This is a genomic window from Pseudomonas sp. RA_5y_Pfl1_P24 (assembly GCF_963970945.1).
GTDB classification, from domain to species: domain Bacteria; phylum Pseudomonadota; class Gammaproteobacteria; order Pseudomonadales; family Pseudomonadaceae; genus Aquipseudomonas; species Aquipseudomonas tritici.
The window spans coordinates 1-230,686 of sequence record NZ_CAXAOJ010000010.1 but is presented as its reverse complement, the minus strand read 5'-3'; the positions used below and the strand labels follow the sequence as shown (position 1 = coordinate 230,686).

Below are 230,686 nucleotides of genomic sequence, written 5' to 3'. Positions count from 1 at the left end.
CATGCACTTCAATGCCTGGGTACGCCAGGCGGAACTGGCTGAGGATCTTCGGCAACAGGTGATTCGAGGCCGTCGGTCCAAAGGAACCGATGCGCAGCGTCCCGCGTTTCATGCCCCGCGCATCCGCCGCTTCCTGTTGCAAGGTGTTCGCCAGACCAAGCATTGCCCGGGCGCGTCCGAGCAATTGCGCGCCAATATCACTGAGTTCCACCTGAGCCTGGTGACGTCTGAACAACGCCACACCCAGTTCCTGTTCCAGGCCCTTGATTGCATGGGACACCGCCGACTGGCTGATACCCAGTCGGTGGGCCGCGCTGGTAAAGCCTTGCAGCTCGGCCACCTGGGAGAATATTTCGAGTTGGGTCAGGGTCATGAGTAATTACTCATTTTACGATGATGATGTATTACCAGAAGAATGGGCCAACCCTCAAGCCATTAGAGCCTCAGCCTGTGCATTTACCCCCGGATCGCATCACTTATATGAAGCTCGCTGCCGTCACCATGATTTGGGGCGGTACCTTCGTGGCCGGTCGCTACCTGGGCGCGGCGGTCGACCCTCTACTGGCGGCCAGCCTGCGGTTTCTGCTGGTCAGCCTGGCATTGCTGGTGTTCATGGGATTTGCGCGCATCCCATTGGCCCATCCAAGCCCAAGGCAGATGGGACAACTGGTGATGCTGGGTTTTTTCGGTATCTTTTTCTACAACGTGTGTTTCTTCTACGGGTTGCACTACATCAATGCGTCGCGGGCTTCATTGATCGTGGCGTTGAACCCGGCGGTGATCGGCCTGGCGTCCTGGTGGTTATTCAAGGATCGCCTGAACACCCGCAAAATCCTGGGTATCGCGTTATGCCTGACGGGCGCCGCCCTGGTCATCGTCAGTCGCAATCCTCACGTGCTGAGCGAAGCGAACAACACTTGGCGCGGGGATTTGCTGATCTTCGGGTGCGTAGTGGGGTGGGGCGTCTACTCGCTGTTTTCCCGAGGGTTGAACCAGAGCCTCGGGCCGCTACAGACGGTGACGTGGTCGATACTGTTGGGCACCCTGATGCTCACCGCGACCACGCTGATCATGGGCCGCGTCTCGGTCGAGGCGATTGGCAGCCTGCATGCCCCGCAAGTACTGAGCCTGGCGTACCTGGGCGTGCTGGGTTCGGCGCTGGCCTATATCGGCTATTACGATGGCATCCGCCAAATCGGCGCGACACGTTCCGGCGTATTTATCGCGCTTAACCCGCTGACAGCCGTGATCTCTGGCGCTTTGCTGCTGGGCGAGCCATTGACTGCGCCGATGCTGGCCGGTGGTACGGTGATCCTGCTGGGCATCTATCTGTGCAATAAACCCCTTGCACGTGCCAGGGCGTTGGGGATTTGATAAGAGTACGGACAAATACGGTTACGCTGTGTAGAATCGATTTACGCATACAAGAATATGACTTGCGCTCACGCAAGCCTCGGCCGTCAGAGACTGATGACACCATGAAGCTACTCGGCTCCCCCCTCATCTTTGGTGATTTCCTCGCCCGCAGTGTGCGAGGCCTCTCCTGTGCGCCGCCCGTGCCTCTCATCCTTGCTGGCAATTGAAACCGTCACTAAACAAGAATGATGAGGCGCCAAATCATGGCAGATCTATACGAAAACCCAATGGGCCTGATGGGCTTTGAATTCATCGAATTCGCGTCGCCGACGCCAGGCACCCTGGAGCCGATCTTCGAGATCATGGGCTTCAGCAAAGTCGCGACCCACCGTTCCAAGAACGTGCACCTGTACCGCCAGGGCGAGATCAACCTGATCCTCAACAACGAACCCAACAGCATTGCCTCGTACTTTGCGGCCGAGCACGGCCCGTCGGTGTGCGGCATGGCGTTCCGCGTCAAGGACTCGCAACAGGCCTATAACCGCGCGCTTGAGCTGGGGGCGCAGCCGATTCATATCGAAACCGGCCCGATGGAATTGAACCTGCCGGCGATCAAAGGCATTGGCGGCGCGCCGCTGTACCTCATCGACCGTTTCGGCGAAGGCAGCTCGATCTATGACATCGACTTTGTGTTTCTCGACGGTGTTGAGCGTAACCCGCAAGGCGCCGGTCTCAAGGTCATCGACCACCTGACCCACAACGTTTATCGCGGGCGCATGGCCTACTGGGCCAACTTCTACGAGAAACTGTTCAACTTCCGTGAAGCGCGCTACTTCGACATCAAGGGCGAATACACCGGCCTGACCTCCAAGGCCATGAGCGCGCCGGACGGCATGATCCGCATCCCGCTGAACGAAGAGTCGTCCAAGGGGGCCGGGCAGATCGAAGAGTTCCTGATGCAGTTCAATGGCGAAGGCATCCAGCACGTGGCGTTCCTCTCTGACGACCTGGTCAAGACCTGGGACGCATTGAAGAAGATCGGCATGCGCTTCATGACCGCGCCGCCGGACACTTACTACGAAATGCTTGAAGGCCGCTTGCCGAACCACGGCGAGCCAGTGGATCAACTGCAAGCACGCGGCATCCTGCTCGATGGTTCTTCGGTTGAGGGCGATAAGCGCCTGCTGCTGCAGATTTTCTCGGAAACCCTGATGGGCCCGGTGTTCTTCGAATTCATCCAGCGCAAGGGCGACGATGGATTTGGCGAGGGCAACTTCAAGGCGTTGTTCGAGTCGATCGAGCGCGACCAAGTACGCCGTGGTGTGTTGACCGCAGACTAAGTGTAAAAAAAGCCCGGCCGAGGATAACCTCGGCCGGGCTTTTTATTGCCTGCCAATCAGGCTCTGCGATGACGTACCAAGTGCTTGAACCCTTCAAACACCAGCACCATCACCGCCAGCCAGATCGGAATGTAGGTCAGCCATTCGCCGCCCTTGATCCCTTCGCCCAAGATCAGCGCCACACCGAGCAACAGTACCGGCTCTACGTAGCTGAGCAGCCCGAACAGGCTGAACGCCAGCAAACGACTGGCGATGATGTAGCTCACCAGCGCCGACGCACTGATCAGCCCCAGCAGTGGAATCAACGCGTACAACTTCGGGTAGGCATCCAACACCGCAAAACCTTGCTCGCCACTCTGCACAAACCACCAGGCCACCGGCAGCATCAGCGCCATATCCAGCCAGAGCCCACCCAGATGATCGGTCTTAAGGTATTTGCGCACGACGAAGTACACCGGGTAGCCGATGACCACCACCAACGTTGCCCAAGAGAAACCACCGGCCTGGTACAACTCGTTGAGCACCCCAAGGCCTGCAAAAAATACCGCGACCCGCTGCAAGTACGAAAGCTGCTCGCCCCACACCAGGCGGCCGGTCAGCACCATGGTGAGTGGCAACAGGAAGTAACCCACCGACACATCCAGGCTGCGCCCGTTCAACGGCGCCCACATGAACAGCCACAACTGCACGCCCAGCAAGGCCGAAGACACCAACACACCGGCAATCAAGCGCGGCCGGTCCGCCAACATCCGCACCAACTCCCACACCCGTCGCCATTCGCCGCTGACGATCATGAATACCGTCATGCAGGGCACGGTGAGCAACATGCGCCAGCCGAAAATTTCCAGGCCACTCAAGGGGGTCAGCAATGATGTGAAGTAATACATCACGGCAAACAACACCGAGGCCAAGACCGATAACACAACACCTTTAGACACACTGTCCTCGCGAAAACCATTGATACACAAGAGGGGGGATTTCAGGAGGGAGATTATGGTGCTTTTGGCGGGAGAGGGTTGCTCTGTTTTGGGGCGGTTTTCAGGAAAATTTCTCGCGGCGGCCCATAAATTGAGCCCGGTCTTGCAGGCGAAGCAGGTGGAATGTGGGAGCTGTCGAGCTTTAGCGGGGCAGCGAAGGGATCACCTCGATGTGCCTGATGAACCGCAGCGCCTGCATCGCAGCCTCGCTAAAGCTCGACAGCTCCAACATTTGATCTTGTGCTCACCACAAAAAGGCTCAATAGCCTAAGCGCGCGCTGCTCGGCCCGAGACGAAGTGCCCCACATCATTAAAGCCGGGGGTGGACGAATGCCCCGGCGTCACCAGCGAATCAATGAACGCTTCATCTTCCGCCGTGATCTTCACATCCAGGGCGCCTATGTAGGCATCCCACTGCGCCTCGGTGCGTGGCCCGACAATCGCCGAACTCACCGCCGAGTTGTTCAACACCCAGGCAATTGCAAACTCGATAATCCCGACGCCGCGCCCTTGGGTGTATTGCTGGATCTGCTGGGCGATGCGCAGGGACTCCACGCGCCATTCTGTTTCCAGGATGCGTTTGTCCTGGCGCGCCGCGCGGCTGCCGACCTCGGGGGCCACGTCCGGGGCATATTTGCCGCTGAGCACGCCCCGCGCCAGTGGGCTATAAGGCACCACGCCCAAACCGTAGGCCGCCGCGGCGGTGATCTGCTCGACTTCGGCCTGGCGGTTGACGATGTTGTACAGCGGCTGGCTGATCACGGGTTTGTCCACGCCCAGGCGTTCGGCCACGCGAATCACTTCGGCAATGCGCCAGCCCCGATAGTTGGACAAGCCCCAGTAACGGACCTTGCCCTGGCGGATCAGGTCGCCTATCGCCGACACCGTCACGTCCAGCGGCGTGTTGTGGTCCTCGCGGTGCAGGTAATAGATGTCGAGGTAATCAGTGTCCAGGCGCGTGAGGCTGGCTTCCAGTGCGTTGAAAATGTGCTTGCGACTCAGGCCGCTGCGGTTGGGAAGGCCGTCCGGCGGGCCGAACCCGACTTTGGACGCCACGATCCAGTCTTGACGTTGCCGGGTGATAGCTTCGCCGACGATTTCCTCGGAGCGTCCGCCCGTGTAGACGTCCGCCGTGTCAATAAAATTGATGCCCTGGTCCCAGGCCTTGTCGATGATGCGCAGCGAGTCTTCGGTGTTGGTCTGTTCGCCAAACATCATGGTGCCCAGGGTCAAGGCGCTGACCTTCAAACCGGATTGGCCCAATGTGCGGTAAATCATGGGTGACTCCTCAAGTCGGGAAGCGTGCCCCCTGCAATACCAGACTCAAAGGCTCTGGGACAAGCCCTCTACGCGTTTCTTCATGTGCTCAGCAAGGCCTGACAACGCACATGTAAAAAACGATGCAGTACCTTCACACGTTCCGATACTTGCAGGCGGTGGGGGCACATCAGGTTGAACGGCGTCGGTTCGCCTTGCCAATCAGGCAGCAAGGGCACCAGCCGACTAGCTTTGATGTCGCGGGCAATATCCAGATTGGCTTTGTAGGCGATGCCGTGACCGGCCAACGCCCAGCGCCGGACGATTTCGCCGTCATCGCTCAAGTAATCGCCCGTGACCTCGACCTCCTGAAGCAGCGCACCCTGGCGAAAGTACCAGGTACTGTTGGCCCGGCCCTGACGCATGTAGCGCAGCGTGTTGTGTTGCGCCAGATCGGCCGGCGTTCCGGGCGTGCCGTGGCGTGCCAGGTAATCCGGGCTGGCACAGGGGGTGCGGTGGTGATCGGGCACCACCGGCAGTGCCACGAGGCTGAAGACCAGCGTCTGGCCATGTTTGCCAAGGCGGGCGGTGGGTTGCCGGTCGGCCGGGTAGGGCAGGCCGAAGAAGTGGCGGCGGGGTATGTAGTGGCCATGGAGAACGGCTTTCTGACCGGCGCCGTCATCGACATCGACGGCCAGCTGTAAACGCCGGACAAACATGTGGCAGCAGGCAAGCCTGCTCCCACACGGACTGCATTAAGCCTTCAGGGTTCGCGTCATCCGCAACGCCAACACACTACCTGCAACAATCACCGCCGCCAGCAGGTACAGCGCCATGTCCGTAGACCCGGTGGCATCCTTCACAAACCCAACGATATAAGGGCTGAGAAAGCCAGCCATCTGGCCCATGGAGTTGATCAACGCCAACCCGCCCGCCGCCGCGCCCGCACTGAGCATGGCGGTCGGCACCGGCCAGAACATCGGCAGACCGGTGAGGGCGCCCATGGTGGCGATGGTCAGGCCGAGAATCGCAATCGCCGGGGTGGTGGCGAAATTCACCGCAATCACCAGGCCGATCGCGCCCATCAACATTGGCACCACCAAGTGCCAGCGCCGCTCTTTGCGCAGGTCCGCAGAGCGCCCCACCAGCAACATGAACACCGCCGCCAGCAGGTACGGAATGGCGCTGAGCCAGCCGATCACCAGGTTATCGCTGAAGCCCAGGCTCTTGATGATCGACGGCAGCCAGAAATTGATGGCGTACACGCCGCTCTGGATGCAGAAGTAGATCAGGCCGAACGCCCAGATCGCCGGATTCTTGAATACCTCAGCCAAGGAGTCGGTGGTGGTTTTGGGTGTGTTCGCCAGGTCGGTGGCCTGGTCGGCTTCCAGCACCGCCCGCTCGTGGGGCTTGAGCCACGTGGCGTTGGCAAAGCTGTCGCTGAGCAGGAAGTAGGCGAGGGCGCCCAGGATCACGGTCGGAATACCCTGCAACAGAAACATCCACTGCCAGCCCGCAAGACCACCTTGGCCGGCGGCGAAGTGGTTGAGGATCCAGCCGGAGAACGGGCTGCCGAGCAAGCCGGAGACCGGGATCGCCGACATGAACAGCGCCATGATCCGCCCACGGCGGAACGTCGGGAACCACTGCGAGAGGTACAGCACAACACCGGGGAAGAAGCCGGCTTCAGCTGCACCGGTAAACAGGCGCAGGGTGTAGAAATGCGTCGGCGTGGTGACGAACAGCAGGCAAGTGGACAGTGTGCCCCAGACGATCATCATCAATGCAATCCAGCGGCGCGGACCGAACCTGGTCAACGCCAGGTTGCTCGGTACGCCACACAGCACGTAGCCGATAAAGAAGATCCCGGCGCCGAGGCCGTACACGGTTTCGCTGAATTTCAAGGCATCAAGCATCTGCAATTTGGCAAAGCCAACGTTTACCCGGTCGAGGTAATTGAACAGGTAGCAGATGAAAATGAAGGGGATCAGGCGCAGGGTGATGCGTTTGTAGATGGCGTTTTTATCGTCATCGGTGGCCAGTGCGGTAGCGGCGCTCTGTGACATGGCGTTCTCTCTTTATTATGATTTTTCGCGACGCGAGGGTAACGTTGATCGCCCAAAGAGTCTCGGCCACCTGGCAGGCTGCTGTCTTTGTGCTTGCGCACAGCCAACCCTGCTTTGCGCTGTGCCTATGAACAACCCGCTTTCTAAGGAATTTAGCCCCATGTTCGAGCTGGATCATGACTTGGCGCAGAATATCGTCGATCGGACCATGGCGATTCTGCCCTACAACGTCAACGTCATGGACAGCCAGGGCCTGATTCTCGGCAGCGGTGAGCCTGAGCGTATCAACACCCGCCATGAAGGCGCGCAACTGGTGCTCGCCAATGGCCGCGTGGTGGAAATCGATGGTCAGACCGCCAAGCACCTCAAGGGCGTGCAACCGGGCATCAACCTGCCGCTGATGCACGACCAGCGCCTGATTGGCGTGCTGGGCATTACCGGCGAACCGGAAGGCCTGCGCACCTACGCCGAACTGGTGCGCATGACCGCCGAAATGTTGGTGAGCCACCGCCACCAGCAGGCCGAACAGCAATGGCGTCGTCAGCGTTGTGATGACTTGCTCGCCTTACTGTTGGCCGAAACCGGCGACTCGCCGCGCCTGGTGGATGAAGCCCAACAGTTGGGCCTAAAACCGCAGCTGGCGCGCACGCCATATCTGTTTGAGCTGGGCGCGGGGCAATCGGCAGAGGCCTTGAGTGCCTGGCTGACCTCGCGTTATCCGGACAGCTGGTGCGTCAGCTCGGCGCAATACTCATTGCTGTGGTGCCGGCCGGCGTCGGTACAGGTCGATAATCCTCGCTTGCTGGAAAAACTCGAAGGGCTGGGCTGGAATATCCTCCGTGTGGCCGTTGGCGGGCAAGCGGACGGGCTGGCTGGGTTGCGCCGCTGCTATCGACGCGTGGGTGACCTGCTCGCCTATGGTCGCGATGTATTGCCGCAGTCGCGCTTGCTGACGCTCAACCGTTATCGCCTGCCGGTGATGCTCTGGCGCCATCGAAATGATGATGCGCTCGATGAGTTGCTCAACCCGTTGCGCAAAGTCCTCGCCAAGGACAGCAACGGCCAACTGCTGGCAACGCTGCGCAGTTGGTGCGAACACGACGGGCAAAGCCAGGCCTGTGCCGATGCGCTGGGCATTCACCGCAACAGCCTGCGTTACCGCATGGAGCGCATCGCCGAACTCAGTGGTGTCGACCCGCTGACCCTCGACGGCATGCTCGCGCTCTATCTGGGCGTGCAGCTGCTGCCCCAGGCTTTGTCGCAATGAACAACAAAGCGCATCCGTACTTGTGCATTGGACTGGCGTCAGCGGCGGTGCCAACTGGCAGCATGGGCGTTATAAAAACCGGAGAAAGCCCATGAAAATCATCATCGCCCCCGACTCGTTCAAGGACAGCCTGAGTGCCGAGGGCGTCGCCCTGGCCATTGCGGCCGGGTTGGCTCAGGTCTGGCCGAATGCACAGTTGATCCAGTGCCCGATGGCGGATGGCGGTGAAGGCACGGTGGATTCGGTGCTTGCGGCCTGTAATGGCGAACTGCGTCGCCAACGCGTGAAAGGCCCGCTGGGTGGCACGGTTGAGGCGCGCTGGGGCTGGCTGGCCGATAGCCATACCGCGATCATCGAAATGGCTGAAGCCAGCGGCCTGCAGTTGGTACCGCCAGGCCAGCGCGATGCGTGCTCCAGCAGCACCTACGGCACCGGCGAACTGATCCGCGCTGCGCTGGACCTCGGCGCCCAGCGCATCATCCTGGCGATTGGCGGCAGTGCCACCAACGACGGTGGCGCCGGTGCGATGCAGGCCCTGGGTGTGCAACTGTTTGACGCTGAGGAACACGCCTTGGCGCCGGGTGGCTTGGCGCTGTCCGGTCTGGCGCAGATTAACCTTGAACAACTCGACCCACGCCTGGCCCAGGTACGCTTTGAAATTGCCGCCGACGTGAACAATCCTCTGTGCGGTCCCCAGGGGGCGTCTGCGATTTTCGGCCCGCAAAAAGGCGCCAATCCCCAGCAAGTCCAACAGCTGGACGCCGCCCTCGGTCACTTTGCCGACCACTGCGCCAAAGTGCTGCCCAAAGACGTGCGCGACGAACCCGGCAGCGGCGCCGCCGGCGGCCTGGGCTTTGCCGCCAAAGCGTTCCTGGGTGCACAGTTCCGTGCCGGCGTGGACGTGGTTGCCGACCTGGTTGGCCTGGACGCCGCCGTACGTGGCGCCGACCTGGTGATTACCGGCGAAGGCCGTTTCGACGCCCAGACCCTGCGCGGCAAGACGCCGTTCGGCGTGGCGCGGATCGCCCGGCAGCACAACGTGCCCGTTATCGTGATCGCCGGCACCTTGGGCGATGGCTACGAGCAGATGTACGCCCACGGCGTGGACGCCGCATTCGCCTTGCCTTCCGGGCCGATGAGCCTGGAGCGGGCGTGCAGTGAGGCGCCGCGCCTGTTAACCGAGCGGGCGGCAGACATCGCGCGGGTGTGGCGCACCGCTTCCCGGCACTGACGTAACGCCTCCTACATGGGATAATTCGCGTCTTTTCGACACGGAGAGTCCCCATGCTGCGCCCCGCACTCCTGGCCATGATACTGACCGGCGCCACCGCTCCAGCCTTCGCACAAGCCCCCTCGGAAACCGTGCCACTGCTGCGAGAAATCAAGGAATGGGTGGTCGGTTGCGACAACGTGCGCAACTGCCATGCCCTCAGCGCACCCAGCGGCGTTGATGAAGAGGACTACAGCTCGCTGACGTTGCACCTCTGGCACCAAACCGGTCCGCAGGGGTATCTGCGCCTGCGCTTGGATCACCGTGGTGAACCCGTGGACCTTTCCACCTTGCTGCTGGACGGTCAGCCGCTGGGCCTGGCGTTGATCCACGATTTGCACGTTGAGTTGGACGATCAGGGCGGGGATCCCGAGGTGCAGTCCTATGGGGTGATTGAGGACGCTTCGGCACGGCGCTGGTTACAGCGTTTGCGCAACGGTCAGCAACTGCAGTTGCCAGGCGATGAGCACGCGCATGTGTCATTGAGCGGGCTGAGTGCTTCGCTGTTGTTGATGGATGCGGTGCAGGGACGCGTGCATAACGTGACGGCGCTGGCCCGACCCGGTAAGGGCGCGGCCAATGAGGTGTCGCCACGCCTGCCGACGCCGGTGCTGCGCACATTTGTGTCACCGCCGCCGTTAAACGCGCAGGAGCAGGCGGGCCTGGTAGCGGTCGCGTTGAAGGCGGCCACGCCCGAGGAGGGGGACTCTGAAGCACAAGCAGGTGCCTTGACGGCGCAGCAAGCGATGACCGTGGTGAGGTACGACTGTGCGGCCTACAACTGTGAGTACGACGTCAACAGCCGCCAGCGACAAGCGCCCTACGCAGAAACGCCTCTCAATGTGCAACCGTTGCCCCTGGATGGCGCCGCGCTGCAAGGCTCGGTGTGGTATGACGAAGCCTCCGGCACCCTGAGTTATTTCTACAAGCAGCGTGGAATCGGTGATTGTGGTGGCGCAGGCTCCTGGGTGTTTGACGGCGAGCGTTTCCAGCTCAGCGAGTTTCACATCATGCCGCGCTGCACCGGGGTCGCTTCGGGGGATTGGCCAGCATTGTGGTCGACCACGCCGGCGCCCTAGCCATCGGGCAGGCTTGGCCCCTACACTGACCGGCCACGTGTTTTTCAAAGGATGAAACGCAATGCACACACCTGAACCCCATATCGTCATCCAGCGCTTCACCGAGGCCCACCTTGAAGGCGTCGCTGCGCTCTATAACGAACCGGCTGTATGCCGTCAGGTGCTGCAAATGCCTTTCCAGTCGGTCGAGGCGTGGCGTAACAAGCTGGTCCAGGACAATGAGCGCCGGCTACAGTTAGTGGCGGTGCATGGGGGTGAAGTGATCGGCCAGCTGGGTCTTGAGCAGTACCTGCGTGTCCGCCGGGCCCACGTTGGGTCCTTCGGCATGGGCGTCGCGACGGCGTGGCAGGGCAAGGGGGTTGGCTCCCTGTTGTTGACTGCCGCGTTGGACGTCGCCGACAACTGGATGAACCTGCGCCGAGTAGAACTTACCGTGTACGCCGACAACGAAGCGGCGCAAGGGCTGTACCGTAAGTTCGGCTTCGAGGTCGAAGGCGTATTGCGCGATTACGCCCTGCGCGACGGCAAACTTGTCGACACCGTGAGCATGGCGCGTCTGCGCAAGTCGGCTTAATTCCCTAAGGCAAACGCCACCGCAGCGGCTGCATGCAGCTCGGTGGTGTCCAGCAACGGCAGGTCGCTGTGTTCGGGCTTGATCAGCAGGCTGATTTCCGTGCAGCCGAGGATGATCGCCTGGGCGCCACGTGCGGCCAGGGACTCGATCACGCCTTGGTAAACCTTGCGTGACGCATCACTGATCACGCCAACACACAATTGCTCATAGATGATCCGGTGCACGGCCTGGCGCTCGTCCGCCTCAGGCACCAGCACGGTCAAACCCTGGGCGGCCAGGCGCGACGTGAGGAAATCCTGCTCCATGGTGAACGCGGTGCCGAGCAGCCCGACCGTCAGCGTGCCAGCTTCCACGGCCGCCGCGCCCGCCGCATCGGCAATATGCAGGAACGGAATCGACACCGCAGCTTCAATACGTGGCGCCACCAAATGCATAGTGTTGGTACACAGCACTACACATTCAGCACCGCCCGCCTGCAACCGGCGCGCGGCCTCTTCGAGGATCAGCGCGGCGTCGTCCCAGCGGCCGGCGTGTTGGGCCTGTTCCACTGGGCCGAAATCCACGCTGTACATCAACAGTTGCGCCGAGCGCAACGGGCCGAGCGTGTCGCGCACGCGTTGGTTGATGAGGCGGTAGTACTCGGCGCTGGACTCCCAGCTCATGCCGCCGATAAGGCCGATGGTGCGCATGCGATGCTCCTGACACGGAAAGTCGCTTCACCTTACGCATTGACGCCTGCATAGTCATACGCAGTTGTCCGCGAAATGGCCGGTGCAGTTTCACATGTTCTGGTTGACCCAGCCCGGCTTGGCCTCTTGCGGCGCCACCGCGTTGATCTGCTTGCCAGTCGCCTGCTCCACGCGCCGCGCCGCCTCCGGGTCATCGGCGAAAGGCATCAAGCTGGCGTCGTCCAGGCTCTTGTCCGACTGACCGCGCAAGCAGTACTCCACCGCGCCATACAGGCACACCACCATCAGCAAGCCCCACATATCAGGCGATCTGCGCATCAAGCTGGGCCAGTTTCAAGTCCGCGACGCGTACCGTGCGCCAGGTGTTGTAGGCCATCAACACCATCCCGGTGAGAAAGAACACGCCACCGGCAAACCGCACCACAAACCCCGGATGACTGGCCTGCAAGGCTTCGACAAACGAGTAAGTGAGGGTGCCGTCATCGTTGATGGCCCGCCACATCAGGCCCTGGGTAATGCCGTTGACCCACATCGAGGCGATGTACAGCACGGTGCCAATGGTTGCCAGCCAAAAATGCAGGTTGATCAGCGCCACGCTGTGCATCTGCTCGCGGCCGAATACCTTGGGGATCATGTGATACAGCGAGCCGAAGGTGATCATCGCCACCCAGCCCAGCGCTCCGGCGTGCACGTGGCCGATGGTCCAGTCGGTGTAGTGGGAGAGGGCGTTGACGGTCTTGATCGCCATCATCGGCCCTTCGAAGGTCGACATGCCGTAGAACGCCAGGGACAACACCAGGAAGCGCAGGATCGGGTCGGTGCGCAACTTATGCCAGGCACCCGACAACGTCATCATGCCGTTGATCATCCCGCCCCAGCTCGGCGCCAGCAGAATCAGCGACATTGCCATGCCCAAGGACTGTGCCCAGTCCGGCAGGGCGGTGTAGTGCAAATGGTGCGGCCCGGCCCAGATATACAGGGTGATCAGCGCCCAGAAGTGCACGATGGACAAGCGATAGGAGTACACCGGCCGTCCGACTTGTTTCGGTACGAAGTAATACATCATCCCCAAAAAGCCAGTCGTCAGGAAAAACCCTACGGCGTTATGCCCATACCACCACTGCACCATGGCATCCGTCGCCCCGGAATACACCGGGTATGACTTGAACCAGTCCACCGGGATCGCCAGGTGGTTGACCACGTGCAGCATGGCGATCACCAAAATGAATGCGCCGAAAAACCAGTTGCCCACATAGATGTGTTTGGTTAAGCGCCGCACCACGGTGGTGAAAAACACAATGGCATAGGCCACCCACACCACGGTCATCCACACTGCGCCGGAGAACTCGATCTCGGCGTACTCCTTGGTGGTGGTGTAGCCCAGCGGCAGGCTGATTAACATGATCACGATCACCGACTGCCAACCCCAAAAGGTAAACGCGGCGAGGCGGTCGGAAAATAACCGCACCTGGCAGGTACGCTGTACCGCGTAATAGCTGGCGGCAAACTGCGCGCTGCCGGCAAAGCCGAAGATCACCAGGCTGGTGTGCAAAGGGCGCAAGCGGCCAAAGGTGGTCCAGGGTAAATCCAGGTTCATTTCCGGCCAGACCAGTTGCGAGGCGATCCACACACCCATGGCCATGCCGACCACGCCCCAGACGATGGTGGCGATAGCGAATTGGCGGACGACTTTATAGTTATAGGCCTGTCCGATTGTTGCTGTGCTCATGCTCAGTCCTCCCACGGTTCCACGTGGCGGCACTGTAGGAAGCGTGGTTAAAACAAAACAGACTCAGAGGCACCTCATTGCAGCGGATCAGTTGCCAATATGCCTGCAGTCTGTGGCCCAGAAATTCCAAGCCCTTGGCGTCATTACGGCTCATGCCCAATGGGAATGGCGAGGTGCTGACCGTTAAGTCAGACACGCCGGCCACTGCACTTCGTTGTTTTGCCGGCGTTAGTCGCGCGGCCGGCCACCGCATCTGCCATGATTGAACTTCGCAACCTGGCTCACCGGAGGAGATCCGCAATGGACGATGTACAGCAACTGGGCGAGATGCTTCGTCATTACGCCGATAGCGAAACGCATAAAAAACAGCAGTTCGACGTGCAGTCGGCCCGCTGGGCGCAAAAACTCGACGCGTTGTTCGGGCAGATCGAGCAATGGCTGGAACCGGTGAAAACGGTGGGGTTGCTTGAAGTGCACCGTGAGCCTTACGTGGCCAGTGGCCCAAGCATCCCGGTGGAGACGTCGACCTTCAAGACCGAGAAACTGACCGTACAGATCACCGGCAAACCGGTGGAGTTCGTGCCGGATGTGATGGGGGTGGGTGGGTTGATCTCCGTCTCCGTCATGGGGTTGACTGCCGCGCGGCATGGCAGCGTTTCCCTGGTGTTGCCTGCGGATAAAAACGATTGGCTGTGGAAGAAGACCAATGGCCTTAAAGACCCGGACACGTTCGGCTTTGACGCGAACTTCCTGGCGTCGCAGTTGCAGAGCCTGATTCCTCGCGAACGCGGCTGAACGGCAGGTGATTGGAGCGGGGCTATACCTACAGCTCAATGTTCCAACGCCGACCGCCAGGAGTTCAATAATGAGATTAAGGCAAGTCATTACCGTGCTGTGTGTCGCTTCGCTTGGACTGGCGGGCTGTGCCAGCAAGATTGCGCAACCCGATGAATACGCGGGTTTTCTCTCGGACTTCAGCTAACTGAATGAAGCCCATTCGCCCTGGCCGGCTCGTTGTGGTCACAACTGCCGGCCAGTCGCTGCTACTTCAGGGGTGTCAGGGGTGGGAGCTTCCATTGGCCATTAACCGCTTCCGGCTTGGGCAGGTAAATGCGCAGTACCGCGTAGAAGGGCGCGGGCGGCGCGGGCAGCCAATTGCTCTGTTCAGCCTTCGGCGGCTCGTGGTGTTGCAGCGCCAGTGTCACGCCGCCGTCAGCGTCGCGCTTGAGGTTGGGCAGCATCCGTGAATTGATCAGGTAGCGTTTCTTGTGGTTGGGCACCAGTTGCCCGTTCTTGGCTTCATACATCGTCAGCGACCAGAACGCATCGGCCGGTGGCAGTTGGTCTTTGGCAAAGTGGACGGTGTAGCTATGACGCGCACCGTTGGCCGGTTTGCCTTCGCTATCGACGGAGTAAGTCATGTAGGTGACTTCTTCAGCCGAATTGCCGAACAAACGCTGGATAGCGCCGGCGTAGCGGTAGAGGTAGTTGTTTTTCAGGCGATCACGGCTGCCATGCAGTTCGCCACTGGTGACCTGAAGGGTGTCGAGCTTGTCTTTCTTGAATGCTGCAAACTCGGCTTTGCCATCTGCGATGCCTTGTTGCAGGGCTTTGCGTTGTTCCGCGCTGAGTTGGCTGACCTTGAAGGGCGCGCCAGGCGCGATGCCGATGGTGGCAAAGCGGGCCAGCAGGTCTTTCTCGCTGTCCTGAGGTTTGGCGTAGGCGAGCATAAAGTTCAGGTAGCGAAACAGTTGCGGGCTGTCTGTCATGGCCGCCGTGGGCTTGGGCCACTCGATCTTTGCCACCTTGGCCGGTGCGGCTTGCTTCACATAGCCGCTCAGCGGCTGCACCTTGTAGCCGTTCTGGATTTGCTTGACCTTGTTCAGGTCTTTTTCATCAAACAACTGCGTGCGGTAGAGCGCGTAGACCAGATTGCTTTCGCTGTAGATCACCCGGTCCACATCCACAGGCTGCTGGCCCTTCCAATCAGGACCCGCGACCATGTAGTGGCCGCCATGGTTGCCGGTGCTGCGAGTGCCCAGGTACGCAATGTTCTGGCTATAAAGGTCGATCAACTGCACCGAGTAATAGCGATCGTCCTCAATCCCGGGCAACGTCAGCACCATCGGCTCCCTGCGCAGGTCCATCCAGACGAAGGAATAGGGCGTGTCAGGGTTCGCCTTGGCCTGCGTGGTGTGTTTCGGGCTGAGCACTTGGGCGGAATGCCCCAGTCGGTTGATCGGCGCCTTGAAGTTGGCGCCGCCTTGATCAACAGCCTGGGTATAGAGCGTCTTGTACATCTCCACCACCGGGTAGCCATACAGGTAGGCTTCCTTGGCAATCGCCCGGGCCTCACTCGGTGTTGCCGTGAAGTCAGCCCAGGCGCCGGTACTCATGAGTATCGAGAGGCTCGCCAACAGCAGGCGCGTCGGTTTTCCAATCATGTTGTTGCGTCCTTCGTGAGTGCGTTTTGAAGAATGAGTAGGGTTGGCGCGGAGAAACGCTGAGTTTCCGGTTTTATTAGTCGAAGGTCACGTTAATCTCTGAGCATCTGACGCAAAAATGCCGCCCATGAAGGCGGCACTGAAGACAAGCCGGGATTACAGCGCAGGCAACATCGATTTGACTTTGTCGCGCAGTTGATCGATGGAAAATGGCTTGGCGATGACCTGCATGCCTGCAGACACGTCGATATTCTCGGCATAGCCGCTGGCGAACAGGATTGGCAGGGCAGGGCGCAGTTCGCGGACCTTGGTCGCCAGTTGCTTGCCATCCATGTCTGGCAGGCCAACGTCGGTCATCATCAGGTCGATCACCTGGTCAGTGTTTTGCACCAGTGCCAGCGCCTCTTCGGCATCGGCCGCCTCTACCACACTGAATTCCAACTCCTCCAAGACATCGACGATGAGCATGCGCACGATGGCATCGTCTTCGACGACAAGAATGGTGGAGGTGACTGCAGACATAATCGAATTCCCAAAAAAGGCGAGGGTTTACACGCGGCCGTTCTGACAGGCCTCTTCCTTGAGTAAGCGGGCACTCATGACAAGTTCCCGCTGGCCGTAAAAACAATGCGATAGGAAAGACTAGAGAGAATAGCGGGTTCCTTCGCAGGAATCTGTACAAAACCGTTCTAGAAAAATAGTCTTGCCCGCCACTTTGCGGCAAACTCCCGGTTTTTCCACCTTTGGCCAAGGCATTTCCATGACTCCCGCGTCGTCCGTCGATGAAAAGAGCTTTCGTAACCTCCTGAGCCGAAACGTTGCACTGCCCCTGGGTGTGGGTGTGCTCAGTGCAGTGTTTTTCGTCGTGCTGATCACCTACCTGTTGTCGGTGATCCAGTGGGTGGAACACACCGATCGGGTTATCAATAACCTGAATGAATCGTCCAAGCTGACGGTGGACCTGGAAACCGGCATGCGCGGCTTCCTGATCACCGGTGACGAGCATTTCCTCGACCCCTACGAAGTGGCCAAGCCGCGAATCCTCGCCGACCTGCACAATTTGCAGGCGCTGGTGGCGGACAATCCGCAGCAGGTGGACCGTCTCAAACGCCTGGAAGCATTGCAGGCCGAGTGGAACAACTATGCCCAGGCGATGATTGATCTGCAGCGCGCGAGCGGCGACTACCGCGGTGCGATCAAGGCCGGGCGCGGCAAGCGCCTGACTGACGAAATCCGCAAGGAATATGACGACGCGGTGGCGATGGAGCAGCAGTTCCGCATCGCCCGTAATGAAGATGTCACCCGTACAACGGTGATCAGTGTCACCCTGTACTTGGCCTTCGTGTTGGGGTTAAGCGGCTTCCTGGCTTATATCGGCCGTAAGAATCTTGTTTCATTATCAGACAGTTACAGCGAAAACCTTGCGTCGCAACAGAAGATCGCACGACGCCTGGAACGGCAAGCCTGGTTGCGCAATGGCCAGACCGAACTGGCTGAACAGGTCCTCGGCCAACTCACCGTGAACATGCTTGGCCGCAATATCCTGCAATTCTTTGCCCAGTACATGGGCTCGGCCGTGGGCGCGTTGTACGTGCGCGAAGAACACGGCGGCCTCAAGCGCGTGGCCACTTACGGTTTCTCCCGCGAGCAAGAGCAACGGGAGCAGGCCATCTACAGCGATGAAGGCATCGTCGGGCAGGCTGCCCATCTGGATCGCCTGATTCGCCTGGACGACGTGCCGGTGGATTATTTCAAAGTCAGCTCCGGCCTGGGCGAGGGCGCTACCCGCAGCGTGCTGGTGGTGCCGACCAACAATGACGAGCGGGTCAACGGGGTAGTTGAGCTGGGTTTCCTGCGCCCATTGGAAGAGCGTGACGAAGAGCTGCTGGAGCTGATCTCCAGCAATATCGGCACCTCCATCGAGACCGCTCGGTATCGTCAACGCCTGCAGGAAGTGCTGGCCGAGACCCAGCAGCTCAACGAAGAGCTGCAAGTGCAGCAGGAAGAGCTCAAGACCGCCAACGAAGAACTGGAAGAGCAGTCGCGCATCCTCAAGGAGTCCCAGGCCCACCTGGAAACCCAACAGGCCGAGCTGGAGCAGACCAACGAGCAACTGGCCGAGCAAACCGAAACCCTCGCCGAACAACGCGACGCCATGGACCGCAAGAATATCGAGCTCAACCAAGCCCAACTCGCACTGGAAGATCGCGCCGAAGAGCTGCAGCGCTCCAGCAAGTACAAATCTGAATTCCTCGCCAATATGTCCCACGAGCTGCGCACACCGCTGAACAGCTCGCTTATCCTGGCCAAGTTGCTGGCCGAGAACCCCCAGGAAAACCTCAGTGCTGAGCAGGTCAAGTTTGCCGAGTCGATCTATTCCGCCGGCAATGACTTGCTCAACCTGATCAACGACATCCTGGACATCTCCAAGGTCGAAGCCGGCAAGCTGGAAGTGCGCCCGGAAACATCCAGCGTGGCGCGCCTTGTAGACGGCCTGCGCGGGATGTTCGAGCCGCTGGCGGCTGATCGTAAACTGGGTTTCCAGGTGGACGTGCAGGAAGGTACGCCGACCCTGCTGTTTACCGACCGCCAGCGCCTGGAGCAGATCCTGAAAAACCTGCTGTCCAACGCGCTCAAGTTTACCGAGCAAGGCGAGGTCAGCCTGTCGGTGTCCCGGGCACCCGGGGAGGGCATTGCTTTCACGGTGCGCGATTCCGGCATCGGTATCGCCCCGGACCACCAGGAAAGCATCTTCGAAGCCTTCCGGCAGGCCGACGGCACCACCAACCGTCGTTATGGAGGCACCGGCCTCGGGCTGTCAATTTCCCGCGACCTGGCCACCCTGTTGGGCGGTTACATCAGTGTGACCAGCGAGCCAGGCAAGGGCAGTGTCTTTACGCTGGTAGTGCCAGGGCAGTATGTAGAGCGCGAAGCAGACGCGGCACCGATCGAACAACCACGCCAAGCAGTAGTGGTGCCTGCGCCAGTGCCGGTCAAGGTGTCACCGCTGCCGGTGGCCGATGCCAAGCAGATCCCGCGTTTCGCCGACGATCGCGACAAGGCCCCCTTCACCGCGCGCTGCATCCTCGTGGTGGAAGACGAGCCGAACTTCGCCCGCATCCTGTTCGACCTGGCCCACGAGCTTGGTTATAACTGCCTGGTGGCCCATGGCGCAGACGAAGGCTACAGCCTGGCCGAAGCGTACATCCCTGACGCGATCCTGCTGGATATGCGCCTGCCGGACCATTCCGGGCTGACCGTGCTGCAACGCCTTAAAGAACACGCCAACACCCGCCATATCCCGGTGCATGTAATTTCCGTGGAAGACCGCGTCGAGGCGGCCATGCACATGGGCGCCATCGGTTATGCCGTCAAACCCACCACCCGCGAAGAGCTCAAGGACGTCTTTGCCCGCCTGGAAGCCAAGCTGACCCAGAAGGTCAAACGCGTACTGCTGGTGGAAGACGATGACCTGCAGCGCGACAGCATTGCCCGCCTGATCGGCGACGATGACATCGAGATCACCGCCGTTGGCTTCGCCCAGGAGGCCCTCGACCTGCTGCGCAACCATGTCTACGACTGTATGATCATCGATCTCAAGCTGCCCGACATGCTCGGTAACGAGCTGCTCAAGCGCATGGCCACTGAGGATATCTGCTCGTTCCCGCCGGTGATCGTCTACACCGGGCGCAACCTGACCCGCGATGAAGAGGCCGAACTGCGCAAGTATTCGCGCTCGATCATCATCAAGGGGGCGCGCTCGCCGGAACGCCTGCTGGATGAGGTCACACTCTTTCTGCACAAAGTCGAGTCCCAGCTGTCCCATGATCGCCAAAAGATGCTCAAGACTGCGCGCAGCCGCGACAAGGTCTTCGAGGGGCGCAAGGTCCTCTTGGTGGACGACGATGTGCGCAACATCTTCGCCCTGACCAGCGCCCTGGAGCACAAGGGCGCCGTGGTGGTCATTGGGCGCAATGGCCGTGAAGCCATCGACAAACTCAACGAAGTCGAGGATATCGATCTGGTGTTGATGGACGTGATGATGCCGGAAATGGACGGTTACGAGGCTACCGCCTTAATCCGCCAGGACCCACGCTGGAAGAAGTTGCCAATCATCGCAGTGACGGCCAAGGCGATGAAGGACGATCAGGAACGCTGCCTGGCCGCCGGCTCCAACGATTACCTGGCCAAGCCGATTGACCTGGACCGCCTGTTTTCTTTGATTCGCGTGTGGCTACCGAAGATGGAACGCATTTAAGTGGAGCGACGTTTTTTGGAAACAAGCAGTGACATCGAGTTGCGCCTGTTGATTGAGGCGATTTACCTCAAGTACAGCTACGACTTTCGCGACTACTCCGGTGCGTCGGTCAAGCGCCGCGTGGCCCACGCGTTGCGCCAGTTCGACTGTGCGACCATTTCCGCCTTGCAGGAGCGTGTGCTGCACGATCCGGCGGCGTTCATGCAGTTGCTGCAATTTCTGACGATCCCGGTGAGCGAGATGTTTCGCGACCCGTCGCACTTCCTGGCGATCCGCCAGGAAGTGGTGCCGTTGCTCAAGACCTACCCGTCGATCAAGATCTGGATCGCCGGCTGCAGCACGGGCGAGGAGGTGTACTCCATGGCCATCCTGCTGCGTGAAGAGGGTTTGCTGGAGCGTACGATCATCTACGCCACGGATATCAACCCGGCGTCGCTGGATAAGGCCAAGCAAGGCATTTTCTCCCTGGAAAACGTGCGGGCCTACACGGCCAACTATCAGCAGGCGGGCGGGCAACGTTCATTTGCCGACTACTACACGGCAGCCTACGATTACGCGATCTTCGATAAGACGTTGCGCGAGAATGTCACGTTCGCCGACCACAGCCTGGCGACTGACAGTGTATTCTCAGAAACTCAATTAATTTCGTGTCGTAACGTGTTAATTTACTTCAATAAAAAGTTGCAAGATCGCGCGTTTGGATTGTTCCATGAGTCGCTGTGCCATCGCGGCTTTCTGGTGCTGGGCAGTAAGGAAACCCTGGATTTCTCCGCGTATGGCAAGCAGTTCGAGCCTCTGGTCAAACAGGAACGGATCTACCGAAAACTATGAATCAAGCGGCTGCGAGCCCGGCATCGGTCCGGGGCATAGAGGCTATCGTCATCGGTGCGTCTGCCGGTGGCGTGGAAGCCTTGCTGACGGTCTTCAGCGAATTGCCAGCGGATTTCGGCTTGCCGATCATCACCGTGCTGCACTTGCCGGATGAACGCCGCAGCCAATTGGCCGAGGTGTTCGACCGGCGTGTTGCCATGCGAGTGGTGGAGGCCCGTGACAAGGAAATGCTCGAGCCCGGTACCCTGTACTTCGCCGGGTCCGGCTACCACCTGTCGGTGGAGCAGGATCGCAGCCTGTCCCTGAGCCAGGAAGACCGTGTGCACCACTCGCGACCGGCGATTGATTTCCTGTTTGAATCGGCCGCCGATGCCTACGGCAAAGGCTTGATGGCTATCCTGTTGACCGGCGCCAACCATGACGGCGCCCGGGGCCTGGCCCATGTCAAGCAGCAAGGTGGCACGACTGTGGTGCAAGAACCCACTGAAGCTCGCATTGCTGTCATGCCCCGTGCAGCGCTGGCGCTGCACACACCCGACCACATTCTAACGTTGAGCCGGATTGGCTCACTGCTGGCTTCCCTGGAATATTCCCCATGTTAAGTACTGTCGAGGCCAAACTGCTGATCGTCGACGATCTGCCGGAAAACCTGCTGGCCCTCGAAGCGCTGATCAAGCGCGAGGACCGGCAGGTGTTCAAGGCGTTGAGCGCTGACGAGGCCTTGTCCCTGTTGCTGGAGCACGAGTTCGCCCTGGCGATTCTCGATGTGCAGATGCCCGGCATGAATGGTTTCGAGCTGGCCGAATTGATGCGCGGCACCGAAAAGACCAAGAACATCCCGATTGTGTTTGTCAGTGCTGCCGGCCGTGAGCTCAATTACGCCTTCAAGGGCTACGAAAGCGGCGCCGTGGACTTCCTGCACAAGCCGCTGGATATCCATGCGGTCAAGAGCAAGGTCAATGTGTTCGTTGACCTGTACCGCCAAAGCAAAGCAGTGAAACTTCAGGTAGAAGCGCTTGAGCGCAGCCGTCGCGAGCAAGAACTGTTGCTGTCGCGCCTGCAGGCCACACAGGCCGAGCTAGAGCAGGCGGTCCGTATGCGTGACGACTTCATGTCAATCGTCGCCCACGAAGTGCGCACGCCTCTCAATGGCCTGATCCTCGAGACCCAACTGCGCAAGATGCACCTTGCCCGGGATAACGCCGCCGCATTCACCCTGGACAAGATGCACGCCATGGTCGACCGCGACGAGCGCCAGATCCAGAGCCTGATTCGCCTGATTGAAGACATGCTCGATGTGTCGCGCATCCGTACCGGCAAGTTGTCGATACGCCCGGCGCGTTTCGACCTGGCGCAGCGTGTGAGCAACCTGGTAGAGAGCTTCGGCCCCCAAGTGGCGGCGGCGGGCTCTTCCATGGAACTGATCGTCGACGGCCCCGTGGAAGGCAACTGGGACGAGTTCCGCATCGAGCAGGTGGTCACCAATCTGCTGACCAACGCCTTGCGCTATGGGGCCAAGAGCCCGGTGGAGGTGCGCGTGTACAGCGAACACGGCGAAGCTCGCGTGGAAGTGCGTGATCACGGGATCGGTATCAGTGAAGACAACCAGAAGCGGATTTTCCAGCAGTTCGAGCGTGTGTCTGCCAGCCAAGTCGCCGCGGGCCTCGGCCTTGGGCTGTTCATTTCCGAGCAGATCGTTGCAGCCCATGGCGGCACTATCGAGGTCGAGAGCCAGATAGGCGAGGGCGCCTTGTTTCGGGTGTGTTTGCCCCTTGAGGCATTGGCATGAAATCAATCGTCACCTTGACGCAACCTCTGCGTGACCCCATGGTCGTAATTGCAGCAATTGACCGGACAAAGGCTTCCCATGAGTGAAGATGCGCAAGATGTCGTTCTGATCGTAGAGGACGACGAATCCATTATGTTTGTGCTGGGCGAGTACCTGGCCGGCCTCGGCTATCGGGTATTGAAGGCCATCGATGGGGAGCAGGCCTTCGAAATCCTGGCAACCAAGCCGCACCTGGACCTTATGGTGACCGACTACCGCCTGCCTGGTGGGATTTCCGGGGTGCAGATCGCCGAACCCGCGATGAAGCTGCGACCCGAGCTGAAAGTGATCTTCATCAGCGGTTACCCACAGGAAATTCTCGACTGCAACAGCCCCATCACACGCAACGCGCCGATCCTGGCCAAGCCGTTCGACCTGGATACGCTGCAAGCGCATATCCAGCGGTTGTTGGCTTAAGGGCACGGCGCGCGCCGCGCATTTCAGTGGTTAATGGGATAGTTTCTGCACGTTCGCATTGAGCACACTGGCGGGTGTAAACGCGAATTGCCAGCCCTGCTTTCCATCGAACCCGTCGAGGAACGCTTGAAGGCCTTTACCGTTGGCTTTATCGAGGTGGTATACCGTCATACCGCCGCTGACCTGCGGTGGGTTGCCATGGCGGATCATTGCCACGTCCAAGTCCGGACTATTGGTATTGAACAGAAATAATTCATTGTGTTTGGTCTTCTGAACATAAACCGTGTGGCCGAAATCCCCACTGTCATTGGCATGCTTGAAGTTGATAAGCCCGGACTCCTTGATGTCGGCGGCGTTGAAAGTGGTTTTCAAGTTGTCGGGCTTGATGCCCATGATGTCCAGGTAACTTGGCGAATAATTGGTGGCCGCCAAGGTATCCATCCTAGCCAGAACAGCGTCATACACCTTGGTTGAGAGTGTTCTCTCGGCTTGCCCTACGCGCAGGGCCGCCCTGTAACAGATCAAACCCTTGTTGGCCGGATGGGTATGAAGTACCTCCCAGTTCTTTTTCAACTCAAGGTGGGAGAGGCTACGGGGCACTCCGGAGGGGATAATCGGGTCTTCATACAGCGTTTTGAAGTCTGCTGAGAACACACTGTTCCTGGCCTGCCAGGCATCGTCATGATTGAAGACCTTGAACTCCAGCTTATTGGCGTCTGTGCTGTGCGTTTTATAGTGCGGCCCCAGTTTTTTGTCATGAAAAACCTTTTTCAAGCCCGCTTCCATTGCGTCTGCGCTGGGAAAGGTGGCGACGCCGAGATTCGGGTCATAAAAGTAAAAGCTCTTTTGCCCGTTTTCGATTCGGACGCCGGCCGCCATTGCATGGTTGGGCGAGTCAATCATGAGGGATTTTGATGCGGTAGCCGCGTCCAATTCCTTGACCATGTTTTGATAGGACACCTGTCGAATGGGCATGCCCGCATGGAAAGACGTTTCACCGCCGACCTGAACCTGAAGCTTGCGTAACCTCTCGATAAATCTGCGAGAAGCCGGATCAGCCGGGAAGGCAGCAGCGGTATACAGGTTTTTGATCAGCGTTTTTTCCTTGCCGTGCGCCATGGCGGTTGCCATGGCGCGCGAAAGAGCCGCGCACTGCCCGTCTGACAATTGCGCGGTCTGACTGAAATACACCACTTGAGGCACAGGCACGACGTTACCGAATCGGGGCTCTACGCTGTTTATAAAACGCGTGGAGCTGCTCTTGCCGACCCCGTAGGTGATGTCATCGTAGCGTCGGACGAGGACCCCTATCTGTTCCGCTGTCATGCCCTGTTTAGTGGCCAGACGCATAATGTCTTCAATGGATGAGGTGCTGGAGAGTTTCTCAACGATCTTCGGGTCACCCAACGTGTAGCCATCATCAAACCTGGTTTTTTCTGGGCCGCTGCGATGTTCACCGACAACGCGCTTCCATTTCTTGACCATGGCCTCATCAATGCGCTTGGTGGGGTCTGATGCTCTGGACCACGCTCCGAAATGATCCACCTCGATGCGTGCAGCCGGTAAAAAGTCTTTGAGTGGCGGACCATAAGCCTGTTGTGTAAAGGGGTTATAGGCGTACCACTTGTCTTGCTTTAGAGCCGCAGGCCCCTCCAAGAAGTCGTTGTCGAACTTGAATGTGCCGTAAGACGAAGCGTCGACGTTTTTACCGGCCTTGAGCAGTTCGTAACTGTCAGTGCTGCCGGCCAAGAGTTTGTAACCGCCGACAGCGCCTTTTTGCAGGCCTTTGAGGGGTAGGGCCACCAGATTTGCGAAGGCGTCGAGGGGGTTGAGCGTAGACATCGCTGTGCGCCCGAATACTTTCGTAAGCCTGCCCAGCGTATTCAGGGATGACACCCCCGCTTGCACGCCCTTGGCGGCTTTGGCGGCAGCGCCCAGACCGACCATGAAACCGAAGGCATCAAATGCCAAGTCGACGATTCCCGCACCGATGTCCCCGGCCTGGAAGCTTTTGATCGCTGGATACACCGGAAGAAAGTTCACGAGGAACGCGCTGGCATGCTTGTACCAAGGCAGACGCGTATCGAAGGTAGTCTGGCCCCTGGCTTGATCTTCGAATGAGCGTATATCCGCGTGGCTCATCAGGGCGTCGGCAATATAGGCGGTGCGGTCACTGTTGAAACTGTTGGGGATACCGTCGGAGGCGGTTTCATCCCTGACCGTCGCCGCGTGGTTTCCCTTTGGCAGGACCTTGGGGTACTCAGAACGTGAAAGGCCCGCTCGGTATTCCTCCACCAATGCTCCCGGAACCACGTTTTTCAAATCATCGCGCTCACTGAGCGTATTTTTCTCCAGGTTGATTTCATATACGGTAACAACGCCCTGGCGTTCGGTTCGGATCAGCAGGCCGGTCCGGTTGGTCAACGTGCGTCTTTTGGTTCCTCCGTAATTGTCAGTGCTCACCTCCACCTGTTTGAAGGTTTCAAGCGTGCCTTGCTCAATATTCTTACGCGCTTCGAGGGGCAGGGTAGCGATCAGGTGCTTCACCTGTGCGCCCATTGCCTTCTCCATCTGCGCGGCATAAACCGCAAACGCTTTGGCGAATACCACATTGATATCGGGCAGGTCCTTTACAGCGTTCAGGCGGTTAATGGGCACGCTGGGGTCGTTGGACGTCCAGCCCCGGCCAAGTGCCCCGGTGAATCCCCCGTTCATGTAAATATCCACGACCGAATGCGGGCCTACGTCATCTCGGCCCTTAGTCACCGCCTCAAGGCTCTGCTTTTCAAAGTCGATGCCTTCACCCAGTGCCTTTTTCAAGGCCCCGAGCGCCAATGCGCGACGCGTTGGCATTTCACGGGAGAACGCCTGAGACCCGGCGCTCAACTCTTCAAGTTGTGCGTTGTAGGCCTTGCGTACGCTGTCCACCTGGAGCGCGGTGTACTCATCCTTGGCGTTGACGGCGATGACGCCATTGGCGATGCCCCAATCCATGAGCGCAGCCTGTTGCGCTGAGGCCGCGACCACTCGATCTTCAACGGTAATGGGTGCCCGTTCCGCAAGATTGATCACTTGCGCATACGTCATAAGTGCAGTCGACCCCGGTGCCTTGGCTTCCAGGCGTGCCACTGCGACCTCAAGGCTGACCCAGGAGTGGGAGCCGCAGGTGACGCCGGCGGGAATGTCCTTCACCAGGTAAGCCGGCGCCCGGCGTGATAACAACAAGTAAGCGGCCACAGGAGCCAGTTCCGCAGTGGCTTTTTGCTTGCCTTCCAGATGAGCGGACAGCGCCGTCACAACCGTTGAAGGATGTTTGCCGACGTGCTCGGAATGCGCCAGGTCGAAACCGGCAACCTTATTACGACTGGGGGCGCCAGAGCGGTCCAGCAAGGTTTCCTGATCCAGGGACAATTGCAGTGCCGTCAACAGCCAATCGGCAACACTGGTTTCGCTCGAGAGGCCTGCGAATTTGGCTTCAAGTGACGTGCCCACCCGCTGCCCTTCAGCCGAGTTGATGATGCTCTCGATAACCCTGCGGGGCTGGGCCAGCGTCGATTGATCCAGGGCCAACTTGCTGGTCAATTGCCTGAATAGGCCGTATTTGGCGCCTGGCAGCATCGCAAGCGGTTGGTAACTGCTCAGCTGATCTTGATGGCTCGGTGGTAGCGGCCAGGACAGTGCGCCGCCAAGATTGCCATGCGGCGGCGACAGGGGGGTGGCGGCAGTGGTGCTGGTGGCGAGGTTGCGCAACTCAGCGAGGTTGGTGGGCATCATCCAACCATTGTCCTCAATAAAGCGCTTGAGGCTGATAGTGCTGCCAGTCTCCAAACCCTGCTCGCGAGGGTAGGACGAGTGTGGATCGATAGGCAGGGTGATGACACCCAGGATCGTTTCCAGATCATTTTTGACCCTGGCCGCGAGTTGATCTGGCGTCATGTAACCCACAGAACCGGTCGGTAATTGGGCCTTCTCCTGAGCGTCCAGATGTAAGGGGGAAAATGCAGCCAACACTCGATTAATGATCTGGTTGTTAAATGTGTGTCGGTTATTGATATCCCCCCTCTCTCGCTTTTGGTGTTCGAGCGCATCTTCGTGATTCAAGTGCGCGCTACCTTCGAAAACTTTCAGCTGCTCCAACTGCACAGCACGGTCGTTTGCAGCGTCAACGGTTGTTGGCAGGGCTTCGCCGTAAAACGCCGCCGCCTCCTTCACCTGCGCCATGTCGCCCCTGGGCGCGAATATGTAGGTTTGACCGTTCGCCAGAGCAGTAGCTGCCTGCATGATAAGCGGCCAAGACAGGGGCAATGCGTGGCTCCTGTCCCCGACGAAACTGCCGAAATACTTGGACGTCACCGACTGGCTCCGGGCACCAGCAAGAGGCTTGACCCTGAGCACTGCAAACCCCGGGGTATTGCCTTGCGGCGGGAACAATGAGATGGGTTTTGAAAGGTCGATCCGATTCTTCTGCGCCCATTCCTTGAGGTCCGGGGACTGGAGGAGGGCGCTTAGCTGTTGGCGCCATTGCCCGAACGTCGAATCAGGCGGAATCGGCCCAATCGGCTGATCGCCGATAGACCGGGGCTTATCACTGTGAGTGCGCAAGCTATTGGCATACAGTTCGGCCAGTTGATGGTCACCATCAACGCTTGGCGGCTGCACAGAAGCGTCGGTTTGCAGAGCCGACAGCGACAGGCGCGGTGCTTGGATAAGCGGGGGGGCAAGTGGGACAAAATGGGCAAGCGACGGCGTGGAGAGGTGTGCAGACAGGGTCATCAGTGCGTTCTCAGTCGGGACTGTCGAATAGGTTCGCAGCGTCGTTCTGCGAGGGTTTCCTACCTGTTTGTGTACCGAAGGAACTAAATGATTCCACGACTACCCTGCCGACCAATTACCAAGTAATGCAGGACGGGTGACAGTTGCTTGTCAGTGGTCCGTCATCTCGACTGACTGCTTGATCATCTCCCGGACCTTCGCCGTCAACAGATCAAAGGTGAACGGCTTGGTGATCAACTGCATCCCGGGATCAAGGAAACCGCCACGCACCGCCGCATGCTCGGCGTAACCGGTGATGAACAGCACCTTGAGATCCGGGCGGATCTGCCGGCCGATTTCCGCCAGTTGGCGGCCATTCATGCCGGGCAGGCCAACGTCGCTGATCATCAAGTCAATACGTTGCTCCGACTCGATGATCGGCACCGCCGTGTTGGCGTCACCCGCTTCGACATAGCCATAACCCAACTCTTTGAGTACCGCACTGACCAGCACGCGCACGGCGGGGTCGTCCTCGACAATCAGCACCGTTTCGCCCGCATTGGCGCAAGGCAGAAGCGCTGGGTCAGCCGCCACCTCGGCGACGACGTCACCGATGAACCGTGGCAGAAACAGACTGACCGTCGTGCCTTCGCCCACTTGGCTATGGATGATCACATGGCCACGCGACTGGCGGGCAAACCCGTAGATCATCGATAAACCCAGTCCCGTGCCTTGGCCGATGGGCTTGGTCGTGAAAAATGGGTCGAACACGCGGCCGATCACACTTTCCGAAATGCCACAGCCCGTGTCGCTGACGCGCAGTTCAACGTAGTCACCGGGCAGCAGGGTGCCGTAGGCGGCGGTGAATACACTATCGAGGTGGCGGTTAGTGGTCTCCACGGTCAGGCGGCCACCGTTGGGCATCGCGTCACGGGCATTGATCACCAGGTTGAGCAGGGCGTTTTCCAACTGATTGGGGTCGGCCTCGGCGGTCCACGGTTCGTGGGTGAGTTGCATGTCCAGCGTGATACTTTCGTTGATGCTGCGTTTGAGCAACTCACCCATCGAGGTCACCAGTTGGTTGATCTCCACGGGCTTGGAGTCAAGTGATTGCCGGCGCGAAAACGCTAGCAGCCGATGGGTAAGGCTCGCTGCACGGTTAGCGGAGGTCACGCCTAGATCGATGAGGCTGTCCAGGTCGTCCAATTTGCCCCGGGAAATACGCCTTCGCAGCATTTCCAGGCTGCCGATGATCCCAGTCAACATGTTGTTGAAGTCGTGCGCGATACCGCCGGTGAGCTGGCCAACGGCTTCCATTTTCTGGGATTGGCGCAGGGCTTCCTCGTTGCTTCGCAGCTGCAGGGTGCGTTCTTCGACCTGCTGCTCCAGGGTTGCCAACGTACGTTGCAGGCGCAGTTCGCTCTCACTTAAGTCAACCAGGCGGTCGCGCGCCTCATACTGCCGGCGCCGGCTGCGCACGGCAGTAGTGACCAAGCTGATCAGTGTGGAGGGGTGAAACGGTCGTTCCAGAAAGGTCACGTTGCCAAGCAAATTGCTCAGGTGAGAGGAGCCGCTTTGCTCCTTGCCGCCATGGTGAGTCATCAGCACGATGGGCAAATCGGACCAGGGCGGCTGGCGACGCAGGCATTCAAGCAACGCATTGAGGTCAACACCACGCAAGGCTTCGACGGCCACGATCAGCAGGCCGGCGCCTTGCTCCAGCGCCTCGCACAGTCGTGGCAATTCGCTGGCAATCAGGCTGCCATACCCCGCTTCTTTAAGCATCATTGACGCGAGTACGCTATCACGTCCCATCGGCGCAAGAATGATTGCTCGCTCGGATACCGGTAACTGCGTACTCACTCTGACGGGTCCACGAGCAGCGGGGCTTCACTCCCCATATAAGTCGGCACCCCGCGCAATACGCCCTGGAACGACTCGAGTGGGGCACCAACGGCCACGCCGCCCGCACCGATGCGGTACTCACGGATGGTCGACTCGTGGGTACCGGTACGTTTCTTGATCACGGAAATAGCTCGTCGGACTTTGCCGAGTGCCTCGAAGTAACGCAACAGGATCACCGTGTCTGCCAGGTAAGTAAGGTCGACGGGCGCCTGCATGTCACCGACCAGGCCGTGCTGGGCAACGGTCATGAAGGTCGCGGCACCGCGCCGGTTGAGGTAAAGCAACAGTTCGTGCATGTGCAGGATCAGCGAGTTCTCTTCCGGCATGGCGGCCTGGAAACCGTTGACGCTGTCGATCACCACCGTCTTGATGCCGCGCTCGTCCACGCAGCGCCGCACGCGATGAGAAAACTCACCCGGTGACAGCTCGGCGGCATCCACCTGCTCAATGAAAAGATTGCCGGTTGCCTGCAGTGCGGGAAGATCGATGTTCAACTGCCGCATGCGTTCGAACAGCAGGCTGAGTTCTTCATCGAAAATAAACAGTGCGGCTTTCTCTCCACGCGACACGGCGGCAGCAGCGAACAGGATCGAAATCAGCGACTTGCCAGTACCGGCTGGGCCCAGGATCAACGTGCTGGAGCCGGTCTCGATGCCGCCACCCAGCAATGCATCCAATTCGCCAATGCCGCTGGTAAGTGTTTGACGGACATAGCCGGCGCGATGTTCGGCGGCCACCAGTCGCGGGAATACGTGGATGCCATCGCCGGCAATGGTGAAGTCATGAAAGCCACCGCGGTATTTTTGCCCACGGTATTTAACCACGCGCACGCGACGCCGCTCGGCACCGTAGACGGGTGTCAGCTCTTCCAGGCGGATAACACCATGGGCAACGCTGTGTACGGTTTTATCCAGCGCTTCGGTGGTCAAGTCATCCAGCAACAGGACCGTGGCGTTATAGCGCACAAAGTAGTGCTTGATCGCCAGGATCTGCCGGCGATAGCGCAGCGAACTCTGCGCCAGCAAGCGGATCTCCGACAAACTGTCGATCACCACGCGGGTCGGCTTGACCCGTTCCACCACTTCGAAGATCTGCCGGGTCGCTTCGCCCAATTCCAGGTCGGACGAATACAACAGACTTTGTTGGTGATCAGTGTTGAGAATGCTTTCGGGCGGCGTCAGCTCGAATATGTGGATGTTGTCATCGAGGTCCCAGCCATGGGACTTGGCACCCTGGCGTAACTCGCGCTCGGTTTCCGAGAGTGTGATGTACAAGGATCGCTCGCCGCATTTGGCGCCGTCCTGAAGAAAGTGGAGGGCGACGGTGGTTTTGCCGGTCCCAGGCTCACCCTCGAGCAGGAACAAATGGCTGCGAGACAAGCCGCCGGCAAGAATGTCGTCGAGACCGACGATACCGGTGGCTGCTTTGTCACTTGATAGCGCATTGGATGTAGACAAGAAGTGCCCTCAGGTCACATACGAGTAGAGGTGCGCGGTCGTTCGAACGCGCCATATTCTCTTGACCGTTGTGTATTCCGGGGGTTCAACCGTTTCAGGAGGTTTGTGCGGTGCGTCAGCTTTCAGAACACTTTGCCGACGCGCTATAGACCCTGTTGCAGTGCCGGATCGTCGGGATTCTGCTGTTCCAGTTGCGCGAGCAGCACTTGTACGTTCTGGAGCTGGCCGCTTTCCTTCCAATAGTTGACCAGCAAAACCCGGGCTTTGCGATTGGCGGGGTGGCGTTGAATGATCTCTTCCAGTTGTCGCTGGGCGGCTTCCAGTTCCTGCTGGGCGTGCAGGGTAGTGGCGAGGTCGTAGCGGTAATCCTGATTGCCCGGTTCCAATTCCACCGCTTTGGACAGACCCAGCAGGGCATAGGTGCGCTCGCCATGGTGCAGCAGCCACATCCCCAGCGCGTGTTGCAGATACGCTGATTCCGGGTGCGCCGTCAATTGGCGCGCCAGTAACTGCCGGGACTCGTCGGTCTTGCCCTGTTTGTCCAGCAGCTCGATCTGCGCCACCACGGCTTGCAGGTTGTCTGGCTGCAGTCGCACCGCCTGTGCCAGCGCATTTTGGGCTTGCGGCAACATTGCGCTGTGTATGTACAGGCGCGCCAGTTGAATCCAGCCTTCGGCCGTTTCGGGTTGGGCCTTGAGCGCTTTCACAAACTCATCCAGCACCTGCTGCAAAGGCCCGAAGTACAGGCCCAGGGTGTCGGGGGACAGACCCAGCAGGGCGTTGGCGGCGGTGAATCGTACAGCTTGTTCGGGATCATCCAGTACCGGGCCGAGTAACAGCGTGCGCTGGCCGGTGGGCACCAGGCCGACAATGCTATGGATGGCCGCCTCGCGGACCAGCGCCGATTCGCTGCTCAGGTCTTTGTCTGCAAGCTTCAAGGCATGAGGGCTAGGGTAATTGGGCAGTTCGGCGTGCAACGCCGCGCGGCGCTCGGGCGACAGGTCCGTCCGGCCGAGTTGCTGATACAGCACACGGGCGGCTCCTGGCTCACCGTTGCGCGCCTGTTTCAGGGCTATGGAGTAACCATGGGCAATCGCAGCCGGTACGGCCACCGGGGTGGGACGGGAGAAATACCAGATCAGCACAATCGACAATAGGGCGCACAGGCCGATGATGAAGTAACGGCGAGACTTTGACATGCAGGCGTCCGAAAGCAAGGCAGGAATGCAAAGCCGTCAGCTTCGGTCAGAGCATGGCGGGTGTCAAACCCGGGAGAAACTTGCGCCCCATCGCATGTTGATCGGCGGGGGCGATGACTGGCCAAAACAGTCAGGTAGCTTGAAGGTTTTGACCATTGCCGCAGTGGCGCTCCAGAGCGACTATTCCGACAATTCGGACCGTTCAAGGAAACAATAATGCAGATTGAAAACAAAATCTTCCTGGTCAGCGGCGGCGCTTCCGGCCTCGGTGCGGCTACCGCTGAGATGCTCATTGCCGCCGGTGCCAAAGTGATGCTGGTGGACCTCAACGCCGACGCAGTGGCGGCCAAGGCCCAGCAGCTCGGCGAGAACGCCCGCAGTGCAGTGGCGGATATCAGCCAGGAAGCGGCTGCCGAAGCCGCCGTGCAGGCCACGGTTGCAGCGTTTGGCGGTTTGCATGGGCTGGTGAACTGCGCCGGTGTGGTGCGTGGCGAAAAAATCCTCGGCAAAAACGGCCCCCATGGGCTGGCAAGTTTTGCCCAAGTGATCAACGTCAACCTGATCGGCAGCTTCAACCTGCTGCGCCTGGCGGCTGCGGCCATTGCTGAAACCGAGGCGAATGCCGATGGCGAGCGCGGTGTGATCATCAATACCGCTTCCGTGGCCGCATTCGACGGGCAGATCGGCCAGGCAGCCTACGCCGCCTCCAAAGGCGCTATTGCCAGCCTGACGTTGCCTGCCGCACGTGAGCTGGCGCGCTTTGGCATTCGCGTGATGACCATCGCCCCCGGCATTTTCGAAACACCGATGATGGCCGGCATGACGCCCGAAGTGCGCGACTCCCTGGCCGCCGGCGTGCCTTTTCCGCCACGCCTGGGCAAACCCGCCGAATACGCTTCGCTGGTGCGCCACATCATTGAAAACAGCATGCTCAATGGCGAGGTGATCCGTCTCGACGGCGCCTTGCGCATGGCTGCCAAGTAAGGAGTATTCCCCATGACTGATCCCATTGTTATTGTCAGCGCCGTGCGCACGCCCATGGGCGGGTTCCAGGGCGACCTCAAGGGCCTGACCGCGCCGCAGCTGGGTTCCGCCGCGATTCGTGCCGCCGTTGAGCGTGCCGGTATCGCCAGCGACGCCGTGGATGAAGTGTTGTTTGGCTGCGTGCTGCCCGCAGGCCTCGGCCAGGCGCCCGCACGCCAGGCCGCATTGGGTGCCGGGCTGGACAAGGGCACCCGTTGCACCACCCTCAACAAGATGTGCGGCTCGGGCATGGAAGCGACGATCCTGGCCCATGATTCGCTGCTGGCCGGCAGCGTCGACGTGGTGATTGCCGGCGGCATGGAAAGCATGTCCAACGCGCCGTACCTGCTGGACCGTGCGCGTAGCGGCTACCGCATGGGACACGGTCGTGTACTTGACCATATGTTCCTCGACGGCCTCGAGGACGCCTACGACAAGGGGTGCCTGATGGGCTCCTTCGCCGAAGATTGCGCCCTGCATAACGGTTTCACCCGGGAGGCCCAGGACGCGTTCGCCATTGCCTCGCTGACACGTGCGCAAGAGGCAATCACCCATGGCAGCTTTGCTGCGGAGATCGTCCCGGTGCAAGTCACCGTGGGCAAAGAGCAGAAAACCATCCTGCATGACGAACAGCCGCCCAAGGCCAAACTGGACAAGATCAGTAGCCTCAAACCGGCGTTCCGCGAAGGAGGCACCGTCACGGCGGCCAACTCCAGCTCGATTTCCGATGGCGCGGCGGCGCTGCTGCTGATGCGCCAGTCCGACGCTGAGAAACGCGGCCTGAAGCCTCTGGCAGTGATCCATGGGCATGCGGCATTTGCCGATGAGCCGGGGCTGTTTCCGGTGGCACCGGTGGGGGCGATTCGCAAGCTAATGACCAAGACCGGCTGGAGCCTGGATGACGTCGACCTGTTCGAGATCAACGAAGCTTTTGCCGTGGTCAGCCTGGTGACCATGAGCAAACTGGAAATCCCCCACGCCAAGGTCAACATCCACGGGGGCGCGTGCGCCCTGGGCCATCCGATCGGCGCCTCAGGGGCGCGGATTTTAGTGACGCTGCTCTCGGCACTGCGCCAGAACGGCCTCAAGCGCGGCGTCGCCGCCATTTGCATCGGCGGTGGTGAAGCCACAGCCATGGCCGTCGAATGCTTGTACTAAGGACTTATCATCATGCTGGCGAATGAAGAACAACGACAGATCAGCGACGCGGCCCGGCAATTTGCCCAGGAACGTCTGAAACCCTTTGCTGCCGAATGGGACCGCGAGCACCGTTTTCCCAAAGAGGCCATCAGTGAAATGGCCGAACTCGGCTTTTTCGGCATGCTGGTGCCGGAGCAGTGGGGCGGATGCGACACCGGTTACCTGGCTTACGCCATGGCGCTGGAAGAAATCGCCGCAGGCGACGGTGCCTGCTCGACCATCATGAGCGTGCACAACTCAGTCGGTTGCGTACCGATCCTCAAATTCGGCAACGAGGAGCAGAAAGAGCGATTCCTCAAACCCCTCGCCAGCGGCGCGATGCTCGGTGCCTTTGCGCTGACCGAACCCCAGGCCGGTTCCGATGCCAGCAGCCTGAAAACCCGCGCGCGCCTGGACGGCGACCATTACGTGCTGAACGGCTGCAAACAATTCATCACGTCTGGGCAGAACGCCGGTGTAGTGATTGTATTTGCCGTGACCGACCCAACTGCCGGCAAGCGCGGGATCAGCGCGTTTATCGTGCCGACCGACTCGCCGGGCTACAGTGTGGCGCGGGTCGAAGACAAGCTCGGCCAGCATGCGTCTGACACCTGCCAGATCCTCTTTGAAAACCTGAAGGTGCCGGTCGCCAATCGACTGGGTGAGGAGGGCGAAGGCTACAAGATTGCCCTCGCCAACCTCGAAGGTGGCCGCGTGGGTATCGCCTCGCAAGCGGTCGGCATGGCGCGCGCTGCCTTCGAAGCGGCCCGCGACTATGCCCGCGAGCGCGAAAGCTTCGGCAAACCGATCATCGAACATCAGGCCGTGGCCTTTCGCCTGGCCGACATGGCCACGCAAATCGCAGTTGCCCGGCAGATGGTGCATTACGCCGCCGCCCTGCGTGACAGCGGCAAGCCAGCGCTGGTGGAAGCCTCGATGGCCAAGCTGTTTGCCTCGGAAATGGCCGAAAAAGTCTGCTCGGCCGCCTTGCAAACCCTCGGCGGTTACGGTTACCTGAGCGACTTCCCCCTGGAGCGGATCTACCGCGATGTGCGGGTCTGCCAGATTTACGAAGGCACCAGCGATATCCAGCGCATGGTCATCTCACGCAATCTTTAAGGAGCCGATACATGAGTTACGAAACCATCTTGCTCGAAGTCCAGGGCCGCGTCGGGCTGATTACCCTCAATCGTCCGCAGGCCCTGAACGCCCTGAATGCGCAACTGGTCAGCGAATTGAACCAAGCGCTGGATGGCTTGGAAGCCAACCCCGAAATCGGCTGCATCGTGCTGACGGGCTCGAAAAAGGCCTTTGCCGCCGGCGCCGATATCAAGGAAATGGCCGAGCTGACCTACCCGCAGATCTATCTGGACGACCTGTTCAGCGACAGCGATCGCGTAGCCAACCGTCGTAAACCGATCATTGCCGCGGTCAACGGCTTCGCGTTGGGCGGCGGTTGCGAACTGGCGTTGATGTGCGACTTCATCCTGGCCGGTGATAACGCCAAGTTCGGCCAGCCGGAAATCAACCTCGGCGTACTGCCAGGCATGGGCGGCACGCAGCGCCTGACCCGCGCGGTGGGCAAGGCGAAGGCCATGGAAATGTGCCTGACCGGACGCTTTATCGATGCCGTGGAAGCGGAGCGCTGTGGAATTGTCGCGCGTATCGTGCCGGCCGATGAATTGCTGGAAGAAGCGCTGAAAGTCGCCACCCTGGTTGCCGGCAAATCAGTGCCGATAAGCATGATGGTCAAGGAAAGCGTGAACCGTGCGTTTGAAGTGAGCCTGTCGGAAGGCGTGCGCTTTGAGCGCCGAGTGTTCCACGCAGCGTTTGCAACGCAGGATCAGAAGGAAGGCATGGCGGCGTTTGTGGCCAAGCGTGCGCCTGAGTTCAAAGATAAGTAACAGCTGCTAGCCTCAAGCTGCAAGCCTCAAGTAAAAACCAGCTTCCCTTTACTTGCCGCTTGCAGCTTTCAACTTGAGGCTGCTAAAGCATGTAATTCTTCAGCTCCCTGGCAATCACCATCCGCTGAATCTCGCTGGTCCCTTCGTAAATCTGCGTGATCCGCGCATCCCGGTAGTAACGCTCCACCGGGTAATCCTCCAAGTACCCATACCCGCCGTGAATCTGCATGGCTGACGAGCAGACTTTCTCCGCCATTTCCGAGGCAAACAGCTTGGCCTGGGAGGCTTCCGACAGGCATGGCTTGCCCGCGCTGCGCAGTCGAGCGGCGTGCAGGATCAGCAGGCGCGCTGCATTCAGCTGGGTTTGCATGTCCGCCAGCAAATTGGCCACGCTCTGGTGTTCGATGATTGCCTTGTCGAACTGCACCCGGTCACGGGCGTACGCCAGCGCCGCCTCAAACGCCGCACGGGCGATTCCCAATGCCTGGGCGGCGATGCCGATGCGCCCGCCTTCCAGGTTGGACAGGGCAATCGCCAGCCCCTTGCCACGCTCGCCGAGCAGGTTGGCCTCAGGCACCGTGCATTGGTTGAGGGTGACGGCGCAGGTGTCCGAAGCGCGGATACCCATCTTGTGCTCGGTGCGATCCACTACAAAGCCAGGCGTTGCCGTAGGCACCAGGAACGCTGAAATGCCTTTCTTGCCCAGCTCCGGGTCGGTCATGGCGAACACAATGGCCAGCTTGGCGCGCTTGCCGTTGCTGACGAACTGCTTGGCGCCATTGAGGACCCACTGGCCGTCACGCAGTTCGGCACGGGTGCGCAGGTTGTGGGCCTCAGAACCGGCCTGGGGTTCGGTCAGGCAGAAGCAGCCAATCGCTTGGCCGCTGGCCAGGTCCGCCAGCCAGGCTTGCTTCTGTGCATCTGTGCCGTAGTTGAGGATTGGCCCGCAACCCACTGAATTGTGGATACTCATCACTGCACCCGTGGCACCGTCTCCGGCGGAAATTTCTTCCACGGCGAGGGCGTAGGCGACGTAATCGACATACGTACCGCCCCATTCTTCCGGCACCACCATGCCCAGCAGGCCCAGTTCGCCCATCTTCGCCACCAGGGCGTCGTCGATCCAGCCGGCTTTCTCCCAGGTTTGCGCGTAGGGGGCGATTTCGCCGCGGGCAAAGTCGCGCGCCATGTCGCGGATCATCACTTGTTCTTCTGTGTATTCAATGTCTTGCATGGCTTAGTTCGCAACCTTCTTGAAGTGATGAAAGAAGCTTTCTACATGGCTGAGCGCAAGCCCATGCAGGGTTGGCGGGTTCCAGCGGGGGCTCTTGTCTTTGTCGATGATCAGGGCGCGAACACCTTCGATCAGGTCGCCGCGTTCGAACCATTGCCGGTCAAGGTGCAACTCCAGGGCAAAACATTGCTCCAGGGGCAGGCGGCGGCCGCGACGTAACATTTCCAAGGTGACGGCCATGGCCAGCGGCGAGCGGGTTTTCATCAGGTTGGCGGTGGTCAGCGCCCATTCGTGGCTATCGGCGACGGTGACTTCCTGAAGCTGCTCAACGATGCTCGGTACATCCGGCAGCGCGAAGAAGTGGTCGATGGCCGTGCGCAAAGCGGCCAGCGGTGCATCGGGCAAGTGCTGCACAGCCAGTTTGGCGAGCACGCCTTGCAGGTCTTTAAGCGGTGAGTCGTGCCATTGCAGACGATCAAGCTTCTGGTCCAGCTCGGCGAGCTTCGCGCTGTCGAGATACCAGTCTGCCAAACCGCAGTACAACGCATCGGCCGCGCGGATCTGCACCCCGGTGACGCCCAGGTATGTGCCCAGCTCGCCGGGGATACGCGAGAGGAAGTAACTGCCGCCCACGTCAGGGAAGTAACCGATTGCCACTTCCGGCATCGCCAGGCGACTGCGTTCGGTGACGACGCGCAAATCGGCGCCCTGCACCAGGCCCATGCCGCCGCCCAGGACAAACCCGTCCATCAGCGCCAGTACCGGTTTGCGGTAATGGTGAACGGCCAGGTCCAGCGCGTACTCCTCGACAAAAAAATCTTGGTGCAGGCTGTCGCCGTTCTTGAAACTGTCGTACAGGGAACGTATATCGCCGCCGGCACAAAAGGCCTTCTCGCCCGCGCCGCGCAGGACCACGGCGTGCACCTGCGGGTCATCGGCCCACGCCTGCAATTGGGACGCCAGGCGGCGCACCATGTCCAGGGTGATGGCATTCAAGCCGGCGGGGCGATTGAGGGTGAGGTGGCCGATATGGTTGCGAATCTCGGCGAGCACTACGTGCTGATGCGTATCTGCGTGGCTTGTCTCGGTTGAAACCTGAGCAGTCATTGATAACTCCCTGCTTTTATTGTTCTTTATCAAGATGTTCGCGAACGAAACATCCCTTGATCGTACCAGTGCAAATTTGCCCAGTACAACCTTCAATCATGCAGGTCGTTTTTGCATTTATGCAGCGAGTGGGCGATGGACTCAAGGCACCCGACTCGCCAGCACGTCACCAATACTGCGGCGCCTGGCGTGGGTTTCGGCTGCGTGGATCAGTTGTTCCAGCGCTGTGGGCTCCACGTCATAAAATTGCTCCATTTCGGCCAGCGCGTGTTTTAAATCGGCGGCGGTGATGGCGGGGTCTCGATCAGCGTTAGGGTGGGGCAAGAGGGTGGCCGGTGATTCAGCGGCGCCTTTGGGATAGCGCGTGCGCGTGGCATTGTTATAAGCCAATGCGCAGGCCAACAAGGCGCCGGCACCGAGTAGCACGGCGCCTAACTCATACCAACCCAGCGCTGCGGACGACGGGTCAGCCAATACCAGCGTCATGGCCAGGCCACCGGCCGGCGGGTGGAGGCAGCGCAGCCAGCACATCAGCACCACCGTGATGCCCGCCGCCAGGCAGGCGCCACCCAGGGAAGGGCCGAGAACTCGGGTCACCAGCAGGGCGACGACACCGGCGCAGAGGTAGCTGCCGATGATCGACCAGGGCTGCGCCAATGCACCCGATGACACGGCGAACAGCAACACGGCCGAAGCGCCGAGCGGGCCAAGCAGGTGCAATGCGACCTCCATGCCAAACACTTGGGCGCATAACCAGATACTGAAGAGTGTGCCCACGGCCATACCGATGGCGGCACGGCTCCATTCGGTGGGGCGGGTGTTGATTGCAGCGGGGAGCCAGCGAGCGAGCATTGAAGAGGGTCCATAAACAGCGGGCAAAAAAAAGGCTAGTCTGGTTGCCCGGAAAAGCCCTTTGAGCGTTCCAACCGTTGGGGGAAGAAACCTCTGCAGTGTGCCGACCTTGAAGAAAGGGTGCCAATGCATATTAATGAAGCTTGAGTGCAATAATAATGAATTGTAACGGCATTAATTGGGCAGAGAGCAACAGACCTTACCGAGCACGCGATTGCAGGTTTCTTCGTCCAAAAAACGTCGGTGAAGGCTTTCCTGTAGCCCCGGCTCACTGGCCAACGGCCCTTTCAATGCCACCAAGGCATCGCGCAACCCCATCAGCCGGTCCAAAGGCAGCATGGACACGTAGCCGACATGCACTTCGGCACGGGTCAGGGCAGACTTATCAAGCGAAACATGATCTGGCACGGTGTTGTCCTCTCGTCCTTGTTATGACCCATGGCCTGTGGCGGTAAATAAATACCGCTCCCAGGCGAGTTTACAGTCGGGTTTTGGGCACAGGAAAGGGAAAAGGCACCAGCCATTACGTAAAGCTACGTAGGAGTTTTCTGCACCGGGAGCGCCGGCGCAGGGGTCAAGGTTGCGCGGTTTTCGCCAGGTGCAGTAGCACGTAAGGGTTGTGGTCGAATTCACCGGCCAGGGTTGGGGTGATGGAGCGAAAGCGCGGGTCCGTCAGGCCTTCGTAGTCCGCAGCGCTCATCACCAACCAGGCGGGCCCTTGGATCGGCTTCAAGTCGGCCGCTTGCTGGGTGAACAACGGCACTTGGTCGCAGTCGACGTTGACCATGTATTTGATGGCCTTGGCGTCCTTGCCCAAACCGTGCAAAACCACCGGCGCCCGTTGTTGCATCACCTGCTCATGGACCTGAAGGGTAAAGGTGCGGGTGTCGTAGACACTGCGTTCCAGCGGTTCGACCACCAGAATATAGGTGGCCCAGACCGCCAATACGCCTGTAAACGCTGGTCCGACCGGGCGCAGCCGCGTCTTGAACAACGCCAGCAGCGACAGAACCTGCAGCCCCCCAAGCACGCCGAGCACCCAGCCAATATGGCTCATTTGTTCCGGATAGCGCGGTCTCGCGAACAGCAACCCGGCAATCAAAAGCGTCGGTAACGCCGTCCAGATACCCAGCATCAACCCGCGCAGCCAGGCGAAGAGCCGCCCGTGCGCCACGTGGAAGGGATACGCCGCAATAATCGCCGCCATGGGCAACATCGGTAGCACATAACGCGCCTTTTTGGCCTGGGGAATCGACAGGCCGAGCATCACCAGAAGCCCTGCGGCCGCGCAGTACCACACCAACTGCAACGCCGGCCCCGGGGCACGCCGCCCGCTGATCAGCATCGCCAGCAGCACCAACAGTGCCATTGGGTACGCCATGGCATAGTTGCCCAGGGAACTGGTGAAGTAATACAACACGCCACTGGAGCCTTCGCGGCCATCCATGCGTCCAAGGAACTGCATGCGGATCACGTCCTGCATGAAGCCTTCGCCGCCACTCAGCTTGGCCATCAGCAACAACAGGCCAACACACGCCCCCAGTAACGCCAGCGCGAGTAGGCCGAAGCTGAACAGCTGGCGCCATTGCCGGTTGATCAGATAGTAGCTGCACAACACGCCAGTGGGGATGACCAGGCCAATCGGCCCGCGGACGGCAAAGCCGACAATCAGCAACAGGTACAGCCAGTGCAGGCGTTTTCCCGCACCGAAGTGGTCATGGGCATAACCCAGGTAGAACACCGCCAAGGCGATCGCGGCCAGCATCTGGTCGAGGGACACCGAGCGGGTTTCGCTGATAAACGTGCTGCTTAGCAAGAGTATTGCAATGCTCAGCAGACCCCAGCGCTGGGAGTAGGGCGCCGTCAGTCGATACACCAGGGTGACGATAAACGCCGAGGCAATCGCCGTGGGCAGCCAAGCGGTAAAGCTGGTGACCTGGCCCAATGGCAAGGACAGCAGCCACGTCAGCAGTGTCGAAGTGGCCAGGTAATCTGCATAGGGCTGCCCGTAAGTGGTGGGGAAAAAGCTAGGCCCATGGCGCAACATCTCCTGGGCGAACACCACGAAGCGTGAGTCGAAGCCAATAATCGCCTGGTGCCAGCTGCCGGCGATAAACAGCAACAACGCCAGCAACCCCAAAACGAGGGATTGGCGGCGGATCGTTGGATTTAACAAGGGCGGTTGAGCTTTGTTCACGTCTCAGGCTTCCACAACCTGTGGCAGCCACTGCTGCTGGGGAATCGGCAAGTTGCACGAGTCGCCGCGGCCAATCGGGTAGTACTGGAAGCCTTTACGCGCCAGACGTTCGCCGTCGTAAAGGTTGCGACCGTCAAAGATCACCGGGGTTTTCAGGCGTTGGTGGATCAGGTCGAAGTCCGGCGCCTTGAACTGTTGCCATTCGGTGCAGACGATCAGCGCATCAGCCCCGCCCAGGGTGGACTCCGGGGTGCCCATGAGCATCAGTCGTGGGTCATCGCCGTAAAGGCGCTGGGTTTCCTGCATGGCTTCCGGGTCGAACGCACGCACATTCGCACCGGCGGCCCACAACGCTTCCATCAGCACGCGGCTTGGCGCATCACGCATGTCGTCGGTGTTGGGCTTGAACGCCAAGCCCCACAGCGCGAAGGTCTTGCCGCGCAGGTTGCCCTTGAAGTACGCGTTGACCCGCTCGAACAGCTTGCTCTTCTGGCGCTGGTTGATGGCCTCCACCGCTTCGAGCAGGTCGCTGGAGCAGTGGGCTTGCTTGGCGCTGTGGATCAGGGCGCGCATGTCTTTGGGGAAGCATGAGCCGCCGTAGCCACAACCGGGGTAGATGAAGTGGTAACCAATGCGCGAGTCGGCGCCGATGCCAAGACGCACGGCTTCGATGTCCGCGCCCAAGTGTTCAGCCAGCTCGGCGATCTGGTTGATAAAGCTGATCTTGGTCGCGAGCATGCAGTTGGCGGCGTATTTGGTCAGTTCGGCGCTGCGCAGGTCCATGAAGATGATGCGGTCGTGGTTGCGATTGAACGGCGCGTACAGGTCACGCATCACATCACGCACTTCTTCGCGCTCGCAGCCGATGATGATGCGGTCCGGGCGGCGGCAGTCGGCCACGGCCGAGCCTTCCTTGAGAAATTCCGGGTTGGAGACGATATCGAACTCCAGGTGCCGGCCGGCCAGGTGCAGGGCTTTCTCGATATGCGCGCGCAGGGTGTCGCCGGTGCCGACAGGTACGGTGGACTTTTCCACCAGGATCACCGGTTCCTTGCGGTGACGCGCCACTGCATCGCCGACTGACAGCACGTATTTAAGGTCAGCCGAGCCGTCCTCATCCGAAGGCGTGCCCACGGCGATAAACAGCACTTCCCCATGCTCGACGGCCAGCTTTTCATCAAAGGTGAAATGCAGGCGCCCGCTCTCCAGGTTCTCTTTCACCATCGCCGCGAGCCCCGGCTCGAAGATGCTCACATGGCCTTGCTGCAGCAGCTTGACCTTGTTTTGATCGACGTCCATGCAGATGACATCGTGACCGACTTCGGCCAACACGGTGGCCTGCACCAGACCGACGTAACCACTACCAAATACACTGATTTTCATGGGGCATTCCTGGGACTTGTAGCGCTAGCACGACGAGAGTTGATAACCAGCACACCGAGGATGACAAGCGCCACCCCCAGGGTTTTTGAAGCGGAAAAATCTTCATTGAACACTGGCAGGCTGGCCGCCAGCAGGTACACCAGGGCGTAGCTGATGCTCAACAGCGAATAGGCGCGGCCCAGCGGCAGCTGCTTGAGCGCGCCGAGCCAGCAGAGCATCGACAGCGCATAGGCGAGGATCGCCAGCATGACGACACCCAGTGCACCGAGGTCAATGCTTGCCGTGAGCCATTCATTGGGCTGCGGCAGGCGCGTCATGCTCCAGCGCATGCCCAACTGGGCGGCACTGACCAGGCCGACGCTGCCCAAGGCCAAGGCAAAACCTTGTACCCGGCTCATACGTGGCGCCCCAACAGCACGACACCGCCGATCACCAGCGCTACACCCAGCCAGTGACGGCCGTCGATGGGCTCATGAAAGACAAACCGCGCCACCAGTGTGACCAGCACGAAATTCAGGCTGAGCATGGGGTAGGCAATGCCCACTTCAAGGCGCTGCAACACCAGTAGCCACACCAGCAGGCCCAGGCCCAGGCACACCAGCGCCGACCACAACCACGGCGAGCGTAGCTTCAACGCCCAGCCATCCGGCAGGTCGCGCCAGCTTTCCACGGCGAACTTCTGTGAGACCTGGCCCATGCACGTCAGCAGGCAGGCGGCCAATAGCAGTAGCAGGGTGATCATGGGTTCACCTGCGGGAAGATCAGAATCACGATGTTGCCTTGCTCATAGCGCTTGCCGTCACCTGGCAGCAGCGCCACTTCGGCGATTTCATCGTCACCCTTGACGCGCATCACCACGCCGACCGGACCTTTCCGGCGCGCATCACTCATCCATTGCTGGACTTGGGTGGTGTCTATCTTGTGGTCCCCGGCATCCGGGTAGGCGAGGCCGTATTTGACTTCGCCAACGGTGTTATAGAGCGTCACGTCCGGGCGTGCCAGACGCCACGACAGCGCCGACGCCGCGCCCAGGTCATTGCTCAGCAACGCGGTGGCGGGTTGCAGTTCCTGCAGGTGGTCGATGATGAATTGATCCGGGGTCTTGTTGTACACCACCGAGTGCGGCAACGCGGCCGGCAACAACGCGACCATCAACCCACTGCCAAGTATGGGGGCAGCCCACCAGCGCAATGGCTGCGCGGCCTGCAGCAAGTTGACCAGGATCCAACCGAACAGGAAGGTGAACACCAGCACCAGGCTGAGGGTTTCCTGGCCGTGCTCGTATACCGGTTTTTTCAGTTGGAACCAGCTCAGCGCCAGCAGCACCACCACGCCAATGACGAGGTTCAGCCAGCCGTTGATACGCAATGCCCGGTAGCGGCCCTGGGCCAGCTTGTCGGCCAGGGTATTGCCCATCAGCAAGGCCAGCGGCAGCAGGCACGGCATGATGTAGGAGGGCAGCTTGCCCTTGGCCAAGCTGAAAAACGCCAGGGGCATCAGCAGCCACAGCAACACAAAGCCGGTTTTCGCGCTGCGCTTGTCCAGCCACGCCTGTTTTAGGGTGGACGGCAACAGGGCGACCCACGGCAGGCTGAACGCAACCAGCAACGGCAGGTAGTACCAGAACGGCTCGGCATGCTGCGCATCGTCGCCGGCGAAGCGTTGGATATGCTCGTGCCAGAAGAAGAAGTGCCAGTAGTCCGGCTCTTGCAGGTGCACCGCCAACGCCCACGGCACGCTCACGACGATCGCCACGATCACGGCGACCACGCCGTAACCCAGCAGCTCACGCAAACGCTTCTGCCAGATCGCGTAGGGCAGGGCGATCAACACCGGCAGCAGCCAGGCCAGAAAACCCTTGGTCATAAAGCCCATGCCACAGGCCAGACCGAGTAGCGCCCAGGACCCGAGACGACCTTTACGAGTCGTGCTGTCGAAGCAAAACCACAAGGCCACGCCGGTCAGGTTCACCCAGAAGGTGAACTGCGGATCGAGGTTGGCATAGCCACCCAGGGCCGCAACGCTGACGAAACTCATGTAGAGCACGGTGCTGACCAGGGTTTTCTGCGGGTCATTCCACAAGCGACGGCTGACCAGATACACCAGCAGAATGCTCAGGCCGGTGCTCAAGGCCGACGCAAACCGCACGCCAAACAGGTTTTGCCCGAAAATCGCCTGGCCCAGCGCGATCATCCAGTAGCCCGCTGCAGGCTTCTCGAAGTAGCGAATGCCCATGAAGTGTGGCGAGGCCCAGTTGCCGGTCAACAGCATTTCCTGGCTGATCTGCGCGTAACGGGTTTCATCCGGAATCCACAGGCCGTGAGTGGCCAGCGGCAGCAGGTAAAACACGCCAAACGCCAACAGGAGCAAAGGCAGGGCCATGCGACGAATCATGCCTGCTGCACTCCGAGCCAACCTTCACGGCCACTCAAGGTGCCGCGCACCAGTTGTTGCTGGGGCAGGGTGGTCAGGTCGCTGGGCAACAAATCGCCCAGCGGCTTGAAGTCGATGCCGCGCTGTGCTGCCTGGGCGAGCAACTGGCGAAAATCATTGGCCATCAGAATCCCTTCTACTTCTGCGTGGACCGTGTAGACGTTGAGCTTCGACGCGGCAAAGCGGTCGAGAATGAACGCATTAAAGTCTTTGGCAGCCACCACCGGCCCGACGACTTCATCGAAGGTCGGCAGGTCTACCGGAATTTGTGGGGTGCCCGCGCTGCCATCGGCCAAGGTAGGACGAAACAGGCTGGTGCCCCGGCAATCGCTGTTGTAGCGAAAGTTGAACCCTTGCTTGGCTTGCACCACGCGCTCGTCGGCACGCCAACCGGCGGCGGCCGAGCAGTCGATGCGTTCGCCGAGGATATCGCTGAGGGTGTCGACGCCACGACGGATCTGTTCGACCAGCTGTGCCTCACTCCAGCGCCCGGTGTTGGCCTGCCAGCCGTGGTGATCCCAGGCGTGCAGGCCAACTTCATGCCCAGCCGCCTTGGCCTGGCGCATCAAGTGCCCCAGGTCACGGCCAATCGGTTTGCCCGGCCAGGCCGTGCCGGCCAGCAGGATATCCAGGCCATACAGGCCTACCGCATTGGAACGCAGCATCTTCCAAAGGAATTGCGGACGGATCAGGCGCCACAAGTGGCGCCCCATATTGTCCGGCCCGACACTGAAGAAGAACGTCGCTTTCACCGAGGCTTCATCCAGGGTTTCGAGCAACCGCGGCACACCTTCGCGGGTGCCTCGGTAGGTGTCGACGTCGATGCGTAGGCCTGCTTGCATTAGTGCTTATCCGCGATTTCGAGCATCGCTTCACGCAAGAAGAAGTCCAGCGTGTTGCCGATGGTTTCGCTCATCTCTACGGTCGGCTCCCAGTTCAGTAGGCGCTTGGCGTTTTCGATGCTTGGCTTGCGGTGCGCCACGTCCTGGTAACCGGTGCCGTAGAACGCCTTGCTCTCAACGTCGCGGAAACCGGCGAACGGCGGGAAGTTGCCACGCAGCGGGTGCGCTTCGAACTGACGCAGCAGCTCTTCGCCCAACTGGCGGATGCTGGCTTCGTTTTCCGGGTTGCCGATGTTGATGATCTGGCCGTTGCACGCGTCGTTGTCGTTATCAATGATGCGTGCCAGGGCTTCAATGCCGTCGGCGATGTCAGTGAAGCAGCGTTTTTGCTCGCCACCGTCGAACAGGCGGATCGGCGTGCCTTCCACCAGGTTGAGGATCAGCTGGGTGATGGCGCGGGAACTGCCGATACGTGCCGAATCAAGGCGGTCCAGGCGTGGGCCCATCCAGTTGAAGGGACGGAACAGGGTGAAGTTCAGGCCCTTGGCGCCGTAGGCCCAGATCACACGGTCCAGCAGTTGCTTGGAGACCGAGTAGATCCAGCGCTGCTTGTTGACCGGGCCCACCACCAGGTTCGAGGTGTCCTCGTCGAAGTACTGGTCCTGGCACATGCCATAGACTTCGGAGGTCGACGGGAAGATCACGCGTTTGTTGTACTTGACGCAGTAGCGCACCAGCTTGAGGTTTTCTTCGAAGTCCAGCTCGAACACGCGCAGCGGGTTGCGGGTGTATTCGATTGGGGTGGCGATGGCCACCAGCGGCAGGACCACGTCGCACTTCTTGATGTGGTACTCGATCCACTCGGTGTGGATGCTGATGTCGCCTTCCACGTAATGGAAATTCGGATGGCTGCGCAGGCGCTCGATGGCGTCGGAGCCGATGTCCAGGCCGTAGACTTCGTAACGGTCGTCACGCAGCAGACGCTCGGACAGGTGGTTACCGATAAAACCGTTCACACCCAGGATCAGCACGCGGGTACGGCGTGGCTTGCGACCGGACTCGGCGCCGCGCAGCACGGAACCGTCGACCAGGCCCAGTTCGTTGGCCAGGGACGGGCCGGCCAGGTACAGGCCGTTGTCATTGCGCTGGCCAAACTTGATCACCAGGGAGTCTTCGCCGCAGGCAATGCGCAGCGGGTTGACGCTGATCACCCGGCCCGGCGCCAGGCCTTCGTTGCCCTTGAGCACTTCGGCTTGCCACACGATCAGCTTGTGCTCGCCCACGGCGCAGAAGGCGCCCGGGTACGGTTGGGTGACGGCGCGAACCAGGTTGAAGAGTTCTTCAGCTGGTTTTTTCCATTCCAGCTTGCCATCGGCGGCGGTGCGGCGGCCGAAGTAGGTGGCCTGGCTTTCGTCCTGGGCAGTTTCAGCGAGTTTGCCGGCGGCCAATTGCGGCAAGGCATCGCGCAGCAGGTTGCTGGCAGCGTCGCGCAGTTTGGCGTGCAGGGTCAGGCCGGTGTCGCTGCGCTCGATGAGGACTTTTTGCTGGGCCAGGATCGCGCCGGCATCAGCACGCTTGACCATGCGGTGCAGGGTCACGCCGGTTTCGGTCTCGCCGTTGACCAGCACCCAGTTGGCCGGGGCACGGCCACGGTACTTGGGCAGCAAGGAGCCATGCAGGTTGAACGCACCTTTGCGCGCGGTGGCCAACAGTGGCTCGCTCAGCAGGTTGCGGTAGTAGAACGAGAAAATGTAGTCCGGGTTCAGCTTGGCGATACGCTCGATCCACAGCGGGTGGTTGGCGTCTTCCGGGGCGTGCACCGCAATACCGTTGCGCGCGCACAGTTGGGCGACGGAGCCGTAGAAGTTGTTTTCCTTCGGGTCATCGGCATGGGTGAACACGGCAGCAATTTCGTAACCGGTATTGAGCAGCGCTTCAATCCCTGCACAACCAATGTCGTGGTACGCGAATACAACAGCTTTTGAACTCATGATTGGACCTGATCAGCAGAAGTAGAGGTATGGGAAGGCACCAGGCCGTCAACGACGACCACCGGAGCCGGTGCTGCCGGCGTGTTGCGCAGCACTTTTTCGATAAAGAAGCGTGGGCGCGCACGCACGTCGCTGTACATGCGGCCCAGGTATTCACCCAAGAGCCCCATGCCGATGAACTGGCCTCCGGTGAACACGAACAACACCGCAAACAGCACGAACAAGCCATCGCCAGCCCAACCGGCACCGAACACCAGGCGCATGATGATCAGGGCGAAGGCGAACAGCATGCCAAGCGCCGCCAGGCTGAAGCCGACGATGGACAGCAGGCGCAGCGGGGTCGTGGTCATGCAGGTCAGCAGGTCGAACATCAGGCTGACCAGGCGCATGGCGCTGTATTTGGATTCGCCGTGTTCGCGCTCGGCGTGATGGACCAGGATTTCCGTGGTGTGGCGGGCAAAGCCGTTGGCCAGGATCGGGATAAAGGTGCTGCGTTCACGGCAGGCGAGCATCGCATCGACGATGGTGCGGCGATAGGCGCGCAGCATGCAGCCGTAGTCGGTCATGGCCACGCCGGTGGAACGTTGTACGGCCAGGTTGATCAGGCGCGAAGGCCAACGGCGGAACGCCGAGTCCTGGCGGTTGTTGCGCACCGTGGCAACCACGTCGTAACCCAGAGCGGCTTGTTCTACCAGGCGCGGGATTTCTTCGGGCGGGTTCTGCAGGTCGGCGTCGAGGGTAATCACCACTTCGCCTCGGCACTGCTCGAAACCGGCCATGATCGCCGCATGCTGGCCGTAGTTACGGTTGAGGATCACCGCCACCACGTTGCTGCCGTCTTCAGCGGCGGCGTCTTCCAGCAATTGGGCCGAATTGTCGCGGCTACCGTCATCCACCAGGATGATTTCGTATTCGTAGGCCAGTTGCTTGCAGGCTGCCGTCGTGCGACGCAGCAATTCAGGCAGGCTCTCTTGTTCGTTGTAGACCGGGATAACGATCGACACGCAATGAATAGGGTAGGGTTTCAAAGATTCATGACCTCGGGGTTAGAGCAACTTGGAGCGTGGAAGCAGCAGCAGTCATTGGGCAAACGCCCGGTCCGCAGATTTAAAATCAGCGCCAAAGGTGAAGCATAATCAATAGGTTAGACGATATAGCGCGGTTTGCTATGAAGTGCTGCGTTCAAGATTAAGCGTAAATATGTGGAACAGATATGAAAGGCAGATGAAAAACTCGTTTATTTGACAGGTAGACAGCTAGGGTTCAGCTTAACAACTAAGGGGCTTAGGGCTTTAGTTGGTTGGCGAAATAGGAACTGTTTCTGGTACCTGCGGTTCAACTTGGGCGCGCACGCTCAGCCACCGAATGTTAGTGAAGAATCTTCTCTGCAATGCACCCCAAGTGCCGGTAAAGTAAGCCGTCTCTTGCCAGGGTGATCGGATGAATAGCGTGCAGCTTTTACGCGGCCAGTTGCGGCCAGTGTTGATGGGGTTGTTGATGAGCGTGGCGTGTGTCACGACCGTGCAGGCCGATGACGGGGTGGCGCTCACCAGCATCGACCAGGTGCCGGAAGGTGTGGAAGTGCGTGGTAAGCAAATCGCCGCCTATACCTGGGACGATAAACAAGGCAAAAACCTGCTGGTGCTCGCCGAGCAAGTCAGCGAGCGTGACGACGACGGCACCCAGTCCGCCTTTGTGTACGCGGCCCAGTACCTGATCGACGGCAACCGCCCTAAACGCGTGTGGATGCTGTACGACGATGTGCAGCATTGCGAGTTCGACGCGTCCCTGCGCTTCGACCGGGCCGCCACCAAGGTCACCGACCTGACCGGCGACGGCATCACGCAGGCTACCGTGGGGTATTCGCGCACCTGTACCAGTGACGTCAGCCCTAACGAATTCAAGCTGATCATGCATGTCGGCAAGTCGCAGAAGTACCGTCTGCGCGGTGTCGACCGGGTTGGCGCGGCCTGGTGGGACGAAGAGGCCGGCGCCTTGCGCGGCATGCCGTTGCCCAAGGATTGCAGCGTTTCTGGGCAGCAGGCGCTGGTCAGCCAATACAAGGAACAGGGCACCGAATTGCCATTGCCGGGGTGTTATGGCGACGAGAAGGACTTTGCCAAGGCGCCGGAATCGTACCTGACGTTCATGCGCCAGCACTGGTTCGCGCTGATGCAGAAGCAGGACAGCGACTGGAGCCAGACCCTGATCCAGCCGCAGGAACCCACCGAGGAGGACGACACCGCCCAGTGACTTTGTGCCAGGGCCTGTCCTGGGTTAGACTCAGCCTTCGCCAATTCACTAAATACCTTGATTAAACAAAGGCTTGCTCGAGGTATTTAATCCAAAGGCTGATTTACTTTGACTGAGTCTATCCGCAACCCGCTGACCCTCTACCTCACCCGCTTGGCCCCCTCCAGCCAACTGACCATGCGCTACGTGCTGCAAGACGCGGCCGACCGCTTGGGCTTCGAGGACATTAACCTCGAAGACATCGACTGGCCTCTGCTGCAACCCGAACACGTCATCGCCCTGGTCGCCGCTTTGCGCGAGGATGGCTATGCTCCCAATACCTCGTCGCTTTACGTGAACGCAGTGCGTGGCGTGATGAACGAAGCCTGGCGTATGAACCTGATCAGCCAGGAACACCTGCTGCGCATGCGCACCGTCAAGGCCACACCCGGCACTCGCCTGAGCCAGGGCCGCAACCTGCGGCGCAGCTTGATCCGCGAAATGATGGAAGTCTGCGCGGCCGACCCACGCCCGCAAGGCCTGCGGGACGCGGCGGTGATCGGCATTCTGTATGGGTCCGGCATGCGCAAGTCGGAGTCGGTCAACCTCGACTTGGCGCAGATCAACTTCGAAGAGCGCAGCCTGCGGGTGATCGGCAAGGGCAACAAAGAGTTGATCAAGTACGCGCCGGACTGGGCGTTCGCGAAGTTGCAGGCGTGGCTGGCGTTTCGACGTGAGCAGCTCAAGGAGGGTGAGCAGGACGACAGCTTCCTGTTCAACCGCATTCGCCGCGGCAGCCATATCACCCGCGAGCGCATCACCAAACATGCGATTTACTACATCGCGCGCCAGCGCGGCGAGCAGGTGGGGGTGAAGATCATGCCCCATGACTTCCGTCGCTCGTTTATCACGCGCGTGATCGAGGAGCATGACCTGTCGATCGCGCAAAAACTGGCGCATCACACCAATATCCAGACCACTGCCAGCTATGACGTGCGCGATGACAATGAGCGGCGGCGGGCAGTGGATCGGTTTGATTTGTAGAACCGGTGAATGAGATCCCCTGTGGGCTCCGGGCCTGCCCACGATTCAGTTACCTCGGTATTTCTGGTGTACCGAGGTGATGCAATCGCAGGTAAGCCAGCTCCCACAAGGGTATTGGGCAGGGTTCAGAGAATGGGTTTGCCGCCGGTCACCGCGTAGCGCGAGCCGGAGATATAGCTGGCCTCATCCGAGGCCAGCAACACGTAAATCGGCGCCACTTCCACGGGCTGCCCAGGCCGACCCAGCGGCGTCTCGCTACCAAAGCTCTTCACGTCTTCATCGGTCATGGTCGCCACAATCAACGGCGTCCAGATCGGGCCGGGCGCAACGCTATTGACGCGAATCCCTTTACTGCCGAGCAATTGCGCCAGACCACCGGTGAAGTTGGCAATCGCGCCTTTGGTGGCGGCGTAAGGCATCAGCGTTGGCTTGGGCATGTCGGAGTTGACGGACGAGGTGTTGATGATCGAGCTGCCGGCCTTCATATACGGCACCGCCGCCTTGCAGAGACGAAACATCGCGGTGATGTTGATATCGAAGGTCTTGACCCATTCCTCGTCCGAGATGTCCTCGAGCGTTTCATGGCTCATCTGGAACGCAGCATTGTTGACCAACACATCGATGCGGCCGAATTGCTCTACCGTCTTGTCCACCAGCGCCTGGCAGACGCTTCGTTGCGCGATGTCGCCGGGCAGCAATAGGCACTGGCGACCGGCTTCTTCGACCCAGCGTGCTGTTTCCCTGGCGTCTTCGTGCTCGTCCAGGTAAGCGATGGCCACATCGGCGCCTTCGCGGGCAAACGCGATGGCGACCGCACGGCCGATACCGCTGTCGGCGCCGGTAATCAGGGCGATCTTGTTGGCCAAGCGACCAGACCCTTTGTAACTCTGCTCGCCGCAATCGGGGTACGGATCCATTTTTTTCTGGGCGCCGGGCACGGATTGAGCCTGCGGGGTGAAGGGCGGGCGAGGGTAGTCAGTCATTTCAATCTCCATAGATTTCCAAAAGTGCTATGGGATTAGTAATGAGCAGGCCGGCGATAGTTGTAATGGATGCCGGTTGGGCCCGACGAATGGTTTGCGCCGGGCCTGAGCCTGTCAGGCGCAGGGCGGGGCGCTTGCCTGGTGCGCGGGAAAGCGTCGCAACGTCCACAACGTCCACAACGTGGTGAGCATTGCCGCGATGGCACACAGTGCGATGCCAACCAACATCGGCGCAAATGTGGGCTTCAATAACCAGTAGTTGCGGCCGATAACATGGCCAGTGGCGCTTCAGCGGTTGGCTTTCCAACCGGCTCACCAGGCACGGGGATATTTGCATGACGATCAAATTACGCTTGATTCTGTTGATTGTGACCGGATTGGTCACTGCCTTGATCATGAGCTTTGTCAGTTACCTGGGACATAGCCGGATGGGCGACGCCGTGCAGGACAATGAAGTCAGCATGACCGTGCTGCGCAACCACATGGAAGCCGACATGATGCACGATGCCCTGCGCGCCGATGTGTTATCGGCCATGCTGGTGGGCTTGGGTAAAAGCACCAGCACCAAGGCCGAGGTCAACAGTTCGCTGCAGGAACACGCCGAGCATTTTCGCCAAGTGTTGGCGGACAACCTGAAGCTGCCGCTGGACGATACGCTCAAGGCAAACCTGGAAAAAATCCGCCCGAGCCTCGATAGCTATATAGGTGCAGGCGAGAGAATCGTCGCCCTGGCGCTGGACAATCCGGAAGCCGCTCGCGGGGAACTGGATACGTTCAACACCGCTTTCACCCGGCTTGAAGAACAAATGGCAACCCTGAGTGAACTGATTGAATCCAACACCCAACAGACCAGCGTTGGTACTCACCAGACGATCAGCAACGCCAATTTCACCCAGGGCGCCGTGTTGATCGCCAGCCTTTTATTGCTATTGGCCCAGGGCCGCTGGGTCATCCTGAGCATTATGGGCCCGCTGCAGACGGCCAGCCGCATTGCTGCGAGCATTGCCAGTGGCAACCTGAGCGAACCGATTGTCGAGCCCAGGCGCAAGGACGAAGCCAGTTCATTGATTCGCAGCCTCGCCACCATGCAGCGGGATTTGCGCGGCATGATCGAAGTGGTGCGCAGCAACGCTCATGGTGTCAATGTCATGAGCGAGCAATTGAGCCACGGCTGTCATGAAGTGGCTGGCAGCAGCCAGCAACAAAGCACAGCCGCGAGCACCATGGCCGCTGCAGCGAGTGAAATGACCGCCAGCATCGAAGAAATCACTCGTCACGCCGAGCGCGCATTGGACATGGCTAACCAGGCTGAGACCTTGTCCAAGGACGGTGGTCGGGTGATTCATCAGGTGGTCAGTGACATGGACGGTATTGCCCGTTCCGCACAGCAATCCGCCCAGGTTATCCGCACGCTGGACAAGGAGTCCGAGGCGATTTTCAGCATTATCCAGGTGATCAAAGGGATCGCCGATCAAACCAACCTGCTCGCCCTGAATGCCGCAATCGAGGCCGCACGCGCCGGTGAGCAGGGGCGTGGTTTTGCTGTCGTCGCCGATGAAGTACGCAGCCTTGCCGGACGCACCAGTGCTTCGACCCAAGAGATTGCCAGCATGGTCGGGCGTATCCAGCAAAGCACGCGGGAAGCGGTGACCAGTATGGAGGAGGGCGTAGCTCAAGTGGATAAAGGCATGGCGGTGACCGCCGAGGTGGAGCGGGCGATTCGCGAAATTCTCCAGGCCACCTTGAACACCACGGAAATGGTCAACGATATCTCCCGCACGATCGGGGAACAAAGCCTGGCCAGCAATGAAATTGCGCATCAGGTCGAGATGATTGCGGGTATGTCGGAGAGTAACAGTCGGGTCATCGCAACGACGGCGTCGACCACGGACGAGTTGTCGTCGTTGGCGGGCAAGCTGTCGCAGTCAGTTGACCGGTTTCGCTTATAAGTATTTAAGCTATTGATTTAACTCGACTAAATAGTCATTTAGTCGAGTTGGCTATGGGGGGCAGGGGACTCAAGATTGGGAGAGGGCGGACGTACGTCGTTCGGCGATGCGCTCAACGGCCTGCATACGCTTGGTGCCCCACTGACATAACGTCCCCAGCGCCGTTACCAAGGATTGCCCGAAAGGCGTCAAGGAGTAATCGACCTTGGGCGGTATCTCGTGGAAATCCACACGGGCGATGATCGCATCTTCACCCAAGTCAAAACCGCTATAGGCCGGGTTGACGTGCTGTTCGCCAATGCAGGCCAAGGGGATTTCCAGCCGATAGGATCGATCACCGAGGAATCGTTTGAGCGGACATTCGGCATCAACGTCAAAGGCACGCTGTTCACTGTGCAAAAGGCGTTACCCCTGATGAGTGCCGGCAGTTCCGTGATCCTGACCGGCTCGACCACAGGCACCATGGGCACACCTGCATTCAGCGTGTACAGCGCCACGAAAGCGGCGCTGCGTAATTTCGCCAGAAGCTAGGCGCTGGATCTGAAAGGCACGGGCATTCGCGTCAACGTGCTTTCACCAGGACCGATCTCGACACCAGGCCTGGACCTCGCGCTTTCAGGCACGGGCCAGAAGGAAGCAATCATTGACGACATGACTGCGCAGGTTCCACTGGGTCGCCTTGGTAAGCCTGAAGAAGTCGCAGCAGCAGCGTTGTACCTGGCATCGGATGAGAGCAGCTTCATGACAGGCGGTGAAATGTTTATCGATGGAGGCTTTGCTCAGGTTTGAGTCAGATAGGGGTTTTGCCTGTTGAAATCTGATGGGCACTGCCCCAGATTGCGCAATAGGATGTTACGCATAATGTATATTATGTTAAATTATGGGGTAATCCCCCCATTCCTAAAACTCACCAGAAGTAGACCTCAGAACGCCAGGTGAAGCTGAAGCGTTCGCGAAACTAGTAGAAAACCACCCCGGCCCTCCCTGAACTCCGCGTCAGACGTGACCTCCAGCGGTCTTGATGTATTTGCACAGCGCGTCAATTTTGCAAAAACCTGTAGACACCAAAACTCGAGCTACCCTGTTGTTATACATGAAGATTATCGGGTTTCAGTCCGAATTTACGCCTTGTTGCGGCGTAGCCTTTTTTTGCAAAAACTACCAGAATGGTCGAGCACGGATCTACTCCCCAAAAATAGCCTGAAAGCCCCGTATTTCATGACCTCCAGCCAAATTTTCACAAACGAAGATAAACGCCCACCTTTCATTTACTCGGAGAAACGTCGGCTGGTTCAGTCGCTGGATCGGTATCCATGCAGCCATCGCGCCTAGAAGCCTTGCTGTGCGGGGCTACGGGCTGTTTTTCTGCACTGACAGCGCCACCTCCGAAGCTACGTCAGCCCGGTAAGTACTGACGCGCTCAATCAACATCCTCACGCTAGGAGTTAGCCTAGGATTACCGCTCGACCACCTCGTGGCCACGCACGCGCTCCAGTGAATCCGGATAGTTGAGGGCTGTTTATTCAGCAACAAGTAGAAACGTCATTTTTCAATAATCTGTAGAAATGTTTATTGTTCATAAACCTGTAGAAACGTAAATTGCAAAAACCTGTAGAAATTGACTCTGATGAAATGTGATTGAGCTGCTACCGCTACAAAGAAAACCTGCTCGACACCTTTACTCATCAACAGCCCATTGCAGTTGCGATCGATGCAATATCCGATGAGTGAGCGTCACTACATAGCGATCAGCGTAAACACTCGTAAATACGCTTAAAGCACATAAGCCCGCACAATTTACCGCCGGGCACTGAAAGCCGAAAACCAACTCTGTTACCGACTGCATTTATCTGCAATGGGCCTGGCCGGCCATAGCCCAATGCTCGCTGGTACTGCGGTCGGTTAACGCGGCCGGCAGCTCCAATTTTGTCGATAAACCCTGCGTAACGCTTAGGCTGTCCCCGCCAGCGGCCAGCCAGCACCCGGAGTCCGCCCAGGCAAGCCAACCCGTAGGCCTCCCAAGCCAACCCCAACCTCCCGGCAGTCCCGGTACTCAATTTACGTCAAAAAAGAGTAATGCAGACATCCGAATTGATGCGCTCAATTAACAAGTAAACCCTGCGATAAAAACGCCTGAAAAAATTAAACCCACGATTAAATAACCTTGCCGACAATATACTTTAAAACCGAACGCCAAGACTCTAAGTTAGAAAGTCAGCGCGGCTAGTACAGCTAAAGATGTAAGTCAAGGCTTGCTGTCGAATTCTATCAACCATCTAAGCGTCATAAAATTTTAAAGAGTGGAGTTGCGCGCCAGTACGTAGAGCGATAGTATCGGGCGCTGTCAAACGATCATTCTATTAATCAGCAGATGGCGAGAGCAGGGTTGTGATACGCACCCTTCTAACTTCCAGTTACTCCCAATACTGGAAGTTTCTCGCAGAGCTAAACACTTGGTAAATCCTTCTAATGCCTCAGCTGCCACGGCCCATTTTCGAGTCCTATGAGATCTTCATTGATCAGGACTTTAGTTCGCCTGAGCCTGGCATGGTGTGCGTTCGAGTTTACTTGGACTCATTTCAGCCTGAGGTTGAGGCACACAAGGGTTACCTCGCGGCGCGCAGTTTTCTGAGGTCATTCTCGGACAACAGCTTCACGTTTACGTCTTACCGTACACATGTGGAACGATTGCTCCTATGGTCGATGCTTGTTAAGCGCAAACCTTTCAGCCAGCTCAAACGTCAAGATGCCGAGGACTATCTTGAGTTCTGCCGAAACCCGCCGTCGGACTGGATTGGCCCAATTGTTCGCGGGCGATTTGTATCCAGCAGCCACACAGAGTCAACGTGGGGCGATCTGGTTATGCCGAACGAAAAATGGAGGCCGTTCAGCCTGAAGTCTTCCAAGGCTGCTCATCGTGAGAAGGAATGCTGTGATCAGCCCCTGGATATGGCAGTCCACGCTAGCTACCGAGCGTCTCAAGGCACCATCAATCAGGTTTACTCAATCAGTAGTCGTTTCTTCGAACACCTGGTCGAAGACGGCGCCGTCGCTGCAAACCCCTTCCGGATGATCAAAAAAAAGGGGCAGAATCGCAGCACTCCACAAGAAGAAGGCGCTCATCGGGCGTTGACGCCTCTTCAATGGGACTACGTTCTGGAAACCGCTGAACAGATGGCGCTGGTCGAGCCTGACCGTCACGAGCGGACGCTGTTCATCCTAGCTACCCTCTTCGCCATGTACCTTCGCGTTTCAGATATCGTCGGCAGGCCCAATTGGCAACCGGCCATGGGCGATTTTCGACAAGACGAAGAAGGAAACTGGTGGTACCACGTCATCGGCAAAGGCAACAAAGCCGGCAAGGTTGCCGTTAGAGACGAGTACATCACCAAATACCTGAAGCGCTACCGGCGTTTTGTTGGCCTTCCAGCGCTTCCACAGTGGGAGGAAAAGACACCTCTGCTCACGACGCTGCGCGGCAGATCAGGTCTTTCAGGACGACAAGTGCGCGCCCTCCTCCAGGCTGTTTTCGATAAACCGTTGTCCCGGATGCGAGATGAAGGCCGAGAGGAGCACGAGCTGATCAGTCTTAAAGCTGCTTCCGCCCATTGGCTGAGGCATACGGCAGCAACTTTTGATGCGCCGCTGCGCAGTGCCAAGGATCTACAGTTGGACTTACGCCACAGCAACCTCAGTACGACTCAGAACGTCTACTACCACTCGCGTGACCAAGAGCGCAGTCGATCTGTCAAGAAAATCGGTATGCGTGACAGGGGGTAATCTTCGCCCGGGCAAGGTAGATACCAAGGCAGCGGCGCGGTAGAAAACGTGATTTGGCGGGGACGAGTGGGCTGCGCGAAGCGATCTTCATTGCAGGCGGATTGACCGTCATGCACAGGGAACGGGAAGCTGGGGTGATTCGAGACCAGCTTGCGCATGTTTTACCGGGACACGCCCATGACTTCAGCCAAGTCTGTGAGGCCTACAAGATCGGGTGTCGATCCAATCAGCTTAGCGTCAGGCACCGCGCGGCGGACATCGGCTAATGCGCTTTCGACTGCTTCTCTAACGTTGCTAGCCTCTCTCACGAACTCAAGACCAATTCGGCCAGATTGCCCAATGCCCACCAGTGCATCGTCACACCCCTCCTCTACCAGTTGCTCAATGAGCGCGTCGATGTCAGTGTCGCTGGTTGTTAACTGATACTTGAGAGTGAAGGTAAATTCCATCTTTATTGCTCCGAACTACGGGGATCGCTCGACTACCTTTGAGCCAGGTCGCGCTGGACTTCAGGCCCCAGTGACTGATCTGCAGTATGAAAAAACACGTCAACGTTATCAAATGACAACCTTGCAGGCGTTTGAGCATTGATCTGGTGATACGATCCCCTGCACCCATAACGGCAAGCGATACCACAATGGATCCAGGCTAATACGCCACACGGCTTGATCGTGCGCTTCCAGAGCATTAGCCGCAGGTGTGCAGTACAGGTAGGAAGCTTAAAACGTGTAGTCTCGACGGTCGTGCAAGCGTCGTGATTTACCGTCACTAAGGACAGCGAACACACTGCACGAGAGCTGCCGTAGATCAGCGCTTCAACCCCTGAGCTTGGGTTGTAGATCATCAACACTGGACGCTACTCGCCCACGGGTATTCCCGTGTCCGTAGAACGTCCAGACAAACCTGTCATTGCCACTGCACATCATTAAAGCAGCGAGGACTATCTAAACCCACTTATGCAGCGGTGTAAGCAGCCCTCGCGACCCGGTCAATCTACCTCGTCACCCGTCACTGCCGGTTATCATATTGATCCCAGCCTTGGTCGCGCCAGCTGTCATCCACGCTGGCCCCTCCCGTGGTATCGATCAGCACTAGACCCGCCCTACCAGCTTTCGCATAGATCAGTGCTCCATGGCATAGCAGCGTGTCCCCGGCAAAGATACGCTCACCCACAGACGCCAACGAATACCGGCACTGGGCACAAGGCCTTCAAGGCATCGATACAGCGGGGCACAACTTGATCGCCCGGCAGGCTTAAGCTCTGCGCACGAGCCAGGCCCTCTGGTTCGTTCAATACCAGTACCTCAGCATCATCAAGGTAATAATCTTGCCTGGGGAGGCCTTCCTCGACCTTCAACGCGGCGAAGCTCTTGTAGCCAAGCAATGCTGCCAGGACTTCAAGGACGGGTTGGTGTTGAACAGTGTGCCCCTGCTGGGCCAAAAATTTGCGAGCCTGGAATGAAGCAGGCGTGAGGAAATCAGCCACGTTCGGTTTCCGAATGTCTGTAGGCAACGCTGAGTCGTTTTGTCGTTGCACACAGCCGGATATCCGGAAATGTCTGCAAGTATTGAGGTAGAGCTATTGGATTGCGCCCTTTTCAAGCCGACCAGAACTTAGGCGGGGTGGCCTGCTCGTAGATTAGCCCTCCCACGCTCACAAGTGCAAGAGGACAAGCTTGTGGAGTTCGCCAGAGCATGGAGCGGCGGCCCTGTTTCGAGCCACGCTACGCCACTACACATCTCCTCCACGAGAGTGCTGGTAAACCGCTACGAGGCAGCAGGCAACATTCGTCTCCGCAGGCTTATGCCTAACCGCTCACATGCTTATTTTTCGCCGCAGACGAAGGCAGCGAAGTAAGTATTTCGGTGCGACAGATTTCAAGTATTTCATCAGCGATGGATGAGTCATCCGGACACGCACGCGACAGCATGACCGCGCCAATAGCATGGGCCAACAGGTCGATCATTTTCACCCGAGCCTCTCGTTTCGTCACATCCAGTCCAGATGTGTACTTTTCCTCTAGTGCTGCAAGCGTATTTTCAACTCCACTGGCAAAGGTCGCTTTCAAATCATCTGACTGACGGGCGGCGTCCCCACACAGGGCTGCCATGGTGCAGCCCACCCCTCTCCCATCTCTGTGATCCCTCGACACGTAAAGATTCACAAAATCCGCAACGTCGAGATCGCAGGTACTAGATAAGGATTTTGCCAAGCTATTTTGAGCTGCTTCGGCCATCAAATCAGACTTGGAAGCAAAGTGTTTGTAAAACCCTCCATGAGTAAAACCGGCAGTGGCCATCAGTTCCGCCACACCCACGCCATCGTAGCCACGCTCACGAAATAGCTCTGAAGCTGTCTCCACGATATGAGCTCGATTGGCGATTGATTGCGCCTTGGTGACCTTCATTCCTTACTCCTAGGCATGGTAAACAATGCCCGGACTATACTCTGATGTCGATCACAATCAAAACAGTTGACACCTTTGATTACGATCGACATCATTAATTCCTTGCAGGTGTCATTGCCACGAATACGCAGATGGCAGTCATTGATAAACGAGAATGGAGTTGATATGCCCGAAAAGACATTGTTCGAGCCCTGCACGCTCGGCCCGCTGACACTTTCTAATAGAATCGTAATGGCACCGCTGACACGAAACCGTGCTGGGTTGGGTTTTGTGCCGAGCGAATTGGCCGCAACGTATTACAGTCAGAGAGCGTCCGCAGGACTGTTGATTTCCGAGGCTACCCAGATCTCGCAGCAAGGTCAGGGATATCAAGACACGCCTGGGATTTACACCCAGGCGCAGATGGAAGGATGGCGTGCAGTTACTGACGCCGTTCATGCGAAAGGCGGACACATCTTCATGCAGCTATGGCATGTCGGACGTGTTTCCCACGTCGACCTTCAGCAAAACGGTGCTGCTCCGGTAGCGCCTTCTGCCTTACGCCCTGCAACAAAGGTATTTGTTAACAACAGCTTCGAGGATGTATCAGAACCGCGAGCCCTCGATATCAGCGAACTGCCAGGAATTGTTAACGACTTCCGTCTGGCTGCGGCGAACGCAATTGCAGCTGGTTTCGACGGTGTAGAGATCCACGGCGCAAACGGCTATTTACTTGATCAGTTCCTCAAGGACGGCTCCAACATTCGCACGGATGCATACGGTGGCTCGATTGAAAACCGTGCTCGATTACTGCTTGAGGTCAGTGCTGCTGTCGTGGACGAGATCGGTGCTGATCGAACGGGAGTTCGTATTTCCCCAGTCTCTCCTGCCAACGGCGTTTCCAGCAGCGATCCGCAGCAACAGTTTGAGTACGTCGTCGACCAGCTCAATGCACTGAACCTGGTTTATCTGCATGTGGTTGAAGGTGCGACTGGCGGGCCACGCGACGTCGTCCCTTTCGATTTTGGTTCCCTACGCCAGCGCTTCAAAAATACCTACATTGCCAACAACGGCTACGACCTGAATCTAGCCACCTCCCAACTCAACGAAGACAAGGCTGATTTGATCGCTTTCGGACGTCCGTTTATTGGCAACCCTGATTTGGTAGAGCGACTCAAGAGCAACTCCACCTTGTCTGCATTCGATCCTACGACTCTGTATGGCGGCGGTGCAGCGGGCTATACCGACTATCCAACGCTCGCCGACTCCATCTCTGTACAAAGCTGAGACTGAATTGTCTATCGACATCCATTGAAGAGCATGAGTTTATGAGCCTCCCTGAAACTGTACTGATTACTGGCGCCTCCACTGGCATTGGCGCGACTTACGCTGAGCGTTTTGCCCGACGTGGGCACAACTTGGTTTTGGTCGCCCGTGACAAAAACCGCTTAGACGCTCTGGCCTCAAGCCTGCGCGAGCAACACGATGTTGCCATTGACGTGATCCAGGCCGACCTGATTCAAACCAGCGATTTGATGACCGTCGAAGCTCGACTACGCGATGACGCCAGCATCGGCATCCTTGTGAATAATGCGGGTGCCGCCCAATCTGGCAGCTTCGTTGATCAATCCACCGAAAACGTGGCCAACCTGGTCGCGCTCAACACCACTGCACTGGTGCGACTCGCCAGCGCAATCGCTCCACGCCTCGCAAACGCTGGCAATGGCGCGATTATCAACATTGGCTCTGTCGTGGGGCTGGCACCGGAATTCGGAATGACCGTCTACGGCGCGACCAAAGCTTTTGTTCTGTTTCTCTCGCAAGGGCTGAGCCTTGAGCTTTCGCCCAAAGGCGTCTACGTGCAAGCTGTTCTCCCTGCGGCCACGCGCACGGAAATCTGGGAACGTGCAGGCATCGACATCAACACTTTGAGCGAAATTATGGACGTGGGCGATCTGGTCGATGCCGCACTGGTCGGTTTTGATCGTCGCGAGCCGGTGACTATTCCGCCCCTACAAGAAGCCGCTCACTGGGATGCTTTGCAGACTGCTCGCCAAGCGTTGCTGTCAGAGATCCGCCAATCCGCAGTAGCCGAACGCTATAAAGCAGAGGTGTGATTTGTCATGCACCAGACGCTCATCTGCTGTTCTGAAACCAAGAGTGTTTGTTGCGCACTTTCTTTACTCACCTATCTGCCCCTGGGCACGGTGTGCACATGATCACTGAAGCCAAAACTCGTCCCACTGAATCGCAAACGCTGTACACCCGTACCGCGAACCTGTGGGTCAATGTCGAAGGAACAACATTTGCCTACCGGGACGTGGGGCCTGGTGAAGGTGCGCCACTTGTTCTGTTGAATCACTGGGGCGCAGTCTTGGATAACTTCGACCCTCGCATCGTAGATGGTTTGGCTCATAACCGACGCATCATTGCCATCGACTATCGAGGAATCGGCGCTTCTGGTGGCACTGCCCCTTTGACCGTCAGTGAAATGGCAAGCGACGCAATCGCCTTAATACGCACGCTAGGATTTCAGAAAGTCGACCTTCTGGGCTTTTCACTGGGCGGGTTCGTGGCACAGGAAATTGCATTGAAAGCCCCCGAGCTAGTGCGAAAGCTCATTCTGACCGGAACAGGGCCAGCGGGTGGCCAAGGCATCGACAAAGTGTGGTCTGTCTCGTGGCCTTTGATGCTGAAGGGGCTTATTACATTTCGCGATCCTAAGTTTTATCTTTTCTTCACTCAGTCGGCTAATGGTCAGAAAGCCGCGCACGCGTTTTTGAAGCGACTGAAGGAGCGAAAAAAAGAGCGTGATAAAGGCCCAACCCCATCAGCTTTCTTGCGACAACTCAAGGCCATCACCGCATGGGGTCGCCAGATGCCCCAAGATCTCAGTCTCATAAAGACTCCAACACTGATTGCCAACGGTGACAGCGACATCATGGTGCCCACTGTGAACTCGACTGAGTTGGCGCGACGCATCCCAAACTCGAAGCTGATTATCTACGAGGACGCTGGGCATGGCGGAATTTTTCAGTACCACGCTGACTTCGTCACCAAAGCCTTGGCATTTCTAGACTCCTGAATAAGAACCTCAAGGCAGTTAGGTATCGCCAGCTTCCACGCCCACGCTCATCTTTTAAGAGTTACATCATCATGAAAGCTTTTTTTATCGAACGATATGGTAAGAGCGGTGGACGTATCGGTGAATTGCCTGATCCGATTGTAGGCACCAACGACGTTTTGGTTCAAATAAAGGCCACAAGCGTCAATCTTCTGGACTCCAAGATCAGAACAGGAGAATTCAAACAAATTCTTCCTTACAAGTTTCCTTTGATATTGGGGAATGATTTGGCCGGCGTTGTCGTTCGCGTCGGGCCTGGTGTTCGCCAGTTCAAAGCCGGCGACGAAGTGTATGCGCGGCCTCCGCAGAATCGTATTGGGACTTTTGCCGAGTTTATTTCTGTAAATCAGAAATCTTTAGCGCTGAAACCTCGGAACGTCAGTATGGAACAAGCGGCCTCGCTACCCTTGGTAGCGCTGACGGCATGGCAGGTTCTAGTGGAATGTGCCCACTTGAAGAAGGGCCAAAAGGTGCTGATTCACGCGGGCTCGGGAGGTGTGGGGAGCATTGCTATTCAACTTGCCAAGCACCTGGGCGCTTTCGTTGCTACTACCACAAGCACGTCGAACGTTGAGTGGGTAAAAGCGCTTGGGGCAGACATAGTAATCGATTATAAAAAACAGAATTTCGAGACTGTCCTAGACGGCTACGACGTCGTACTTAACAGCCTGAATGCAGACACTCTCAAAAAATCACTGCAGTGCCTCAAGCCTGGAGGTCAGCTCATATCCATATCTGGCCCGCCGACGCCTGAGTTCGGAGAGGCGCAGGGGCTGTCTTGGGCCGTCAAGCCAATCCTACGTTTGCTTAGCCTTGGCATCCGTAGAGCGTCTCGCAAAGCCGGGGTGAAATACTCATTCGTTTTCATGCGCTCAGACGGCGCACAACTAAGTGAAATTACTGCATTGGTCGAATCGGGCGCAATCAAACCGATTATCGATAAAGTCTATCCATTCGCCTCAACCGCTGATGCACTCACGTACTTAGAACAAGGGCGATCAAAGGGAAAGGTAGTCATCACCGTCGCGTAACCCGCCCTTGGGTAAGACAGTAAATGGGACATAAAAACTTTAAAGAAAAGGGCTTGGCCGTTGTTCTAACTACTGGGGAGAAATCTCCGGAAGGGTGCATACGCCCTGAGGATGCGCTCATGAAAATCTCTGCAACCGATTTGTTGGCCAGTGCCCCTATATTGCCCAACGACGACTCAACCAATCGACAGCAAGCATTAAATGCTGACGATGAAAAACTAGAAGCGTTAAAAGGAAATGTGACGAATGCGCCACTGGAACAACCTTCGGGCGCTCGGGAGAATCCTGTTTCCAGCAGCCTCCAAAGTCCGGTCAACATTGTGTGGCGCAGTTTAATGCTCGATCCGTAACAGCTAAGTACCAACTGCTTTGATCTTGGACTCAATCAACATAGCGTTCTATGTGGAGATAGATATTAACTACAAATCGTTCGGCAGTACCGGACTCAGCGTTTCGGAACTCGCGCTCGGCACAGGCAACTTCGGCACTGGCTGGGGTTATGGAGCAGATCCCGACTCCAGCAAGGCAATGTTTAATGCTTACGCTGAAGCAGGTGGTAACTTCATTGACACGGCAGACGCTTATCAATTTGGTCAGTCCGAGGAGTTGCTCGGAACTCTACTCCAAGGACGACGCGATGAGTTCGTCCTCGCCACAAAATTTACCAACGGAGCAGCACCCAACGCTAATCGGCTCGCCACAGGTAACAGTCGTAGGGCTTTGGTGACATCGGTAGAAGCCAGCCTGAGGCGCCTGAAGACAGACCGGATAGATATCTACTGGGCGCATCACCCAGATGGTGTGACGCCGGTCGAGGAAATCGTCAGAGGCTTTGAAGATCTGGCACGTGCAGGGAAAATCCTTTACGCAGGACTCTCTAATTTCCCAGCATGGCGACTTTCCCGCGCGGTCACACTGGCCGAACTCACCAACGCGCTGCCTATTGCAGCGGCTCAGTTTGAACACAGCTTGGTGCATCGTGAGCCCGAAGCAGACCTCTTCCAGGCGTCAAACGCCCTGGGTCTCGGCATAGTCACTTGGTCTCCGTTGGGAGGCGGCATGCTGACCGGTAAATATCGCCAAGGTGAAAAAGGACGCGCCGAAGGTTTTGGTGGAAAAGTATTTCAGGCAGAAAATTCAGCACAGCGCACATTGATACTGGACACTGTTTTGGAGATTGCGAGCGAATTAGGCGTGAGTGCTAGTCAGATTGCTATTGCTTGGGCTGGCACACATGGGGCAGTACCGATCATAGGGCCACGCTCAGAGCAGCAACTTACCGATAACCTCGGTGCTTTAGACGTACGCCTTTCACACGAACAGGTTTGCAAGCTTGATGCGGTGAGTAGCTTAAGTCCCTCAGAGCCGTTGAGATCATCTCCGTATCAGTCGAATGAGACTCACGCAAAGACAGTTGCATAAGGACTTATAAAATTCAAAAAGGAGGTTCATATGGCCTCCTTTTCTGAAACTACTGGTCATTGTGGTCTGCGGACGTCGCAACAAAGGCTGCCGAGACGTCTTCTCATCGGCTGGTTGACATCAGCAATTCTGAGGCGACTTTTTTCAGCATGAAAGTTTCGCGCTGGATGGACTGCCCCATCGATGACTCCTCACGCTGCATCACGGCTTCATTGTGCGTTATGGCCTCATCCAGGTTGATCCAGACAGGCCGCATTCCATTAGCGATTTCGTGACTTTCCATTTTGACTGGCTCTAGCTGGGATGCCACTTCGCACACATAAAAATGCGACGTCATGTGCATCAGTAGGCCCAAAAGCCCCGCTTGGGCGAGATATTGAGGGCAAGGTGGGCTACATCATCCGCTTAAAAACGGGGACACTATCGCCCTAAACGCTGGAGTTCGGTAGGTGTATTCGACACGCGCTTACGACGGACGCCCATACGGATCCGGCTAGGTTGAACCTCTGTTGCCTAGATGGACTCCCAAATCTAAATCTAGGAGGAGTTTATGAGCCAAACAGCTTTAGTCGTCGGTGCCAGCGGTATCGTCGGCAGCGCCATCACTCAGTTACTCATCGACAACAAGTGGCAGGTCGCCGCGCTATCGAGGCACCCGTCGCAATCGCAAGGCGTGATCCCCGTTGCGGCAGACCTCCAAGATCCAGCTTCGCTGGAACATGCGCTCGCGGATCTGAAACCTACTCATGTGTTCATCACCACATGGTCACGGCAAGCCACGGAGGCCGAAAACATTCGCGTTAATGCCGCCATGGTACGCAACGTGCTTGCCGCCATTCGACCAGCCAAGAGCGTTGAGCACGTAGCACTGGTTACTGGCCTGAAACACTACCTCGGCCCTTTCGAAGCCTATGGTAAAGGCAGCCTTGCGCAAACCCCGTTTCGCGAAGAGCAGGCTCGTCTGAATGTCGAGAATTTCTATTACGCCCAAGAGGACGAACTTTTCGCCGCTGCTGAAAAGGACGGCTTCACCTGGAGCGTTCATCGCCCGCATACCGTCACCGGGGTTGCAGTAGGCAACGCGATGAATATGGCAACCACCCTCGCCGTCTACGCCTCGATTTGCAAACAAACCCATCGCCCTTTTGTATTTCCGGGATCAAGAGTGCAGTGGGACAGCCTCACCGATATGACGGATGCACGGCAGTTGGCGAAACAACAACTGTGGGCGGCCACCACGCCGGCTGCGGCCAACCAGGCATTCAATGTCACTAATGGCGATGTGTTTCGCTGGAAATGGATGTGGAGCCGAATTGCCGAATACTTCGACTTGCCTGCTGCCGATTATCCCGCCTCACTCTCACCTCTTGAGAAGCAAATGGCTGACGACCAAGCGGTGTGGACGCAAATAATCGCGGAGCACGGCTTGAAAGAAGCCGATATTGGTCGCCTGATATCCCCATGGCATACCGATGCAGACCTTAGTCGACCAATCGAAGTCGTCACTGATATGTCGAAAAGCCGTGCAATGGGCTTCACCGCCTACCAAGCGAGCGATCAAGCATTTTTCGACGTGTTCGACAAACTACGCGAGATGCGCTTGATACCCTATGTAGTGCCACAACGGACAGAGCACTGTGAATAGGTAAAGGCCGCAGGGTGCGGGCCATTTTTAGGGGCCCGCAGTCTTGAACCGAGCAAATTGATCCACTTTTACCAAGTTCACTGGAGCAATGCCGTGCGCAAGCGGCGCGTCTACTGAGTAATCTGAGGGAACATTGCCTTACGCGCGTCAGCATCCATCTCGGTCTTGTAACTGTGCTGAGTCTTCAGTTCTTCGGTTCGCTGTGCTGCCGGTCGAGCATTGATTTCATCAAGGAGCCGTTTTACGTTTGGAAGTTTTACCCAAGCGTCATTACCTAGGATGAACGGTACCGCGCGCGCCCAACCCCATACGGCCATGTCCACCAGCGTGTACTCACTTCCGAGCATGTAAGGCTGTTTGGCTAGATGCTCGTTGATGATCGTCCAGTGACGCCAGGCTTCGAAGGTGTAGCGGGCAACGGCGTAGTCTTTTGGCTCGGGGGCGAAGTGTTTAAAGTGAACAGCCTGTCCAGAGTAAGGGCCGATACCGGTTGCAACGAACATGAGCCAGGAATACATCTCACCTCGCGCCTTGAGATTGTCAGCAGGCAGGAACATCCCTGTCTTTTCGGCTAGATATAGCAGTATGGCGTTGCTGTCGAATACCACGTTGTCACCCTCAACCAGAGCCGGTGTCTTGGCATTCGGATTGATCTTAAGAAACGCCGGATCGTGCTGTTCACCCTTGCGCGTATCAACAGGGATGAGTTCGTACTCAAGGCCTGACTCCTCCAAGAAAAGCGCAACCTTGGCGGGGTTAGGAGACGGGTGATAGTAGAGCTTGATCATATTGACTCCGTGCAGTGGTTTTCAGTGAACATCGCTAGAGCCAAGGGAGGAAGCCCAAGGCTTTTGATTGCAATACTAATGGCGTCTGTTACACACGCGGGATCGGGATTAATCCGTGCCAAAACTCGAATGCCCAGCAACACGCTAAGCAAATGATGCGCCCCCTGCTTCACATCAATCTCAACGGAATCGACAGATTGCAGGCGGAGGGTTTGCAGGCGGCCTTCAAAAAAACGGCGAATGGACTCAAACTCTTCTGCGACGGCCTGTCGCAAATCCGTGTCTTCTGCATTTGCTTCGAGGGCAGAATTCACCAACAGACACCCACGATGAAAAGGATCGCTCAGTGTGCGATTCAACACCTCTGTGAAGAACTCGGTTATGGCCATTCCCGCGTTTGGCAGAGCCTCAAGGCGCCGAATTCGATCACGCACACTGCACTCCAGATAGTGCACGAGGGCGCGACGGTAAAGACTACGTTTGTCGCCAAACGCATTGTAAAGGCTTGGCTGGTTGAGCCCTGTACAACTGACGAGGTCTCGAGTCGAGGTTGCCTCGTAGCCTTGCGTCCAGAACGCTTCGGCAACGGCTGTTAAAACAGTCGACTCATCAAATGTACGAGGACGGGCCATGGTTTTCGCACGCATTTAAGAACTGTTGTTGACCATAGCACAGGTTTTGTATCGCTCACCACAAAACAAGTTTCACATCTCCGAGCTTCACTGACCAGAGATGCGCAAGGAAGAACTCTCGAATGGAAGCGCAAGAACTGGTCAATTTTTGATATCTGCTCGCACCCTTCCACATCATGTGAATAGGCGGCGCACGTGAACCAACCATTCAGCGCCAGGATCATCTACCGTCGCATGCAATCGGTAGACCTGTGTTTCATGGGGCTCCTTCACTGAGGTTACAAGCCTAGCTGGCTGGCGACATTGGCTACGAGACGGATAACGCCTTCGTATAGCTCGCCCTCTCGAAGCTTGATGCCGAAGGACCGGACGATACGCTCACGAAACTGGGTGTGAGAGTCCATCGCGCATTTACAGCATAGCGCCCATTGTCAGTCCGTTTCTTTCAGCATATCTTGTACAAGGGTTATACAAGAGCATTATCCATGTACAACAAAATCAGTTGGCCGCTGACGCTGTACTTTGACGGTGAATGCCCTCTGTGTACGCGCGAAATCAAGCTCCTGCGCGGGCATGCCGTAAAGGATCAACTGCTTTTCGTGGACATCAGCAACGCTGCATTCGACGCAAAGGCACTCGGGTTCACGTTCGAGCAGATGCAGTCCTCGCTGCACGCCCGCTTCGCTGATGGACGTTGGGTAACCGGCCTGGATGCCACCCTGTGGAGCTGGCGAGCCGCCGGCTTGGGGTTTTGGGCAACGCCACTGACGTGGAATGTAGTCCGTCCGCTGCTTGAATTCGGTTATCGCCTTTTCTGCCGCTTACGCCCCCATTTGGCGTGGTTACCTCACCCAGATAGTGGCAGCCGATGTGTCGATAAACGTTGCGCGGTGCCGACGTCAAAACCCGCATCAGACGATCAGTCCACGTTGAAAAAAAAGTAGACCTAGAAAGCTTCGCTTTTTCATGGCCCCGACGAAGAACCTGGGTCATGGCTGATCTGGCGAACCCTGTGCCATCTGCGTCAGATCGTCTCCTACAGCCAAGGATTGCCGACACATAAAGCGCAGCGTGGCTGCGAGGAATCAAGATGAACGCATCAACCCCATCATTAGCCGAACATTACCGTGAAATTCTCGTCGGCGTAGGCGAGAACCCTGAGCGTGAAGGATTGCTGGACACGCCCAAGCGCGCAGCCAAAGCGATGCAGTACCTGTGCAATGGCTACACAATGAGCCTGGAGGAAGTGGTCAATGGCGCATTGTTCGAATCGCAAAACGATGAAATGGTCATCGTGCGCGACATCGAACTGTATTCATTGTGTGAGCATCACATGCTGCCCTTCATCGGCAAGGCTCACGTAGCGTACATCCCTACCGGAAGGGTACTGGGCCTGTCAAAGGTGGCCCGAGTGGTGGATATGTTCGCCCGTCGCCTACAGATCCAGGAAAACCTGACCAAACAAATTGCCGACGCCATTCAGCACATCACCGATGCCGCCGGCGTGGCGGTGGTCATTGAAGCGAAGCACATGTGCATGATGATGCGGGGCGTGGAGAAACAAAATTCGGTGATGACCTCATCCGTGATGCTGGGCGCCTTTCGCGAGTCCTCCTCTACACGTCACGAGTTCCTGCAACTGATAGGGTGACTGGGTTAACACCAACAAATCGCATCAGACCGCAGGAGAGCGTAGATGAACAATCCCTTGACGATGAACTCCCTTGGTGAGGGCTATCGTGCCCTCGTAATAGGCGCCAGTGGGGCGCTCGGCTCGGCGTTTTGTGAGTTGCTCAATCAGGACCCACGGTGTGCGTATGTGCGTGAGCTGGGGCGCAACAGTGCTCCATGCCTCGACCTGGAAGATCCCGACAGTATTGCCGGTGCGGCCTCCGAATTAGCTAAAGAAGCCCCGTACCCGTTAATTTTGCATGCTGCCGGTCTACTTCATCGCGACGAAATAAAGCCTGAAAAAAGTTACTCCGCGATTGAAGCAGACGCGTTGCAGTCGGTATTTCAAGTCAACACGTTTGGGCCTGCTCTGGTTTTGCGTCACTTCCTGCCGTTGCTGGGCGCTCATGGCGCAATGGCGATGCTCTCTGCCAAGGTGGGTAGCATCGGCGATAACCGCTTGGGCGGCTGGTACGCCTATCGCGCCTCCAAGGCGGCACTGAACATGATGATTAAAACCGCCGCCATCGAACTGGCACGAACGCGGCCTCAGATCCGCTTGTTGAGTCTTCATCCCGGTACCGTCATTTCGAGTCTGTCGCACCCCTTTCGGGGTGCCTCTGACGCCAGGCCAGCAAGCATTGCAGCGCATGAGTTGTTATCTCTGATCGACCGCTTAGCGCCTGCTGACAGCGGCAATTTCTTTGCCTATAACGGAGAACGCCTTCCTTGGTAGACAGTGAGTGAACCTTGAATCTCCAGGAGCTGAATGAACGGGCCGTGGTCGAGGTTCTTTTTGAATCCGCGAAGGTTCACGATGAAAAGGCAAACCTGCAGGACGATGAGAGCATAGGTTTCTACGTACACCCCCCAGGTCACCCACAATATATTGATAAAAATCCTGTCATGCGCCCTGCTGGTCGCCTTATGAACATCTGACATCGCCCACTTGTTAAACGAGGTGCTATGTCAGATATGTTCATAAGCCACGTAATTCAATGATTCGACGAATTCGCTTGAAACTGATCCTACGCTATACGTGTCACCCAGCTACTTTTTGGATCTCAGCCACCACATGCTTCACTGCGTCTTCGATCGCACCTTCATTACGGCACATCACCCAGCCGTGATCCGCAAACGCCTGCTCGAACATCTCTGTGCATGTAACATGCTCTGCATACTTCTGGATCACTGTACCGCCCAATCCTCGCGACCGTGCAGTTGCCCTCGCCCACGAAATATCCGGCGCGGTGACAACGCCGACATGCACATCCGGTACTCGCACGTCTCGCTCCTGGTTCAACTGGAGAATCTCTGCAAACGAGACGGTGTGTCGAAACGCAGCATCGGACGGATACCAGCGATCAATCAGGATAATGCTGTCCCACGGCTGCTGAGTCAGCACGTTCCGGGATATCCAACTGCGACTGTCGGCAAAGCGCTCGCACACAGCCCATTCCAGATCCCGTGAGGGATTTCTGGCAAGTTCATTAACCAGGGCCATGGTTTCCCTTCTGTAGGGATCGCTTTTTCTCTCGCAAAGTCGGATGACTTTCTTGTTGTCCGCCCTCAGTGTTGCCGTTACGGCCTCCAACAGCGTGGTTTTGCCGGTGCCTTTGGGCCCATCCAGAGAAACAAAAAACGGAATATTCATTTGTCACACAGTTATCAGGACAAAGATGACCACTCTAACTGCATTTTCATGCTGCCCACGCACCCATGCACTTTCACAAGTAATTTTCCCACCCCCTAGGTATGCTCCGCGTCTATTGCCGATCACTGATACCGGGATGCCAGCCCAAGTCTCTGCTGCACAGTCGCAGTCTATGGAGCCGTATCCTCTCAAGGACGTTTGAAAGATGAGCACCCCCGCGCTGGACATCAGCAGCCTGACCCCCTTGCCTTACCATCAGCGTGTGGTCGATTACCTGAAAGCCCATGAACCTGTCGTGTGGGAATGGGCCTCGTCTCTGGGTGTTCAGCAGGAACATGCCCAGGATGTACGCGCGCAGTTGCTAAGAGACACGTATCGCCTGAGCCCAGAGACCCACCCGCAGGCCTATCAGGCGTGTGAGACGGCGCTGCAATGCTTGCAGATCCAGGCGCCCGCGACCCTTTATCAAGCCGGCGATGGCACGATGAATGCCAGCCTGTATTACCTGGCCGGTGAAGTGCACGTGGTGTTCTACGGGCCGGTTCTTGAGCGACTGGACGCTCAGGAGTTACTGGCGCTGCTGGGGCATGAGCTGGCCCATTACCGCTTATGGTCTGAGCACGGTGGCGACTATCTCACCGCCGAGCGGATTCTCAATCACGCCATGGCCGATATGAATACGCCTCCCAGCCTGGAACAGACCGCACGTTTATATAGCCTGCACACCGAAATCTACGCCGACCGAGGCGCGGCCCTGGTGGCTAGCGGACCGAAAGCGTCGATTACCTCGCTGGTCAAGATTCACACCGGGATTGTCAGCGTCGATGCCGCCAGTTATCTGAAGCAGGCTCAGGAACTGGATGGTAATGAGGCACAGGTCTCCCAAGGCGTTTCGCACCCGGAGACGTTTCTGCGCTCCCAGGCGGTGGACAACTGGTGGCGGCAGGTGCCGGATACCGACAATTGGCTATATGGCCGGTTGCGTGGGCCGTTGTCGCTCAATCGCTTGGATGTAACCGGCCAAGTCGAGCTGACCGCCCTCACCCGCAGGTTTATCGCCGGCTTCATCGGCACCTCTGTGCTGCAATCGGAGGTGGTGCTCAATCAGGTGCGTGGTTTCTTTCCCGACTGGAAAGACAATGAAGCGACGCTGGACCTGGGCACGCTAAATGCCGAGCTTGTCGACGCGAGCATCCACGAATACCTGCACTTCATCATGCTCGACCTGAGCCTGGTGGACCGCGACCTGCGTGATGATGCCTTGTTGCACGCGGCGCGCACCGCGAAGAAACTCGGCAGTGCCGACGACTTTATCAGCGTGCTCAAGCGCGATATCAAATTACCCAAACGTGAGCTCGACCCGATCGTTCGCGCGCTCAAAGCGGAGGTCGACACATGGACCCGATAACCCAACCCATCAACTTCACTCAATTGCTGCAGACCCATGATGGCGTCGCCGTCCCCATTGACGATGTGCTGTTCCTGGCGCTGCCGCTACTGCGCCAGGTCGCTCACTTGCATGAACTGGGACGTGTCGCCCAGCTCAGTTATCTCGATGTGCTGCAAGGGCCGGAACGCACGCTGCAACTGCGCAATCCCGAGGGCGTTACGCCACGGCTGGCGTTGGAAGCGATCAAGCAGGTGCAACCTAATCCCGAGTCGGCGCTGAATGTCGTCGGCAAGGTCCGCCTGATCCGGGATTCGGAAAGTGGTGTGGCCGTGACCGACCTGCAAGTCCAGGAAGACCCGCATGAGACGATTGATCACCCGGTTTTCCTCACTGACCTGCACAGTTGGGAGCATCGCCTCGGGCACCACGACGAAATCACCGATATTTTCCAGCTCGGCCAATTGCTGGCCTGCCTGGCGTGCGGGTTGGATTTCGCCGATATCAACGACCTCAAGGCCTTTGCCCGTCACCGCCGTAACCTGTTTCAGCTCAACGGTCGGCTCAACCCGGTGCTGGCCAATCTGATCGTCGAAATGACGGAGCTGAACCGCCATGAGCGCTCCAGGGATGTCAGTTCGCTGATTCGACGCCTGGAATCCTGGCGCGAGCAGCCGGCCAGCCTGGATGTCGAGCGTGTGTTGGCCCAGGCCGAAGGCCCGGCTTCACGGCGCACCGTGGTGCTGGAGCATCTGCGCAACCGGTTGTTTGACCTTTCACGACGCAACCGCCTGTTGTACTTCAGACCGACACAAGCCAACGTCAACTTGACCGTAGCCAGCGTCCCCTTGGTGATGCGTGTTGAAAGTATCCGGCCCGAAGCCTTGTGCACCTGGCAGCCCACCTTCGGTGGCTTCTCCGAGCAGGTGTTGAGCGGCAAATCGGTTGGCCTGCAACAATGGTTGCGGTTTGAAGACCAAACCTGGTTGCAGGCGTCGCTCGAACGCATCATCCAGGAAACCCGCCGCGACCGCGCAGAGTTCGGTTTCAGCAACCTGCGCCTGGTCGTAGCCTTCATGCGCTGGCACAACCTCAAGGACACGCCGCAAGAGCGCATCGTCACTCCCCTGCTCTGGCTACCGGTGGAACTGACTCGCAAAAAGGGCGTGCGCGACCAGTTCATGTTGCAGTGCGATGAGACCGAAGCGGAGTTCAACCCGGTACTGCGTCATCAATTGCGTCAGCTCTACAATATCCAGTTGCCGGAAACCGTTGACCTGCAAAAGACCTCCCTGGAAGCCATCCACGCCGATATTGCGCGCCAGATCAAACTGACCGAGCCCGGCGTCGAGCTGCGCCTGCAAAGCAAGCCGCAAATCGAGCTGATCCACCAGAAGGCCGTGCAGCATCTGCAGCACTTCCAGCGCCGTCGTGCCCGCCAGCGCTTGTCGACGCCTTTGGTGAAACCGGATTTCAGCTACGACCGCGAAGATTTCCGTCCGCTGGGCCTGCAATTGTTCCAGCAGAAGGTCCTGCCCAGCGAGTTGCCGCTGCGACTGGCCGTAGGCGCCAAACCCGTGCTGCGCAATCAACATCCTCAGATGGTTGCCAGCAGCGCCGAAAACAGCACCTTCGCCATGCCCGAGAACCAGGGGCATCGCTACGCCTGGGACATCGACCTCACCCAGGTAACCCTGGCCAACTTCAACTATCGCAAGATGTCGCTGGTGCGTGACTACGCACAGCTGATCGACGAGCCGGCGCAAAATGAAGCGTTTGACCGGATGTTCTCGATCGAGCCTCGAGACGTCGAAGTACAGTCCTCGGACCCGATCCCGCTGCCCGACCAGTGGAACGTGGTGGCCGGCGACGCGACGCAGAACGCCGCCGTCAGTCTGGCCAGGACCGGTCGTCACTTCATCATTCAAGGGCCTCCGGGCACCGGCAAGTCACAGACCATCACCAACCTGATCGCCGACTATGCCGCGCGGGGCCTGCGGGTGTTGTTTGTGTGTGAAAAGCGCGCGGCGTTGGACGTGGTGTTCCATCGCCTGCAACAGAGTGAACTGGGCGAATTGTGCTGCCTGATTCACGACTCCCAGACGGACAAGAAAGCCTTCGTGGGCAACCTGCGCGAGTGTTATGAGCGCTGGATTGCCGGCGATGCTCAATCGCCGCAGTTGCAAGCACGGCGCGACGCCACACTGGCCACCCTGAGCCAACAACTGGGCCTGATTGAGCGCTTTGAGCAGGCGATGGTCGGGGTGCCGGAGTCCTTGGCCTGCTCGGTGCGTGAGTTGGTCCGTCATGTGATCGAGTTGCCACCCGTTACTGCATCGCTGCCGCCCGAAGCCCTGGAGCGCCTTCCCGAATGGCGTCACTGGCAGGCACAACACGAGCTGACCGGCCGGTTGTATCAGACCATCAAGGAACGCTTCGGCCTCGACAGCTTTGCGCGTCACCCCTTCAGTCGTCTGGCCTCAGGCCTGATCGCCCACGAGCATGCCTACGGCCAGCTCAAGGCGTTTCTGGAGGAAGCCAGTGGGCTGATGGACAGCGTCGAGTCTTTCCTGGAGTCATCGTCCACCCTGCTGTCCGATGACACCCACCTGACGGATGCATGCTTGCTGACCCAGGCCGCCGAGCAACTGACCGGGGCCAACCTGGCGGCGCACCTCGACCTGCTGGAGCCTGGTTCAGCGGGTTCCCAAACGCTGCACGCCGAACAGGCCGCCTTGCAGGCACTGATCGTGCAACTGCACAACGCCAGTGAAACCACGCGCCATTGGCGCGAAAAACTTGAGCCTCAAGATACCAAAGCGGCCCTGGAGCAGGTACTGCGCCAGGAAGGTTCACTGCTGCGTTGGTTGCAACCCGCCTGGTGGCGCCTGCGTGGCGAACTTCAACGCCGCTACGACTTCAGTCAGCACGCGATTCGCCCCAGCCTGCGCAGTGTGCTCGACAACCTGGCCTGCGAACACCGCGCCACTGCCGAGCTGCACGTCGAACAGCAACGCCTGCAAAGTCGCTATGGCATCCAGGATATCGACTTGTTCGTGCACAATCTGAACGCCCTGCTACAGCAACTGAGCGCATCACCGTTGTTGCAAAAGTGGGTCGAAGGTCTGCGTGGCAACCCGAGCACCTTGCCCGGTGTACGCCAGGAAGCCAGCCTGCGCCAGCCCATAGCGCGCCTGGCCAAGCTGGTTGCCCAGCATTGCGTGTTCGACCAGGCGCCAAGCCTGGCCGAGCTGGCCGAATACCTGCGCGACCTGCGTGAAGAACTCGACGAACTGCCCGACACCCTCCCCCTGCTCAACGAGCTGCACCAGGCCGATCCCGTCTACCTTGCGGTCGTGCAGCAGTATGCTTTGCCACAGCACGCGCTGGACGGGTTGATTGCCCAGGAAAACCTGACCCGCCTGTACCGCGCCAACCCGCAGTTGGCACGCTTCGATGGCCCGGCCTTGAGCCTGGCCGCGCGTCAGGTCAGCCAGGCTGAAAGTAACCTGCTCAAGAGCAATGCTCACGTGCTCAGCGCTACGCTGCACCAGCGCTTTTTGGAGCATGTAAAGCAATCGGCGATGTCGGTGACACAATTGGACGCGCCGGCCCGCGAGTTCAAGAAAGCCTATGGCAAGGGCCGTCGCGAACTGGAACATGAGCTGGGCAAGACCATGCGCCATCGCTCCATTCGCGAAATGGCCAGTGGCGACAGCGGTCGGGTGATCAACGACCTCAAGCCCATCTGGCTGATGAGCCCGTTGTCGGTGTCCGACACCCTGCCGTTGACCCCAGACCTGTTTGATGTGGTGATTTTTGACGAAGCCAGCCAGATCCCCAGCGAGGAAGCCGTGCCAGCCCTGAGCCGCGCGCAGCAGGTGATTGTGGTGGGTGACGAGATGCAGTTGCCACCGACCAACTTCTTCTCCAGTGCCGGCGACCAGGACGATAACGACCTGATTGCCATGGAGGACGGGGAACAGATCGCAATCAACCTCGATGCCGACAGCCTGCTGAGCCAGGCCGCACGCAACTTGCCGGCGACCCTCCTGGCCTGGCACTACCGCAGCCGGCACGAAGCGTTGATCAGTTTCTCCAACGCAGCGTTCTACGAAGGGCGGCTGATCACCATTCCTGACCGGCGTATCGAGCGCCCTGCCCCAGCCCACGCTGCCCTGGACTCCACCGATGCCCAGGCGGTGATTCAGGGTGCCAACACGCTGCTCGACAGCCCGATCAGCTTTTTGAAGATGAGCGATGGCGTCTACCTCAGCCGCAGCAACCTGGCCGAAGCCCGCTACATCGCCAACCTGGTGCGTGAACTGCTGCAACGCGAGACCGGCCTGAGCCTGGGCATTGTGGCCTTTTCCGAGGCCCAGCAAGGTGCCATCGAGCAAGCCCTGGAAGACCTGGCCAGCAACGACCCGGCCTTTGCCACACGCCTTGAGCGCGAGTATCTGCGTGAAGATGCCGGGCAGTTCAATGGCCTGTTCGTCAAGAACCTGGAGAACGTCCAGGGTGATGAGCGCGATGTGATCATCCTGAGCATCTGCTACGCGCCGGGACCGAACGGCAAGATGTTGATGAACTTCGGCCCGATCAACCAGCGCGGCGGGGAAAAACGCCTTAACGTGATCTTCAGTCGTGCGCGCAAGCGCATGGCGATTGTCTCCAGCATTGAGTCCGAAGCCATCACCAACACCCACAACGATGGTGCCGCCGCACTGCGTGCGTTCCTGCAGTTCGCCCAGGCCAGTGCCAGCGGGGATGCGCCGCGCTCCCAGGGTATCCTCGCCAACCTCAATCCAGGCGCCAAGCAGTCCTTTGCCGTCAGTCTGCCCAAGGACCACCTGCGCAGTACCCTCGCCGCCGCGTTGCGCAAGCGCGGCCATTCGGTCCAGGAATATGTCGGGCGTTCACAGTTCCGCTGTGACCTGGCGATCAGCGACGCCAGCGGTGAACACTTCAGTCTGGGGGTGCTGCTGGACAGCGACACGTCGGCCGCGGCTGACGTGCGTGAGCGTTACATCTTCCGCCCGACGGTTTTGCGCAGCTTTGGCTGGAAGATCATCGATGTGCTCAGCCATGACTGGTTGCGCGACCCGGAGGAAGTACTCAATCGCATCGAAGCGCTGCTTCGGGGTGAAGAAGCGTCTGCACTGCCGGCGCCGGAACAGGCCGTGGAAACTGTCGAGGTCGAAGCCGAGCCACCGCCCCTCCCTGAAGCGGCACCGTCAATGCGCGAGTTCACCTATGGCGAAGGCCACTCCAACAAATTCTGGCGTATCGGCGTCACGGAGGCTGAGGTGGTGGTGAGTTTCGGCCGCATCGGTACCAAGGGCCAGACTCTGATCAAATCCCTAGAGAGTCCTGAACGCGCGTTGCGCGAAGCAGAGAAGCTGATCGCGGAGAAACTGCGCAAAGGGTATCAAGAGCAGGCGCGTTCAATCTGAACGCGCTGCTGCGGCCCGACATGAACATTAATTTATGAACATTCCGATATCAGACGGGTTTTGCCGCCCGTCCGTGCTGGGCGCCTCTGAGGCTCAGCAGGCCTTCGATGCCTCGCCCAAGCGGTGGTAAGCACGGTTGAAATAAACCAGGCCCTCGTCCGCGCCGCTTTGGCGAATGGTCTGGACCTCACAGTAGAAGATACTGTGGGAGCCCACTTCATGGACCTGCACGATCCGGCAGTCGAAATTCACCAGCGCTTGCAGCATCACCGGCGCACCGCTTTCAAGCGTGGTCCAGCCTGTGACGGCAAAGCGCTCATCCATGCTCAACGTGCGGTCGGCAAAGGCACCGGACAAATGCTGATGGTCGCCGCACAGGGTGTTCACACACACTGTGCCGTTGCGCTTGAAATGCTCGTTGGAATGAGAGGAACGGTTCATGCACACCAACAGGGTGGGCGGTGAATCGGTCACGCTGCACACCGCCGAGGCGGTAAAACCGAACCGGCCTGCCACGCCATCGGTGGTGATGACCGACACGGCACCGCCCAACATGGCCATTGCATTGCGAAAGCTGCCTACGTCTACCATGATCGTTCCCCTTAGATATCCAGCACGAGTTTTTTGGATTTGGCTCGTGAACAGCACACTAGAATTTGGTCATTGCCGGCCTTTTCGTCGTCCGTGAGGTACACGTCCCGATGGTCCGGCTCGCCTTCGAGCACATCGCACAGGCAGGTACCGCACACACCCTGCTCGCAGGAAATTTCGATCTTGATGCCGACCTGCGCCAGTGCGGCGAGAATGCTCTGCCCTTCTGCCACCTGCACGGTCTTGCCGCTGCGGGCTGCCACCACTTCGAAGCTGCCACCTGAGCTGTCCACTTCCACTTGGAAATATTCCTTATGGATGTGCGTTTCGGTGTAGCCCTGGTCGCGTGCGCCCTGGATCACCCAGTCCATGAAACCTGAGGGGCCGCAGGTATACATGTGCACGCCGGCCTCGCCTTTGCCTAACACCTTGGCCAGGTCGAGCTTCTGTTCAGGCCCCTCATCATCGAAGTGAGTGAACACTTGCGCGGCAAACGATGCGTTGGCCAGCTCTGCCAGGAACGCGCTGCGGCCGCGCTCACGCCCGCAGTAATGCAGTTCGAAGGTGTTGCCCGCCGCGTGCAGTGCATAGGCCATGGCGATCATCGGTGTGATGCCGATCCCGCCACCCAGCAGCACCGAGCGACGCGCCTCGACGGCCAGCGGGAACAGATTGCGCGGTACGCTGATCTGCAACTCACGGCCTTCGAGCAGGGTGTCATGCACCCCGACCGAGCCACCACGCGAGGCCGGATCCTTGAGCACGCCGAGGCGATACAGGCTCGGATCGGCGGGGTTGCTGCACAAGGAATACTGACGTACCAGCCCCGGGCCGATATGGATCTCCACGTGCGCACCGGCGTCGAACACCGGCAGCGGCGCGCCGTCGCGACGGGTCAGGTCCAGAACGACAACGCCGTCCCCTTGCAGCTCGCGCTTGCGCACGACTACGTCCAACAGTTCTTCAGTCATGGCCGTTATTCCATGGAGTTCGCAAAGGCCGCCGTGGCGGCCGCTATCAGTCAGCGCATGAACAAGCCGCCATTCACATCCCAGGTCGCCCCGGTGGTGAAATAGGCTTCGGGCCGGGCTAACTGCACAATCAGGTCACCGAGAAAATCCGCGTCCCCCAGGCGCTGCACCGGGATATTGGCGAGCAGTCCCGGCAGGCGTTCGACCGGTATGGCTGTGCGCACCGCCGCCGACTCGATAGGGCCTGGGGCAATGGCATTGACCGTCACCCCACGCGCGGCGAACTCTTTGGCGAAGATCTTGGTCAGCGTCACGATGCCGCCTTTGCTCGCGGCATAGTGCGCGCCGGTCGCAGTGCCGCCGTTCTGGCCGGCCAGGGACGCCATGTTGATGATCCGCCCATAGCCGGTTTCGGCCATGTACGCGCCCAGCACCTGGCAGCCGAGGAACACGCTGCGCAGGTTCAGGCCTACCACGGCGTCGAATTCCTCGGGGCTGATCTGCATCAGCGGCGTGGTCTTGGTGACTGCAGCGTTATTGACCACCACGTGCAGCGCGCCGAAGCGCACCAGCACCTGGTCCAGGCCCGCTTCGAAATCGGCTTTGCTCCCGGCGTCCAGTTGCAGCGCAAGCGTGCGCTCACCCCCCGGGTCCAACTGGTGGGCGCACGCCTGTGCGGCTTCAAGGTTGAGGTCGGTGATTGCCACCGAGTACCCGGCCCGCAGGAGGCTGGCGCAGAAATGCTGCCCTAGCCCCTGCCCCGCGCCCGTCACCAATGCGATATGGCTCATGTCGGTGCTCCTCAAAGGATGTAGCCGATACCGGCAAGGGCATCGTCACTGTTGATCAGGCTGACCACTTTGCGCTGAATCCTGAAACCACCCTCGCTGCGGATCAGTTGGTAGGTAAGGTCGGCGCTGTAGAACTTCAGGCTTTCCTTGCGGAACTCACGGATGTTCTGCGCGCAGCGCACAGTCACCTGCACGCCGTCATCGGCCAACACCCGGAACCGCGACTGCATGCGCACCGTGCGCGGTTGCGGGCTGGTGGAGATCGATTCGCCGCCGGTCAGGCGCTGTACCCGTAATTCACGCATATGATGGTCGTCGTAGGCGTAGTTGAGGGTGTTCTCGAAGTCGGTTTCCTTGGGGTCGATGGGAATGATGTAGGTGCCCTTCTCGGTCCACATCTTCAGCCAACTGTCGTATTCACCGTGGTCGAGCATGTCGCCTTCCTGCCAGATGAAAGCGGTCACTTCTTGCAGTAGTTGCAGGTTCATAAGGTTCTCCACGGTCAGGCCGACATCATCTTTTTCCACTGCTGGTAGGCGGCGCGCATGCCGGTTTCTGCACTCACATCGGATACCAGGCCGTCTGCACTGGCCTGCTCGCCGGGCAAGCCACGGTTGAGCATGATCCACAGGTCGTCACCGGCGCTGGCGCCCTTCTGTACCCGCTCCCAGGCCTCGGAATCGTCCGGGGTGCCGAAACCCATCGGGCCCTGGAAGTGCTCGTGCAGACGCAGGCGATAACGGTTGGCCACGGCCGGGCCGCCGTCCATGGTGATCACCGAGTGGTGGATTTCGGTTTCGGTCACCGAGATCGGCTGCAATACCCGGAAAAACGCCATCGAGCACGCGACGTTGGGGAACAGGTTGAGGTTGAAGCCGGTACCGCCGACCGCACGCACAATACGGCGTACTTGCTGCTCCTCGATGCCTTCGTCACGCAGCTCGGCTGCCAGCCCTTCGAAACGCTCGGGGATCGGCTTGTCGAGGTCTGCCTCAAGGTCGATCAAGTCGGGAATCATCACCATCACGCTGTGACCGTTGCCCAGGTCCTCGACGTAGCCGGGCCCCTTGACGAAGTCGAACAGCGCCAGGGTTTGCTCGTCCACCGACGACAGGAAGCTCTTATGCACCAACGGGAAGTGGTAGGCGTCGGTGGTGTTTTCCAGCTGGATCTTCCAGTTGCCGGGGAAGCGGAAACGGTGCTCGCCCGGCACCTTGATGCCATAGCCGGCGCCCTGCTTCATGAACAGGTCCATCCATTTCTTCGCTGCGCCGAGATAGTCCTCAAGCGGCTCGATGTCGTCCTTGAAGGTGGCGAAGATCATGCCGGCATAGCTTTCGGTGCGCAGGCTGACCAGCGGCAGTTCGGCCTTGTCGATGCAGTCGCCGTAGCTTTCCGGGTGTGGAATGCCACGCAGCGAGCCATCGAGTGCGTAACCCCAGCCGTGGTACGGGCAGACGAAGCTGTTGGTCTTGCCTTTCTTGTGTTCGCACACGGTGGCGCCACGGTGGCGACAGCGGTTGAGCAACACGTGCACGTCTCTCTTGCGGTCACGCACCACGATCACCGGCTGCTTGCCGATATAGGTGGTCTTGTAGCTGCCGTTGTCGGGGATCTCGCTTTCGTGGGCGACCCAGATCCAGGTGCTGTAGAAAATCTTCTCCAGCTCGGCGTTGAACAATTGTGCGTCGGTGTACATCGAGGTGTGGACGCGGTCTGCCTGCACCAGGTCGGCAGGGTCGACGCCGAGGTTTACAGCGGGAATCAGCTTGCTCATGGGAGTGTCCTCGTCGGCATCAAGTGCGCTGAATAATCAGCTCGCGCCCAACCCGGGCTTCAACCTTGGTGTAGCGCCACAGCTTGTAAGGGCCATCGCCCACCGGGGTGCTACGAAACAGGTTGCACGCGGCATGCACGGTCTCGATGTCCGGCACGTCGGCCAACAGGTAGGTGGTCCAGGGGAAGCCATCGGACGGCCCGACCATGCTCTGGTCGTCATCCATATTGCCCAGCACCTTGACCCCGGCCAGGTCGTGGATACCGTTCCACATTGCACTGAACGCTGCCCACACCTGTAATTGTTCGTCGCGCGGGGCATCGAAAAAATTCTGGTTGATGCCCATGCAGAACAGCACGCGCAAGGTCTTCTTATCGCTCATTTCATTTCCTCGACGGTTAGAGGTAGCCAGGCAAAGGCTGTTTGCCGAAGAACATGGCTCCGGCATTTTGATAGGTGATGTCGCCCATGAAAGCGTGCTGGGTCACCACCTGGGCGTCGTTGACGCAGCGTGCCAGCGGGCTGTCGTTGTACACACCGCTCATGCCCGAGAGCATCTGCGCGGTGCGCGCCACATCGGCAGCGACGCGGGTGGCATGGGTCGACGACAGGCGCAGCAGGTTGGTTGCGGCCACCGGCACCGCATCGCCGGCCAGCACATAATCCCAGGCGCGGTCGATGGACTCGTAGAAGAACGCTCGCGCGGCACGCAACTCGGCTTCCGCCCGCGCAATATCGACCTGGGCCAGGGGCCGGTCGGCAATCGCCGGGGCGCCGGTGACCGAGACGCGCCCGCTGGCCATGTCCGAAAGGGCATCCAGTGCCGCGCGGGCGACGCCAAGGCCGACGACCGAAAGCACTTGGGTGGCGAACGACAGCGACGGGTAACGAAAGAACGGCTCGTCCAGGTTCGGCAGGCCGCCGCGCACGAAGGTCCACTCCTCGCAGACCCGCACGTTTTCCACCACCAGGTCATGGCTGCCGGTGCCGAGCAGGCCGACGGTGTCCCAGGTTTCGTCGATGCGTATCTCACTGCGCGGCATCACGGCAATGCGTGGCAGGCCGAAGGTGTCGCCGCTCTTCGGGGCGATGCCGACGCCGACAATGTCGGCGCCGAGGGAGCCGCTGGAGTATTTCCAGCGACCATTGACCACAAAGCCGCCTTCGACCACTTCCGCCGGTTGCGGCGGAAAGATGCCACCGGCGAATACCCGGTCAGGGCCGTCGGCATACACCTTGGCGATGCTGTCCAGCGGCAGTGCGGCAAGGTAAACCGGGCTCATGCCGAAGCTGGCAACCCAGCCGGCCGAACCGTCCGCCTGGGAAATGCGCTCGATCACCTGGCAGAACTCGGCGGGCGAACACTCCAGGCCACCAAAACGCTTGGGCACCAGCGCCCGGTAAACGCCGTGCTGTTTGAAGGACTCGATCACGTCCTGCGAAATGTGACGCTGACGGTCAAACTCACCGGCTCGGGCACGTTCACGCACATCGACAAGCAAGGCGTCGAAGGTCGGGCCACTGACAAGTGAGCTCACGGTATCGACCGCTGTTTTTTTTAGCGAATGCATACATTTACTCCGTTGTCAGGAACGGTATTGGGCTGAACAGGAAGGCAGTGTCGAGCTGGGACGGGAGACGGAACGGGGGCGATGGATCGGCATAGTGGTTACCTTTGTTTTTGTGGGTGCCGTTGGGGTGAATCTGAGCTCGATTACGTGAATTGTCAATTGATTTATCGCCTTTAAAAGCAATACTAATCACGTAATATTCTGACGAAAACTCAGATCATGTAATGTACATATCATTGTTTTTATTGATTTAAAGTTATTTTTAGCCGTCTTTATGCCATGACGTTTATTCACTAAATAATTGTGCGATTATCGGAAAGCGATATTATTTTTTAGCATCGCGCTTTCAGCGCAACGGTGAGAACGGCGCCGGCAGGTAAACCGTGGAATGCATCTGCTTGAGCTGCGGCGCCGAATCTTCAGGTGGCCAAGCGCCGTCGGCCACGGCACGGGTACGTACTTCAAGGCGCTGCTCCAGCGAGCTGTAGGGCCAGATATGCAGATAACGCGGAATCTGCCCGCTGGTGGCATAGAACGCGGCATATACCCGGGAATAATCCGCCCCGGTGCGACGCTCTACGGACTTGCACCAACCGCGCAACGTCGGTGCCAGTCCACTGGGTACCAGGTTGTATTCGCGCAATTCGTAGAACGGGCCGTGAGCCCCGGGAGGCAGCGGCTCGACGAAGGCGAAGGCGCTGTAGTCGTCCACCTGCTGGTCAAGCAGAAATTCGCCAATCGCAAACCCATCGGCCGCCAGTAGATACCGTTCGCGCTCGCGTTCGCGAGCGCCGCCATCGTCGAACCCGCGCAGGACCGCGATGCGATTCTGCTGGCCGATTTCCGACACCCAGCAGCCCATCAAATGCACGCCCTCGCCCGCTTCGCGCAAGCTCCGCTCCAGACGCGGCAAGGCTTGAGGCACGGTGCGAACACGCAGGGTAAAGGTCAACAATTCGAACAGTTTCAAGGCAATCTCCAGGGGCTACGCGCACGGCGCGACTGCCCTTGTCGGGCAGTCGCGGGAGCGTGCAAAACGGGCGGGGGGAGTGAGGGCTATTGGCGAGGCACCGGTAACTCGGCGTCGCTGTTCCAGGCCTCAACCGGGCGACTGAACAGGTTTTCGGTCTGGAAGTGCGCCATGCGCCACTGTCCGTCTTCCTCGGCAAAGCGCACGTTCAGGCGCGCGGCGTTAAGGTGGGAGGCGCCGCTGGCGAAGGTGGACGTCTGCAACATCACCCAACTGCCAAGCACGGTATCGTCCTGCACCTCGATCAGCTCGCTGGTGAGGAAGTGCACGTTGAGGGCAAAGTGCGCCGGGGTTTTCATGTAACCGGCGAACATCGCGGCAATCGCTTCGCGTCCACGATAACCACCGAAGCTCTGGGCGTACTTCGCGCCTTTGCCCTCCCACACCGCATCAAGGGTGAACAGACCGGCCAGTTCGTGCAGTGGCGTGCGTGCATCGAGTGCATCACACAGCACCATGTAGCGGTTCATGCAGGCACGGGCGCTGGCTTCGTTTTCAAAACGGCGCAGGCGTCGCTCCAGGTCCGCTCGCGGTATGGTTGCGCTCATTTCAGACCTCTCCCCCGGCGTACAGACGCTCGAGCAGGCGGCCGGCAATGGCCAGCAGTTGCTCATCGGCGCCCTTGGCCCCCACCAGTTGCAGGCCCACCGGAAGTCCTTCGGCGCTGGCCAGAGGAATGCTCAGCGCCGGGTGTCCCGACAGGTTGAACGGGCGCACGAAGGCGGTCATTCCGAGCACTGCCTGGGTGTCAGTTGCCTCGGTCAGGGTCAAGGGGAAGTCCGGCATGGTCGGCAGTACCAGCACATCGACGTGCTGCAAGGCGGCGTCGACTTCGGCCGTGAACTGCGTGCGCACCCGCTCGGCTTCGGCCAGCGCGGCCGCCGTGGTATTGCCGGCGGCGGCCAGGCGCGCAGCGATGTCGGCACCCACCTTGCCAGTTTCCAGCAAGTGACCGCACGCATCGAAGGTTTCGCGGTTGATGACCACCATGCCAGCGTCATAGGCCGCCTTGAGGCTGGGCAGCGTGAGACGTTCACCGGGTAGACGGATCACCGCGATGGCGGCCTCGATCACACGCTGTACGGCTACGCTAGTCTGCACCGTCACGATGCCCAGGCGCGGCGCATCCGGCGCCGCCACCGGCTTGAAGCTGGCGTCGATCGCCTGCATGGCGGTGACCAGCATCGGCAGGCTCGCGGCAAACGGACCGACGCAGTCGAGGCTGCTGTGCGCCGGCATTACGCCACGGCGGCTGACACGCCCGAACGTCGGCTTGAAGCCGAACACCCCACAGCAACACGCCGGGATGCGCACAGAGCCGCCAGTGTCGGTTCCCAGGGAAAAATCCGTCAGCCCGGCCGCCACGGCAGCCGCCGAACCACTGGAGGAGCCGCCCGGAATGCGCCCCGGGAAACGCGGATTGGGCGCGGTGCCGGTCCAGTGATTAATGCCCGTGGTGCCAAACGCCAGTTCATGCAGGCTGGTCTTCCCCACCAGGCGACAGCCCTTCTCCAGCAGCGCCTGCACCACATCGGCGTGGGCCGTGGCAGGTGCGGCATCCTCCAGGGCCTGGCTCGATGCTCGGGTGGGCAGGCCGGCGATATCGATGGTGTCCTTGACCATCACGGTCGGCCCATCGCCGCCAAGGGAAAGCTGTTCAATCACCAGGGTCATGTCGGGTTACCTTCATTGTGAAATGCGGAATGGGGCGCCCGATGCGCCCTTTCCTTTTTTTCACACTCACCGAATATTACGTGAATTGTCAACTAAATTTCCCAACACAAGGCAGACTGCTATCCGGGCAAAAGCCGTGCCGAATTCACGAGAAAAGTCTATGATTGCCCGCCGCCCCCCCGACATGAGCAGACCATGAGCGCACCGAAAAAACACGCAGGCCGCTACGACCCCGGCAGCGAAGACTTTCACAAAGAGGATTTCCCGTTCTACTGGCTGGCCATGGTGCATGGTCGCTACAGCCAGTACATGGAAAAGGCGCTGAAAAAAATCGGCCTGGATATCCCGCGCTGGCGGGTGTTGTTCATTCTCAAAGAGAACGGCCAATCGAGCATTTCTGAAATCTCCACCCACGCCATCGCCAAGCTCTCGACCATCACCAAGACGGTGTATCGCATGAAGGAAGACGGCCTGGTGGACACCGCGCCCTGCGAGGATGACGGCCGCGTGACGCAAGTGCGCATCACCGAACAAGGGCGCGAGGCGATTGAACGTATCCAGGTCGCCACGGGGGACGTGTTCAAGCGCAGTTTCACCGGCATGACCGAAGCGCAGATCCAGCGCCTGAACCGCATGCTCGAAACGGTGTTCGACAACCTCGGCGAACCCTAGGTCAGCGGCGCCCCAACCTGGCAGGCATAACCAATTTCCTGGCAGGCTCGAACAAGCAGCCACGCGTGCATCGGTTTCTAATGCAAAGGTCTTTCGAGCGCCCACGGGCGCGACGAATCCTTCATTGGAGCGCCACCATGCACATTGCCCTGCTGCCCTCAGTCGTTGCCTTCCTGGGTCGCGACCATTCCAACTTCATCAATGGCGCCGCGCACACCAGCGCCTCCCCCCAGCGCATCGGCGTGGTCGATCCCGGAACCGGCGAGACCGTCGCGCAGCTGCGTGACGGTCTCGCCGAGGATGTGAACCTGGCCGTCGACGGCGCCACCGCTGCCTTCAAGGGCGCCTGGGCGCAAGTCACCCCCTACCAGCGCGGCGTGCTGCTCAACCGCCTGGCCGATCTGATAGAGGCCAACGGCGAAGAGCTGGCGCAACTGGAAACCCTGAGTTCCGGCAAATCGATCAACCTGTCGCGGCATATCGAAGTGAGCCAGAGCGCCGTGTTCCTGCGCTACTTCGCCGGCTGGGCGACCAAGATCGGCGGCCAGACAATGACCCCGTCGTTCCCTTCAATGGCGGGTGAGCAGTACAGCGCCTACACCCTGCGCGAGCCGGTGGGCGTGGTGGCGGCCATTGTGCCGTGGAACTTCTCGCTTATGATCGGCGTGTGGAAACTGGGCGCCGCGCTGACCACCGGCTGCACGGTGGTGCTCAAACCCAGCGAATACACACCGCTGTCCCTGCTGCGCCTGGCGGAACTTGCGATCGAGGCGGGAATTGCGCCGGGCGTGATCAACGTGGTAAACGGGCGCGGCAAGGTGGGCCAGCAGTTGATCGAACACCCGGCCGTGCGCAAGGTGTCGTTCACCGGTTCGGTGCCCACCGGCATCGCGGTGGGCAAGGCCGCCATGGCGGCCGACCTGACCCGCGTCACCCTGGAGCTGGGCGGCAAGAATGCCGCCGCGCTGCTGGCCGATGCCAATGTCGATGACGCCGTAGCGCGCTTCGTGCAATCGGCCTATGTGCACCAGGGCCAGGTGTGCGCGGCCCCCGAGCGTTTGTTCGTGCACCGCTCCATCGTCGAGCAGGTGACGCAGAAGATGGCGGCGATGTTGTCGCAGATGGTCATAGGCTCGCCTCTGGATGAACAGGCTCAGTTCGGCCCGCTGTCGAACAAGCCGCACTTCGACAAGATCCTCGGCTTTTTCGACCGTGCCCTGCAGAGCAACCAAGTGATATGCGGTGCGCGTGCCGTGGACCGTTCCGGTTACTACGTGGAACCGACGCTGATCATCGCCAACGGCAAGGACGATCCGCTGCTGCACGAGGAAACCTTCGGCCCGGTGGTATGCGTGCTGGCGTTCGACGATGAAGAAGAACTGGTCACCTTGATGAACGACAGCCCGTTCGGCCTCACGGCCAGTATCTGGACCAACGACTTGTCCAGGGCCTTGCGCCTGATCCCGCGAATCGAGGCGGGGACGGTGTGGGTCAACATGCACACATTTGTCGACCCAAGCGTGCCATTTGGCGGGATGAAGGCGTCGGGCATGGGGCGTGAATTCGGCAGTGCGTTTATCGACGACTACACCGAGCTGAAATCCGTGATCATGCGCTATTGACCACGCCGGACCTGTGGCGAGGGAGCTTGCTCCCACGCCGCATCCAGGCTCAGTGCCCGCGGCGCCTATAGCTGCTGGGTGTCAGCCCCGTCTGATTCTTGAACGTCTTGGAAAAATGCGCCGAATCGGCGAAGCCCCAATAGCTGCCGATCTCGGTGATCGAGCGATGTGCGCAAACGGGATCGCGAAGGTCCTGTGCGGCCTTCAACAGCCGCTCACGCAGAATATAGCGGCAGACGCTGTCGCCACTCACCTCAAACAACCTGTAGAGCTGGCGGCTGGAGATGCCCAGCTCTTCGGCCAGCGACGCCGGCGACAGCCGGGGTGAGTCAAGCCGCTGCTGGATGACGGATTGCACTTCATGCAGCTGCCACCCAGGGCAATGGTCGCTCGCACGGTACTCCAACACCGAGGCCAGCAACGCAACCAACGCCCTTTGCAGACCATCACCATCCTGCGGGCAAGACCACTGAGCCAGCTCACCCGCAGCGACCTGCCGTACCAGCGTGCCGAGCAGTTGGCCACACACCCCGGTGGTCGACAGCTTGCCGAAGCGGCTACGGTCCAGCCCCTTGAGCAACTCACACGGCAACGGGATCGACACATGGGCGAACAACCCTTTGGGGGTCATTTTCACCGCGCCGGAAAAGTCCAGCAAAGCCAAGTCACCTGCGTGCAGGTCAAGCACCTGGTCGCCCAGCTCAATGACCATCGAGCCCTGCTGCTGCAATACAAGAAAACACCGGGCCGATGAGCTGCGCCCGCTTGAGCGAGCGGCCTTGGCAATCACACTGGCATTGCTGCGAATGTGGGCGACCGCCGTGGTGCCCACCAGCGTCTGTTGCATTTCCCCGATGAAAAGGCTCTGGCAATGGTCATAGCGCGTGTCGAAACGACCGCAGGTCGCGCGCACACATTCGTTCCAGGTCGACAATGTTTGACCACGCATGGGTATTCCCCCTCTTCACTCGCTCACAATCCGGACATCACGGCGGTACCCGAAGCCTGGATGCGATGGAACGCCAACTGGGCTCTCAACACCGCCGCGCCATAGATGGCCAGCACCGCCACCGAACAGGCACCCGAGAACACCAACACCGCCGAGTAGCCGAATGCCTCGATCAGAAAACCACCGATGGCCGGCCCGAATGCCGCACCGAGGGACAGGCACAGCGCGCCCAGCGCGACAAGCTTGCCCGACAGGTCGAACTCAGCCATGACGCCGAAGGTGTAAGCCAGCACGAAGCCGATCGAAAAGAGAAAGCAAATAACGCCTACCACGTAGGTCGTCAGGGAAGAAAACTGCGCCAGTGCCACCAGGCCCAGTAACTCGGCGAGGATAACCACAGCCACCGGCATGAAGCGCCCCACCTTCAGGCCGATCGCCGACGCGATGAAGCCGCCGCCGGCATTGATCAAGAAACCCAGCGCCAGCACCATGCCGATGGTGTCGGAGGCCAGGCCGGTCTTTTTCCCCATAAGCTCCAGGAATGCCCACACCGACATGATGCCGGTCAGGAAAATCAGGCTGGCCACCAGGCTCAACCATACGATGATGCGACTCTCGGCGGTCGCAATCCGCCCGGCGTTCCCTGGCACCTCCAGCTGTCGCTCGCTACGGCGCGGTACCCGGGGCAGCGGCAGGATGCCCATCACCGCCATGGCAATGGCGATGGTGATCAGCATGCCTTCAAAGCCCCACACCGGCGCCACCGCCACGGGTAGCACGATGAGCAGGAAGGCGCCCGGCACGGTCTCGATACCCAGCTTGAAACCAAACGCACGCTCAGGCTGCGAACTGTCACCGAAGATCGTCATCGCCAAGGCATACAAGGCACCTGTCCCGGCGCCCGCCAGAGCCATGATCGCCAACAGCGCTTCATAGCTAGGTTCTCGCAGCACAAACAAGATCGCGCCCACCACCAGCGCTGACGAAAGTGCCGAAATGACCCGCCAACTGAGCCGGTGAATCCACAGCAGGGACGCCAGCCCGAACGCGCCAAACCCCAGGTTCATGGCCATGGCCAGGTTGCCCAGTTGGTGCTCGCCGAGCCCGAAACGCTCGGCAAACGCGCCAAACAGCACGGGCAGCACGTTCAATAACAAGGCACCTGCACCCGAAACCAAGCCTGCACACACATAGACAGAGGTCTTATCGATCGAATTTATTTTTGTAGTTTTCATCCAGGTATCCCGGTTTTTTTAAACAGAAGCTCACGCTTACTTAACGACGGCAGTCACCGCGCTAGCGCGGGCAGGCGTGCGAAGGGTCACGCAATAAGCGACCAGCGAGCCCAGCCCGCAACACCCCACCACCCAACACATCGGCCAGGCGCTGCCATCAGCCAAATGACTGACCCACAGGCTGGCCAACGCCCCAGTGGCAAATTGCACCGAAATTCCCAGCGCCACGCTCGCGCCGGACTGGCGTGGAAACAGCATCATCAGGCTGGCCATGCAATTGGCGCCGATCAAACCGGTCACGCCCATGTACAGCACCATGCAACACACGATGCTCGCCAGCCCACCCCATTCGGTATACCCGACCAGCATCAGCGCCAGCCCTGCCCCGCTCACCAGCACCGCACCGACGCCGAGCATGCGTTGCGGCCCAAAACGACCCACCCAACGCGCGTTGATGAAGGTCACCAGGATGATGCCGAGGATGTTCAGGGCGAACAAAGCGCTGAACACCCGGGGCGAGACACCGAAATACACGACGTACACAAAAGGCGAAGCCGTGATAAAGGCGAACATGCCGCCAAACCCCAGGGACATGCACAGGATCAGCGCCATCGCCCTGGGTTGCCGGGCGATGGTCAGGTACGCCGCGAAGGCCGCCCCAACGGACGCCCCGCGATCCTGTAACGGCAGGCTTTCCTTCAGGGTCAGGGCCACCAGCAACAGGCACAGGCTGGACAGGATGAACAAGGTGGCAAAGATCGTGCGCCAACCCTGGATCAGCACCAGCCAGGTCCCGATCATCGGCGCGACCAGTGTCGCCATCATCGTCAGCACGTGCATCCACGACAGCACTTTGGCTGCCTCCGCCAGGCCTACCCTGTCCCGGGCGACGGCGCGTGCCAGCACCAGCGCGCCCGCGCCACCCAACGCCTGGAAGAAGCGCCAGGCAATCAGTTGCTCGACGCTACCGGCAAACAGGCAACCCAGGGTCGCAGTCGCGTACAGCACCAGACTGCCGAGCAGCAACGGGCGCCGGCCATAGCGGTCGGACAGCGGGCCGTAGCACAGCATGCCCAGGCACAGCCCGGCGAGAAACGCGCTGATGGTGTGCTGCACCTGCGAGGTGCTGGTCGACAAGTCATCGGCGATTTGCGGAAAACTGGGCAGGTAAGTATCAATCGAAAACGGCCCAAAGGCCGTCAGGGATGAGAGCAATACAATCAGACGTGCCCGCGGTTTCATCGGCCGGGAATCGCGAGGCCGTCAAGAAATACGATGACCAGCCGGTTGAACGTCTCGCCCTGGTCGTCGTGCACATAGTGGCTGGCGTCCGCGACTTCGGCCGTGCGCACGTGCGCATTGCTGTCGCGCATGGCTTGCAGCGTCGCCGCCGGCAAAAAGTCCGAGCGCATACCGCGAATGAACAATGTCGGACAATCTAGCGCGCGTACCGCCGGCCACAGATCGGTAGGCTCAATGCTCAGGCGCGCCTCGGCGATGCCTTGTTGATCGTGGCGCCAGGTGATCGCGCCCGCGCTGTCCTTCATCGAGTGCGCCAGCCGCGACGTCAGGCCCTGCGCCGACAAGCCAGGACGCGACGCCTGCCAGAACGCACGGGCGGCGTCCCAATTGTCGAAACGCAACGGGGTTTGGTTCATCTCGCGACGAATGCGCGCAGCACCGTCGCCCTGGCTGGAGGAACCAGGCCCGATGTCTTCGATGATCAGGCCAATCAAGCGCCCCGGCTGCTGCCGTGCGTATTCCAATGCGTTGGCGCCCCCCAGCGAGTGGCCCAGCAACACGAACCGCTGCAAGCCGACATAGGCGACCAAGTCCTGCAGGTCTTCCACATAGGACTGCGTGTGATAACTGTCGGCCGGTGCCCAGTCACTCAGCCCGCGTCCGCGCTGGTCCAGGGCATAGATGCAATAGCCATCGCCCAGCGCTTCTACCAGCGACTCCCAGGTCTGGGCGTAAGCGCGCAAACCATGCAGCAGCACCAGCGGCACGCCGCCCGGCTTGCCCCAGCGTAGAAAATGCAGACGCAAGCCTGCGCGATTGGTGAAAAAAATGCTGTCTGGGGACATTGCCTGGTTCCGCCGCTCAGTAAAGGATAAACACCGTTTTTCTGGGACTGTTGCGGTGCATGTGATCTAGAAACGATCAAACCGATAAGGGCTCGGGTCGATGATCGGGGTATGCCCGCTGACGATATCGGCGGCCAAGTGGCCCGCCGCCGGCGAGGTGCCGAAGCCGTGCCCGGAGAAACCGGTGGCCACGGTCAGGCCGGGGATTTGCGCGACCGGACCAATCACCGGATTAGAATCCGGGGTGACGTCGATCGTACCGGCCCAGGCCTGGGCAATCCTGGCGTGTTCGAACACCGGCCAGGCCGCCTTGAGGTTGTTCATCGCATCGTTATTGAGCCGCGGGTTGACCGCCGGGTCCTGTACGCGCACGCGTTCGAACGGGCTGACACTGTCGGCCGACCAACGTCGCGAAAGCACCAGGTCATTGAAGAAATACGTGCCCAGTGACACGTTCAATACGCTGCGCTGCGCGCGAAACTGCGGCATGTATTGCCTGGCCAGCAACAGGTGATCGAGGGTCAGGAAAGCATCCAGTTTACCGCGCTGGGTGATGATGAAGCCGCCGTCCTTGTGCTTGCGAAACGAAAAGTCCGGCGCGCCCACGGCAATCTCGGTGGGGCCCTGCATCGGATGGGTGCGCAACACCGAACAGGTCAGGGCCAGGGTCGGCAACGACACCCCGAGGTTGCCCAGGAAGCGTCGCGACCACATGCCGCCAGCCAGTAACACCTGGTCGCAGCGAATCTCGCCTTTTTCAGTGACCACGCCGCTGACTTTGCCAGCGGACATCTGCAGCGTACGCACTGCACACTGCTCGATGATCACCACGCCCAGGGCCATGGCGGCCTTGGCGATCGCGCTGCTGGCCAGGGTCGGTTCGGCGCGCGCGTCGGAGGGTGTGTAGATGCCGCCGGCCCACTCACCGGCGCCGCCCGGCACTTTTTGTGCGATTTCGCGGTTGCTCAGCAGCCGAGAATCCAGTGACAGGTGCTCGACCGATTTGAGCCAACCTTCATGCATCGCCATTTGCGCCTCGTTGCGGGCGACGAACATGATGCCTTCCTGGCGATAGCCCACATCCGCACCGACGCGATCGGGCATTTGCGCCCATAAGCGGTCAGCGGCCAGGGCCAGCGGAATATCGTGGGCGTGACGACTGGTCTTGCGTACCCAGCCCAGGTTGCGTGAGGACTGCTCGCCGGCGATACGGCCTTTTTCCAGGACCACCACCGGGATATTGCGTTCGGCCAGTGTCAGTGCGGCAGTCAAGCCAATGATGCCGCCGCCGATGATGACGACGGCGGTCGTGGAGGGAAATTCGGTGGACGTATTCACGGGCGCAATAGTCGGGGCCATGATCAAGACTCGCAAAACAATAGAGTTCGGCCACGCGAGGACGCGGCCGCATAATGGGTCACTGCGACAGGCGAATCACTTCGACCTGGGCCTTGGAGGCGTTGCGATACGCCGTCACTTCCAGCTCCACCTTGTATACCGTCGAACCCAGCGGCGGGCAGGTGACGGTACTGGCTGGGTCGACACCACGGAACTTCTCGCCGATCAGGCCCATCACCGCTGGCACGTCCTTGGGGTCCTGGATAAATACCCGCGAGCACACCACATCGGCCAGGCTTGCATCGACGGCGGCCAGCGCGGTTTCGATGTTGGCGAATACCTGATGCGTCTGCTCAAGGATGTCCTCCGGGATCAGTTTCGTCTGCGGGTGGCGCCCGGCGGTATTGGACACATAGATCCAGTTGTCCACCATCACCAGGCGCGAATAGCTGGCCTGGTCTTCAAAGGGTGAGCCGGTCTTGAGCTTGATGATTTTGGTCATGTCGTAAGTCTCGTCAGTGGGTTAAAGGATGGCTTAGCGCAGGACGGGGGTTTCCCACAGGTTAAGCTTCACGCCGATGCCTTTTTCCACGGCATTGCGATACACCACGGTGCCCCAGGCCACGTCTTCCACAGGCATGCCGCCCACCGACATGATGATGATCTCTTTATCATTGCGACGGCCCTGGGCATCACCGGCGACGATCTTGCCAATGTCTTCGAGCTCTTCGGGCTGCATCGTGCCTTCGGCGATCATGTCCATGAACCGCACACCGATGACCGGCACGCAGTGGTGCGCAGGCTTGGGCAATTCTTCGAACCAGGCTTCGTAGAGGCCGGTGTTGTCCAGCACCTTGCGCACGTCGGCGCGCTCCATCCCCTCGTCCAACGAGCAGGATGCCGGCATGGCCATGAAGCAACCCGGCTTGACCCACTCGCGCTTCACAATTGGGTAGTTTTTGGGGTCACCTGTCTCACCGGAGCTACAATAAGTAACAAGGTCGGAACCACGGACCACCTCTTCGAGGCTGTCGACCACGGTGATCGTGGTCACCTGTGGGTAGGTGTCTTTCACCCAGCCAATAAAATCATTCAGGCTTTTCTCGCCACGACCCTTGATCTTCAAGGTATCGATATGCGGGCAAACGGCGATGAAAGCGGCGAGCGTGGTCTTGCCCATCACGCCAGGGCCGAGCAGGCCGACCACTTTCGAGTCCTTGCGGGCCAAGTGCCGTGCGCCCACGCCGGGGATCGCACCGGTGCGATACGCCGACAGCAGGTTGGCAGACATATGCGCCAACGGTGCGCCGGTGTCGGGGTCGTTGAGGGTGAACATCAGGATCGAACGTGGCAGGCCTTTTTCGCGGTTGGCGATATTGGAGCCGTACCATTTGACGCCTGCGGTGCAGAAGCTGCCGCCCAGGTAGGCCGGCATTGCCATCATGCGGCGGTCAGCGGTGGGCTTGGGCATGTTCGGGAAAGGCGAATCCTTCGGAAACACCACCATCGCGCCGTGAGAATCGTTGTTTGGTCCGGCCATGCGGTAGTCACCGCTATAGAGCAGGCCGAACATCTCCTCCATGGTATTCACACAGGCAAGCATGTCGGTTACGCCTGCGCGGATCATGTCCTGCTCGGACAGATAGATGAAGTCAATTTTTGTGGTAGTGGACATTATTATTCTCGACGGAAGATGAAGTCGCTGCGGTAGGCGCTGCTCCCACGCTATCGAGGTCGAGTATCAGTGAGTGTTTCAGGGCGGTATTGTAAATTTCGGACATCAAGCTTCGTCTCCGTCCGCAGAGTTGGCGCGATAAATGCGTGAATATTCCCGCATATCCCACGCCAAGGTCCGGCCATGCCCAACCTGTGTTCACCGCCGCTGCGGCAAACCGCTTACGAACAACCCTGGTTCGTACTCAACTCTTCACGGTATTCGGTAATGCCCTCCGAGCACCCGGCGATTTCGCATTTCTACGCCTTCGATGTCGCTCACTCGGCGGATCTGCTGGCGGTGCCGGACGGCTGCGTGGATATCGTGTTCGACTGTGACGCCACGCGCCCAAGTGTGAGGATTTGTGGTACCCCGCTGGAGGCGCAGCAGGTCGAACTGCTGCAGGGTCATCATTACTTCGGCGTGCGCTTTGCGCCGGGGGTTATCCCAGGTTTCATCAACGTTGTGGCCGAGGACCTGACCGAACAGGAATGGGATCTGCTGGAAGTGTCTACGTTTGCCCAGCGCATTTTCGAAAGCATCGTCCAGGCCCCGCAGTTGCAGGAGCAGATAAAGCTGTTCAGCGATTACCTGGCCCCGCGCCTCATCGGCCGAAGCTCCAAACTCACGACCATGGTCATCCAACAGGCGCTTGCGCATCGCGGTGACCTGCGTATCCAGCAACTGGAAGAACTCAGCGGGTACACCAGCCGCACGATTCATCGCCAGTTCAGCCAGGACACCGGCCTGTCGCCCAAGACGTTCTGCCGGATCATTCGCTGCCAGGCGGCGCTGGAAACCCTGAACACCCGGCACGATGTGTCGTTCTCAGACCTGGCCCTGGACCTGGGCTTTTCCGATCAGTCGCATTTCCTGCGCGACTTCAAGAAGCTGGTCAGTACGACGCCCTGCGATTACCAGCGCAAAATGCTGCAGAGCGCCTACGCCGAGCGCATCCGCTTCGCCTGAGTGCCCTCCCCCAGTTGCGCGAAAAAATAGTTCAGCGAAAAATTAATTCCCCTCTCCATCATTTCTCCATAAAACCTTCGCCGAACGTGCATGCTTGCGGTGCATCATTCAATCCGTTGCTAAAAAGCACTGCACCCATCGAGCAGACCATGACTGAACCACTCCTTGCATCGCCCTCCAACCAGGCGCTGGTGCTGATCGCCGAAGACGAGCCGGAAATCGCCGACATCCTCACGGCCTACCTCAAGCGTGCAGGTTTTCGTACCGCCCATGCGCAGGATGGGCATCGTGCGCTCGAACTGCATCAACTGCTCAAGCCAGACCTGGTGCTGCTCGATGTGATGATGCCCAAGCTGGATGGCTGGATGGTGCTGGCGGAGTTGCGTCATCGCGGTATCACGCCGGTGATCATGCTGACTGCACACGACCAGGACATGGACAAACTCATGGGCCTGCGCATTGGTGCGGACGACTACATCGTCAAACCCTTCAACCCGGCAGAAGTCATCGCCAGGATCCAGGCCGTGCTGCGCCGCTGCAGCGATCAAGGCCGTGGCGCCGACCACCGGGTGCTGCGCGTCGACGCCTTTGAAATCGACATCGACAGCCATGAGGTGAACGTACACATCGGCACGCAAAAACTGCCGTTGCACCTGACGGTGACCGAATTCAAGTTGCTCGCACAGCTGGCCAAGGCGCCACGCCGCGTGTTCAGCCGTGCCGAACTGCTGGTGCTCTGCTCGCCGGAGAGCGACAGCCTGGAGCGAACCGTCGACAGCCATATCAGCAAGTTGCGTCGCAAGATCGAAGACCTTGGCCTGCATGGCGTACCGGCCAGCATCCGTGGCGTCGGCTACCGGTTTGGGAGCCAGGCATGAAAGTCGCCAACAGTTTGAGCCGGCAGATTATCGTGTCGATGTCGGCCGTGGTGATGTGCGTGATCGCGCTTGCGCTGGTCGGCTCCTACATCTTCTATGCATTGCTCTGGACCTTTTCGCCGCCGACGGAGTTGGAGATGCAGTCGGATGAGTGGCTGCCCAGCAGCGTGGAATGGGTGTGGATGGGCTTGATTACCTGCGTCAGCCTGGGCGTCGGCGTGGCGGTGGCCGTCAAATTGTCCAAACGTATTCTGACACCGCTCAACTCGGTTGCCGTGAGCCTGCGCAGCCTGGCCGACGGTGACCTGGATGCCCGCGCCGTGGCGCCTGATCTTTCCCTGGGCGAAGCGGCCCTGTTGGTGGATGACTTCAATAGCATGGCGAACCGACTCAAACGCATGGCCGAGGAACAAGCCTTCTGGAATGCCGCGATTGCCCATGAACTGCGCACCCCGCTGACCATCCTGCGCGGTCGTTTGCAGGGGCTGGCCGAGGGCGTATTCGAACCGGACACCGCACAGTTCTATAGCCTTCTGGGCCAGGTCGAAGGCTTGACCCGCCTGGTCGAAGACCTTCGCGTGGTCGGCATGGGCGACAACGGCCACCTGGAATTGGCGCTCAAGGAGGTGGAGCTGGCCGATGCACTGGAGGCTGAAGCGCGCTTGTTCGAGCCCAGCCTGAACAGCGCCGGTTTTGCGCTGCAATTAAACCTGCGCAAGGGCCCGGTGTACTGCGACCCCGATCGCATCTGCCAGGCTTTGCTCGCGCTGCTGGACAATATTCGCCAGCACGCCACACCGGGCACCGTCAGCATTGAACTGGGCGGTGACGAGCGAGGCCACTTCCTGAGGGTCGCGGATGACGGTCCAGGGGTCGACGCAGCATTCGCCACACACATTTTCGATGCGTTTCAGCGTGGCGAAAGCTCACGCTCGCGTGCCCAAGGCGGCAGTGGGCTGGGCCTGGCCGTGGTGCGGGCAATTGCCCTCGCCCATGGCGGCGCAGTGACCTGTCGAACAGCGATAAACAGCGGCACGGTGTTTGAACTGAGTTTGCCATGCGGCGCCTTGTTTACTACTCAAGCCTGACAATCAATCAACAATTAATACCCTCTAAGGTGATGGCATGCGTCTCTCTATTGGCCTGTTCAAGAGAGCAATAAAATATCGCCACTTTGCCTTACTGGACATACACGGACGTTGCGTTGCTTTCATGAGTTGCGAAGGGATTCCTGCCAAGGGTGAATGGGTGGAAGTCAACGAAGTCAATCTCGCCTGGCTCAGCCAAACGCTGCCAGGCCAGGAGCGCCGGGGCCGCGAATAGCCGCATCGCCTGCCGCCTGTCTCTGATGTTTAACATTATTACGTGGATAACTGTTATGCCGACACAGCCTTCAGTTCGGAACACTATCGACCTTAAACAAGTGGAAGCGTCACTGACGCTCTACACGTTTAAATTGAGAAAGTTGCAACGTTTCTGGATTCCCCTGCAGAAGTACGCGCCGCAGTGTGTATTGGCGTTGTGGCTGATCGGCGTGTGCGTGTCTTTAGTGACGCTGTCGTATTACCACTGGCTGGTCATCGCCCCCGCTATTTGTCTGTTGATCACCGTGGAAATCATTATCGAAGAAGTACAGATCGATCTTTTATTGATGACCGATGAAGCGCGATATCTGCTCGATGTCACCCGTGGCCTCTATCAGCGCACTACGCGCGCCGCAGGCGCCCCATGCAGCCCGTAACGCCGCCGATTCTGCTCGAAGAGAGTAAAAAACTGGGTCAGCAATCCGCCAGCCAGACCCTCAAGGCGATCGCCAAAGCCTATCCCGGCAAACTGTTCGGCACCTTGTCGCTGGTCGCGTTGGAGAATGCTTTGCTGCTGGCCTACCCGTTGTTCGCCGGGTTTGCCGTCGACTCGATCATCCGTGGCGATGTCGGCAGTGCCGTGTGGTACGCCGCCGTAGTCCTCGGTTTCTGGGTGGTCGGCGCGGCTCGCCGGGCCCTGGATACGCGCACGTTCACGCGCATCTATGCCGACCTCGCGGTGCCGGTGATTCTCAACCAGCGCCTGCAACGCCACAGCACCTCCAGGGCGGCGGCGCGAGTGGTACTGGCGCGGGATTTCGTCGATTTTTTCGAAAAGCATGTGCCCACCATCGCCACTGCGCTGGTGTCGGTTGTCGGCGCGGCGGGCATGCTGTTGGTGATCGAGCCCTGGGTCGGCCTGGCCTGCCTGCTCGCACTGCTGCTGTGCGTTACCCTTATGCCGGGCTTCGCGCGGCGCAACCAGCGCTTGCATGAGCGCTTGAACAACCGCCTGGAAAAGGAAATCGGTCTGGTGGAAAAAGTCGGCGCCAACACCCTGCGCCGTCACTACCACGTGCTGTCGCGATTGCGAATCGGGCTGTCCGACCGCGAGGCCGTCGCCTTCCTGTCCATTGGCTTGCTGGCGGCGCTGCTGTTCGTGGTTGCCATCAGCCAACTGGCCTTGGCGCCGCAGGTAAAGGCCGGGCATATCTATGCGGTGATGACCTACTTGTGGACCTTCGTCAGTTGCCTGGATGAAGCGCCGTCGACGATCGACCAACTGGCGCGGCTCAAGGATATCGGCAAGCGCGTGGACCCGGGGCTGGCTTAAAGCCTTGGCAGATGGGCGATGCACGTTGCACCCCTGTGTGTTTCCTTGCGTCATCCTGGCAACGTTGAAGATCTTCCCGCATTGGCGCGCGCTCTGTCGTGTCAGTACGACGCTCGGCGCGTTTCGGACGGCGATTCGCCGAACAACTCACGGTAATGCGTGGCGAAATGGCTCAGGTGAAAAAAGCCCATCGCCACGGCAATCTCACCGATGTTTTTCTCGCTCGCAGGGGTTGCGATCAACTGTCGCCTGACGGCGTTGAGGCGCAAATTGCGCAGGTACTCGACCGGTCGCATATCGGTGACGGCCTGGAAACTATTTTGCAGGGTCCTGCGACTGACGTGCAGCTGCTCACACAGATCAAGAATGCTCAACGGCGTATCGCCGCTGGCAATGATCAATTCCTGGCTGCGCCGGACCAGGTAGGCACTGACGGCGAAATTGCCACGTCGGCAACGCACCTCGTCGCTGGCGTGGCTGAACAGATCGAGGAACGCGCCAAGCAATTCGTCTTCCAGCATCTTTTCCGAGGCCGGGTTTATAGCGCCTGCATGTTCCAAAAAGTGACGAAACAGCGGTTGGATGCGCTGGCGAATGCGCAACAGTAACGTTTCATCCACGCTGAGCGCAGACACGCTGGTCAAGCGTTTGAGCTGGTCGTTGGAGAGTTCGAAGGCGGCCAGTTTGGCAAAGCGCACGGCATCGACATTGAGTGCGAAAAAGTGCGTGCCTTGCGGCGCATGCAACACGAACTCTTCGCCGTCACGCAACAGCACCACGCTTTGCGCGCTCACCTGCTGGCCTTGAACCACCGGCGGGCTGCCCAGTGACATGGCCGCACACAAGCGACCCTTGGGCGAGCGGCCATGCTGCACCACACGTTTATCCAGCACCTCCTGGAATATCTGGAAACGATCGCCGGACAACTGCCACAGTTCGCTGGTCAGGCAACCGCGACCGAGCTGGTCATAGACCTGCTGCCAACCCTGGATCGAGCCGGCGTGCTGTTGAGAGTCATTGAAGGTACGGACTTCGGCGAGCATATGCGTGATTCCTCGGCGGCCAGATTGTTTTTTTTGGCCTGAAGGCGGGCTCAGTCATCCATAACAGTCGCTGGCGATTGCGCAGGCACGAGGCCTGTGCGGAAATCCAAAGCCAGTTCCGTGCCAAGCATGCGCAAACGATAAGCGCCCGGTTGTATACCCAGCGGTGCCAGCAACGCACCGGACAACACGACCTGCCCGACGCCCACGGGATGACCGTCCGCGAGCAGACGCCGCACCAGCCAGCACAGGTTGAACAGAGGGCTGTCTTCGCGCGCCTGGGTATCACCGCTGCCGAGCAATGCGCCCTCATGCTCCAGGCGATACGCCACGCAGGCATGCCGCACCGCATCGAACGGCACGCGCGGCCCGACACAGTAAAGCCCTGCGGCGGCATTATCGGCCAGGAACGCGCCAAGCCCGAAAGCCCAGCCCTGCCAGCGGCAGTCGGCGATTTCGAAGGCCGGGGCCACCTCGGCAATTGCCGCAAGAATCTCCTCGTCACGGTAATCGCCTGGCGCCAGGGGCCGCCCGAACACCAGCGCCAGTTCAACCTCCAGCTTGGGCTGGATCAGCCGCGCGAACGACACCGTGCTGCCCGGCTCGACTGCCATGGCCGACGTGAGCGCGCCATACACTGGTTCATCAAGGCCAAAACGCGCCTGCGCCGCCCGGCCGGCAAAGGCCACCTTCCAACCGCTCAGGCGCTCACCACCTGCCAGGCGCTGTGCCAGGCCCTGGCGCAACAGCGTGTAACCTTGCTGCTTGTCCAGCGCCTCGGGCGGCAACGGTGCAATGGCGCGCGCGCTATGCCCGGCCTCGTGCAGTTGAACGAGCAACTCGTCAGCGCCACTCATGACAGTTGCTCCGCCAGCTTGCGCAGCACGCCGTCAAGCCGCTCAGGCGTGGTGATGGCGGCGACGAAGCGGTCCGGACGCACTACAACGATGCAGTCACGCACCTTGGAGAACCATTCGCCCAGGCGGTTATCCACGTCCTCCACACTCAATGCATCATTGGCTGTCAAGGGCTGGTTACGCCCAACGCCGCTGCGCGAACGATTGACCTGGATGAAACGTGTATCCCAGCGCGTCCAATACTCGGCCATCGCCTCACTGAGATGCTCACGCGGGTTCACGCGATAACCCAGCACGGCATAACCATTGCCGAGCACCTCGTCCAGGCGCCGACGCTGGCCCTGGTCGTCTTCGATATTCGGCTGGATGAACAACTGCCCGACCAGATCATCCTCACGCAACTCGGCCCGCTCGTGATACACCAGCCCCTTGGTGATGGTGGCCTTGGGTTTGAACTTGAATTCCAGCAAGTGCGAGCGCAGGTTATCCACGCTGTTGACCGCCTGGAACAGCCAGTCGCGTACGCCGGCCATCAGCGGGTTAGTCAAGCCGAGGACCGCACCCATGTTGTCGGCCAGCGCCACCAGTTCGGTCGCGTGACCACGCCGCTCCTGGTCGTAGGTAGCGAGGATCGACGGCGCCGCGCGGCCCTGGATGATCGCTGCCAGTTTCCAGGCCACGTTGGCCACGTCGCGCAGGCCCGAGTTGAGACCCTGCCCGGCCCACGGCGGGGAGATATGCGCGGCGTCGCCCACCAGTGCCACACGCCCTTCGACAAAGCGCGCGGCGACCCGCGAGTGGTGGGTATAGGCTCGGATGCGGATGATGGTGAGGTTGTTCACGGCATCGCCGATATGCCCGTGGATCAGTTTGCGAATCGTCGCCTCTTCGCACATTTTCGCTTCGTCCTCGCCCTCCATCAGCATGAATTCCCAGCGTCGCTGCTGGTAAGGCAGGTAGATGCACACGAAGGGCCGCTGCGGGTCGGCATGCAGCGCTGTGTAAGGCGCATCAAGTGTGTCGTTGGCGGTGTCGACCACCACCCACTTGCGCGGATGGGTCAGCCCGAGCAGTTCGATGCCGAGCTTTTTGCGCACGGTGGAGCGTCCGCCGTCGGCACCGATCACATAGTCAGCCTGGAGCTGGTAGATCTCGCCGTCGGCATCGCGCACCTGCAGGGTCACACCCTCGGCATCCTGATCGAGTTCCAGCAATTCGTGGCCCTGACGCAACTCAACGCTGGCATGCTGGCCGAGGTGTTCACGCAGGGTACCTTCGAGCAACTGCTGCATGAAGATATTGCGCATCGGCCAGCCGTAATGCGCAGTGCTTGGCTTGACCTCGGCGAAGCACACGCCGCGCGCATTGTAATAGCGCAGCGGTACGTCGCAGATCATGTCGCGCACCGCCAGCTCGGCGATGCCGATGCCCTGCAGCACACGCAACGCCTCATCGTCCATGCCTACTGCACGGGGATAAGGCAGGATGCCGTCGGCCAGCTCAAGGACGACGCAGTCGACACCGTACATTCCCATAGAGTGCGCGGCCGTAATGCCGTTGGGGCCCCCGCCCACGATGACAACTTGGGTCTTCTCCTGCTTCATCGCTATTCACCGCTTTTCTTGTTGTGGTTTGAGTCCAGCACCGCTTGATCCTGCGCGTTTATCAGTGCAGACCGTCAAGGCCTTTTACGTCTTCGGCTTTCAGCCCGCCCAACCGCGCATGCAGGCGTCCGCGTGTAGCGAAGGCCCAGATCACGACGATCTCATCCGGCGAAGGGCCGTCGCCGAAGGTCACCGAGAAACTGTCGTAGTGCGAACGCACGTACAGGGCGTCCTTGTGCGCCAGCGGCACGTCGATGGTCGAACCTGGGCCACCTCGCTTGCCGGTGGACGGCACCCACGACTGGCCACCGCCCAGGGCGACGCGAATCGGATCGGCGGCCGGGTTGGTCAGAAACGCATTACCGTGCTCGTACTCGCCTGCGCTGCCCACCAGAATGGCCTTGCCGTAACTTTCAATCTGACGCGAGCCGGCCAGGGCCTGGATACGTCGGCCGAATTCTTCGCCCAACAGCGGGGACGGCTCGATCAATTGCGAAAGGTCTTCGCTGTAGCGGCCGGCATACGGGTTGGCGATCACCGCAGCGATGGCGTATTTGAACACCGGTTTGCCATCGGCCAACTGGCCGGTTTCATTGGCCAGCGTCTCTTCAACGAAGCTGTACCACTTGCGGATGTGATAGCTGGCGAAATTTGCGGTTTTCATCGGGTCTGCCTCTGTTCAAAGGGGGTCGAGTGGGTCAAGCGTGATGTTGCGACTCGGCGCACCGGCGGCCTTGAAGCGGGCCTTGCCGCACGCGTCGTCATGCTCGGTTTCGAGAAAAAATTCCATGCGATTGCAATCGGGATCGTTGAAATACAGGCCGTTGCCGATTTCATGATCGGTAATTTTCACCACCTCGACGCCCTTCTTCAGCAGCATGCCGTAGAGCTGGCGCAAGGTGGTCATGTCACCGGCGATTTCCAATCCGTAGTGCTGCAGCCCCAGCCCGCCCTGGTGGGCGCCGGGTTCTGCGCGAAGCAACGCGATGTCGTGATGCTTGGTGCCAAACGCCATCATCACCCAGCTCTCGCCACGGGCACTTTCGTGCATGCCCAGAATGTCGGCGTACCAGCGTGCCGACACATCAGGATCACTCACCCAGAGCGATAAGTGAGTTCGAAGGATTTCGACTTTCATCACTGTTTACCTCAGTTTTTCTTGACGATGGATTGATGCCCGGCCTTGATTTGCGCCACGGCAGGCGTCCACAGCACATCGGCGATCTCGCTGAATTCGCGCCAGTGCTTCTGCCAGCCATCACCGCCGTTGTCGGACGTAAACAAGTGCCCATACTTGGTCCCCGCCACAATCTGGCGCGGGTTGGCCGGGTTAAAGGCAATCGCCCAGACGCAGGAATTGGGTTGCTGCGGCAACGGCAGCACGTTCCAGCTGAGTGCAGCATCACGGGAGACGAGGATCTTGCTGGTGGTGCCCGGCGTACCATCGGAAATGCTCAGGTACAGCTCGTCCTGCGTGCCCAGCGGCGCATTCATGGCGCGCAAGTAGTAAAGGCCGAAGGCTTCGCGACCGACAATGCCGGTCCAGGTCAGACCCTCGTCCAGGCTGCGGTAGACCGCATTCACGCAGACCACCACGATGACTTTTTCGCCGTGATTGGGCAGTACCACAATGTTGTGGATGTCCGAGTTGTAGTCCCACAGCAGCCGGTCGTCGACACGGGTCCAACTGTCGCCGCCGTCACGGGAATGGAACAACCCGCCCTCCTCCAGGCCGAACCACAGCTGCTTGCGGTCGGTAGGGTCATAGGCGAAGGCCAGCAGCCGTGGACGACTGACACCGTCGCAGAACTCGGGAATTTCCACCGGGGCGCGATCCCAGCTCAGGCCGCCGTCCAGGGTGCGCCACAACACGGCACGCGAAGGCGCGCCGGTGCCGACGAAAATCCGTTGTGCATCCTGCGGATCAACCGCAACTTTCCACACGGTCTGCCCGTTGAAAGGCGAATCGATGCGCTGCCAATGCCCACCGGTATCGTGGCTCACACACAAGCCCACATCGGTACCGGCATAGATCCGCTCGGGCGTGTCGGGGTGCAGGCTCAAGGATCGGGTGATCGCATCGAACTCCAGGTCCTGCCCCAGGCCAAGGCGATGCCAGGTCTTGCCATCGTCGGCGCTGCGGATCACCGCTTGCCCGACGGTGGCGACCAAAAGGGTTCCACTACTCATCTGTGATACTCCTCAGATATAGATGCCACGGGTCAAACCGCCGTCGATGCCGATGGATTCACCGGTCACCGCAGCAGCTTTCGGCGACGCCAGGAAGCCAATCAGCCAGCCCATTTCAATCGGTGCGAGGGTACGGCGAATCGGCGTCGCGTCGATGTAGGCCTGCTCGACCTGCTCGGCGGTCTTGCCCTGCTTGACTGCTTCGCGCTCGTACAGCTCCTGGATATGCGGGGTATCGACGACGCCGGGGTGAATCAGGTTGACCGTGATGCCTGAAGGGCCGAGCTGGTCGGACAGGGTCTTGGTCATGTGCGCGATCGCCAGGTTGCGCATGCCCGAGAGCACTTTGCTGCTGCGCCCGGTGAGGCCGCCGATGTTGATGATGCGACCGAAACCGCCCGCCTTCATGTGCGGGGTCACGGCCTTGGCGCACCGGAAGTAGCCGATCACCTTGGTGTTGAGGTCCGACAGCAGTTCATCATCGCCGGCGTGTTCGATGTCATTGCGCACCACACCCGACGGCGCTGCGGCACCGTTGACCAGGATGTCGATACGGCCGAAGTGCTTGTGCGCCGCCTCGACCATCTCCGACACGGCCTTCATGTCATTGGTGTCACAGAACAGCGGCAGTACTTCATTGCCGGTCTGTGCGCTGATCTCTTCGGCCGCCAGTTGCAGGAACGCCATGCGCCGCGCGCAGATCACCACCTTGCAGCCTTCCTCGGAGAGAAAACGTGCGACTTCCTTGCCGATGCCCATACCGCCGCCGGTGACGATGGCCACGCGGCCTTTCAATTCCAGATCCATAGCAATTACCTCGTGTGATTATTCAGTTCAGGCCAGATCGACAAACACGCTTTTGGTCTCGGTGTAGGCGTCGATCACGTTCTTGCCCATTTCCCGGCCCCAGCCGGATTGTTTGTAGCCACCAAACGGCGAAGACGGATCGACCACGTTCCAACAGTTGATCCAGACCGAACCGGCCTTGAGCTGCGCGGCCACGCGGTGCGCCGAGCGCAGGTCGCGGGTCCACAGGCCGGCGGCGAGTCCATACGGCGAATCGTTGGCGCGCAGCACCAGATCGTCGATGTCGGTCCAGCTCATGACGGTGAGTACCGGGCCAAAGATTTCTTCGCGAGCTACGCAAGCCCGCTCGGCACGGTCGAGGAATACGCTCGGTTCAATGAAATGCCCATGCTTGAGGTGCTCGGGACGGCCGCCGCCGCAGATCAGTTCGGCGCCCTCTTCCTGGCCCCGTTGCAGGTAGCCCTTGACGGTGCTCAGTTGCCGCGCGGACACCAGCGGGCCCATGCTGCTGGCGGGGTCCAGGCCATTGCCAAGTACATGGGCGGCGGCATGGCGCTGGAGTTCTTCGAGTACCTGGTCGAGCACGCTGGCATGCACATAGAGGCGCGAGCCGGCCGTACACACCTGGCCCTGGTTGTAGAAAATCCCATCGGCGGCGCCCTTGGCGGCGCGCACGATGTCGGCGTCGGGCAGGATGATGTTCGGCGACTTGCCGCCCAGTTCCAGCGAGACCTTTTTCATGTTGCTGGTGGCCGCCTGTGCGATCAGGCGCCCGACCTGGGTCGAGCCGGTAAAGGCGATCTTATCCACGTCCGGGTGCTGTGCCAGCGGTGCGCCGGTGTCGGCGCCCAGGCCGGTAATCAGGTTGACGACGCCGGCAGGAAAGCCTGCGGCCTCGATCAGTTGCACCAGGCGGATCGCGATCAGCGGCGTTTGCTCGGCGGGCTTGAGCACCGCCACGCAACCGGTGGCCAACGCCGGGCCGAGCTTCCACACGCACATGGTCAGCGGGAAGTTCCACGGCACGATCAGCGCGCAGACACCGACCGGCTCGCGCAAGGTGTAGTTGAGCATTGGCGCGCCGCTTGCCGGTGATACAGGCAGCGTGCTGCCTTCGATCTTGGTGGGCCAGCCGGCGAAGTAGCGAATGATATTCGCCGCGCTGGCCGCTTCACCGCGGGCGTTGGCGATCGGCTTGCCGTTCTCCAGGGTGATCAGTTGCGCGAGTTCCTCGCGGTGCTGGTCCAACAGATCGGCCAGGCGAAACAGCAACAAGCCGCGCTGCGCCGGGGACTGCAAGGCCCAGGCGCCGGTAAAGGCTGCGCGCGCGGCCGCGACAGCCGCGTTCACATCGCGTTCATCGCCTTGGGCGACTTCGGTCAGGGTCTGTTCGGTGGCCGGGTTTTCCACGGCAAAGCGACGACCGCTGGCGGCGTCCTGCCAGGTACCGCCGATGAACAGGCGACCGGGCTGCGCCAGGAAGGCCTGGACGGCAGGTAATAATTCGAGCTGATGCATAGTCGACTCCTTCACAGCGCCATTTCGATCAGGCAAGGACCACGGTCAGCCTTGGCATTGGCCAGCGCCCGTTGCAGTTCGGCATTGGTCTGCACCGTGCAGGCCGGGACCCCGTAACCTTTGGCCAAGGCCTTCCAGTCAATACGCGGGCTGTCGAGCACGGTCAGGCGCAGGGCTTGCGGGTCCATTTCAGTCATGCCGAAGCGACGCAGCTCGTTTTGCAAAATCGCGTAGCGATGGTTGGCGGCAATCAGGATCACCACCGGCAACTGCTCGCGGGCGATGCTCCACAGGGTTTGGATGGTGTACTGGGCACTGCCGTCCGATTGCAGACAAAACACGCTATTGCCGCGTTCTGCCAAGGCTGCACCGAACCCCACCGGAATCCCCTGGCCAATCGCGCCACCTGTATTGGTCAATACCCGATGACGCGCGGCGCGGGCGGAAGCGGTAAAGAACGGGTAGCCGCAGGTGCCGCCCTCGACCGAGACAATGCTGTCATGAGGCAGTGACGCGGCCAGCACTTGGCCGATGGATTGCGGTGTCAGCTCGGCATGGCCGGGCGGCAGTTCGATACCCTGCGGGGTCGGTACATACGCCGGCGCATTCAGGGCATCGGCCAACGCCGCCAGCGCGCCGGCGACGTCGTCACCGACTTCGGCCAACGTCAGCAGACGCTCACGTTCAGCGAGGCGCGACGGGATGCCTTCGTAGCCAAAATAACTGATGGGCTCCGGCACGCCTGCGCATACGACAAGGTCGTACTGCTCAAGAATTTCAATCGCCACTTCCGGGAAATACGGCAGGCGATCCAGGTCCGGCAAGCCACCGCCACGGTAGCTCAGGCGCGGAAAGGTCTCGGCAAACAGGCGCACACCGGGCAGTTGCGCCAGGCGCCCCGCTGCTTCGAGGCCCGCGACCGACAAGCCCTCATCGCCGACGATAAACACCAGGCGCTGACCGTCACGCAGTGCCTGCGCCACGGTTTCGACCCGGTCACCGGCAAATCGGCGCACCGGCGCGCGCAACGGGTTGAACACACCGTCATGCTTCACCGCGTGGGCTTGCAGGTCCATGGGCAGAATCAAACTGGCGATCTGACCTTTGGCCTGCCAGGCCGCACTCACCGCTTCCTGCAAGTCTTCACCGATACCCGCCGCCGTGCGCGAGGTGCGCACCCAACCAGAGACGGTGCCGGCCAAGGCCTGGATGTCACTCGCCAAGGGCGGATCGTAGTTTACATGCCAGGAGGCGTGGTCGCCGATGACGTTAACGATGGGTGTATTGGCCCGACGCGCGTTATGCAGGTTGGCGATGCCATTGGCAAAGCCTGGGCCCAGGTGCGTCAGGGTCATCGCCGGTTTGCCGGCGATGCGGCCATAGCCGTCCGCCGCACCGGTACATACCCCTTCGAACAACGACAACACCGGCTTGAGGGCAGGTGCGCTGGCCATGGCCGCCACCAGCGGAATCTCGGTGGTGCCCGGGTTGGCAAAGCAGTACTCGATACCGCTTGCCGCTGCCGCATTTACTATCAGTTGCGCGCCATTCATTGTCAGCCCTCTCGCTTGAGCGTTTTCTTTGGTGAGATTTATCACACACAGGAACACTTCAAACAAGTTATTTCTACTTAAAATCTCTTATTTTGAGATTTAAGTGATATTTAAATCCGAAAAGCTTAGTGTGTCGACCTGCAGGGTCGGGCTTGCTCGTGAATGTGGTTTGTCAGTAATTTCCATCACTGGCCCACCGCTTTCGCGAGCAAGCCCGCTCCCACATTGGATCTGCGCTGTTTTCGCCTATAGTGCTTACCCGCGTGCCATCCCTTCTCTAGGAACGAAATGAGCAGCCTGAGTAAATTGCTGAATGTCCTGGACCTGTTCGGTCCAGCGACGTTGAAGATCGACCCGGACACCATCGCCGAGCGCATGGGCCTGTCGCGCGCCACCGCGTATCGCTATGTCAAGGAGTTGTGCGACGCCGGCCTGCTGACCCGTGTGGATGCCGGCCACTACGGCCTGGGGCCGCGCGTGATCGAGCTGGACTGGATGATGCGCCAGTACGACCCCATCCTTCTGGCGGGGCGCGAGCTGATGCACGAGCTGTCGGCGCAGACCGGCTTGGCGGTGTTCGCCAGCGTCTTCTACGACGGGCGCATCATCAACACCTACATCGCCGAACCCACCGACACGTATCACTTCTCCTTCGGGCGCGGGCATCCGCTGCCCTTTTTTCGCGGCGCGCAGTCCAAGGTATTGATCGCCTTCCAGAAAGGTCGACGCCTGCAGCGCCTGTTCGAAGAGCATATGGCCAGCGACCCGGACAGCCCCTACGACTGGGCCAGCTTTGCCAAGGCCACAAAGAAGATTCGCAAGGATGGGTACTGCATGACCCACGATGAACTCAACCTCGGCCTGACTGGTATCGCCGCGCCCATCATCCAGCCAGATATCGACGAGGTGATCGGCAGCCTGTCCGCCGTCGGCAGCACCCAGAGCTTCAAGCTGCTGCGTCAGGAAACCGTGATTGAAATGGTCATGGACACCACCCGCCGGATTGCCGAGAACCTGCGCAATCCGCCGGGCGCCGCCGCGTCCTGAGGTTCAGGCGCGACCGCAGCAGTGGTGGGCTAGAACGGCACGGCGATGGTCAACTGGCTGTAAACGTTGGTGCCGTCGCCGGCGACCTGGTTGCCCCCGGTGGTGGCGTCCTGCTTGGGCTTATAGAGGCCGATCAGCGGCGTGACGATCAGGTGCGGGTTGACGGCCCACTCGGCGTATACATCCAGCTCCCGAGCATTGAGGTTCAGCGCATTGCTCTTGCGTACGGTGTCGAAGTCGAAGTACAGCGCACCCAGGGTCAGGTTTTCCAGAGGCGTGGCCTTGAGGGCCACGTGCTGGATGCTGGTGTTGCTGTTGAACGGCCCGGCATAGTTGCCCGCGACTTCGCCTTGCAGCCAGGTGCCATAGCCGGTGCTCAAGCCGGTGAACAGCGAATCCCACTGCTGTGAGTAGCGGGTGTAGCGGTAGCTGACCTTCGGCGTCCAGGCGACATCGGCAAAGGTGTAGCCAGCTTCGCCGTACCAGGCTTTTTCGGGGCCGGTGTTCTTGTCCTGCCAGGCATACTCGAACGCCAGGCTGACATTCGGCAGGCCTGCGTCGCCTTCGCCGCGCACGCTGTAGACATTCATGCCCTTGCGCTGGCGCTGAAAATCACTGGACCAGCGTTCGTTCACATCGATGCCATGCACCCAGGTCAAGCCCAGTGTGCCGGGTTTGGTGGTGTAATCCAGAGTACCGGCGGCCACTTCGGTTTCAGCCTGGGCGCGGTTATCGGACTTGAGCCACAGCAGACTGCCGTGCAGGCCATCCTTGCCGCCCAGACGCAGGAATGCGGTTTGATCGAAGGCGTGCCGCGCGGCCAGATAATACGCACCGCCACGGTTCAACGTGCCATTGGCCGGGCCCTTGCCCAGGTTCGGCCCGTCGTCGTTGATCAGGAAGCCACTGCCGAGCTTGACCACCTGGCGACCGCCGGAAATATCCACGCCGTCCTTGCCCAGGGCCGGAAACAGGTCGCCTGAGCGCCAACCCAGGTACGCATCTTCGATTTTGGTGGTGCGTTCGCTGCCCAGCGTATTACCGGCCGGGTCGCCGTCACCCCAGGTCGCGGAACTGACCAGCGCGAAGGCGCCATAGGCGGTGCCATGGCCGGCCAGGGACTGGTCGCCACTCAAGCCATACTTGATGAAACCTTCGCGCCAGGTGGAACCGCCCGACGTGCCGTCATAGTTTTTGCGGCTGTTGAATATGCCGAACACGGCCGTCATGTCGGCATTCAGATGCCGGCTCTCATCGCTGTACAACTCATAGGCCTGGGCCTGGCTGATGGCGCAAAGCGTCAACGTACAGGCCAACGTACCGCTGAGAAATGACGTGGAGGGATACCGCATGATCGAAGCTCCTTGGTGTGCGCCTTTGAGAGGCTGTCTTAGTTGTCGAGGCGTGATTCGGCTGCGCGCTTGTTGACGAACAGCAACTGCTGGCCGGTGAATTCCAGTAACCCTTCAAGGCCGAACTCGACGCCAAACCCAGACATCTTGCTGCCGCCGAACGGCGTGTTCGGCTGAATGCGCGCGTGGCAGTTGACCCAGGCCACGCCACTCTCCAGACGGCTGGCCAATGCCTGCGCCTGTTCCACGTCCGGGCCCCAGACCGAACCGCCCAGGCCCATGTCGCCGGCATTGGCGCGGCGCAACACATCCTCGACATCCTGATAAGCGATCAGCGGCAATACCGGCCCGAACTGTTCCTCGTCGACCAGACGCTGGCCATCGCGCACATCCGCCACCAGCGTGGGCGGGTAGAAGAACCCGGGGCGATCCAGGCGTGCGCCGCCACACAACACACGCGCACCGTGTGCCCGCGCATCGGCAATCAGCGCGTCCACCAGTTGCAGTTGATCAAGGTTCTGCACCGGGCCGAAGTTGACGCCGGGCTCCAGCCCATTACCGACCACCTGGCGCTCGGCAATCCGCGTCAGGGCCTCGGCAAACGCCTGGTACTGGGATTCGTGAATGTACAAGCGCTTGAGTGCGGCGCAGGTCTGGCCCATGTTGAGGAAGGCGGCCTGGAAGATCTCTTCGGCCACCTCCTCCACCGACGTACCCGGCAATACAATCGCCGCGTCGTTGCCGCCCAGTTCCAGGGTCAGGCGCTTGAGGTTGGTGGCGGCCCCGCGCATGACGCTCTGGCCGGTGGCTGTGGAGCCGGTGAATACAATCTTCTGGATCCCCGGGTGCGACGTGATCGCGCTGCCGAAACCCTGCTCGCCAGTCACGCAGTTGATTACACCGTGGGGCACATGGCGCCCGATGATTTCGACCAGGCGCAACGTGCTCAGCGGCGTCAGGCTCGATGGCTTGCTGATCACGCAGTTACCCGCGCGCAGCGCCGGCATGATGTGCCATACGGCGATCATGAACGGCCAGTTCCACGGCGTGATGGACGCCACCACACCCAACGGTTTGCGGTGCAGTTCGATGCGCTGGGTCGGGGTTTCTTCCACCAGCTCCACGGCGATCTCCTGCCCGGCAGCGTAGCGGGTCCAGGCGGCGGCGCCCATGACTTCGGAAAACGCCAGCTCAAGCGGTTTGCCTTGTTCCTGCACGATCAGCCGGGCCAGTGCATCAGCGTCTTTTTCGATCGCATCGGCAATCGCATTGAGGTGCTCACAGCGCTGCCCATGGGTACTGTGGCGCCAGGTCTTGAAAGCGGCCTGAGCGGCGGCCACCGCCTCGTCCAACTGGGACAGCGAGCCGGCCGGGCATTGTGCGAATGCGGCGCCGGTCGCCGGATTGATCACGTCAAACTGGCCGTTTTCACCGGCAACCGAAACGCCGTTGATGAGCATCTTGTAATGGTGCATATGCAATTTCCTTTAACGCAGACGAGCCCTACCGCAGAACGGCAGCGAACAATTCACAGGAGAGAGGTTTCGAACCAGGCCTTAGAGCTTGTGGCTGCCCAGGGCCAGGAACCGCTGCGGCGACACCTTGCGCAGGCGCGCGGCGAGATACAGGCCGCCCAGAAGGGCTGCGGGAATCACCGCGCACAAGCTGTAGGACAAGAGTTGGCTGGCCCCCGTCAGCACATCGAAATGCGCCACCGCCAGTACCAGCACGCACAGCAATGCCAGGCACGACAATACCGGCAGAATGCGCCCGCGCAGCGGGCCGACCTTGAGTTCGGGGTGCCGATGGAAATACACGCAGATCGCGAACGAGGTCATCGCCATCAGCAGGATCACGCACAGGGTTGCCAGGTTGGAGAACCAGGCGAACAGTTGCAGGATTGGGTCGGCGTCCATCGCGGCGAAGATCAATACCACCACGGCCGCGATCAGGCTCTGCAAGGCAGACCCCATGTGCGGGCTCTGGTGCACGCGGTGGGTGGTGCCCAGCACGCTGTGCAGCAAGCCGTCACGGCCGATGGCGTAGAAGTAGCGCGCCGCCGCGTTATGGAACGCCAACAGCCCGGCGTAGATGCTGACCATGAACAGCACGCGAATGATCTGGGTCAGGTGCGGGCCGACGAAGTGATCGGACATGCCGTAGATAAAGGTGGTGGGGTCTTGCATGGCTTGCAGCATCGGCACGATCTTGTCCGCGCCCACACCCACTACCATCGACCACACCGACAGCGCATAGAACCCGCCGATCAGCAGCACCGAACTGTAGGTGGCGATCGGGATGGTGCGCTGGGGGTCTTTCGCTTCTTCCCCGTAGATGGTGGTGGCCTCGAAGCCGATGAAGGCGGCGAAGCAGAACAGCAGGCCAATGGACGGAGTGCCGCTGAACACATGCTGACGGGTGAACGAGTCGAGATTGACGCCGCTGTCACCCCCGGTTTTCAGAATGGCAAAGTCGAGGATCAGGATCGCTAGGTATTCGGCGATCACCACCAACGACAGTACCCGTGCCGAGAGGTCGATCTTGCGATAGCCGAGAAACGCGATGCTGGCCATCGCCATCAGCGAATAGGACCACCAGGGCAATATCACACCCGCCACGCTCTCCATGGTGCCGGCGACCACGCCACCGAACATGCCATACAGGGCGATCTGCAAGATGTTGTAGGCGAACATCGCCAGCACTGCCGCCGAGCCGCCGGCCAGGCCGCCCAGGCCACGGGAGGTGAAGGCGTAGAAACCGCCGGCGTTGGTGACATGGCGGGACATGGTGGTGTAACCCACCGAGAACGCCAACAGCACCAGCAAGGCCAGCAGCAGTAACGCTGGGGTGCCGGCACCGTTGCCCAGCATGATGCCGATCGGGAAACCACCGGCAATCACACTGAGCGGGCTTGCCGCCGAAATCACGAAAAAGATGATGAAGCCGACACCCAGGGCGCCACGCTTGAGCTCCGTAGAGCTGTTGACCGGGAGAGTTACGCTCATGTTATTGACCTTATTGTATGAGGCAGTCGCTGTGGGGTGGCCCCGATCCAGGCGCTATCGGTGCCGGGTAGCGCTTTTATTCTTGAGGTTGCACGCTGGATTCGATCCTATGCCCGCCCACATAACCCTCGCTATCCCAAATCGGTAACATCGCGGCCAGCGCCCCAAAACAGGTCAGGGCCGACTTATTCCCCCGCCGATTTGGGATAACGGCGCGGGTGCGCGCTCGTGCATGCTAGGTTCACCCGCCCTATGCCTGGCTGACCTGAAGTTGCCGGCGTAGGCCATTCAATTATCGAGCCCACCCTATGCCCTCCAAACGCCGCTGGCTGATCCTTGTCATTATCTCCAGCGATTGTTGCTCATCGTCATTGATAGGGCCGTGCTGTACACCGCCTTGCCCGACCTGACCCCGATCCCGCTGACGTTCAGCGAAGAGCGCGAACAGGCCATGGCATTTAGTATCTGGTCGTTTGTGGCCTCCGGCGGGGCGGCGCTCGGCCCAGTCGTGAGCGGCTTGCTGCTGGAGCTGCCGCTGTTCGGCATACCGCGATAATCACTGAATTACCGAACCGGCCTTGTTAAAACCCGAGACCGGGCGATATAGGACATACCAATAAGAAGTCAGTGGCCCAGGCCAACTGATGGTCAACAAGCACGCTGTTCACCTGCGAGATACTCCGATGCTCGACGCCCTCTCCATCCGTTTGAAAATCATCCTGCTGTCCGGCTTGTGCCTTCTGGGCGTCATCGGCCTTATCGTCAGCCTGAACCTCTATCAGAGCAACCAGAACAACCGGTTGATCAGTGCGTCCAGCAGCAAGATGCTGACCGAGAGTGGCGAGACGCTACTGCTGGCCAAGGCCGCCGAGCAGACGGGGAACCTGCAGCGGGTCTTCGGCAACAGCCTGCTGCTCATTACCGCCCTGTCCGACCAGGCGGCCCATTTGCGCAACATGGCCGCCCAGCGAGGCTTGCCGGCCGCGACGTTGCGTGAGGAGCTGAACCAGAGTCTCAAGGCAACCTTCGAGCGCAATCCGCAGATACTCGGGCTGTGGCTGGTTTTCGAGCCGAACGCGCTGGAGGGTCAAGACAGCGCATTCGCCAACGACGCCGCGCGCGCCTCCAACGAAACCGGGCGCTTCGCCAGTGCCTGGAACCGGGGCGCTGGCGAAGCGGTGAACATCCTGATTCCCGAAAGCGATTTGCAGAAGACCGAACTCAGCATCAGCGGCACCCCCTATAACAGTTGGTACACCTGCCCGCGAGACACCCGGCGCACCTGCCTGATGGCGCCTTATGCCGACACCCAGGCCGGGCAAGTACAACTGATGACCACGCTGTCGATGCCGTTGATTGCCGATGGCAAGGTGATCGGTGCCCTGGGTGTGGACCTCGCACTCGGTGCCCTGCAAGCAGCGGCAAGCGATGCCCAGCGCATGCTGTTCAACGGTTCGGGAAGCATGCTGATTGTGTCCGACAGCGGCGTGCTCGCGGCCTACAGTAAGGATGCCGGCCAGGTTGCCAAGCCGCTCAGCGTCACATTGGGTAAGGAAAGCAAGGCGATACTCGCGGCATTGACGCAAAAAAAACCGCTGGTGCTGGCCCAGGATGATTTGATCCGCGCCGTCTACCCCGTCGCGCCTATCCCCGACGCGCCAGCTTGGGGAGTGGTCATTGATTTGCCCAAACAGGTATTGCTGGCTGACTCGGTAGCGCTTCAGACCTTGCTTGACCAGACCCAAACCCGCGACACGCTAGAGTCATTGCTGGTGGCCATCGGCGCCGGGCTGCTGGGCCTGCTGCTCATCTGGTTCACTGCCTCCGGGGTGACGCGCCCAATCAACAGTGTCGCGCAGATGCTCAAGGCGATTGCCAGCGGCGACGGCGACCTGACCCAACGCCTGCACTACCGCAAGAAAGATGAACTGGGCGAACTGGTGAACGGGTTCAACCGTTTCCTCGACAAACTGCAGCCCACCGTCGCGCAGATCAAGCAGAGCATTACCGATGCGCGCGGCACCGCCGACCAGTCTTCGGAAATTGCGCGGCTGACCAGTGAAGGGATGCAGGTGCAATTTCGCGAGATCGATCAACTGGCAACCGCCTCCAACGAAATGAGCGCCACCGCCCATGAAGTCGCCCATAGCGCCTCGAGTGCCGCCCAGGCAGCACGCGGTGCCGACCAGGCGTCCAGGGAGGGCATCACCCTTATCGAGCGCAGCACCCAGGACATCAATGCGTTGGCCCGCGAGGTCAGCAAGGCCGTGACGGAAGTCGAAGCCCTGGCGGTCAACAGCGAGCAGATCGGTTCGGTGTTGGAAGTGATCCGCAGCATTGCCGAGCAAACCAACCTGCTGGCACTCAACGCCGCGATCGAAGCGGCGCGCGCCGGCGAAAGTGGCCGAGGTTTTGCGGTGGTGGCCGATGAAGTCCGCAACCTGGCCAAGCGCACCCAGGATTCCGTCGAGGAAATCCGCATGGTCATCGAACGTATCCAAACCGGCACGCGGGGCGTGGTGGCGACCATGCATTCCAGCCAGACGCTCGCCCAGGACAACGCCGGGCAGATCCATCAGGCCGTGCAGGCGCTTGGCAAGATCAGCGACGCGGTAACGGTGATCAGCGACATGAACCTGCAGATTGCAAGTGCCGCAGAGGAGCAAAGTGCGGTGGCCGAAGAGGTCAATCGCAACGTCTCGACCATCCGTGGTGTGACTGAGACCTTGACGGAACAGGCCGCAGAGTCGGCGCAGATCAGCAGTCAGCTCAACGCACGGGCCAATCAACAGATGAAGCTGATGGACCAGTTCCGCGTGTAACACACGGCGGTATGGCGGCGCGTGATGTCTGGGACGGTAATTCGGCGAACAGCGCATGGTACTCAGCCGCGAAATGGCTGAGGTGGTAGAAGCCCCACTGGGCTGCGGCATCGCCAATCGAGAGATGCGCGGCCTGAGTGGACATCAAGGTGCGGCGTACGCCATTGAGCCGCACACAGCGCAGGTAGTTCAGCGGCGTGGTCTCGGCCACGGCGCGAAAGCTGTTCTGCACCGTGCGCCGGCTGACCTGGAGGCGTTCGCACAGTTCGAACACACTCGGCACGTCGAACTGCCCGGTGGTCGCCATGCGATGGCATTTCTCGACGATAAAACTGCGCGTGGAGCTGCTCGTGCGCTGCTGCTTATCGCAGGCCGGATCGGTCATGAGCTGCACCAACTCGCCGAGCATGGCCTGCTCCAGCGCCTCGTCGTGTTGTCGCTCCTGAAGGCTGTCGTGAGTCTCGCTGGCCATGGCCTGGGCGAATACCGTGAGCAAGCGCCGACGGGCATCGGCGAAACGCTGGCTGGAAACCCGGATCACCGGCTGACGCAGCAACAGGCTCACATCCTTGGCCGAAGCGGTTTGCGCCAGCGCCTGCTCGAACAATTCACGCTCGAACGTGATGGACAGCAGTTGCATGCCCATCGGCATATGAAACATGAACTCTTCGCCACCGCGCAGAAAAAACAGGCTGCTGTCGTCCACCTCCCGCCCCTGCATCCGCATCGAACCAGGCACGTTGATCGGCACCGCGAAGCACATCTTGCCGCGCGGTGCAACGCCGTGCTGCACGACACGCTGATTGATCTGCTCAAGGAAAACGTGGCACCCGCCGGTGGTCAACTGCATCAGCGAACTCTCGGTCGAGCCTGCGGTTAACTGGCTGTAGTCCTGGTTCCACTGCTGCACGTTGGCCGCATGAACGTGAACATCCTTAAAATGACCGATGCTGTTATTTCTCATAATGAGCAATATCCTCGGATATTTTTTATTCTAAGGTCGCTTTATTTGGCGATATTCTCACATAAAGCAATTAATGCAAATTTCGCGAAAGGTTCAGCTCATTCGACCTCACCTGCGTCGGCGCACCCATGTGCCGATTCGGGCTACCAGCCTGACCCGCGTCACGCAGATGATCAGGCCACATCAATCAACATCGCAGAGAATCCGTCATGAGTGAAGCCAAGCTTGCAGCCTTGCATTTCGCCGATGCACCGCGCATCACCTCCAGCACGCTCCCCGGCCCCAAAACGTGCGAGGCCCTGGCGCTTTCGGCGCGTACCGAGTCCATGGCACGCGGCGGCGGGCGCATGCCGATCGCCATGGACCGCGCCTTCGGTGCGACCTTCAAAGACCCGGACGGCAACACCTATATCGACCTGTCCGCCGGCGTCGGTGTCAGCAGCGTGGGCCGCTGCCACCCCAAAGTGGTGCAGGCGATTCGCGAACAGTCCGAAGTGCTGATGCATGCCCTGGAAATCAACAGCACCCGGCGTACCGAGCTGGCTGCCAAGCTGTCCGAAATCGCGCCCGAGGGTTTGCGTGGCGACTGCATCACCTTCTTCACGCAAAGCGGCAGTGATGCACTGGAGGCGGCGATCAAGTTCGCCAAGCGCATCACCGGGCGGCACCAGATCATCGCCTTTCACGGCGGCTACCACGGCGTGTGGAACGCTTCGGGTTCGCTGACCACCGGCACGGCCTACCGCAAGGGTTTTGGCGCCCAGATGGGGGGCGTGATTCACGCGCCCTACCCTTACGCCTACCGCTTCCCCTTCGACACTACCCACAAAAGCGCCGAGCAGATCGCCGGCGAGTACATCGACTACCTGTTGAACACCCCGTACACCGCCGCCGATGACGTGGCTGCCGTGATTGTGGAGCCGGTACAGGGCGAAGGCGGCTACGTGCCCCCGTCGCCGCAATTCCTGCAACTGCTGCGCAAGGCCTGCGACCGCAGCGGCACATTGCTGATCGTCGATGAAGTGCAGTCCGGCGCGGGGCGCACCGGCAAGATGTGGGCGGTCGAGCATTCCGGCGTGAAGCCCGACATGCTCACCTTCGGCAAAGGCATCGGCAGCGACCTGCCCATGGCCGGCCTGATCATGCGCTCGGACTTGGCGGCGCAGATTCCCGACGGCTCCATGCCCAATACGTTCGCCGCCAACTCGTTGTCGGCCGCCGTGGCACTGACCAACATCAGCATCCTCCAGGATCCTGAACTCGACCTGCTCAACCGCGCGCACACCTTGGGGCTAGAGGCACAGGCGCATATTCGCGGCTTCAACAGCCCGTTGGTCGGTGAAGTGCGCGGTCGCGGCCTGATGATCGGCATCGAACTGATCGAAGACCCGCTCACCAAGGCGCCCCTGGCGGGCGAGAAGATCGGCCAACTGATGGGCTATCTGCTCAACCACGGCGTGCTGATGATTCCCTGTGGCCGCTACAGCAACGTGATGCGCGTAATGCCCTCACTGACGATCTCGCGAGAGCTGTTCTTCAAGGCACTGGACATCTTCGGCGACGCCCTGGCTTCCCTCAAAGCATGATCTTGCCCACTAATCGAGGACCGCAAAATGACTGAGCACTTGAATCATTTCATCGAAGGTGCGTCCTGCGAAGCCTTCGACCGTCGTCGCATAGACCTGGTCAACCCCGTGACTGAGCAGGTGTACGGCAGCTCCGCGCGTGGCACCAGCGAGGACGTGGACCTTGCCGTGGCGGCTGCACGCCGACAACTTGAAGGCGGCGAGTGGAGCCAACTCGACGGCGCCAAGCGGGGGCGACTGCTGTCGAAACTGGCCGACCTGGTCGAACGCGACAGCGAATTGCTGGCCGATATGGATGCCGACGCCATTGGACGCTCGCCGATCGAACCACGTCGAATGGACCTGCCCAACGCGATTGCCAACCTGCGCGCCGCCGCCGGCTGGGCCAACCAGCTCGAAGGTCGGACCATTCCCACCGGTGGCTACTTTGGCACCAAGACCCTGTCGTACACGGTACGCGAGCCCGTGGGCGTAGTCGGTGCCATCGTGCCCTGGAACTCGCCGCTGATGATCACCGTGTGGAAGCTCGCGGCGTTGCTCGCGGCTGGCTGTACCGTGGTGGTCAAGCCTTCGGAAGAAACCCCGCAGTCGGCCCTGCACCTGGGGCTGCTGGCGCAGGAAGCCGGCTTCCCGGACGGCGTGATCAACGTGGTCACCGGCTACGGCAACGAAGTCGGTCGCGCCCTGTGCGAGCATCCGGATGTCGCCAAGATCAGCTTCACCGGCAGTCCCGAGGCCGGGCGTGAGATCCAGCGCACGGCTGGTGTGTTGTTCAAGCGCGTGGCCTTGGAACTGGGCGGCAAGAGCCCGCAGATTGTGTTCGACGATGCCTCCTTCGACGACGCCCTGCGCGGCTGTACGCTCGGTCTGTTCGCCAACCAGGGCCAGGTGTGTGCGGCCGGTTCGCGGATCCTGGTGCAGCGCAACCTCGCCGAACGTTTCGGCGCCGCGCTGGCCGAGGCTGCACAGGCGGTGAACGTGGGCGATCCTCGCGAGCCCGGCGTACAGATGGGTCCGGTGGCCAAGAAGGCGCAATTGGATCGCGTCAACCGCTACATCCAGCTGGGCATCGACCAAGGCGCAACGCTGCTGGCCGGCGGCGTCTCGGCCCCTAAGCAGGGCTGGTTCGTGCGTCCGACGATCTTCGCCAACGCCCGCAACGACATGGAAATCGCCCGGGACGAGATCTTCGGTCCCGTCGGCACGCTGATCACGTTCGACAGCGAAGACGAAGCGATCGCCCTGGCCAACGACAGCAGCTACGGCCTCGCGGCCACGGTCTGGACCAGCGACCTGGCCAGAGCGCACCGTGTCGCGGCGGCGGTGAAAGCCGGCGCCGTGGGTATCAACTGCTGGAGCCCATTGGACGCCAACCTGCCTTGGGGCGGCGTCAAGACCAGCGGTATCGGGCGTGAAGGTGGGTTCAGCGGCGCACTGGCCTACACCGAGGAGAAAGTCATCACCGTGCTGCTGCCGGTCTGAGCGCAGCCCCTGTCCTGACCGAGCCACCCTCCAACGTTGAGGGTGGCCATTCAACCGTGCATCGCTCCGTGGAGAGCCTGATATGAACCCAATAGATCAACCGACAATCGATCGGTACCCGACCTCCCTGCGCGTGTTGCACTGGGTGCGTGCCGTGCTCGTCCTGGGCCTGCTGTGGGTCGGCTGGCACATGACCGGCATGAATGATGAAGTGGCGAGCAAATACGAGCTCTACTACCCGTGGCACAAGTCCTTCGGGGTGTTGACGTTCCTGGTGGTCCTGACTCAGCTCGCCGTGCGTTTTCGCACCCCCCATTTGCCGCAGCCGCTGGAAACCCTGGCGGGGTATGAACGGTTTCTGTCACGCCTGACGCAGCGCATGATGTATGTGCTGCTGGTGATCGTGCCGTTGATGGGCTACTCCATGTCGAGCACCTACACGATGAGCGATGGGGTGTTCTTTTTTGGGGTTAACCTGCCGGAGCTGTTGCCAAAGAATGACGATTGGTTCGCGGTGTTCCAATGGCTGCACAAAGTCCTCGCCTATAGCTTGCTGGTGCTGATCGTGCTGCATGTGGCGGGCGCCCTCAAGCATCGCTTCTACGACCGGGACCCACGCAACGACGTCTTGCGCCGCATGCTCTGACGGAATAAGACCATGTGTCCGTAGCGTAAGAAAACGGCCATGCTGCGTGGTCCGGCGGCGCAGGCCCTCGCAGCACCTCCGACCCGCTGCTTCGCCGGCTGTATAAAGGCAACAAAATCGGGACCACCAAATGATTGCGACTTGCTGAGGAGATAGAAATGACAGCTTCTCGATCACCATTTGATCGCGGTTTATCCTCATGCCCATCGCCTAGAATTGCGACAGTCGTTGCGCAGTGAGTGCACGCTGTCGGGCGACGGTGCAACGGATTATTTATTCCACTAAGAGGTCAGTCTGGCTTCAAAAGCCCTGCTCAGGTAGTTGCGGGTTGTTAATAATTGGGTACGTCAAATTGTCGTCAGTCATTGAGACATAACGCTCAGTGAACTCATGAGCCGTCATAGGACGACCATAGAGGTAGCCTTGGCCCTCTTCGCATAAATAATGCCGCATCAGACTTTCCTGTTCGCGTGTTTCTATGCCTTCCGCAGTGACCTGAAGATTAAAGCCGGCAGCCAGCCTGACAACAGCCTCGATGATGACTTCATCTTTTTTACTACGTTCGACGCCACTGACAAACGAACGGTCAATCTTAAGCCGTGTGACCGGGTAGTCTTTCAGAAGGCTCAAAGAAGCATAGCCTGTGCCAAAATCATCGAACGCAATGCCTACACCCAACGAGCGAAGGTAGCGTAGGGGCTCCATAATTCGCTGTTCGTTTCGCAAAATTATATTTTCTGTAATCTCCAGTTCGAGTGCGCTCGCCGGTAAAGAAAAGTCGTTAAGCGCACTTTCAACCGTTTCAGCAAAGTCGCGCGTACGAAACTGAGCTGCGAACAAGTTGACGCCGATCCTGAAGCCGTCACAGCCGATATTTCGCCAATGAGCTGCCTGTTCACAGGCTGAGCGCAATATCCACTCGCCCACCGGTACCGCTAGAAGGCCTGCTTCTAGTACAGGTAAAAAAACCGCTGGAGACATGACACCCAGTGTTGGATGGTTCCATCGTATAAGAGCTTCGGCCCCAGTAATCACGCCATCTGCAAGGCGTACCTGGGGCTGGTAGTACAGTTCAAATTCTTTGTTCGCCCATGCCTGACGCATTGATGAGCTGAGCGCTCCTCTCTTTGACGCGGTGTGTCGATGCTCGGAGGTGAACATACGAACAAGGGATCGCCCGTCAGACTTGGCTTGATAGAGCGCCAAATCCGCGTTGCCTAGCATTTGCTCCCCATCGTAATCAGCGCCTGATCTCATCGACACGCCAATACTGGCTCCGATATAAATAGAATTATCTTGAAACTCTATAGGTTCCTCAATAAGTGCGATGAGCGCCAAACCAAGCTCAATCGCTTTGTGCTCATCGGCAATCTCTGCCATGAACACTACAAATTCGTCCCCACCCAGACGGGCCACCATATGACACGTCGGTACGCGTTTGCGAAGACGACTTGAAGTCACCCTGAGGACAAAATCACCCGCCGCGTGGCCTAACGTGTCGTTAACATCCTTGAAACCATCCAGGTCGATCAGAAGAATTGCCGCTGCTATCTGCGCGTCACACGCCTCCTTAATCCGCTGCTTAAGTGTTGATCGATTAGCGAGGCCTGTCAGATGATCGTACTCAGCAGCGTGCTTCAGTAGTTTTTCCGCCGCTACACGTTTTGTGACGTCACGGATGATCGCCCCAACTTGTGCCTCGCCGGCTTCAGTCCATTGTGAGAGAGAGAGCTCGATGGGTATTTTATGGCCGTCACGATGCAGGGCCGTCAGGTTGACGGATTTTCCGATGATGCTGGTTGGGCCGCCTGAGACTACCCTCGAAAAACCTGCATGATGTCTGGAGCGCATCTCTTGCGGAATAATGATGTCGAGAGTCTTTCCAACGGCGTCTTCGGATCTATGCCCGAAAATAAGCTCGGCCGAATTATTCCACGAGGTGATTTGATTTTTGCTGTTTGAGCAAATAATGGCATCGGGTGAAGTCGACGTGATATTCATGAACCGAGTGAGGCTATCCTCGTTCTTGAGTTCGAGCCGACGTAACTCCATTTTTTCAATAACGATGACGGCCAAGTCCTGAAGAACAAGCTGGTCACGTTCTGAAAATATCTCTCTTGGCTTATTGTCGATCAGGCATAAGCTACCCAGCATATGCCCCGTGGCCGTTACCAGTGGCGCCCCCGCGTAAAAGCGAATATGGGGAGCTCCGACAACCAGGGCGTTTGATCTAAACCGCTCATCCTGCAATGCATCAAGTATCAAAAAAACGTCACGACCCATGATCGCATGATTACAAAATGAGACGTCACGACCTGTTTCACACACAGCGAGGCCAACACGTGCTTTGAAGAATTGTCGGTCGCGGTGTACCAAAGAAATCAGGACGATGGGTACATCAAAAATCCGAGATGCCATTTGGACGATCTGATCAAATTCGTGCTCAGGTGGCGTATCCATCAGCTCGAAAGCATTCAAAATCTGAATGCGCTCTTCATCATTATCACTGACTGGGTAAGTACTCATTTGAGGTTATCGCTAAAAGCTGACCGCACATAGAAAGCGACGCGATTGGTATGGATCGCTGCTACTTCAGCATCGCTGCAAATAAGCTGCAAAAATAGGCTCACATCATGAAAAAAAAAGAAAATTCTGTACATTTCAACACCTGTCCGCAGCGTATCGGCAGCTATTTCGAGCGGCTCATCATCTGTATCGTCAAAAAAACGGATATCTGTAGAAATCTCTTTCAGCGCGCAGGCGTGCGGGATGAGCGCGCATCGGGCCGAGACGCGACGCATCGACGTCATATTCAAACACGATGAGCACCTTGATCAGTTCAAAGTTGATGAGCATCGAAACAGGCTTCGCCTCAATCGAACCCCTCCCGGCAAGATGGGTCTGCTCTTGTATCACTCTCGGGAATAGATCCAATGTCCACGCAACACAGCCTAGTAGTACTCGCTCGCGGCGGATACGCCGCTCGAGGCGTGCTTTATTTGATCATCGGTATCTTCGCGCTGCTGGCAGCACAGGATTCGACAAAGCCGAAGGACAGCCATAAGAGCCTGGAAGCCTTGCTTGGCCAGCCATTCGGCTATTTTTTGGTTGGGCTTGTGGTGGCAGGTCTGCTCGCTTTTGCTGGTTGGCGCGTCCTGCAAGCGACGCGTGATGTCGATCATCACGGCACAGAACTCAAGGGTTTGGTTATTCGAGCGGGCCTGTTTTCCGGAGGTGTCTTCAACGGTGCTTTAGCGTTTTTTGCACTCGGCCTCCTCATGAGCGGCATTCGAAGCTCGGGCAATTCAGGAGGGCAAACCCAAGATTGGCTGGCGCATCTGTTGTCTTGGGAATACTCGAACGTGTTGGTGTACGTGATCGCCCTCATTCCACTTGGCGTTGGAGTGGCTCACATCATCAAGGGATGGAAAGCGTCATTCGAGAAATACTTTAACGCCGATGAAGACGTCATGCGCTACGTCCGGCCAGTGTCTCGGTTCGGTCTCATAGCTCGTGGCGTCGTGTTTATAGAGATTGCGTTACTACTGGCAGTCAGCGGTTCTTCCTATCAAGCCATGGACCCACCTGGTATGAAGGAAGCGCTCGACGCGCTCCAGAACCTCCCGGGTGGATGGTTGATTTTGATGGTGATGGCCTTGGGGCTGATTGCTTTCTCGGTTTACAGTTTTTCTGAAGCGTTTTGGCGCACGATAAATATGGATGTGCCAGGCGTACCGAAAACGTAGTTGAAGCCGTTACGACGAGTGTTTTTTTGCACTTCACATCGGTTGGTAGCTAGACGCCACGGCGGCTTCTATGCAAATCCTGAATAGCCCCAACGCTCGAATGGCGTTAGCATCCTGCCCATTGGGTTTAACGATCAGGGTCGTACTGTGGAAAAGCTAAATCGCCTTCAAAGCGGAATCGAAGGGTTGGATGTACTGCTCAAGGGCGGACTGGTCGCTGGGGCCTCTTATATCATTCAGGGTCGCCCTGGGTCCGGCAAAACCATTCTGGCCAACCAGCTTGGGTTCCACCATGCGCGCAACGGCGGGCGTGTCTTGGTTGCCACGCTGCTGGCCGAATCCCATGACCGGCTGTTCCAGTTCCTGTCGACCTTGAGCTTCTTTGACGCAGCCCGGGTGGGCGCAGAAATTCAGTTCGTCAGCGCGTTTGACACACTGGAAAACGAAGGTCTTGATGAAGTGGTCAAGCTGCTACGGCGCGAAATCAGCCGGCAGAAGGCAACGGTCTTGGTCGTAGACGGTTTACTCAACGCGCGCTCCAAAGCCGACTCCCCGATCGATACCAAGAAATTCATTTCTGAACTGCAAGGTCACGCCGCCTTTGCCGGTTGCACCGTCCTGTTCCTGACCAGCTCGCGATTGGATGACGGTAGCCCCGAGCACACGATGGTCGACGGTGTAATCGAAATGGGTGAGGCGTTGTTCGGTACGCGTTCGGTCCGGCGGATTCAATTGCGCAAGACCCGAGGCAGCGGCGCGCTGACCGGCCTGCATGAGTGTGAAATCACTGACGACGGCCTGATGGTCTATCCGCGTCTGGAAAGCCTCTATAGCTACCCTTCTTCACACGACGACGCCGACCTCACGCGTATCCCCAGTGGCATCGGGTCGTTGGATGAGATCCTGCATGACGGCCTGCACCGTTCCAGCGTCACGCTGGTGATGGGGCCATCAGGGATCGGCAAGACCACCCTGGGCCTCAAGTTTCTGGCTGAGTCAACGGTGGAGTCGCCCGGCCTGCATTTTGGTTTCTATGAAAGCCCTCAGCGCTTGCGCCTGAAGGGTGAGTCGTTGGGCATCGATATCAAACAGCTGGAACACAGTGGAGCGCTGACGATCGCCTGGCAACCGACAACCGAAGGTTTGCTCGACGGGCTGGGTGCACGTGTGTTGCGCGTCGTCGAGGAGAAAGGGATCAAGCGTCTGTTCATTGACAGTTTGAGCGGGATGACCCGTGTGTCGAATAATCCCGCGCGCATCACCGACTTCTATAGCGCGCTGATGAATGAGCTGCGTTGCAGGGGCGTCACGGTATTTGCATCCATCGAGATCCACGACCTTGTCGGCTCCGAGGTCAGCGCACCGGCCTCTGAACTGTCCAGCATTGCCGACAACCTGATGTTGATGCGCTTCCAGGAAATTCAATCTGAACTTAAGAGGACGCTTTCCATTCTTAAAGTGAGAGACAGCTGCTACGACACCTCATTGCTTGAGGTCGTTATCCGTGACCAAACCGTTGAACTGAGAAAGGTTTTCCGACATGCATCCTCAGTTCCCGCACACTCTGCGCTGCCAGGCTCGGCATTATAAGTACTTGGGTAGGTTGAATTGACATGTCCACCATCCTTGTCGTCGACGACGAATACTTGATCGCCGATATTCTCGGCTATGCGCTGGAGGATGAAGGATTCATGGTCGTTAAGGCCGGTAATGGTCGCAAAGGCCTTGAAGTGCTGGAGCGCGAGCGGCCAGCGTTGATCATTACCGACTTCATGATGCCCGTTATGGACGGCCTCGAGTTCGCCACGGCCGTACGTGCGCTGCCGTCGCTCAATCACTTGCCTATTATTCTGGTGAGTGGTGCGCAAGCCCATGTCGGCATGGAAAGATCAGACTTGTTTGATGCAGTGCTGGATAAGCCCTTCAAGATTGATTTGATCATCGCCGAAGTACGACGCCTGTTGACCCCTGCTTGAATGCCGAACCTTTGGCAGGTGTCGGCGATGCAGCGAAGGCGCCCTCCTCTTGCCTGTGCGTTTATCGCGCTGGATGGGCGCTCCGGTTGATCAAAACTCCGTAATCACAGTGACAACGGCAACTTCGAACCTGTCCATATTCATTAACGCGTCTATGGACTGTTCCAGGAAGCGGTATGCGTTAAACGCATACGGCTTCCTTAAACGTCATAATCCCCTGTTTCCTGGCGTGTTAATCTCGCACCACCACGAATAGACATTGATCGTCACTCGACGATGACCAGAACCAGGAAAGAACATGCCGAAACTCTCTCACTCAGCCTTGCGCCGCAAATTCCGTGAATTGCTAGCCACCCCAGCGTGCGTTGAAACCGCCTCCGTATTCGACCCAATGTCGGCGCGTATCGCCGCCGACCTGGGTTTCGAAGTCGGCATCCTTGGGGGCTCGGTCGCTTCGTTGCAGGTACTGGCCGCACCCGATTTCGCGCTGATCACCCTGAGTGAGTTCGTTGAACAGGCCACCCGCATCGGTCGCGTGGCCCAGCTGCCGTTTATCGCTGACGCTGACCACGGCTATGGTAACGCGCTGAACGTAATGCGTACTGTCGAAGAACTTGAGCGCGCCGGTGTGGCCGCGTTGACGATTGAAGACACGTTGCTGCCGGCGCAATTCGGGCGTAAGTCCACTGACCTGATCTCCATTGAAGAAGGCATCGGCAAGGTGCGGGCTGCGCTGGAGGCACGGGTTGATCCAGAGCTGTCGATCATTGCCCGAACCAACGCGGGCGTGTTGCCGACTGAAGCGGTTATCGAGCGGACCCTGGCTTATCAGAAAGCCGGTGCCGATGGGATTTGCATGGTGGGTGTCAGTGACTTCGAACACCTGGAAAAGATCGCCGAGAACCTCACCGTACCTCTGATGCTGGTAACCTACGCCAATCCCAAACTCAACGATGCCCGGCGTCTGGCGAGCCTGGGTGTACGCGTAGTGGTGGCTGGTCACGGCGCTTACTTTGCCGCGATCAAGGCTACCTATGACAGCCTTCGTGCCCAACGCCAACTGACTCACAGTACGTCAAACCTCAGTGCCACCGAGCTGACGCACACCTACACGCTGCCGGAAAGCTACGTGGCCTGGGCGCAAGAGTTCATGGACGTCAAAGAGTAATCCCCAAGCCGGAACGAGGGGATTCCCCTCCTCCCTCTTCACAGAGTTACCGCTATCAGCCCACCCAGCCCACCGCGGTCTTCGGAATCACTTCCGATTCATCCAGCTTCGACGCAAACATGCTCACGGCCTCCACCGCGTCGCTGGTGCTGGTGCGAATCTGCAGGATGACCGAGCCCGCCTGATCGGCCAGGTTGACACCGCGTTGGGCGCCTTCCTGGGTGGCGTTCATGCTGGTGACGGCGTCGCGGGTTTCCGAGAGGATCATGCCGATCATCTCGGCGATTTCCGCCGTGGAACGGCTGGTGCGCCCGGCCAGTTGCCGCACTTCATCGGCCACTACCGCAAAGCCGCGCCCTTGATCGCCCGCACGCGCCGCCTCAATAGCAGCGTTCAGCGCCAACAGGTTGGTCTGATCGGCGATACCGCGAATGGTGTTGACGATAGCGGTGATCTGCTCCGAACGATCGCCCAGTTGCCCGACCAGTCGCGCAGAAGCGCCAATGTTGTCGGCGATGCGGCGCATCTCACTGGCGGTTTCCTGGATCACCTGGGTGCCATGCTCGGCAAAACGCTCGGTTTCGGACGAAATATGGTAGGCCCGTGAAGCGCCACGGGAATCTTCCTCGAACTTCTCCACACGCTCGGTGATGTCGCTGGCGAACTTGACGATCTTGATCAACTTGCCGTCGCCATCGTAAACCGGGTTGTAACTGGCCTCCAGCCATACCACACGGCCATGTTTGCCCAGGCGCTTGAACTGCCCGGTGAAAAATTCGCCATTGTTCAGGCGCCCCCAGAAGTCGGCATATTCACCGCTGTTGACCAGGGTCGGTTCGCAAAACAGGCGGTGGTGTTTGCCTTTGAGTTCCGCCAGCGAATAACCCATCACGCTCAAGAAGTTGGCGTTCGCGTCCAATACGTTGCCGCCGAGGTCAAACTCGATCACGGCCATCGCCCGGTCCAGCGCGACCAGTTTGCTGGAAGCGGCCGCTTCCTGTTCCACTTTGGCGGTGACGTCCAAGGCGTACTTGACCACTTTCAGTACCTGGCCGCGTTCATCCAGGACCGGGTTGTAGCTCGCTTCCAGCCAGACCGTCTTGCCGTTGGCATCGACCCGCTTGAAGGTGCCTGACACAAATTTGCCCGCCTTCAAATCACTCCAGAATTGGCTGTAGGCCGAACTGCTGGTCAGCGCCGGCAAGCAAAAGTCGCGGTGGGATTTGCCGCTCAATTGAGCAGCGCTGTAGCCCATGGTCTTGAGAAAGTTATCATTGGCCAGCAGCACCTTGCCATTGAGGTCAAATTCGACCACGGCCATGGAGCGTTCCAGTGCGACGATCAGTCCTTTGTACTCGGTGGATTCGGCCTTCCTGGCCGCCAGTTCTGTTTTGAGTGCTTTATTGAACATGACGTACCCTCAGCCGTGCGGAAAACTGATTTCTTTATTGGCTATCGGCTGCGTAATACGCGACTTGACGGGGAAAAAAATTTTATTTTCTGGCGCCAGATTATTGCTGGAGCCCCCGTCATTCAGGGCTTTGCGTCGAGCAGTGCCAGTGTGCTGTTCCGCCGCTGGGCGTAGTTTGCCCCTGCTGTCGTTTTCGAGGACCATGGGCGCCTTTCTGAACCTGCCAACGCGAGGCGCCCATGGCCAACCACGACCTGCACTACACCCCTGATCCAGATGCCGACTCGATTTCATCGGATGTGATCGGCTTCAACGGCATACTGGTGTCCACCCAGATCCCGACCCGCGCTGATGGCAGCCTGGAACTGGGCGACATCACCCTGCAAAGCGAATGCACGCTAGAAGCCTTGAAGGTCGCGCTGGAAAAGGCTGGCAGCTCGATGGACCGGGTGATGCACTTGACCATCTACCTCACCGACATGGCCGATCGCGCCGCTTTTAATGAAGTCTACAAACGCTTCTTCGCCAAGCCCTGGCCCGTGCGCGCGGCGGTGGGTGTGGCGGCGTTGGCGGTAGAAGGCATGCGTGTGGAAGTCACCGCGATGGCTGCCAAGGCCTAAGCCGCACTCGGTCAACAATGTGGGAGCGAGCAAGCCCGCTCCCACAGTTGATTGGGTTTGCCCCCTCAAAGCATGGGGAGCACCGGCGGTCGGCCCTGCGGTAGGTGCCTGCCCAGCGTTTCACAGCTACAATGCGCGCCTCAACCGTGACAAGCCTGACTAAAAAAACTATGTCCTTGCCCAAGCATCACCTCGAATTGCTCAGCCCTGCCCGCGATGTCGCTATCGCGCGCGAGGCCATCCTGCATGGCGCCGACGCCATCTACATCGGCGGCCCGAGCTTCGGCGCGCGCCATAACGCCTGTAACGAAGTGAGCGAGATCGCTTCCCTGGTGGAGTTCGCACGCCGCTACCACGCGCGGGTGTTCACCACTATCAACACCATCCTGCATGACAACGAGCTGGAACCCGCGCGCAAGCTGATCCATCAGCTTTACGACGCCGGCGTCGATGCATTGATCGTGCAAGACCTGGGCGTGATGGAGCTGGATATTCCGCCCATCGAGCTGCACGCCAGCACCCAGACCGACATTCGTACCCTCGGCCGCGCCAAGTTCCTCGACCAGGCCGGTTTCTCGCAGCTGGTATTGGCCCGTGAGCTGAACCTGCAGGAAATCCGCGCTATCGCTGATGAAACCGATGCGGCCATTGAGTTCTTTATCCACGGCGCCCTGTGCGTAGCGTTCTCCGGGCAGTGCAACATTTCCCACGCGCAAAATGGCCGCAGCGCCAACCGTGGCGACTGCTCCCAGGCCTGCCGCTTGCCATACACCTTGAAGGATGACCAGGGCCGCGTCGTGGCTTTTGAAAAGCACCTGCTGTCGATGAAAGACAACAACCAGAGCGCCAACCTGCGCGCCCTGGTCGAAGCCGGCGTGCGCTCGTTCAAGATCGAAGGCCGCTACAAAGACATGGGCTATGTGAAGAACATCACCGCCTATTACCGCCAGCGTCTCGACGAGATTCTTGAAGACCGCCCGGACCTGGCTCGCGCTTCCAGCGGCCGTACGGCGCATTTCTTCCTGCCCGACCCGGAAAAAACCTTCCACCGTGGCAGCACTGATTATTTCGTCAGCGACCGCAAGATCGACATCGGCGCCTTCGACACCCCGACGTTTACCGGCTTGCCGGTGGGTGTGGTGGAAAAAGCTGGCAAGCGTGATTTGCAGGTTGTCACCCATGAGCCGCTGTCCAACGGCGACGGCCTCAATGTGCTGGTCAAGCGTGAAGTCGTGGGTTTCCGCGCCAACATCGCTGAGCCTAAAGGCGAGTTCGAGGAAGACGGCGAGAAACGCTACCGCTACCGCGTCGAGCCGAATGAAATGCCGGCCGGCCTGCATCAACTGCGCCCGAACCATCCGCTGAACCGCAACCTGGATCATAACTGGCAGCAGGCCTTGCAAAAGACCTCCGCCGAGCGCCGTATCGGCCTGGCGTGGGCCGCTCGCCTGCGTGAAGACCAACTGGAAGTCACCGCGACCAGCGAAGAAGGCATCAGCGCCAGCGTCACCCTGCCCGGCCCGTTCGGCGTGGCCAACAAGCCGGAACAGGCGCTGGACACCCTGCGCGACCTGCTCGGCCAACTGGGGACCACTGAATACCACGCGACAGACATCCAGTTGGATGCACCGCGAGCGTTCTTCATCCCCAACTCACAGCTCAAGGCACTGCGCCGCGAAGTGATTGAAGCGCTGACCGCCGCCCGCATCGCCGCTCATCCGCGCGGTGGCCGCAAAGCCGAAACCACGCCGCCGCCGGTTTACCCGGAAGCGCACTTGTCGTTCCTGGCCAACGTCTACAACCAGAAAGCCCGCGACTTCTACCACCGTCACGGTGTGAAGCTGATCGACGCCGCCTTCGAAGCCCATGAAGAAACCGGCGAAGTGCCGGTGATGATCACCAAGCACTGCCTGCGTTTCTCGTTCAACCTGTGCCCCAAACAGGCCAAGGGTGTCACCGGTGTGAAGACCAAGGTAGCGCCGATGCAGTTGATCCATGGCGATGAAGTGCTGACCTTGAAGTTCGACTGCAAGCCGTGCGAGATGCACGTGGTGGGCAAGATCAAGGGGCATATCCTTGGCTTGCCGCAACCGGGCAGCGCGGTGGAGCATTTCAACCCGCAAAACATCATCTTTCAGGGCACGCACTAACCCTGTGGGAGCGGGGCCACCACCAGCCCCGCTGCAACCCCGCAGCCGCCAGCAGAATCGCCGCTACCCCCAGCCATTGCAGCCAGCCGAGGCGATGCCCGAAGGCAATCCAGTCGACGAAGATCGCCGCGATCGGGTAGATAAACGACAGCGCGCCGGTAATGGCCGTCGGCAACTTCTGGATCGCGCCATACAACAACACATACATCAAGCCGGTGTGCACTACGCCAAGCGTTACCAGTGCGGCCCAGGCGTTTGGCGCAGTTGGCAGGCCGCTCCAGGGCACCAAAGGCGCCAGCAGCACCGCCCCGGTTGCAACTTGGATCAACGCCATCAAATGCGGCGGTACGTCTTTCAAACGCTTGATGATCAACGCCGCAATTGCATACAAAAACGCTGCGCCCAACGCTAGCGCGATACCCGCCAGGTAATCCCCGCCGCTGCTCTGCTGATCGCCATGGGCGGTAACAATCGCCAACATCCCGAGAAACGCCACGCTCAGCCACGCGAGCTTCTGCACGGTGATTTTTTCACCCAGGAACACCGCCGCCAACATCACCAACATGAACGGCTGCACGTTGTACACCGCCGTACTGATGGCAATTGACGCGTGGGAATAGGACTCAAACAGCAACAACCAATTACCGACAATCGCCACGCCACTGAGCATCGCCAGCCCGACCTTGGCCCAACTGAGCAGGTCCAGACGCAAGTACCCGAACATCGCGCACACCAGCAACAGTGTCAGCCCGCCGATCACGCAGCGCCAGAACACCACTTCGATCACCGACACGCCAGAGACCAATACAAACCAGCCAATGGTGCCCGAGATCAGCATGGCGGCGACCATTTCCCACGACCCGCGACGAATGGATGTGTCCATGATTAAGGCTCCTCAAGTGGGGCTCAATTATGGCAATCTGCTTGAGAGCGGCTCCAGTGACTAAAAAAGGTCAAACACCTGGATGACCTTTACTTATTAGGCGGACCCCATGATTGACACCATCGACCAGCAACTGATCGCCGCTTTGATGGACGACTCACGCTTGTCGCTCAAGGCCCTGGCCGGCATTACCGGGCTGTCCTCGCCCAGTGTTGGCGAGCGTTTGCGGCGTCTTGAAGAGCGCGGCGTGTTGACCCACTACACCGTGGATATCGACCCCAAGCATTTTGGCTACCTGTTGCAGGCCATCGTGCGTATCCGCCCGTTACCCGGCAAATTGCAGGAGGTGGAGCGCCAGATCCAGGCGATCCCCGAGTTCACGGAGTGCGACAAGGTCACGGGCGAGGATTGTTTTATTGCGCGGCTGCATGTGCGCACCATGGATCATCTGGACAGTTTGCTTGACCGGCTTAACGCGTATGCCGAAACCAACACGGCGATCGTCAAGAAGACCCCGGTGAAACGGCGATTGCCGCCACTGGGGGATTAACGGGGCAGCTCCCACAATTAGAACTGTTTCGTTTATTCGTGCAGTATTTTGGCTGCTGCCAATAAGCCTCGGAACTTACGATAACGCGCATCCAGCACTGACCGTTGATTTGCATCTGGCAAATACCTCGCCTTCACGGGCATCCCTGCCTGCAACAACGCCTCCCCCTGCCCAATCGCCAGGAACCCCAGCTTCGCCGCGCCAATACACGCACTCAACTCACTGCCGTGCAAGGTGAAGATTTCTCGCTGCAGGATATTCGCCAGCAACTGTGCCCAGTATTCACTGCGCGCCCCGCCCCCCACCAGGGCGCATGCCCCCACACTCGCACCCGCCGATTGCACGGCGTGCAAGGCATCGAGCAAACCGAAGCCCACACCTTCCATCACCGCGTAGCCGAGCATGGCGGGCGTGCAGTCATGGCCCAGGCTCATGAACCCACCGCGCAGCAACGGATCGTTATGGGGGGTACGTTCACCGGCGAGGTACGGTAGAAACAGCGGTGTGTTCAAAGGCACAGGCTGCCCGATTGGCAACTGCAGTTGCACCTGGCCCAACAACGTTTGCTCATCCGCCGTGCCGGTCAGCCGCGTCACCCAGCGCAAGCAACTGGCACCGGCCAGCATCGCGCCCATGGTGTACCAACGGTTGGGTAACGCATGGCAGAAGCTGTGCACGGCACTGGCCGGGTTGCCGGCAGCGTGGTCAGTGATTGCGACAATCGCCGCGCTGGTGCCGAGGGTGATGAAGCCATCGCCTGCGTTGATCGCACCGATACCCACGGCGGCCACCGGGTTATCGCCACCGCCGCCCGCAAGCACTACGTCAGTCGACAGCCCCAGCTCGGTCGCCGTCAAACCCGCACTCGCGGCGCCGCCTTCGACCAACCTGGGCATCTGTTCCGGCACAAGGCCCGTAGCGCGCAGCATCGGGGCGAACCACTCACGCTGTGCCACATCCAGCCACAACGTCCCGGCAGCGTCGGACATCTCGCTGATACGCTCGCCACTCAGGCGCAAACGCAGGTAGTCCTTGGGTGACAGCACACAGTCGATGGCCTTGAATACCGCAGGCTCATGCTGTTGCAACCAGAGCAATTTCGGCGCCGTGAGCCCGGCCATGGGCAGGCTGCCCGTGACGTCGGCAAACCCCGCCCCCAACTGTTCAGCTTCAGTGATCGCGCGGGAATCGTCCCACAGGATTGCGGGATACAACACGCGGTTGTCATCCCCCAACAACACAGCACCGTGCATTTGCCCGGACAGGCCGATACACGCCACACGCCCAAACCCCTCGTGCGCACGCAGTTGCCCCAACGCCTTAACACACGCCTGCCACCAATCTTCCGGCGCTTGCTCGGACCAGCCGCTGTGGCGCCGCGACACACTCAAACGCACGCCAGCGTGGGCCAGCACCCTACCGTCAAGGTCCATCAGGATGGCCTTGAGTTCAGAGGTGCCGAGGTCTAATCCGAGGGAAACAGGCAGGTTCATACGTAATTTTCCAATCAACTACCGCCACATGAGTCACGCAATTGCAGGGTTGGCGCCAGGCGCACGCTCTGGGGCGGTGCCGTGGGCGAAGCCATGCGCTGCAACAACAGGCCGACAGCGCGAGCGCCGAGTGCCTTGACCGGTTGAGCGATCAAGGTCAGGCGCGGCACGAAAAAGTCCGCCCAGTCAAAATCATCAAAGCCGACCAAGGCCATCTGCCCCGGCACGGCGATATGTGCGTCACGCAGCGCGTGCATGGCACCAAGGGTCATCAGGTTGTTGCCGGCCATGATTGCCGTGGGCGGCGCGGCCAGGCCCAGCAACTGCGCCGTGGCCAGGCGTGCCGGCTCGGTGTTGGAGCCGCCATTGACCAACAGTTGTGGATCAAACGCCAGCCCCGCCACGTGCAACGCTGCGCGGTAACCGGCCACTCGCTCATCGGTGGTGCTGAACCCCTCGCGCCCGGCGATAAAGCCAATGCGGCGGTGACCATGGGCGATCAAATGTTCAATAAGGGCCTGGGTGGGCTCGGCGTTGTCCACCCCGACCTGGTCAAACTGCTCGCTCATCATGCGGTCCACCAGCACCGCTGGAATCTCGTTGGCCCGCAGGTATTCCAGCGCTTTTGAGCCGTTCGAGGGGGCCAGCACAATCCCGTCGACACGCCGATGATGCAGCGCCGTGACCACCCGCAGCTCCTGCTCCGGGTCGTCGTGGGTGTCGACAAACAGCATCATGTAACCGTGCTTGGCGCATTCGGTTTCAATCGCGTGCACCGTTTCACTGAAGTAATGGTTGGACAGCGCCGAGATCGCCACGCCAATCGTGCTGGTACTTGACCGCGCCAGCGAGCGCGCCAGGGTGTTGGGGATGTACCCCAGTGCCTGGATTGCCTGCTGCACCGCTTGCACCGTGGCCGGGCTGACCTTGCGGGTACCGTTCAACACATGGGACACCGTTGATGTCGACACCCCCGCCCTGCTTGCGACGTCATCCATGGTGACCACGGCGCTGTTCCTCTCACTGATTCAACGTTTACTCGACCAACCGCTGTACGTACCGATGTTGTCACGGGTGATCAGTTTTGGCGTGAGCAGGGTCACCGCTTCGGCTGGGGCTTTGTCGTTGAGAATGTCATTGCCCACGTCCACCGCGGTCTGCGCCATGGCCCAAGGGTCCTGGCTGGCGGACGCCTGGATTTGCGTGTCGGTCTTCAGCGCATTCTCGATATCCGGCGCGCCGTCCACTGAGGTAATAATGATGCCGCTGCGCTTGAGTTGCTTGGCCGCCAGGTCACTGCCGATGGCTTGCGGGTCGTTGATCGCGAACAGGCCGTCGATTTTCGGGAAGCGCGTCAGGTAACCCTGCATGGCGTTCAAGCCACCTTCGCGCGAGCCCTTGGCGTCCTGGTCATCGGACAGCACCTTGATCTGCGGCGCACTGGCGAGTGCCGCCTTGCACCCTTTGACGCGGTCGGTCACAGCAGTGACTTGCGGGCCGTTCTGGATGATCACATTGCCCTTGCCGCCGAGCTTATCCACCAGGTACTGGCAGGCCAGCTTGCCGGCCTCGACGTTGTCGGTCTGCACCGTGGCGTTCACGCCCTTGGCGTCGACATCCACGGCGACCACGACAATGCCCGCGTCGCGGGCTTTTTTGATGGCCGAGGCCATGGCGGACGGGTCTACCGCGTTGATCAGGATCAGGTCGACCTTGGACGAGATAAAGTTGTCGATCTGCGAAAACTGCTTGCTCAAGTCATAGTCGGCCGACACCGAGGTGACCTTGACGTTGGGGTTTAGCTCCTTGGCCCGCGCGGTGGCGCCATCGGCCAGGGTCACGAAATACGGGTTGCCCAGCGAGCCCATGCTGATGCCGAGGGCTTTGAGTTCGCGCGCTTCGACGGCTTGGGACATCAAGGCAGCCAAGGCAATAACGGGAAAGATACGTTTGACGTTCATGCGGGTCTCTCTTGTGATTGTTGTATGAGTGAAATCAGGTCCGAGCACCGGACTGGCGATAACGATCCAGCGCGACTGCGCCAATGATCACGATGCCCTTGATGATGTATTGCCAGATATCCGACACACCTAGCAGCACCAGGCCGTTGGTGAGTACCGCGATGATCAGCGCGCCGATCAGTGTGCCGCCGATGGTGCCGACGCCGCCGGTAAAGCTGGTGCCACCGAGGATCACCGCGGCAATCGCGTCCAGCTCATAGGATTGCCCCAGTTGCAGGCCGTTGGCCGCGAACAGGCGCGAAGCGCTCATCACCGCGCCCAGCCCGGCCAACGCACCGGACATGGCGTAGACGAATAGCAGCACCTTCCACACCTTGATCCCCGACAATCGCGCCGCTTCCGGGTTACCGCCCACCGAGTAGATCTGCACGCCCATCACCGTCCGGCGCAGGATGAACCACGACAGCGCTACCACCGCGACGGCAATGATCACCAGCCAGGGCACACCGAGCACCGAGTCATTGCCGATAAACGCAAACGGCAGGTCGGGGTTGAAAACGGTCTTGTCATCGGCCAGCAGGCGCGCCAAACCGCGCATGGCGGTGAGTGCGCCGAGGGTGACGATAAACGGCGGCAGGCGCATAAAGGCGATCAATCCGCCGTTGACCAGGCCCAGCAACAGCCCGAAGCCAATACCGGCAGCAATCCCGAACATGCCGAATTGCGGCGACATCGACGCTTGCAACGCCACCACCGCCGACGCGGCCAGGATCGCGCCCACCGACAGGTCGATACCCGCCGTGAGGATCACAAAGGTCATGCCTGCCGCCAGCACCACATTCACCGAGGCCTGCTGAGAGATGATCGACAGGTTCTGCACTGTCAGGAAGTTCTCGCTGGCCAGGGCAAAGCCCACCAGCAACAGGATCAGTACCGGCAACATGCCGACGGTGCGCATCAACTCGCGTGCGCGTTCAGCTTTACCTATTGTTGCAACGTTCAATTCAGCCATGGGCAACCACCTGATCGCCACCGGTGGCGAGGTCAATAATACGTTCTTGGGAAATAACCTGGCCCGACGCCCCGCCGACTTCAGCCACCAACTGGCCTTCGCGCATGATCAGCACGCGGTCGCAGGTGCCGATGATTTCCGGCAACTCGCTGGAAATCACCACAATGCCCACACCGGCTTGCGCCAGTTGATTGATGATGCGGTAGATCTCGGACTTGGAACCGATGTCCACGCCGCGTGTGGGTTCGTCGAGGATCAGCACATGCGGCTTGACCTCCAACAGCCGCGCCAGCAGCACCTTTTGCTGATTGCCGCCGGACAGCGCGCCGACATTGACCTTGCCCGACGCCACGCGAATCGACAGTGACTTGATCGCGTCCCTGGCGCGTTGCGCCGCATGGCCACGATCGAGCACACCACCGGCATGGGCATCCGGTACACACGCGCAGACATTGATGTTGTCCGCCACGCTCATGTCCAAGAACAGGCCCTGAGCCTTGCGGTCTTCGGTGAGGTAAACGACGCCGGCGCGAATCGCATCCGCCGGGGTGCGCAGTTGGGTGATGGTCTTGCCGACTACTTCCAAGGTGCCGGAGGTGCGTGGGTCGGCGGCATAGATCAGCCGTGCCAGTTCGGTGCGCCCTGCCCCGACCAGGCCGGCAATCCCGAGCACTTCGCCGGCATGCAGGTCGAAACTACAGCTGCGCACGCGCTTGCCATCAGCCATGTCGCGCACGCGCATCACCACGTTGCCGGGGTTATACGCGGCGTGTTCCTTCTTGTAGAACCCCGACAGGTCGCGGCCCACCATCATTTTCACGAGCACGTCGGCCGACAGCGCCTCGCGGGTCAGCTCGCCGATGTATTGGCCGTCACGCAGCACCGAGACGCGGTCCGACAGCTCGTAGATCTCGGCCATGCGGTGGCTGATATAGATGATCGCCAAACCTTGGCTGCGCAACTGTTTGATCAGCGCGAACAAACGATCGGTCTCGCGGGACGACAAGGGTGTGGTGGGTTCGTCCATCACCAGGATCTTGGCGTGGCCATGCAAGGCGCGGGCGATTTCCACCAGTTGGCGCTCGGCAATCGACAGGCTGCTGACCCGCGTTGACGGGGTGAACTCCGCGCCAAGGCGTTGCAGCACTTCGATGCACCCGGCCTCCATGCCTTTGCGGTCGATGGTCCAGCCACGCCGCAGTTCGCGGCCCAGGTAGATGTTCTCGGCCACGCTCAGGTTCGGGCACAGGCTCAGTTCTTGATAGATCACGGCAATGCCGAGAGCTTTGGCGGTGGCAGGGTCGAAGGTGGGGATGGGCTGGCCGGCAATGCGGATTTCACCGCCGGGGTCGGCTTGATAGGCGCCGGAAAGGATTTTCATCAAGGTCGATTTGCCGGCGCCGTTCTCACCCATCAAGGCATGGATTTCGCCGGGGTAGACCTTCAGGCCGACATTCTTGAGCACGCGCAAACCATTGAAGGTTTTGCTGATGCCCTGCATCTCAAGCAAGGGTTCAAGGCTCATGAATGAGCTCCTGGGATTATTATTTTTGTAATCAAGTGGGCCGACTCTAATTCAGATACATTTTCTTACGCAAGCGCTTGCGTTGACCATTTGTCGACAGATGAAACGTTTCATCACGTTTAAATTCGAAAAACACTGTTTTCGGATCGAATATATCCATTCGAAGGTATTTCTCCTTTGCTCAGCCATCAAAACGCCACAATCTCTGCTATTGTCCAAGGACCTCATCTCCTCCTCGTCGCCGCCAAGCGATCTGCTGTGAGCATGCTCTGCGCCATCGCCGATTGACGACGGCGGGCCTGGACACCACGGAACGCCCTGCGATGGACACACCGCTCCCCGAACAGCCGCAATCGCGCGCCGAAAAAATCGTCGAGTTCAAACGCCAGAAAACCCTGCTCAAGACCGGCGCCCTGCAAGACGCGATCTTCAACAGCGCCTATTTCTCGAGCATCGCCACCGATGAGAAAGGCGTGATCCAAATCTTCAATGTAGGCGCCGAACGCATGCTCGGCTATGCCGCCGCCGATGTGGTCAACCGCATCACCCCCGCCGATATTTCCGACCCCATCGAACTGGTCACCCGCGCTGCCGCGCTCAGCCAGGAACTGGACACGCCGATCACGCCGGGGTTCGAAGCGCTGGTGTTCAAGGCCTCCCGGGGTATTGAAGACATCTACGAGCTGACCTATATCCGCAAGGATGGCAGTCGCCTGTCGGCCATGGTGTCGGTGACCGCCTTGCGTAACCGGCATGACACGATCATCGGTTACCTGCTGATCGGCACCGACAACACCGCGCGCAAGCGGGAAGAAGCCGAACGCAAAGGCTTCGAGCGCGCCCTGGAAGAGAAGAACCTGGAGCTGGAGCACGCCAGCCACATGAAGTCCGAGTTCCTCGCCACCATGTCCCACGAACTGCGCACGCCGCTGAATGCGGTGATCGGTTTTTCCGAGGCGCTCAAGGACGGGCTGGTCGGGGAAATGAGCGAGACCCAGCGCGAGTACATCGGTGATATCTTCACCAGCGGCCAGCATTTGCTGTCATTGATCAACGACATTCTCGACCTGTCCAAGGTCGAGGCCGGCATGATGGAGCTGGAACTGGAGAGCGCGGAGCTTTCCGGCTTGTTGGCCAACAGTCTGTTGATCGTGCGGGAAAAGGCCGCGCTGCAACGTATTCAACTGAAGCTGGAAAGCCCTGAAGACTTCGGCTGTCTGGAACTGGACCTGCGCAAGACCAAGCAGATCGTCTACAACCTGCTGGCCAATGCGGTGAAGTTCAGCGAGCACGGCAGCTCAGTGACGCTGATGGTGCGCCAGGTGGCCCGCGAGCAGGTCGGGCAGATTCCCGGCGAATGGCCGGTGTACCGCTTCGACTTGCCCGACAGTGCGCATCAACAGTTCCTCGAGTTGAGCGTCAGCGACACCGGGATTGGTATCGCTGAAGGCGACATGGGCAAGCTGTTCAAGGCGTTCAGCCAGATCGACAGCAGCCTGGCGCGCAAATTCGAAGGCACCGGCCTGGGGCTGGCGATGGTCAAGCAACTGACGGATTTGCACGGCGGCAGTGTAGCCGTGGCCAGCCGTGAAGGCTGTGGCGCGCGGTTTGTCGCGTGGTTGCCGCTGCATCGCACGCCGGAGGCAGCATGGCCGAGATCCTGATCATTGAAGACAATGAAGCCAATATGCGCCTGGCGCGCCTGTTGTTAGTGAATGCCGGCCACACGGTGCTGTGGGCACCCGATGCCGAAACCGGCCTGACCCTGGCCCGCGAACAACAGCCGGCGTTGATCCTGATGGACATCCAACTGCCCGGCATGGACGGCTTGGCGGCCACTGCGCTGCTCAAGCAAGACCCGCTGACCGCACACATCCCGGTGGTCGCCTTGACGGCCATGGCGATGAAAGAAGACCGCGAAAAGACCCGGCTCGCCGGTTGTGACGCCTACATTACCAAGCCGTTGCGTTACAAAGAGCTGTACCAACTGATCGACACCTTGCTGCAAACGCCCAACAGACCCCTCACATGAGTCCGCTCCATGGCCAGCCAACCCGCGACGTTGTTGATCGTTGATGATGACCCCCAGGTGCGCAAACTCCTGGAAACCCTGCTGCAGCACGAAGGCTACCAGACCCTGAGTGCAAGCAGCGGTGAAGAAGCCTTGCAGTTGGTGGCGCAGCAGCCCCCGGACCTGATCCTGCTCGACGTGATGATGCAGGACATGGACGGCTATGAAGTCGCCAGCCAATTAAAGGGTGATGAAACCACCGCGGGTATCCCGATCATCATGTTATCCGCCCTCAGTGAGCAGAGCGCCCGTGTCAGCGGGCTGGAGGCCGGCGCCGAGGAGTTCATCAGCAAGCCGGTAGAACGTGTCGAGTTGTGGTTGCGAGTGCGCAACCTGCTGCGGCTCAAAGAGCGTGGCGACCTGGCAAGCCATTCGCGCGAGCTGGGGCAACGGCAAACGGGAGTGAACGTGCATGACTTGGCCCTTCAGGACCTCGAAAATGCCTTGCGCCACGCCGTCGAGCGCGAAGACTTCACCGTGCATTACCAGCCCAAGGTCGATATCGCCAGCGGCCGCCTTTGCGCCCTCGAAGCGTTACTGCGCTGGGAGAGGCCCGACTACGGCCCCGTATCCCCGGCCGTGTTTGTGCCGATATTGGAGCGCCTTGGGCTGATCTTACCTGTGGGACGCTGGGTGATAGAGCAGGTTTGCCAACAGATTGCCGAGTGGCAACGTGGCGCCATTGGTGCGGTGGAGGTGTCGGTGAACGTCTCCGGCCATCAACTGATCGAAGGCGACCTGATTGCCGATATCGCGCGCACTCTGGCGCAAACCGGGGTCGAGCCGCATTGGCTCGAAGTGGAGCTGACCGAAGGCTCCTTGATGGAAAACACCCAGCACACCATCGCCAGCCTGCAGCGCCTGCACGCGATGGGCGTGAAGATTTCCATCGATGACTTCGGCACCGGCTATTCGAGCCTGGCGTATCTGCGGCGTTTTCCTATCGATACGTTGAAGATCGACATTGCGTTTATCCGCGAAGTCACCAGCAACCCGCAGGACGCGGCGATCACCCGCACCATCATTGAACTGGCCCACAGCCTCAACCTGCGGGTAGTGGCTGAAGGCGTGGAAACCCGGGCGCAGTTGGCGTTCTTGAAGGAGGCCGGTTGTGATCAGATCCAAGGCTACCTGTTCAGCCGGCCGTTACCCGTGGAAACCTTGGAGCGCTTGTTGCTGGAGCGTTGAGAGGTCCCTCTGACTGCATGTGCATGGATGCCAGGGGACGCTACGGATCCGGCACGCCGCCGCGAGCGCCAGGCGAGCACTCAGTCCTGATTCTCGGTATTGCCCACATCCGCCGCTTCATCCAGATCGTTGAGCGGCACTTCTGCGTCATCCATCAACGAGCCAGGGTCTTCATTGCCTGGGTCGTTGAGTTCGTCATCAAGTTCTTTTGACATCACCGTCTCCTCTAACCGCCTTGGGTATCGATATCGGCATCGGTTTCAGCCTTGGGCTGCGGCTCAGACTTGAAGTCTGGACTGTAGTCGTTTTCTTCAGCCTTGGGGTCTTTGGCCGGTGCCGGATCTTTTGGCGCGTCGGCTGCAGTACCTGGCGCGGGTTCGCCGCCGTCGATGGCCGGGTCGTTGCGCCCGCTGACTTGGGGATCGTCGTGTGTGCTCATGGGTCACCTCTTCGCAGTGTTGGGAAAATACTGCCTGCGTAAAGGTAAGGTCACGCCCTGGCCAATGAAGTTCAAATTGCTTAAGAGCCTGGGTTATCGACCTGGATGTAGAACGCATAGGCGGCGAGCATTATCCAGAACACCATGAAGATCCAAGGTGTACGCACCGAGAACAGCAAGGATTTGCGATAGCCCTTGTGCGAGGACTCCACTTCGGAAAACAGCGGCGACTCGTCATAAGCCAAGCCCATCACCGGCTCGCTGCGCAGCAGTTCGCTCTGCTTGAAGTGCCAGTGATCGATGATGTCATACGCCGCGCGTATGCCGGGCCACGCGTTGAGTGAGCTCAGAATGCCCAGGAGCGCCAGGAACAGCGGGACCAACAGTGTGAACAATTTGCCCCATTCCGGGTTGAGGTTGCCCATGCCAGAGACAAAGGCGATCACCAGGAACGACTGCGCCGTCAGGTAGGCGTCGGTGCGGTTGGCCAGGATCGTGGTTTCGTACTGTATCTCGCGCCGGTAAAAGTCGAGGCGGTCTTTGGGTGAGCCGAAGATCTTGGCGTTGTGTTCACTGTGATCGGTCAGGGTAGATTCTGGGGATTGGGGGGAGATGATTCTGGGCACATGCGTGCTCCGTTTTGGATCGAGTCTGTTTAGAAGGAAGGGGCGCTGGCGAAGTTCAAGTTAGTTTGCGCACCAATCTGGCGCATTTTGTAGTGAGCGGGCTTGCCCCGCGCTGGCGTGCGTAGCGCTCCCGTTTTTTTGGGGGCCGCTGCGCAGCCCAGCGCGGGGCAAGCCCGCTCACTGCAATAGGGTTATTGGTGGTTTCGGCACAGGCATTGCTTAACCCTTTCATCACTCACCTGCCTTGCCCGCTTACAGGAGCATTCGTTACCCACCGACCCAGAGCCGACCCCATAAGAAAGTAAGGACCAGGCCGGTTGGCACCTTCAGCCACGGCCTTATAAAAATGCGTTTTTTGAAGCGGCAGTGCCACTTGGCAATCCTCGGCACTGACAAGGTACTGGAATGGCTCGATCTTTCTTCGATGAAATGAATGACGCAAACGGCGCGTGCCGTGCACATTATCAAGACTTCTCCCGCTGGCTGGCGAATACGCCGCCGGAACTGCTGGCCCAGCGTCGCCGTGAAGCCGACTTGCTTTTCCACCGCGCCGGGATTACGTTCACGCTGTATGGTGACGAGCAAGACACCGAGCGCCTGATCCCCTTCGACATCATCCCCCGCAGCATCCCCGCCAGTGAATGGAGCCTGATCGAACGCGGTTGTATCCAGCGCGTCAACGCGCTGAACATGTTCCTTGCCGACATCTACCACGACCAGCGCATTATCAAGGCCGGGATCATTCCGGCGGAACAGGTGCTGGGCAACGAGGGTTATCAGAAGGCGATGGTCGGCCTGGACCTGCACCGCGACATCTACTCGCATATTTCCGGTGTCGACCTGGTGCGCGATGGTGACGGCACCTACTACGTGCTCGAAGACAACCTGCGCACCCCCAGCGGCGTGAGCTACATGCTCGAAGACCGCAAGATGATGATGCGCCTGTTCCCCGAGGTGTTCGCCAAGCAGCGTATCGCGCCGGTGGACCATTACCCCAACCTGCTGCTCAAGACCCTGAAAAGCTCCAGCCGCCTGGACAACCCCAACGTGGTGGTGCTGACGCCAGGGCGCTTTAACAGTGCATTCTTCGAACATGCGTTCCTGGCCCGGGAAATGGGCGTGGAACTGGTGGAAGGCGCGGACTTGTTCGTGCAGGACCTCAAGGTGTTCATGCGCACCACCGACGGCCCCAAGCCGGTCGACGTGATTTACCGGCGTATCGACGACGCCTTCCTCGACCCCAAGGCCTTCAACCCCGATTCGATGCTTGGCGTGCCCGGCCTGGTGGCCGCCTATTGCGCCGGCAACGTGGTGCTGGCCAATGCCATCGGCACCGGCGTGGCTGATGACAAGTCGATCTACCCCTACGTGCCCGAGATGATCCGCTTCTACCTGGATGAAGAACCGGTGCTGCAAAACGTGCCGACCTTCCAGTGCCGCAAACCCGATGAACTGTCCCACGTTCTGGCCAACCTGCCGCAACTGGTGGTCAAGGAAACCCAAGGCTCCGGCGGCTACGGCATGCTGGTCGGCCCGGCCTCCAGCGCCGCCGAGATCGAGGACTTCCGCCAACGCATCAAGGCCCGACCCCACGCGTATATCGCCCAACCCACACTGAGCCTGTCCACCTGCCCCACCTTTGTCGAGAACGGCATTGCTCCGCGCCATATCGACCTGCGGCCCTTTGTGCTGTCGGGCAAGGAAACCCGCCTGGTACCGGGTGGTCTTACCCGTGTTGCGCTGAAGGAAGGCTCACTGATCGTCAACTCGTCGCAAGGCGGCGGAACCAAGGACACCTGGGTGGTGGAGGACTGAGTATGTTGAGTAGAACCGCCGCAGACCTGTACTGGATGTCCCGTTACCTGGAGCGCGCCGAGAACCTGGCGCGGATGCTCGAGGTCAGTTATTCCCTGTCGTTGATGCCCCAGGCCGGGCGCAGTGATGGCCTGGATGAACTGGCCATGTCGCTGCTCAGCAGCGGCACCCTGGACAACTACCTTGAGCGGCATAAGCAACTGGATGCCGAGCGCATGTTGCACTTCTTCGCCCTTGACGAAGAAAACCCCGCCAGCATCTACAACTGCCTGCGCGCCGCGCGCGGCAATGCCCATGCGGTACGCGGGCGGATCACCGCCGACATGTGGGAAAACCTCAACGCCACCTGGCTGGAAATGCGCAGCATCGCCGCGGGCGGCCTGGCGCGGCATGGCATCAGCCACTTTTGTGATTGGGTCAAGCAGCGTTCGCACCTGTTCCGGGGGGCCACCTCCGGGACGATCATGCGCAATGACGCCTATCGGTTTATCCGCCTGGGCACCTTCGTAGAGCGTGCGGATAACACCTTGCGCCTGCTGGATGCACGCTATGAGATGTTTGGCGAGGAGTCGGAAGAAGTCAGTGACTTGTCGGCACGCGGTTATTACCAATGGAGCGCCCTGCTCCGCGCGTTGTCGTCGTTCGAGGCGTATACCGAGTTGTATCCGAATGCGTTGAATGCTCGCTCGGTCTCAGAGTTGCTGTTGTTGCGCAGCGATGTGCCGCGTTCGTTGCATGCGTGTATCGAGGAGTTGAGTCACATCCTGGCGGACTTGCCCGGCAGTTACGGGCGCACGGCGCAGCGGTTGGCCGCGGAGTTTGAGGCGCGGCTCAGGTATACGGGCATTGATGAGATTCTTGAGGATGGGTTGCATAGCCGGTTGACGGAATTTATTGACACGGTTCGGGAGTTGGCGCAGGCGATTCATAGTTCATATCTGGAAGTGGTTTAGAACACGACGCCGATCAAAATGTGGGAGCGGGCAAGCCCGCTCCCACATTTTGATCGGTTGGGGTTACGGTTTTCGTAGGAACGCGAGCATCAGCGTGTTGACCTGCTGGCTTTGTTCGTTCTGGATCCAGTGGCCGCAGTTGGGCAGCACGTGTTGTTCAAGGTGAGGCACTGAATCGGTCATGCGTTTGAGCGTGTGCGCCTCGAACACACCGACTGGGTCGCGGTCACCGATGAGGAATAGCGTGGGTTGCAACACCTGCTGGCCAGCCAGGCATTCGGTGCGTTGCCAGTTGCGTTCGAAGTTGCGGTACCAGTTCAGCGGGCCACGAAAACCGTGGTCGGCGAAGGTTTTTACATAGACGTCCAGATCGGCCTGGGAACACCATTGCGGCAATGCGCCGGGGGCTGGAACGCCTTCAAGTAACCTGGCGCTCGGCGGTTTCTTTTGCAAAAACACATCCTGATCCTGCATGAACAGGCGCAACGTGCGCTCGATGTCAGCGTTCAACTCCTGCTCGGCAACGCCAGGCGCCTGGAAATACAGGATGTAGTTGAAACGGTCGGCATACAGCTCGCGCATGATTTCGATCACCGGACGCCGCGCGCGCCCAGCGAATGGCACGGACATCGTGATCAAGCGCGTGACACGCTCGGGTTCGAGCAGCGCCAGGTGCCAGGCCACCACTGCCCCCCAGTCATGGCCGACCATCACCACCTGCGCATGGCCAAAATGGTCCATGGCCTGCTGGATATCCCCGCACAGGGTCAGCAGATCATAATCGGCGATCGCCGCGGGCGAACTTGTCTGGCCGTAGCCGCGCATTTCCGGGGCGAACACTCGGTAACCCGCAGCCGCCAATGCGCGAATCTGCTCGCGCCAGGAGTGCCAGCATTCCGGGAAACCGTGGAGCAGCCAGATCGGCGGACCTTCGTCGGCTCCCGTGACCTGCACACTTAACTCAATGCCGTTGACCTTGATCCTGTGCTGCCGGGTAGCGTTCATCAGAGGCGTCCTTGTGTAGTTTCCGCTCGCGGTACTCTCGCGGTGAGCAATTCATCAAACGTTTGAAAGCACTGCTGAATGCGCTGTCCGACTGATAACCCAATGCCTGGCCGATGCAGGACACACTGCTGCTGGAGGTGTTCAACGCCTGTACCGCCAAATGCATGCGCCAGCGGGTCAGATACGCCTGAGGTGCCATGCCAACACTCCCCCTCCACCACCGCGTTGAACTTGATGCCACCCGGTGGTGGAAAATCCAGCGCCCAGTTGCCGCCCGCCTTCAATCCTGCAAAATACGAGTGGTGACTGCGTAACAACGCCACCCCATCAGACAGGGTATCCATAAATAAAAAAGCTCCGGACGATCGCGACAGAAATACAGACTTTAGGCTATTCCGCGTCCGGCCCAAAAAAAACACTATAGGTCCTCCTGAGTGGAGAGCCTTATGACCAGCAAGCAAACCCCTATCAACAGCGGATTCGACGTCGCCGTGGTGCTGGACCAGCGTGGTCAAGCATGCGATGTAGCCGCCCCCGCTCACGATGAAAGCAGGCGCTCCGGCGTCTATCCCTGGGCCGTCGACCCGGAGCACGCCGAGCGGTTATGGGCATTGAGCGAGCGACTGTGTGGCGTCACGCTCTGATCGTCGGTGCCCACCAGCGCGGCAACAATTGGCGCACCCGCGCTTCGCCGAACCGGTCATCGATCAACATCACCACGCCCCGGTCCTGCTGGCTACGGATCACCCTGCCCGCCGCCTGCACCACTTTCTGAATGCCGGGGTACAGGTAGGTGTAGTCGTAACCCGCGCCGAAGATCGCGCCCATGCGCAGTTTCATCTGTTCGTTGACCGGGTTCAGTTGGGGCAGCCCGAGGGTGGCAATAAAAGCACCGATCAAGCGCGCACCGGGCAAGTCAATGCCCTCGCCGAATGCGCCACCCAGTACGGCAAAACCGATGCCCTGGCTGTGCTCGGTGAACTGGTCAAGAAAGGCCTGGCGCTCGGCCTCCGCCATGCCGCGTGACTGCTGCCAGAGCACGATCTGCGGGTGTCGCTCGCTGAGCAACTGCGCCACCTGCTGCAGGTAATCAAAGCTTGAGAAAAACGCCAGGTAGTTGCCAGGCTGTTGGGTGTACTGGTGGGCGATCAGCTCAACGATGGGTTCCAGCGAGGCGTTGCGATGCACGAAGCGTGTGGAGATTGCATCGACGATGCGCACCTGCAGTTGCTCGGCCTTGAACGGTGACTCCACGTCGATCCACGCGGTATCCGCCGGCAGGCCCAGCAAGTCGGCGTAGTAATGACGAGGGCTGAGGGTGGCGGAAAACAGCACGCTGCTGCGGGCCGCGGTCAATCGCGGGCGGATGAACTCAGCAGGTACCACGTTACGCAGGCACAGGGTCGAGCTGCTGCGTTTGCCGCTGAACTGGCGCTTGCTGATGTCGAAAATAAAGTGCTCGTTGAACAGCTCGGCAACCTTGGCGAATTGCAGCGCCTCGAAATAAAACGCTTGCAGGTCGCCACTGAGGGACTCGGGATGCTCGTTGAAATATTCGCCCATGGCGCTGGCGCACAGGGTCAGGGCCTGTAACAGTTTTTCGGGTCGGGCGACATAAGCCTGGTACGGCGCGAGCTGGTCCTTGTGCAGCGCGTTCCACTCACGGTTGAGGCGCTGCAAGGGTTTCTTTAACGCTTCTGGCGCGGTGTCGCGCAGGGTCTTGAGGCTGTACTGGTCAAGGCTGGCGCTGTACATCGAACGGGCACGTTCGACCAGGTTGTGCGCCTCGTCCACCAACACGGCGGCGCGCCACTGATTGAGCTGGGCCAGGCCAAACAGCATGGCGCCAAAGTCGAAGTAGTAGTTGTAGTCGGCGACCACCAAGTCGGCCCAGCGCGCCATTTCCTGGCTCAGGTAGTAAGGGCAAACGTCATGGGCCAGGGCGACGTCGCGCAGGTTTCGCTGATCGAGCAGGCGCACCTTGGACGCGGCAATGCGCGCGGCGGGCAAGCGGTCATAGAAGCCTTGGGCCAGGGGGCAGGAATCGCCGTGGCAGGCCTTGTCCAGATGTTCACAGGCTTTGTCCCGCGCCACCAGCTCCAGCACGCGTAATGGCAGGCCAGGGCTGCTGGCGTATAGCACTTGGGCGGCATCCAGGGCGAGCTTGCGGCCGGGGGTCTTGGCGGTGAGGAAGAACAGCTTGTCCAGTTGCTGGGGCGCCAGGGCCTTGAGCAAAGGGAAAATCGTGCCGATGGTCTTACCGATACCCGTAGGCGCTTGAGCCATCAGGCAACGCCCGGTGCTGACGGCCTTGTACACCGACTCGGCCAGCGAACGCTGGCCAGGACGAAACCCGGCATGGGGGAAAACCAGGGTGTGCGCGGCGTTGTTGCGCGCTTCGCGATGCTGCATTTCCTGCTGGGCCCAACCGAGGAACAGCGCGCATTGCTGATTGAAGAACGCCTCCAGCTCAGTCGCTTGAAAGCGTTGGTTCAGCACCGTCTCGCCTTCGCCGACGATATCGAAGTACACCAGTGCCAGGTCAATGTCCGCAAGGCCGAGTTTCTGGCACATCAGCCAGCCGTAGACCTTGACCTGGGCCCAATGTAGTTGGCGATGGTTGGCGGGCTGGGCATCGAGGTCGCCACGATAGGTTTTGACTTCTTCCACACGGTTGGCGTCCGGGTCATAGCCGTCCGCCCTGCCCCGTACCTTGAGCTGCTGGTAGTCGCCTTCAAGCGCGACTTCATTCTGATAGTGCTTGCTGCGCCGTGAAGCGACGGTGCGGTGGCCGAGAATGCCTTCCTGGGCGCTGGGGGAAGGCGTAAAGCGCAGGTCCAGGTCACCGACCTTGGCCGTGAACTCACACAACGCACGCACGGCAACGCTGTAACTCAAGCGGACTCTGCCCAGCGCACATAGCAGACCGTCACTGGCATCTGATATTCGCCGCAGAACTCCAGCCAGCGCAACTGGTTGTCTTGCAGGCGATCGCCAGGGCCCTTGACCTCGATCATGCGGTAGGTCTTTTGCTCGGGCCAGAACTGGATCAGGTCGGGCATGCCAGCGCGGTTGGCGCGGATGTCCAGCAGCAGCCGTTCAAACCAGTAATGCAGATGCTCGGCGGGCAGGCATGCCAATGCCTGTTCCAGCAGATCTTGGCTAAGCAGGTTCCAGAACACAAACGGCGACTGGATTCCCCACTTTTCGCTATAACGCTGGCGGATGGTGGTTTTATAGCGCTCGTCCTGCAACTGCTCGAAACACCCGGCGAACAGCGGCGCGCGGCGCTGGTGGAAGTCTTCGCTGTGCAAATCTGCGGGGCCGCGCTGGAACGGGTGGAAAAACGAACCTGGCAGCGGCGCAAAGATCACATCCCAGCACAGCAGGCCGAACAGCGAATTGATCAGTCCGTTTTCAACGTAATGCACCGGGCCATCGGGCTCGCTGAGGTGAGCCTGCACGCAGTACTCCACCGACATCAACGGCTCGGGCAGCGCCAGGGCAAGATCCAGTCGCGTGACCGGCCGGGGCTTGGTTTTGGGCAACGCCGGTTCGCCCAATTTGCGCCGCAGGCGTGGCAACACACGCAACACGTGTTGCTGCTCGGCGGCGTTTTCCGGCATTTGTTGAGCGGCGTAAGCCAGGGCAATGGCCTGGGTGTAATCTTCCTGACGCTCCAGCACGCGGATCAGTCGCGCGCGGGCACCTGGGTAGGCGCACGCGCGGTAAATCTGCTCCGCCAAGCCCAGTTCCGCATTGCGTTCACAGTACTGGCCCACTTGGAACAATAGCTTGGCCCGGCGTTTTTCCAGCCAGGGGTTGTCGGTGTTCAGGGTGGCGATCCGCACTAGCAACTCTTCCAACGCCTGGCCCGTTTCAAAGGCCTGCTGGCACTGGTGCAGGAACAGAAAACCGTGCACGTCGTCACGGCTGCGCAAACCCCGGGATTCGGCACAGAATTCGACTTTTTCATAGGTATAGATGCCAAGGTCGGCCAGCACGAATTCTGACCAGTCCTGATGCAGGTTGCCAAAGAACATCAGGCGCAGGCGGTCGCACAATTCCATCACGGTGAGGCTGTACAGCGTGTCAGCCAATGCGGGGCACCACGTGGCGAAACTGCGGCTGTCGGCAAACTGCGCCGCCAGCCCTTCCAGCCAGTCGGTTTTCCTCGCTTTGGGTTGGTCGATCCAAGGCTTGAACGCCGCGAGAAGTTCGCCTTTCTGCAATAAGGCGAACAGCTCTTCAAAGCTCAGCAGGCATTGATCATTCACCCAGCCCAGTGCCAACAACGGCTCGGCAGCGGCGTGCGGGCAACCGATCTCGAGGTAATTGAGCTTGCCCGCACGAAAATGCACACCCTTGCGCATCACCATGCGCACCAACAACGCCTGGGACGCTTGCGGCAACCTGTCAAATTGCTGAATGAAATGCTGTTCGTCCGGATCAAGCAAATCCGCATAGCGCTGCCCCAGCCAATGCAGGACCTGGCGGAAGTTATGCAGGTAATAGAGCGGGTCTTCGAGGGGATTGGCCATGGCGCACAGCGATCAAATACTGGTTATGCATACAGAGTGCCGTCGCAGATGCCAGGTTGCAATCGGTAATAGATAAATGGCGCCTGCAACTTTTTACATAAAAGTGATCAGATGGGTGAGTCGATGGCGTAACATTTGTGGCCCGCGGCCTCTGGCGTGGGACTTTTCAGGGTTAAGGTAAGGGTTATGAACATGAAGAATTTGAGTCTGCCACTGGTTGCACTCACTTTTCTGGTATTGGCCGGTTGCGCGACGCAAACCGTGGTGACGCTGCAAAATGGCACACAGTATTTGACCAAGGACACCCCAAAAACCAAGACTGCCGACGGTTTCTACGAATTCACCGACATTGCCGGCAAACGCATCCGTGTCAAAGCCGACGACGTAGCCACCGTGCGCAAGGAAGATTAGGCAACGCAGGTCAAATGTGGGAGCTGGCTTGCCTGCGATAGCGGTATCTCAGATACATAGCCGCTGCATGACACTCCGCCATCGCGGGCAAGCCCGCTCCCACAGTGAATTGCATTCCAGCCTCCCGGCTGATGTCCATCTCCCGCAAAAAAACCACCGCTACAACCGCGGCCCAAACGCCTCATCTACCTTCGCTAAATCAGTATCCCGCAGATTCCCCGCGTAATAATGCAACTTGGTCCAAGCCATCAAATAGTCATACCGCGCCTGCGCCAGGTCACGCCGGGTGCTGTACAACTGCTGCTCAGCGTTCAGCGCATCAAGGTTGACCCGCTCCCCCCCGAGGATGCTCTGCTTGGTCGACACCACCAGCGCTTCGGCTGACACCAACGCCTTCTGGTACGCTCGCAACTTGCTCACCCCCGACAGACACGCACTGAACTGGCGACGCAGCTCGATCAGGGTTTCGCGGGTCTTGCCCTCCAGCTCGTACTCGGCCTGCTCCATGGCGCGGCTGGCCTGGCGGGTGGACGCCGAGATACCGCCACCGGCATACAGCGCCAGGCTGACTTCGACGCCGATGGTGTTGGTGTCATAGCGTTGGTTGTAGGTATTGCCGCTGTCGGACTCCTGCTGGCGCGAACTGGCGTACGCCGTGACCTTGGGCAAATGCCCGGCGCGGTTGCGTTCCACCTCATAACGCGCCACTTCCAGGGCCTGGCGCTGGGACGCCAGCGTGGGGTTGTTGCTGATCGCCAGTTCATGCCAGGTGTCATAGTTGGCCGGGGTCAAGGTGAACGCGACAAAACCCTGGTTCAAAGGGGCCAGGTCATTGATGTTGACGCTTTGCACGCCGATCAATGCACCCAGCTCGCGCAAGGACGCGTCCTGCTCATCCATCGCCTGGATTTCTTCGGCGGTGGCCAGTTCGTAGCGCGACTCGGCTTCCAGAATGTCCGTGCGAGTACCCTCGCCCTGCTGGAACAGGTGCTGGTTTTGCTGGAACTGCTGCTCGAAGGCCCTCTTCTTGGCGCGGGCGATGTCGATCTGGTCCTGGGCAAACAACGCCTCGGTGTAATACGTCAGCACGCGCACCAGCAGCGCCTGGCTCTTGTCGCGAAAGCTTTCATCGGCGAACAGCGCCTGGGCCACGCCTTTACGGTAGTTGGCGTAGGCCTCGTAGTCGAGCAGCGGCTGTTGCAGGCTGAAGGTAGAACCGTAGCTGTTGTAGTTGCGGTCGTCGTGATAACTGCCGCCGCGCCCGTCCGGCAAGGTGGCCTGGGAGTTATTGCGGCCCTTGTTGTAGTTGTACGACAGTTTGGGCAACAAGCCCGCACGGCCAATGGCGCGATTCTCCAGGCCGGCGTCACGCTCCTTGATAGCGCCGAGGAACACCGGGTCGTTACGCAAGGCCTGTTCGTACACATCGAACGGGCCCATGGCGGCCTGGGCGTTGGCGCAGGTCAACAGCAAGGCGATAAACACAGCTTTCATGTCTATTCCTCGGTCAACGCGGAGCCGGCGCGGTCGAGCAGCGGCTTGAACAGGTAATTGAGCAACGAGCGCTCGCCGGTACGCACGAACATCTCGGCGGGCATGCCTGGCTTGATCACCAACCCGTGGAGTTTTTCCAGTGCCGCGTCGCTGACCGTGGAGCGCAGCACGTAATACGGCGCGCCAGTTTTTTCATCGAGCATCTGGTCGGCGGAGATCAGGCTGACCTCGCCCGGCACACGCGGTGTGCGGCTCTGGTTGAAAGCGGTGAACAGGATGTCGACCGGCAGGTGCGTTCCCACTTTGTCCACCAGGTGCACCGGCAAGTGCCCTTCCACTTCCAGGCGCGTGTCCTGGGGCACGATCTCCAGCAAGGTCTCGCCGGCGCGCACCACGGCGCCGACGGTGTGCACGCCAAGGTTGACCGCGATGCCATCCGCCGGGGCGTTGATTTCGCTGTGTTGCAGGTCGAACCCGGCTGAGGTGAGTTGCTGTTCCAGGGTCAGGCTGCGCAGTTGTGCGTCGGCCAATTGGCTGCGCACTTCCTTCTGGTATTCCTCGCTGTGCTGCTGCAATTTCAGGCGCGATTCGAGGATGCCCTGCTCCACGCGTCCACTTTCGCCGGTGTTCTGCGCCAAGTCCTGTTGCACTTGGGACAACTGCCGCTGGTACTCCATCAGCCGGTTGCGCGGGATGTAACCGTTGTCGGCCAACGGTTGCAGGTTGCCGAGTTGCTCGCGCAAGGATTGGGCCTGCGCCGTCAGGTCGCTGCGGGCACGGCGCATGCCGTTCAGTTGCGCAGTGGCACCTTCAATATTGGCGCGGATACCGGCCTGTTCGCGGGCAAACGCTTCGCGACGGCTGCTGAACAGTTGGCGCTGGCCTTCCAGTACCAGCGCCAGGGCTGGGTCGGGATTGGCGCCCAACTCGGCAGGAAAGGTAATGCGGGTTTGGTTGTCACGCTCGCTCTGCCAACGCGCCACGCTGGCCCAGGCCATGCGGTACTGGGCTTGCAGTGACTGCACGTCGGCCTGGTGCTGGGTCTGGTCGAGGCGAAACAGCGGTTGGCCTTGTTTAACCGTTTCACCCTCCTTCACCAGAATCTGGCTGACCACACCAGGGCTGAGGGTTTGCACAGCTTTGCGCTTGCCGGATACCACCACCGTGCCCTGTACAGGAATGCCCTGGTCCAACGGGGCCAGGCTGGCCCACAGGAAAAATCCGCCGGCACCGACTACCGTCAGCAACCAACCCATTCGGGCGAAGAACCCGGCGTCGCGCTCTTTGAAACGCGGTTCAAAAGTGATGCTGCTCATGCGCCTGGATTCCTTCCGGCCTGGTACTGACGACTGAAACTGACGCCGGTTTTTTCCTTCGGTGCTTCCTGCTGACCCGACAACGCCCGCAGCACCTCCTGGCTCGGCCCGAACGCCTGCAAATGCCCTTCACTGAGCACCAGCAGCTTATCGGCCTGGGCCAGCGCCGAAGAGCGATGGGTCACCAGCACCACGCTGCTGCCCTGGGCTTTCATCTGCACGATGGCGCTGGCCAGGGCGGCTTCGCCGACGGTGTCGAGGTTGGAGTTGGGCTCATCCAGCACGATCAGACGCGGCCCGCCATACAGCGCGCGGGCCAGCGCCACCCGTTGTTTCTGGCCGCCGGACAGGCCACCGCCGTTGTCGCCCAAAACGGTGTCGTAGCCCTGGGGCAACCGCAGGATCAGTTCATGCACGCCCGCCTGCTGCGCGGCGCGCACCACTGATTCGGGATCAGCTTCGCGAAAGCGCGCGATGTTGTCGGCGATGCTGCCGCTGAACAGTTCGATGTCCTGGGGCAAGTAGCCGATGTGCGGCCCCAGGTCGTTGCGGTCCCAGCGATGAATATCCGCGCCATCCAGGCGCACGGTGCCGGCCAGCGTCGGCCATACCCCCACCAATACACGCGCCAGGGTGGATTTGCCAGAGCCCGATGCGCCGAGCACACCGAGCACTTCACCGGCGCCCAAGTTGAAGCTGACCTGCTGCAAGGTCGCCACACGCTTTCCGGGCGGGCCCGCACTGACCTGTTCGAAACTGATTTGGCCGAGCGGCGTCGGCAATTTCATCTGCTCCACTTGCGGAGGAAACTCGCGCAGCAACTCATCCAGCCGCTGGTAGGCCAGCTTGGCCGAACTCCACTGCTTCCACACCGCAATCAACTGGTCGATGGGGCTGAGCACCCGGCCCATCAGGATCGAACCGGCAATCATCATCCCGGCGGTCATATCGCCTCTGATCACCAGTAAAGCGCCGAGCCCCAGCACCAGCGATTGCAGGCACAGGCGCAGGGACTTGCTCAATGACGTGACCACCGAACCGGTATCACTGGCCTTGTTCTGCTGGCCAAGGAACCGCGAATGCACAGCAAACCAGCGTTTGCGCAGCGCGCCGAGCATGCCCATGGCCTGAATGGTCTCGGCATTGTGCAAGTGGCTGGTGGCCAGTTGCGTGGATTGCTGGGAGTAACCGCTGGCCTCCCCCAACGGCTTTTTGGTCAGGTATTCATTCAGGCATGCCAAGCCGATCAGCAGCGCGGCACCGGCGGTGGCCAACACGCCAAGCCACACGTTGAACAGGAAGATCACGAACAGATAAATGGGAAACCACGGCGCATCGAAAAATGCGAACAACGCAGGGCCCGTGATGAACTGACGAATATGGGTCAAGTCGCCCAAGGATTGCCCGGCATGCCCCTGGCCACGTTGCAGGTTGCGTTCAAACGCGGCCTTGTAGACGCGCAAGTTGAAACGCCGCTCCAGTTGGCTACCGATCCGGATCACGATAAAACTGCGGATCACCTCAAGCAGGCCGATAAACGCAAAAAAACCTACGACCATCAGCGTCAACATCACCAGGGTGGTTTCATTCTGGGAGGACAGCACACGGTCATACACTTGCAGCATGTAAATCGACGGCACCAGCATCAACAGGTTAATCAATGCAGTGAAACAGCCAACACTGATCAAGATGCTCTTGTATTCACCCAGCGCCTTGAATAACGGCGCGACGGCATGGGACTTAGCCATGGTGTCTGATCTTCCCTGAACCAAATTGCGCGCGATAGTTGCCTTTGCCCCGACGCACAGGGCGGCCAACTAATAAAATCAAGTTATAAACACATAACAATAACTAAGGTGTGCGTTGCAGGACAACTTCCAGCCCACTGGGCGTGCGACCTTTATATTCGCCCTCTGTCTGGCGGTTCAGGTGGGTAATCCCGCTGCCCTCGGCATTCATCAGCCAAATTCCGTCCGGTGTTGGCGACCAGCTCAGGGGCTTGTCGCCCAGCCACTGCTCGACACACGCCACGTCGCCGCCCAAGGCATTGGCCTGCTCCAGCAGGTCCAGCGCGCACACCCGATCCTGCTGGTGCAACTGCCAATGGCCGGCCAACTGGGCGGTGGTAGGTAATACAAGACTGCTCGCCATTGCGTGGGCTCCTGCCGACACGAACATCACCTGCAACACGCAGGCGATCAATTTGAAAAAACGCTGCATCGCTATGCTCCCTCCGTAAAGCGCGACGCCGAAGCGCCGCGCCCGTGCATCACGCTACGATGTCGCTGACCGCAGCCTGGCCGACGGTGGTGACGAGGAAGTCCGCCACGCCGTGCCCGGTGAAGTCCACTGCCAAGGTGCCCAGGTTGGTACCTGCGGCGTAGGTCAGCACAGCATCGCCGGCATGCCCGGTGAAGGCATTGACGAAGGTCAGGCCTGCACCTTTGGTAATGCCGGACAGGTCGATCTTGTCCGAACCCGAGGCAAAGTCAAAGATCTTGTCCGCAGCCCCTGGCTTGGAGTCGGAACTGGCACCGAACACAAAGGTGTCGTTGCCGGCGCCGCCCCACAGCTGGTCCGCACCGCCGCCGCCGTAAATGAGGTCGTTGCCGGCCCCGCCCTTGATTACGTTGGCGGCGTTGTTACCGATGATCAGGTCGTTGCCCGCGCCACCGAACGCGTTCTCGAGGGTCACGCCCTTGGCGATGGACACGTTGCCCACCAAGCCACCCACGTCCGAGAACGAAGCCTCATTGAGGTTGATCTTCTGGTTCTGAGTGAAACCGGAGAAGTCCAGGGTGTCATTGCCACCACCGTCCCACACCGAGAACACCAGCTTGTCGGCATTGGACGAAGCGCTGAGGAAATCACGCCCGGTGTTGGAGTTGAAACCGTAGGTAGTGTCGCCGGCACGGGTGTTGTAGTTGGCGCCGTAGAGCTTCTGGATCGCGGCAATGTCGTCGATCAACGGCCCGGACGCGTAAGCCTCGACGCCGCCTTTGCTGAAGTTCTGGTTAGTGTTGCTCTCGCTCCAGTAGCTCATCAGGCTGTAGCCGCGCGTGTCCTGTCCATAGGTCGCGTCGTTGTAGGTCGGGTTGCCATTCCCGGCGTTGTAGTCGCCAGGGTGAGCCAGGCCCAGGGTGTGGCCGATTTCGTGGGTCAGGGTTTGCCGGCCGTAGTTGTTCAGGTCCGGGGTCTTGTTGGGCGTGTAGCTGTTGTTGGTCAGGTACCACGAGGTGCCGTCGTAGCCTGCGCCGGTGCCGGGCAAGTAGGCGAAGGCCGCCGCGCCGTCCTGGCCGCTGCTGTAGTTGCCGAAGGTCATGTGGCCGTCACCGCCGGTGGCTTTCTCGGTGAAGGTGATGTTGGCCACGTCCGCCCAGGATTGCATGGCCAGTGCGGCCTGTGCTTTCTGCTGGGTGTTGAACTGACTGAAACCCGAGATGCCATGTTTGTTCATGGTGCTCGAAGAGGCCGAGGTGAGGAAGGTGTAGGTCAGGTCGATCTTGCCGTTGCCGTCAAAGTCCCGGTACGCGGCGCCGTCGCGCAGCAGCTGGGTGGCTGCCTGGTCAACGGTGTAGGAGGGTTTGCCATTGACCGTGAGGTTGCCGCCACGGTCGTACAAATGGCTGAAGCTATCGATTTGCGAGTAAGCGGTACTGGCTTGGGCCGCCGACACGATAGCCTTGTCTTTTACTTTTGACATAAACGTACTTCCTTGTTTGCAAGTGCATCAGTCTTTGATCGATAGGAACCCCGCGGGCGAGATCGTCCTATCACTCGCCTCTTTTGAAGGCGTCACGAAACTGACACAACTTGAAATCTTTCGTCTAGCTCTTTTCCAGCGTTAAAAATCAGCCTGCCTTCAACCCAACTAAGTTCAGTGCCGTGTTTATTGGACAGCCTTGGTTTTGTCCGACAAAAAACAGCGCGCAGTTATTTAAATATTAAATAGCGCTAACGCCGCACACGTTGAGCGACGCTGTTAATTAAAGGATCCACTAGATTGCCAGGGTGTCATTGGCAACATTAAACAGCCATTACTTGTATTAATAACGTCGCGTGTCCCCTATTGCCGGGACATACTCCACCCCGTCTTGCGTAGTACTGCCAGCAATGTATCGCCACTCAGGCCAGGCACCAGGACGCCGTCATCAGTCACCATGTCCTCGCCTGCCAGGAGCGCATTGATGATCGCCTCTTCCACCGCCTCTGCCGCCGCGCTGAACAGCGGCGAAATATGGTCATTGTTGACCATCTGCAGCGTGCTGCTGAACGGCAGGCCTTTGCGCCCATAATCCGCCGCTGGTAAATCCCGGTTACCCGTGGAAAACGCCAGGAACAGGTCACCGCTGGAGTCCTCGGTGCCGCCGCCGGTACGCGCGATGCCGATGGACGCGCGCTGCGCCAGTCGCTGGCATTGGTGCGGCAACAGCGGCGCGTCGGTGGCCAGGATCACCACGATCGAGCCCATGCCCGGCGTGCCTTGCTCGGCAAACGGCGAAGAAATCTCCATCAACTGGCGCCCCACCGGGTAGCCATCTACCCGCAGTTCCTGGCGTTTGCCATGGTTGGCCTGCACCAGCACGCCGACGGTCCAACCGCCCTGCTCCGCCGGCAAACGCCGCGAGGCTGTGCCGATGCCGCCCTTGAATTCATGGCAGATCATTCCGGTGCCGCCGCCGACTGCACCTTCCTGCACTGGGCCGGTTTCGGCGTTGTCCACGGCTTCACGTACGTGCTCAGGGCCGACATGCTGGCCCCAGATATCGTTGAGCAAGCCGTCATAGGTTTCCATCACCACCGGCATGCACCAGTACACCGCTGGGTCCGCCAGACGTTCGCGTTCCAGGGCAATCAGGCTGTCGCGCACAATGCCGATGCTGTGTGTGTTGGTGATGGCCAGCGGCGTGGTCAACAGCCCCGCTTCGCTGACCCACTCAAGGCCAGTGGCATCACCATTGCCATTGAGCACGTGGTACCCGGCAAAGCACGGTTGCTGCCGTGCCTCCCCGGCGCGCGGCTGGATCACGCTGACGCCGGTACGCACGTGCTTGCCGTCGATACGCGTGTTGAGCGTGCTGTGGCCAACCCGAACCCCGGGCACATCGGTGATCGCGTTCCACTCACCGGGCGTGCCCAGCCCCAACGTGATACCCAATTGACGTGCGCGCATAACCACTCCTTACAATTTCTGGAAGACCGGACTCGACCGGCCACTGATGCAATACAGAATCACTGACAGTGCCAGCAAACCGATGATGATCATGATGTCGCGGATCGAGGCTGCCGCCACCAGGGTGACCAACAGATAGCCCGCACCCAGCACCGCGAGCAACGCCGGCAGCGGCCAGAGCGGCATGCGATAGGGATGCTCGCGATCACGTAGCAGCACGCGGCTCATCAACGCACTCAACGCCACCACCAGGTACACCAGCATGATCAGCAACACACTGAAGGATGTCAGGTCGGCCAGGTTGGAGCTGAAACTCAGCAGCGCCGATGGGATCGCCAGGAACAGCGTAGCCAACCAGGGCGAATCCCAGCGCGGGTGAATGCGCGTAAAGAGCTTGTTGATGCCTGGCGTCCACAGCGCATCGCGCCCGCTGCTGAACACCACGCGGCCAATCTGGATCACGATGGCGACAATCGCGTTGAACACCGACAGGAAGATCCCGGCGCTGACCAGGCGCGACAAGGTTTCATTGCCATGGCTGGTCAACAGGTAGCCGATGGGGTCCGGGCTGCTGATCATCTCACTGAGCGACGGCGCACCCATCAACAGTGCGGTGATCGGCACCAACTCGATGATCACCACCAGCCCCAAGGACCACAGCACCGCCTTGTGCACGCCCTTGCCGCCGCACTTCATGTCCTCGGCCAACAACACCGCCGGGCCGTAACCGTTGTAGGAGAACAGGCCGATGCCCACCGCGCCAATCACCAGGGCCCAGGGCGCCAAGTGCAGCACGCCGTTTTCGACAATTTGCGGGTGGAACAGCACGCTGGCCGGCTGCACGGGGTTACCGAAGCCAATCACCACGATCACCAGCAACGCCGCGATTTCCAACAGCAGGCAGGTGCCGGTGATCCAGGCATTCAGCTTGATATTGAGGATGCCCAGCGCGTAACTGCACACCACGATCACCAGGGCGACGGTTTGGGAATCGAACGTCGTACCCAGAGCGTTATTCAGGTAAGTCGCCGCGCCCGTAGCGAGCACCGGCGGGATGAACAGCAACATCACCAACACGGTCAAGAACGTCGCATAGCCCGCCATGCCACCGAACACGCGCTTGGCGTACACATATTCACCTCCAGCGCTGTTGTGGGCACGGCCCAGTTCGGCGTAGCAAAAGGCGAACATCAGCGCGAGCAACCCGGCCATCACAAAGGCCAGGAACACGCCACTGCCGGCTTGCTGGATGGCAAACGGCGCGATCACAAACACGGAACTGGCCGGTGTCACCGCTGATACGGTGATGGCGACCACATCGAAGACACTCAAGGTGGGTTTCAACACGCCGTCGGGCGCGGGGGAAGTGCTCATATCGTTATCCTCTGTCGTTGTTCTTGGTGTGAGGCAGAAACGAAAAATGATGTTTTTTCGGGATATCTTTCCCGTTGAATGATCACGAACATAAACACTGCGTTTATGTCAGCCAATTCCCCTATTGGCGTACTCCCCTTGACGCCACCCGGCAAAAGCCAAACCCTTGGCCGATCTTTTGCTGGCGGGAGCCATTGATATGAGCCTGTTTCGCGAAGTCGGCATGCACGCAGGCTTGGGCCGCACCGTCGCGCACATCGGCACCGAACGCTTTTGGAAACAGTTGGTGCTGTTGTTGCACCAGTGCCTGCCCTTCGATAACGCCCTGGCGATCTTCTACCCCTTGGATAGCCCGCCCCAGGCCCTGGAGGAATACGACGCCCAGCCCAGCAGCAAACCCGCCTCGATGCTGGTGTACCTCAACGGCTTGTATTTGCTCGATCCGTTTTACCAGGCGTGTCGCGAGGGTTACGCCAGCGGCGTGTACCGCCTGGAAGAAGTGGCACCGGACCATTTTCGCCAGAGTGAATACTTCCTCAATTACTTCCACGACAACGTGCTGGAAGACGAGGTGCAATTCATTCTGCAATTGCCGGGCGCGGGGACGTTGTCGCTGTCGTTGGGCATGCAGCGACGGTTCAGTTTTGAGCAAACCGGGCTGATGACGACGGTGGCGGCCTGGGTACTGCCGTTGATGCAGCAGCACTGGCAGCAAAGCACCCAGCGGGCGCCAGCGATGGACAGCCAGATCCGGGATGCGTTGAGCCAGTTCGGTTGCGGCGTGCTGTCAGACCGCGAACTGGAAATCGCCCGCCTGGTGCTGCGCGGGTTTTCCTCCAAGGCCATGGCCGAACGCCTGAAGATATCGCCGGACACGGTGAAGGTGCACCGTCGGCATTTGTACGCCAAGCTGGATATCTCGTCACAGCCGGAGCTGTTTTCGTTGTTTATCCAGTCGTTGGGGCATGATTTAGAAAACCCGTGACCCCGGACGTACGCGGTCAAAAATGTGGGAGCGGCGGCGTTGCGCTTATTTACCAGTACGAATGGTATTCCACACCCGCGTACGCACCCGGTCGATATTCAGCGGCATCGCTTCCAGCGCAAACAACTTGCCCATCATGTCCGGGCTTGGGTACACCTTGGTATCCGCCTTGATCGCCGGGTCTACCAGGCTGTCTGCCGCCGCGTTAATGTTGAGCGTCCGTAGTTATTCCATTTTTTGATAAAAAAATGCCTCTCCAGCTTCTTGCAACGCTAGAGAGGCACATGACTCAATAAAAATAACGCGCTACCTATTCACATGAATAGATAAAAACAGGATTAGTTTGTCCCGGTTAGATTAAATTTTAAATCTACAGAATAGGACTTTTTGTCGTCAATGCCGCTGGCAACAATAGTACCTTGAATATTATTAGACGCATCGTCCCTCTTGAGTTCGACAGTACCCGAGGTCAAGCGGATCGGCGGCCTGCCTCCGAGCGCCCCACCGCAGCCGGGACTGGACAGTAGAACACTCACCAACTTCAGGTCCCCCAGGATGAGTTTGCCACCCTGCGTATTTTGGTCGCCCACGGCAACTTGCACACATATCGACTCTGTCGAGGTGTCCTGAGTGCCAAAGAAGCGAAGGGCCATACTCTCAGTATCGTACTCATAATTGATGTCACGGCGAACGGAGGTTGCGGAAAACGAATTTTTCACACCGTCCAAGGTGACATTCCCAGTCATTGTTCCAGTTGTCATGATTCAATACTCCAAGGCTAAGTTATACCGCGAAGTCATTGAACCACTGCTACTGCCCTCCAGGTACTGTCAACTATGACAGTCTAGTCAACGGTCTTTTAATAGCCATTGAATCTATTCGCGACCTTGTCACGACTCTACCGATATTGAGTCACCGTTTGCCCGGGCACAAACGGCGACTGCCACGGTGATAACACTGATCGATATTAACCGTTCACTTTCCAGAGAAGAGCACTCAGCGCCCGGTACGAATGGTATTCCACACCCGCGTACGCACCCGGTCGATATTCAGCGGCATCGCTTCCAGTGCAAACAACTTGCCCATCATGTCCGGGCTTGGGTACACCTTGGTATCTGCCTTGATTGCCGGGTCTACCAGGCTGTCTGCCGCCGCGTTACCGTTGGCGTAGTGCACGTAGTTGGTGATGCTGGCCATCACTTCCGGGCGCAGCAGGTAGTTCATGAACGCGTAACCGGCTTTTTCGTTCGGGGCGTCGACGGGCATGGCGACCATGTCGAACCAGATCGCAGCACCTTCCTTGGGAATGTTGTAGCCGATATTCACGCCGCTCTTGGCTTCCTTGGCACGGCTTTCCGCCTGCAGGATGTCGCCGGAGAAGCCGACCGCCACGCAGATATCGCCGTTGGCCAGGTCGGCGGTGTATTTCGAGGAATGGAAGTACGCCACATAAGGCCGCACTTTCATCAGCAGCGCTTCAGCCTTCTTGTAGTCTTCGGCTTTCTTGCTGTGGTGCGGCAATCCCAAGTAATTAAGCGCGGCCGGCAGCAGTTCCGGGCCGTTGTCGAGGATCGCCACCCCGCATTTCTGCAGCTTGGCCATGTTCTCCGGCTTGAAGATCAAGTCCCAGGAATCCACCGGCGCGTTGTCGCCCAGCACGGCCTTGACCTTGTCGATGTTGTAGCCAATGCCGGTGCTGCCCCATAGGTACGGAAAGCCATGGGCATTGCCCGGGTCATTGTTTTCCAAGGCCTTGAGCAGCACCGGATTAAGGTTTTTCCAGTTGGGCAACTGGCTCTTGTCGAGCTTCTTCAGCGCGCCGCCCTGGATCTGCCGGGCCATGAAATGGTTGGACGGGAACACCACGTCGTAGCCGGATTTACCGGTCATCAACTTGCCGTCGAGGGTTTCATTGCTGTCGTACACGTCGTAAGTGAAACCGATGCCGGTTTCTTTCTGGAAGTTCTTGGTGGTGTCCGGCGCGATGTAGTCCGACCAGTTGTAGATCTTCACCGTCTCCGCGGCCTGGCTGATAGAGGCCACCAACATCAAGGGCAACAGGGCAATGGCTTTCATGGTTCGATTTCCTGGCGGTTTTAGGGCTGTTGTTATGGCAGGCGATCAAGGATCAAAGCGTTACAGAATCAATACGTAAGTCTTGCGCACGGTTTCCTGGATATCCCAGATACCTGTGCTGTTGGCCGGCAACATCAGTGCATCACCGGCGTTTATATGGACGATTTCACCGTTGTCAGGGGTGAAGGTGCAGCGGCCCTGGATAAAGTGGCAAAACTCCTGGGATTTGATCTGTCGACGCCACACGCCCGGGGTGCATTCCCAGATGCCGGTTTCGACGCCGTCGTTGCGCTCAACGCTGAGGGTCGACGCGACGGCGATGGGCTCGCCCAAGGGCACGGCCACCGGTGACGAGTCCGGCAAATGGGCATTCAGCGCGTCTTTGAATTGAGTGATGCTCATGGGTTTTCCCGTGTGAGTGAATCGACTTAGTGCATGAAGCCTTCCATGAACCCCGCCACGCCGGTCGCCAGCTTGCGGCGCCAAGGGGCGGTATTGGGGTTGGCCAACACCTGGTCTTCATGGACGAAACTGCGAATGATCGCGTTGTAGCCCAACCAGCGGCAGGGCTCGGGCTCCCAGGGCTTGAGCGCCTCCAGGCCACGCTCGCGGATCACCCAGGGTTGGTGGACCAACGGTGTGTCCCGGCCCAGGATCAGGTCGGCCAGCGTGCGGCCACCCAGGTTGGTGGCGCCGACGCCCTCCCCGCCATAACCGCCGGACAGCGCGATGCCGGTCTTGTGGTCGCAGAGCATGTGCGGACGGAAGTTGCGCGACATCCCCAGGTTTCCGCCCCAGGAATGGGTAATCCTGACGTTCTTGAGCTGTGGGAAAAGCTCACCGAACAGGTAGCGACGCAGCTCCACTTCGCTGTCGGTCAAATCGAAGTCGTGCCGCAGTTTGCCGGCGAACTGATAACCGCCCCGCGCGCCAAACACCAAACGGTTATCCGCCGTGCGCTGGCCGTAGGTGACTTGGCGGCTGCTTTCGCCGAAGGCTTGGCCATGGCTCAGGCCGATTTCGTCCCAGGTACTGGCCGGCAACGGCTCAGTGGCGACGATCAGGCTTTGCACCGGCAATTGGTAACGGCCCAGTGGCGGCAAGGTCGTGGCATAACCTTCTACCGCTGGCACCACCCAGGCCGCCCGAACAGCCGCCTTGGCGGTGCGCAGGCTACCGGACTGCCAGTGGGTGACCGGGGTGTTTTCGTAGATCGTCACGCCCATGCTTTCAACCACCCGCGCCAGACCGCGCACGAGCTTCGCGGGGTTGATGGTTGCGACGTGAGGCGCATAGATACCGCCATAGGGCTTGGCGATGCGGACCTGTTCAGCCAATTGTTGCGGGCTGAGCCAGCGGTAGTCGGCTTCGGTCAGGCCTTGGGCGTGGAGTTTGTCCAGGTAGCGGCGCAGGCTGCCTTCCTGCTCGGGGTAACGCGCAGCGCAGTACAGGGCGCCGCCCTTGCGGTAATCGCAGTCGATACCTTCACGCGCCAGCACCTGGGCCACTTCATCCGGGATGGCGTGTAACAGGTCAAAGGAGGCGCGGCGCTGTTCGGGATCAAGGCCGGCCAACAAACGGTCTTCACCCAGCAGGTTGCCCATCAGCCAACCGCCATTGCGACCGGAGGCGCCGAACCCGGCGGTTTGCGCCTCGATAATGGCGATGTTCAGCTCGGGGGCCTGGCGTTTCAGGTAATACGCGGTCCACAGCCCGGTGTAACCGGCGCCGATAATGGCCACGTTGACGTCCAGGTCATGCGCCAGCGCCGGCTGCGCTTGCAGCGGGTCGTCCAACTGGTCCATCCATAAACTGATGTTGCGCCATGCCGGCATGCCAGGTTCCCCTACCTCGTTTCGATAGGTGGATCCTAGAGCGCGCTGTCAGGGGCTGTCTTGCGCGCGTGCACGCAGGGAAATTTGTTTGACGTAGGCTTTGGGCGACTGGCCCGTGTGCTGGCGGAACGCGCTGTAAAACGCCGACAGCGAATTGAAACCGGCGGCAAACGCCAGGTCGTCGACCTTGATCGGCGGTACGGCGTCATCCAGCGCGGCCAGCAAATGCTGGAGCCTTGCCTGGTTGACGTAGCGGTAGAAGCTCTGCCCCAGCACCTGGTTCAGCAGGTAGGAAATCTGATTACGGCTGTAGCCACACTCCTTGGAAACCCGCTGCAGGTCCAGCTCCGGGTCCAGGTAGGGTTGCTTGCGCTCAAAATAGTGCTGCAGGTCATTGGCCATGTGCCCCAATTGCTGCGGCGACAGGCCCAGACGGCTGACCGAAGGCCGCGCGGCCTGGGCCGGCTGCTCATGCACCAGGGAAGCGTACTCGTGGACCCGCCAGATCAACCCATCCCGAACGGTGATGGCCTCGCTGGTGCGGAACGACACCAGCCCCTGGCCGCCGCGCAAGGTGATGCGGTACTGGATGAACGCAGTGTCACCCTCGGCGCGAATACGGTCGGTATGCTCAATCGCCTCGTCAGCCTCGCGTGGCATGCTGGCTTGCAGGTATTCGCGCAACTCAGCGAAACCGACGACACGGTTCTGGAAAAAATCGTGGTACTGGATGTCCGGGTGGTAGTAGGACATCACGCCCTCAAGATCCCGATGGCGCCAACACAGGTGGTGGCGCAACACCAGCTCACGTGTGACCTGGGATTGCTGGGTGTCATCGTCTGCAGCGATGTCTGGCATGGCAGGCTCGGCGGCGGGTAAACCGTGGAGAGTGCCGAATTTTGCGGGGGCCTTCAATGGTCAATTGGAACGTCTGACTAATGGCCTTTTGCCCAATTTCAAGTAGGACATGACCCACATCAAGCGACTGGAAAACAACTGCCGAACGGGGCAAAAAAAGTCACCTCGCAGTTGCGAACGAATGCTATTTTTAGTGCTTCAACGCCAAGACCAGTGAAGGACTTGGCCCTCCTGCGGCGAGCTAAAGGAAGCGCTCAATGAACAAGGTGGGCAATATGAGTAAAGTGACGTTCCCCAACGCCTGCCAGCTGATGCGCTGGCATTTTCATCCGATGGGTTTCGAGGGCAGCATGGACGCGCCCGGCAGCATGATCGTCCGCCTGTTCGACCGCGCCAGCGGCGAGACGCTGATAGCCATCGCCGGCATCCCCTGTGCAACGGTGATGAATGCGGCGGATGTGGAGCGGATTATCGAAGCGGTGGAGGATGAGCTGGAGTCGTTTGTGCCGCCGCAGTCATTGCGGGCCTGAACACATTCTTTCAGCCAGTGAAGATCAAAGGGTGGGAGCTGGCTTGCCTGCGATAGCGGTGTATCAGTCACTGCAAATGTCGACTGATTCATCGCCATCGCAGGCAAGCCAGCTCCCACATTAGGTATTTGCAAGCCTAACTGCGTTGATCGTCAAAAAACGCTTTCTTGCCGTCCACCCGCTCCGACGCCTTGGGCACATTCACCGCCTGGCCTTCGGGCTTTTCCACGTACCAATAGCAATGGCTTACAGCCCGGGTAATGCCCACGTAGGCCAAGCGCAGCACCTCGTCTTTTTGCGCATTGTCATACGGCTCGCTGTCACCGTCCTTACCCAGGCCCGCCATGCGGTACACCTGGTTCTTGTAAGGCGAGCTTGTGACATGCTGGCAATCCCCAAGCAGAAATACCGCATCAGCCTGCAAGCCTTTGGCACTGTGATAGGTCAGTTGCTTCAACCTGCGCATCGGCGACGGCAAGCTAGAATCCACGTTAACCACAGACTGAATATGTTCTTGAATCAAGAGCTTATCGCTACCTTTTCGATACAGCATCAACACCGAATCACCCTTCTGGTAGTGCTCCTGCAACACCCGCCCCAATGCCGCATCGTCCCGTTCCAGCACCTTGACCGGCTCCAACGCCTTGGGCGCGCCACTGGCCTTGGCCTTCTTGCCGGGGATCGCCGGCGCGGCACGCACAATATGCTCGGCCGCGTCGATGATGTGTTGATGACTGCGGTAGTTCTCGCCCAGCATCACGCGGGTGGTGGCCGGTGAAGGGAATTCGTTGTTGAACGCCATAAAGTATTTGGGCGAACTCCCGCGCCAACCGTAGATTGACTGCCAGTCGTCCCCCACGCACAGCAGCGATGAGCGCTGGGCGCCGCGCCCGACGTGCATGGCCGGGCCACGGCTGCGGATCTCGCGCAGGCTGGCGCGGATCCACGAGACAATTTGCGGCGAAACGTCCTGGAACTCATCGATCATTAAATGCGACAAGGGCCGCAACAGCGTATCGCTGAGCAGCTTGAGGTTTTCCGGCGTATTTTCGCCAAACAGCGAGAACATGCGGTTGTAGGTCATGATCGGTGGCGACTGGTCCAGCAGGTGATCTTCCAGGGCTTTCCAGAAGATGCTTAGGGCTTCGAAGAAAAAGCGGTCCGGGTCATCCTTGGCGAAGCTCATCTTCCCAACCGCAGTCGGTACGTCCAGGCCCAGGTTCTCGATGAACCCGGCAGCCATCACGAAACTGTCCAGCAACGGCGCCGAAGCCAATTCGCCTTTAACCTTGTAATCAAAGCCTGGCCCGGCAGTGGCATCACCGGCCAAGCTGCATAAAAGCCGCTTTGATGATTCATAACTATCGAGCCATATCAGAGGCTTACGGCAGAAAGCTTGAAACAGTGTGCGCTTAACGGCCCATTCTGCGCGCAGTGACAACTTTGCGTTGGGCCGGCTGAGCTGGGCGTTTTCCCGTGAATCAAAGCCCAGTACCACCCAAGCGTCTAGCTCGCGGATATAGCCATGGCAGTGAAATTGCGCGCCATTGATTTCCACAGTCTGCCGATTGGGCTCAATGCCTTTGATCGGCCAGGCGCCCGCACGGAACCACAGATCCTCGATGGCGTCGCAGAGTTCTTCATCGCGCTTGGCCGCCAACTCGGTCACGGCCATGCGCTTTTGCACATCCGGATGATCCCGTTCCAACTCTTTGAGCTGCAGCCCGTGGCGCGCGAGGGGCGCAATCAGCTCACGAAAACGCGCGTGCTGCCCGTGCAGCCGGTGATAGCAGGCATTCATCTGCTGGCGCTGGGCTTCGTTGATACGCAGGTCGAAGGGGTTGCTGTCAGCGTCTTCGACGCCCGAGTTCAGGTTCTCGAACGCTTGAAGGCGCTCAAAGCCCGGCAAGCTGCGCACCATCGGCAGGATGCGCGAGTGAAAGGTGCGCACCACGGCTTGAGCTTCTTTAATAACAAGGGGTTGGCCCCATAGGCTAAGAACTTCCATGAGCTTGTTGATGAAGTCTTTGCGCGACTCACGGGTGAAGGTCACCACCGTCATTGAGCTCAGCTCGAAGCCCAGGTAATGGGTGAGCAGCAAAATACGCAGTACCAAGGAGGTTGATTTGCCGGCACCGGCACCGGCAATCACCGAGGTGGACGGTGTATCGCTGAAAATCATCTTCCATTGCGCCGCGCTGGGCTGGGCGTGAGCCGGCAACAATCGCGCAACATCAGCTTTGATGCGCTTTTTCAACTCGGCGGTGAGCGGCAGGCGCCAGTCATCAAACAGACTGTCATCAACTCCCGGCGCACGGTGCTCGTCCGGGCGGAAGTCGCGAATCAGCAGCACTTGCCGACCTTCCTCGAGGCCATCAGCCTTGCCCTCGCGATAGCCATATTCCACACCCGCTTCATGCCCGCTGCGAAAACCGTCGGCCTGACCGTGCAGCCATGAATACCGGTGCTGGGCGCGCAGGCGAGTCAAACCATGGCCAAACAGGCGCGCGGCCAGGCGTTTCAACCAAGGCATTTCAGCCAGAGGGCGCAGTTCGGGGGGCAAATCAGGCGGTTGTTGCGACACGCGGACTCCTGCGGTGAACAAGGTGTTTACATAAGGCCCCATGGTCGCCGGAATCGACGCTCAGTTCCAGCCAATTGCTTTGCAGTCATGCAGTTAGGCGATGAACTGAAAGTCAAAACGCCACTAAGCAATCAAGTAATTCGATAGGAATCAGGCATTTTTTACGCTTTTTATTGATCATGAGCTGCAGGATCATAAGCGCATCCACAGGAGACGATCATGCTTGAACTTCGACCTTTCACTTCCTTGGGCGGCGCCCACCACGGCTGGCTCGATGCTCATCACCACTTTTCATTTGCCGAGTACCACGACCCCAACCGCATCCACTGGGGCAACCTGCGGGTGTGGAACGACGACATCATCGCGCCGGGGACCGGGTTCCCGCAGCACCCACACCGCGATATGGAAATCATCACCTATGTGCGTGAAGGTGCGATCAGCCATGCCGACAACCTCGGCAACAAAGGCCGCACCGAAGCGGGTGATGTACAGGTCATGAGTGCGGGCACCGGGATCGCTCACAGCGAGTACAACCTGGAAGATACGCCGACCAAGATTTTCCAGATCTGGATTATCCCGAATGAAGCCGGATTGCCGCCTTCCTGGGGAGCCAAGCCGTTTCCGAAAGGTGATCGCGAAGGATTTGTAACGCTGGCCAGTGGCAAGACCGGTGATAGCGAAAGCCTGCGTATTCGGGCGGATGCGCGGCTCGTTGCGGCGAATCTGAAGGCTGGGGAAAGCGCTGAATACCGGTTGGACAGCGGTCGACGCGCTTATCTGGTGCCTGCGACCGGAGTGATTGAGGTCAATGGTTTGCGTGCGCACGCTCGTGACGGCATTGCGGTAGAGGATGAGCAGGTTTTACGTGTTATCGCCATCGAAGACTGTGAAATTGTCTTGGTCGATCTGGCCTGACGCTGTCCAAATGTGGGAGCGGGCCTGCCCGCTCCCACATTGGGTTTTGTAAGTGTTACTCGGAGATGGCGCCGTCTACCAATACCTGCGCTTCTTCCACCAACTGTTTGAGGTGATCTTCGCCAATAAAGCTCTCGGCGTAGATCTTGTAAATGTCCTCAGTGCCCGATGGCCGTGCAGCAAACCAGCCGTTTTCGGTCATCACCTTCAAGCCGCCGATCGCCTGGTTGTTACCCGGTGCTTGGCTAAGGATCTGCTGAATGTGTTCCCCGGCCAATTCAGTCGACATCACTTGGTCCGGTGACAGCTTGCCGAGCAAGGCTTTCTGCGCCGGCGTGGCCTTGGCATCCACGCGAATCGCAAACGGCTCGCCCAGGGCGTCGGTCAGGCCGCGGTAGATCTGGCTTGGGTCCTGGCCTTTGCGCGAGGTCATCTCCGCGGCCAGCAGCGCCGGGATCAAACCGTCCTTGTCAGTGCTCCATACGCTGCCATCCTTGCGCAGGAACGAAGCGCCAGCGCTTTCTTCGCCGCCAAAGCCCAACGAACCGTCGAACAGTCCATCAGCAAACCACTTGAAGCCGACCGGCACTTCGTACAGGCGACGGCCAATACGTGCAGCCACGCGATCAATCAGGCCGCTGCTGACCACGGTCTTGCCCACGGCTGCGTCAGCGCGCCAGTCAGGACGGTTCTGGAACAGGTAATCGATGGACACTGCCAGGTAATTGTTCGGTGCCAACAGGCCACCGGACGGCGTGACGATGCCGTGGCGGTCGTGGTCCGGGTCGCAGGCGAAGGCCACATCAAAGCGATCCTTGAGACCGATCAGACCTTGCATCGCGTAGCTGGAGGACGGGTCCATGCGGATCTGACCGTCCCAGTCGACGCTCATGAAGCGGAAAGTCGAGTCGACTTCAGTGTTCACCACGTCCAGGTTCAGGCGGTAGTGCTCGGCAATCGCCGACCAGTAGCGCACCCCTGCTCCGCCCAGCGGGTCCACACCCAGGCGCAGATCGGCGCTGCGGATGGCGTCCATGTCGATCACATTGACCAGGTCAGCCACATAGCTGTTGAGGTAGTCATGGCGATGGGTGGTGTCGGCTTTGAGCGCCTGTGCATGGGTGATGCGCTTGACCCCGGCCAGTTTGTTGGCCAACAGTTCATTGGCCTTGGCTTCGATCCACTTGGTGACGTGCGTATCAGCCGGGCCGCCGTTGGGCGGGTTGTACTTATAGCCGCCGCTCTGCGGCGGATTGTGCGACGGCGTGATGACGATGCCGTCGGCCAGGCCGCTGGTGCGGCCACGGTTGTAGCAGATGATCGCGTGGGAGATTGCCGGGGTCGGCGTGTACTCATCGCCTTCGGCCAGCATCACGTGCACGCCATTGGCAGCCAGCACTTCCAGCGCGCTGGCACCGGCGGGCGTCGACAGCGCGTGGGTGTCGAGGCCGACAAACAATGGGCCGTTGATACCCTGGGCTTCACGATAGAGGCAGATGGCTTGGCTGATGGCGAGCACATGCCATTCGTTGAAGCTCAATTCGAATGAGCTGCCCCGGTGCCCGGAGGTCCCGAAAGCCACACGTTGGGTGGAGATTGCTGCATCAGGCTGGCCGGTGTAGTAGGCCGTAACCAGTCGCGGGATATCCACCAGCAACTGGGCTGGCGCCGGCTTGCCCGCAAAAGGACTGATTGTCATGCATAAACCTCGGAAAGAAGGATTTGGAAAAAATGGCAGTTTACTGAGAGTTGGACTGCTGCGCGACGTTATCGATCCTACAACAATAAGAGAAACTTCACGCAATCAACCGGTCTGTGCCTGATGCAGTGCGTCGCTTATAGCAGCCAGGGCGATATCCAGGTCGGGTTGACCGTGAAAGGCGTAGCTCAAGCGCAGGTTCTGTTGATGCAGGCCACTGACACTAAACAACTCGCCGGGCGCAATCACTACCTGCTGGGCGAGCAGGCGCTGGAACACCTGGCGCATATCCACAGGCTTTGTGGAGCCCAACCAAAACGTCGCCCCGGCAGTTGGCGCGCGGTAGGCCACTTGGTCTCCCAGATGCTGCTCCAGGCGGTGACGCATTTCCTCTGCCTGCTGGCGCAACTGCAGGTGCAGTGTGCGCAGGTGCTGGTCGATGCGCCCGCTTTGATAAAGACGGGCAATCGCGCGCTGGCGAATCGACGACAACCGAAAGGAACGCAGCAGGAACTGGCGCTGCAATTCACTGCTCTTGCGCCGAGACAGCAGATAACCATAAGGGGCTTCCGACCCAAGGACTTTCTCGAAAGAGGAAAACACCATCAGTCGCTCGGGGTTCACCAGTTCGCGCAAGGCTGCCTGCGGTTCTGTAAACCCCAATTCGCCATAGGTGTCGTTTTCCAACAGCCAGCAACCGTACTGATCGAGCATTTGCGCAACGGCCAGGCGGTCCTGGGTCGGCATAGCCACACCTGCCGGCAGGCTGACTGCCGACGACAGCAACACCAGGTGCACCGGCTCATCGCACAACAATTGGTCAAGAGTCACCAGGTCCAGACGCCCCTGCAGCGTCCAGGGCAACTCGATAATACGTACCCCGGCATCCTGGAGAAGGCGCAAGACCAGCCAGTCGCAGGGTGATTCCACAATTACCGTCGTCCCCCTCAGGCCCAAGACTTCGACGAGGATGTCCAGTACACCGCGCAGGTCGGCACCGATGTAGACGTCATCGGCATGCCAACAGCGAGTGGGCGAAGAGGTATAACGCGCCGCCAGCGCTGCGCGCAGTTCCCAGACACCGCAGGGCTGGGCCCAGGGTTGCAGATGTTGCGGGTATTGGCGTACCAACTCCCGCTCCAGGCGCAACAGGTTGCTATCCAGCGACACCAGCAACGCAGGTTCATCGCCACTGAGCACCACCATGCCCGGGCGGCGAGCCGCTGCGTAAAGCCGATCGAGCAGGTCGCCAGCGGCCCACGCCAGCGGGTTTGCCGACATAGGCCAGGCGTAATAGCCCGACTTGGCCACCGAATAGACCCTGCCCTCCTTCTCAAGCAGCGAGTAGGCGTACTGGACGGTCGAGATCGACACGTTCAGGCGCCCCGCCAATTGCCGCAGGGACGGCAGCTTTACCCGCGCGTCGGTACTGACGTCGTTAATCAGGTTGATCATGTAGCGGTAAACCGCCTGATACGCGAAATCCGCCCGCCGTTCGCCGCGCAGTATCATTGCCCGGACAATTGACAGGCCTGCGCGCTGTCATAGGCCGTGGCACCCGCACTGCGCAATTTGCCGCCCGCGTTGACCAACGGACGTTTGCGATAGAGGTGCTGCAGCAAGGGCATTGGCAAGCCGCTGGTGTCGGTGACCCATTGCTGCAACATCTCAGCGCACGGCTTGCCCTGCAGGACCTTGTGCAGCTCGGGCAAAGCAACCAGCATGCCGGGATGGCACTGGCGCAAATAGCCTTCCAGGCGTTCGCCATGATGGATAAACGGCGAAAACAGCAGGCAAATCAATTGAGTCTCGTCCAGGCCGAAGAACTGCTGGGCGTGAGTGCTCGACTGGCTGCGCCCTTCACGCGTCCCCGCCTGCGTGAGTAACGCTTCGGGCATGTTCATGCGACTCAAGAAGTGTGCTGCCTGTTGGATAAAGCCTTGCACCCCTTCTTCATAGCTCATATCTCGCAAGCATTGAGCCTGCAACCCACGCAGATGGGCCATCAGCAGCGGGATGGAATAGCTTGGATGGCTGAAATGAAACCCCAGCGGATCAGGGGCAAAGGCCATGAAGTCGGTGAGCATGGGCGAGGATGGGAGGTCTACGTTGTCCAGCAAATCGGCAACGCCGATGTAGGACAGGTTCCGGTGGCCGGTCTTGCTGGGGTTGTCACTGGCGACATAATGCTCCCCGTATGCATCACGGTAATAACCGGTACTCCATTCGTCCATACGTGCGAACAGACCGGTCAGCGACGACGGCCAGGCCTCAGGCATGGCTATGCCAGAGCCCACTGCCGTGTTCTTGAGCCAGGCAAGAAACTGTCTCTGCTTGCGCGGAGAGTCTGCGCTGACCAGTGCGTGCACCCCGCCATTCCAAGCGGTAACGCGCTGGTAAAAATCCCCCAATGCCAGGTAGGTGTCACTGCACACCGTGGCGCGGCAATCACCGGAACTCAGATGGCCGACAATCAACCTGTTGCGTTGGCTGCTTTCTCGCCCAACGACAGAGGCGGGTCGCAGGTGGTTGAAGAGCAATACTTCCTGGTTATCCACCATCAGTAACTCAACCCTTGGATCATCGTGCAGAAACAGGCGGCCATAGCCTTGATCGAGGCTGTCGAGCCTGCCCTCGGTCATGCCCGCATGCCGCAATGTCGCCACCCTCAAGTGAAAGGTACGCGGGGCGCGGCCAGCGATGGTCAACTGCGCGGCACGCAACAACGCCAAGGTGTAGCTGCTCACTTCGCCACCACCATGCGCCACCAACACCTTGTAACCGCCCACTTGCTCCATGCCGCCGGCTGCCACGACGATTCGCTGGACCAGCAATTGGAGTGCCGTGCGTTCTGCGCGAGTAAAGTGCCCGATCAACCGCTGCAGAACTTGTTGGTAAACATAGTTCATAGCTTGTTCGTGAATAGTTCTCATCGTTTTACTACCTGAGTTGAAATATTAGTTTCAAGCAACTGCTGACAGTGTTTGCTCGACCGATTGCGTCTGTAAGAAATTCGCGCACAGCCTTGTACGCCGATGACTAGACACTAGCACCGTGCAACACAACGACACGAGTATCCGAGGGCAAAGCCCAAGACCTGCAAGCGCGTAAACCTCTGGATCTATTGGGCCAAAACAAATCCGATCACAGTCCTAGGAACTTTCCGACAAGCTCTTACACACCGTTAACCGACTATTAAAGGAACTGTCCGACACGCGCGCCAACCAACTTCCCCACTCATGGGCACGAAACTTTTCATGAGCGCACCTATTTCCCTCATGCCATGTGAACGCCGCGACATTAGTTTCAGGCGCTCGCAACAGTAGTGTCAGATATTCAATCATTGCTCAGTCCTTGAGATGAAAGTGAAGACGCAATTATCAGTGCTGGAATAATGATTAATAGATACAGAACCCTGGCGAAAACCAGTGCAGATGAGCAACCGCCAGCCCAAACTCACGCGCACACAAAGACGCCGCACTGGAATTCAGGGCGGCGTCAGCGAAAAAGTCAGGATTCAGGGGTTAAAGTGCCAGCAGGCACCTGAAGGGGGGATACAGTTTAAGCCCTGTCAAATGGCGCATTTGCCCCATGCGCCAAGTGCCAGGAAGACGCGTTTGAGAACCTTCCTACGTACTAAACAGCTTCAACCTGCAACGCAACACGCTCGCGGCACGGGCATTCGTCCATGTATCGGTGCGCTTCCACGAACTGATTGAACGGGAACACGGTGGTTTTCAACGGCACCAGCACGCGGTCGGCTGTCAGTTGGTTGATATCGCGCAACGCCCGTTGCAAGGCTACGTGGTCCTGAATGATGCCCAGCTCCGGTTTGCCAGTGAAGTTACCGATGCAGTGCACAAAAAACTGAATGTTCTTCTGGAACGCCGCGCACGCCGGGAAGGGCGTCTGGTTACCGCCCTGCAACCCATACAGCACCAAGCTGCCACGGGGTGCCAGTACGTCACCGAGCAAGGACATCTGCGGGCCACCCAAACCGTCGAACACCACGTCGACACCGCGGTTGTCGGTGAACTTGTTGATTTGCATCAGCAGGTCTTGCTCTTCGGTGACGATGACCTTTTCCGCACCGAGCGACAGCAGATACTCACGCTCCGCGCTGTCCTTGGTAGCGGCAATCACCCGCACCCCAAGGGCCTTGCCCAGCTGTACAAAGGACGGACCGGCGCAGTGGCTGGCGTCAGTCACCAAGGCAAATTGCCCGGGCTTGACCCGTGCCAAGTCCACGTAGGCGAAGTAGGCGATCAACAGCGGCGTGTAGTGCACACTCGCTTCAATAGGGCTCAAGAGATCCGGGTACCGGGTCAGGGCCGAACGGGGCAGGACGATCTGCTCACCATACACCGGGTAGTCATTGGGGCTCTCGGCCGGAAAACTGGCGACTTTATCGCCCACTGCGAAGTCATCCACGCCATCGCCTACGGCGACCACCACCCCGGCCATTTCATGGCCAAGACCGGACGGTAATCTTGCATGGGAAGACGCCAGGTTCTGGCGCCACAAAATGTCATACCAACTGATGCCAATCGCTTCGACACGCACCTGCACTTCGCCGGGTGCGGGCTGCGCGGCTGCATGCTCTTCGCATTTGAGCACCTCGGCCGGACCAAACTTGTGAAAACGGATCGTGCGGGACATCGCAAACCTCGTCAAAGTAACCTCTAATGCCATGAACTCTATCTGGGCTTTACGGGTAAGGCCACCGGTCGCCATTAATAGTCGACATGTCTGTCATTGATTCAGCGTCTGAGGAATAGACCTCAGCTCTTGTAAGAAAACTCAATTTTCCTGTGCAGAGTAACAGCCTTTCCCCGTAAGATTCGTGCTGGCCATTGTTGTTATATGCCCGCTCTCGTCAAGTCAGCTGACTCTTCCAGGACACAAGATGAACCGTAACGACCTGCGTCGTGTCGACCTTAACCTCTTGATCGTATTCGAAACCTTGATGCATGAGCGCAGTGTGACCCGCGCCGCCGAGAAACTGTTCCTCGGCCAGCCAGCCATCAGCGCGGCGTTGTCACGCCTGCGCGGGCTGTTTGATGACCCGCTGTTCGTGCGCACCGGACGCAGCATGGAACCGTCGGCCCGAGCGGTAGAAATCTTCGCCCTGCTCTCCCCGGCCCTGGACTCCATTTCCACCGCGGTCAGCCGCGCCGCTGAATTCGACCCGGCCACCAGCACCGCAGTGTTCCGCATCGGCCTGTCCGACGACGTCGAGTTTGCCCTGCTGCCTCAACTGCTTAAACGCTTGCGCGCGGAGTCACCCGGCATCGTGCTGGTCGTGCGTCGCGTCAATTACATCCTGATGCCCGGCCTGCTGGCCTCCGGCGAAATCTCCATCGGCGTCAGCTACACCGCCGACTTGCCGGCTAACGCCAAGCGCAAAGTATTGCGCCGCAGCCTGCCGAAACTGCTGCGCGCCGACAGCGTACCGGGTTCGCTGAGCCTGGACGACTTCTGCGCCCGCCCCCACGCGCTGGTGTCATTTGCCGGTGACTTGAGCGGGTTCATTGATGAAGAACTGGAAAAACTCGACCGCAAACGCCACGTGGTATTGGCGGTGCCGCAATTCAACGGCCTGGGCACCTTGCTCGCGGGCACGGACATCCTCGCGACCGTGCCGGACTACGCGGCCGAGGCGTTGACCTCGGCGGGTGGGTTGCGTGCGGAAGACCCGCCATTGCCGGTGCGCAGCTTTGAGTTGCATATGGCGTGGCGTGGATCACAGGATAATGACCCGGGCGAGCGCTGGTTGCGGTCGCGGATTCAGATGTTTTTTGGCGACCCCGATAGCTTGTAATGGAGCGCCAGTAAATTCCATAAAATTATTTTATAACAAATAGTTATTGGTAATTTCAGTCTATTGCCGTCTGTCCAAATCCAATGGACTCCACGACTCATGGGGGCAAATTTCGGTTCCTTAAAAAGAATGCTCCCACCGATGCCCTCAGATAATGCGGTTGGTTTCAAATGAAAACTGAGCGATGCCTTGATCCGCTCGCTGACCAAACCCGGCAAACACGCCGATGGCGAAGTTCCTGGCCTCTACTTGGTGGTGAGGCGTCGAGCAAGGTCGGCAAATCCCCTTCCAAGGTTTGCAGATTGAAGTATCGGCTGCATGGCAAGGAAAACCGCTTCTCCATCGGCACTTACCCCGACATTGGTCTCAAAGAAGCGCGTGACAAGACCGATCCGCCGCATTTGAACCTCGTGCCGATGGCTCAGCCTGAACCCGTAGCGTCCGCCAGAATCATACTGCAGCACCGCAGAGCACTACACTTCAAAGCCAAATGCCCGAATATCTAGCTTGGTTAGGCAAGCCCTGACCGGTTTAAAAAACGGGCAACCGCGGAAACTGAGTGCAACACCTACAACGCGGTGTATGCCCTGCCGGTGGGCGAGCTGCGCAAGGAACTGATCGTTTGCCTGCGGCAAGGTAAACGTACGCGTAGACCACGCGCAGGTGCTGTCGATCGGCGTAACCAGATGCCGGACATGGTCAGCATCCACGTCCGCCCGCCGGAGATCGAGGATCGCCTGATGCCTGAGCATTGGGCGGGTTATTTGATCAAAGGTAAGGCCTACGCCTCGTCGGTTTGCACGCTGGTCGAGCGCACCAGCGGTTATGTGATGCTGATCGAAACGGCCACATCGGCGGTGGAAGGCTTTAGCGCGGCGCACAATCGCATGCCGCTGCCCGTGCGTGAAAGCATGACCTGCGACCAAGGCCGGGGCACCGAGGTGTTTGGCCAACTGGATCGCGAACGTCCCTATACCGCCAGAACCCGCAGGAATGAGACTTTCTGTCCTAGGGGTGGATATATGGCTTGCGCCTGATAAAGCTCGGCAGCATGGGCTTGGCGAATGTCGCTCAGCAACCCCTGATGCGCCTGATCCAGCGCATCCCAACGACCCGCCGCGTGCAGTGGCGCAATAGCGACTAGCTCGCGACGGTCATAGCCGACCAATGCGGCTTCTATCAGCTCTTCAACATCCATGACTTCGGAAAGCGTGCCGAGGTCGATCCCGGCGCGCTCCCAGATTTCGGTGCGGGTTGCTGCTGGCAGCACGTCGACAGCCACGCTGGTGTCTTTACGTAGACGTTCGGGCAAGGTCTCAAGGCGTGCCTTGTCACGTGCAACAGGCATCAGGTCGTGGCCATGACGAGCAAAGCGTTCGGCATAGGTGGCGCCAATCCCGGAGGAGGCGCCGGTGATGAGCACAGTAGCAGGCGTCGTCATGCGGTGAACTTCTTCATAAAGAGTGCTGGCACGGACTTGGCTGCTTCAGATAAATGGCTGATGTCGTCAGTCGCTTATTACCTCGACTGTTTCAACCTCCCCCTCAACCTTCCTTGCAGTTCCCGTAAAAGACCTTTGTCATCACGCCCATTGATAGCTCCCTAACGAAAGCCCCAGGCTAGAGGGCTAAACTCGCGCTTACATCATTCCGAATGATAGTTACCTTTGCTTCATTCGATTCGTGACATAGCACATCGCCGCGCATGATCCGCCCATCTCAAATACATTGGCGGATGCACCTCATGGAACAGTCACTCAAACATTTGCGCTTCCCCTTGGCGATTTTGGCCGTAGTGGTGATGAGCGCGTGCGGCAAGACCCCGGAACAAGCGGCCGCCATGCCTGCTGCCAAAGTCAGCGTGGCGAAGGTGCTTGAACAACCGGTCAACGAGTGGGATGAATTCACCGGTCGCCTGGAAGCCCCGGAAACCGTGCAGATTCGTCCACGGGTGTCTGGCCAGATTGACCAAGTCGCTTTCACCGAAGGCGCCTTGGTCAAGAAAGGCGACTTGCTGTTCCAGATCGACCCGCGTCCGTTCCAGGCTGAAGTGCGCCGCCTTGAAGCCCAGTTGCAACAAACCCGCGCCGCCGCCTCCCGCAGCGATAACGAAGCGCGACGTGGCGAGCGCCTGCGCCAGAGCAATGCGATTTCCGCCGAACTGGCCGACTCGCGCACCACCGCTGCCCAGGAAGCCCGCGCGGCCGTTGCCGGGATCCAGGCGCAGTTGGACCTGGCCAAGCTGAACCTGAGCTTTACCCGTGTGACCTCGCCGATCAGCGGCCGCGTCAGCCGTGCCGAAATCACTGCCGGTAACCTGGTGACCGCCGACACCACCGCGCTGACCAGTGTGGTCTCCACCGACAAGGTCTACGCCTACTTCGACGCCGATGAGCGTGTGTTCCTCAAGTACACCGAACTGGCTCGCCAAGGCCGCCGTGGTGCAACCACGCCGGTGTACCTGGGCCTGTCCAACGAAACCGGCAACCCGCACTTGGGCAAGATGAACTTCATCGACAACCAGGTCAACCCGGCCACCGGCACCATCCGTGGTCGCGCTGTGTTCGATAACAGCAAGGGCGAATACACCCCTGGCCTGTATGCACGCCTGAAACTGGTCGGCAGCGGCACCTACTCTGCCGTGTTGATCACCGACGAAGCCGTCGGCACCGACCTGGGCAAGAAATTCGTGCTGGTGATGGAAGGCGACAAGCCGGCCTATCGTTCGGTGGAGCTGGGGCCGAAGATCGAAGGTTTGCGCATCGTGCGCAGCGGCCTGAACAAGGACGACACCATTATCGTCAAGGGCCTGCAGCGCGTGCGCCCAGGGTCGCCGGTGGCCCCGCAAACCATTCCGATGGCCAGCCAGGAAACCCTCGCCGCCTTGGCCAAACAACGACAAGCGCTTGAAGCCAGCAACCTGGAACAAGTGGCGCCGGATAAAGCCTCGCCCAAACTTGCCAGCGCGACTCCACGCGGTTAAGGGATACGACTCAAGATGAATTTTTCCAAGTTCTTCATTTCGCGGCCGATCTTCGCAGCAGTGCTCTCGCTGTTGATCCTGATCGCCGGGGCGATCTCGCTGTTCCAATTGCCGATCAGCGAATACCCGGAAGTGGTGCCGCCGACTGTGGTGGTACGCGCCAACTTCCCGGGCGCCAACCCCAAGGTCATCGGCGAAACCGTGGCCGCTCCGCTGGAGCAGGCGATCACCGGCGTCGAGAACATGCTGTACATGTCCTCGCAGTCGACCGCCGACGGCAAGCTGACCCTGACCATCACCTTCGCCCTGGGTACCGACCTGGACAACGCGCAGGTGCAGGTGCAAAACCGTGTGACGCGGACTCAGCCGAAACTGCCTGAGGAAGTGACGCGCATCGGTATTACCGTGGACAAGGCCTCCCCCGACCTGACCATGGTGGTGCACTTGACCTCCCCGGATCAGCGCTACGACATGCTCTACCTGTCCAACTATGCGTTGCTCAATGTGAAGGATGAGCTGGCGCGTCTGGGCGGTGTCGGTGACGTGCAGCTGTTCGGCATGGGTGACTACTCCCTGCGGGTATGGCTGGACCCGAACAAGACCGCTTCGCGCAACCTGACCGCCACCGATGTGGTGACCGCGATCCGTGAGCAGAACCGTCAAGTGGCTGCCGGTGCCCTGGGTGCGCAACCCGCGCCGTCTACCACTGCATTCCAGTTGTCGGTGAATACCCAAGGTCGCCTGGTGACCGAGGAAGAGTTCGAGAACATCGTGATTCGCTCAGGCGACAACGGTGAAATCACCCGCCTCAAAGACATCGCACGGATCGAGCTGGGTTCCAGCCAATACGCCCTGCGCTCGTTGCTCAACAACCAGCCGGCCGTGGCGATCCCGATCTTCCAGCGCCCTGGCTCCAACGCCATCGAGATTTCCAACGAAGTGCGCGGCAAGATGGATGAGCTGAAAAAGAACTTCCCGCAAGGGATGGACTACAGCATCGTCTATGACCCGACCATCTTTGTGCGCGGCTCCATCGAAGCGGTGGTGCACACCCTGTTCGAAGCGCTGATTCTGGTTGTTTTGGTGGTGATCCTGTTCCTGCAGACCTGGCGCGCCTCGATCATTCCTTTGGTGGCGGTGCCGGTTTCGTTGATCGGTACGTTTGCGGTGATGCACCTGTTTGGCTTCTCGCTCAACGCGTTGTCGCTGTTCGGCCTGGTATTGGCCATCGGTATCGTGGTGGACGACGCCATCGTGGTGGTGGAGAACGTCGAACGGAATATCGAGCTGGGCCTGGAACCGTTCCCGGCGACCGAAAAGGCCATGAGCGAAGTGACCGGCCCGATCATCGCGACGGCGCTGGTGCTGTGTGCAGTGTTCATTCCGGCTGCCTTTATCAGCGGCTTGACCGGGCAGTTCTACAAACAGTTCGCCTTGACCATCGCGATTTCGACAGTGATCTCGGCGTTCAACTCGCTGACCTTGTCCCCTGCCCTGGCCGCCGTGTTGCTGCGTAGCCATGACGCGCCGAAGGATCGTTTCTCCAAGATGCTCGACAAGCTGTTTGGTGGCTGGTTGTTCAAACCGTTCAACCGCTTCTTTGAAAAAGCCAGCCACGGCTACGTCGGCACCGTACGCCGGGTGATTCGCGGTAGCGGTATCGCGCTGTTCCTGTATGCCGGCTTGATGGTGCTGACCTGGTTCGGCTTTGCCCACACCCCGACCGGTTTCGTACCGGCCCAGGACAAGCAATACCTGGTGGCCTTCGCTCAATTGCCGGACGCCGCGAGCCTGGACCGCACTGAAGACGTGATCAAGCGCATGTCTGACATCGCGCTGAAACAACCGGGTGTGGAAGCTGCCGTAGCCTTTCCGGGCTTATCGATCAACGGCTTCACCAACAGCCCGAACAGCGGCATCGTGTTCGTGACCTTGAAACCGTTCGACGAACGTAAAGACCCGAGCATGTCCGCCGGTGCGATTGCCGGCGCGTTGAACGCTAAATACAGCGACATCCAGGAAGCCTACATGGCGATCTTCCCACCGCCGCCGGTACAGGGCCTGGGTACGATTGGTGGCTTCCGCCTGCAGATCGAAGACCGTGGCAACCTGGGTTACGACGAGCTGTACAAAGAAGTGCAGAACATCATCACCAAGAGCCGTAACACGCCGGAGCTGTTCGGCCTGTTCACCAGCTACACGGTCAACGTGCCTCAGGTCGATGCGGCTATCGACCGTGAAAAGGCCAAGACTCACGGCGTGGCGATCAGCGACATCTTCGACACCCTGCAGATCTACCTGGGTTCGTTGTATGCCAACGACTTCAACCGCTTCGGTCGCACCTACCAGGTCAACGTGCAGGCTGAGCAACAGTTCCGCCTTGATGAAGACCAGATCGGCCAGCTGAAAGTGCGCAACAACAAAGGCCAGATGATCCCGTTGGCGACCTTCATCAAGGTCAGCGACACCTCGGGCCCGGACCGCGTGATGCACTACAACGGCTTTATCACGGCTGAAATCAACGGCAACGCTGCACCGGGCTACAGCTCGGGCCAGGCAGAAGCTGCGATTGAAAAACTGCTGAAAGACGAACTGCCCAACGGCATGACCTACGAGTGGACCGACCTGACGTATCAGCAAATTCTCTCGGGCAATACCGCGCTGTTCGTGTTCCCGCTCTGCGTACTGCTGGCGTTCCTGGTACTCGCCGCCCAATACGAAAGCTGGAGCCTGCCGCTGGCGGTGATCCTGATCGTTCCGATGACGCTGCTGTCGGCGATTACCGGGGTGATCATCTCGGGCGGCGACAACAACATTTTCACCCAGATCGGACTGATCGTATTGGTGGGCCTGGCGTGTAAGAACGCGATTCTGATCGTTGAGTTCGCCAAGGATAAACAGGCAGAAGGCCTCGACCCACTGGCTGCGGTACTGGAAGCCTGCCGTCTGCGTCTGCGGCCGATCCTGATGACCTCGTTCGCCTTCATCATGGGTGTGGTACCCCTGGTGTTGTCCAGCGGTGCCGGTGCCGAGATGCGCCATGCGATGGGCGTGGCGGTGTTCTCCGGGATGATCGGTGTGACCTTCTTCGGTCTGTTGCTGACGCCAGTGTTCTACGTACTGATCCGTCGCTATGTGGAGCGCCAGCAAGCGCGCAAAGCGGCCAAGGCCTTGAAGCTGGAGACACAGCAATGAGTGTGAAAGTATTCTTGCCGAGCTTGTTGGTGCTGGCACTGAGCGCCTGTGCCGTAGGCCCGGACTACAAAACCCAGACCCCGGAGGCGGCCAATGTCACGGCCGCCGCCGATGCCAAGAAGTATGACCACGCCAAGTTCGAAGGCATCTGGTGGCAGCAGTTCGAGGACCCGACCCTCAACCAGTTGGTGACTCAGTCGCTGCTGGGCAACCGTGATTTGCGCGTCGCCTTTGCCCGTCTGCGGGCCGCCCGCGCCATCCGCGATGACGCCAGCAATGACGCCATGCCGACCATCACCAGCCGCGTCAGCAGTGACCAGGGCAAAGGGCAGATTCCGGGCCAGACCACCCGGCGCGTCAAGACCGAGCGTTACGACCTCGGCCTGGACATGGCTTGGGAACTGGACCTGTTCGGCCGCATCCAGCGCAACCTGGAAGCCACCGACGCCGACCAGCAAGCCGCCGAGGCTGACTTGTACCAACTGCAAGTCACCATGATTGCCGAACTGGTGGATGCCTACGGTCAACTGCGCGGCGCGCAACTGCGTGAACGCATTGCCCTGGACAACCTGAAGAACCAGCAGGAATCGCGCACCATCACCGAAAGCCTGCGCGATGCCGGCGTGGGTGATCAGTTGGATGTGGAACGTGCCGACGCACGCCTCGCGGCGGTTGAAGCCAGCGTGCCGCAACTGCAGGCCGAGCAAGTGCGCGAGCGTAACCGCATCGCCACCCTCCTCGGCCAGCGTCCTGACAAGCTGACGGTGGACCTGAGTCCTAAAGACCTGCCAGCGATTGCCAAGGCATTGCCGATTGGCGACCCGGGGCAACTGCTGCAACGTCGCCCGGACATTCTCAGTGCCGAACGCAAACTGGCCGCCGCCACTGCGCGTATCGGTGTGGCCAAGGCCGATCTGTTCCCACGGGTCAGCCTCAGCGGGTTCCTCGGCTTTACCGCCGGGCGCGGTTCGCAGATCGGCTCGTCCGCTGCGAATGCCTGGGCCCTCGGCCCTAGCATCACCTGGGCCGCCTTTGACCTGGGCAGCGTACGCGCCCGTTTGCGCGGTGCCGATGCCGAGGCTGATGGCGCGCTGGCGAACTACGAGCAGCAAGTGCTGTTGGCCCTGGAAGAATCCGAAAACGCCTTCAGTGATTACGGCAAGCGTCAGCAACGCCTGGTCTCGCTGATCCGCCAAAGCGAATCCAGCCGCGCCGCCGCCGACCTGGCTGCGATCCGCTACCGCGAAGGCACCGTGGACTTCCTGGTGCTGCTTGACGCGCAACGTGAGCGTCTGGCGGCCGAAGACTCCCAGGCCCAGGCCGAAGTGGATTTGTATCGCGGGATTGTCGCGATCTACAAAGCACTCGGTGGTGGCTGGCAGCCAGACACGGTTGTTGCCACCGCCAAGTGAAGTAAAGAGCTCCTTTGGTTGGTCGCATCCAGCCAATTTTTAGCCCCGTGGTCCATTCGGTCACGGGGCTTTTTTTGGTCGGGTGTTTTACAGGGATGATAGTTAGGAAGTTGCCTGCACATTAGTCAGCCTTATCTGTCAGAGGGTTCTGAAATTTCTTCAAAAGCTAATGTTGGACTCTAGTACGTCGATAACGGGGGTGTAATTCTTAATACAGACAGGAGATTGTTATGGGCATGCTCGTTACGAACACAGCGACCACGTTATCGAAGCAAACTGATGCTCGTGTGGTCAGAAACCCAACCATGGTGACGAATGCCTTTACGCTGACGGAAGAGTCCAAAGCGGCGGAGACGCTGAAGCTTAAGGACCCAGAAAAAATTAACGACCTAAAAATCTTTTTAAAAAGCTATGACCTGACTTCTATCAGCACCAACGAACTTAAAGAAGTGGGCAGCAAACTTTACGATAGCGGACTCATAGATGACAATACGTTCATGATGTTCATATCGGGAGACGGCGCATCAGATGCAAATGGCCGCCAAACGAAAATGGACGTTAAATTCAATGCGATCGCTTTATTTAACGAGAAACTGGAAGATAACATGGCGTATTTCAAAACTGATCGCTATTCGAAGCCGGAGCATATTGCGTATATTACTCACCGAATGGTTAGTGCCAACCAAGCAATCAATGCCCTGGCCTACCTAGGAAGCTCCACAGCCAGTACCTTATCTATAGATGATCACGCATGATCAAAACACTCAGAAAGCAGCGCGCTGATGATACCTTCAGCGCGCTACCTGCAAGCGTATTAACGCCCGTACCTGACACTACCTGAATAAGACTTTGATATTGCTTCAGGATTGTCCAACCTCACTCGATACGTTCCGAAACTGCCGACGTGAGAAACACTATTTCCTATGCTAGTCGACACCGACTGCCAGCTCCCTCCCAACTCTCGCTCAATTAGAATTCGAGGGGCACTCCCCGCACCACCCGGAGAAACAAAGGCATCAATGCTAGCTCCGGAACAGCCGTTGGCAGGTGTAATCGTAAAAGGGCCATGCGCAGTCAGTTCCGTCTTACCCTCTATGATACCGCTATAACTTTCAGAAACGTTTAAGCACAAGGCCGACGCCTGAAACGACAACCCCATCAATAATGCAAATGGCAATGCAATAAGACTTTTCATAAATCCACCTTCATGAATTAATAATCAAGATCTCAACATGCGACGCATGCAGCAAAGCAACTGCAGGTTTTTAGTTATGCATAGGCATTCCTCACAGCCGGAGGGAGGATTGTTTACACCGAGCGTTTAATATCGCGAAACTCCAAGTAGGAATCAGCGAAAGCATCGGCGAGAACCATGCCAACCACTGTGCACGAACTATCAGATGAGATATGCCGGCCACATCCTAAAAAGTTGCGGGAAAGCTCTTCAGACGCTAATGAAAGATAAGAGGAGTTATTTCTTGCCGCCTTACACCAGAACTAACACCGCGCGACTTCATTCAAAATCAAACTTCGGTAATGCCCCGGATTCGACCCCGCCCACTTACGAAAAGCCTTGTAGAACGAACTGGTATCAGCAAACCCCAACCGCTCGGCGATCTCGGCAAAGCTGATCTGCGGTTCGGCCAGCCAGACAATCGCCAACTCCTTACGCACGCTGTCCTTGAGGCCCTGATAAGTCTGCCCCTCTTCCGCCAGGCGGCGGCGAAGTGTGGAAGCGGAGATGCACAGGCTGGCGGCGAGGCCTTCGGTTTCCGGCCAGGTCTCGGGGGGCATCTGGCGCAAGTCGTGTTTGATGCGGGTAGCGAGGCTGTCGGGGTCGCGGTACTTGACCAGAATATTGGCCGGCGCATGGGCCAGGAAACGTTTGAGCTCTTGCACGCTGCGCTTGATCGGCAGGTCCAAGTAGTCGGCGGAGAAGATCATGCGGGTGCGCGGCCGGTCGAAGCGCAGGTTGTCGGAGAACATCACCTGGTAATCATCGCAGAAGTCCGGTTTTGAGCAGCGCAGTTCAATCGCGAGAATTGGAATCCGACGTCCCGCCAGCCAACAGGCCACACCGTGCACAATCATCCAATACGTAAAGTAGGTGAAGGCCCTGTTGGGTTCGGGCTCCGGTTCCAGCAGCACGATCTCCGCCAGGCTTTGTTGACGCACCAGTTGCGCGGGCATTCGCTCCAGCATCAGTGACAGAAACCCCAGGCCGGTTTCCAGGCTTGCGCCGAGGGTGGGTTGCGCCATGGAAGCGCGGCAAAGGAAGGCCAGGCTGCCGGACCTGAGTTTGCGCGGGTCCATGCCGAAGAACTCATCGTCCATACGCCGGGCCAGCAGGCGCCATAGACGCGCATAGGTCGTGGCCGACACGCGCGCATCGGGCTGGCCCAACAGTGCCGGGTCGATACCGGCTTTATCCAGCACTTCGATCGCGGCTTCACCCGGCGCACAGCTCTGCAACAAAGCTTCGCGCACGAGGTGGATGGAGATGGTGTCTTTTTCCAACATGAGGGATCGGGCATCCGGCTGCACAACAAATAATGGCATGCATCATAAAGTGGGTCGCGATTTGCCACCACCGTTCAGGCCCTGTTCAGCTAAAGTCAATATTTCTTGTTTAGCAATGAGTATCATTATGCTACAACTTAGCACCCTATCTAGTTCTACTGCGGTGCCAAATGCTCGTTCCTTTTCTCATCATGCTGCGCGAAGGCATTGAAGCCGCATTGATCGTTGGCATCATCGCCAGCTACCTGCAACAGACCGGCCGTGGCCAGTGGATGCCCGCCGTGTGGATCGGTGTATTCCTCGCCGCTGCGCTGGCCCTGCTGGTCGGTGGTGGCCTTGAATTGGTCAGCGCCGAGTTCCCGCAGAAACAGCAGGAACTGTTCGAAGGCATCGTCGGCCTGGTCGCCGTGGGCATCCTCAGTTCCATGGTGTTCTGGATGCGCAAAGTGGCGCGCTCCATCAAGCATTCCCTGCACGCATCCCTGGATCACGCGTTGGCCGGTTCCAAACACCAGGTGACCGCGCTGATCCTGATGGTGTTTTTCGCGGTGGCCCGTGAAGGCCTGGAAACCGTGTTCTTCCTGCTGGCGGTGTTCCAGCAGAGCGAAGGCCCGGGCGCGCCGATGGGCGCCCTGCTCGGCCTGATCCTGGCGATCATTGTCGGCGTCCTGATTTACACCGGCAGTATGCGCCTGAACCTTGGCGCGTTTTTCCGCTGGACCGGCCTGTTCATCCTTGTCGTCGCCGCCGGCATCCTCGCCAACTCGGTGCAAGCCCTGCACGAAGCGGGCGTGTGGAACCACCTGCAAACCGTGCTGTTCGACTTCAGCACTGCTTTGCCGATGGACAGCCCGCTGGGTTCGATACTGGCCGGCATGTTCGGCTATCAGGAAGCACCCACCGTCAGCACCCTCGGTGCTTACCTGACTTACCTGGTGGTGGCGCTGGTGATGTTCTTCCTGCCCGCTGCACCGCCCAAACCTGCCGCCACTCCTTCTTCCGTTTCCACCCACTAAGGACCGCCTCTTGTCCAACCCAACTCCTCAACCGGCTCTGCCACCCCGCGCCTTGCGTTGGGCCGTGGCGGGCTCGGTGGTCGTGATGATCGCCGCCGGTGGCCTGTTCTATTACGCCTCGCAACTGGCGGCCAGCAAGCGCCAGGTCAACCACAATGAAATTGCCGTGACCATCCACGGCCATGCCTGCGAACCGAATGAACTGACTGTACCCGCTGGCCGCGCGAGCTTTCGCATCATCAACCGCTCCGAGCGTGCCGTGGAATGGGAAATCCTCGACGGCGTGCTGGTGGTCGAAGAACGCGAGAACATCGCCCCCGGTCTAAGCCAGGTGATCAACGCCAACCTGTTGCCCGGCGACTACGCGATTACGTGCGGCCTGCTGAGCAACCCGCGCGGCACCTTGCACGTAACGCCCACCGCCGAATCCGACGCCCAGGCCAAAGCCAAGCCGTCGATGGTGGCGTTTATCGGCCCATTGTCGGAGTTCCGCGTGTATCTGAGCAGCCAAGGCAGCGCATTGGTCAAGGCGGTGACTGCCTTACAGCAAGCCATCGATGCGGGTGACCTGGCGCAAGCCCAAGGGCTTTATCTACCGGCGCGCGAGGCTTACCAGCGACTGGCCCCGGCGGCGCAACGCCTGGCGCAGTTGGACAACGCGATCAACGCCCGCGCCGACTACTTTGAGAAACGCGAACAGGATCCGGCCTTCAGCGGCTTCCACCGCCTGGAATACGGCCTATTCCAACAACGCAGCCTCGACGGCCTCGCGCCGATTGCGCAGCGCCTGGTAACCGACGTCACGACACTGAAGCAACAACTGCTGGCCCAGTCCCTGCCGCCCGAGCAACTGGTGAGCATCGTGGTGCGCAACCTCAATGGCCTGGCCGATGTGCGCGCCATCAGCGGTGAAGAAGAGCGCTACAGCCACGTCGACCTGAATGGTTTTGCCGCCAACCTGCAAGCCGCCCACAAGGTCGTCGAGCTGATGCGCCCGCTGCTGAGCAAGTCCGCCGCCGACCTGTTACCAAAAGTCGACAGCGCCCTCGCGGCGTTCGACAGCGAACTCAATGAGTTGAAAGTCGACGGCCAGTACCGCCGCTATGACAGCGTGACCGCCGATCAGCGCAAGCAGATCGCCGACAAGGCCAAGGCTCTGGCCGTTGCACTCGATGGAATCGACCCCGCCCTTGGCCTTTCCGGCCTGCAGTGAAGACGACCGCCTACATGAGTAATTCAGAACAGTTTGACCTTCAGCGCCGCCGTGTCCTGTTGGGCATGGCCGCCACCGGCGCCGCGATTGCCGGTAGCACATTGAGCTGCCCGGCCATGGCCGCCGCAGCGGAACAAGTCACCGCGGCACCCCGCAGTGACAAAACCCAGGACCACCACGATTTTTTTGGCAAGCACCAGACTGGCATCGTCACTCCGCGCCCGGCCTGCGGCATGCTCGTGGCGTTCGATGTACTGGCCAGCGACCGTGAAGACCTGGAACGCCTGTTCCGCACGTTGAATGAACGCATCGCTTTTCTGATGACCGGCGGCACCGTGCCGCAAGTCGATCCGAAACTGCCGCCCACCGACTCCGGCATTCTCGGCCCGGTGGTGACGCCGGACAACCTCACCATCACCGTGTCTGTCGGTGAGTCGCTGTTCGACGAGCGCTTCGGCCTCACGGCAGTCAAGCCCAAGCGCCTGAGCCGCATGGTTGGTTTCCCCAACGACGCGCTGGAACCGGCGCAGTGCCACGGTGACCTGAGCCTGCAATTTTGCGCCAACACCACTGACACCAATATCCACGCCCTGCGCGACATTGTGAAGAACCTGCCGGACCTGCTGATGGTGCGCTGGAAGCAGGAAGGCAGCGTACCGCCGCAGGCGCCGAGTAAACCCGGAGAACCTGCGCAGAGCGCGCGTAACTTCCTTGGTTTCCGTGACGGTTCGGCCAACCCGAATTCCAACGACGCCAAGGCCATGGACCAGATTGTGTGGGTCCAGCCTGGCAGCGACGAACCGGCCTGGGCGGCCAATGGCAGCTATCAGGCGGTGCGCATCATCCGCAACTTCGTCGAGCGTTGGGACCGAACCCCGCTGCAAGAGCAGGAAAGCATCATCGGCCGCATCAAGCCGACCGGCGCGCCGATGGACGGCGCCAAAGAAACCCAGGTGCCCGACTACAGCAAGGACCCGGAAGGCAAATTGACCAAGCTCGATGCCCATATCCGCCTGGCCAACCCGCGCACCCCGCAGACTCAGGCCAACCTGATCCTGCGCCGGCCGTTCAACTACTCCAACGGCGTTAACAAAAACGGTCAGTTGGACATGGGGCTGTTGTTCATCTGCTACCAGGCTGACCTGGAGAAAGGCTTTATCAGCGTACAAACCCGGCTCAACGGCGAGCCCCTGGAGGAGTACCTCAAGCCGGTCGGCGGCGGATACTTCTTCACCTTGCCGGGGGTCACTGGGCCCAAGGATTTCATCGGGCGCACGCTGCTGGCTGCAACGCACCCTCACACCACTGCCACTCCCTAAAACAACCCCCAGAGCGGAAATCGTCCTATGAAGAAGTCGACCATTGCGTTGTCGTTGTTGCTGACCCTTTCGCCGCTGGCAGCGTTTGCCGCTACCGCGCCGCTGGACCTGGTAGGCCCGGTGTCGGACTACAAGATCTACGTCACCGAAGAAATCGGCGAGCTGGTCACCCAGACCCAGGCGTTCACCGACGCCATCAACAAAGGCGACCTGGCCACCGCCAAAAAGCTCTACGCGCCGACCCGCGTACACTATGAGTCCATCGAGCCGATTGCCGAACTGTTCAGCGATCTCGATGCGTCCATCGACTCCCGCGTCGATGACCATGAAAAAGGCGTGACCGCCGAAGATTTCACCGGCTTCCACCGCCTCGAATACGCACTGTTCTCGCAAAACAGCACCCAGGGCCTGGAAACCCTGACCGCCAAACTCAACACCGACGTCAACGACCTCAAGACCCGCGTCGACGGCCTGACCTTCCCGCCGGAAAAAGTCGTCGGCGGCGCCGCAGCGCTGCTTGAAGAAGTCGCCGCCACCAAGATATCCGGCGAGGAAGACCGCTACAGCCACACCGACCTGTACGACTTCCAGGGCAACATCGACGGCGCGAAGAAAATCGTCGACCTGTTCCGTGGCCAGATCGAGAAGCAAGACAAAACCTTCTTGGCCAAAGTCGACAAGAACTTCGCCGCCGTGGACAAGATCCTGGCCAAGTACAAGACCAAGGACGGCGGCTTTGAGACCTACGACAAGGTCAAGGAAAGCGACCGCAAGGCGCTGGTGGGTCCGGTCAACACCCTGGCTGAAGACCTGTCCATGTTGCGTGGCAAGCTGGGCCTGAACTAAACGCTGGATAAAAAAAGACCCCGCCCTGTTGAGGGGCTGGGTCTTTTTTCGCCTGCAGATCTACAGGATGCGGTACAGCAGCCGCTCGATCCGAACGCGGCTGACCCGACGCAGGAATTTGCCGACCGCCTCCGGGTAGTCCAGCAGCGTTTGCAGGTCCTGATAACGCTCAATACGCGTGCTGTGCTGGAAAATCTGCGCCAGCTCGGTGCGGCGCGGTTCAAGCCACTGGCCTTGCGGGTCGTCGATCAGCAAAGCGTTTTCCAGGTCGAGGCGGAACGCCCGCGGGTTGAGATTGTTGCCGGTGAGCAACGTGTAGCGCTGGTCGACCCACATGCCCTTGAGGTGGTAGGTGTTGTCGCCGTCGTGCCACAGGTGCAGGTTCAACTGGCCGTGGTCGATGTCGCGCTGATGGCGCTTGGCGAAGCGGCGTAGGCTGATTTCGTAGAGGTAGGGCAGCGCAGCAATGACCTTGAACGGCTCGCTCGGCGGAATGTAGAAATCGTTGGCGGTCTTGTCGCCGACGATGATGTCGACCTTCACACCTCGCGCCAGGGCGCGGTTGATTTCGCGAGTCACCGGCAGCGGCAGGTTGAAGTACGGCGTGCAGATGGTCAACTGGTGCTGGGCGCTGGCGATCAGTTCGAGGATCACCCGGTTCAGGGGGTTGTTCTTGCCAACCCCGAGCAATGGGCTGGCCAACAGGTGACCATTGGGCAACTGCCCCGTCGTGGTGTCATAGGTCGCGTGTTTCAAACGGCTGCGCAAGTCGCCGATATCATTGCGCAAGCTGCGCGTGGTCGGGGGATTGGGCAGGTCCAGGCGATTAACCGCCTTGGAGGCGACAAGCCCGTGTTCCACCAGGTGCTGCATGGAGTCGGCAAGCGGTTGGCTGTGGATCAGGTGGTAACGGTCGAAGCGGTACTTGTCGAACTTGTGCAAGTACACGTTATTCAGGCTGGCACCGCTGTACAGCACCGTGTCGTCGATCACAAAGCCCTTGAGGTGCAGCACGCCGAACAACTCGCGGGTTTGCACCGGCACGCCATACACCGGCACTTCAGTGCTGTGGCTTTGGGTCATGGACTGATACCAGGCGCTGTTGCCTGGCTGCTTGCCGGCGCCGATCAAACCGCGCTGGGCGCGCAGCCAGTCGACCACCACCACGATGTCCAACTGCGGCCGTGCCGCCTTGGCCGCGTGCAGCGCATCGTAGATCTCCTGGCCCGCCTCGTCCTGCTGCAAGTACAGCGCGACGATGTAGATACGCCGCGTGGCCTGGGCAATCTTCTCCAGCAGGCAACGGCGATACGCGTCGGCGCCGGACAGCACCTCAAGGGCGTCGGGAGTGAGGGGGAAACCGCGCAGTTTGGGCAACAGGGAGCGTTTGAAGAACGACGGCATAAGGCTCGCAATGGGTCGAATCCGAAGAGGCCCCGAGCTTACACCATGGGGGTGCTCAGGTCTCGCTGTGTTGCATGGAAAAAATTTAATTGACCAAGAAGAACGACCGTTCTACTGTTTGCAGTATGAACGACATAACCAGCAATGAAACCCGCAATATTATCCTCGACGTCACCGAAAAGTTGATCTACCGCCATGGCATCGCCGCCACTGGCATGGACTTTCTGGTGAAGACCGCCGGTGTCTCGAGAAAAAGCATTTACCGCTACTTCGCCAATAAAGACGAACTGGTGATTGCCGCTCTGCAGCGCCGCGATGAGCGCTGGATGCAGTGGCTGCGCGATGAGGTGGAACGCAGCGAAGACACAGGTGAGCGCCTGCTTGCGCTGTTCAGCGCGCTCAAGGCCTGGTTCGGTACTGCAGATTTTCGTGGCTGCGCCTTTATCAATACCAGTGGCGAAACCGGCGACCCGCAAGACCCGGTGCGCCTGCTGGCCAAGGCGCATAAACAAAAACTGTTCGAGTATGCACTTGAACTGTGTCAGGCACAGGGTACCCCCGCGCCCGAACGGCAGGCCGCGCAACTGCTGATCCTGATCGATGGCGCCATTACCGTTGCCCTGGTGATGGGCGATTCAACAGCGGCCGATCATGCGCAAGGCATGGCGCGAACGTTATTGGGACTTTGAATGCACTGGCAGGCGCAACGCTCGATAAACCCTATTGCTTGAGGAATTACACGATGTCATCGATTGCAGAAACACGTCCGCCCTTGCCGCCGTTTACCCGCGCGTCGGCCATCGAAAAAGTGCGCTTGGCCGAGGACGGCTGGAATTCGCGCGACCCGCAACGGGTGTCCTTGGCCTACACCCTGGACACGCAGTGGCGCAACCGTGCCGAATTCGCGCATAACCGCGAAGAAGCCAAAGTTTTTCTGACCCGTAAGTGGGCCAAGGAGCTGGATTATCGGCTGATCAAGGAGCTGTGGGCGTTCGCCGATAACCGCATCGCGGTGCGCTATGCCTATGAGTGGCACGACGATTCGGGTAACTGGTTCCGCTCCTATGGCAACGAGAACTGGGAATTCGATGAGAACGGCCTGATGGCCAATCGTTTTGCCTGCATCAACGACCTGCCGATCAAGGAAAGCGAACGCAAGTTCCACTGGCCGCTGGGCCGGCGCCCGGATGATCATCCGGGGCTGTCCGACCTGGGCTTGTAACCCTTTGGAACTGGCTTGCCTGCCTTGGTGCACCTGATACACCGAGGTGCCTGCATCGCAGGCAAGCCAGCTCACACAGGCAAGTGTCGGCCTACCTCAGTCCTGATTCAGCCCAATCCGATACAGCACGCCATCCTTCTCATCCGTCAGCACGTACAAAAAGCCATCGGGCCCCTGCCGCACATCGCGGATCCGCCCTTTCAAGCCGCCCAGCAAACGCTCTTCGTGAACGACCTTGTCGCCATCGAACTGCAACCGGATCAACTCCTGGCTGACCAGCGCGCCGATAAAGACGTTGTGCTGCCAGGCTTTGAAGCGGTCTGCATCGTAAAACGCCATCCCGCTGATACCCGGTGATTTCTCCCAGACGTGATGCGGCGGCACCGTGCCCTCCGCCGTTTTGCCCTTGGCTTCGGGTATGGGTGTCAGCGAATAATTGATGCCATGGGTTGCCAACGGCCAGCCGTAATTCTTGCCCCGTTCGATGATGTTGATCTCGTCGCCGCCGCGCGGCCCATGTTCGTTTTCCCAGATCGTATCGCTCCACGGGTTCAACGCCAGGCCCTGGGGATTACGTTGGCCGTAGGACCAGATCTCCGGGCGTACGCCTTGCTGGCCGACAAACGGGTTGTCATCCGGCACGCGGCCGTCCGGGTAGATACGCACGACCTTGCCTTGCAACTTGTCCAGGTCCTGGGCCGTCGGGCGAGCGTTGTTTTCCCCAAGGGTCACGAACAGGTAGCCGTCACGGTCGAAGGCCAAGCGCGAGCCGAAGTGATTGCCGGTGGACAGCTTAGGCTCCTGGCGCAGGATCACTTTGAAGTCGGTCAAGCCACTGAGATCTGTCGCCAGCCGGCCACGGCCCACCGCAGTGCCGGCCGTGCCGCCCTCGCCGCCGCCTTCCGCGTAAGACAGGTAGACCATGCGGTCCTGTTTGAAATCCGGAGACAGCACCACGTCCAGCAGACCGCCCTGCCCTTTGGCCCACACTTCAGGCACGCCCGTCAGTGGCGCGGAGAGCTTGCCGTCCGGGCTGACAAAGCGCAGGTGGCCGGGACGTTCCGTCACCAGGAAGCCTTGCTTGTCCGGCAGAAAGGCCACCGCCCATGGATGGTCCAGGCCTGTGGCAATCGGGGTGGCGGTGATACTGCCTTGTTCGCTGGGGAACTGATGGGCTTCGGCGGCGACAGCCGCCGTCAACGGCAGCAGCGTGGTTGCACAAACGGCGGCTAGCAGGGTTTTGCGTAGAAACATAAGGCTGGATCCTTACCGGCGATTGCCGCTGGCGTCATAAGTGGGGGCTTTGGTTTCGGTGGCCGGGCGGCTCGGGGCGGCATCGCGCTGGGGATAGCGGTTGCCGATGCCGCCGTTCTCCAGGGTCGGCGTACGTGTGGTCGGCCCAGTCTGAATACCGCGAATGGCCGGCGCATTGGGCTGGGTGCCCTGCATGCTGTTGGGGTTGGCCCGGTGAATCGGACCGTTATTGGCGTTGTTGTTACCGGGCAGGTTTTGCGCATGGGCCAAGGGGACAAGGGCCAAACCCAACACCAGCGCTGCAACGTGACGCACACAGCTGTTCATGACAAAGCCTCTCTGGGGCGAGGAGTACGTGCTTTCGATAACACGCTACGCCTCAGGTTCGGCTTTCGACACTAAATAGTTTCTCATCAGGTGTAACACGATCTGTCCGTGCATCTGTCCGTGGAAACTTTTCCCACAGGGTCCGAGTCACCAGAACACAGCCTCTATGTAAGGAATCGCACATATGCCACGGGCAATCTGGAAAGGCGCCATCAGCTTTGGCCTGGTGCATATACCGGTGTCACTGGTCTCGGCCACGTCATCACAGGGCGTTGACTTTGACTGGCTCGACAAACGCAGCATGGACCCGGTGGGCTACAAGCGCATCAACAAGACCACTGGCAAGGAAGTCACGAAAGCGAACATCGTCAAGGGCGTCGCGTTCGAGAAAGGTCGGTACGTGGTGCTCAGCGAAGAAGAAATCCGCTCGGCCCACCCCAAGTCGACCCAGACCATTGAAATCATGGCGTTTGTTGCCAGCGACCAGATTCCGTTGCAGCACATCGACACCCCCTACTTTCTCGCCCCGGACAAACGCGGCGGCAAGGTGTATGCGTTGCTAAGGGAAACCCTTAAAAAAACCAATAAAGTCGCCCTGGCCAATGTGGTGCTGCACACCAAGCAGCACTTGGCCGCATTGATGCCCCTGGACTCGGCCCTGATACTGGTGATGTTGCGCTGGCCCGCCGAGGTGCGCAGCCTGGACGATCTTGAATTGGGCAGCGACGTGACCAAACCCACGTTGGCTAAAGGCGAGTTGGACATGGCCAAGCGCCTGGTAGAAGACATGAGCGCCGACTGGCAACCGGATGACTACCGCGACAGCTTCCAAGAGAAAATCATGGCGCTGGTGGCCAAGAAGGCCAAGGCCGGCAAGATCGAGGACGTCGAAAGCAGCGCGGACGGTGAGGAGCGTAAGTCAGCCGATGTGATTGACCTGACGCAATTGCTCAAGCGCAGCCTGGCCGGCAAGCCGGCAAAGAAGCCCGCCGTGAAAAAATCCACCAAGGCCTCATAAGTCATGCCAAAGCCCCTCAGCGACTACAACCGCAAACGCGACTTCGGGATTACCGCCGAACCACAAGGGAGTGCGCCCGCCGGCAAAAGGAAGGCCTCGGCGCTGTCGTTCGTGGTCCAGAAACATGACGCGCGCAACCTGCACTACGACTTCCGCCTGGAGCTTGATGGCGTGTTGCTCAGTTGGGCAGTGCCCAAAGGCCCGAGCCTGGACCCCAGCCAGAAACGCCTGGCCGTCCACGTTGAAGATCACCCCCTCGGCTATGGCAGCTTCGAAGGCAATATTCCGGCGGGTCAGTACGGCGCAGGCGACGTTATCGTGTGGGACCGCGGCGTGTGGCAACCGCATGACGACCCGCGCAAGGCTTACGCCGCCGGCAAACTCAAATTCACCTTAGTCGGCGAGAAACTCTCAGGCGACTGGACCCTGGTGCGCACGCGCCTGAAGGGCAGCGGCGATAAACAACAATGGCTGCTGATCAAGGAAAAGGACCCACAGGCACGCCCTACCGATGACTACGATATTGTCCAGGCCCAACCGAACAGCGTGCTCAGCAACGCGTCGGTCGGCAAACCCAACGCTAAAGCCAAGCCCAAGCCCAAGCCCAAGCCGCGAAAAACTGTAGTCACCCTCCCCGAGCAATTCGCCCCGCAATTGGCCACGCTGGTGGACCGCGCGCCAGAAGGCGACTGGCATTACGAAATCAAGTTCGACGGTTACCGCATGCTCGCGCGCGTTCGTGACGGCGAGGTACGCCTGTTCACCCGCAACGGCCATGACTGGACCGAACGCCTGCCCCGTCAGGCCAAGGCCCTGCAAGCGCTGAAACTCAAGGACAGCTGGCTCGACGGCGAGGTGGTCAGCCTCAACGGCGACGGCCTGCCGGACTTCCAGGCGCTGCAAAACGCGTTTGATATCGGGCGCAGCCTGGACATTGTCTACTACCTGTTCGATGCGCCGTTCCTCAATGGCCAGGACCAACGCGAAGCGCCTGTCGAGGATCGCCGCGCGGCCCTCAAGGCCGCGTTGGCCGGTAGCCGTAGCAAGTTGCTGCGCTTCTCTGAGGCGTTCACTGCGCACCCTCGTGACATCTTTGAAAGCGCTTGCGACTTGGCCCTGGAAGGCGTGATCGGTAAACGCCTGGGCAGCCCCTACGCGTCGAGTCGCAGTGCCGATTGGATCAAGCTCAAATGCCGCTTGCGCCAGGAGTTCGTGATTGTCGGCTACACCCGGCCGCAGGGCTCACGCAGTGGTTTCGGGGCGCTGTTGCTGGCGGTGAATGATGATTCCAGGCTAGTGTACGCCGGGCGTGTGGGCACAGGCTTTGATCAGGCGTCGCTGAAGTCGATCTACGCGCAACTTACGCCGCTGGAGTGCAGCACGTCACCCTTGGAAAAACCGCTGACCAGCGCCCAGGCCCGCGGCGTGCATTGGGTGCAGCCGACGCTGGTTGGCGAGGTGCAATTTGCCGAATGGACCCGAGAAGGCGTGGTTCGCCAGGCAGCGTTTGTCGGCATGCGTACCGACAAGCCCGCTGCGCAGATCATTCACGAGCAACCGCGCGCGGCCAAATCCATGAAAACCGCGAAAAAACCCAGCGGCAACGTGAACATCACCCATCCCGACCGCGTAATCGATAAGCAAAGCGGTACGCAAAAACAGCAGCTGGCGCAGTTCTACGACAGCATCAGCCAATGGATTCTGCCCTTCCTGCGTCACCGTCCGGTTTCGCTGCTGAGAGCGCCCGAAGGCATTGAAGGCGAGCAGTTCTTCCAGAAGCATTCCGAGCGGCTCGCCATGCCTGACATCAAGCAACTGGATCAGGCGCTCGACCCTGGCCATTCACGCCTGATGGAAATCGACAGCGCCGCTGCATTGATCGGTGCCGTGCAAATGGGCACCGTGGAATTCCACACCTGGGGCGGTACCACCGACAAGCTCGAAACCCCGGACCTGTTTGTGCTCGATCTCGACCCGGACCCGGCACTGCCTTGGAAAGCCATGTTGGAAGCGGCGCAGCTCACGCTGTCGGTGCTTGACGAATTGGGGCTGCAGGCGTTCGTCAAGACCAGCGGTGGCAAGGGCCTGCACCTGGTCGTGCCACTGGCGCGGCGCGACCATTGGGACACCGTCAAGGCATTCGCCAAGGCGATTGCCCAGTTCATGACCGCGCAATTGCCGGAGCGTTTTACCGCAACGTCAGGGCCCAAAAACCGTGTCGGCAAGATCTTTATCGACTACCTGCGCAATGCTCGAGGCGCCAGTACCGTGGCGGCCTACTCCGTGCGCGCCCGCCCGGGATTGCCGGTATCGATGCCGGTCAGTCGTGAGGAATTGAAGGGCTTGCGCGGTGCCCAGCAGTGGACGGTCGCCAACGTGCATGAGCGTTTAAAGGCGTTGAAGGTTGATCCCTGGGCCGGGTATGCCAATCGCCAGAAAATCAGCAAGAAGATGTGGGATAAGCTGGGCACCCATCCACCGCAGTGAAGAGCGCCCAGGGCGCCCCTCAGATCAGTAAAAAGATCAACGCCAACCCAGCGAAGATCGCCCACTTTTCCAGGTAGTAGCGCATGCGGTTGCGCTTTTTCAGCGCTTTGCCGCGCAGACGGATCTTATACAGGCGCGTGAAGGCGCGATTGAGCCCACCGGTCTGGTCACCGGCATCGTTAGGCGAGCCCGCAGCGGCCATGACGGTACGGCTGAACCAGCGATTGAACGCCGCGGCCCAGCGGTATTTCATCGGACGCTCGATATCGCAGAACAGGATGATGCGGTTCTGCTGCGTGGTGTTTTCGGCGTAGTGGATGTAGGTCTCGTCGAACATCACCGGCTCGCCGTCACGCCAGTAATAGTTTTCGCCATCCACATTGATGTAGCAGCCCGGGTCATTCGGGGTGTCCAAGCCCAAGTGATAGCGATACGAGCCTGCATACGGGTCGCGGTGACGCACCAGCCTGGAACCCGGCGGCAGTTCCGCGAACATCGCGGCCTTGATCGAGCCAATGCCCTGGACCAGCTCAGTGGTGCGCGGGCAGAGCTTCATCGCGGAAGGATGGCTGTCGCCATACCATTTCAAGTAAAAACGCTTCCAACCGGATTTGAAGAAGGAATTGAAACCTACGTCGTTGTACTGGACCGAGCGCTTGATCTCCCCGGCGCGCATCAGGGCCAGGCCTTCCTGGCGAATTTCTTGCCAGTGCGCCTGCAGCGGGCTCAAGTCCGGGAAATCGCCGGGCGACAGATAAGGTCGGCTGGGCAGTTCAGAGAAAAGGTAGAGAAAGCAGTTGATCGGTGCCAGGAAGGTCGAATGATCACTGAGTTGGCGGCCTAGCTTATGCCGCACCCGACCGCGCAGGTGTACATATGCAATCGAGGCAACGTAGAGCATAACAATGATGAGTTTCACGGGGATTCGTCACACGTCAGAAGAAAACAGGCTGCTCCTACGTGCCCACTACGGCCGCGGTTGGATAGCAACGCCTGAAATCAAGATTCACACAATCGGCACGACCGTCTGATCGACATCCGGTACGTAGCCATTGGCACTTATTTAGCCATAATTTGTAACCATAAATTAACTAAGAATTGTGAAAAGCTGTCTTGCAAATAGGTTGGGCTGGGGCTTGAGGGTTCCAATCGATGACTAGGCGCATCAGGGCATAAATGCTAAAAAGCGTCGCATCATCTTCACAGCCGACGATTTACCCTTCAGCAAAAAGGAATTTGTATGTCATCGATAACAGACCCCGATGTTCAAGCGCTTCAAGGTGCCTGGGAGCAAATAGCGCTCGAAGACAGTGGCGTGCTCAACCCAGTCGATGCCCACAGCGCCCCGGGTGCAATCACCACTATCACCGGCGACCGGTTCGAAGTGAAGACCGTCAGCGGCGAGGTATTGCTGGCTGGCCGGTTTTCCCTGGACAGCAGCACCGTTCCCAAGCGCATTACCTGGATCGACTCCATTGGGGATGACGCAGGCAAACACTTGCCCGCCAGTTATCGCCTGGAAAAGGATGAGTTCGTGTTTATTGCAGCCGATGAAAGTATGCCCAGGCCAATTGCGTTCAGTACTGGCCCAGGTCAAACCATGCGCACTTTCGTTCGGCGCGCCTGATCGGAGCGCCATCCGAATGAGCGACAGTATTTTCACAAAACGTTCACCTTCGGGGCTATAGGGTCAGCCTACCTACTCCAGTGAATCCCTTAGCCCGCCTCTCCTTGCGGGCTTTTTTTGCCTGTCGAATATGGGTTCAATCGGGCCGTTTGATGGCGGTCAGGGTGAAGCACATTGGTAATTGCGCAGGCTGGTGTTCGTACCTGTCGTAAAGCTCTTCGCGATTGGAGTGGGGATATTCCTGCAGGTCGCTGATCTGTAACTGCGCGCAGATCGCAGCATTTACTACCTCACCCAACGTGTGCACGTACCAGTAGGACGTTGGCCCGGCAACTTCGCCCTGGCCTTCATAGACAATTGACTCCTGCAGCACAAAGGGCTCGCGCTGGAAGTAAGAGCTGGCTGGCAAGAAGGGGTTTTGCGCCCGAGGATCAAACACCTCCAGGAACGGATGGGTTTCATACATCACCAGCGTGCCGCCAGGTTTCAAGGTGCTGGCGACGTGGCGCATGAACAGCGCCACATCCGGCATCCAACCCAGCACGCCGATAGTCACCAAGGCGATATCGAAGCGTTGGTGCAAATCCTGCGGTAGGTGATGGATATCGCTTTCGATGAACTCGGGGTTGTGCGGCGAAACACTGGCCAGTTCACGGGCCTGCTGCAGAAACGCCCGTGATTGATCCACGCCTACCGCCGAGCGCGCGCCCAGGCCAAACAACGACAAGGTTTCACGACCGTTGTTGCAGCACAGTTGCACCACATCCTTGCCGGCTACGCCGATGTCTTGCAGCAAGCCGGTAAGGGTGGGGTCCAGGCAAGAAAAACCGGCGTCACCCACGCTGTTGAGCAACGCGTTCCAGGTGTCGGTGGTTTTATGCAGGTTGGCAGATTGGTCCCAGGCGTCCTTGTTGCTGGCAATCGCCTGTTGCGCTGAGGGCATGTCCATTGCATCTCCAGATAATCAGTACTGCGGGACTCAGAAAATAAGCCAAGTGCCCATGGATTAAAACCCCGAGCAGCGTGCGAAACTTATCGCAAAGCCCGGGGGTCATTAACGCAATGAGCGCTCAGCCCTTGAACGCCGCCTCCGAAGATCTAGCCATGGCCACACAGTCTGACCTGCGTAACGCCTTGTCCCTGGACAGCCTGAATTTCTTCCTGGCGGACGTCCGCGATGGCCTTGGCCCCTACCTCGCTATCTACCTGCTGGCCGTGCACAAATGGGACCCGGCCAGTATCGGCGTGGTCATGACCCTGGCAGGTATCGCCGCGCTGCTCACCCAGGGCCCGGCGGGTGCGCTGATTGATCGCACCCGCAGCAAGCGCGCGGTGATTGCGCTGGCCGCCATCGTAGTGACCCTCAGTTGCGTGCTGCTGCCTTTCGTCAGTTCTTTCGGCCTGGTAGCGCTGACCCAGGCCGCCAGTGCTGTTGCCGCGTCGGTGTTCGCGCCGGCGATCAGCGCGATTTCCCTGGGCATTACCGGGCCACGCGCCTTCACCCGTCGTACAGGGCGCAACGAAACCTTCAACCACGCCGGCAACGCCGTGGCCGCATTGCTGGCTGGTGGCCTGGCCTACCTGTTTGGTCCTGTGGTGGTGTTTTACCTGATGGCGTTTATGGCAGTCGCCAGTGTTTTGGCCGTGAGCTGCGTGTCGGCAGCAGCGATCGACCACGACGTTGCCCGCGGCTTCGATCCTGAGCATCACACCGATCATGAACAACCTTCCGGCCTCAAGGCATTGCTGGCGAACCGCCCGCTATTGTTGTTCGCCATCTGTTGCGCCCTGTTCCACTTGGCCAATGCCGCCATGCTGCCGCTGGTCAGCCAAAAGCTCTCACAGATAAACCTACAAATGGCCACGCCGCTGACGTCGGCCTGCATTGTCGCCGCGCAATTGGTGATGGTGCCGATGGCTTGGCTGGTCGGGCTCAAGGCCGACATCTGGGGGCGCAAACCCTTGCTGATGGCCGGTTTCATGATCCTGCCGCTGCGCGGTGTGCTCTACACGCTGTCCAGCGATCCTTACTGGCTGGTGGCGGTGCAAATGCTCGACGGCATCGGCGCAGGGATTTTCGGCGCTTTGTTCCCGGTGATCGTCAAGGACCTGACCCATGGCACCGGCCGCTTCAACGTCAGCCTGGGCACCCTCACCACCGTGTTCGGCCTGGGAGCGGCGCTGAGCAGCAGCCTGGCCGGTTTCGTGGTGCAACAAGCGGGCTACAACGCGGCGTTCCTGACACTCGCCGGCGTTGCAGCGCTGGCCCTGGCGCTCTTATGGCTGGCGATGCCGGAGACGTTGATGAAACCATCCTTCGCTCGACATACAACTGTCGCCTGACATATGCGACAATACGCGCCAAATTCCAACACACATCCAAAATTTTCTGCTCAGCGACCGGGTTTCGCGCCTTGATGTCGCTGTTGACGCATGCCTGAAGGCTCCTGCCGACACGCTCGCAACCCATTGATAGGTAAAGTAATTGATCTCCACAGCTAACATCACCATGCAGTTCGGCGCCAAGCCGCTCTTCGAGAACGTCTCGGTCAAGTTCGGCGCAGGCAACCGTTATGGCTTGATCGGTGCCAACGGTTGCGGCAAGTCGACCTTCATGAAAATCCTCGGTGGCGACCTCGATCCGTCCGGCGGCCAGGTCATGCTGGAGCCGAACGTGCGCTTGGGTAAACTGCGCCAGGACCAGTTCGCCTACGAAGAATTCACCGTGCTCGACACCGTGATCATGGGCCACGAGGAACTGTGGAAGGTCAAGGCCGAGCGCGATCGTATCTACTCGCTGCCGGAAATGAGCGAAGAAGACGGCATGGCCGTGGCCGAACTGGAAACCGAATTCGCCGAGATGGACGGCTACACTGCCGAATCCCGCGCCGGTGAGCTGCTGCTGGGCCTGGGCATTCCCCTGGAACAGCACTTCGGCCCGATGAGCGAAGTGTCCCCTGGCTGGAAACTGCGCGTATTGCTGGCCCAGGCGCTGTTCTCCGACCCTGAAGTGCTGTTGCTCGACGAACCGACCAACCACTTGGACATCAACACCATCCGCTGGCTGGAAAACATCCTGACCCAGCGTTCCAGCCTGATGATCATCATCTCTCACGACCGTCACTTCCTGAACAGCGTGTGCACCCACATGGCTGACCTGGACTACGGCGAGTTGCGCCTGTTCCCGGGCAACTACGACGAGTACATGACTGTAGCGACCCAGTCCCGCGAACAACTGCTGTCGGACAACGCCAAGAAGAAGGCGCAGATCTCCGAACTGCAATCCTTCGTCAGCCGCTTCTCGGCCAACGCCTCGAAAGCCAAACAAGCCACCTCCCGCGCCAAGGCGATCGACAAGATCCAGCTGGCCGAGGTCAAGCCTTCGAGCCGTGTGAGCCCGTTCATCCGCTTCGACCAGAACAAAAAACTGCACCGCCAGGCGGTCATCGTCGAGCGCATGGCCAAAGGCTTCGATGGCAAACCGCTGTTCAAGGACTTCAGCTTCCAGGTTGAAGCGGGCGAGCGCGTGGCGATCATCGGTCCGAACGGTATCGGCAAGACCACGCTGCTGCGTACTCTGGTCAACGAACTGACGCCGGATGCCGGTAGCATCAAGTGGACCGACGCGGCTGAGCTGGGCTACTACGCTCAGGACCACGCCCATGACTTCGAAGACGACATGAGCTTGTTCGACTGGATGGGCCAGTGGACTCAAGGCGAGCAAATGATCCGTGGCACCTTGGGTCGCATGCTGTTCTCCAACGACGAGATCCAGAAGTCGGTGAAGGTGATTTCCGGTGGTGAGCAAGGCCGTATGCTGTTCGGCAAGCTGATCCTGCAAAAGCCGAACGTGCTGATCATGGACGAACCGACCAACCACTTGGACATGGAATCCATCGAGGCACTTAACCTGGCGCTGGAAAACTACCCAGGCACGCTGGTCTTCGTCAGCCACGACCGTGAGTTCGTATCCTCCCTGGCCACCCGCATCATCGAGTTGAGCGCCACCGGCGTGATCGACTTCAGCGGCACCTATGACGACTACCTGCGCAGCCAAGGCGTGGTGTTTTAAGAGCAGCGATTAGTTTTCGGCTGCAAGCAGCAAGTTAGAGCCCCGTCCAGTGTGACGGGGCTTTTTGCATCTTGAGATGAGCACGCTTTTTGTGGCGAGGCAGCTTGCTCCCTCGCCACAGGTTATTCGCTCCGGGAGGGATGTTGTTTAAGTAGTTAGTCTGCTTTCCTTTGCCCCTGGCCCTTGCCATGATGCGCCTACCGCCCGCCAGCGAACGAGTACCCATGTCTGCCGCCACGCCCAACTCCCTGTCGATCACCCTGCAGATCGTCTCCATCGTCTTCTACACCTTCATCGCCTTTATCTGCATCGGCCTGCCGATTGCGGTCATACCTGGCTATGTACACGAGCAACTTGGGTTCAGCGCTGTAGTGGCCGGCATCACGATCGGCTCGCAATATCTCGCCACCCTGCTCAGCCGCCCCATGGCCGGGCGCATGTCGGATAACGTCGGCACCAAGCGTGCAATTGTGTTGGGGCTGGCCGGGATTCTTGTGAGTGGCGTGCTGACGTTTTTCGCGACGCTGGCGCAAAGCCTGCCGTCGCTGAGCCTTGGTATTCTGATCGTTGCACGTCTGTTGTTGGGCGTGGCCCAAGGGTTGATCGGCGTGGGCACCATCAGTTGGTGCATGGGCCAGGTCGGTGCCGAACACACCGCGCGGTCGATTTCGTGGAATGGGATCGCGTCCTACGGTGCCATTGCCCTTGGTGCGCCGCTGGGTGTCGTGATGGTGGCCGAATACGGCTACACCAGCCTCGGCATTGCGCTGTCAGTGTTGGCGGCACTGGGCCTGGTGCTGATCCGCAACAAACCGTCGGTGCCGGTTGTGCGTGGCGAGCGTCTGCCATTTTGGGCGGTGTTCGGGCGTATCGCGCCGTTTGGCGCCAGCCTGTGCCTGGCATCGATTGGCTATGGCACCCTCACCACCTTTATCACCTTGTACTACCTCAATAGAGGTTGGGTCGGCGCGGCTTACTGCCTCACGGTATTTGGCGCGTGCTTCATCCTGTCACGGCTGGTGTTTATTGCCGCCATCAGCCGTTTTGGTGGCTTTCGGGCAGCGATTGCCTGCATGACCATCGAAACCCTCGGCCTTACGCTACTCTGGCTGGCGCCATCCACCGTGGTGGCGTTGGTTGGGGCCGGGTTGACCGGCTTTGGCTTGTCACTGGTGTACCCGGCGCTGGGGGTGGAAGCCATCAAACAGGTGCCCAACAGCAGCCGTGGCGCGGGGCTGAGTGCGTATGCGGTGTTTTTTGACTTGGCCCTCGCGATCGCCGGGCCGTTGATGGGCGCCGTGGCCTTGAACCTCGGCTACGGCTGGATCTTCTTCTGCGCCGCGCTGTTGTCGGTCACCGCCCTGGGCGTGACCCTGTTGCTCATGCGCCGCGCTTACTGATCAGCCGTTTGCATACCGGCGCGGGTGGATTGACCGAGGGTGTGGCTGAAAAAACGCCCCGCCTCAGAGATCAAGTCACGGTGAATGCCTTCACGGTCGACCCCGTCAGCATCCGTGCAAATCGCCGGCATCGCCGCCAATTGGTCGCTGTCACACGGCGCCATGAACACGAAGTGCCCTGCCCCGGCCAGCAGCTTGAAGTCGGGCGGCTCTGGCAGCTTGCGCGCCAGGGCGGCAGCGTTCTTGTCCACGGCCACCAACTTGTCGCCATCGCCACTGTAGAGCAGCACCGGCACATGCACGTCGGCCAGGGTGTCGCGGCCGAACATCAGGCTCAACGGCGCCATCAGCATCAAGGCGTGAATGCGCAGGTCGGATTGCGGTTGCAGGTCATCGCGGTCCACCACCAATTCGCCTTTGGTGGTGCAAGCATCGCGATCCTCCGGGCGCTCCTGGCAGTAACGGCGCAGGCGGTCGAAATCCGGCTTGGCACCCGCCAGGATCAACGCGGTTTCACCCCCGGCCGAGTAACCGATAACGCCCACCTGATCGACGTCAACGAATGGCGACAGCATCGGATCGCCCAGGGTGGCAGTGATCGCTTCAGAAATCTGAATCGGCCGGCCATACAGGTTGCTCACCGTGCCCAGTCGACTGTGGTCTTTGTAGTTGTCGCCAGGATGCAGCACCGCCACCACCACAAAACCTTTACGCGCCAGCGACGTGGCCAGGTCGTGCAGGGCCAGAGGTGTGCCGGTGTTGCCGTGGGACAGCATCAACATCGGAAATCGGCCAATGGCAATCTTGGAATCTTCGGAGGCCGCGACGTGATAGGCGCCCAACGGCGTGGTGTGTTCAGCGTCGGTGGACGGGTAGAACGCGATGGCTTTCATCGGCTGCAAGTCCAGCGGGTCGAGAAAAGTCATGCGGTGGAAACCCACACTCCAATGGGGGTGCGGCGCAGGGGCGGCGTGCACTGAAACCAGGCTGCCGAGCAGGGAAAGAACCATAACAGCACAAAGACGCATCATGGGGATGGCCACCTTTGCTGTGTGCCCACGTTCAACATCCGCGGCATATCTGGTTGAAAAATCCATGGTTTAAGGCGCTCGCACCGGGTGATAAACCCATGCGTGCATAACCTGGGCCAGAGTAATGACAGCGGGTAAACGAAAAAACTCCGTAGTCCGGTCGTTTTGAGGCGATCAGAATACAGAGTTTAGACGTGCCGCTTCAGATTGAAACGGGGAAAGGCGCTGTTTTACATAAGCTTTACGCGGCGGCGAACAACTGTTCGTTGATGCGTACGTTGGCGTCGCTCAAAGATTTGCTACGCGCGTCATCGCCGTAGGCCAAGCCTTCGGCCCGTACGATTTCAATGTCAGTGATACCTAGGAAACCAAACAGCAGTTTCAGATACCCTTCATGGGCAGCGCCAGACGCCTGCCCGGCGTGCAAGCCACCGGACGTGGACACGATGATGACTTTCTTGTTGCCGCACAGGCCTTCCGGGCCGGCTTCGGTGTAGCGGAAAGTCTGGCCGGCGACGGCGATGCGGTCGATCCAGGCTTTCAGTTGAGTCGGGATGGTGAAGTTGTACATCGGCGCACCAATCACCAAGGCATCGGCGGCGAGGAATTCAGCCAGCGACGATGCGCTCAGGTCGGCCTCGTGCTTTTGCGCGGCATCTCGCTGTTCAGCGGCAGTGCCCAGGGCGCCCAGGGTCGCGCCGGAGAAGTGGTTGATAGCTTCGCTGGCCAGGTCGCGGTAAGTCACTTCCACACCCGGCTCCGCCGCTTGCCAGGCCTTGACCACACCCGCGCTGAGCTGACGGGATGCCGAGTTGTCGCCGAGAATGCTGGAATCGATATGCAAAAGTTTCATGTGAGATCTCCGGTTAGGATCGTCAAGGGCGATCAGATGGTGGTGATGCTACACATGAAACCAATAGCCGATAAGACGGCTTAAATGCGATAGTTCGTCCCACTCACAGGACAATAGGCTGACCATGCAAGACCTCAACGACCTCTACTATTTCGCCAAAGTCGTGGAAGCCGGTGGCTTCGCGGCGGCCGGGCGATTGCTGGGGGTTCCCAAGTCGCGGCTGTCGCGGCGCATCGCTGAGCTGGAAGAACGCCTGGGCGCGCGCCTGCTGCAACGCACCACCCGCCAATTGACCCTCACCGCCGTCGGCGAGCGCTACCTGCGCCACTGCCAGGCCATGCTGCTGGAAGCGGAAATGGCCGATGAGGCCGTGGCCAGGATGTCCAGCGAACCCCGTGGTCGGCTGCGGGTCAGTTGCCCGGTGGGCATGGCGCAGCACATTCTGCCGGAGCTGGTCGCGGGCTTTCTCGCTGCCCACCCCCAGGTGCAGTTGGAAATGACCCTGGTCAATCGCCGTGTCGACCTGGTGGCTGAAGGTATCGACGTGGCGTTGCGCGTGCGTGAACTCGGTGATGAAGACCCGCTACTGGTGACCAAACGCCTGCGCCAGGCCCAGACCGTGCTGGTCGCCAGCCCCGAACTCGTGCGCGAGCGTCGAGTCAACAGCCTCGACGACCTCAGGCAACTGCCCATCCTCGGTGCATTGGAGGCAGACCGCATGGTGCATCAACGTATCCTCGACCCACAGGGCACCCCTCACGAACTGGTGATGGAAGCCCGCCTGGGCATCGAAGATTTCATTGTGCGTAAAGCCAGCGCCATCATGGCCGTGGGTTTTACCGTGTTACCGATGATGTATTGCGAAGAAGAGTTGGCCAACGGCCGATTGGTGCAATTGTTGCCTCAATGGTCATTGCCGGGCGGCTGGCTGCAAGCGGTTTACCCGCATCGGCGCGGCGTGCTGCCGGCGATACGGGCCTGGATCGACTACCTGGAAGAAGGCTTCAAAGGCTGTGGAGACCGCTTGCTATGAAGATGACCGAAGAACACGTCGCCAGCTTCTGCCTGAGCCTGCCCGGTGCGCGGGAGGACTATAAATGGGGCGGTGTGCGTGTGTTCTCGATTGCCGGCAACAAGATGTTTGCCTTGCAGAACCTGCGCGGTGAGTCGCTGGCGTTCAAGGTCGATAAGGAACTGTTCCTCGGTCATGTGGACCGCCCAGGCATCCACCCTGCGCCGTATCTGGCCCGCGCGCAGTGGATCATCATGAACACGCCCTACCCGCTTGGGGCTGATGAACTGCGTGGCTTGTTGCAGCGTTCACACCAGTTGGTGGTCAGCAAGTTGCCCAAACGCACGCAGGTCGGGCTGTTGCTGGGTGATTGACGCAAAAGCACCCTAGTTATCTAAGTGACTATCGGTTGCTCTGCTTTTGATTTGCTCTGCTCAGCTTTTGATCTTGATCTTGATCTCAGGCGCCCCGTCAACCACGCTGGCCGAACGCAGGCTTGAATCCGTGGGTAACCCGGCAGGACGCCGGGTTAGCCGCGCTGGGCCAAGGATGGCCCATCGCGGCGGCCCACAGATTCAAGCCGGAGTGAGGGCATGTCGAGCCTAGGCGAGACACCGAGTGGTGGGGCGAAGGCCTTTTGCTTACTTTTGGGCCTTTCCAAAAGTGAGTCGCTGTAAGAGCGAAACCCTAAGTGGCCGTTATCTAAATAACGGATATACACTCGATCCTAGTCGCCCGACACATAGCCATCGCAGGCAAGCCAACTCCCACATTTGAACCGTTTCTCGCCAGATAAAAGTCGCCGCATGCCCAGCCGCCGCGGGAGCAAGCTCCCTCGCCACAGGTCTGGCGCAGCCCCAAAAGCGCTGTAGATACCCAAACCTACAGCACTGAAACCAACGTGCCGCCGAGAAACATCTGGTCAAGCCAAAACACCTGATGCAACAACACAATCACCCAAAACAACACCTGATAAGACACCTTGCGCGTCTTGTGCCGGAACACCTGCTGGGCAATCAGCGCCCCCGGCCAACCGCCCGCCAACTCCACGGCATGCAGGATATTTTCCGGCGTGCGCCAACTGTCGGTGCGCGCCTTGCGCTTGTCGCTCCAATACAGGAAAAACGCGATCACGCTGACCACGCCATAGGCCGCCAGCGGGATCACGGTCTCGCCGCGCTGCCACACCAGTACCGAACCCAACAGCGGCGCCGCGCACAGCAGCACGAAGAGCGCTGCCTTCAAGCGTGGGTGCTGAATCATCATGCCTTGGCCGCGGCCCAGTCGATCCAGCCGAATTGCCAAGTCGCCAGGATCAACAAGCCGAACGCAATGCGGTACCAGGCAAACGCTGCATAGCTGTGGCTGGCGATGAATTTGAGCAAGCCCTTGACCGCAATCATCGCGAAGATGAACGAGGTCACAAAGCCGATGGCGAACACCGGCAAGTCCGCAGGCTGGAACAGGTCACGGTACTTGTAGCCCGAATACACCGCCGCACCCACCATGGTCGGCATCGCCAGGAAGAACGAGAACTCGGTGGCGGTCTTGCGCGACAGGCCGAACAACAGGCCGCCGATAATGGTCGAGCCGGACCGCGAGGTGCCCGGAATCATCGCCAGGCACTGCGCCAGGCCCACCTTGAGCGCGTCTTTCCAGGTGATGTCATCGACGGTTTCGGCATGCACTTCGTGCTCGCGGCGCTCGGCCCACAGCATGATGACGCCGCCCACCACCAGCGCCGTGGCCACGGTGATCGGGTTGAACAGGTAGTGATGAATCAGGTCGGCGAAAATCACCCCCAATACCACGGCCGGGAAGAAGGCGATCAAAAGGTTGACGGTGAACCGCTGGGCCTTGCGCTGGGTCGGCAGGCCGCTGACCACTTCGAAAATCTTGCCACGGAATTCCCACACCACGGCGAGGATGGCGCCCAGCTGAATGATGATGTTGAATGCATTGAAACGGTCGCCGGTAAAGTCGAGCAAGTCGGCGACGATGATCTGGTGGCCAGTGCTGGAAATTGGCAGGAACTCGGTAAGCCCCTCCACAACGCCAAGAATCAATGCCTGTATGGCGGTCCAAAAATCCATGCTTCCCCCAAAGGTCTTGCTCTATGGCAAGCCTCATTGATCTTTTTAATGGTTCACTGACGACAAGATACGATGCTGGACTTTAACCCCCAACCTGCAAAAATCTTGTGAAAAATCAGACAGTACTCAGGTTTTCCGAGTACAGGCCGAAAGCCTATCAGACAAGGCGGAAAAGTCGATGCAACGCCCACAATTATAAAAAGCCCGGAGTGACAGGACGATGAACAGTTTGCGCAATATGTCGATCAGCCGGCGCCTCTGGCTGATCCTGATAGTCGCCGTGCTGATGCTGTTGGCCCTGGGTTTGCTGATGCTCAAGCAGATCCATGACGATCTGTACCAGGCCAAGCGCCTCCAAACCCAACACGTGGTCCAGACCGCCAACGGGATTCTGACGTTTTATCACAGCCTTGAGACGACTGGCGTGATGACCCGCGAAGCCGCCCAGAAACAGGCCATGAGCGTGGTGCGTGGCTTGCGCTACGACCATGACGACTATTTCTGGATCAACGACCTGACGCCGGTGATGATCATGCACCCGGCCAACCCCAAGCTCGATGGCCAGAACCTTTCGGCCATTCGTGACCCTGACGGGTTTGCCGTGTTCAACGAATTCGTGATCCTGGCCAAGGCCAAGGGCGCCGGCATCGTCAACTATCGCTGGCCCAAGCCTGGGGCCGACGCACCAGTGCCGAAAACTTCGTACATCCAACTGTTCCAGCCGTGGGGCTGGATTATCGGTTCCGGTGTGTACGTGGATGATGTGCAGGCCGAGTTCAGCACCCAGGTCTGGAAAGCCTCGTTTATCGGCCTCGGCATTGCGCTGGTGATGGCGTTGCTGGTCTCACTGATCGCCCGCAGCATCGTGCGGCCGTTGCAGGACGCGGTGAACGCCATGGGCAACATTGCCAGCGGCGAAAGCGACCTCACCCGCACCCTCGACACCCACGGCCGGGACGAAGTCACCGAATTGGCCCATCACTTCAACACCTTCACCGCCAAGTTGCGCGAGGTGGTGAGCCAGTTGCAGGTATGCGCCAACGCGCTGGGCCAGTCCTCACAGGACCTGGGCAACAATGCGACCCAGGCCCATGACCGCAGCCAGCAACAGTCCCAGCAGATGGAACTGGTGGCCACCGCCATCAATGAAGTCACCTACGGCGTGCAGGACGTGGCCAAGAACGCTGAACACGCCGCCAGCGAAATGCGCGATGCACAGGCCCAGGCGCAGCAAGGCCAGGTCAATATCGACGGCAGCCTGCAACAGATCGACCAACTCTCCAACACCATCAGCCAGGCCGTGGAAGTGATTCGTACCCTGTCCGCTGAAAGTACCCAGATCGGCAGCGTGCTCGAGGTCATCCGTTCCATCGCCGACCAGACCAATCTGCTGGCCTTGAACGCGGCGATTGAAGCGGCACGCGCTGGCGAGCAAGGCCGCGGCTTTGCGGTGGTGGCCGACGAAGTACGCCTGCTGGCTCAGCGCACGCAAAAATCCACGGCGGAGATCCAGGGCATGATCGAGCGCCTGCAAGGCCACTCGGAAGCGGCGGTCAACGTGATCAGCGACAGCCACAGCGCGTCGCAAATGACCATCGAGCAAGCCGGCCAGGCCGGCGCCAGCCTGACCGCCATCGGCCAGGCCCTGCACAACCTCAACGGCCTGAATGCGTCGATTGCCAGCGCCACGCTGCAGCAGGCGCATGTGGTGGAAGACATCAACCAGAACGTCACCCAGGCCGCCGGTTTGTCCCACAGCACGGCGTTGGCGGCGGAACAGTCGAGCGTAGCAAGTGTGCACTTGCGCAGCCTGAGCGATCAGCTCGACGGACTCTTGCGCCAGTTCAAAGTCTAGTCCCGTAGTGAGCGGGCTTGCCCGCTCATACAAGCCAATTCCTACGCCAATCTTCTTTCGTTACAATCCCCGCCCTCTCCCACTCTCCCAAGGAACCACCATGTCCGGGCTTGAACTGTTCGCCGCTGCCCTGGGGGTGATCGCCGTGTGGCTGACGGTCAAGCAAAATCCTTGGTGCTGGCCGATCGGGCTGGTCATGGTGCTGCTTTACACCTGGGTGTTCTACGATGTGAAACTCTATTCCGACATGCTGCTGCAGGTGGTTTACGCCGCGCTGCAAGTCTACGGGTGGTGGCAGTGGACCCGCGCCGGCCAGATCAAGCAAGGGCGCCAGGTCACCCGCCTTGGTGGGCTGGCAATCATGGCCAGCCTCACGGTGGGCGCAGTCGGCAGCCTGCTGCTCGGTGCCGCCATGGCCCACTGGACCGACGCCGCCCAACCCTGGCTCGACGCCGCGCTCACCGGTTTCAGCCTCGTGGCGCAAATGTGGATGGCGCAGAAGCGTGTGCAGTGCTGGGCGTTGTGGATTGTGGTGGACGTGATCTTCGTCGGGCTCTTCCTCTACAAAGGCCTGTACCTGACCGCCGCGCTGTACGCGCTGTTCACTGTGATCGCCGTGCAAGGCTGGCGTGAATGGCGCGCCGACCCGGCGTTGCACGCATGAAAGTGGTGGTATTGGCGGGTCCCGAATCCAGCGGCAAGAGCTGGCTGGCGGCTGAACTGCAAGCGCACTTCGGCGGGCTGATGGTCGGTGAATATGTGCGCCATTTCATAGACCATCATCGACGTGATACCACCTTGGCCGATATCCCGGCCATTGCCCGCGGCCAACTGGCCTGGGAGGACGCTGCCCGCGCCGAACAGCCTGAGTGGCTGATCCTCGACACGCATTTGCTGACCAACAGACTCTGGAGCCAGACCCTGTTCGGCGACTACCCAGCGTGGCTGGACAGCGAACTGCTGGCGCGGCACTACGACCTGCACCTGCTGCTCTCGCCGGATGATGTGGAATGGACCGCCGACGGCCAACGCTGCCAACCGGAACTGGCGGATCGGCAGGCGTTTTTCGAGGATAGCCTGGCGTGGATGCAGCAGCATCAGCAGGCAGTCGTAGTGATCAGAGGGAATTGGGAGGAGCGCCAAGTCGCGGCCTTCAAGGCCGTAGAAGAATTATTGCTGTGAGCGAGGCAAGCCCGCTCACTGCAGGCGTGGTTAGTAGCCCAAGGAAAGCCCGGTGTTGCGACGCGGGTCATTCGCGCCATAGAAGCGGTTATTCCCCACCGGTTTGCCACCCAGGGATGGAGCACCCACGAGGATCGCCGCCAAGTGGTTGGCGTCCTGCGGGCCTGCAAACGTGTGGCCCCAGCTTTCAAGGATCTTCTGGGTGTCCGGGCTGACCGCGAAGGTCTCCAGGTTAGTCATCTCAGGCATCCACTGCTGGTGGAAACGCGGTGCGTCCACGGCTTCCTGGATATTCATCTTGTAGTCGATCACATTCAGGATCGTCAGCAAGGTCGCTGTGATGATGCGGCTGCCACCTGGCGTACCCACTACCATCACCGTCTTGCCATCCTTGGTCACGATGGTCGGGCTCATCGACGACAGCGGGGCCTTGCCCGGTGCAATGGCGTTGGCTTCACCTTGGACCAGCCCGTACATGTTCGGCACACCGACCTTGACGGTGAAGTCGTCCATTTCATCGTTGAGGATCACCCCGGTCTTGCTCGCCATCACGCCTGCACCGAACCAGTCGTTGAGGGTGTAGGTAACCGACACCGCGTTGCCCCACTTGTCGACGATGGAGTAGTGGGTGGTGTTATTGCCTTCATGGGGCGATACACCCGGCTTGATCGCCTGGGAATCACCGGCCTTTTGCGGATCGATCGCGTCACGCAGTTTCGTCGCGTAGTTTTTGTCCAGCAGGTGCTCGATCGGGTTCTTTACGAAGTCCGGATCACCGAGGTAGCTGTTACGGTCCACATAGGCGTGGCGCATGGCCTCGATCTGGTAATGCAGGCCTTGGGCCGAGTGATAGCCAAGGTCGGCCATCGGGAAGCCTTCGAGGATGTTCATGATCTGGCAAATCACCACGCCACCGGAGCTCGGCGGCGGTGCCGAAACGACGTGGTAGCCACGGTAGTCGCACTCGATGGGCGCCAGCTCGCGGGTTTTGTAGTTGTCGAGGTCTGCCTGGGTGATTATGCCTTTGCCAGCCTGGCTGGAATCCACCAGGGCCTTGGCAACCCAACCTTTATAGAAACCGTCACTGCCCTTGGCCGAGATTTCCTTGAGGGTCTTGGCCAGGTCTTTCTGCACCAGTTTCTGACCCACCTGCAGCGGTTGGCCGTTATGCAGGAAGATTGCGCGCATGTCCTTGTCTTTTTCAAACTCGCCGGTAGCGGTATGCAGCAGGTCGATATCACCCTGCTCCAGGGCGAAGCCGTTTTCCGCCAGTTTGATCGCCGGGGCGATGACCTGGGCACGCTTGAGGGTGCCGTATTTGCTCAGGGCCAGCTCCATGCCCGAGACAGTGCCAGGTACGCCCACAGCCAGATGGCCCTTGGCGCTGAGGCCTTCGACGACGTTGCCGTCTTTGTCCAGGTACATATTGGCGGTGGCCGCCAGCGGCGCTTTTTCGCGGAAATCGAGGAAGGTCTTGCGCCCGTCAGCCAGTTGCACGGTCATGAAACCGCCACCGCCCAGGTTACCCGCCGCCGGGTATACCACGGCCAGCGCATAGCCCACGGCGACGGCCGCATCGACCGCGTTGCCGCCGGCCTTGAGCACATCCACGCCCACATGTGTTGCCAAATGCTGGGCCGTGACCACCATGCCATTTTCACCGGCCACCGGGGCCTGGGAGGCGGCTTGCACACCACTGACCGTCAACACCAGGGCGGTGGCAATCAAGGTACGGCTGAAGGGTTGGTATTTCATCCATGGCTACTCTGGTTATTGAGATGCACCAAAATAGCCCGTTGCGGATTTAATCCCCAGCGCAATGGCGTTTTTATTACAGAACCTGTCGGTCACAGAACGGGCTTGAAAAAGCCCATGTTCTATCGCTCGCTCAGGCCGGTACGTTCGGCGAGAATGCTGCGCAGAACCAGCGCCAAGTCTTTCGCTTGCTGAGCCGTCGCAACATTGGTAAATCCCATCATCAACCCCTGCCCCCACCCCACCTCGAGCGTCCACGATGACAACGCTTGAACTGCCAACCCTGCACGATCAGCCGCCTCAGCCACAACCCGATCCGGTACATCCACCACCAACCGAGCCAAGAGGTTAATCCCGCCCGCCTGCTCATCTACCCGCAAAAACGCCGCGCAATGCACCCGCAACGCCGCCGCCCAATACCCCCGACGCTGCGCATACAACTGCCGCATTTTCTTCAGATGCCGGGTGAAATGCCCCTGCTCCAGAAAATCCGCCGCCGTCAGCTGCAACAACTGCGCGCTGCGCTGCTGCAACGCATGAGCACCCCGTTCAAACACCTCGACCAACGACACGGGCACCACCAGATACCCCAACCGCAACCCCGGGAACAGCATTTTGCTGAAGCTCCCGGCATAGATCACCCGGTCATCCACATCCTGGCTCTTGAGCGCTGCCAGCGGCTGGCCGCGATAGCGAAACTCACTGTCGTAGTCATCCTCTACCACCCAACTGCCTTGCGCCCGCGCCCACTCCAGCAACGCCTGCCGACGCGCCGGGCTCAACGCCACACCCAACGGGCTCTGATGCGCCGGGGTAACAATCGCCAATCGTGCCTCGCGCTCGCGCGCAATGCCTTGCTCGACATCCAGGCCATCGCGATCCACCGGCACCGGCACCAGCTCCACACCGTGATGCATCAACAATTGCCGCGCATGCAAATACCCAGGGTCTTCAAACCAACAGCGTTGCCCCGCCATCGCCAGGGTGTCGCACACCAACGTCAGGCACCCCGCATACCCGGCACACACAAATACCTGCTGCGGCGAGCACTCCACGCCCCGATACAACGCCAGGTAGCTGGCGATCGCCACACGCAGCGCCTGGGTGCCACGTACGTCGCCCATCGCCAAGCTGTCGGCGTCGGTGCGGCGCACTTGCTGGGTGACCAACCGCGCCCACAGCTTGCGCGGGAACGCATCCAAAGCAGGCAAGCCCATCTGCAGCGGACGTGGACCTGAAGTGCCTGGCAACGAGGCCGGCATTGGCTTCACCGACTTCGGCGGCAACGCCTCGGCGATCACCGTTCCCGCTTGCCCGCGCGCCTCAAAGAAGCCCTCGCTGACCAATAGCTGATACGCCGCCTCCACCGTACCGCGCGCCACCTTGAGCTCCTGTGCCAGCGCCCGCACCGACGGCACGCGCTCACCGGGGCGCAATTGGCCCTGGTCGATGGCCTGGCGAAAGCGCCGGTAGATTTCCTGGTATTTGGGTAGTGACGACATCGCAAGTGGCTCGACGCAAAGACAGGCCGAAGTCTGATCATGTCCCAACCCACTTGTCCAATCATGCCCCTGTCGGCCCCCGTTCACCCCCACGACAATGGCGCATCCCTGACCGAACAAAGGAATGCCCATGAAACACCGCCTCGATTACGCCCAGGCCGCCCCTGTCGGCTACAAAGCCCTGGGCACGGTGCACAGCTACATCCATGGCTGCGGCCTGGAGAAAGAACTGATCGACTTAGTGTACCTGCGGGTCTCGCAACTCAATGGCTGCGCCTATTGCTTGGACAGCCACTCCCGCGACTTGCTCAAACAGGGCGTGAGCCTGGAAAAAATCATGCTGCTGGCTGCCTGGCGCGAGGGGCTCCCGCTCTTTACCCCGCGTGAACGTGCCGCGCTGGCCTGGGCCGAAGTGGTCACCCCCGTGGCGCAAACCCAAGTGCCGGATGCAGATTACACAGAGGTCGCGGCGGCATTCAGTGAGAAGGAAATCGCCGACCTGACCCTGGCCATTTCGTTGATGAACGCGCTTAACCGCGTTGCGATCAGCTTCCGCAAAGTGCCAGCAGCGATAAAGGCGCACGTTGAGAACCAAGGCCATGAATGAACACGTCGAATGCGTACAGATGGAAACCCAGGCCGATTTCATCGCCTGCTTCGCAGTGATGCAACAGCTGCGCCCGCACCTCACCGACGCCACGGCCTTTGCCGCGCAAATCCAGCGCCAACGGCAAAACGGCTATCGCCTGCTGGCCGCACGCGAAAACGGCCAGGTGATTGGCCTGGCCGGCTACCGGTTGACCGAAAACACCCTGTATGGCCGCTTTATATACGTGGATGACCTGGTGATAGACGCCGCATTGCAGCGTCGCCGGCTGGGTGAACGCCTGCTGGATCGCGTGCGTCAAGAAACCCGCGCGCGTGGCTATCGCTGGCTGGTGCTGGACACCGGCATGCACATGGCCATGGCCCAGCGCTTCTATTTCCGCCAGTGCCTGCTGCCCCTGGGCATGCACTTTTCCCAGGATTTGAGCCAATGACTCACGCCCTGCTCCTCAGTTTCAGCCCCCACGGCAAAGCCGCGCAGACCTTCAAACTGGCCCGCGCACTGTTACGCGACCTGATGCCGGACGCGCAGGTGACCGAACGCGATTATGGCAGCCAGGCACTGCCGCCCTTGACCCGTGAATACGCTAACGCGCTGACCACGCCGGGCGGACTCAGCGCCAGCGCGACGGGGCTGTCGGAACAGTTGATAGTGGAACTCGAAGCCTGCGGCCTGCTGATCCTCTGCACGCCGGTGCATAACTTCACCGTGCCGGCGGCGCTCAAGGCCTGGATCGACCAAGTGGTGCGCATCCAACGCAGCTTTACGGTGAATGAGCAGTTTGAAAAAGTCGGCTTGCTGAAGGACCGACGCACCTTTGTGCTGGTCAGTTCCGGTAACGCCCGCAAGGGCCATGAGCCGGACTTTTTCACGCCGTACATGACCGCGATCCTGTCTACCGTGGGCATTCAGTCAGTCGATTTCGTGTATCTACCGGCCATGGTGCGCGGCGCAGAAGCGGTCAACCGCGCGCTGGAGCAGGCTCATCAGCGACTGTCGGTGGCAATCAGCTCTGGCCTATAAAAATAATGGCGCTAGAATCAGCGCCATTCTTGCGCCTGACTCCCTGATACGAGCCCCCCCATGAGCTTTGATTTCGACACGATCCACCCCCGCCTCGGCACCGGCAGCACCAAGTGGAGCCGCTACCCGCAGGACGTTTTGCCGATGTGGATCGCCGACATGGACATCGCCGCGCCCCCCGCCGTGCTGCAGGCGCTGCATGCACGCCTCGACCAGCAGGTCCTCGGCTACAGCGTCGCCGGCCCGGATGTGCGCGAGGCGATCGTCGCCGACCTGTGGGCCAAATACGCTTGGCGCGTACAACCGGATGAGCTGCTGTTCCTGCCCGGCGTCGAACCGGGTTTCAACATGGCGCTGCACGCGTTTGTCCAGCCGGGCCAGCCGGTGGTGCTGCAAACCCCGAACTATCGGCCAATCCGCCTGGCCCCAGGACACTGGAACCTGCCGCGCATCGAAGTCCCCTTCGAGCTGATCGACGGTGAATACTTCACGCCACTGCCAGCCTTGCACGATGCGCTGGCCGGCGCGGGTGCACTGCTGCTGAGCAACCCGCACAACCCCATTGGCAAAGTCTTCCCGCGCGAAGAACTGCTCGCCGTGTCCAGCGCCTGCCTGGCAAACGGCGCGCTGATCATCTCCGATGAAATCCACGCCGAGCTGTGCTTTGACGGCCGCCGCCATATCCCCACCGCCAGCCTCAGCGATGAGATCGCCCAGCGCACCATCACCCTGATGTCGGCCAGCAAGGCCTATAACGTGGCGGGTTTGAAGACCTGCTTTGCGGTGGTCCAGAACGCCGAAATCCGCGAGCGCTTCAACGCGGCCCGTTGCGGCATGGTCGACAGCGTCAGCCCCCTCGGGCTGGAAGCCACTCGTGCGGCCTACAGCCAATGCGGCGACTGGCTCGACGCGCTGGTGCAGTACCTGCAAGCCAACCGTGACTACCTGCTCAAGGCCGTGCAAACCCGCCTGCCCGGTGTGGTGATGCATGCACCGCAAGGCACCTACTTGGCCTGGCTGGATTGCAGCGCGCTTGGCTTGGATGACCCGCAACAGTTCTTCCTGGAACAGGCCAAGGTGGGCTTGAGCGCGGGGATCGAGTTCGGTGACGACAGCCAGCAATTCGTGCGCCTGAACTTCGGCTGCCCACGGTCGATGCTGGAAGAGGGTTTGCAACGTATGGAACGGGCACTGCGCCAACGCCAGGCTTGACTCACCCTAAGCTGAGCCGTAATGGGCTCAGCTTTTGCTCTGCTCTGCTTTTGATCTTGATCTCAGGCCCCCCGCCAGCCGGCGTCGACACGGGATCGTCACAGCTTGGCGATGGACACTTCGGTGGACTTCACAAAGGCAATCACTTCACTGCCCACTTTCAACTCCAGATCACGTACCGAACGGGTAGTGATCACCGAAGTGACGATACCGGACGCCGTTTGCACGTCGATTTCCGACACCACGTCCCCCAGCAGAATGTCCTTGATCACGCCCTTGAACTGGTTGCGCACGTTGATCGCTTTAATAGTCATGTCGGCTTTCCTTTTTGGCTGTTGGGTCAATCCGCACGTATGCGCAGGCCCTCAAAATGCGCCATCGCAGACCAAATCAAAAAGAATATATAACTATTTATTTATATCACTAAGGCATATGCGAGCTGTTGCCCTGCCAACAGCGCTTCAAGAATTTGCCAACCTCCGTAGCAGCTGCCGAGCGCCAGCGAATCGGCGTGGTCCGGTGCTGGCGCAGCTGAAGGCTGCTGTGCTTGAGCGAGCTGCAACGCGCCCATGTGATTTGAATTGAAACGGCTCCCACACTTAACTCAGTGTGACCCAATACCGCGTCCGCGCCTGCACCTCGAACCCCAGCGTTGAGGCCAACAGGTTGAGGATTCGGTCGGTGTCGTCCAAGCGAAAACTGCCTGTCACCCGCATACGCTCCAGGCGTGAATCCCAGCGCAACACCCCTGGGCGATAGCGCTCCAGCTCCCGCAGAAAATCCCCCAACGGCTGGTTCTGCGCCGTCAACACCCCCTCGCGCCAGCCCAACTGCGACACATCAAACGGCGCCCAGGCGGCCAGCCCGCTGGCGTTCAGGGGGGCTTGCTGGCCCGCCTGCAAGGTCGTCACTTGCCCGTTCAGGTCGCGCACGTGAACCAAGCCCTTGAGCACCGACACCCGACAGCCAGCGGCCAGTTGCCGCACACACACTTCGGCCTGACTGACCCTCACCTCGCCGTATCGGGTGTGCACGGTCATCGCCGCCGCGCCAGGTACATTCAGCGCCAACTCACCGTCCACCAAGGTGATGCGGCGCTGCGCCAGGTCCACTGCCGTCGCGGTATTGAGTTGCAAGCTGACGCCGTCGGCCAATGGCAGGCGTTTGCGCTCACCGGTGGCGGTATGCAGGTCGGCGCGCCATGCCTCGATGGGCAATTGACGGCTGACCAGCCAGGCAGTCGGCACCAATACCGCGACCCCCAAGGCACGCTTGAGCACAGCGCGCCGCCCCGGTTGCGGGCGGTCAAGGCTGGCCATCGCCAGGGCCTGGGGCAGGTCGCTGAAACGCTGGCGCAGGGTTTGGGCTTTCTGCCAGGTCTGTTCGTGTTGAGGATGGCTTTCACGCCAATGCTGCAACGCGGCGTGATCACGCTCGGTGGCCGCGCCGGATTCGAGCAACGCCAACCACTGGGCGGCGGCGCGGGCGACGTCACGGCTCACAGGTCCACCAGCAGGCAGTGCTCGTAGGCTTGGGCCATGTAGCGTTTTACCGTGCGCTCGGACACGTCGAGACGCTCGGCGATCTCGCGGTAGCCCAGGCCTTCCAGTTGGCTCCAGAGGAAGGCGCGGCGGACCAGCACCGGCAAGCCGTCGAGCAATTCATCCAAGGCTTGCAGCGTCTCCAACACCAACCAGCGCTGCTCGGGGGACGGCACGCATTCTTCCGGCAGGTTCGCCAAGGCAGTCAGATAAGCCAGTTCAAGGCTGCGCCGCTGATGAAAATTCACCAGCAGGCGCTTGCCAACGGTCACCAGGTACGCCCGCGGCTCCTGCATCTGCGCAATCGGCTGGGCGCTGGCGAGCACCCGCAAAAACGTATCCTGGCTCAGGTCCGCGGCATCCCAGGTATTGCCCAGGCGCCGGCGCAGCCAGCTTTCGAGCCAACTGCGGTGGTCACGGTACAGGCTCGACAAGGTCAGTTCGGGGGCGTGGGTCGGTACAACAGCATCATTCATGGCTAGCGACCTGCGCGGCGCGAGTGAGTCTCAAATGAGATTCATTCTATTTAATATCGCACTGACACACCATGCCCTTTTCAACAATGCGTTTAAAGCATGGCGGCCTTCTGCCGCAGCAAGTCGATAAACCACCCCAATTCCCGGCTCACCCCCTCGCCTTTGCGCAATAACATGCCAAACGGCGCCAGCCGCACCTCCAGGGCTACCGGCAACGCCACCACCAAACCCATCTTCAGGTAATCACGCAGCGCGCTTTCTGACAGCACCATCACCGCGTCGGTCAGCTGGATCAACTGCTGCATGGAGTACACCGAGCTGCATTCGATGATGTCCGCTGGGCTCGGCAGCGCCAGGTCCTGCAGCGCCTGGTCGAAGCCGATACGCGCCGGGCTGGTTTGCGGTTGCAGGATCCACGGCCAGTCGCGCACCAATTCCTCCAAGGGCACGTGTTCGCGCTGAGCCAGGGGATGGCCCGCAGCAGGTCGCACCGACGGTGCGCCGCGCCAGGCCGGTGATCCTGACCGCACTGGCGGCGGCGTTGGCGTTTATTCCGCTGACGTTGTCGGTGTTCTGGTCATCCCTGGCCTTTGGGCTGATCGGCGGAGTGTTGGTGGGGATGGTGTTGACGCTGTTGTTTTTGCCCGCGCTGTGCAGTTTGGTGCTGGGGCGAGAGAAGACGAAAACTGTCGAAACTTCCCACATAACTGCCGGATAAGCTCTACTCCCCTCCCCTGAAAAGGTCCGCAAAGTCCCTCGCCTGAATACACAGTGCGAGGGATTGCAGATGGACTTGTCTGTTGTTGGAGCTGTTTCTTGAACCCGGCCATTGGCAGGCTGGCCCTGACGCCAATGGATGTGAAGACGGTCGATGTCGAGGCCGTCTTTCGCGATTTCCGTGAATGCCTGAACACGTTTGATGACTGGGCGTCGAGCGTCTGGAGCTTTTCCGCGCTGGATATCGAGCAGGTGTTCAAGGTTGGGGATGAGGTGGCGTTGGTCGCGCCGATCAACCGTTCTCTTTATCCCAGTACCACCACCGCCACCTGCCAGGCCAACGGCACGTTAACCCTGGTGCACATGTTTCAAAGCACGCAATTCGTGCCCATCGGCAACACGCCGGTGATGCTGCAACGCGTCGATCCCAACGGCGGCCCACTGGGCGAACCGCTCCACAAAACGATTGGCCCAAGCGGCATTCTCGAAATCAACGAGTGTGATCGCAACCAGCAGTACCGGGTCAGCTTCTATCCCAACGTTTCCAAAGATCACGTCAGGGCGCTGTATGCGTCTTATCAGGCGGTGATTGATGCATTGGACGTTCGCCTGCGCAACGAGTGGAAAAGCACCTTCCAAGCCCAGTGGAAGGACTACACAGACGCTAACCCGCTTGATCAGCGCAGGATGCTGGAGAAGGCATTTCTACATGGGATGGGCAAGGCGCTTTACAGCCTGTGGCACAACATCACACAGCTGTACGACCTACTGGCAGACATCAAGCCTAACAGCGAAAAGTTGCTTCAATACGTCTCTGAGGCCGAGCTTGATGAGCTGCTGAAACTGGGCAGTGAATCGATTGCCAAGGGTTTGCTCGTACTCAGTGATGAACCGCTGTTGTTCATCTATCTGGCGGCGATCTCCAGCTGGGTACGGATGTTGCCGCCACCAGAGATGAACGAGGTGATGGGGGAAATCACCGGCGAAGTGTTGATCAATCTGCTGCTGTTGAGGGTCGCGGGCGCCATGGGTGTGGCCGTGCGCCTGGGTGTGCAGGTGCTGAGTCAAATCAAGTCTGGTAGAGCGCGCAAGTTGCTTGAGATGTTGGCGGATCAACTGGTGGGGCCTCGGTTGGAGCCGCATATCGAAGCGGTTAAACCGATTCTGCTGGGGGCCCCGGCGACGCCGATCAGGGTGATTCCGGATGTGCCGCTGAAGGTTGGGGATCAGGTGGTTTCCAATCCGGTGACGATGGTTAGGGACAAGCTGGAACAGCGGACGGTGTTGGTGCGGCTGGAGCCT

The 230,686-nt window shown here is 59.6% G+C and carries 197 protein-coding genes and 17 pseudogenes (1 of these 214 cut by a window edge); 97 read left to right on the top strand and 117 right to left on the bottom strand.

Features of this window, described 5'->3' with window-relative positions; genetic code table 11:
- Window positions 1-373 carry the beginning of a LysR family transcriptional regulator gene (locus AACY30_RS19160; protein ID WP_339471948.1) on the bottom strand. 497 nt of this gene lie to the left of the window's left edge, so 373 of the gene's 870 nt are visible here — the first part of the coding sequence; it begins with the start codon at window positions 371-373; its stop codon lies beyond the left edge, outside the window.
- A 107-nt stretch (window positions 374-480) separates the two neighbouring features.
- Between AACY30_RS19160 and AACY30_RS19155 the strand changes: the two genes are divergently transcribed.
- Window positions 481-1,374 (top strand): DMT family transporter, encoded by an 894-nt coding sequence (locus AACY30_RS19155; protein ID WP_339540955.1) that lies wholly within the window; start codon window positions 481-483, stop codon window positions 1,372-1,374.
- 245 nt (window positions 1,375-1,619) lie between these two features.
- Window positions 1,620-2,696, top strand: coding sequence for a 4-hydroxyphenylpyruvate dioxygenase (hppD, locus tag AACY30_RS19150; RefSeq protein WP_339471944.1), 1,077 nt, complete (start codon window positions 1,620-1,622; stop codon window positions 2,694-2,696).
- A gap of 56 nt (window positions 2,697-2,752) precedes the next feature.
- On the opposite strand, the gene rarD is transcribed toward hppD, so the two are convergent.
- The 3 genes and pseudogenes from rarD to AACY30_RS19135 form a co-directional block, all read right to left on the bottom strand.
- Complete coding sequence (rarD, locus tag AACY30_RS19145; RefSeq protein WP_339471943.1) at window positions 2,753-3,634, bottom strand: EamA family transporter RarD; 882 nt, start codon at window positions 3,632-3,634, stop codon at window positions 2,753-2,755.
- 306 nt (window positions 3,635-3,940) lie between these two features.
- Complete coding sequence (locus AACY30_RS19140) at window positions 3,941-4,951, bottom strand: aldo/keto reductase (protein WP_339471942.1); 1,011 nt, start codon at window positions 4,949-4,951, stop codon at window positions 3,941-3,943.
- An 80-nt stretch (window positions 4,952-5,031) separates the two neighbouring features.
- Window positions 5,032-5,481: pseudogene (locus AACY30_RS19135) on the bottom strand (substrate binding domain-containing protein); the annotation flags it as partial.
- On the opposite strand from AACY30_RS19135, the pseudogene AACY30_RS19130 reads away from it, so the two are divergent.
- Window positions 5,479-5,634: pseudogene (locus AACY30_RS19130) on the top strand (SDR family oxidoreductase); the annotation flags it as partial. The pseudogenes AACY30_RS19135 and AACY30_RS19130 sit on opposite strands and share 3 nt — an antisense overlap.
- Window positions 5,635-5,685: 51 nt before the next feature.
- Here AACY30_RS19130 and AACY30_RS19125 read toward each other — a convergent pair.
- On the bottom strand, window positions 5,686-6,996 hold the full coding sequence (locus tag AACY30_RS19125) for an MFS transporter (RefSeq protein WP_339469839.1): 1,311 nt from the start codon (window positions 6,994-6,996) through the stop codon (window positions 5,686-5,688).
- 160 nt (window positions 6,997-7,156) lie between these two features.
- Here AACY30_RS19125 and AACY30_RS19120 point away from each other — a divergent pair, with 160 nt between their 5' ends.
- The 4 genes from AACY30_RS19120 to AACY30_RS19105 all read left to right on the top strand — a co-directional run bounded on the left by AACY30_RS19120 (window position 7,157) and on the right by AACY30_RS19105 (window position 11,186).
- A complete protein-coding gene (locus AACY30_RS19120; RefSeq protein WP_339469840.1) occupies window positions 7,157-8,263 on the top strand; it encodes a sugar diacid recognition domain-containing protein in 1,107 nt (368 codons plus the stop codon).
- A gap of 91 nt (window positions 8,264-8,354) precedes the next feature.
- Window positions 8,355-9,494, top strand: coding sequence for a glycerate kinase (locus AACY30_RS19115; RefSeq protein ID WP_339469841.1), 1,140 nt, complete (start codon window positions 8,355-8,357; stop codon window positions 9,492-9,494).
- A 53-nt stretch (window positions 9,495-9,547) separates the two neighbouring features.
- A complete protein-coding gene (locus tag AACY30_RS19110) occupies window positions 9,548-10,612 on the top strand; it encodes a DUF1176 domain-containing protein (protein ID WP_339540954.1) in 1,065 nt (354 codons plus the stop codon).
- Between the two features lie 61 nt (window positions 10,613-10,673).
- Entirely contained in the window at window positions 10,674-11,186 is a 513-nt protein-coding gene (locus tag AACY30_RS19105) for a GNAT family N-acetyltransferase (protein WP_339469843.1), read from the top strand.
- Here AACY30_RS19105 and AACY30_RS19100 read toward each other — a convergent pair.
- From AACY30_RS19100 to ccoN, 3 genes are all read right to left on the bottom strand, one after another.
- Window positions 11,183-11,875 (bottom strand): aspartate/glutamate racemase family protein, encoded by a 693-nt coding sequence (locus tag AACY30_RS19100; RefSeq protein WP_339427510.1) that lies wholly within the window; start codon window positions 11,873-11,875, stop codon window positions 11,183-11,185. The two genes, AACY30_RS19105 and AACY30_RS19100, sit on opposite strands and share 4 nt — an antisense overlap.
- A 90-nt stretch (window positions 11,876-11,965) precedes the next feature.
- Window positions 11,966-12,175, bottom strand: coding sequence for a cbb3-type cytochrome c oxidase subunit 3 (locus AACY30_RS19095; RefSeq protein ID WP_339470045.1), 210 nt, complete (start codon window positions 12,173-12,175; stop codon window positions 11,966-11,968).
- 1 nt (window position 12,176) lies between these two features.
- The gene (ccoN, locus tag AACY30_RS19090) at window positions 12,177-13,604 is read right to left on the bottom strand and encodes a cytochrome-c oxidase, cbb3-type subunit I (protein WP_339540953.1); all 1,428 of its coding nucleotides are present in this window, start codon (window positions 13,602-13,604) and stop codon (window positions 12,177-12,179) included.
- A 300-nt stretch (window positions 13,605-13,904) separates the two neighbouring features.
- On the opposite strand from ccoN, the gene AACY30_RS19085 reads away from it, so the two are divergent.
- Both AACY30_RS19085 and AACY30_RS19080 read left to right on the top strand, forming a co-directional pair.
- Window positions 13,905-14,399 (top strand): hypothetical protein, encoded by a 495-nt coding sequence (locus AACY30_RS19085; RefSeq protein ID WP_339469845.1) that lies wholly within the window; start codon window positions 13,905-13,907, stop codon window positions 14,397-14,399.
- 70 nt (window positions 14,400-14,469) lie between these two features.
- Window positions 14,470-14,583, top strand: a pseudogene (locus AACY30_RS19080) (DUF3313 domain-containing protein); the annotation flags it as partial.
- A 64-nt stretch (window positions 14,584-14,647) separates the two neighbouring features.
- Here the strand turns inward: AACY30_RS19080 and AACY30_RS19075 are convergent.
- Entirely contained in the window at window positions 14,648-16,048 is a 1,401-nt protein-coding gene (locus AACY30_RS19075; protein WP_339469846.1) for a DUF1254 domain-containing protein, read from the bottom strand.
- 156 nt (window positions 16,049-16,204) lie between these two features.
- Window positions 16,205-16,570 (bottom strand): response regulator, encoded by a 366-nt coding sequence (locus tag AACY30_RS19070; RefSeq protein ID WP_339469847.1) that lies wholly within the window; start codon window positions 16,568-16,570, stop codon window positions 16,205-16,207.
- 238 nt (window positions 16,571-16,808) lie between these two features.
- On the opposite strand from AACY30_RS19070, the gene AACY30_RS19065 reads away from it, so the two are divergent.
- From AACY30_RS19065 to AACY30_RS19045, 5 genes are all read left to right on the top strand, one after another.
- Window positions 16,809-20,306, top strand: coding sequence for a response regulator (locus tag AACY30_RS19065; protein WP_339540952.1), 3,498 nt, complete (start codon window positions 16,809-16,811; stop codon window positions 20,304-20,306).
- Window positions 20,307-21,137, top strand: coding sequence for a CheR family methyltransferase (locus AACY30_RS19060; protein ID WP_445261444.1), 831 nt, complete (start codon window positions 20,307-20,309; stop codon window positions 21,135-21,137).
- Window positions 21,134-21,739, top strand: a complete 606-nt coding sequence (locus tag AACY30_RS19055) for a chemotaxis protein CheB (RefSeq protein ID WP_339469850.1) — start codon at window positions 21,134-21,136, stop codon at window positions 21,737-21,739. The genes AACY30_RS19060 and AACY30_RS19055 overlap by 4 nt, the downstream gene beginning before the upstream one ends.
- Window positions 21,733-22,926, top strand: a complete 1,194-nt coding sequence (locus tag AACY30_RS19050) for a hybrid sensor histidine kinase/response regulator (RefSeq protein ID WP_339469851.1) — start codon at window positions 21,733-21,735, stop codon at window positions 22,924-22,926. The genes AACY30_RS19055 and AACY30_RS19050 overlap by 7 nt, the downstream gene beginning before the upstream one ends.
- A 78-nt stretch (window positions 22,927-23,004) precedes the next feature.
- Window positions 23,005-23,382, top strand: a complete 378-nt coding sequence (locus AACY30_RS19045) for a response regulator (RefSeq protein WP_339469853.1) — start codon at window positions 23,005-23,007, stop codon at window positions 23,380-23,382.
- Window positions 23,383-23,412: 30 nt separating this feature from the next.
- Here the strand turns inward: AACY30_RS19045 and AACY30_RS19040 are convergent, their stop codons facing one another.
- The 4 genes from AACY30_RS19040 to AACY30_RS19025 form a co-directional block, all read right to left on the bottom strand.
- The gene (locus AACY30_RS19040; RefSeq protein ID WP_339540951.1) at window positions 23,413-28,155 is read right to left on the bottom strand and encodes a hypothetical protein; all 4,743 of its coding nucleotides are present in this window, start codon (window positions 28,153-28,155) and stop codon (window positions 23,413-23,415) included.
- 150 nt (window positions 28,156-28,305) lie between these two features.
- Window positions 28,306-29,949 carry a response regulator gene (locus AACY30_RS19035; protein WP_445261445.1) on the bottom strand — a complete coding sequence of 548 codons (1,644 nt, stop codon included), beginning with the start codon at window positions 29,947-29,949 and terminating at the stop codon, window positions 28,306-28,308.
- Between the two features lie 44 nt (window positions 29,950-29,993).
- The gene (locus AACY30_RS19030; protein WP_339469856.1) at window positions 29,994-31,496 is read right to left on the bottom strand and encodes an ATPase domain-containing protein; all 1,503 of its coding nucleotides are present in this window, start codon (window positions 31,494-31,496) and stop codon (window positions 29,994-29,996) included.
- 143 nt (window positions 31,497-31,639) lie between these two features.
- Window positions 31,640-32,695, bottom strand: a complete 1,056-nt coding sequence (locus tag AACY30_RS19025) for a tetratricopeptide repeat protein (protein WP_339540949.1) — start codon at window positions 32,693-32,695, stop codon at window positions 31,640-31,642.
- A 216-nt stretch (window positions 32,696-32,911) separates the two neighbouring features.
- Between AACY30_RS19025 and AACY30_RS19020 the strand changes: the two genes are divergently transcribed.
- The 4 genes from AACY30_RS19020 to AACY30_RS19005 are packed head-to-tail and all read left to right on the top strand — an operon-like array spanning window position 32,912 to window position 36,801.
- Entirely contained in the window at window positions 32,912-33,679 is a 768-nt protein-coding gene (locus tag AACY30_RS19020; protein WP_339540948.1) for an SDR family NAD(P)-dependent oxidoreductase, read from the top strand.
- Window positions 33,680-33,691: 12 nt separating this feature from the next.
- On the top strand, window positions 33,692-34,876 hold the full coding sequence (locus AACY30_RS19015; protein ID WP_339469861.1) for an acetyl-CoA C-acyltransferase: 1,185 nt from the start codon (window positions 33,692-33,694) through the stop codon (window positions 34,874-34,876).
- Between the two features lie 12 nt (window positions 34,877-34,888).
- Window positions 34,889-36,016 (top strand): acyl-CoA dehydrogenase, encoded by a 1,128-nt coding sequence (locus AACY30_RS19010; protein WP_339469862.1) that lies wholly within the window; start codon window positions 34,889-34,891, stop codon window positions 36,014-36,016.
- An 11-nt stretch (window positions 36,017-36,027) separates the two neighbouring features.
- Window positions 36,028-36,801, top strand: a complete 774-nt coding sequence (locus tag AACY30_RS19005; protein WP_339540947.1) for an enoyl-CoA hydratase — start codon at window positions 36,028-36,030, stop codon at window positions 36,799-36,801.
- Between the two features lie 82 nt (window positions 36,802-36,883).
- Here the strand turns inward: AACY30_RS19005 and AACY30_RS19000 are convergent, their stop codons facing one another.
- The 12 genes from AACY30_RS19000 to arnC form a co-directional block, all read right to left on the bottom strand.
- On the bottom strand, window positions 36,884-38,035 hold the full coding sequence (locus AACY30_RS19000; RefSeq protein WP_339540946.1) for an acyl-CoA dehydrogenase family protein: 1,152 nt from the start codon (window positions 38,033-38,035) through the stop codon (window positions 36,884-36,886).
- 3 nt (window positions 38,036-38,038) lie between these two features.
- On the bottom strand, window positions 38,039-39,142 hold the full coding sequence (locus AACY30_RS18995) for an enoyl-CoA hydratase/isomerase family protein (protein WP_339469865.1): 1,104 nt from the start codon (window positions 39,140-39,142) through the stop codon (window positions 38,039-38,041).
- A gap of 141 nt (window positions 39,143-39,283) precedes the next feature.
- Entirely contained in the window at window positions 39,284-39,994 is a 711-nt protein-coding gene (locus AACY30_RS18990; protein ID WP_339540945.1) for an HPP family protein, read from the bottom strand.
- A gap of 174 nt (window positions 39,995-40,168) precedes the next feature.
- Window positions 40,169-40,402 (bottom strand): hypothetical protein, encoded by a 234-nt coding sequence (locus AACY30_RS18985; RefSeq protein ID WP_339470050.1) that lies wholly within the window; start codon window positions 40,400-40,402, stop codon window positions 40,169-40,171.
- 166 nt (window positions 40,403-40,568) lie between these two features.
- Window positions 40,569-42,191 (bottom strand): ArnT family glycosyltransferase, encoded by a 1,623-nt coding sequence (locus tag AACY30_RS18980; protein WP_339469867.1) that lies wholly within the window; start codon window positions 42,189-42,191, stop codon window positions 40,569-40,571.
- Window positions 42,192-42,194: 3 nt separating this feature from the next.
- On the bottom strand, window positions 42,195-43,574 hold the full coding sequence (locus AACY30_RS18975) for a UDP-glucose dehydrogenase family protein (RefSeq protein WP_339469868.1): 1,380 nt from the start codon (window positions 43,572-43,574) through the stop codon (window positions 42,195-42,197).
- Window positions 43,571-43,972 carry a 4-amino-4-deoxy-L-arabinose-phosphoundecaprenol flippase subunit ArnF gene (arnF, locus tag AACY30_RS18970; protein ID WP_339469869.1) on the bottom strand — a complete coding sequence of 134 codons (402 nt, stop codon included), beginning with the start codon at window positions 43,970-43,972 and terminating at the stop codon, window positions 43,571-43,573. The genes AACY30_RS18975 and arnF overlap by 4 nt, the downstream gene beginning before the upstream one ends.
- The gene (gene arnE, locus AACY30_RS18965) at window positions 43,969-44,316 is read right to left on the bottom strand and encodes a 4-amino-4-deoxy-L-arabinose-phosphoundecaprenol flippase subunit ArnE (RefSeq protein ID WP_339416309.1); all 348 of its coding nucleotides are present in this window, start codon (window positions 44,314-44,316) and stop codon (window positions 43,969-43,971) included. Before arnE ends, arnF begins: the two co-directional genes overlap by 4 nt.
- On the bottom strand, window positions 44,313-45,968 hold the full coding sequence (gene arnT, locus AACY30_RS18960) for a lipid IV(A) 4-amino-4-deoxy-L-arabinosyltransferase (protein ID WP_339469871.1): 1,656 nt from the start codon (window positions 45,966-45,968) through the stop codon (window positions 44,313-44,315). The genes arnE and arnT overlap by 4 nt, the downstream gene beginning before the upstream one ends.
- Window positions 45,965-46,849, bottom strand: coding sequence for a 4-deoxy-4-formamido-L-arabinose-phosphoundecaprenol deformylase (arnD, locus tag AACY30_RS18955; protein ID WP_339436348.1), 885 nt, complete (start codon window positions 46,847-46,849; stop codon window positions 45,965-45,967). Before arnD ends, arnT begins: the two co-directional genes overlap by 4 nt.
- Complete coding sequence (gene arnA / locus AACY30_RS18950) at window positions 46,849-48,840, bottom strand: bifunctional UDP-4-amino-4-deoxy-L-arabinose formyltransferase/UDP-glucuronic acid oxidase ArnA (protein ID WP_339469872.1); 1,992 nt, start codon at window positions 48,838-48,840, stop codon at window positions 46,849-46,851. The genes arnD and arnA overlap by 1 nt, the downstream gene beginning before the upstream one ends.
- On the bottom strand, window positions 48,837-49,868 hold the full coding sequence (gene arnC / locus AACY30_RS18945; RefSeq protein ID WP_339469873.1) for an undecaprenyl-phosphate 4-deoxy-4-formamido-L-arabinose transferase: 1,032 nt from the start codon (window positions 49,866-49,868) through the stop codon (window positions 48,837-48,839). Before arnC ends, arnA begins: the two co-directional genes overlap by 4 nt.
- Before the next feature lie 412 nt (window positions 49,869-50,280).
- Here arnC and AACY30_RS18940 point away from each other — a divergent pair, with 412 nt between their 5' ends.
- Window positions 50,281-51,093, top strand: a complete 813-nt coding sequence (locus tag AACY30_RS18940) for a M949_RS01915 family surface polysaccharide biosynthesis protein (RefSeq protein WP_339469875.1) — start codon at window positions 50,281-50,283, stop codon at window positions 51,091-51,093.
- A 108-nt stretch (window positions 51,094-51,201) separates the two neighbouring features.
- On the top strand, window positions 51,202-52,116 hold the full coding sequence (locus AACY30_RS18935; protein ID WP_339469877.1) for a site-specific integrase: 915 nt from the start codon (window positions 51,202-51,204) through the stop codon (window positions 52,114-52,116).
- Between the two features lie 125 nt (window positions 52,117-52,241).
- Here the strand turns inward: AACY30_RS18935 and AACY30_RS18930 are convergent, their stop codons facing one another.
- On the bottom strand, window positions 52,242-53,099 hold the full coding sequence (locus tag AACY30_RS18930) for an SDR family oxidoreductase (protein ID WP_339540944.1): 858 nt from the start codon (window positions 53,097-53,099) through the stop codon (window positions 52,242-52,244).
- A 335-nt stretch (window positions 53,100-53,434) separates the two neighbouring features.
- Here AACY30_RS18930 and AACY30_RS27570 point away from each other — a divergent pair.
- Both AACY30_RS27570 and AACY30_RS27565 read left to right on the top strand, forming a co-directional pair.
- Window positions 53,435-54,190: pseudogene (locus AACY30_RS27570) on the top strand (MCP four helix bundle domain-containing protein); the annotation flags it as partial.
- The gene (locus AACY30_RS27565; RefSeq protein WP_370467871.1) at window positions 54,185-55,048 is read left to right on the top strand and encodes a methyl-accepting chemotaxis protein; all 864 of its coding nucleotides are present in this window, start codon (window positions 54,185-54,187) and stop codon (window positions 55,046-55,048) included. The pseudogene AACY30_RS27570 and the gene AACY30_RS27565, both read left to right, overlap by 6 nt.
- A 69-nt stretch (window positions 55,049-55,117) precedes the next feature.
- Here AACY30_RS27565 and AACY30_RS18920 read toward each other — a convergent pair.
- Window positions 55,118-55,309: pseudogene (locus tag AACY30_RS18920) on the bottom strand (winged helix-turn-helix transcriptional regulator); the annotation flags it as partial.
- Between AACY30_RS18920 and AACY30_RS18915 the strand changes: the two are divergent.
- Window positions 55,289-55,837, top strand: a pseudogene (locus AACY30_RS18915) (SDR family oxidoreductase); the annotation flags it as partial. The pseudogenes AACY30_RS18920 and AACY30_RS18915 sit on opposite strands and share 21 nt — an antisense overlap.
- 1,680 nt (window positions 55,838-57,517) lie before the next feature.
- On the top strand, window positions 57,518-58,828 hold the full coding sequence (locus AACY30_RS18910) for a tyrosine-type recombinase/integrase (protein WP_339540942.1): 1,311 nt from the start codon (window positions 57,518-57,520) through the stop codon (window positions 58,826-58,828).
- 95 nt (window positions 58,829-58,923) lie between these two features.
- Here AACY30_RS18910 and AACY30_RS18905 read toward each other — a convergent pair.
- The 3 genes and pseudogenes from AACY30_RS18905 to AACY30_RS18895 form a co-directional block, all read right to left on the bottom strand.
- Window positions 58,924-59,277: pseudogene (locus tag AACY30_RS18905) on the bottom strand (DNA-binding protein); the annotation flags it as partial.
- A 716-nt stretch (window positions 59,278-59,993) separates the two neighbouring features.
- Window positions 59,994-60,314 carry a hypothetical protein gene (locus AACY30_RS18900; protein ID WP_339540941.1) on the bottom strand — a complete coding sequence of 107 codons (321 nt, stop codon included), beginning with the start codon at window positions 60,312-60,314 and terminating at the stop codon, window positions 59,994-59,996.
- A gap of 322 nt (window positions 60,315-60,636) precedes the next feature.
- Window positions 60,637-61,236 carry a TetR/AcrR family transcriptional regulator gene (locus AACY30_RS18895; protein ID WP_339540940.1) on the bottom strand — a complete coding sequence of 200 codons (600 nt, stop codon included), beginning with the start codon at window positions 61,234-61,236 and terminating at the stop codon, window positions 60,637-60,639.
- 165 nt (window positions 61,237-61,401) lie between these two features.
- On the opposite strand from AACY30_RS18895, the gene AACY30_RS18890 reads away from it, so the two are divergent.
- The 6 genes from AACY30_RS18890 to AACY30_RS18865 all read left to right on the top strand — a co-directional run bounded on the left by AACY30_RS18890 (window position 61,402) and on the right by AACY30_RS18865 (window position 66,792).
- Entirely contained in the window at window positions 61,402-62,502 is a 1,101-nt protein-coding gene (locus AACY30_RS18890) for an alkene reductase (protein WP_339540939.1), read from the top strand.
- A gap of 41 nt (window positions 62,503-62,543) precedes the next feature.
- Entirely contained in the window at window positions 62,544-63,332 is a 789-nt protein-coding gene (locus AACY30_RS18885; protein ID WP_339540938.1) for an SDR family NAD(P)-dependent oxidoreductase, read from the top strand.
- A 98-nt stretch (window positions 63,333-63,430) separates the two neighbouring features.
- On the top strand, window positions 63,431-64,300 hold the full coding sequence (locus tag AACY30_RS18880; RefSeq protein ID WP_339540937.1) for an alpha/beta fold hydrolase: 870 nt from the start codon (window positions 63,431-63,433) through the stop codon (window positions 64,298-64,300).
- A gap of 71 nt (window positions 64,301-64,371) precedes the next feature.
- A complete protein-coding gene (locus AACY30_RS18875; protein WP_339540936.1) occupies window positions 64,372-65,370 on the top strand; it encodes an NADP-dependent oxidoreductase in 999 nt (332 codons plus the stop codon).
- Window positions 65,371-65,489: 119 nt separating this feature from the next.
- Window positions 65,490-65,720, top strand: a complete 231-nt coding sequence (locus AACY30_RS18870) for a hypothetical protein (RefSeq protein ID WP_339540935.1) — start codon at window positions 65,490-65,492, stop codon at window positions 65,718-65,720.
- Between the two features lie 64 nt (window positions 65,721-65,784).
- Window positions 65,785-66,792, top strand: coding sequence for an aldo/keto reductase (locus tag AACY30_RS18865; RefSeq protein ID WP_339540958.1), 1,008 nt, complete (start codon window positions 65,785-65,787; stop codon window positions 66,790-66,792).
- A gap of 103 nt (window positions 66,793-66,895) precedes the next feature.
- Here AACY30_RS18865 and AACY30_RS18860 read toward each other — a convergent pair.
- Window positions 66,896-67,138, bottom strand: a pseudogene (locus AACY30_RS18860) (DNA mismatch repair protein MutT); the annotation flags it as partial.
- A gap of 204 nt (window positions 67,139-67,342) precedes the next feature.
- Here AACY30_RS18860 and AACY30_RS18855 point away from each other — a divergent pair.
- Window positions 67,343-68,437 (top strand): SDR family oxidoreductase, encoded by a 1,095-nt coding sequence (locus AACY30_RS18855; RefSeq protein WP_339540934.1) that lies wholly within the window; start codon window positions 67,343-67,345, stop codon window positions 68,435-68,437.
- Window positions 68,438-68,547: 110 nt separating this feature from the next.
- Here AACY30_RS18855 and AACY30_RS18850 read toward each other — a convergent pair whose 3' ends face one another.
- Window positions 68,548-69,225, bottom strand: a complete 678-nt coding sequence (locus tag AACY30_RS18850) for a glutathione S-transferase family protein (protein ID WP_339540933.1) — start codon at window positions 69,223-69,225, stop codon at window positions 68,548-68,550.
- Window positions 69,222-69,857, bottom strand: coding sequence for a TetR/AcrR family transcriptional regulator (locus AACY30_RS18845; RefSeq protein ID WP_339540932.1), 636 nt, complete (start codon window positions 69,855-69,857; stop codon window positions 69,222-69,224). Before AACY30_RS18845 ends, AACY30_RS18850 begins: the two co-directional genes overlap by 4 nt.
- A gap of 485 nt (window positions 69,858-70,342) precedes the next feature.
- Here AACY30_RS18845 and AACY30_RS18840 point away from each other — a divergent pair, with 485 nt between their 5' ends.
- The 3 genes from AACY30_RS18840 to AACY30_RS18830 all read left to right on the top strand — a co-directional run bounded on the left by AACY30_RS18840 (window position 70,343) and on the right by AACY30_RS18830 (window position 72,264).
- Window positions 70,343-70,801, top strand: a complete 459-nt coding sequence (locus AACY30_RS18840; protein WP_339540931.1) for a thiol-disulfide oxidoreductase DCC family protein — start codon at window positions 70,343-70,345, stop codon at window positions 70,799-70,801.
- A 146-nt stretch (window positions 70,802-70,947) separates the two neighbouring features.
- Window positions 70,948-71,508, top strand: a complete 561-nt coding sequence (gene folE, locus AACY30_RS18835; protein ID WP_339540930.1) for a GTP cyclohydrolase I FolE — start codon at window positions 70,948-70,950, stop codon at window positions 71,506-71,508.
- Between the two features lie 45 nt (window positions 71,509-71,553).
- Window positions 71,554-72,264 (top strand): SDR family NAD(P)-dependent oxidoreductase, encoded by a 711-nt coding sequence (locus AACY30_RS18830; RefSeq protein ID WP_339540929.1) that lies wholly within the window; start codon window positions 71,554-71,556, stop codon window positions 72,262-72,264.
- 306 nt (window positions 72,265-72,570) lie between these two features.
- On the opposite strand, the gene AACY30_RS18820 is transcribed toward AACY30_RS18830, so the two are convergent.
- Window positions 72,571-73,182: a dTMP kinase gene (locus tag AACY30_RS18820; protein WP_339540928.1), complete on the bottom strand. Its 612-nt coding sequence runs from the start codon at window positions 73,180-73,182 to the stop codon at window positions 72,571-72,573.
- 205 nt (window positions 73,183-73,387) lie between these two features.
- Between AACY30_RS18820 and AACY30_RS18815 the strand changes: the two genes are divergently transcribed.
- Window positions 73,388-74,590, top strand: coding sequence for a M48 family metalloprotease (locus tag AACY30_RS18815; RefSeq protein WP_339469885.1), 1,203 nt, complete (start codon window positions 73,388-73,390; stop codon window positions 74,588-74,590).
- Complete coding sequence (locus AACY30_RS18810; RefSeq protein ID WP_339540927.1) at window positions 74,578-80,025, top strand: WGR domain-containing protein; 5,448 nt, start codon at window positions 74,578-74,580, stop codon at window positions 80,023-80,025. The genes AACY30_RS18815 and AACY30_RS18810 overlap by 13 nt, the downstream gene beginning before the upstream one ends.
- Window positions 80,026-80,118: 93 nt before the next feature.
- On the opposite strand, the gene AACY30_RS18805 is transcribed toward AACY30_RS18810, so the two are convergent.
- From AACY30_RS18805 to AACY30_RS18760, 10 genes are all read right to left on the bottom strand, one after another.
- Window positions 80,119-80,616, bottom strand: coding sequence for a flavin reductase (locus AACY30_RS18805; protein ID WP_065930110.1), 498 nt, complete (start codon window positions 80,614-80,616; stop codon window positions 80,119-80,121).
- 11 nt (window positions 80,617-80,627) lie between these two features.
- Window positions 80,628-81,587, bottom strand: a complete 960-nt coding sequence (locus AACY30_RS18800; protein ID WP_339469888.1) for a PDR/VanB family oxidoreductase — start codon at window positions 81,585-81,587, stop codon at window positions 80,628-80,630.
- Window positions 81,588-81,637: 50 nt separating this feature from the next.
- The gene (locus AACY30_RS18795; protein ID WP_339540926.1) at window positions 81,638-82,378 is read right to left on the bottom strand and encodes an SDR family NAD(P)-dependent oxidoreductase; all 741 of its coding nucleotides are present in this window, start codon (window positions 82,376-82,378) and stop codon (window positions 81,638-81,640) included.
- An 11-nt stretch (window positions 82,379-82,389) separates the two neighbouring features.
- Window positions 82,390-82,866, bottom strand: a complete 477-nt coding sequence (locus AACY30_RS18790) for an aromatic-ring-hydroxylating dioxygenase subunit beta (protein WP_339469889.1) — start codon at window positions 82,864-82,866, stop codon at window positions 82,390-82,392.
- A gap of 14 nt (window positions 82,867-82,880) precedes the next feature.
- Window positions 82,881-84,155, bottom strand: a complete 1,275-nt coding sequence (locus AACY30_RS18785; protein ID WP_339469890.1) for an aromatic ring-hydroxylating oxygenase subunit alpha — start codon at window positions 84,153-84,155, stop codon at window positions 82,881-82,883.
- Window positions 84,156-84,174: 19 nt separating this feature from the next.
- Entirely contained in the window at window positions 84,175-84,537 is a 363-nt protein-coding gene (locus AACY30_RS18780; RefSeq protein ID WP_017528258.1) for a hypothetical protein, read from the bottom strand.
- 16 nt (window positions 84,538-84,553) lie between these two features.
- Window positions 84,554-85,726, bottom strand: coding sequence for an indole-3-acetate monooxygenase (gene iacA / locus AACY30_RS18775; protein WP_339540925.1), 1,173 nt, complete (start codon window positions 85,724-85,726; stop codon window positions 84,554-84,556).
- 346 nt (window positions 85,727-86,072) lie between these two features.
- Window positions 86,073-86,696 carry an NIPSNAP family protein gene (locus AACY30_RS18770; protein WP_339469892.1) on the bottom strand — a complete coding sequence of 208 codons (624 nt, stop codon included), beginning with the start codon at window positions 86,694-86,696 and terminating at the stop codon, window positions 86,073-86,075.
- Window positions 86,697-86,782: 86 nt separating this feature from the next.
- The gene (locus AACY30_RS18765; protein ID WP_339540924.1) at window positions 86,783-87,304 is read right to left on the bottom strand and encodes a nuclear transport factor 2 family protein; all 522 of its coding nucleotides are present in this window, start codon (window positions 87,302-87,304) and stop codon (window positions 86,783-86,785) included.
- 1 nt (window position 87,305) lies between these two features.
- Window positions 87,306-88,430, bottom strand: coding sequence for an amidase (locus tag AACY30_RS18760; protein WP_339540923.1), 1,125 nt, complete (start codon window positions 88,428-88,430; stop codon window positions 87,306-87,308).
- Window positions 88,431-88,625: 195 nt separating this feature from the next.
- Between AACY30_RS18760 and AACY30_RS18755 the strand changes: the two genes are divergently transcribed.
- Both AACY30_RS18755 and AACY30_RS18750 read left to right on the top strand, forming a co-directional pair.
- Window positions 88,626-89,102, top strand: coding sequence for a MarR family winged helix-turn-helix transcriptional regulator (locus tag AACY30_RS18755; RefSeq protein WP_062380616.1), 477 nt, complete (start codon window positions 88,626-88,628; stop codon window positions 89,100-89,102).
- 137 nt (window positions 89,103-89,239) lie between these two features.
- Entirely contained in the window at window positions 89,240-90,724 is a 1,485-nt protein-coding gene (locus AACY30_RS18750; RefSeq protein ID WP_339540922.1) for an aldehyde dehydrogenase family protein, read from the top strand.
- A 49-nt stretch (window positions 90,725-90,773) separates the two neighbouring features.
- Here the strand turns inward: AACY30_RS18750 and feaR are convergent, their stop codons facing one another.
- The 7 genes from feaR to AACY30_RS18715 form a co-directional block, all read right to left on the bottom strand.
- Window positions 90,774-91,673: a transcriptional regulator FeaR gene (gene feaR / locus AACY30_RS18745; protein WP_339540921.1), complete on the bottom strand. Its 900-nt coding sequence runs from the start codon at window positions 91,671-91,673 to the stop codon at window positions 90,774-90,776.
- Between the two features lie 23 nt (window positions 91,674-91,696).
- Window positions 91,697-92,818 carry an MFS transporter gene (locus AACY30_RS18740; protein ID WP_339540957.1) on the bottom strand — a complete coding sequence of 374 codons (1,122 nt, stop codon included), beginning with the start codon at window positions 92,816-92,818 and terminating at the stop codon, window positions 91,697-91,699.
- 126 nt (window positions 92,819-92,944) lie between these two features.
- Window positions 92,945-94,150, bottom strand: a complete 1,206-nt coding sequence (locus tag AACY30_RS18735; RefSeq protein ID WP_339540920.1) for a multidrug effflux MFS transporter — start codon at window positions 94,148-94,150, stop codon at window positions 92,945-92,947.
- Window positions 94,147-94,995, bottom strand: coding sequence for an alpha/beta fold hydrolase (locus tag AACY30_RS18730; protein WP_339540919.1), 849 nt, complete (start codon window positions 94,993-94,995; stop codon window positions 94,147-94,149). The genes AACY30_RS18735 and AACY30_RS18730 overlap by 4 nt, the downstream gene beginning before the upstream one ends.
- 66 nt (window positions 94,996-95,061) lie before the next feature.
- Window positions 95,062-96,354, bottom strand: coding sequence for an NAD(P)/FAD-dependent oxidoreductase (locus AACY30_RS18725; protein WP_339540918.1), 1,293 nt, complete (start codon window positions 96,352-96,354; stop codon window positions 95,062-95,064).
- 58 nt (window positions 96,355-96,412) lie between these two features.
- Window positions 96,413-96,835 (bottom strand): RidA family protein, encoded by a 423-nt coding sequence (locus tag AACY30_RS18720; RefSeq protein ID WP_339469901.1) that lies wholly within the window; start codon window positions 96,833-96,835, stop codon window positions 96,413-96,415.
- Window positions 96,836-96,868: 33 nt separating this feature from the next.
- Window positions 96,869-98,008 carry a tyramine oxidase subunit B gene (locus AACY30_RS18715; RefSeq protein ID WP_339469902.1) on the bottom strand — a complete coding sequence of 380 codons (1,140 nt, stop codon included), beginning with the start codon at window positions 98,006-98,008 and terminating at the stop codon, window positions 96,869-96,871.
- A gap of 183 nt (window positions 98,009-98,191) precedes the next feature.
- Here AACY30_RS18715 and AACY30_RS18710 point away from each other — a divergent pair, with 183 nt between their 5' ends.
- The 6 genes from AACY30_RS18710 to AACY30_RS18685 all read left to right on the top strand — a co-directional run bounded on the left by AACY30_RS18710 (window position 98,192) and on the right by AACY30_RS18685 (window position 102,531).
- Entirely contained in the window at window positions 98,192-99,016 is an 825-nt protein-coding gene (locus AACY30_RS18710; protein ID WP_339457087.1) for an AraC family transcriptional regulator, read from the top strand.
- A 149-nt stretch (window positions 99,017-99,165) separates the two neighbouring features.
- Window positions 99,166-99,894, top strand: coding sequence for a response regulator (locus AACY30_RS18705; RefSeq protein WP_339540917.1), 729 nt, complete (start codon window positions 99,166-99,168; stop codon window positions 99,892-99,894).
- The gene (locus AACY30_RS18700) at window positions 99,891-100,982 is read left to right on the top strand and encodes an ATP-binding protein (protein WP_339540916.1); all 1,092 of its coding nucleotides are present in this window, start codon (window positions 99,891-99,893) and stop codon (window positions 100,980-100,982) included. The genes AACY30_RS18705 and AACY30_RS18700 overlap by 4 nt, the downstream gene beginning before the upstream one ends.
- 37 nt (window positions 100,983-101,019) lie before the next feature.
- A complete protein-coding gene (locus tag AACY30_RS18695; RefSeq protein WP_339457082.1) occupies window positions 101,020-101,217 on the top strand; it encodes a hypothetical protein in 198 nt (65 codons plus the stop codon).
- A 55-nt stretch (window positions 101,218-101,272) separates the two neighbouring features.
- Window positions 101,273-101,635 carry a hypothetical protein gene (locus tag AACY30_RS18690; RefSeq protein WP_339457080.1) on the top strand — a complete coding sequence of 121 codons (363 nt, stop codon included), beginning with the start codon at window positions 101,273-101,275 and terminating at the stop codon, window positions 101,633-101,635.
- Complete coding sequence (locus AACY30_RS18685) at window positions 101,623-102,531, top strand: ABC transporter six-transmembrane domain-containing protein (RefSeq protein WP_339540914.1); 909 nt, start codon at window positions 101,623-101,625, stop codon at window positions 102,529-102,531. Before AACY30_RS18690 ends, AACY30_RS18685 begins: the two co-directional genes overlap by 13 nt.
- Window positions 102,532-102,632: 101 nt before the next feature.
- Here the strand turns inward: AACY30_RS18685 and AACY30_RS18680 are convergent, their stop codons facing one another.
- The 9 genes from AACY30_RS18680 to AACY30_RS18640 form a co-directional block, all read right to left on the bottom strand.
- The gene (locus AACY30_RS18680) at window positions 102,633-103,574 is read right to left on the bottom strand and encodes a helix-turn-helix domain-containing protein (protein ID WP_339540913.1); all 942 of its coding nucleotides are present in this window, start codon (window positions 103,572-103,574) and stop codon (window positions 102,633-102,635) included.
- 50 nt (window positions 103,575-103,624) lie between these two features.
- Window positions 103,625-104,431: a 2-keto-4-pentenoate hydratase gene (locus AACY30_RS18675; protein WP_339469906.1), complete on the bottom strand. Its 807-nt coding sequence runs from the start codon at window positions 104,429-104,431 to the stop codon at window positions 103,625-103,627.
- Complete coding sequence (locus AACY30_RS18670; RefSeq protein ID WP_339540912.1) at window positions 104,428-106,035, bottom strand: bifunctional 3-(3-hydroxy-phenyl)propionate/3-hydroxycinnamic acid hydroxylase; 1,608 nt, start codon at window positions 106,033-106,035, stop codon at window positions 104,428-104,430. Before AACY30_RS18670 ends, AACY30_RS18675 begins: the two co-directional genes overlap by 4 nt.
- Before the next feature lie 61 nt (window positions 106,036-106,096).
- Entirely contained in the window at window positions 106,097-106,699 is a 603-nt protein-coding gene (locus AACY30_RS18665) for an amino acid synthesis family protein (RefSeq protein WP_339469907.1), read from the bottom strand.
- Between the two features lie 15 nt (window positions 106,700-106,714).
- A complete protein-coding gene (locus tag AACY30_RS18660) occupies window positions 106,715-107,173 on the bottom strand; it encodes a VOC family protein (protein WP_339457073.1) in 459 nt (152 codons plus the stop codon).
- A gap of 11 nt (window positions 107,174-107,184) precedes the next feature.
- Window positions 107,185-108,225: a VPS10 domain-containing protein gene (locus tag AACY30_RS18655; protein WP_339469909.1), complete on the bottom strand. Its 1,041-nt coding sequence runs from the start codon at window positions 108,223-108,225 to the stop codon at window positions 107,185-107,187.
- 12 nt (window positions 108,226-108,237) lie between these two features.
- The gene (locus AACY30_RS18650; protein ID WP_167655331.1) at window positions 108,238-109,032 is read right to left on the bottom strand and encodes an SDR family NAD(P)-dependent oxidoreductase; all 795 of its coding nucleotides are present in this window, start codon (window positions 109,030-109,032) and stop codon (window positions 108,238-108,240) included.
- Window positions 109,033-109,059: 27 nt separating this feature from the next.
- Window positions 109,060-110,550: an aldehyde dehydrogenase family protein gene (locus AACY30_RS18645; protein ID WP_339457069.1), complete on the bottom strand. Its 1,491-nt coding sequence runs from the start codon at window positions 110,548-110,550 to the stop codon at window positions 109,060-109,062.
- Window positions 110,551-110,561: 11 nt separating this feature from the next.
- Window positions 110,562-112,103 (bottom strand): acetolactate synthase large subunit, encoded by a 1,542-nt coding sequence (locus tag AACY30_RS18640; RefSeq protein WP_339469913.1) that lies wholly within the window; start codon window positions 112,101-112,103, stop codon window positions 110,562-110,564.
- Window positions 112,104-112,391: 288 nt separating this feature from the next.
- Between AACY30_RS18640 and AACY30_RS18635 the strand changes: the two genes are divergently transcribed.
- Complete coding sequence (locus AACY30_RS18635) at window positions 112,392-113,150, top strand: IclR family transcriptional regulator (protein ID WP_339457066.1); 759 nt, start codon at window positions 112,392-112,394, stop codon at window positions 113,148-113,150.
- A 29-nt stretch (window positions 113,151-113,179) separates the two neighbouring features.
- Here the strand turns inward: AACY30_RS18635 and AACY30_RS18630 are convergent, their stop codons facing one another.
- The 3 genes from AACY30_RS18630 to AACY30_RS18620 all read right to left on the bottom strand — a co-directional run bounded on the left by AACY30_RS18630 (window position 113,180) and on the right by AACY30_RS18620 (window position 117,507).
- Window positions 113,180-114,502 carry a hypothetical protein gene (locus AACY30_RS18630; protein ID WP_339540911.1) on the bottom strand — a complete coding sequence of 441 codons (1,323 nt, stop codon included), beginning with the start codon at window positions 114,500-114,502 and terminating at the stop codon, window positions 113,180-113,182.
- Between the two features lie 38 nt (window positions 114,503-114,540).
- Window positions 114,541-115,977, bottom strand: coding sequence for an aldehyde dehydrogenase family protein (locus tag AACY30_RS18625; RefSeq protein WP_339469918.1), 1,437 nt, complete (start codon window positions 115,975-115,977; stop codon window positions 114,541-114,543).
- An 81-nt stretch (window positions 115,978-116,058) separates the two neighbouring features.
- Window positions 116,059-117,507 (bottom strand): APC family permease, encoded by a 1,449-nt coding sequence (locus AACY30_RS18620; protein ID WP_339457061.1) that lies wholly within the window; start codon window positions 117,505-117,507, stop codon window positions 116,059-116,061.
- 308 nt (window positions 117,508-117,815) lie between these two features.
- On the opposite strand from AACY30_RS18620, the pseudogene AACY30_RS18615 reads away from it, so the two are divergent.
- Window positions 117,816-118,036: pseudogene (locus AACY30_RS18615) on the top strand (hypothetical protein); the annotation flags it as partial.
- Between the two features lie 154 nt (window positions 118,037-118,190).
- Window positions 118,191-120,329, top strand: coding sequence for a methyl-accepting chemotaxis protein (locus AACY30_RS18610; RefSeq protein WP_339540910.1), 2,139 nt, complete (start codon window positions 118,191-118,193; stop codon window positions 120,327-120,329).
- Here AACY30_RS18610 and AACY30_RS18605 read toward each other — a convergent pair.
- Window positions 120,277-121,293 carry a helix-turn-helix domain-containing protein gene (locus tag AACY30_RS18605; RefSeq protein ID WP_339469920.1) on the bottom strand — a complete coding sequence of 339 codons (1,017 nt, stop codon included), beginning with the start codon at window positions 121,291-121,293 and terminating at the stop codon, window positions 120,277-120,279. The genes AACY30_RS18610 and AACY30_RS18605 overlap by 53 nt on opposite strands.
- A 209-nt stretch (window positions 121,294-121,502) precedes the next feature.
- Between AACY30_RS18605 and AACY30_RS18600 the strand changes: the two genes are divergently transcribed.
- The 3 genes from AACY30_RS18600 to AACY30_RS18590 all read left to right on the top strand — a co-directional run bounded on the left by AACY30_RS18600 (window position 121,503) and on the right by AACY30_RS18590 (window position 125,007).
- Window positions 121,503-122,879 (top strand): aspartate aminotransferase family protein, encoded by a 1,377-nt coding sequence (locus AACY30_RS18600; protein ID WP_339469921.1) that lies wholly within the window; start codon window positions 121,503-121,505, stop codon window positions 122,877-122,879.
- 27 nt (window positions 122,880-122,906) lie between these two features.
- Window positions 122,907-124,361: an aldehyde dehydrogenase family protein gene (locus AACY30_RS18595; RefSeq protein ID WP_339540909.1), complete on the top strand. Its 1,455-nt coding sequence runs from the start codon at window positions 122,907-122,909 to the stop codon at window positions 124,359-124,361.
- Window positions 124,362-124,443: 82 nt separating this feature from the next.
- Complete coding sequence (locus AACY30_RS18590; RefSeq protein WP_339469923.1) at window positions 124,444-125,007, top strand: cytochrome b; 564 nt, start codon at window positions 124,444-124,446, stop codon at window positions 125,005-125,007.
- 300 nt (window positions 125,008-125,307) lie between these two features.
- On the opposite strand, the gene AACY30_RS18585 is transcribed toward AACY30_RS18590, so the two are convergent.
- Together AACY30_RS18585 and AACY30_RS18580 are read right to left on the bottom strand one after the other, a co-directional pair.
- Window positions 125,308-127,533 (bottom strand): putative bifunctional diguanylate cyclase/phosphodiesterase, encoded by a 2,226-nt coding sequence (locus AACY30_RS18585; RefSeq protein ID WP_339540908.1) that lies wholly within the window; start codon window positions 127,531-127,533, stop codon window positions 125,308-125,310.
- Window positions 127,530-127,823, bottom strand: coding sequence for a hypothetical protein (locus AACY30_RS18580; RefSeq protein ID WP_339540907.1), 294 nt, complete (start codon window positions 127,821-127,823; stop codon window positions 127,530-127,532). The genes AACY30_RS18585 and AACY30_RS18580 overlap by 4 nt, the downstream gene beginning before the upstream one ends.
- Before the next feature lie 117 nt (window positions 127,824-127,940).
- On the opposite strand from AACY30_RS18580, the gene AACY30_RS18575 reads away from it, so the two are divergent.
- The 4 genes from AACY30_RS18575 to AACY30_RS18560 all read left to right on the top strand — a co-directional run bounded on the left by AACY30_RS18575 (window position 127,941) and on the right by AACY30_RS18560 (window position 131,897).
- Window positions 127,941-128,753 (top strand): DUF1206 domain-containing protein, encoded by an 813-nt coding sequence (locus tag AACY30_RS18575; RefSeq protein ID WP_339469928.1) that lies wholly within the window; start codon window positions 127,941-127,943, stop codon window positions 128,751-128,753.
- A gap of 147 nt (window positions 128,754-128,900) precedes the next feature.
- Window positions 128,901-130,343 carry an ATPase domain-containing protein gene (locus tag AACY30_RS18570; protein ID WP_339540906.1) on the top strand — a complete coding sequence of 481 codons (1,443 nt, stop codon included), beginning with the start codon at window positions 128,901-128,903 and terminating at the stop codon, window positions 130,341-130,343.
- A 23-nt stretch (window positions 130,344-130,366) separates the two neighbouring features.
- Window positions 130,367-130,729 carry a response regulator gene (locus AACY30_RS18565; protein ID WP_065873108.1) on the top strand — a complete coding sequence of 121 codons (363 nt, stop codon included), beginning with the start codon at window positions 130,367-130,369 and terminating at the stop codon, window positions 130,727-130,729.
- Between the two features lie 298 nt (window positions 130,730-131,027).
- On the top strand, window positions 131,028-131,897 hold the full coding sequence (locus tag AACY30_RS18560; protein ID WP_339469932.1) for an isocitrate lyase/PEP mutase family protein: 870 nt from the start codon (window positions 131,028-131,030) through the stop codon (window positions 131,895-131,897).
- Between the two features lie 55 nt (window positions 131,898-131,952).
- Here AACY30_RS18560 and AACY30_RS27560 read toward each other — a convergent pair.
- A pseudogene (locus AACY30_RS27560) lies at window positions 131,953-132,429 on the bottom strand (methyl-accepting chemotaxis protein); the annotation flags it as partial.
- Window positions 132,430-132,540: 111 nt separating this feature from the next.
- A pseudogene (locus tag AACY30_RS27555) lies at window positions 132,541-133,218 on the bottom strand (PAS domain-containing protein); the annotation flags it as partial.
- Window positions 133,219-133,547: 329 nt separating this feature from the next.
- On the opposite strand from AACY30_RS27555, the gene AACY30_RS18550 reads away from it, so the two are divergent.
- Entirely contained in the window at window positions 133,548-133,928 is a 381-nt protein-coding gene (locus AACY30_RS18550) for a RidA family protein (protein ID WP_339420219.1), read from the top strand.
- A gap of 170 nt (window positions 133,929-134,098) precedes the next feature.
- Window positions 134,099-136,078 (top strand): peptidase U32 family protein, encoded by a 1,980-nt coding sequence (locus AACY30_RS18545; RefSeq protein WP_339469936.1) that lies wholly within the window; start codon window positions 134,099-134,101, stop codon window positions 136,076-136,078.
- Here the strand turns inward: AACY30_RS18545 and AACY30_RS18540 are convergent.
- Entirely contained in the window at window positions 136,056-136,961 is a 906-nt protein-coding gene (locus tag AACY30_RS18540; protein WP_339469938.1) for a DMT family transporter, read from the bottom strand. The two genes, AACY30_RS18545 and AACY30_RS18540, sit on opposite strands and share 23 nt — an antisense overlap.
- A gap of 109 nt (window positions 136,962-137,070) precedes the next feature.
- On the opposite strand from AACY30_RS18540, the gene AACY30_RS18535 reads away from it, so the two are divergent.
- Window positions 137,071-137,511 (top strand): Lrp/AsnC family transcriptional regulator, encoded by a 441-nt coding sequence (locus AACY30_RS18535; protein ID WP_049708345.1) that lies wholly within the window; start codon window positions 137,071-137,073, stop codon window positions 137,509-137,511.
- 32 nt (window positions 137,512-137,543) lie between these two features.
- Here AACY30_RS18535 and xylB read toward each other — a convergent pair whose 3' ends face one another.
- Genes xylB through AACY30_RS18510 form a run of 5 tightly spaced genes read right to left on the bottom strand, consistent with a single transcriptional unit; the run spans window position 137,544 to window position 143,502 of the window.
- The gene (xylB, locus tag AACY30_RS18530; RefSeq protein ID WP_339540904.1) at window positions 137,544-139,004 is read right to left on the bottom strand and encodes a xylulokinase; all 1,461 of its coding nucleotides are present in this window, start codon (window positions 139,002-139,004) and stop codon (window positions 137,544-137,546) included.
- Between the two features lie 14 nt (window positions 139,005-139,018).
- Window positions 139,019-140,011: a LacI family DNA-binding transcriptional regulator gene (locus AACY30_RS18525; RefSeq protein WP_339469941.1), complete on the bottom strand. Its 993-nt coding sequence runs from the start codon at window positions 140,009-140,011 to the stop codon at window positions 139,019-139,021.
- A 21-nt stretch (window positions 140,012-140,032) separates the two neighbouring features.
- Window positions 140,033-140,965 (bottom strand): ABC transporter substrate-binding protein, encoded by a 933-nt coding sequence (locus AACY30_RS18520; RefSeq protein ID WP_339469942.1) that lies wholly within the window; start codon window positions 140,963-140,965, stop codon window positions 140,033-140,035.
- A 34-nt stretch (window positions 140,966-140,999) separates the two neighbouring features.
- Window positions 141,000-141,977 carry an ABC transporter permease subunit gene (locus tag AACY30_RS18515; protein WP_339420213.1) on the bottom strand — a complete coding sequence of 326 codons (978 nt, stop codon included), beginning with the start codon at window positions 141,975-141,977 and terminating at the stop codon, window positions 141,000-141,002.
- Entirely contained in the window at window positions 141,970-143,502 is a 1,533-nt protein-coding gene (locus AACY30_RS18510) for a sugar ABC transporter ATP-binding protein (protein ID WP_339540903.1), read from the bottom strand. The genes AACY30_RS18515 and AACY30_RS18510 overlap by 8 nt, the downstream gene beginning before the upstream one ends.
- Before the next feature lie 323 nt (window positions 143,503-143,825).
- Between AACY30_RS18510 and AACY30_RS18505 the strand changes: the two genes are divergently transcribed.
- From AACY30_RS18505 to AACY30_RS18495, 3 genes are read left to right on the top strand one after another with little or no spacing between them, the layout of a single operon-like run.
- Window positions 143,826-145,166 carry a sensor histidine kinase gene (locus tag AACY30_RS18505; protein WP_339469944.1) on the top strand — a complete coding sequence of 447 codons (1,341 nt, stop codon included), beginning with the start codon at window positions 143,826-143,828 and terminating at the stop codon, window positions 145,164-145,166.
- A complete protein-coding gene (locus AACY30_RS18500; protein WP_339469945.1) occupies window positions 145,151-145,534 on the top strand; it encodes a response regulator in 384 nt (127 codons plus the stop codon). Before AACY30_RS18505 ends, AACY30_RS18500 begins: the two co-directional genes overlap by 16 nt.
- Before the next feature lie 9 nt (window positions 145,535-145,543).
- Window positions 145,544-146,761 carry an EAL domain-containing response regulator gene (locus AACY30_RS18495; RefSeq protein ID WP_339540902.1) on the top strand — a complete coding sequence of 406 codons (1,218 nt, stop codon included), beginning with the start codon at window positions 145,544-145,546 and terminating at the stop codon, window positions 146,759-146,761.
- A gap of 80 nt (window positions 146,762-146,841) precedes the next feature.
- On the opposite strand, the gene AACY30_RS18490 is transcribed toward AACY30_RS18495, so the two are convergent.
- The 3 genes from AACY30_RS18490 to AACY30_RS18480 form a co-directional block, all read right to left on the bottom strand.
- Window positions 146,842-146,976, bottom strand: coding sequence for a hypothetical protein (locus AACY30_RS18490; RefSeq protein ID WP_014718417.1), 135 nt, complete (start codon window positions 146,974-146,976; stop codon window positions 146,842-146,844).
- Between the two features lie 11 nt (window positions 146,977-146,987).
- On the bottom strand, window positions 146,988-147,200 hold the full coding sequence (locus AACY30_RS18485; RefSeq protein ID WP_339540901.1) for a hypothetical protein: 213 nt from the start codon (window positions 147,198-147,200) through the stop codon (window positions 146,988-146,990).
- An 80-nt stretch (window positions 147,201-147,280) separates the two neighbouring features.
- A complete protein-coding gene (locus tag AACY30_RS18480) occupies window positions 147,281-147,826 on the bottom strand; it encodes a hypothetical protein (protein ID WP_339469949.1) in 546 nt (181 codons plus the stop codon).
- Between the two features lie 405 nt (window positions 147,827-148,231).
- On the opposite strand from AACY30_RS18480, the gene AACY30_RS18475 reads away from it, so the two are divergent.
- On the top strand, window positions 148,232-149,641 hold the full coding sequence (locus AACY30_RS18475) for a circularly permuted type 2 ATP-grasp protein (RefSeq protein ID WP_339469951.1): 1,410 nt from the start codon (window positions 148,232-148,234) through the stop codon (window positions 149,639-149,641).
- 2 nt (window positions 149,642-149,643) lie between these two features.
- Window positions 149,644-150,594, top strand: coding sequence for an alpha-E domain-containing protein (locus tag AACY30_RS18470; RefSeq protein WP_049708363.1), 951 nt, complete (start codon window positions 149,644-149,646; stop codon window positions 150,592-150,594).
- A gap of 63 nt (window positions 150,595-150,657) precedes the next feature.
- Here the strand turns inward: AACY30_RS18470 and AACY30_RS18465 are convergent, their stop codons facing one another.
- Together AACY30_RS18465 and AACY30_RS18460 are read right to left on the bottom strand one after the other, a co-directional pair.
- The gene (locus tag AACY30_RS18465) at window positions 150,658-151,599 is read right to left on the bottom strand and encodes an alpha/beta fold hydrolase (RefSeq protein WP_339540900.1); all 942 of its coding nucleotides are present in this window, start codon (window positions 151,597-151,599) and stop codon (window positions 150,658-150,660) included.
- A pseudogene (locus AACY30_RS18460) lies at window positions 151,556-151,804 on the bottom strand (helix-turn-helix transcriptional regulator); the annotation flags it as partial. The pseudogene AACY30_RS18460 and the gene AACY30_RS18465, both read right to left, overlap by 44 nt.
- 241 nt (window positions 151,805-152,045) lie before the next feature.
- Here AACY30_RS18460 and AACY30_RS18450 point away from each other — a divergent pair.
- Window positions 152,046-152,243 carry a hypothetical protein gene (locus AACY30_RS18450; protein ID WP_339439231.1) on the top strand — a complete coding sequence of 66 codons (198 nt, stop codon included), beginning with the start codon at window positions 152,046-152,048 and terminating at the stop codon, window positions 152,241-152,243.
- Here AACY30_RS18450 and AACY30_RS18445 read toward each other — a convergent pair.
- Together AACY30_RS18445 and AACY30_RS18440 are read right to left on the bottom strand one after the other, a co-directional pair.
- Complete coding sequence (locus AACY30_RS18445) at window positions 152,233-154,497, bottom strand: ATP-dependent DNA helicase (protein ID WP_339540898.1); 2,265 nt, start codon at window positions 154,495-154,497, stop codon at window positions 152,233-152,235. The genes AACY30_RS18450 and AACY30_RS18445 overlap by 11 nt on opposite strands.
- Window positions 154,494-156,140, bottom strand: a complete 1,647-nt coding sequence (locus AACY30_RS18440) for a VRR-NUC domain-containing protein (protein WP_339540897.1) — start codon at window positions 156,138-156,140, stop codon at window positions 154,494-154,496. The genes AACY30_RS18445 and AACY30_RS18440 overlap by 4 nt, the downstream gene beginning before the upstream one ends.
- A 186-nt stretch (window positions 156,141-156,326) precedes the next feature.
- Between AACY30_RS18440 and AACY30_RS18435 the strand changes: the two genes are divergently transcribed.
- Entirely contained in the window at window positions 156,327-156,551 is a 225-nt protein-coding gene (locus tag AACY30_RS18435; protein WP_339457037.1) for a YgdI/YgdR family lipoprotein, read from the top strand.
- Between the two features lie 159 nt (window positions 156,552-156,710).
- Here AACY30_RS18435 and AACY30_RS18430 read toward each other — a convergent pair whose 3' ends face one another.
- From AACY30_RS18430 to AACY30_RS18400, 7 genes are all read right to left on the bottom strand, one after another.
- Window positions 156,711-158,045 carry a TolC family outer membrane protein gene (locus AACY30_RS18430; protein WP_339469958.1) on the bottom strand — a complete coding sequence of 445 codons (1,335 nt, stop codon included), beginning with the start codon at window positions 158,043-158,045 and terminating at the stop codon, window positions 156,711-156,713.
- A 2-nt stretch (window positions 158,046-158,047) separates the two neighbouring features.
- On the bottom strand, window positions 158,048-159,361 hold the full coding sequence (locus AACY30_RS18425; protein WP_339437246.1) for an HlyD family type I secretion periplasmic adaptor subunit: 1,314 nt from the start codon (window positions 159,359-159,361) through the stop codon (window positions 158,048-158,050).
- Entirely contained in the window at window positions 159,358-161,109 is a 1,752-nt protein-coding gene (locus AACY30_RS18420) for a type I secretion system permease/ATPase (protein ID WP_339540896.1), read from the bottom strand. The genes AACY30_RS18425 and AACY30_RS18420 overlap by 4 nt, the downstream gene beginning before the upstream one ends.
- 103 nt (window positions 161,110-161,212) lie before the next feature.
- Window positions 161,213-161,581 (bottom strand): AprI/Inh family metalloprotease inhibitor, encoded by a 369-nt coding sequence (locus tag AACY30_RS18415; RefSeq protein ID WP_339420180.1) that lies wholly within the window; start codon window positions 161,579-161,581, stop codon window positions 161,213-161,215.
- Between the two features lie 49 nt (window positions 161,582-161,630).
- Window positions 161,631-163,064 (bottom strand): serralysin family metalloprotease, encoded by a 1,434-nt coding sequence (locus AACY30_RS18410; protein ID WP_339469961.1) that lies wholly within the window; start codon window positions 163,062-163,064, stop codon window positions 161,631-161,633.
- Window positions 163,065-163,427: 363 nt separating this feature from the next.
- A complete protein-coding gene (locus tag AACY30_RS18405) occupies window positions 163,428-164,534 on the bottom strand; it encodes a DmpA family aminopeptidase (protein ID WP_339540895.1) in 1,107 nt (368 codons plus the stop codon).
- A gap of 9 nt (window positions 164,535-164,543) precedes the next feature.
- Window positions 164,544-165,908 carry an APC family permease gene (locus AACY30_RS18400; protein WP_339540894.1) on the bottom strand — a complete coding sequence of 455 codons (1,365 nt, stop codon included), beginning with the start codon at window positions 165,906-165,908 and terminating at the stop codon, window positions 164,544-164,546.
- A 199-nt stretch (window positions 165,909-166,107) separates the two neighbouring features.
- Here AACY30_RS18400 and AACY30_RS18395 point away from each other — a divergent pair, with 199 nt between their 5' ends.
- Window positions 166,108-166,893, top strand: coding sequence for a helix-turn-helix transcriptional regulator (locus AACY30_RS18395; RefSeq protein WP_339540893.1), 786 nt, complete (start codon window positions 166,108-166,110; stop codon window positions 166,891-166,893).
- A gap of 45 nt (window positions 166,894-166,938) precedes the next feature.
- Here AACY30_RS18395 and AACY30_RS18390 read toward each other — a convergent pair.
- The 6 genes and pseudogenes from AACY30_RS18390 to AACY30_RS18365 all read right to left on the bottom strand — a co-directional run.
- A pseudogene (locus AACY30_RS18390) lies at window positions 166,939-167,106 on the bottom strand (spermidine/putrescine ABC transporter substrate-binding protein PotF); the annotation flags it as partial.
- A gap of 125 nt (window positions 167,107-167,231) precedes the next feature.
- The gene (locus AACY30_RS18385; protein WP_339540892.1) at window positions 167,232-167,654 is read right to left on the bottom strand and encodes a hypothetical protein; all 423 of its coding nucleotides are present in this window, start codon (window positions 167,652-167,654) and stop codon (window positions 167,232-167,234) included.
- A gap of 235 nt (window positions 167,655-167,889) precedes the next feature.
- The gene (locus tag AACY30_RS18380) at window positions 167,890-168,969 is read right to left on the bottom strand and encodes a polyamine ABC transporter substrate-binding protein (RefSeq protein ID WP_339469967.1); all 1,080 of its coding nucleotides are present in this window, start codon (window positions 168,967-168,969) and stop codon (window positions 167,890-167,892) included.
- A gap of 60 nt (window positions 168,970-169,029) precedes the next feature.
- Window positions 169,030-169,371 (bottom strand): cupin domain-containing protein, encoded by a 342-nt coding sequence (locus AACY30_RS18375; RefSeq protein ID WP_049708379.1) that lies wholly within the window; start codon window positions 169,369-169,371, stop codon window positions 169,030-169,032.
- A 26-nt stretch (window positions 169,372-169,397) separates the two neighbouring features.
- Window positions 169,398-170,804: an NAD(P)/FAD-dependent oxidoreductase gene (locus AACY30_RS18370; protein ID WP_339469971.1), complete on the bottom strand. Its 1,407-nt coding sequence runs from the start codon at window positions 170,802-170,804 to the stop codon at window positions 169,398-169,400.
- Between the two features lie 48 nt (window positions 170,805-170,852).
- Window positions 170,853-171,662: a helix-turn-helix transcriptional regulator gene (locus AACY30_RS18365; protein WP_339540891.1), complete on the bottom strand. Its 810-nt coding sequence runs from the start codon at window positions 171,660-171,662 to the stop codon at window positions 170,853-170,855.
- Window positions 171,663-171,919: 257 nt separating this feature from the next.
- Between AACY30_RS18365 and AACY30_RS18360 the strand changes: the two genes are divergently transcribed.
- Complete coding sequence (locus AACY30_RS18360; protein ID WP_339540890.1) at window positions 171,920-172,192, top strand: DUF1652 domain-containing protein; 273 nt, start codon at window positions 171,920-171,922, stop codon at window positions 172,190-172,192.
- Between the two features lie 136 nt (window positions 172,193-172,328).
- Here the strand turns inward: AACY30_RS18360 and AACY30_RS18355 are convergent, their stop codons facing one another.
- Window positions 172,329-174,776 carry a UvrD-helicase domain-containing protein gene (locus AACY30_RS18355; protein WP_339540889.1) on the bottom strand — a complete coding sequence of 816 codons (2,448 nt, stop codon included), beginning with the start codon at window positions 174,774-174,776 and terminating at the stop codon, window positions 172,329-172,331.
- A 219-nt stretch (window positions 174,777-174,995) separates the two neighbouring features.
- Here AACY30_RS18355 and AACY30_RS18350 point away from each other — a divergent pair, with 219 nt between their 5' ends.
- On the top strand, window positions 174,996-175,691 hold the full coding sequence (locus AACY30_RS18350; protein ID WP_339469974.1) for a pirin family protein: 696 nt from the start codon (window positions 174,996-174,998) through the stop codon (window positions 175,689-175,691).
- Between the two features lie 55 nt (window positions 175,692-175,746).
- Here the strand turns inward: AACY30_RS18350 and pgm are convergent, their stop codons facing one another.
- From pgm to AACY30_RS18330, 4 genes are all read right to left on the bottom strand, one after another.
- Window positions 175,747-177,390: a phosphoglucomutase (alpha-D-glucose-1,6-bisphosphate-dependent) gene (gene pgm / locus AACY30_RS18345; protein WP_339540888.1), complete on the bottom strand. Its 1,644-nt coding sequence runs from the start codon at window positions 177,388-177,390 to the stop codon at window positions 175,747-175,749.
- Between the two features lie 105 nt (window positions 177,391-177,495).
- Window positions 177,496-178,902 carry an aminotransferase-like domain-containing protein gene (locus AACY30_RS18340; protein WP_339540887.1) on the bottom strand — a complete coding sequence of 469 codons (1,407 nt, stop codon included), beginning with the start codon at window positions 178,900-178,902 and terminating at the stop codon, window positions 177,496-177,498.
- Window positions 178,899-180,323: a hypothetical protein gene (locus AACY30_RS18335; protein WP_339540886.1), complete on the bottom strand. Its 1,425-nt coding sequence runs from the start codon at window positions 180,321-180,323 to the stop codon at window positions 178,899-178,901. Before AACY30_RS18335 ends, AACY30_RS18340 begins: the two co-directional genes overlap by 4 nt.
- A 703-nt stretch (window positions 180,324-181,026) precedes the next feature.
- The gene (locus AACY30_RS18330) at window positions 181,027-182,049 is read right to left on the bottom strand and encodes a zinc-dependent alcohol dehydrogenase family protein (protein ID WP_339420163.1); all 1,023 of its coding nucleotides are present in this window, start codon (window positions 182,047-182,049) and stop codon (window positions 181,027-181,029) included.
- A 247-nt stretch (window positions 182,050-182,296) separates the two neighbouring features.
- Between AACY30_RS18330 and AACY30_RS18325 the strand changes: the two genes are divergently transcribed.
- From AACY30_RS18325 to AACY30_RS18315, 3 genes and pseudogenes are all read left to right on the top strand, one after another.
- Entirely contained in the window at window positions 182,297-183,211 is a 915-nt protein-coding gene (locus tag AACY30_RS18325) for a LysR family transcriptional regulator (RefSeq protein ID WP_038850482.1), read from the top strand.
- 170 nt (window positions 183,212-183,381) lie between these two features.
- Window positions 183,382-183,717 (top strand): Arm DNA-binding domain-containing protein, encoded by a 336-nt coding sequence (locus tag AACY30_RS18320; RefSeq protein WP_339540885.1) that lies wholly within the window; start codon window positions 183,382-183,384, stop codon window positions 183,715-183,717.
- A 63-nt stretch (window positions 183,718-183,780) separates the two neighbouring features.
- Window positions 183,781-184,143: pseudogene (locus tag AACY30_RS18315) on the top strand (IS30 family transposase); the annotation flags it as partial.
- Window positions 184,144-184,181: 38 nt separating this feature from the next.
- Here the strand turns inward: AACY30_RS18315 and AACY30_RS18310 are convergent.
- Entirely contained in the window at window positions 184,182-184,652 is a 471-nt protein-coding gene (locus AACY30_RS18310; protein WP_339540884.1) for an SDR family NAD(P)-dependent oxidoreductase, read from the bottom strand.
- Window positions 184,653-184,954: 302 nt separating this feature from the next.
- Between AACY30_RS18310 and mexE the strand changes: the two genes are divergently transcribed.
- The 4 genes from mexE to AACY30_RS18290 all read left to right on the top strand — a co-directional run bounded on the left by mexE (window position 184,955) and on the right by AACY30_RS18290 (window position 191,555).
- A complete protein-coding gene (mexE, locus tag AACY30_RS18305; protein ID WP_339419107.1) occupies window positions 184,955-186,193 on the top strand; it encodes a multidrug efflux RND transporter periplasmic adaptor subunit MexE in 1,239 nt (412 codons plus the stop codon).
- A 15-nt stretch (window positions 186,194-186,208) separates the two neighbouring features.
- A complete protein-coding gene (locus AACY30_RS18300) occupies window positions 186,209-189,388 on the top strand; it encodes an efflux RND transporter permease subunit (protein ID WP_339540883.1) in 3,180 nt (1,059 codons plus the stop codon).
- Complete coding sequence (locus AACY30_RS18295) at window positions 189,385-190,800, top strand: TolC family protein (RefSeq protein ID WP_339540882.1); 1,416 nt, start codon at window positions 189,385-189,387, stop codon at window positions 190,798-190,800. The genes AACY30_RS18300 and AACY30_RS18295 overlap by 4 nt, the downstream gene beginning before the upstream one ends.
- A gap of 230 nt (window positions 190,801-191,030) precedes the next feature.
- Window positions 191,031-191,555: a hypothetical protein gene (locus AACY30_RS18290; RefSeq protein ID WP_339540881.1), complete on the top strand. Its 525-nt coding sequence runs from the start codon at window positions 191,031-191,033 to the stop codon at window positions 191,553-191,555.
- A gap of 742 nt (window positions 191,556-192,297) precedes the next feature.
- On the opposite strand, the gene AACY30_RS18285 is transcribed toward AACY30_RS18290, so the two are convergent.
- Window positions 192,298-193,320 (bottom strand): AraC family transcriptional regulator, encoded by a 1,023-nt coding sequence (locus tag AACY30_RS18285; RefSeq protein WP_339540880.1) that lies wholly within the window; start codon window positions 193,318-193,320, stop codon window positions 192,298-192,300.
- 170 nt (window positions 193,321-193,490) lie between these two features.
- On the opposite strand from AACY30_RS18285, the gene efeU reads away from it, so the two are divergent.
- From efeU to efeO (AACY30_RS18265), 4 genes are read left to right on the top strand one after another with little or no spacing between them, the layout of a single operon-like run.
- On the top strand, window positions 193,491-194,336 hold the full coding sequence (gene efeU / locus AACY30_RS18280) for an iron uptake transporter permease EfeU (RefSeq protein WP_339540879.1): 846 nt from the start codon (window positions 193,491-193,493) through the stop codon (window positions 194,334-194,336).
- Between the two features lie 10 nt (window positions 194,337-194,346).
- Window positions 194,347-195,549, top strand: a complete 1,203-nt coding sequence (gene efeO / locus AACY30_RS18275) for an iron uptake system protein EfeO (protein ID WP_339540878.1) — start codon at window positions 194,347-194,349, stop codon at window positions 195,547-195,549.
- 14 nt (window positions 195,550-195,563) lie between these two features.
- Entirely contained in the window at window positions 195,564-196,868 is a 1,305-nt protein-coding gene (gene efeB / locus AACY30_RS18270; RefSeq protein WP_339540877.1) for an iron uptake transporter deferrochelatase/peroxidase subunit, read from the top strand.
- Window positions 196,869-196,895: 27 nt separating this feature from the next.
- Window positions 196,896-197,714 (top strand): iron uptake system protein EfeO, encoded by an 819-nt coding sequence (gene efeO / locus AACY30_RS18265; protein ID WP_339457256.1) that lies wholly within the window; start codon window positions 196,896-196,898, stop codon window positions 197,712-197,714.
- A gap of 60 nt (window positions 197,715-197,774) precedes the next feature.
- Here the strand turns inward: efeO (AACY30_RS18265) and pssA are convergent, their stop codons facing one another.
- The gene (pssA, locus tag AACY30_RS18260; RefSeq protein ID WP_339540876.1) at window positions 197,775-199,118 is read right to left on the bottom strand and encodes a CDP-diacylglycerol--serine O-phosphatidyltransferase; all 1,344 of its coding nucleotides are present in this window, start codon (window positions 199,116-199,118) and stop codon (window positions 197,775-197,777) included.
- A 125-nt stretch (window positions 199,119-199,243) separates the two neighbouring features.
- On the opposite strand from pssA, the gene AACY30_RS18255 reads away from it, so the two are divergent.
- Both AACY30_RS18255 and AACY30_RS18250 read left to right on the top strand, forming a co-directional pair.
- A complete protein-coding gene (locus AACY30_RS18255; RefSeq protein WP_339540875.1) occupies window positions 199,244-199,807 on the top strand; it encodes a TetR/AcrR family transcriptional regulator in 564 nt (187 codons plus the stop codon).
- 53 nt (window positions 199,808-199,860) lie between these two features.
- Window positions 199,861-200,340 (top strand): nuclear transport factor 2 family protein, encoded by a 480-nt coding sequence (locus tag AACY30_RS18250; protein WP_339540874.1) that lies wholly within the window; start codon window positions 199,861-199,863, stop codon window positions 200,338-200,340.
- Window positions 200,341-200,436: 96 nt separating this feature from the next.
- Here the strand turns inward: AACY30_RS18250 and AACY30_RS18245 are convergent, their stop codons facing one another.
- Window positions 200,437-201,594: a PQQ-dependent sugar dehydrogenase gene (locus AACY30_RS18245; protein ID WP_339540873.1), complete on the bottom strand. Its 1,158-nt coding sequence runs from the start codon at window positions 201,592-201,594 to the stop codon at window positions 200,437-200,439.
- A gap of 12 nt (window positions 201,595-201,606) precedes the next feature.
- Window positions 201,607-201,921, bottom strand: a complete 315-nt coding sequence (locus tag AACY30_RS18240; protein WP_339470022.1) for a hypothetical protein — start codon at window positions 201,919-201,921, stop codon at window positions 201,607-201,609.
- A 184-nt stretch (window positions 201,922-202,105) separates the two neighbouring features.
- Between AACY30_RS18240 and ku the strand changes: the two genes are divergently transcribed.
- Both ku and ligD read left to right on the top strand, forming a co-directional pair.
- Complete coding sequence (ku, locus tag AACY30_RS18235) at window positions 202,106-202,939, top strand: non-homologous end joining protein Ku (protein ID WP_339540872.1); 834 nt, start codon at window positions 202,106-202,108, stop codon at window positions 202,937-202,939.
- Window positions 202,940-202,942: 3 nt separating this feature from the next.
- On the top strand, window positions 202,943-205,426 hold the full coding sequence (ligD, locus tag AACY30_RS18230) for a DNA ligase D (protein ID WP_339540871.1): 2,484 nt from the start codon (window positions 202,943-202,945) through the stop codon (window positions 205,424-205,426).
- A gap of 19 nt (window positions 205,427-205,445) precedes the next feature.
- Here ligD and lpxO read toward each other — a convergent pair whose 3' ends face one another.
- On the bottom strand, window positions 205,446-206,345 hold the full coding sequence (gene lpxO / locus AACY30_RS18225) for a lipid A hydroxylase LpxO (protein WP_339540870.1): 900 nt from the start codon (window positions 206,343-206,345) through the stop codon (window positions 205,446-205,448).
- A 321-nt stretch (window positions 206,346-206,666) separates the two neighbouring features.
- Between lpxO and AACY30_RS18220 the strand changes: the two genes are divergently transcribed.
- Window positions 206,667-207,053: a TIGR03067 domain-containing protein gene (locus AACY30_RS18220; protein ID WP_339470026.1), complete on the top strand. Its 387-nt coding sequence runs from the start codon at window positions 206,667-206,669 to the stop codon at window positions 207,051-207,053.
- A gap of 136 nt (window positions 207,054-207,189) precedes the next feature.
- Here the strand turns inward: AACY30_RS18220 and AACY30_RS18215 are convergent, their stop codons facing one another.
- Window positions 207,190-208,002, bottom strand: coding sequence for a class I SAM-dependent methyltransferase (locus AACY30_RS18215; protein WP_339470027.1), 813 nt, complete (start codon window positions 208,000-208,002; stop codon window positions 207,190-207,192).
- A gap of 155 nt (window positions 208,003-208,157) precedes the next feature.
- On the opposite strand from AACY30_RS18215, the gene AACY30_RS18210 reads away from it, so the two are divergent.
- The 3 genes from AACY30_RS18210 to AACY30_RS18200 all read left to right on the top strand — a co-directional run bounded on the left by AACY30_RS18210 (window position 208,158) and on the right by AACY30_RS18200 (window position 212,525).
- Window positions 208,158-209,396 (top strand): MFS transporter, encoded by a 1,239-nt coding sequence (locus AACY30_RS18210; RefSeq protein WP_339470028.1) that lies wholly within the window; start codon window positions 208,158-208,160, stop codon window positions 209,394-209,396.
- Between the two features lie 142 nt (window positions 209,397-209,538).
- Window positions 209,539-211,125, top strand: coding sequence for an ABC-F family ATPase (locus AACY30_RS18205; protein ID WP_339418942.1), 1,587 nt, complete (start codon window positions 209,539-209,541; stop codon window positions 211,123-211,125).
- Window positions 211,126-211,349: 224 nt separating this feature from the next.
- On the top strand, window positions 211,350-212,525 hold the full coding sequence (locus AACY30_RS18200) for an MFS transporter (protein ID WP_339540869.1): 1,176 nt from the start codon (window positions 211,350-211,352) through the stop codon (window positions 212,523-212,525).
- Here the strand turns inward: AACY30_RS18200 and AACY30_RS18195 are convergent.
- Together AACY30_RS18195 and AACY30_RS18190 are read right to left on the bottom strand one after the other, a co-directional pair.
- A complete protein-coding gene (locus AACY30_RS18195; RefSeq protein WP_339540868.1) occupies window positions 212,519-213,556 on the bottom strand; it encodes an alpha/beta hydrolase family protein in 1,038 nt (345 codons plus the stop codon). The genes AACY30_RS18200 and AACY30_RS18195 overlap by 7 nt on opposite strands.
- Before the next feature lie 241 nt (window positions 213,557-213,797).
- Window positions 213,798-214,409, bottom strand: a complete 612-nt coding sequence (locus tag AACY30_RS18190) for an FMN-dependent NADH-azoreductase (protein WP_339457247.1) — start codon at window positions 214,407-214,409, stop codon at window positions 213,798-213,800.
- Window positions 214,410-214,533: 124 nt separating this feature from the next.
- On the opposite strand from AACY30_RS18190, the gene AACY30_RS18185 reads away from it, so the two are divergent.
- Both AACY30_RS18185 and AACY30_RS18180 read left to right on the top strand, forming a co-directional pair.
- Window positions 214,534-215,442: a LysR substrate-binding domain-containing protein gene (locus AACY30_RS18185; RefSeq protein ID WP_339470033.1), complete on the top strand. Its 909-nt coding sequence runs from the start codon at window positions 214,534-214,536 to the stop codon at window positions 215,440-215,442.
- On the top strand, window positions 215,439-215,795 hold the full coding sequence (locus tag AACY30_RS18180) for an MmcQ/YjbR family DNA-binding protein (protein ID WP_339418935.1): 357 nt from the start codon (window positions 215,439-215,441) through the stop codon (window positions 215,793-215,795). The genes AACY30_RS18185 and AACY30_RS18180 overlap by 4 nt, the downstream gene beginning before the upstream one ends.
- 508 nt (window positions 215,796-216,303) lie before the next feature.
- Here the strand turns inward: AACY30_RS18180 and AACY30_RS18175 are convergent.
- Both AACY30_RS18175 and AACY30_RS18170 read right to left on the bottom strand, forming a co-directional pair.
- Window positions 216,304-216,687, bottom strand: coding sequence for a DUF1294 domain-containing protein (locus AACY30_RS18175; RefSeq protein ID WP_065909282.1), 384 nt, complete (start codon window positions 216,685-216,687; stop codon window positions 216,304-216,306).
- A complete protein-coding gene (locus AACY30_RS18170) occupies window positions 216,684-217,514 on the bottom strand; it encodes an undecaprenyl-diphosphate phosphatase (protein ID WP_049708511.1) in 831 nt (276 codons plus the stop codon). The genes AACY30_RS18175 and AACY30_RS18170 overlap by 4 nt, the downstream gene beginning before the upstream one ends.
- A gap of 220 nt (window positions 217,515-217,734) precedes the next feature.
- Here AACY30_RS18170 and AACY30_RS18165 point away from each other — a divergent pair, with 220 nt between their 5' ends.
- The 3 genes from AACY30_RS18165 (at window position 217,735) to AACY30_RS18155 (ending at window position 220,551) form a co-directional block, all read left to right on the top strand.
- Window positions 217,735-219,369 carry a methyl-accepting chemotaxis protein gene (locus AACY30_RS18165; protein WP_339540867.1) on the top strand — a complete coding sequence of 545 codons (1,635 nt, stop codon included), beginning with the start codon at window positions 217,735-217,737 and terminating at the stop codon, window positions 219,367-219,369.
- Between the two features lie 100 nt (window positions 219,370-219,469).
- Window positions 219,470-220,033 carry a nicotinamide riboside transporter PnuC gene (gene pnuC / locus AACY30_RS18160; protein WP_339418932.1) on the top strand — a complete coding sequence of 188 codons (564 nt, stop codon included), beginning with the start codon at window positions 219,470-219,472 and terminating at the stop codon, window positions 220,031-220,033.
- Window positions 220,030-220,551, top strand: a complete 522-nt coding sequence (locus AACY30_RS18155; protein ID WP_339540956.1) for an AAA family ATPase — start codon at window positions 220,030-220,032, stop codon at window positions 220,549-220,551. The genes pnuC and AACY30_RS18155 overlap by 4 nt, the downstream gene beginning before the upstream one ends.
- A 30-nt stretch (window positions 220,552-220,581) precedes the next feature.
- Here AACY30_RS18155 and ggt read toward each other — a convergent pair whose 3' ends face one another.
- Together ggt and pdxR are read right to left on the bottom strand one after the other, a co-directional pair.
- Window positions 220,582-222,306, bottom strand: a complete 1,725-nt coding sequence (ggt, locus tag AACY30_RS18150; RefSeq protein WP_339470039.1) for a gamma-glutamyltransferase — start codon at window positions 222,304-222,306, stop codon at window positions 220,582-220,584.
- Between the two features lie 122 nt (window positions 222,307-222,428).
- A complete protein-coding gene (pdxR, locus tag AACY30_RS18145) occupies window positions 222,429-223,808 on the bottom strand; it encodes a MocR-like pyridoxine biosynthesis transcription factor PdxR (protein WP_339540866.1) in 1,380 nt (459 codons plus the stop codon).
- 130 nt (window positions 223,809-223,938) lie between these two features.
- Between pdxR and AACY30_RS18140 the strand changes: the two genes are divergently transcribed.
- The 4 genes from AACY30_RS18140 to AACY30_RS18125 are packed head-to-tail and all read left to right on the top strand — an operon-like array spanning window position 223,939 to window position 226,650.
- On the top strand, window positions 223,939-224,415 hold the full coding sequence (locus AACY30_RS18140; protein ID WP_339540865.1) for a carboxymuconolactone decarboxylase family protein: 477 nt from the start codon (window positions 223,939-223,941) through the stop codon (window positions 224,413-224,415).
- Window positions 224,408-224,848: a GNAT family N-acetyltransferase gene (locus AACY30_RS18135; protein ID WP_339540864.1), complete on the top strand. Its 441-nt coding sequence runs from the start codon at window positions 224,408-224,410 to the stop codon at window positions 224,846-224,848. The genes AACY30_RS18140 and AACY30_RS18135 overlap by 8 nt, the downstream gene beginning before the upstream one ends.
- Window positions 224,845-225,438 carry an FMN-dependent NADH-azoreductase gene (locus AACY30_RS18130; protein ID WP_339540863.1) on the top strand — a complete coding sequence of 198 codons (594 nt, stop codon included), beginning with the start codon at window positions 224,845-224,847 and terminating at the stop codon, window positions 225,436-225,438. Before AACY30_RS18135 ends, AACY30_RS18130 begins: the two co-directional genes overlap by 4 nt.
- A gap of 60 nt (window positions 225,439-225,498) precedes the next feature.
- Window positions 225,499-226,650 carry a MalY/PatB family protein gene (locus tag AACY30_RS18125; RefSeq protein ID WP_339540862.1) on the top strand — a complete coding sequence of 384 codons (1,152 nt, stop codon included), beginning with the start codon at window positions 225,499-225,501 and terminating at the stop codon, window positions 226,648-226,650.
- A 98-nt stretch (window positions 226,651-226,748) separates the two neighbouring features.
- On the opposite strand, the gene AACY30_RS18120 is transcribed toward AACY30_RS18125, so the two are convergent.
- The 4 genes and pseudogenes from AACY30_RS18120 to AACY30_RS18105 form a co-directional block, all read right to left on the bottom strand.
- Window positions 226,749-226,964 carry a TOBE domain-containing protein gene (locus tag AACY30_RS18120; RefSeq protein ID WP_339418922.1) on the bottom strand — a complete coding sequence of 72 codons (216 nt, stop codon included), beginning with the start codon at window positions 226,962-226,964 and terminating at the stop codon, window positions 226,749-226,751.
- 285 nt (window positions 226,965-227,249) lie between these two features.
- On the bottom strand, window positions 227,250-228,152 hold the full coding sequence (locus AACY30_RS18115; protein WP_339540861.1) for a FecR domain-containing protein: 903 nt from the start codon (window positions 228,150-228,152) through the stop codon (window positions 227,250-227,252).
- Window positions 228,149-228,667: a sigma-70 family RNA polymerase sigma factor gene (locus AACY30_RS18110; protein WP_339470044.1), complete on the bottom strand. Its 519-nt coding sequence runs from the start codon at window positions 228,665-228,667 to the stop codon at window positions 228,149-228,151. The genes AACY30_RS18115 and AACY30_RS18110 overlap by 4 nt, the downstream gene beginning before the upstream one ends.
- A gap of 92 nt (window positions 228,668-228,759) precedes the next feature.
- A pseudogene (locus AACY30_RS18105) lies at window positions 228,760-229,146 on the bottom strand (LysR substrate-binding domain-containing protein); the annotation flags it as partial.
- Between the two features lie 5 nt (window positions 229,147-229,151).
- On the opposite strand from AACY30_RS18105, the pseudogene AACY30_RS18100 reads away from it, so the two are divergent.
- Both AACY30_RS18100 and AACY30_RS18095 read left to right on the top strand, forming a co-directional pair.
- A pseudogene (locus tag AACY30_RS18100) lies at window positions 229,152-229,385 on the top strand (hypothetical protein); the annotation flags it as partial.
- 98 nt (window positions 229,386-229,483) lie between these two features.
- Window positions 229,484-230,686 (top strand): annotated as a pseudogene (locus AACY30_RS18095) (type IV secretion protein Rhs); the annotation flags it as partial.

Bases quoted from the DNA above. Each gene is read 5' to 3' on its own strand.
- AACY30_RS19155 (WP_339540955.1), top strand. From the start codon at position 481: ATGAAGCTCGCTGCCGTCACCATGATTTGGGGCGGTACCTTCGTGGCC.
- hppD (WP_339471944.1), top strand. From the start codon at position 1,620: ATGGCAGATCTATACGAAAACCCAATGGGCCTGATGGGCTTTGAATTC.
- AACY30_RS19140 (WP_339471942.1), bottom strand. From the start codon at position 4,951: ATGATTTACCGCACATTGGGCCAATCCGGTTTGAAGGTCAGCGCCTTG.
- AACY30_RS19125 (WP_339469839.1), bottom strand. From the start codon at position 6,996: ATGTCACAGAGCGCCGCTACCGCACTGGCCACCGATGACGATAAAAAC.
- AACY30_RS19120 (WP_339469840.1), top strand. From the start codon at position 7,157: ATGTTCGAGCTGGATCATGACTTGGCGCAGAATATCGTCGATCGGACC.
- AACY30_RS19115 (WP_339469841.1), top strand. From the start codon at position 8,355: ATGAAAATCATCATCGCCCCCGACTCGTTCAAGGACAGCCTGAGTGCC.
- AACY30_RS19110 (WP_339540954.1), top strand. From the start codon at position 9,548: ATGCTGCGCCCCGCACTCCTGGCCATGATACTGACCGGCGCCACCGCT.
- AACY30_RS19105 (WP_339469843.1), top strand. From the start codon at position 10,674: ATGCACACACCTGAACCCCATATCGTCATCCAGCGCTTCACCGAGGCC.
- AACY30_RS19100 (WP_339427510.1), bottom strand. From the start codon at position 11,875: ATGCGCACCATCGGCCTTATCGGCGGCATGAGCTGGGAGTCCAGCGCC.
- AACY30_RS19095 (WP_339470045.1), bottom strand. From the start codon at position 12,175: ATGTGGGGCTTGCTGATGGTGGTGTGCCTGTATGGCGCGGTGGAGTAC.
- ccoN (WP_339540953.1), bottom strand. From the start codon at position 13,604: ATGAGCACAGCAACAATCGGACAGGCCTATAACTATAAAGTCGTCCGC.
- AACY30_RS19085 (WP_339469845.1), top strand. From the start codon at position 13,905: ATGGACGATGTACAGCAACTGGGCGAGATGCTTCGTCATTACGCCGAT.
- AACY30_RS19075 (WP_339469846.1), bottom strand. From the start codon at position 16,048: ATGATTGGAAAACCGACGCGCCTGCTGTTGGCGAGCCTCTCGATACTC.
- AACY30_RS19070 (WP_339469847.1), bottom strand. From the start codon at position 16,570: ATGTCTGCAGTCACCTCCACCATTCTTGTCGTCGAAGACGATGCCATC.
- AACY30_RS19065 (WP_339540952.1), top strand. From the start codon at position 16,809: ATGACTCCCGCGTCGTCCGTCGATGAAAAGAGCTTTCGTAACCTCCTG.
- AACY30_RS19055 (WP_339469850.1), top strand. From the start codon at position 21,134: ATGAATCAAGCGGCTGCGAGCCCGGCATCGGTCCGGGGCATAGAGGCT.
- AACY30_RS19050 (WP_339469851.1), top strand. From the start codon at position 21,733: ATGTTAAGTACTGTCGAGGCCAAACTGCTGATCGTCGACGATCTGCCG.
- AACY30_RS19045 (WP_339469853.1), top strand. From the start codon at position 23,005: ATGAGTGAAGATGCGCAAGATGTCGTTCTGATCGTAGAGGACGACGAA.
- AACY30_RS19040 (WP_339540951.1), bottom strand. From the start codon at position 28,155: ATGACCCTGTCTGCACACCTCTCCACGCCGTCGCTTGCCCATTTTGTC.
- AACY30_RS19035 (WP_445261445.1), bottom strand. From the start codon at position 29,949: ATGGGACGTGATAGCGTACTCGCGTCAATGATGCTTAAAGAAGCGGGG.
- AACY30_RS19025 (WP_339540949.1), bottom strand. From the start codon at position 32,695: ATGTCAAAGTCTCGCCGTTACTTCATCATCGGCCTGTGCGCCCTATTG.
- AACY30_RS19020 (WP_339540948.1), top strand. From the start codon at position 32,912: ATGCAGATTGAAAACAAAATCTTCCTGGTCAGCGGCGGCGCTTCCGGC.
- AACY30_RS19015 (WP_339469861.1), top strand. From the start codon at position 33,692: ATGACTGATCCCATTGTTATTGTCAGCGCCGTGCGCACGCCCATGGGC.
- AACY30_RS19010 (WP_339469862.1), top strand. From the start codon at position 34,889: ATGCTGGCGAATGAAGAACAACGACAGATCAGCGACGCGGCCCGGCAA.
- AACY30_RS19005 (WP_339540947.1), top strand. From the start codon at position 36,028: ATGAGTTACGAAACCATCTTGCTCGAAGTCCAGGGCCGCGTCGGGCTG.
- AACY30_RS19000 (WP_339540946.1), bottom strand. From the start codon at position 38,035: ATGCAAGACATTGAATACACAGAAGAACAAGTGATGATCCGCGACATG.
- AACY30_RS18995 (WP_339469865.1), bottom strand. From the start codon at position 39,142: ATGACTGCTCAGGTTTCAACCGAGACAAGCCACGCAGATACGCATCAG.
- AACY30_RS18990 (WP_339540945.1), bottom strand. From the start codon at position 39,994: ATGCTCGCTCGCTGGCTCCCCGCTGCAATCAACACCCGCCCCACCGAA.
- AACY30_RS18975 (WP_339469868.1), bottom strand. From the start codon at position 43,574: ATGAAAATCAGTGTATTTGGTAGTGGTTACGTCGGTCTGGTGCAGGCC.
- arnF (WP_339469869.1), bottom strand. From the start codon at position 43,972: ATGAGCCGGGTACAAGGTTTTGCCTTGGCCTTGGGCAGCGTCGGCCTG.
- arnE (WP_339416309.1), bottom strand. From the start codon at position 44,316: ATGATCACCCTGCTACTGCTATTGGCCGCCTGCCTGCTGACGTGCATG.
- arnT (WP_339469871.1), bottom strand. From the start codon at position 45,968: ATGATTCGTCGCATGGCCCTGCCTTTGCTCCTGTTGGCGTTTGGCGTG.
- arnD (WP_339436348.1), bottom strand. From the start codon at position 46,849: ATGCAAGCAGGCCTACGCATCGACGTCGACACCTACCGAGGCACCCGC.
- arnA (WP_339469872.1), bottom strand. From the start codon at position 48,840: ATGAGTTCAAAAGCTGTTGTATTCGCGTACCACGACATTGGTTGTGCA.
- AACY30_RS18940 (WP_339469875.1), top strand. From the start codon at position 50,281: ATGAATAGCGTGCAGCTTTTACGCGGCCAGTTGCGGCCAGTGTTGATG.
- AACY30_RS18930 (WP_339540944.1), bottom strand. From the start codon at position 53,099: ATGACTGACTACCCTCGCCCGCCCTTCACCCCGCAGGCTCAATCCGTG.
- AACY30_RS27565 (WP_370467871.1), top strand. From the start codon at position 54,185: ATGCAGCGGGATTTGCGCGGCATGATCGAAGTGGTGCGCAGCAACGCT.
- AACY30_RS18910 (WP_339540942.1), top strand. From the start codon at position 57,518: ATGCCTCAGCTGCCACGGCCCATTTTCGAGTCCTATGAGATCTTCATT.
- AACY30_RS18895 (WP_339540940.1), bottom strand. From the start codon at position 61,236: ATGAAGGTCACCAAGGCGCAATCAATCGCCAATCGAGCTCATATCGTG.
- AACY30_RS18890 (WP_339540939.1), top strand. From the start codon at position 61,402: ATGCCCGAAAAGACATTGTTCGAGCCCTGCACGCTCGGCCCGCTGACA.
- AACY30_RS18885 (WP_339540938.1), top strand. From the start codon at position 62,544: ATGAGCCTCCCTGAAACTGTACTGATTACTGGCGCCTCCACTGGCATT.
- AACY30_RS18880 (WP_339540937.1), top strand. From the start codon at position 63,431: ATGATCACTGAAGCCAAAACTCGTCCCACTGAATCGCAAACGCTGTAC.
- AACY30_RS18875 (WP_339540936.1), top strand. From the start codon at position 64,372: ATGAAAGCTTTTTTTATCGAACGATATGGTAAGAGCGGTGGACGTATC.
- AACY30_RS18870 (WP_339540935.1), top strand. From the start codon at position 65,490: ATGAAAATCTCTGCAACCGATTTGTTGGCCAGTGCCCCTATATTGCCC.
- AACY30_RS18855 (WP_339540934.1), top strand. From the start codon at position 67,343: ATGAGCCAAACAGCTTTAGTCGTCGGTGCCAGCGGTATCGTCGGCAGC.
- AACY30_RS18850 (WP_339540933.1), bottom strand. From the start codon at position 69,225: ATGATCAAGCTCTACTATCACCCGTCTCCTAACCCCGCCAAGGTTGCG.
- AACY30_RS18845 (WP_339540932.1), bottom strand. From the start codon at position 69,857: ATGGCCCGTCCTCGTACATTTGATGAGTCGACTGTTTTAACAGCCGTT.
- AACY30_RS18840 (WP_339540931.1), top strand. From the start codon at position 70,343: ATGTACAACAAAATCAGTTGGCCGCTGACGCTGTACTTTGACGGTGAA.
- folE (WP_339540930.1), top strand. From the start codon at position 70,948: ATGAACGCATCAACCCCATCATTAGCCGAACATTACCGTGAAATTCTC.
- AACY30_RS18830 (WP_339540929.1), top strand. From the start codon at position 71,554: ATGAACAATCCCTTGACGATGAACTCCCTTGGTGAGGGCTATCGTGCC.
- AACY30_RS18820 (WP_339540928.1), bottom strand. From the start codon at position 73,182: ATGAATATTCCGTTTTTTGTTTCTCTGGATGGGCCCAAAGGCACCGGC.
- AACY30_RS18815 (WP_339469885.1), top strand. From the start codon at position 73,388: ATGAGCACCCCCGCGCTGGACATCAGCAGCCTGACCCCCTTGCCTTAC.
- AACY30_RS18810 (WP_339540927.1), top strand. From the start codon at position 74,578: ATGGACCCGATAACCCAACCCATCAACTTCACTCAATTGCTGCAGACC.
- AACY30_RS18805 (WP_065930110.1), bottom strand. From the start codon at position 80,616: ATGGTAGACGTAGGCAGCTTTCGCAATGCAATGGCCATGTTGGGCGGT.
- AACY30_RS18800 (WP_339469888.1), bottom strand. From the start codon at position 81,587: ATGACTGAAGAACTGTTGGACGTAGTCGTGCGCAAGCGCGAGCTGCAA.
- AACY30_RS18795 (WP_339540926.1), bottom strand. From the start codon at position 82,378: ATGAGCCATATCGCATTGGTGACGGGCGCGGGGCAGGGGCTAGGGCAG.
- AACY30_RS18790 (WP_339469889.1), bottom strand. From the start codon at position 82,866: ATGAACCTGCAACTACTGCAAGAAGTGACCGCTTTCATCTGGCAGGAA.
- AACY30_RS18785 (WP_339469890.1), bottom strand. From the start codon at position 84,155: ATGAGCAAGCTGATTCCCGCTGTAAACCTCGGCGTCGACCCTGCCGAC.
- AACY30_RS18780 (WP_017528258.1), bottom strand. From the start codon at position 84,537: ATGAGCGATAAGAAGACCTTGCGCGTGCTGTTCTGCATGGGCATCAAC.
- iacA (WP_339540925.1), bottom strand. From the start codon at position 85,726: ATGCATTCGCTAAAAAAAACAGCGGTCGATACCGTGAGCTCACTTGTC.
- AACY30_RS18765 (WP_339540924.1), bottom strand. From the start codon at position 87,304: ATGAGCGCAACCATACCGCGAGCGGACCTGGAGCGACGCCTGCGCCGT.
- AACY30_RS18760 (WP_339540923.1), bottom strand. From the start codon at position 88,430: ATGACCCTGGTGATTGAACAGCTTTCCCTTGGCGGCGATGGGCCGACC.
- AACY30_RS18755 (WP_062380616.1), top strand. From the start codon at position 88,626: ATGAGCGCACCGAAAAAACACGCAGGCCGCTACGACCCCGGCAGCGAA.
- AACY30_RS18750 (WP_339540922.1), top strand. From the start codon at position 89,240: ATGCACATTGCCCTGCTGCCCTCAGTCGTTGCCTTCCTGGGTCGCGAC.
- feaR (WP_339540921.1), bottom strand. From the start codon at position 91,673: ATGCGTGGTCAAACATTGTCGACCTGGAACGAATGTGTGCGCGCGACC.
- AACY30_RS18735 (WP_339540920.1), bottom strand. From the start codon at position 94,150: ATGAAACCGCGGGCACGTCTGATTGTATTGCTCTCATCCCTGACGGCC.
- AACY30_RS18730 (WP_339540919.1), bottom strand. From the start codon at position 94,995: ATGTCCCCAGACAGCATTTTTTTCACCAATCGCGCAGGCTTGCGTCTG.
- AACY30_RS18725 (WP_339540918.1), bottom strand. From the start codon at position 96,354: ATGGCCCCGACTATTGCGCCCGTGAATACGTCCACCGAATTTCCCTCC.
- AACY30_RS18720 (WP_339469901.1), bottom strand. From the start codon at position 96,835: ATGACCAAAATCATCAAGCTCAAGACCGGCTCACCCTTTGAAGACCAG.
- AACY30_RS18715 (WP_339469902.1), bottom strand. From the start codon at position 98,008: ATGTCCACTACCACAAAAATTGACTTCATCTATCTGTCCGAGCAGGAC.
- AACY30_RS18710 (WP_339457087.1), top strand. From the start codon at position 98,192: ATGCCCAACCTGTGTTCACCGCCGCTGCGGCAAACCGCTTACGAACAA.
- AACY30_RS18705 (WP_339540917.1), top strand. From the start codon at position 99,166: ATGACTGAACCACTCCTTGCATCGCCCTCCAACCAGGCGCTGGTGCTG.
- AACY30_RS18700 (WP_339540916.1), top strand. From the start codon at position 99,891: ATGAAAGTCGCCAACAGTTTGAGCCGGCAGATTATCGTGTCGATGTCG.
- AACY30_RS18695 (WP_339457082.1), top strand. From the start codon at position 101,020: ATGCGTCTCTCTATTGGCCTGTTCAAGAGAGCAATAAAATATCGCCAC.
- AACY30_RS18690 (WP_339457080.1), top strand. From the start codon at position 101,273: ATGCCGACACAGCCTTCAGTTCGGAACACTATCGACCTTAAACAAGTG.
- AACY30_RS18685 (WP_339540914.1), top strand. From the start codon at position 101,623: ATGCAGCCCGTAACGCCGCCGATTCTGCTCGAAGAGAGTAAAAAACTG.
- AACY30_RS18680 (WP_339540913.1), bottom strand. From the start codon at position 103,574: ATGCTCGCCGAAGTCCGTACCTTCAATGACTCTCAACAGCACGCCGGC.
- AACY30_RS18675 (WP_339469906.1), bottom strand. From the start codon at position 104,431: ATGAGTGGCGCTGACGAGTTGCTCGTTCAACTGCACGAGGCCGGGCAT.
- AACY30_RS18670 (WP_339540912.1), bottom strand. From the start codon at position 106,035: ATGAAGCAGGAGAAGACCCAAGTTGTCATCGTGGGCGGGGGCCCCAAC.
- AACY30_RS18665 (WP_339469907.1), bottom strand. From the start codon at position 106,699: ATGAAAACCGCAAATTTCGCCAGCTATCACATCCGCAAGTGGTACAGC.
- AACY30_RS18660 (WP_339457073.1), bottom strand. From the start codon at position 107,173: ATGAAAGTCGAAATCCTTCGAACTCACTTATCGCTCTGGGTGAGTGAT.
- AACY30_RS18655 (WP_339469909.1), bottom strand. From the start codon at position 108,225: ATGAGTAGTGGAACCCTTTTGGTCGCCACCGTCGGGCAAGCGGTGATC.
- AACY30_RS18650 (WP_167655331.1), bottom strand. From the start codon at position 109,032: ATGGATCTGGAATTGAAAGGCCGCGTGGCCATCGTCACCGGCGGCGGT.
- AACY30_RS18645 (WP_339457069.1), bottom strand. From the start codon at position 110,550: ATGCATCAGCTCGAATTATTACCTGCCGTCCAGGCCTTCCTGGCGCAG.
- AACY30_RS18640 (WP_339469913.1), bottom strand. From the start codon at position 112,103: ATGAATGGCGCGCAACTGATAGTAAATGCGGCAGCGGCAAGCGGTATC.
- AACY30_RS18635 (WP_339457066.1), top strand. From the start codon at position 112,392: ATGAGCAGCCTGAGTAAATTGCTGAATGTCCTGGACCTGTTCGGTCCA.
- AACY30_RS18630 (WP_339540911.1), bottom strand. From the start codon at position 114,502: ATGCGGTATCCCTCCACGTCATTTCTCAGCGGTACGTTGGCCTGTACG.
- AACY30_RS18625 (WP_339469918.1), bottom strand. From the start codon at position 115,977: ATGCACCATTACAAGATGCTCATCAACGGCGTTTCGGTTGCCGGTGAA.
- AACY30_RS18620 (WP_339457061.1), bottom strand. From the start codon at position 117,507: ATGAGCGTAACTCTCCCGGTCAACAGCTCTACGGAGCTCAAGCGTGGC.
- AACY30_RS18610 (WP_339540910.1), top strand. From the start codon at position 118,191: ATGCTCGACGCCCTCTCCATCCGTTTGAAAATCATCCTGCTGTCCGGC.
- AACY30_RS18605 (WP_339469920.1), bottom strand. From the start codon at position 121,293: ATGAGAAATAACAGCATCGGTCATTTTAAGGATGTTCACGTTCATGCG.
- AACY30_RS18600 (WP_339469921.1), top strand. From the start codon at position 121,503: ATGAGTGAAGCCAAGCTTGCAGCCTTGCATTTCGCCGATGCACCGCGC.
- AACY30_RS18595 (WP_339540909.1), top strand. From the start codon at position 122,907: ATGACTGAGCACTTGAATCATTTCATCGAAGGTGCGTCCTGCGAAGCC.
- AACY30_RS18590 (WP_339469923.1), top strand. From the start codon at position 124,444: ATGAACCCAATAGATCAACCGACAATCGATCGGTACCCGACCTCCCTG.
- AACY30_RS18585 (WP_339540908.1), bottom strand. From the start codon at position 127,533: ATGAGTACTTACCCAGTCAGTGATAATGATGAAGAGCGCATTCAGATT.
- AACY30_RS18575 (WP_339469928.1), top strand. From the start codon at position 127,941: ATGTCCACGCAACACAGCCTAGTAGTACTCGCTCGCGGCGGATACGCC.
- AACY30_RS18565 (WP_065873108.1), top strand. From the start codon at position 130,367: ATGTCCACCATCCTTGTCGTCGACGACGAATACTTGATCGCCGATATT.
- AACY30_RS18560 (WP_339469932.1), top strand. From the start codon at position 131,028: ATGCCGAAACTCTCTCACTCAGCCTTGCGCCGCAAATTCCGTGAATTG.
- AACY30_RS18550 (WP_339420219.1), top strand. From the start codon at position 133,548: ATGGCCAACCACGACCTGCACTACACCCCTGATCCAGATGCCGACTCG.
- AACY30_RS18545 (WP_339469936.1), top strand. From the start codon at position 134,099: ATGTCCTTGCCCAAGCATCACCTCGAATTGCTCAGCCCTGCCCGCGAT.
- AACY30_RS18540 (WP_339469938.1), bottom strand. From the start codon at position 136,961: ATGGACACATCCATTCGTCGCGGGTCGTGGGAAATGGTCGCCGCCATG.
- AACY30_RS18535 (WP_049708345.1), top strand. From the start codon at position 137,071: ATGATTGACACCATCGACCAGCAACTGATCGCCGCTTTGATGGACGAC.
- xylB (WP_339540904.1), bottom strand. From the start codon at position 139,004: ATGAACCTGCCTGTTTCCCTCGGATTAGACCTCGGCACCTCTGAACTC.
- AACY30_RS18520 (WP_339469942.1), bottom strand. From the start codon at position 140,965: ATGAACGTCAAACGTATCTTTCCCGTTATTGCCTTGGCTGCCTTGATG.
- AACY30_RS18515 (WP_339420213.1), bottom strand. From the start codon at position 141,977: ATGGCTGAATTGAACGTTGCAACAATAGGTAAAGCTGAACGCGCACGC.
- AACY30_RS18510 (WP_339540903.1), bottom strand. From the start codon at position 143,502: ATGAGCCTTGAACCCTTGCTTGAGATGCAGGGCATCAGCAAAACCTTC.
- AACY30_RS18505 (WP_339469944.1), top strand. From the start codon at position 143,826: ATGGACACACCGCTCCCCGAACAGCCGCAATCGCGCGCCGAAAAAATC.
- AACY30_RS18500 (WP_339469945.1), top strand. From the start codon at position 145,151: ATGGCCGAGATCCTGATCATTGAAGACAATGAAGCCAATATGCGCCTG.
- AACY30_RS18495 (WP_339540902.1), top strand. From the start codon at position 145,544: ATGGCCAGCCAACCCGCGACGTTGTTGATCGTTGATGATGACCCCCAG.
- AACY30_RS18490 (WP_014718417.1), bottom strand. From the start codon at position 146,976: ATGTCAAAAGAACTTGATGACGAACTCAACGACCCAGGCAATGAAGAC.
- AACY30_RS18485 (WP_339540901.1), bottom strand. From the start codon at position 147,200: ATGAGCACACACGACGATCCCCAAGTCAGCGGGCGCAACGACCCGGCC.
- AACY30_RS18475 (WP_339469951.1), top strand. From the start codon at position 148,232: ATGGCTCGATCTTTCTTCGATGAAATGAATGACGCAAACGGCGCGTGC.
- AACY30_RS18470 (WP_049708363.1), top strand. From the start codon at position 149,644: ATGTTGAGTAGAACCGCCGCAGACCTGTACTGGATGTCCCGTTACCTG.
- AACY30_RS18465 (WP_339540900.1), bottom strand. From the start codon at position 151,599: ATGAACGCTACCCGGCAGCACAGGATCAAGGTCAACGGCATTGAGTTA.
- AACY30_RS18450 (WP_339439231.1), top strand. From the start codon at position 152,046: ATGACCAGCAAGCAAACCCCTATCAACAGCGGATTCGACGTCGCCGTG.
- AACY30_RS18440 (WP_339540897.1), bottom strand. From the start codon at position 156,140: ATGGCCAATCCCCTCGAAGACCCGCTCTATTACCTGCATAACTTCCGC.
- AACY30_RS18435 (WP_339457037.1), top strand. From the start codon at position 156,327: ATGAACATGAAGAATTTGAGTCTGCCACTGGTTGCACTCACTTTTCTG.
- AACY30_RS18430 (WP_339469958.1), bottom strand. From the start codon at position 158,045: ATGAAAGCTGTGTTTATCGCCTTGCTGTTGACCTGCGCCAACGCCCAG.
- AACY30_RS18425 (WP_339437246.1), bottom strand. From the start codon at position 159,361: ATGAGCAGCATCACTTTTGAACCGCGTTTCAAAGAGCGCGACGCCGGG.
- AACY30_RS18420 (WP_339540896.1), bottom strand. From the start codon at position 161,109: ATGGCTAAGTCCCATGCCGTCGCGCCGTTATTCAAGGCGCTGGGTGAA.
- AACY30_RS18415 (WP_339420180.1), bottom strand. From the start codon at position 161,581: ATGCAGCGTTTTTTCAAATTGATCGCCTGCGTGTTGCAGGTGATGTTC.
- AACY30_RS18410 (WP_339469961.1), bottom strand. From the start codon at position 163,064: ATGTCAAAAGTAAAAGACAAGGCTATCGTGTCGGCGGCCCAAGCCAGT.
- AACY30_RS18405 (WP_339540895.1), bottom strand. From the start codon at position 164,534: ATGCGCGCACGTCAATTGGGTATCACGTTGGGGCTGGGCACGCCCGGT.
- AACY30_RS18400 (WP_339540894.1), bottom strand. From the start codon at position 165,908: ATGAGCACTTCCCCCGCGCCCGACGGCGTGTTGAAACCCACCTTGAGT.
- AACY30_RS18395 (WP_339540893.1), top strand. From the start codon at position 166,108: ATGAGCCTGTTTCGCGAAGTCGGCATGCACGCAGGCTTGGGCCGCACC.
- AACY30_RS18385 (WP_339540892.1), bottom strand. From the start codon at position 167,654: ATGACAACTGGAACAATGACTGGGAATGTCACCTTGGACGGTGTGAAA.
- AACY30_RS18380 (WP_339469967.1), bottom strand. From the start codon at position 168,969: ATGAAAGCCATTGCCCTGTTGCCCTTGATGTTGGTGGCCTCTATCAGC.
- AACY30_RS18375 (WP_049708379.1), bottom strand. From the start codon at position 169,371: ATGAGCATCACTCAATTCAAAGACGCGCTGAATGCCCATTTGCCGGAC.
- AACY30_RS18370 (WP_339469971.1), bottom strand. From the start codon at position 170,804: ATGCCGGCATGGCGCAACATCAGTTTATGGATGGACCAGTTGGACGAC.
- AACY30_RS18365 (WP_339540891.1), bottom strand. From the start codon at position 171,662: ATGCCAGACATCGCTGCAGACGATGACACCCAGCAATCCCAGGTCACA.
- AACY30_RS18360 (WP_339540890.1), top strand. From the start codon at position 171,920: ATGAACAAGGTGGGCAATATGAGTAAAGTGACGTTCCCCAACGCCTGC.
- AACY30_RS18350 (WP_339469974.1), top strand. From the start codon at position 174,996: ATGCTTGAACTTCGACCTTTCACTTCCTTGGGCGGCGCCCACCACGGC.
- pgm (WP_339540888.1), bottom strand. From the start codon at position 177,390: ATGACAATCAGTCCTTTTGCGGGCAAGCCGGCGCCAGCCCAGTTGCTG.
- AACY30_RS18340 (WP_339540887.1), bottom strand. From the start codon at position 178,902: ATGATACTGCGCGGCGAACGGCGGGCGGATTTCGCGTATCAGGCGGTT.
- AACY30_RS18335 (WP_339540886.1), bottom strand. From the start codon at position 180,323: ATGAGAACTATTCACGAACAAGCTATGAACTATGTTTACCAACAAGTT.
- AACY30_RS18330 (WP_339420163.1), bottom strand. From the start codon at position 182,049: ATGTCCCGCACGATCCGTTTTCACAAGTTTGGTCCGGCCGAGGTGCTC.
- AACY30_RS18325 (WP_038850482.1), top strand. From the start codon at position 182,297: ATGAACCGTAACGACCTGCGTCGTGTCGACCTTAACCTCTTGATCGTA.
- AACY30_RS18320 (WP_339540885.1), top strand. From the start codon at position 183,382: ATGAAAACTGAGCGATGCCTTGATCCGCTCGCTGACCAAACCCGGCAA.
- AACY30_RS18310 (WP_339540884.1), bottom strand. From the start codon at position 184,652: ATGACGACGCCTGCTACTGTGCTCATCACCGGCGCCTCCTCCGGGATT.
- mexE (WP_339419107.1), top strand. From the start codon at position 184,955: ATGGAACAGTCACTCAAACATTTGCGCTTCCCCTTGGCGATTTTGGCC.
- AACY30_RS18300 (WP_339540883.1), top strand. From the start codon at position 186,209: ATGAATTTTTCCAAGTTCTTCATTTCGCGGCCGATCTTCGCAGCAGTG.
- AACY30_RS18295 (WP_339540882.1), top strand. From the start codon at position 189,385: ATGAGTGTGAAAGTATTCTTGCCGAGCTTGTTGGTGCTGGCACTGAGC.
- AACY30_RS18290 (WP_339540881.1), top strand. From the start codon at position 191,031: ATGGGCATGCTCGTTACGAACACAGCGACCACGTTATCGAAGCAAACT.
- AACY30_RS18285 (WP_339540880.1), bottom strand. From the start codon at position 193,320: ATGTTGGAAAAAGACACCATCTCCATCCACCTCGTGCGCGAAGCTTTG.
- efeU (WP_339540879.1), top strand. From the start codon at position 193,491: ATGCTCGTTCCTTTTCTCATCATGCTGCGCGAAGGCATTGAAGCCGCA.
- efeB (WP_339540877.1), top strand. From the start codon at position 195,564: ATGAGTAATTCAGAACAGTTTGACCTTCAGCGCCGCCGTGTCCTGTTG.
- efeO (WP_339457256.1), top strand. From the start codon at position 196,896: ATGAAGAAGTCGACCATTGCGTTGTCGTTGTTGCTGACCCTTTCGCCG.
- pssA (WP_339540876.1), bottom strand. From the start codon at position 199,118: ATGCCGTCGTTCTTCAAACGCTCCCTGTTGCCCAAACTGCGCGGTTTC.
- AACY30_RS18255 (WP_339540875.1), top strand. From the start codon at position 199,244: ATGAACGACATAACCAGCAATGAAACCCGCAATATTATCCTCGACGTC.
- AACY30_RS18250 (WP_339540874.1), top strand. From the start codon at position 199,861: ATGTCATCGATTGCAGAAACACGTCCGCCCTTGCCGCCGTTTACCCGC.
- AACY30_RS18245 (WP_339540873.1), bottom strand. From the start codon at position 201,594: ATGTTTCTACGCAAAACCCTGCTAGCCGCCGTTTGTGCAACCACGCTG.
- AACY30_RS18240 (WP_339470022.1), bottom strand. From the start codon at position 201,921: ATGAACAGCTGTGTGCGTCACGTTGCAGCGCTGGTGTTGGGTTTGGCC.
- ku (WP_339540872.1), top strand. From the start codon at position 202,106: ATGCCACGGGCAATCTGGAAAGGCGCCATCAGCTTTGGCCTGGTGCAT.
- ligD (WP_339540871.1), top strand. From the start codon at position 202,943: ATGCCAAAGCCCCTCAGCGACTACAACCGCAAACGCGACTTCGGGATT.
- AACY30_RS18220 (WP_339470026.1), top strand. From the start codon at position 206,667: ATGTCATCGATAACAGACCCCGATGTTCAAGCGCTTCAAGGTGCCTGG.
- AACY30_RS18215 (WP_339470027.1), bottom strand. From the start codon at position 208,002: ATGGACATGCCCTCAGCGCAACAGGCGATTGCCAGCAACAAGGACGCC.
- AACY30_RS18210 (WP_339470028.1), top strand. From the start codon at position 208,158: ATGGCCACACAGTCTGACCTGCGTAACGCCTTGTCCCTGGACAGCCTG.
- AACY30_RS18200 (WP_339540869.1), top strand. From the start codon at position 211,350: ATGTCTGCCGCCACGCCCAACTCCCTGTCGATCACCCTGCAGATCGTC.
- AACY30_RS18195 (WP_339540868.1), bottom strand. From the start codon at position 213,556: ATGATGCGTCTTTGTGCTGTTATGGTTCTTTCCCTGCTCGGCAGCCTG.
- AACY30_RS18190 (WP_339457247.1), bottom strand. From the start codon at position 214,409: ATGAAACTTTTGCATATCGATTCCAGCATTCTCGGCGACAACTCGGCA.
- AACY30_RS18185 (WP_339470033.1), top strand. From the start codon at position 214,534: ATGCAAGACCTCAACGACCTCTACTATTTCGCCAAAGTCGTGGAAGCC.
- AACY30_RS18180 (WP_339418935.1), top strand. From the start codon at position 215,439: ATGAAGATGACCGAAGAACACGTCGCCAGCTTCTGCCTGAGCCTGCCC.
- AACY30_RS18175 (WP_065909282.1), bottom strand. From the start codon at position 216,687: ATGATGATTCAGCACCCACGCTTGAAGGCAGCGCTCTTCGTGCTGCTG.
- AACY30_RS18170 (WP_049708511.1), bottom strand. From the start codon at position 217,514: ATGGATTTTTGGACCGCCATACAGGCATTGATTCTTGGCGTTGTGGAG.
- AACY30_RS18165 (WP_339540867.1), top strand. From the start codon at position 217,735: ATGAACAGTTTGCGCAATATGTCGATCAGCCGGCGCCTCTGGCTGATC.
- pnuC (WP_339418932.1), top strand. From the start codon at position 219,470: ATGTCCGGGCTTGAACTGTTCGCCGCTGCCCTGGGGGTGATCGCCGTG.
- AACY30_RS18155 (WP_339540956.1), top strand. From the start codon at position 220,030: ATGAAAGTGGTGGTATTGGCGGGTCCCGAATCCAGCGGCAAGAGCTGG.
- ggt (WP_339470039.1), bottom strand. From the start codon at position 222,306: ATGAAATACCAACCCTTCAGCCGTACCTTGATTGCCACCGCCCTGGTG.
- pdxR (WP_339540866.1), bottom strand. From the start codon at position 223,808: ATGTCGTCACTACCCAAATACCAGGAAATCTACCGGCGCTTTCGCCAG.
- AACY30_RS18140 (WP_339540865.1), top strand. From the start codon at position 223,939: ATGAAACACCGCCTCGATTACGCCCAGGCCGCCCCTGTCGGCTACAAA.
- AACY30_RS18135 (WP_339540864.1), top strand. From the start codon at position 224,408: ATGAATGAACACGTCGAATGCGTACAGATGGAAACCCAGGCCGATTTC.
- AACY30_RS18130 (WP_339540863.1), top strand. From the start codon at position 224,845: ATGACTCACGCCCTGCTCCTCAGTTTCAGCCCCCACGGCAAAGCCGCG.
- AACY30_RS18125 (WP_339540862.1), top strand. From the start codon at position 225,499: ATGAGCTTTGATTTCGACACGATCCACCCCCGCCTCGGCACCGGCAGC.
- AACY30_RS18120 (WP_339418922.1), bottom strand. From the start codon at position 226,964: ATGACTATTAAAGCGATCAACGTGCGCAACCAGTTCAAGGGCGTGATC.
- AACY30_RS18110 (WP_339470044.1), bottom strand. From the start codon at position 228,667: ATGAATGATGCTGTTGTACCGACCCACGCCCCCGAACTGACCTTGTCG.